We start from the raw sequence: 229,010 nt of genomic DNA on the forward strand, positions 1-229,010 counted from the left end.
TGGGCCAGGAACTGCTGGTGGGCGCCCTGTTGCATATCAGCAACCATGCGATGATGAAGGCCACCCTCTTTTTCTGCGCCGGGCTGCTGCTGCGCCGGGCCGGGGTGCGCCGGGTCAGTGAAATGGCCGGGCTGGCCCGCCGGTTGCCCTGGACCATGGCGGCCTTTACCCTGGCCGCCCTGGGGATGATTGGGGTGCCGCCGCTGGCGGGCTTTATCAGCAAGTGGGTGCTGGGCATGGGCACCCTGGCGACTGGGCAGCCGCTTTACCTGCTGGTCTTCATGGGCGGCTCGCTGCTGGCGGCCGCCTACCTGCTGCCGGTGGTGTATATCGCTTATTTCCGCGAGCCGGTAGAGGAGGAATGGAAAAATAAAGCAATCACCGAACGGGGCGCCGGCTGGATGCTGATCCCCACCCTGCTGGCGGCGGCGGCTACCGTCATATTGGGAGTGGCGGCCACCGCCCCCGGCCTCCCCCTGTCCCTGGCCCGGGTGGCGGTATCTCCTTTCTGGTAGGGATACGACATCAAAGTCGTGTGGCGCCTGGACGGGGGCCTTACGGCCTCCACCCCGTGGCCAAGGTCAAAAACTGTATAATTGAGTGTAATTGGTAATGACGGAAGGAACTGCACATATTTTGCCGGGTTTGCTGGTGGCCGGGCCCTGGCTGGCGGCTTTGCTGGTATGGTTGGGGCGGCGCCGGTGGCCGGGGTGGCGGGATGCCCTGGTGTTGACCGCCACCGGCCTGGTGCTGCTGGGGGTCGGGGGGCTGGTGCCACTAATGGCGGCCGAGGGGCGGCTTTACTGTTCCCTGCCGGTTATGGTTTCCCGTCTGGAACTGACGGTGGATGCCTTTTCCCTGCTGCTGGCCCTGGTCAGTTCCCTGCTTTGGTTCGCTGTTTCCCTTTATTCCCTGGGCTATTTGCGGGATGATCCGGCGGCCGACCGCTACCAGGTCACCAGCCTGGTGCTGCTGGGGAGCATGCTGGGGGTGCTGTTTGCCGGCAACCTGCTGACCCTTTATCTCTTTTTTGAAACCCTGGGGCTGGTGGCCTTTCTGTTCATTGTTCACCAGGGCAGCGGACCGGCGCGGTGGGCCGCCGTCAAGTATCTTTGTTTTACCCTGCTGGGCGGCTTTGTGCTGCTGGGCGGGATTTTTCTGCTCCAGGCCCAGGGCGGCGGCTGGCCGGTGGTGGGGCCGGCGGCCGGGGAGATAACGCCGCCGCTTTACTGGGCGGCGGGTTTGCTGCTCCTGGGCTTTGGGGTCAAGGCCGGCATGGCGCCGGTACATTTCTGGTTGCCCGATGCCCATTCGGCGGCTCCGGCCCCGGCCAGTGCGCTGCTTTCCGGGGTGCTGATCAAGGCCGGGGCCTACGGTATTTTCCGCCTGGTTACCACCTTTGCCGGCGGCGGGGCGGGTGAGCCGTTGGTGGCCATGCCGGGCCTCTACCTGGGCACGGCGGTGCTGGGCCTGGGGCTGCTGACCATGCTGCTGGGGGCCGGGCTGGCCCTGCTGCAGAGCCATGTCAAGCGGCTGTTGGCCTGCTCCAGCATCAGCCAGATGGGGCTGCTGCTCGCCGGTTTCGGCGCCGCCGGGGTGCTGGCCGGCGACGGGGCGGTGGCGGCGGCCGGGGGGCTGCTGCACATCATCAACCACGCCCTGTTCAAGGCGCTGCTCTTCCTCGGGGTGGGGGTGGTGGTCTGGCGCACCGAGGAAGCGGAGTTGAGCCGCCTGGGCGGCCTGGCCCGCCGCATGCCGCTGACCTTCGCCATGACCCTGGTGGCGGCGGCGGGGCTGGCCGGGTTGCCGCCGGGCAACGGCTATGTCAGCAAATCCCTGGTACAGCAGGCGTTAAAACAGCTGCCGTCCCTGCCCGGCCCGCTGAGCGGGGAGTTGGCGGCGGCGGCGGTGGGCCTGGCCTCGATTTTCACCGTGGCCTACAGCGTCAAGCTGCTGTTCGGGGTTTTCCTGGCCCGACCGGGGGTGGCCGGGGGCTTGGGCCGTCGGGAAGAGGGTGGGGCGGTTGTCGGGCCTCAACGGCGGTTTGGGCGGACTGCCCCTTTGGCGGGCGAAAAACTGGAGGCCCCGCCGGCCATGCTGCTGGCCATGGCGGTGCCGACGGCGGGTATTTTAATTTTGGGAATCAGGCCGCACTGGCTGCTGGAGGGCCTCATGGGCCGGGGCCTGATGGAACTGGGGATGGCGCCGGCCGGATTAAGGGCTTTCCTGGATGATTATTTTCTGGGGGCCGCCAGCCTGCAAACGTTGTTGCTGACCCTGCTGGCGGGGCTGCTGCTGTTTGGCCTGGCCCGGTGGCTGCTGCCCGGTCACCGGTCGCCGTCGGCCACCCACGTGACCGCCCCCGGCAGCGGGCTGGGCCGCCGGCTGACGGAACTGCTGCTGCCCGCCGCGACCCCGATCACCGCGCCCGACGCCGATGCTGCTGGAACTTCTTCGGCTTCGCCCAGGCCGGCGGCCGGTGAAACGTTGGGGGCAACGGCTGGGGAAAAGTCTGGAGCACGTGGGTTGGTAGACGAAGCAAGTGCTTGGGGAAGGTCTGGAGAAAAGCTCGCCCCCGGCTGGCAAGGACGGCTTTGGACCCGGCTTGGTGACTGGTGGTGGTGCGACTGGGGAAGATGGGCGGACCGGATGCGTGAACAGCCCTGGCTTGGCCGCCTGGCGGTCCTTGCTGACCCGGCGGTGCAGGTGCTGTTGGTGTTCGATCGATTCTGGCGATGGCTGGGGCCTTTTTTTCGGCCCCATCGCCGCTTCCGGGAGCCATTGGTGCGCATATCGGCATCAACCTGGCCGCAAACCCTGGCCGCCCGGCGGCAACAACTGGAAAGTTGTTTGATCGGGCAACGGCAAATGGTGGCCACCATCACCCGTCTGCCGTCGGAAAAGTTGCCGGCCGGCGACATGCGGCGCCTGATTCAGCGTTACAGCCGCGATCTCAGCATCAACACGGCGGTGATTTTTCTGCTGCTGCTGGCCCTGTTTATCGCCTTCCGGACCTGACCGCCCGTTTCTGCTGCTGCCGGGTTTTGCGGCCCCCACTCCGGTTTGGCCGATGATCTCCGGTTGCCGTTGTCCCGCCCCTTACTTGAACGGATCCCAGCGGGCGGTCAGCTTTTCGTAGCCGGCGGGGAAGTGCTGGCGGAAGAGCTTGTAGTAGTGAAGCTCCTTGGGGGAGTTGAGCTTGATGCCGGTTTCGGTGCGGGGGGTGTCCCTGAAATCGATGTCGCTGACGTACTTGGCGGTGAGTTCGTCCATCAGGTCGTCCACTCCGGTGCCGCCGGCAAAACGCAGCTTGGTGCGGTTGGCGATCTCTTTGGGCAGCATGCCCCGGAAGGCCTCGCGCAGGATCCACTTCTCGATGTCAATCCCCCGCGCCTCGTCGTGATAAAATTTGAGGTCCATGGGGATCTTGCGGCTGAAGGCCACCACTTCCGGGTCCAGGAAGGGGGTGCGGTAGCTGACCGAGTTGGCCAGCCAGGCCCGGTCCAGGCGCCGGAGGGCGGTGTTGTAGGCGATCTGCACCAGTTTGTCGGCCACCTCCTCCCGCTGCTCGGCGGACTCCACCTCTTTGAGTTCGGCAAAATACCCGCCGAACAGTTCGTCGGCTCCTTCGCCCACCAGGATGGCATTGGTAAACACGGTGGTCAGCTTGGAGGTGTAGATGTTGGCGGTGGTGCCGGAAACGCAGTCCTCGTCGAAGCTCTCCAGGTGATAGACGGCCTTGCTCAGGATACTGTCGATATCATGGTCGGTGATCTGGTAGATGTGGTGTTCGAGATCGAGAAATTCAGCCATCAGCTCGGCGAATTTAAGATCCTTGCTGGGATAGCGTTTGATGGTGGTACTGAACAGCTTGATGCCGGGGTCAATCTCCTTGGCGATGGCGGCGATGATGGAGCTGTCCAGGCCGCCGCTGAGCGACACTCCCTGGACGGCGCCGTCGGCCATCATTTTGCGGGTGGCCTTGATCATCAACTCCCGCAGGATCTCCGCCGCCTCGGCAGGGGTGGAGAAATCCGGGGTAGGGAAGGTGTGGGCGGGGAAGGGCTGCAGTCCTTCCTGGGAGGAATAAAAGTGCCCCGGCGGCAGCTCTTCCACTTGGTCGGTCCAGGCCAGCAGGGCCTTGGCTTCGGAGGCGAAATAAAGCCGGTTGCCCCGCGCCCGGTAGATCAGGGGGTGGGAGCCCACGGCGTCGCGGGCCAGGATGGTCTCGCCCCTGTCGACGATGGCGCAGGCAAAGCTGCCGTCGATGGCGGCCAGGCCTTCCCGGCCCTCCCGCAGGTAGACCTCACGGATGAACTCGGCGTTGGTCCTGGCCGGTCCGATGTCCTGGTAAACCTCGCCGTCCAGCAGCACCACCGGTTCTTCCTTGCCGGCCATGGCCGCCGTGCAGCGCGGTGAAATATCCAGTTCGCAGCAGGCCAGGCCGCCGTCATCGATCTGTCTGGTGATGGTCTTGTTCGGCCCGCGATGGGTCAGCTTCCCGATCATCTCCAGCAACTGCTCCTTGCTGACCTTTTCCCCCGTTACTCCTGCAATTCCACTCATCAAACTCCTCCTTTGGCTTGGTCCGGCAACCGCTCGACGGGTTGCTTGCTAACTGTGCTTAACCTGGTTTATTGGAGCAGGATAACATAATCAGCCATAATTGACATCCGCCGACTCTGCGGTTCCGTATTCAGTTTTTTCGCCGATTTGCAACTCAAGTAATTCACTTTCGTAGTCGAAGTTGAAGAAGATGGTCCGGCGGGTCAGGGGGAGGTTGGCGAGTTTTTCTTCTTTGGCCGGTCTTTCGATTATGATTTCATCGTCGGTTCTTTTGAGCCGCAGTTGATCTTCCCAACAGTCAATGGTGAGCAGGCCTCCCTCCTTACATTCTTCCAGTTCAAGCTTGACTATGAGGGGCGGAGTCAATTTCTCCAGCCTGGCGGCAAATTGGCGCTGTTCTTCCTGGCGCTGCTTCTTTTCCGTGAGGAACCGGATCATCGGCAACACATTTTCCACGCCCAGATCATAGAGAGTGGTGGTGATTTTCAGGCGCAGGTCGTGCTCTTCTTCTTCCGAACAGTGCATGTATTCCTGCTCCAACCGGGACATGGCGTCCAAAGAGTGACGAACGATGTGGGTGGCGGGCAGTTGGTGGTCGGCGACTTTTTCTTGGAGGTGGCCCATCAGGATCCGGTTGAACTGTTCATCAAGCTGTTTTATCTGCTGGCGGGTGGCGGCCAGATTGGCCAACAGGGAGCGGCGGTGCTGGAAAAGGTTGCGACCGGAAAATTCACAGCTGTCCGGTCCACAACCGGCTGTACGCAGGGTGTCGTTGCCCAAAAGCAGCCGGTTTTTGCCGGAAAGCAGGATTTTGTGACCGGTGAAGCGGTGACGGACGTGCAGCCGGGCGTTCATCATGATGGCGGTTAAGCGGCCATTGCCGAGGACAATGACCGGGGCATACAAAGAACCTTTCTGGATTGAACGATTGATAATTATGGGGCCGGAGGTCGCCACCATGTACTTGTCGTCGGCCTGATTGACCATTTCCGCCACGATCTCGGCGCCGTAAACCTTGCCCTGGACCATTTCCGCTACTTTAATCAGGCCGGCGGTTTTAGTTTCAAAGGCGCTGGGGATGGTACGAAATTCGGCGATATCCAAATCAAGGGCCTGCTCTCGGTCGCTTTTTCCACGGGCTTTAACATGGCCACCGGCCCGGAAGCCCACTTCGTCTACGCGCAGGTCACGCTCCACAGCGATGTAGCGCAGATTGTCTTCGCCGTCGTAACGGGTTCTTACCATGCCGTTGAGGGCCGAGAAGAGTTTGATTCTGTCGCTGCCGTTTTCGCGTTTTTTTATACCATTGCCTAATTCAATGGCATAGGGGATGGCCGTGCGGGGCTTGATAATGGTGCCGCGAACGTCGATTCCTGGCTCACCGTTAATCCTGCTGTTGTCGATAACGGCCAGCAATTCGCCCTGGGTGGTTTGGGCGAACTCGCCGGTGGTGTAGTGATCTATGTGTTGAGCCTGCCGTCTGGCCCGCCGGGCAGCAGCATAACGTCCTTTTTCGCGTAAAAAACCGGGGCTCCCGTCTTTAGGTGGATGGCCGCTCACTTTAAGACGGCTTCTGGTACGACTCAGATCAAAGGTAGCCATGCGCTTGTGCGGGCCCGGATCATTGGTCACAGCAAAAGAGATTCGGGTATGGGGATCCACTTCCCCGCGCTTGATTTTTTCCAGCAGGGCTTTGATGATTTGCTCCATTTCGTGGAGGATGTTGGCATCGCCGAGGGGGATTTCCTCCAGTCGGCGCAGCCTTAATTTTTGCATTACTTCCCGCAGGGAACGCATCAGCAGGTCACGCAGGAGCAAAGAGCCGCTGGGAGCGGTGCTGATTTTCGTCCGGTGTTTTTGATACAGGTCTGCCGGGGATGGCATATTGACGGTAATCTGGAAGAGGTGGCGGGTGGCCATACATCTTTTCCCTGTTTGAAGGAGTTGCCGTTTTTGGGGAAAGTGGTGGGAAGTGGAAGCTTCCCGGGTCGCGATGCAGGCTGGTGCAATCTTGCGATCCTAAATAAGATGAATCCGCAAAAAGTCCGTCCATGGACTTTTTTCTCCCCGGAAAGCGAAAACGAGGTTTCCGCTTTCCTTACAAATCAATAGTTTACACAGCAAGCTACTGATTTGCGCGCCCATCCATGGGCGCGATGATGACTTCTTGCGAAGTCATCAAATAAAGCTTGTGTCGATGAGGTATACAACGAAGGGAGGAGAGGGTCAAATTTTATTGTTTTTTTTGTGGCGGGCAAGAAGGCTACGCCACCGGTAAGCGCTGGAGGGTATAGTTTAGCGGCAGGTCACATCGCAGTTGGCTGGCAGATATTTTCTTCCTGGTTGGCCACCCGGCCGCATTTTTAGCATAGAAACCGGGGGCTGCCGACCAGCCCCCGGTACTCCTCCGGCGATTTAACCGGCAAACCGTCTTTGACCAGTTTGCACAGACTTTTACCCGCCGGTTTTCTATCTTTCTTTTTGCTGCTGTTGCCCATAACCTTGTCTTTATGCGGTGGTCTCTTCGGAGACGCTGCGTTGTACCTCGGCGCTGATGCCGACCTTGCCGTAATTGCTGGCCCCGCATTCGTTTTTGCCCAGATCCATGATGTCGGCCTCTTCCGGGCTGACCTTCAGCCAACCGCCGTTGACCCGCCGGATATCGGCGTAAACTCCGGGCTGGGGGCGCATGTTCTCCTGGATAAACTCGGCGAATTTCTTTTCGTTGGGCAGCCGAAAGGCGGTGACCTGGCGGCGCAGCTCGCCCAGCCGGCCCCGGATCAGCAGTTCATGGTCGGCTTCATCCCAGGAGGTGTAGTGGCCGGGCAGGACCACGGTTTCATCGGCCAGGTGGCGCAGGCGCAGCATCAGGGTCAGGTAAAGCTCCCGGGCCCAGGCCTCCCATTTGCCGCCCAGGTCCGGACGGCCGGAGGTGTTGATGAAGGCGGTGTCGCCGCTGAGCAGGTATTTGCCGTCCAACAGGTAACAGGTGCTGCCCATGGTGTGGCCGGGGGTGTGCAGGGCCCGCACCTCCAGCCCGTTCGTCGTGAAAGGGAACACCTGGTCGTGACTTACCTCCTGGAAGGGAAAATCGGCCCCGTCGAAATCCAGTTTGTTAACCAGCATAGTGCAGCCGGTTTCCTGGACCAGGGCCGGGCCACCGGAGATATAGTCGGCCTGGCGGTGGGTTTCAAAAGTGCGGGTGATTTTGGCGCCGTGGGAGGCGGCGAGTTCGATGTAGGCCTGAATATTGCGGGCCGGGTCAAAAACCATGGCCTCGCCTCCAGCGATCAGCAGATAGCTGCAGGAAGCCTTACCCGGCCGGTTGTGCTGGTAAAGGAGATAGGGGGATTCCGGCGGGGTAACCAGCCGCGGCGCCAGCAGGTTGCCCCAGCCCACGATGCCCTGCTGCAGGTAACCCACATCGGTAAAACCGTTTTCACAAAGCAGGTCGGCGACATATTTGGCGGAGCCTTCCTTGGCGCAGACGATGCGGATTTTCTCCCCGGCCGGGATTTTTGCCAGGCTGTCCTGGACATCCTCCATGAAATGGAAATAGGGAATATTGATGTAGGGGAAGAAGTTGGGACCTTCCACGCTCCAATTGGCAAAATCCTTTTCGTTACGCACATCAAGCAGGACAATGTCCGGCCCCTGGCAGATCTGTTCGAAAAGTTCCCCGGCGGTGTAGATAAACGGTGCAGCAGTGCCCATGGCGTCCTCCAGATTAAAAAAGTCTTTTTTAGTAAACTCTACTAAGTTAACCTGGCTGCCGTATTTTGACAATAATTATTTCTCAAAATGCCATGGTGCCGGAGAACACCGTTTGGGGCACCGCCGGGGAATGAGCGTTCAACCCAGGTTGGCGTTGACAAAATCCCAGTTGACCAAGTGCTCCAGGAAGGTGGCGATGTAATCAGGGCGGCGATTTTGGTAATCCAGGTAGTAAGCATGCTCCCAGACGTCCATGGTGAGCAGTGGCTTCATCCCCTGGGTCAGCGGGTTTTCGGCGTTGGGGGTTTTGGTCACCTTGAGTTTGCCGTCGGCCAGCACCAGCCAGGCCCAACCGCTGCCGAACTGGGTGGCCCCGGCATTTTTGAATTCTTCGACAAACTTATCGAAACCGCCCAGGTCCTGGCTGATCAGTTCGGCGATTTTGCCGGTGGCCGGGCCGCCACCACCGGGCTTAAGGCATTGCCAGTAAAAGGAGTGGTTCCACACCTGGGCCACATTGTTGAAGATGCCGGCACGGCTGGCATCACCGGCGGTTTGGCCCATGATCTCCTCCATGGTTCGGTCCTTCAGCTCGCTGTCGGCCAGCAGTTTGTTGCCGTTGTCCACGTAAGCGCGGTGGTGCTTACCGTGATGAAATTCCAGGGTGCGGGCACTGAGGTGGGGTTCCAAGGCGTTTAAGGCGTAAGGCAGGTCAGGCAGAAGCAAGCTCATGGTCGTTCCTCCAGGTAAGTGGTTGGCCCAGGCGGTAGCATGGGTGAAAGGTGAGGTTGTTGAGGATGTAAAAAGCATAGCAGGCTGGAAAGGTATGTCAAGCTTGGGCCGGGACATTACTTTTGCTGGCCGGCGCGATGTGATAGAGTGGGGGACGCCGGTCAAAAAAGAAATGCCCCCGAGGCGGGCCGACGGGAATGGCGGGCGGGGTCCACCGGCGGGGGTGGCCAACCTGATGCGGGAGCGAAGCATGAAAATCATCGGCAAGTACTTTCTCCATGGCCTGCTTTTTTTGGTGCCGGTACTGGTAACCCTGTATGTATTGTACCTGGTGTTTACCAGTATTGACGGAATCTTTCCCTTCACCGTGCCGGGGGCCGGCTTTATGCTGACCATCGGCTTGATCCTGGCCGTGGGTTTTGTCACCTCCAACCTGCTGGGGCGGGGGCTGGTACAACTGGTGGATCGGCTGTTTGCCCGTCTGCCGCTGGTGGCCCTGCTCTATACCTCCATAAAGGATTTGGTCAACGCCTTTGTCGGCGACAAGAAAAGCTTCAATCGGCCGGTGGAGGTGTTTCTGGATGCTGATGGTCAAATTCGGGTGCTGGGCTTCATTACCCGTGAGGATTTGGCCGGTTTCGGTCTGGTGGACAGTTGTGCCGTCTATCTGCCGCAGTCCTACAATTTTGCCGGCAACCTGATCATTGTCCCCCGGCAGCGGGTGCGGCCGCTGGCTGCGGACCCGGCTGAAGTAATGAAGCTCATCGTTTCCGGCGGGGTTTCGTCGAAGCCAACTGACATGGGCCGATTTAAGGAGACCGACTGAAAGCTGTCGGCGTCGCAAAAAAATGCGCCACCGACCGGATGCGCTCTGTAGCTGCTTGTTTTCGTGTTACCGACCAACCCGCTTGGCGGGTTTTTGCGAGGTTATCAAAGTTATGCCGGTTTATCAGCTTGATCCCGACCTGGTGCTGTTCCCGCCTCCGCAGCTGGCCCGTTATGACGGCCTGTTGGCGGTGGGGGGTGATCTTTCCCCGCAGCGTTTGCTGCTGGCCTACCGGATGGGGATTTTTCCCTGGTACGCCCCGGATGAGCCCATCCTATGGTGGGCGCCGGACCCCCGCCTGGTGCTGTTCCCCGAGGAGTTTCACTGCAGCCGGCGGCTGGCCAGGATATTGCGCCAGGGACGTTTTACTTTCAGCGTTAACCGGGATTTTGCCGCGGTTATCCGGAATTGCGCCGCAATTCACCGGCCCGGCCAGGAAGGCAGCTGGTTGGGAGAAGAGATGATCGCCGCCTACTCTCGGCTCCATGAACTGGGCTACGCCCATTCGGTGGAGTGCCGGCGGGACGGCGCCTTGGTGGGCGGTATTTACGGCCTGGGCATGGGACGGGTCTTTTTCGGCGAATCGATGTTTTCCCGGGAGCCCAATGCCTCTAAGGCGGCCCTGGCTCACCTGGTTGTGGCCATGCAGGCGTCCGGCGGCAGCATGATCGATTGTCAGGTCAGTAGCGATCATATGCGGCGCCTGGGCGCCCGTCTGCTCCCTGGGCGCGTCTTTTATCAGCGGCTGGCCCTGGATATATCCGATGACGAACTGGTGGCCCCTCGGCAACCTGCCGCTCTTTTACTTTGACAAGCCGATTTTTACTAAGTAAAAGCCTGGCTCGCCAGCATAGTGATGTTGAAGAACCACATCGTTGAACCTTCCCGAAGGAGCGATTACCCCCATGAGCAACTATATCGTCCTGGTTAAACAGGTGCCGGATGTGGCCCGGATCACCGACAATGCCTTTGATCCGGAAACCGGCAACCTGATCCGGTCCCGGCTGGCCAGTGTGATCAACGAACTGGACGCCCAGGCCCTGGCCTTTGCCTGGCGGATGAAGGAGATCTCCGGTGATACTGAAGCCAGGATCATCTGCCTGTCCATGGGGCCGCCCATGGCCGCCGAGGTGTTGCGTTACGGTTTGAGCCGGGGGGCCGATGCCGGGGTGCTGCTCACCGACCGGGCCCTGGGCGGGGCCGATACCCCGGCCACCGCCAACCCCCTGGCGCATGCCATCAAAAAAATCACGGCGGAAATGCTGGCCGGGAATGAGGATTATTTCGTGGTGGCTGGCATGCAGTCGGTGGACGGCGATACCGCCCAGGTCCCGCCCCAGATTGCCGAGGAGCTGGGGATTGGTTGTATTCCCTATGCCACCGAGGTGGAATTTATCGATGGTGGTTTTCGTTTTCATCATATTATCTCCGGCGGCAGCCAGATGGTTACGGCCCGGCGCCGGCCGACGGTGATCACCGTCGCCCAGTACGACTACCACCTCTACGCCTCATTTGCCGCCACCCGACAGGCCGCTCACCGTGAGCTGGTGCAGTGGAACGCCGATGATGTCAAGCCCACCGCCATGGGCGGCAGTGGCTCCAAAACCCGGGTGATCCGGGTTTTCCCGCCGCCCAAAACCGATCGGCTGGGGCGTCAGTTGCACTCGGTGGCGGAACTGGCCGGGGTGCTGCGCGAGGCTTTAAACAAACAGGCGAGCCGGGGCGACGAGGCGCCGGGCGGCGACCCCGACTATCTGCTGCCCGCCCGGCGCTCTTCCTGGTTCGACCGCTCCTTTGAAGGGGCGACCAAGGAGTGTGATGATTTTGCCCACCTGGCGGTGATTCTGGCCGAACAGGGAATTACAGAACCGGAACAGCTCACCGAAGAGGTCAAGGAGCGGGTTTTGGCGGCGAAAAACCTGGAGCTGTCGCCGAAGGTGGCGGCCAAAATGCTTGACGGCCTGCAGCAGCGGGAAACGGCTTACCAGGGAGAGGTCTGGGTGATGGCCGAGCATGAGGACGGAGCGCTTAACGCCGCCACCTTCGAGCTTGTCGGCAAGGCGCGGGAATTGGCGGACTCTTTGGAAGTGCCGGTGGGCGTGGTGCTGGCCGGCCACGGGGTGCGAGATCTGGCGCCGGAGCTGATTGCCGCCGGAGCAGACCAGGTGTATCTGCTGGAGCATCCACTGCTGCAGGAATTTGACCCGTTGAGCTACCGCAAGGCGGTGGCCGAGCTGTTTGCCGTTCATCAACCCCAGATTCTGCTTTACGGCGCCACTCCCCAGGGCCGGGTGCTGGCCCCCATGGTGGCTTATCGGACGGGCTGCGGGCTGACCGCCGACTGCACCGAACTGACCATCCGCGATATTTCTCGCCTGGGTCAACTGGCGGTGATGATGCAGACCCGGCCGGCTTTGGGCGGCAATATCATGGCCACCATCTGCAGCCGCAACTCTCCATGCCAAATGGCCACCGCCCGGCCCGGGGTGATGCAGCGCCGGCCGACCGATCCCGACCGCCGGGGTGAAATCGTGGTCCATCCAGTGGAGTTGAGCGAGGAAGATCTGGGGCTGGAGATTATTGAGCGGGCGGCCGTCGGCGGCCATAAGGTCGATTTTGCCTGTGAGGTCATCGTCGGTGGCGGTAAGGGCCTGGTCAGTCGCGATAATTTTGCCCGCTTGCTGGAGGAGTTGACCACCGTCCTGGCAGCAAAATTTCAGGTTAAGGCCGGCAAAGGGGCTTCCCGGGCGGCGGTGGAGCAGGGCTTTGTCGAGCGGGCCTTCCAGGTGGGGCAGACCGGAACGGCGGTGGGTCCCAAGGTTTACCTGGCAGTGGGGATTTCCGGTGCCATCCAGCACATGATCGGGGTGGCGGCCAGCGGTACCATTATCGCCATCAACGCCGATCCGGCGGCGCCGATTTTCAAACAGTGCGATTACTATCTGGTGGGCCGGGCCGAACAGGTTATTCCGGAATTGATCGATACTTTGAATCAATAGCGGCCCCGCCGGCACGGTTGCACGTATTTGGCCGTTAAAACAGGGTTCCGTGCCTGATGAACGGTTACGGACAACAGGGCTAATTCCAGCTCATTCTAGGTACGCTTATGAACGACAGCCTGCAGGATTACAATCAAGTTGATGTACTGATCGTCGGGGCCGGCCCGGCAGGGCTGGCGGCGGCCATTGCCGCCAAGCACCGACGGCCGGAGCTGACGGTCGTCGTCATCGACAAGGGTGCGGCCCCGGGCAGCCACGCCCTCTCCGGGGCAGTGCTGGAACCAGGCGCCCTGGTCCGGCTGCTGGATCCGGTGCTTCCCGGCTGGCCGGAGAGCGATGAGGCCAAGGGGGTACTACTGGCCCAAGTGGAGGTCGATGATGTCTTGTGGTTGCCCGGTCATCGTCAGGCCTGGTCTTTGCGGCTGCTGCTTAAGGCCGCCCGGTTGCTGGGTCTGGGATATGGCCAGATGCTGCATGCCGGGGATTATATCTGTTCAGTGAGCCGGTTGGCTAGCTGGTTGGGCAAGGTGGCCCGGGAGATGGGGGTTGAGGTGCTGCCCGGTTTTGCCGCCGCCGATCTTTTGTGGGATGAAGCCGCCGGGCGGGCCGCCGGGGTAAGGCTGGTGGACCAGGGGCGCGACCGGGAAGGGCAGCCGCAGCGTAACTTTTTGCCCGGCGAGACCATCCGCGCCGATTTTATCCTGCTGGCGGAAGGCTGCGATGGCCTGCTCAGCGAAAAATTTATTGCCAAAGCCGGGTTGCAGCGGGCCGGAGAGCAGCTTTATTCCCTGGGAGTCAAGGAATTGATCCGGGTCAGCGACCAGCAGTACGCCAAATTCGGCATGCACCGGGTGGTGCATGCCATGGGATTTCCGCTCTGGACCCCGCTGAGCGGCCCCGATGTTTTCGGCGGCGGCATCATGTATCCCATGGGCGATAACCGGATCGCTGTGGGGATTATCGCCGGACTGGATTACCACTACCACGATTTCAATCCCCAGAACGCCCTGGCCCTGTTTAAGGAGCATCATTACGTCAGGCAGTTCATCGAAGGTGGCACCCTGGTGGAGGCTGGAGCCAAGATGATTCCCGAAGGGGGTTGGGATGCCGTGCCCCGCTGCCCGGAGAGTGGCAGCATCGGCAAGGGCAACGTGATTCTGCTCGGTGATGCCGCCGGCCTGGTCAACATGCTTAAGATCAAGGGGCTGCACAACGCCATTGAATCGGGGCTGGCCGCCGCCGCGGCTATGGCGTCGGCCCTCGAAACCCCGGAGCAACTGGCGGCAGCGTATACCGCCGAACTGAGCCGGGCCGGGGTGGAGCGGGAAATGGCCGCGGCCCGCAACTTCCGTCAGTGTATTGCCCGCTTTGGCACCACGGCGGGATTGTTGCTGGCCGCCGGTGGCCGATTGCTGCCCCGGTTCAAAGTCGGGCCCGATTACACCCGGATGACAAACGAGGCTTTTCCCCGGCGGGTGCCGACACCATACGACAAAGACACCTTCACGGCCCTGACCCGGACCGGTCACCGGGAAGAAGAACCCTGCCATCTGCTGATCGGTGATGAAGCTCTCTGCCGTGACCGTTGTCTGGCCAGTTTCGGCGGCCCCTGTGTTACCTTCTGTCCCGCCGGAGTGTATGAAAAAATCGGGGGGCTTCCCCGACCGGCCAACCCTTCCAACTGCCTGCACTGCAAGACTTGCCAGCGGAAGTGCCCCTACGACAACATTCGCTGGATGGTGCCGGAAGGGGGTGAAGGTCCGAATTATTCCACCATGTGAAGCAGCGACTGGTCTGGCTTAGCCAAGTGATTGACGACGGGCATTAAATCGAGGAGCGTAAGTAACACGGGCGGATGGAGATTTTCGAGCAGCTTGATATCTGGCGGCTGCTGGCCGGGTTGGGGATTTTTCTCTTCGGCATGTACATGCTGGAGGAATCAATCCGTCAGTTGGCCGGGCGGGCTTTTAAGTCGCTGATCCGGCGCTATACAGGCACCCGCCTGCGGGGGATTGTGGCCGGGGCGGTTAGCACTTCGATCCTGCAGAGTTCTTCGGCGGTTTCCCTGATGGTGCTGGCCTTCACCGGGGCCGGGCTGATGAGCCTGGTCAATGCCCTGGCGGTAATGATCGGGGCCATGGTGGGCACCACCATGACCACCTGGATCGTGGCGGTCTTTGGCTTTAAAATCAAGATCGAGGCATTCGCTCTGCCGATGATCGCCGCTGGCGGTCTGAGCCTGGTCCTGCTGGCCCGTTCGCCGCGCTACGTCAATCTCTGCAAACTGCTGGTCGCCTTCGGTTTTCTTTTCCACGGCCTGGACTTCATGAAGACCAGCGTCGAGGGCCTGGCCGCTGCCATCGACATCGCCGCTCTGCCGGATCTCGGGTTGTGGGTTTACCTGTTGGCCGGCCTGTTGCTGACGGTGATCATGCAGTCATCGTCGGCCACCAACGCCATCACCCTGACCATGCTGTTCACCGGGGTGGTGTACTTCCCCGCCGCCGGGGCGATGATCATCGGAGCCAACGTGGGAACCACGGTAACCGTGCTGATCGCCTCTGTCGGCGGCATCCCGGTGAAAAAACAGGCGGCTTGCGGCCAGTTGATCTATACCACCACCACCGCCCTGGTGGCCTATACGGTATTGCCCGTTCTGGCCTGGCTGGTGCTGGACCTGCTTCGTTTCGCCGACAATCCGGTGCTGGGCCTGGCCCTCTTTCATACCCTCTATAATATTCTGGGCGTGCTGCTTTTCTATCCTCTGATTCCCCGGGTGACCGATTTTGTACGGCGCTGGATTCCCGAGCCGGAACTGCGGCACCTGACCCGTTATATTACCAAAACCAGTCCCGAGGTGCCCGAGGCGGCCATTGAGGCTTTGCGTAAGGAGACCGTCAACCAGGCCCGCTGCAGTATGGATTTTATCCGCATGATTTACGGCATCGATCCCCAGGGTCGTACCCGGGGGCGCAGCACTTACGACGATCTGGAACGCCTGCACGCCGAAATCTTCACCTTCTACGCCAAAATTCAGGCTCAGCAGATGGAAGAAGAGGAGGCCCGCGGGCTGGAGCCTTACATTCGGGCTTCCCGCAGCATCATGAACGCTGCCAAGAATTTATACGAGCAGAATCAAGATTTGGATGAACTGCGGCGGGAGGATCAGGCTTTCATGCAGGACGCCTGGCGTCTCTTTTTAGTCCGGCTGCAAAATATCGGGGAGCTGGTGGATCGCATCGGCGAAGAACCCGATGTTGATCACGCCGCCCTGCTGCAGCAGAGCTTTACCGCCGTGGAAGAAGCGGACAAGAATTTCATCCGGGCCTGTGCGGCGGAAGTGGCCAACAAGCGGCTGCGTGAGTATGAGGTTACGCGTTTGCTGATGAGCAATCGCCTTTTTACCCAGTCCTGCCGGATGCTGGTGTTAAGCCTGCAGAGTTTGAATTTGGCGGCGGTCGCCCCGCAGGAAAAATCCGCCGGGGAAGCCGCCGCCGAGGAGTGATTGGTTACTGCCAGGAGGGGAAATAAATAGTGAGCGAACTCTTGCCCGGCTTTTCTTTCATTTTAACCTTCAGGTCAACACTGCCGGTCCGCAGTCCCAGAGCCAGGGGCAGTTCGCCGCCCTCCTGGTCGAAATGCAGAATCTGGCGAATGGTGGCGATGATACCGTCCAGAACATCGCCGTTGGGGGCGGGCAGCCTGATTTTCTGCTCACCCTTGAGTTCCACCTCAATTTTGCCTTCCTTTTCCTGTTTGAACTTGAGCTTATCGGCCTTTTCGGTAATGCCGTACATAATGGCCAGGGCCAGGTACTTGACGGCATTTTCCTCCGGATCGCTTTCCGGTCCGGCCGCCATTCTGGCCAGCTCGACGGCATAGCCGGTATCCAGGTAGCAGTCGCACATCTCCTGCAGTTTCAGATGCAGATTGGGGTCTTTGATTTGCATGGCCGCCTCCTTTTCGAGTGTTGCTACAACTGTTCAATATTTTTTTTGAGTTGGCCGATTTGCAGCCCCAGCGACACGCACTGTTTCCCTTCCATGCACTGCTGTGCTTCGGGCTCTTCGAGAAAAGTCTTCAACTCGTGATTATCCCTTTTTAAATCAACCACCCAAGCCTGGTTGTCATTGTCGTAATCGACCTTCACCTCGATGCCGCAGGCGCCAATGTCGGGGAATACTTCCTTGATTTTATTGCACAACTCTTCTTTGGTGGTCATCTTATTTCCTCCTGTTGTTTAACAAATAATTTGTTGGGGGGTCTCTTAACGGTAACTTATAGGTTAATAAGAGTGTAGGGGAAACTGATCCTGGCTGTCAATATAGATAAATCTGGCCGCCGGTTGGAGAGGATGGTGGTTTTCGGGGGGATGATAACGGGCGTAAAATGAGTTTGTTGTCAAGCGCTCTGGGGGTGCTGGGGGGGGAGATCAGTTGAACCACCACGTGGTGGGGTTGGGGGGGGATTCGCGTCGGTCCAGGTATTTCAAGCCCTGGGCGCAGCGGATAATCAGCCAGACCATCCAGAACATCACCAGCAGCCAGCCCACCACCACGGTGGCTAGGATCGAGCCCAGCAGGAGGTAGAGCAGGCCGATCCAGAAAGTGCGAATCTGGAAGCGGTAGTGGCTGGCCAGCCAGGCCGGGGCGTCACTGCGGTTGATATAGGCCATGACCACCCCGATGATCGCCGTCAGGCCGATGAAAATCCCCACCAGGTAGAGAATGTAGATGATCTTGGCGGTGGTGGTGCGGGGCTGTTCGGCGTGGGGGTGTATAATCTCGCTCATGATGTCGATTTTCCTTAACCGACGGCCAACTGCAGGGCCTGCATGTCCTGCATGATGAACTGTTGGGTCAGAACTGCCAGCAGCTTGTAAAACTCGGCGGTGGAGCCCTCGATGATCTTTTCGGTGAAGGGTTCGATCCACAGGGCCGGGTGCTGCCCCAGAAAATCTCTTTGCCGTTCAAGAAATTCCGGACCTTGCGTCTGCAGATAACAGTGGCCGAGAAAAAACATGAACTCCAGCTCGGTAGCGATGAAATCCGGCGGCTGGTTGATGTCCTTGCTGGCCTTGAGTCCCACCGCCTGGTAGTGCTCCAGGGCGTTCATGGTGGTATCGCCCATGATCTTGCGCCCCTCTTCCAGGTAAATCGAACCATAGGGTGCCGCCACCAGGGTGTTGGGGCCGACAAAGAGCCGGGCGTGTTCCACCTGGAGGTCGGTGAGGTCTTGTTGCTGCTCCTTGAATTCGGCCAGCAGATCGGCGGCATATGGGGCCAGTTGGGGATAGGTGGCCTCCAGGGTGGCGGGCAGGTTTTCCAGCAGTTCACCCATTTCTTCCGCCGGGGAATAAAATAGGGCGGCAAGGGTCTGGTAGATATAGGCCCGGCGGGCCTGTTGTTCATCGACGGGTCCGGCTTTGGTGGTGGTTTCCGGGTTGCTCATGGTTGGCGGCTCCCAAATGGCAGTTACTCTTTTTTATCTTCGGGTCAATTTAACGCATTCGGTTGTGTTCTTAAAGTGCTTAAGGGCATGTCCTAAAAAAATACCGGAGTGGCTTCTTATGAAACCACTCCGGTATTGGCTGCCGCGTTGCCGCGGCAGGCTGAGGTTGAAAGGTTAGGAAAGGCTTAATTCTCTCTTAAATAAAACACCTTGAGTTTAGTAGCCATAGTTGCGCAGGTATATCACCTTGGGCTTGGTGCCCTGTTCCGGCATTCTCACCTTGCTGGGGTAGCGGGCGATCAACTCGTGGATCGGATCGACGGGGTCATCAAGATCGCCCAGCAGCCGTGCGCCGGCGGGACAGGCTTCGACACATCTGGGCTGCTGGCCCCGGGCCAGGCGGTGGGAACAGAAAGTACATTTTTCCACCAGGCCTTTTTTTCGGATCCCCAGATAATTTTGATTCAGCGCCGGGTTGTAGGTGGGAATGGGCGGCGCTCCCTCCATTCTGGAAGTCAGTTCCCGGCCCGACGAGGTTCCCCCGGGCACCAGAGCCTGGTCATCCTTAAACATGGCGTGGGGCTCGTAACGGTTGAAGCTGATGGCGTCGTAAGGACAGGCCACCATGCAGGCCCGGCACCCCACGCAGCGTTTGGGGTTATGGAGAGTCAGCCCCGTATCCCGGCGTTTGTGCATGGCCCTGGTGGGACATACCCGTGTGCAGGGGGCATTGTCGCAATGGTTGCACTGGTTAAGCTGCACCTCATAGCTAACATTGGGGAACTTGCCGGTGGTTTTGGTCTCATAATTGAGCCATTTTATGCCCTCGGTTACGTTGTTTTCGATTTTGCAGGCAATCAGGCAGGCGCCGCAGCCCATACATTTTTTCAGATCGTGGGTCATCGCATAGTTAGTCACGGTAAATCACCTCCCCTTATATCATTTCAATTCTAACCCGACAGAACCCGCCGTTGCGGGCGGTGGAGCCGGACAGGTGATCCCAGTCGGCATGCATCAGGGTGTTGTTGTTGCCGCCCCGTGGGGTCTTGAGAAACTCCTTGGCGGCGTGCCGACCCATGGCCCAGTGGCCCTGGCCGAAGTATTTTTGCGCCACTCCCGGCCGGACCCCTTCCCAGACTTTAAGCATACAGGTGATGGGCTGGCCGCTGGCGGAAGTGACCCGCACCTGGGATCCATCCCGCAGGTTCAGCCGCTGGGCGTCCACCGGGTTGATTTTGATGACGTCCTCCTGGTCCAGGTCGCCGGGATCCAGGCCCTTGAATTCATAATACCAAGAGCAGTTCTGTGAACGGCCTTCCCGGTTGAAGCGAGACTTGGCATCAATCAGCATCAGCGGAAATTGGCGGGGATCACCTTCGCGTCGCGGCTGGTCGTAATGGGGGATAAAGGCCTTCTCGCCCCGGGCCGAGTACCTGCAGGCCTCCATGACCCGGTCGACACTGACCCCGTGGCGGTCGGCATGGCCCTGCAGCCCGGCCTTCAGGGTTTCGCTGTAAAATTCGAACTTGCCGGTTTCGCCGCCGAATTTGCCGCCCCAGCGCTGCTTGTAGGGATATTTGATGGAGTTCCAGACCCCCTTCTCGACAAAGTCCTGCCAGCCGTTGAGGGTGTCGCCCTGCTTTTCGCCGGTCGGGTCCCAAATATTTTTGGTATAGGACTTCAGGGCGAAAATCGCGAACTCTTCGCCGCTGGTGGGGGCAGCCCCCGTTTCCGGATCCTTGTAGGTCTTATAGTAATTCAGCAGATTGGGAAAACCCTTGTCCGCCAGTTTTTCGGCGATCATCCAGGTGATCTCGGTTTCGTCGTTTTTAACGTCAAAGATCCGCTCGTGTACCGGCTGCTGAATGGAAATATGGGTGTACATCCTGGTCTTCTGGCTGGTATAAGCCCAGCGTTCCATCATGTGCTGGGCCACCGGCAGCACCAGATCGGAGAAGTGGGACATTTCCCCGTAATGGGTGGTGATATGGGCCGAGAAGGGGATCTTGGCCATGGCCCGGTCCCAGCGATCGGTGCCGGTGCAGGAGAAATTGAGGTTGGCGAAGTAGATCAGCGCCACCTTGATGTCGTAAGGATCTTCGGCCAGTACGGCGTCGGCCACCCGGTTGGTGTTCACCCCGCTGCCGGAGCGGCCCCGGGCCAGGTTGGGCCACTCAAGACGACCGCGCTGGTCGATTTTTTCATGTTTGGTGCCTTCTTTGGCCAGGTCATCCTGGAAATCGGCCATGGAGTTGGGACCGTGTTTGGGGCCGCCGGGGGAGCCGCCGGTATGGCCGCCGAAGCTGTCCGGGGCGCCCACTAGACCGGACAGGGCCTGGATGGCCAGGCTGGCATAAGAACCGTTGGGCCACATGGTGGGGCCGTTCCAGACACAGACCCTCGGCGCGGCTTCCGCCATGTCCCGGGCCACTTTGTAGATCTGTTCACGGGCTACCCCGCAGACCTGCTCGGCCCACTCCGGGGTCCGATCCTTGACCTCCAGGTTCCACCATTTCACCAGCCCGTAGGTTTCCTTTTCCTCAAAGGTGTTTTCATCCACCGGGCGACCGGCCACAAAATGGTTTTCGCCATCGGTGAAGTCCCCGACAAAGGGTTTGTACCACAGCCCTTCGGTGAGGATTACGTGGGCCATGGCCAGGGCCAGGGCGCCGTCTTCACCGGGGATCACCGGCAGCCAGTCGTCGGCCTTGGCGCCGGTGGTGGAGAGCCGGGGGTCGACGCAGGCGATCTTGCCCTTTTCCTGGATGCGTCCCAGGGCGTGAATGCTGAAAGGTACCAGGCGGTTGGAAGAGACCGGGTCGCAACCCCAGGCCAGCAGGTAGCGGGTATTAAGCAGGTCGTAGTCCCGGTAGCCCCAGTTGCGCTCGGTGAAGTAGGCCCCGACCTTTTCCGCCTCGGCACAGATGGAACTGTGGGAGATGTTGTTGGGGGAGCCGATGATTTTGGGAAAATGATCATAAAGCAGGTGGTGCATGTGCGAGTAACGTCCCCGCATTACCCATAACTTGTGAGATTCTTTATTCTGGCGCAACTCGATGAGCTGGTCGGCGATCATGTCCGCCGCCTCGTCCCAGGAGATGGGGACAAAACGGGGATCCTCGTTGCGGCCCTTTCGGGGGTTGGTCCGTTTCATCGGGGTTTTGACCCGGTCGGGATCGTAAACCTGCTGGAGCACCAACTGCCCCCGCGGGCAGAGGTTGCCCACCCCGGTCTTGGCGTTGGGGTTGCCCCGCACCCGGATGCCGCGGCCGTTTAAGACGTAAATCTGGGCCGAGCACCAGGTGGTGCAGCCCTGACAGGAAGTACTGACCCAGCGGCCGCCCTCCTGGGTGTCGTTGGGATAGGTGTCCAGCGCCAGAGCCTTGAGGGTGGGCAGGGAATTGCCGATGGCGGCGGCTCCGGCGGCCAGCGCCGATGCTTTTAGAACGTTTCTGCGTGTCGTCTTAATCATTGTATCTAATACCTCCCTCCAGATTATGCCATCTGACCGGCGAAAAGGATTACATGCCGCAACAGGTAACCGCCCAACAGGCTGCATACCGCCGCTATCACTGTTAACTGCATGGTGCCGCGTCCCTGCATCTCTATCCATGCAATCCGGAAGGGGGCCACCAGACCCAGCAGGACAAAGCCAACCCAGAATGTTACCGCGTAGCCGCCCAGCACCACGTTCCGCATGGCCACTTCACCACCGGGAGCCCAGGCCCAGGCCATGATCATCAGGGCGACCACGATGAGCTTGGTGCCGTTCAGGAAAAAATCGCATTTGGACCAGGTATTAATGGCCTCGTGGGAGTCTTCGGGGGCGGTGTAGCATGCCACCAGGGTAGTAATGGCGATACCGGTAGAAAAACCGGAGACGACGAAAAGTACTGGCAGGATCGAGGTGGCCCAGATCACGTTAACGGCCGCCTGCTGGAGCAGCAGGGCGGTGTAAACCGCCACCATGTTGGCCAGAGCAATCCCGCCCCAGGCCAGAAAATTCTGCAGCCCTTCGGGTTTTTTGTAGGGCTCGTTTTGCCGCGCCCACAGCAGGTAAGCGTAAACGATGCAGACGGGAGTGTAAATGCCCAGCAGAAAGACACCGATGGACATTACGGAAGAGGGATTGGGATAAACCATCAGCTTCCAGAAGGTGTAGGGCATGCCCAGGTCATAAATCAGCAGAATCAGACCCAGGATAATCGGTACAGGTGCGATGTAGGCAGCGATGCGGGCAAAATGGCGGTACTTCTCACCCCCGTAAAGGTCTGAAAACGCCGCCACGGCAAACGCGCCAGCGGATAGTCCACCGAAAAACAGGTAGATGGCGATCCATATCGGCCAAGCAATAAAGTCTTCCACGGTCTTCTCTCCTTTATTGATGTTGTTGATTGTCGTCCCCGGTCTGACGTTTATTAGCCGGATAACGCGAAATGCACGATTGCCTGTTTCTCCATTCACCTCCCTGATGTTTGAAGTTGTTTTTTACGTTGATGGCGGTTTGAGGTAAATATCCAGCCACCACCGAGTTGCCCGTTTGAGATTCCCATGACAGCCATCTTAGAATGGAAAGGCCAAAAAAAAAGCCGGGCTTTACCTGATTTTTGTGTAGGGTTTTGGCTTACTGTAGGTCTTTACCTGACAAAAGGTGAGAAGGTGAGAAGGTGGGAAGGGGAGAAGGGGAGAAGAGACCGCCGTGGCAGGTGTACGCCTGTGGCCGGATTGGTTTGATCAGCTTTTAAGCAGGCCCAGATCCATGATCAGTTTGACCAGTTCGGCTTTGTTGCCCAGCCCCAGTTTGGTCATGGCCCGGCTCCGGTAAGTGGTGACGGTTTTGTCGCTGACAAAGTAGCGCGCGGCAATCTCCCGGCTGGTGTGGCCCTGGGCTACCGCCAGCATCACCTGCTGTTCGCGCTGGCTTAATGAATGCCAGAGTTGGGCACGGTGATCCGGTGTTTCCTGATCTTCCTGGGGGTCTGTCCGGCCGCCGTCGCCGCCGACAAACTCCAGGAGCATGGAGGGGTGTACGTACACCTCGCCGCGCTGGACGGTGCGGATGGCGTACAGCAGGTCGGCATCCAGCCCCTTTTTCAGCACGAACCCCCGGGCGCCGGCGTTCATCGCCAGTTGCAGATAACGCTGGTTTTCATGCATGGTCAGCATGATCACCCGGCTGTCGGGGCTGACCTCCAGCAGTTGTGGCAGCAGATCGATGCCGCTGGTATCGTTTAGAGTGATATCCAGCAGGATAATGTCCGGCTGCAGTTTTTTCGCCAGTTCCAAGGCGCTTGGCGCCCGGTCGGTCTGGCCCACCACCTCCAGGTCAGCCTCGGCGTTGAGCAGCATGCCAAGGCCGGACAGCAGCAAGGGATGATCATCCACCACCAGAATGGTGGTAGGTCGCGGGTCAGTCATTGGTTTGTTCCGTTGGTTGGATTGCGGTTTGACCGGGCATCAGCGGCAGGGCAAAAACCACCATGGTGCCCTGGCCCGGCTCCGAGTCGATGTGCAAGGTGCCGTTCAACAGTTGCGCTCTTTCCATCATGCCGTAGAGCCCCAGACGATCGGTGCTGGTGATGATCTCCGGGTTAAACCCCTGGCCGTCGTCTTCCACCACCCCGCGGATTTGGTTCTGCTGCCGTTCCAGCAGAACCTTGATTTCATTGGCCCGGGCATGGCGGATGGCGTTTAGAACCGCCTCCTGGACAATGCGATAAACACAGGTTTCCGTGGCGCTATCCGGGCGCTGCTGGCCGAACCCGACCATGGTCAGCTGCACCGGCAATTGGTGGCGCCGACGGGTATCGTTGACAAACACCTCCAGAGCCGGGGCCAGTCCCATGTCGTCCAGCACACTGGGGCGCAGGGTGACGGCCAGGTTGTGCAGGGCGCTCATTTCCGTGGTGATCGCCTGTTTCAACGAGACGATACGCCGTTTGATCTCCTCCTCCTTGGCGCTGTTTTCCAGCATTTTCAACTCCACCATGATCGAGGCCAGGGTCTGCCCGGTTTGGTCATGCAACTCGCGGGCGATTCTTTTACGTTCCCCTTCCTGGCCGGCGATGACCTTCTGGAGAAAGTCCCGGCGGATCTTTTCTTTTTCCCGGCGGTTCTCTTCGGCCAGGGCCAGTTGTTTGACCATGTCGTTAAAAGCCCGGGTCAGGGCACCCACCTCATCGCTGGTACTTTTTTCCAGAGTGATGCGGTAGTCGCCTTCGTTGACCGCCCGGGTGGCGGTGAGCAGGCTGTTGATGGGGCGGGTGATCAGCCAGGTAAGGTAAACCGATAGCAGCAGGCCGACTAGCACCACCCACAAAGAGTTCCAGACGAAGTTGTGGAGAAACTGGTTGATCTGCTGGCGGAAGGCGTTTTCCCGTACGCCGACCCGAACCCTGCCTTCATCGCCCTGCATGATGGGCGTCCCGGTTTCCCAGACCATCCCTTCGGTGGTGGGAATCAGGCGCAGGCTCATTTCCGTCGTCGGCTCACTGTGCAGGCGGTAAAACTGCAGCAGCTCCCGGGGGAAACCGCCGCCGAAGGTGTGGGCCACGACTTGCCCGGCCCGGTCGCTGATCACCACGTAGCGTAGGTCGGGCCGGTTGCGGACGGTGTTTTTGAGGTTTTCGGTCAGCCCGTAGAGGTCGTTGATCAACAGGTAATCCGGGGCCTGGTGGGCCAGTTCCATGGCGATGGAATGGCCTTCCTTCTCCAGCAGGTCGTGCATGTTGCGCAGCAGGGTACCGTAAATCAGGTAGAGGCTGGTGACGGCAAAGAGGAAGATGATCCCCAGGACCATGCCCATGATCTTGAGCCGCAGGGGGATTCCCAGCAGCCAGTAGCTTGCCCGGTGCAACATGCGGTGCAGTATTTTGTTTTTTTGGCGGTTGGCCATCTTAGTGATACATCTCCAGATCGCCGGGCACGAAACGTTCCATGCCCAGCCCGGCCAGAATCGCTGCCCCGTCCGGATCGCGGTGCAGGTTGAGAAAGAAATCGCGCAGCAACTTTTTTTGGTCCGGGTCAAAGCCGGGGGGGACCACCACCGGGGGGATTCCGAACTCCCGGGAGATATGGAGGATGCGGAATTTGTCTTTAAGTTCAGGATTGGCCCGCAGGGCGTGGTTGAAGACGATGCGGTCCACCGAGGCGCCGTCCACCACGCCGTCAAGCACGGCGGCAATGGAGCGATCGTGACTGTAGGTGAAAATGAACCGGCCGAAAAAGTCCTCCGCCGACATACCTCTGGCCTGGATCACCGACATGGGATAATCATACCCGGTGTTGGACATGGGATCGGTGAAGGCAAAAACCCTGCCCCGCAGGTCATCCAGCGTTTTGATGCGGGAGTTGGCGGCGGTGATGAACATCCCCTGGTAGGTGACCTTGCCTTCCACCTGGGGCACCACCAGCAGCTCCATGGTGCCTTCTTCCAGGCCGGAGATAAACGGGCCGGTGCAGACAAAGGCCACGTCCACCAGGCCCTGGGCCAGCAGTTCGTTGACCTCCTGGTAGGTGCGCCGCTGCACCAACTGCACCGGCTTGCCCAATTGCTGTTCCATGTAAGCCTGCAGCGGCCGGTAGGAGTAGACCGTGCCCTGGGGGGAGATAATCGCCGCCACCGCCAGCTTCAAGGATTCAAAGGGCTGTTCGGCGGCAGGTTCGGGCAGATTAATAAGGTCATCCAGGTTGATTCTGGCGCTTTCCGTTTGCTGGTCCGGCTGCTCGCGGGCGCAGCCGGTAAAGCCCAGCAGCAGGGACCAGCAGACCAGCACCAGTAGTATTAACCATGGTTTTGCCAGCCGGTCACTGATCATGGTCGTTCTCCGTTAGCGGACGCTGATGGGGTAACGTTTCTGTTGCCACTCGGGAAACCCCGCCCGGTAGGTAAAAACATTTTTGTAGCCGGCCTGTTGCGCCGCACCTGCGGCAGCTGGAGCCAGGCCTCAGTCGTAGCCCCGGCAGTAAAAGACCACCGGAGTTTCCTTGTTTTCCGGCAGGTGCGCGGCGATTTGCTCAAATTGGCTGGAAGGGATGTTGATGGCGCCGCTGATGTGGCCCTGGCGGTATTCCTGGGCGGTTCTGGTGTCCACCACCACGATTTTACGGGGCTGGTCAAGCCGCTGTTTCAACTCTTCGGTGGTCAGGTCGCTGATCCAGGCCCGGGCGCCGGCGGTGGCGGCCAGCAGCAGGCAGCCCAGGCAGATCAGCAGGGTGGTAAAAATTTTACAACGCATTGCTTTCTTGCTCCTCTGTTTTGAATGTGGCTGGCGGTTTGCCGTGCCATGGTTTAAGCTTGCGCCAAGCTCCCTTGGGTGACACGGCGACAGCCGCCAAGATTGGGATAACTGCCAGGATGGCAAAAGGGAGCCGGCAGAATGCTATTCAATCAGGCTGCGCATGTCAATCGGAAAGGGACCGGGGCGGGGGTGTTGGGACCGCCGGAGGAGGGAGCGGATGGGCCTTTGGCGGTGGTGGAAAAAATGGCGGCGAGCCCGATTGTTGCGCCGTCATGTGCTCCCCGATGAAGTGTGGGCCGCCGCCCTTCGGCATCCGCCGGAACTGTTTGCCGGTTTGGCGGCCGAGGAATTTACCCGCCTGCGACAGTGGGTCACCCTTTTTCTGGTGGAAAAACAATTTTACGGGGCGCGTGGCTGGCAACTTACCCCGGCCATGGAAGCCGCCATCGCTGCCCAGGCCTGTATGCCCATTTTGAACCTGGACCTGGACTGCTACGCCGGCTGGCGTTCCATCGTGGTGTATGAGGACACCTTTGTCGCTCCCCGGGAAGAGACCGACGAGGACGGCATCGTCCACAGCGGCAGCGAAATTCTGGCCGGCGAGGCTTGGGCGGCAGGGCCGGTGGTGCTTTCCTGGGCCGATTGCGCCCCCGGCAGCTACCCGCACGGACCGGCGAGTAATGTGGTGATTCACGAATTTGCCCACAAGCTCGATATGCTCAACGGCGCGGCCAACGGCTTGCCGCCGTTGCCCCGGGGGATGAGCCGGGCCGCCTGGGCGGCAGCTTTGGGCGGCGGCTATGAGCAGTTGCGAGCGGCGCTGGGGCACGGGGTAGAGCCGCTGCTGGACGAGTACGCGGCTGAAGACCCGGCCGAGTTTTTCGCCGTGGTCAGCGAATATTTTTTCATGGCTCCACTCCATCTACAACATCACTTGCCGGCGGTTTACGACCAGCTTGCCCTCTATTACCATCAGGATCCGGCGGCTCGTCGGCAAAAAATCTGAAAAAACGAAGTAACTGTCCAGCAGCACCCCCTCTTGCGGCGATCAGGTCGGCTTGAGTACTTGATGTACGCTACGCCGACCTGCTTACCGCAACCTGGGGCACTGCTGAACAGTTACTGGCTAGAATGAGCTGGATAGTTACAAAACGAAAAATCAAAAATCATCGGCGGCCAGGCACAAGTCCAGGTAAATTTCCCCGGCTTTGATTACCTCGCCCAGGGTGGTGTGTTCTTCCGAAGTATGGGCTACCTCCAGGGCGCCGGGACCCAGTATCACCGGCTTGATGCCGGCCTGGTGAAACAGGTTGCCATCGGAGTGGGAGCGGAAGGCATCGCAACGCCAGGGCAGTTGCCGGTGGCGGTAAATTTCCTGCAGTCGCCGGGCCAGAGGATTGTCCAACTCCAGGCTGTAGCCGGGGGCGGCCAGGTTGCAGGTCAATTCCAGGTTCAGGTCGGGAATCAGGGTGTTGGCTTCGTCGGCCCGTTGTCGCAGCACCTGCTCCACTTCCGCCGGATCGGTGTGGGGCGGCAGGTGCAGGTCGATCCAGGTCTCGCAGTGGTCCGGCACCACAAAACCGGCCCGGCTGGAGGTCATCTCCCGGATGGAATAGACGATGGAAGAGCTGCCGCGATCGAAAAGGGGATCGCGCCCCAGGTGCAGCAGCACCCGCAGCATGGACTCCACGGCGTTGTGCCCCAGTTCGGGCAGTGAAGAATGGGTACGCCGGCCCCGGGTGAGCAGATAGGCCTCAAGGTAACCGTAATGGGCAAAGTTGGGGGCCAGGCCGGTGGGCTCGCCGATCACCACCCAGGGCGGTGGCGAGGCCCGGCAGGATTCGATAAAGGCGGCACTGCCTTCCCCGTTTTCTTCCTCGCCCACCACCAGCAGCAATCCCACCGGCGGCCGCCGGGCCGGCGGCAGATCGCGGGCCAGGGTCAGAAAGGCCTCCACCATGGCGGCGCATCCCCCCTTCATATCGGCGCTGCCCAGGCCGTAAATCAGACCGTCTTCCTCCCGGGCTTCGTATTCGTCCAGATCCCGGGCGGCCACGGTGTCCACATGGCCCACCAGATAAAATTCCGGCTCCCGCGGGCCCAGGGGGACCACCAGGTTGTAGCGATCTTCTTCCACCTCCTGGCGCTGTACAGCCAGTCCGGCTCCGCTTAACACTTCTTCCAGGTAAAGCTGGATATCCTCCTCCTTGCCGGAGGGAGAATAGATGTCAATCAGGGTTCGAAGCAGTTCATCCAGGTGCTGGTGGTCCAGGGCCGGCCAGGCCGGTGACGGGTCATGATTTGGCGGCATTTTTCTTCTTCTTTTTTCTTCTCTTTTTGGGGGTGGCGAGGTTCAGGGTCATGTAAACGTGTTGCTGAGGATGGTCAAAACCCAGCTTGCTGAAAAAGTGGATAGCGGCTTCGTTGTCAGCGGAGGTGTCGATGATGATCATCCGCACCCCCTGGGCCTGCATTCGCCGTTTCATTTCCCGGAACAGGCGTTCGCCCACCCGCAGTTTCTGGGCCCGGGGACAGACCCCCAGCCACACCAGATAGCCATATTTCCAGGCCGAATGCTGTTTCTCCACCGTGGTGCCCAGGGCAAAGCCCACGGTCCGGTCGGCGCTTTCCGCCACCAGGCAGAGCTGGGAATCGGTATTGAACATGGAGGTCACTTCGTATTCATCCCAGGTCCGGTAGAGGCTCGGCGAGTATTCGGCGGTGAAAACAGTTTCGCCGATATGAAAAACTTCGGCCAGGTCGTCGATGGTCATTTCCCGGATACACAGGGAGCTTTTGCTGTTGAGTTGGCTGCAGACGGTCATGTTGGTCAAGATTTGCTGTTTTATCAGTGGTGTAGGTAGAAGTGAAGCGGTTGCCGCCGGGGTTGACAGGCCCCAATCTAACACGATGCCGTGCTTGGTGGAAGTTTATAATCAAGCTGTAGAGGCGGCGGCTTTTTTGCGTGGTGCTGCTTGGCCGATTATGCTTGAAATGTTACGGTGCGGGTGAGCATATTAGGCGAGGGGGTCAATGGGATGTCGATTGACGAAGAAAATAAACCGGACCAGAGTGCGGCGACACCCGTAGAGATGTCATCCGGAGAGGCGGTACCGCCGTTTCTGATCCGGGTCCGGGCCGACCGGATGGCGGTGGATCTGGAGGTCCGCGACCCGCTGGTACCGGGGCAGGAACTGCGGCTGGAGCAGATCAAAGAGGAACTGGCGCAGCGGAAGATCGTCTTTGGTTTTGACGACCGGAGCCTGGCCGCCGCTCTGCTGGAGCTGGCCGGTCAGCCCCAGGGAGTGGGAGTGGTCCGGTTGGCCGACGGCCAGGCACCGGTGGATGGCGGTCGCGGCAGCCTTGAGTACCTGGTGGGTTCCGCGGCGGTCGGTGGGGATTCGGCAACTTTCGACCTGGTGCGTCCCGGTCAGGTGCTGGTACGCAGGATCAAGGCGGCGGCCGGGACCCCCGGGCGCGATGTGTTCGGGGAGGAGATTCCGGCCCGGGAGGGCCAGGAACCGTCCCTGGCGTTGGGCGAAAATGTTCGGCTGGCTGGCGACGATGGTCGCCAATACCAGGCCGAGATTTACGGCCGGGCCAAGGTGAACGGAGGCCGGATTGCGGTGGAGCCGCTGGTGGAAGTTTCCGCCGACGGCATGAGCGCCTGGCTGCCGATTTATCCGCGCCTGGCCGACAACGGGGCGCTCGAGTATGAACATCTGGAGCACAGCCTGCAGGCGGCCGGCGTGATCCATGGCATCCGGGAAGAGGCTTTGCGGGGAGCCCTGGAGCAGCAGACCGTGGTGCCTCGGATGCTGGCGGCCCGAGGAGATGAGCCGGTAGATGGCCGGGACGCCAAAGTCCGTTTTGAATTTTATCTCAATGACGACGATCCCCTGCGGGTAGATGCGGCTCGTCGGGACAGGGGCCTGCCGCCGGGGCCGGTGCGCAAAACTTTGCGTCTGAAAGGAGAAATTCTGGCGGTAAAAACGCCGTCGGCGGCAGCGATTCCCGGTCGTAAGGTGACCGGGGAAATGATCGCCGGCCGCGAAGGCCGCGATTTTTTACTGCAGTCGGGAGAAAACGTGGCGGTGGCCGACGATGCCCTGGTGTTTTCGGTGGTCGAAGAGCTGGCGGCCGGTTACCCGGATTACCAGGACGGCGCCATTTCCGTCGGTGATCCCCTGCTGGTAAGCGAAGATGCCATGGCCGCCTACCTGGAGATTCATCCGCCGGACCGGACCGGTCGCGGGCTCAACGGGGAGCTGATCCTGCAACTGATGGCCGCCCATGGGGTCACCCGCGGCCTGCGCAAGCGGCACATTCGCCGGGCGGTGGAGTTTGCCGCCACTCATCGGCGGGTGTTGCCCAAAGTTATGGTGGCTCGGGGCCGGCCACCGGAAGATGGCCGGGATGCGGTTATTGAAATGCTGGTGCAGGCCGGCAAACAACCCGGCCGCCTTGTTGCGCCCACGGAAAACATGGATTTCCGGGAGCGCAACGCCATCAGTTCGGTGCGCCGGGGCGATCTGCTGGCCCGCAGAACGCCGCCGGAGCCCGGGGTGGAAGGTTGGACGGTGCGGGGTGAACCCATTGCGGCCAAACCCGGAGCCGATGTGCAGTTCCAACCCCAGCCCAACGTGGTGATCAGCGAGGATGGCCGGGAACTGCAGGCCGGGCTGGACGGCATGCTCACGGTGCTGGCCCCCAACAAAATCGCGGTATTCGAAGTTTTTGAGGTGCAGGGGGATGTGGACTACCGGGTGGGCAACCTGGATATGGTCGGCGCCTTGCTGATTGGCGGCTGGGTCCGGCCCGGTTTTACGGTCCGGGCCAGTGGCGATATCCGGGTGGGTGGTGGCGTTGAGGATGCCAAGCTGATCGCCGGGGCCAATGTGGAAATCAACGGTGGCATGGTCTCCCGGGGCAAGGGCAAAATCAAGGCCGAACTGGATGTCGTCGCCCGTTTTCTGGAGTGGACCAGGGTGCAGGCCGGTGGTAATATTGTAATCCATGATCAGGTTATGCGCAGTCAGGTCTTTGCCGGTGGTACTCTCACCGTCACCGCTGGCAAGGGTAGAATCCGGGGAGGGGTGTGCTCGGCGATCCAGGGGATCGTGGCCAATGAAATTGGCTCTCCGGCCGGGGTCAGAACGGTGGTGATGGCCGGTGCCAATCCGTCTCTGCGGCGGCGGCTGCTGCGGGTCGATCGGCAGATGGCCGCGTATGCCCGGCAACGGGCCAAGATGGACATGGTGTTGGGGCGCTACTTGAAGCATGGGCGGGGCAGCAGTCTGCCGCCGGAAGTGCAGCGCAAGCTTTCCCTGCTGGCCAAGCAGCGGCGGGCCACCGCGCAGGCGGAAACACAACTGGCTCGCCCCCGAGAGGAGATGGCTCGGGAACTGGCCGCCATTGATTTGCGTAAAATCAAAATTGTCGCCCAAAAAGCAGTTTATGCCGGAACCATGGTGATTATTGGTCGGAGTCGGTATAAAGTGCGGGAAGACCTGCTGCGGCCGGTTACCTTCATGGTGGATCCGGCCGGAGGAGAGATCAAAGAGCCGTAAGCGATCCACGGGGCACCACCGTGACCGCTTACTCCGTGGATCCTATGGTCAGTTGCAGAGAGCCGAATGAGCCGGCGGTCGGCCGGGATTGGGCGGTGTTGAATACCCGTTGCCAAAGAAGATAAAACAGGAGGATGAGGGTGATTGATATCAAAAAGCTGCGGGTTCGGGATTTGATGCAGACCCGGGTGCAGACCATTGAAAGAACCGCCACTCTGGCGGAAGCGGCCCGCTGGATGGCGGATAACAACTGTTCCAGCCCGATTGTGCTGCCGCTGGATGACAGTGATGCCTACGGGATTGTCACTCGCAAGGATATTCTGAACATCATGGTCATGGAGGTACACGACGAATTTGTTTCCCAACTCGGGGATATCATGACCAAGCCGGCGATCACCGTCGGATCGGCCCTGTCGTTGGAAAATTGCCTGTTGCTGATGCGCAGTACCGGCACCCGCCGTCTGCCGGTGGTGGATGGTGACAAACTGGTGGGGATGATCAGCACCACCGATATCTTTAAACGCCTGGTCCGGGAGTTGGGCTAGGTTGGGGCAGGGAGACCGTATGAGCCCGAAACAGCAAGGCCTTGACGATATTTTAGCCAACGAGGTCAAACAGGAAATCGCCGGTCGTTATTTCGGCTTTCGTAAGTTGATTGAAGAAGACACTCTGGATTATACGCAAAAGGTCCGCCGGCATTCGGTGGTCCTGGAAAAACGGATCAGCTTTGATCTGATCCGAATTTATCTGTTGCTGGGCCGGGAAGAGTTTATTCAACGGTTTCTTGATCTCACCGGCTTGCAGGAAAGACTTTTTTTCGACCCCTACCTGCTGGAATCCCCCACCATCCGTGAACGGGTTTTTGAGTGTCAGCGCTTTAAAGGGTGGACCAGAAAGGGGCGGTTTGTCCGTTATTCTCTTACCTGCTACGATAACCTGGCCTTTCACGTCAAGGTGTATCGCCGCAGACTGCAGGAGTTGGCCGACGACCAGCACAACATCAAGGCTACCATCGAGGCCTTTTATGAGCAGAACAATATCAGCGCCATCATGGCCTTTCTGCGTTCTCTGGGGGAGGATCATTCCACCGGGACCATGCAGGGCGAAAAAGAGATCGGTCTGGTCCAGGGGCTGGATGATAAGCTGAAGATCACTCCCCCCGCCCCCCTTGAGCAGATGTTACCCATAATCAACCCTTTGCCCCCATTGAGCGAGGTTAAACGCCCTTTAAAGCGCCTCTTTAATCAAGCTTTTCGTTTGCAAACGCCTGAAATTCTAGAACTTTTCGATTCTTACAGCACCCCTTGTCCGGAGCGGGATTATGTGCTGAAGACTTGAGCGCTGCGGCTTCGACCCCCCTGGAAAACATATGTTTTTCCCTGGGCGGTTGCTTGACCCCGGAGCGTCGGCTTGTTAAGTTGGCGCCAACTGTACCAAGGGTAATGCTAACCCGGTGGCCGTCGAGCAATCTTTGGCCGCCGCCGATTCCAGATGCCAGCCGGCAGCGGTGGCTGTCGGCAATCAGGGAGGTTTTTCATGAAAAAACAAAGTTTAATATTGTCGCTGCTGCTGGCGGGTGGTTTAATGCTGGCCGCCGGGGTAGGGTGTCAGCGGGCCGATGACGATGAATTACCCACGGTCGCCCCTAGTGAACAACCAAGTCCCGGAATTTACTCGGCGCCGGAAGAAGAGGCGCCGCCGGCCAGGGAAAGTGAACCTGCCGCACCTTCCTATGGCGTGCCCTCACCTGAACCTGCGGATTCTGTCCCCGCGGAGCCGGCCGGTGGTTACGGGCTGTAGCGGCGGATGAGGGTTGCGTGGCCGGGGCCGCGCAACCAAAACACCTAATGGAGAGCGCATGACCAGATCGCCTTCTGCTTCTGCCGCGGCGGATTCCCGGGCCCTTCTGCGGGCCATCCCCAAAGTTGACGAAGCGGCAGCCTGGCTGGCAGCGGAGGTGGAAGTCGCTGCGGCGGCTGGAGAGATGCAGCCCGTCGTGCCCTCCCGGCTGCTTAAAAATGTGGTACGTGAACTGCTCGATGATTACCGCCGACGGATCCTGGCCGGGGAGCTGCTTACCCCGGCGGCCCTGACCCGGGATCAACTGCTGCCAAGCTTAAAAAAACGGCTAACCGCCCGGCTGCAGCCCAATTTTCGCCCACTGATCAACGCCACCGGCGTGGTGGTGCATACCAACCTCGGTCGCTCTCTGCTGCCGGAGGAGGCCACCGCCAACCTGATGGCAGTGGCCGCCCGCTACTCCAACCTGGAATATGACCTGCAAACCGGCCGCCGGGGCAGCCGCTACTCCCTGGTGGAGGATCTGCTCACCGAACTGACCGGGGCGGAAGCGGCGCTGGTGGTCAATAACAACGCCGCAGCGGTGCTGCTGGTGTTGCAAACCCTGGCCGCCGGCCGCGAAGTGGTCGTTTCCCGGGGGCAGTTGGTGGAAATCGGTGGCTCTTTCCGGATCCCTGAAGTCATGGCCCGTAGCGGCGCCCGCCTGGTGGAGGTGGGGGCCACCAACCGCACCCACCGGCGCGATTACGAGCAGGCCATCGGTGAGGAAACGGCCCTGCTACTCAAAGTTCACACCAGCAACTACCGGATCAGCGGTTTTACCTCCGAGGTGGCGGCAGAAGAGCTGGTAGAATTGGCCCGTGGCTACCGCTTGCCGGTGATGGAAGACCTGGGCAGCGGTTCCCTGCTGGATTTTTCACGTTATGGCCTGACCAGGGAGCCCACCGTCCAGGAGGTGCTGGCGGCCGGGGTCGATGTGGTCACCTTCAGCGGCGATAAACTGCTGGGCGGTCCCCAGGCCGGACTGATTCTGGGCCGCCGGGAACTCATTGAACAGATCAAGAAAAACCCCCTGAACCGGGCGCTGAGGATCGACAAGTTCACCCTGGCCGCCCTGGAGTCGGTGTTGCGTCTTTATTTTGACGAAGAGCAGGCCTGCCGGCAGATTCCCACCCTGCGGATGCTCACCGCTTCTTATGAAGAGATTCGTCGCCGGGCGCAACGGCTGCGCCGCCGGTTAAAAGACCTGCCTGTCGCTCGCTGCGAACTGGAATTGGTTCGGGTAAACTCCCTGGTCGGCGGCGGTGCTCTGCCGGAAATGCCCCTGCCCAGTTGCGCTCTGGCTTTGAAGCCGCGGCAGATAAGCCTCCATCAACTGGAAAAGGCGCTGCGCGCCGCCCCGGTACCGGTGATCGGCCGCACTGAAGATGATCGGCTGCTGCTCGATCTCCGTACCGTGGCCGATAACGAAGTGGTCGAACTGGCGGCTGTTCTGCAAGAGGTGCTGGTCGCCGGGAGTAACGAACAGGTCGCGTAGCGCCGGGAGGGGTAATAATTCGGTGAGCGGGGGAAGGACCGGTGGCCGGTGCTGCGGCATATTGGCTGGGGTTTTCGTTGCCGTTCACCATGGCCAACAGAGTATCGATTTAACGGGCTGTTCGTTTACAGGTTTTCTGATTTTATGATCATGGGGGAGCATGGGGTTTCCGTTTTATAAACAGCAGGCCGATCATTGGCAGGATCCGGTCACCGGCTTGCCCGGCGCGGTGGCCCTGGCGGCGGAACTGGCTGTCTGGACCGGGCAGGCGACTGCTCAGGAGCCCCGGGGAGAGGGAGATTTTCTGTTGCTGCTGGAGGTGTACCCTCAGGCCCGCAATGCCGCTGGCGGGCTCAAGGCCATCCGCCGGGCCGGGGATTACCTGCAGTCGCTGTTTGCTTCTCCCACCCAGCTTTATTCTCTGGGCCTGGGGGTTTTTGGCCTGCTCTGGCCCGGGGTCGGAGCGGATGACGCCAGGCATATGGCGGATATGCTGTTGCGTCGTTTGCAGCGGGAAGATTTTCCCCGGGCCCAGGCCGGCCTGGTTGCCATCGGGCGCGGGGGTCGGCAGAGCGAGACCGAGGTGCTGGCTGAAGCCTGGCAGGCCCTGGCGGTGGCCCGCCGACGTGGGCCTTTCGGATTGTGCGTGGCCGGCAGTGAGCGCATCTTCCCGCCGCCGACGGCCAGTGACCGGGCCAGATTGAATCGACTATGGCGAGGGCGAGACTGTTTTGCCCTGCTGCTGATCCGCCAGGATCAAGTGGCTTTGAGCAATCATTTCAGTAAACGGGCCCGGGCTGCCCTGGGGCCTGAAACCACCGCCCTGTTTCTCAACCAGCGGGAGGTGCTGGTCTATCTGGATGGGGCCGTTGGGGAAGAGGCGGAGGCCTGGTATCAGGATTTCCGCCGGCGGATGCTTACCACCGGCGGCAGCACCTTCTCCGCTGGGATCGCCCTCTATCCCTGTTTAAATTTTCGCAAATCACAGATTCCGGTTAACGCCCGTAAGGCCCTGCGGCATGCCGAACTGCTGGGGCCCGAGTCGGTGGCGGTGTTTAACGCCGTCAGCCTCAATATCAGTGGGGATGCCTATTATAACGAGGGTGATCTGCGTAAGGCGGTGGGTGAATATCGGCTGGGGCTGACCCTGCAACCGGTCAGTGTCAATTTGCTCAACAGTCTGGGGGTGGCCCTGGTGCAGCTCAAACAGGTGCGGCCGGCGCTGGCCGCATTTGAAAAAGCATTGCAGGTTGAACCGGAGAATTTCATGGCCCTTTGTAACCTGGGTTTTGCCCATCTATCGGCGAGCCGGGATGAAGTGGCGACGGATTTCTTTGAACGGGCCCTGGCCGTTGACGGACGTTCCTTTGATCTGCTGCTGCAGTTGGGCAAACTCTATTGCCGGCAGCGGCAATACCGGGCGGCGGTGGAGCTGTTGAACCGCTGCGTGGATGATCCGCAGATCGAAGAGCGGCGCAACGGTGACCTGGCCGCCGCCCATCGCCTGCTTGGGCGCTCCCTGTTGGCCCTGGAGCAGTATGTACCGGCCATGGCGGCGGTACAGAAGGCGTTGGCCTTCAACCCCCGCGATGCCCAGGCCATGAGCCTGTTGGGTGAGTTGTATCTGCACAATGGTGAAGGAGATGACATCGCCCTCTCCCTCTGCCGCCAGGCGGTGGAACTGGATGCCGGGAGGAGTGAGAGTTGGCGGCGGCTGGGCTGGGTGCAATGGCGTCTGGGCCGCCTGAATGAGGCTGCGGTGGCGCTGGAGCGTGGTTTGCGGTTGCACCGTCGTGACCCTTTGGCGATTTCCTGGCTGGGAGAAGTTATGGTCCAGTTGGGGCAGGTTCGCCGGGCCAGGCAACTGCAGGCCCGGGCCCGTCGGCTGTCCGCCGCCGGCTGAAAGCGGGGTGGGTTCGCCTGTCCGTTCCAACAAATTATCACAGAGAAGAGAGAGAATGATGAAAATTACCAGAGCCGGGGTGGTGGATGAACGTCAGCAGTATTCACTGGATAACTTCAAAGCCGGCGACTCCTGGCGGATGTTCCGGATTTTGGGTGAATTTGTCGATGGCTTCGACACCCTCTCCAGCGTTGGCCGGCCGGCGGTGTCGATTTTCGGCTCGGCCCGGACCCCCATGGAGGATAAATATTTTGAGCTGGCCGACCAGATCGCCTACGAGCTGGCCAAGGCCGGTTATGCCGTGATCACCGGCGGCGGCCATGGGATCATGGGGGCGGCCAACCGCGGGGCGGCCAAGGCCGACGGCATTTCCATCGGGCTCAATATTAATCTGCCTTTCGAACAGGAGCCCAACGGCTTTGCCAACGTGCCGCTGAACTTCAAGTACTTTTTTGTCCGCAAGGTGATGTTTATCAAATATTCCATGGCCTTTATCGGCATGCCCGGCGGGTTCGGCACCCTGGATGAGTTGTTTGAATCGCTGACGCTGATGCAGACCAGACGGATCAAGGCCTTCCCGGTGATCCTGGTGGGCAGCGAATTCTGGGGCGGCCTGGTGGACTGGATCAAGGATCAGATGCTGGCCACCGGTAAGATTGATCCCGATGATATGCTTTACTTTCAGGTGATGGATGATCCCGAGGAGGTGGTAAAATATATCAAACGTACCGTGGTCCTGTGAGTAAGGAGGGGCGCCATGCCGTTGCCAGTCCGGCCTTTGTCGACGAGAGGTCTTGAGCCGCTTACCGGAGCAGGTAGCGCAGGGCCTGCAGCGGCGCCGGCTGGCCGTTGATGGTCAATTCTCCCGCCTGATAGTGCAGTTTGAGGCTGACTTCGTCCCGTTCCGGATCGGCGGCCAGGTAGCCCCGCTGCCGCAGGTCCGCCAGTGGGTCAGACGCTGAGAATTCTTCTTCATCGGCAGCGGTGATGCTTTCATCGGCGCCCAGTTCCGGGCTTTTCCGCCAGTACTGATAGTCTTTTAGCAGTGACGCCAGCAGCGGGGCCGGAGCCGCAGCCTCGACGGCCAGTTGTAATCCGGAAAGCAGCATGATCGGATGAAAGGGACGGGCGTCGTCCCGTTGACGGTAGGTCAGTTGCAGACGGCCTTGAGCGTCTCCGTGGGGGGTGGTAAGTCGTAGTTGGTCGATTTCCAGCTCCGGCGATTTAGCCAGCAGCCTGGCCAGGGTCTCCACCAGGCTTTGGGCCGTGGCTGGTGGAATTTCTCGACCGTTGGGCCCCAACAGCAGCCGCCGCCACCAGGGGGTCAGGTTAAACATTTCGCCGGCGGCTTGCCGGTCAAGATTGCGCCAGTGCAGAGTCATCTGCATGGGGCCATGCTGTTCACCGGTGGTTGCCAGGGCGGTAAACTCCAGCTGCTGTGTTGCCTGCAGCGTAACGCCACCGCGGTCGTCCCGCTGTTGCTGGTAGCTAAAACAGAGTTGGAGACCGTGCATCTCCAAAATATGTTGATCGGTGCCGGCCGTCTCATGCTTGGTCAGGGCCAGTCCTGGGGCGTGCAGCTTTCCTTCCATATCTCCAAGATCCAGTGGAAAAACCAGCCTTCCTTCCAGTTCCCGCCAGGTTAAAGTCATGCCGGCCAGGGCTGGCTCTCGTCGCTGGCCGGCGGCCAGCTGAAACCAGACCTCGGCTTGGCCGCCGAAAGTGATGGCCGTGCGGGCGCACAGCCGTTCTTCCGGCTCGCTTCCGGGTACTAACAGCCGTGATTTAACCACCGCCAGCAAAGGCCGGAGGCTGAAACGGCGTGGCTGGTGCAGGCCGGCTCGAGGCAGGGGGCCGTGCCAGAGCTGATGCACTATTTCCTGCGGAGGCTCTTTCAAGGTCGCACTCCCCGGCGGGCTTGGCGATGGCTCCGGGTGTAGACGGGAAATGGCGCGCGAGGAAAAAAGGCCCCGCTGATAGCTCACCAGCTCGAGATGGATTTGGTGCTGGTCGTTGAGGCGAGCAATACTGCGGGTGAAGTGCTCTTCGGTCTTAAGGCCGATGAAGAAGGTCGCGGCGCCGCCGGCCAGCAGAACAATGCCGGCGGCTGGCGGCAGCCATCGGAGGAGCAGCGATTTGCGATTGCGGTCCGGCATGGATATCCTTTTTCGGGTCGGTAGCGCTCTGGTGAAGGCGGACCAAATCTCAGGTTAATTCACTGACGATCAGGCGGATCCGGGTTTCTTGAGCCTCGATGGAGGCGGTCAGACGGAACTGGGTCAGAGCCCGGCGCAGGTTATGCTCCGGGTCGGCCACCTTGAAATAACAGTTGCCGCTCAGGTAGTCATTGAAAAAACGGATTCCCAACTCGAAGCTGATCAGTCGGACGGCATCGTAAAAATAGGCGAAATCACTGTAGGTCAGCAGGGCTCGCATCTCTTCGAAATAGCCAATCAGCAGGGCCCGGGCCAGATCCAGGTCGAACTCAGCCTCATCGGGGTCGGCGGGGTTTTCACCAGCCCGGTTGCAGCAGGAGCGCAGGCAGTCGCCGACATCGTACTGGGTCAGGCCCGGTTTGACGGTGTCCAGGTCGATGAGAGCCAGGGGAAGGTCGCTGTCGTGGGCGAAAAGAATGTTGCTCAGCTTGGGGTCACCGTGGATAACCCGTTCCGGTAGAACACCACGGGCCCGGGCCTGTTCCAGGACGGCGGCGGTGGTGCGGCGGTGTTGGATGAAATTGTGGCAAAAGGAGAGTTCGGCCTCGGGGCCGGTAACCGTCGAGATGGCGGCAACCTCATCATAGGCGCGTACCACGCATGGTGTGACGTGCAGAGTGGGCAGTGGATCGTAGAGCTGGGAGGGGGCTAAGTCATGGATCAGGGCCTGAAAGCGGCCCAAGGCCACGCCGGCGGCTCTGGCCTGCTCTTCTGCAGTGATCCGGGTAAGCACCCGGCTGTTTTCAATGAAATTAAGGGCTCGCCAGCAGGCGTTGTCCCGGTCGTAATGACAGTCCTCTCCGATTCGGGTGGGCAGCAGCCGGATAATTTGCCGACCGGGATCAAGTTTGGTGGTCCGGGCCTTGTGGCTCAGGTGTTCACTGATCCGGCGTAGATTGTTCATCAGTTTTGCCGGTTCGGGGAAAACCACCGGGTTGAGGCGCTGCAACAGAAAGGCCTCGCCGGCATGGCAGCGGACCAGATAACTGTCGTTGATCAGCCCGCAGCCATGCGGTTGCACACTTATGATATTTTCTGGCACCGTAAAAAAGGCGGCGATACCGACGGCGGTCGGTTCTGATCTGGCAAGTGGTTCGGTGTTCACAATTTTTCCTGCTTAACTGTTTGCTAAGACCTTGTCAAGGTCGAGCATCTTTTGTCGTGGGGTTTTGGCCCCGGGCTGGGGCCTGCCTTTGCCGTTCAAGAAAAAAAACGAGCGGCCGATAAGGCGGGCAACATCGGGGTTCTCCACTTATGGAACCCGACTGCGGCGGCGGCGAACTTTCCCCGGCTACCCGGCCTGATTTTTTACCATCGTTCATCAGCCTGCCAAGCTGCTGGGCGTTGACAATTTTTTCAACCAACGGAGGCGGATGAATGCTGCAGTGGGAAATAGATGGGCGTAAACACTGGCTTTGTCGGGAATGCACCCGGATGAACACCCGCGTTTTTCTATACTCGCGGGCCCGCTTGCTGGCGGTGGTGGCAGAAGATGCCAAGCAGTTGTGTGCCAGTTGCGGTCAGGAGGCTGAGCCGTTGGTGTCGGGGGTTGTGCCGATGCGGAACGTCGCGGCGGCTTTCTTTTTCAGCTGGTCCCGGTGGCTAAAGTTGCCGCACCCCAAAACGGTCTGGTTGCAATGCCGGCGCCTGGCTGGGGCGGTGATGGTACTGTTGCCATCGCGGGTGGTGATCGATGGCCGGCGCCGGGCTTTGCGGCGCGCCAAGTAGGATGGCCTTGTAAAAAAACGTCAAGCGGGTTGGCCGGCTGGTTTCAGCGCGGGGCAAAAGTGACAATCAGGTGGCGGCCTTTATCCCGCCATTGCACGGCATTGGCCAAGGTTCGGATGATAAAAATTCCCCGCCCGTTTTCGGCGGTTTTCAGCTCACCCTTAGTAGGGTCGGGCAGGTTGTGGTAGTCGAATCCCGGACCTTTATCCAGTACCTCGAAAGTAAAATTGTGGTTGAAGTGCCAGCGGAAGACAATGGGCTGATTCTGCTTGCGGCGGTTGCCGTGCTTCCAGGCGTTGATGATGGCCTCGGCCATGGCCATGTGAATGTTGCTCGCCAATGCCCCGAAGCCACGTTGGCCGATGGCTTCCACGATCCTGTTCCAGCAGTTGTCCACCACTGCGTCGATATCCCGGAAGTTGCCGGGGTAAACCGTGGCTTCTCCGGCCATCGTTGCCAGTTCTTCTGGGGAAGTGAATGACGGGTTGCCGTCGTGGTTGCTCATATCACGCAAACTCGCCGCTGTCATGCCTTATCTCTTGTCGGCGCCAGTGGTACGGCCGGTATATTGCATGGCCAGCATGGTGACATCGTCGGGGAAACGGATTTGGTTGGAAAATTGCAGCACCTTTTTCGCCAGGTGATCCATGGCCTCCTCGTCGGCGGGGAAGCCAAGCTGGTTAACCATTGTCAACAGACCTTCGCCGCCCAGCATTTCTTCCCGCTGGTTGATGACTTCAGTAAGCCCGTCGGTATAAAACAGCAGGCCATCGCCGGGATTGAGAGGCAGGAAGGTGACTTCGTAGACGTGATCTTCAACCAGCCCCAGGGGCAGGCTGGAGAGTCTGATCTGCCGGCCGCGGCCCCCACGGTACAGAACGAAAGAGGGACTGCCGGCGGCGCACAAAGCCAACGCTTCGGCTCGCAGATCAATGATGCCGAACAGCCCGGTGGCAAAGGATTCACCGTCGCGCACCAAGGAGCAGAGGCTGCGGTTTAATGAACTGACAAAAGTAGCCGGCCGGTCGATGACTTGGCGGTTGTTTTCCCACAAGGAGTGCAGGTGCATGGCATAGAGCCCGGCCGCCGTGCCATGGCCCATGACGTCGGCGATACAAAAGGCGTAACGGTGTTCGTCGAGCCTTTCCATGGTGTAATAATCACCGCCCAGCATGCCGTGGGGCAGGTATTTGACCGCCACCTGCAACCCCGGGGTGTCTCCTTGCGGGGTTTGCATGGAAAGACTTTGGATCTTGCGGGCCCGCTCCTGGTCGTGCACCTCTGCCGAATAATCCCGAAAAATTTCCACCCCGCCGATCACCTCGCCTCGGCCATCGACAATGGGGGAAACGTTGACCATCACCGGCACCCGACGACCGGATTTGTCCTGGGCAAAAACCAGGGAGGGAGAGGCCGAGGCCTTGCCGGTGCGCATGGCCCTGTGCAGAGGGCAGTACTCTTCGCCGCAGAGCTGGTGGCCGTCTTTGTCCACGTGGCACAGGATATTGTCGTAGCAGCTGCGCCCCAGCACCTCTCCCGCCGCCCAGCCGGTGATCTTTTCCGCCGCCTGGTTCCAGTATACGATCCGCCGCCGGCGGTCGGTGACATAGACTCCGTCACTGATGGCCTGGAGGATCTGGGGCGCGGAGTAGGTCAGCGGCGACGCACCGTCGTTGCTCAGGTACCCCGACCTTTTTCCCTGAGGATGCCCAAGGGGATGCTCAAGGGGATGTTCGTGACCGTTATTGTTGATCATTTTATGCGTCGCCTAACTGCTGTTTTCCTGGTTGCCAACCGGTCGGGCCGGGAGTTTGGTGAATCCGAGGGCCGGCCGGCTGATATGATATCCCTGGCCGTAGTCCACGCCCAAGTCCCGGCAGGCATAGAAGATTTTCTCGTCTTCAATGTACTCGGCCACGGTTTTGATGTCCAGTTCCCGGGCCAGGGTCACGATGCTTTTGGTATAGGCCATATAATCACGATCTTCAAGGATATTGCGGATAAACTCCCCTTCAATTTTGAGAAAATCAATGGGGAAGAGCTTGAGGTACTTGAAAGAAGAGTAGCCCGAGCCGAAATCATCGACGGCGAAGCGGAAACCTTCGGCTTTCATCATGGTCACGAATTTTTTCAGCATGGACACATTGCGGATAGTATCCCGCTCGGTGACTTCAAACACCACCCGTTGCGGGTTGATGTCGAACTTTTGGCACAACTTTTGGATCTTGGGGAAAAATTCCGGAAAAATAAAGGATTTGGGGGTGAGGTTGATGAACAGCCGGCCCTGGTATCCCTGGTTGCCCACTGCGGCAAAGGTTTTTTCCATCAGCAGGTGATCGAGCTTATGCAGCAGCCCGATCCGGTCGGCGGCCTGAATAAAGTCGGAGGCGGCAATCATGCTGCCGTCATCGGCGGGAATCCGCATCAGCACCTCGTGGGCCTCGATTTCGCCGGTGGCCAGATCAAGGATGGGCTGAAAATAAGGAACGACACTTTTCTCTTCCAGAGCCTGGTAAACCCGGAAGTTGATCTTGCTTTCCTCTTTGAAAATTTCGGTGATTTCCGCTTCCTGGGGCTCGGCGATGGCGTTTTTGCCCTCGCCTTTGACCTTGTACATCATGTTGTCGGCTACCAGGAAAAGCTCCTTGGCGTTTTTGCCGTGTTCTGGATACATGGCAATGCCCAGCGAGACGGTGGCCTGTACCCTGATTCCTTCCGGGGTCAGTACGCTCATGCCGGAAACTGCCTTAACAATCCGTTCGGCGACGGTTAAGGTCTGCTCCCGGCTGGTTTCCGGCAGCAGCACGGTAAACTCGTCACCGCCGTAGCGGGCGATAAAATCACCGTCCCTTACTGCCTGGCGCAGGGCTTCCGCCAATTGCTGGAGAAAAAGATCGCCGAAGGCGTGACCGTACTGGTCATTGATGGTCTTGAAGTTGTCGATGTCGATGACCATCAGGGCAAAGGGGTAATCGTGGCGCTGGGCTCGGCCCACTTCGTAACCGAGCAGTTCCCAGAACATCCGCTGATTGTGCAGTTGGGTGATGGGGTCGCGGGTGGCGTAATACTCAAGATCTTTGGTGTATTTATAGATGGCTTTAACCGACCCCACCAGGTTGAGCAAGGTGGCCAGCACGCTGTCCAAAACTATGTGGTAGATGGAATCCATCACCATGTTGGACTGCACTCCGATCCCGACGATGCCACCCACCTTGGGGGCGTCAAGAAAAAGCGATTTGGTACGCAGTTCGATGTCTTTGAGATTCAGGTGTTTGGGCAGGGGGACTGGCGAGCCGCAGTCGTGGTGGACGATCCTCACCGCCGGCGAATCGCTGGGCAGTTGGAATTGGTTGTAAAGCTGCTTCTGGATCAGTTTTTCAAATTCATTGCGAGTTTCATGGGAAGGGGCGGCACGCCAGAAGACATCCAGCTCGTATTCGTTTTCACCTTCCTGGAAGAAGGCCATCAGGGCGTAGGTGTCGAGGATATTGTTGATATCAAGCAGCAGTTCTTTCACAAACAGTTGCCAGTCCTGGACCACGTTGGAGGTGATGATGAACTTGTTTAAAATCTTGATCTCAAATTCCAGAATATCCTTGTCCACCGCCACGTTATGCAGGCGCTCGGCCAGTTCACCCACCGCCTGAAAGGCCTGGTTTAACTCGGAAAAACCCACGCTGTTTCGGCTCAGCCGGGAGATGGCGGGCAGGTCGGTAACGGTTTGAATCTCTTCGGTTTTACGCCGGAAATCTTCCACCGTGGCGCTGACCCGGTTGACCACCAAGGTGGTGATGCCCACCACCAGGGCAATGGCCAGACCGCCGTAAAAGAGAAAGATCCACAGGTAGTCGCTGCGCATCCGGCTGACCATTTCCCGGACGCTCTGCCTTACTTCCACGATGCCCAGCACCGAGCCGATTTCAGCGTTGGGGTGACAGGTAAGACAGTTCTGGTCTTCAACGGCCAAAGCGTAGAGGTGTTTGGTGGAGGTATGATTTTCCAGGGTGAACTGGCGGCCATAACCCGGGGCCAGGGCCTGCTCGGTGGCCCGGAAGGGAAATCTTTGTTCAATTTCGCCGTAGAGTTCGCTGACCAGCGGGCTGCGGTAGACCTTGATCTGGTAGGGGGTGTCGCGATGGGCGGTCTTGATCTCTGCGATTACCGTTTCCAGTTGCTCCCGGCTGATACCGTGGGGCATCAGGCTGCTGATGGTGGTGTAGGTCTGGGCGGCGATGCCTTCGGCGGCGGCTTGGGCCTGCTGGATAAGCAGGCGGTCGTACAGATAAGTGGCGGTTCCCAGCACCACCAGGAAGACCGCCAGGGTCACGCCGATGAAGCGGGAAAAAAGAAAGGCGCGCAGGGAACTGCTGAAGGGTAGCACGATGATTCGTTGCAGAAATTTGTTTTGGGCCAGCATTTTTTCCAGCATTGTACTAAGGACTCCGAAATTCATGCCGTTTTGAATGACCATGGCGGCAGGCACAGAATTGATGTTAATTTTTAGTAAAATTAATTATTGTAAACAGAAGATTACCGGCGCAATGTGGTCTTTGCTCGGCTTTTGGTCAAGTGTTTTTTAAAAAAGAAATGCTGCGTTCCGGGGTGTCTGTGCAGGATGGCGGCCTGCATTAGCTCGGCAAACTTGATTTTGTTTGTTAAGCTGGCCCAGGTGCTGTTGAGGCGAAATTAAAGGTTGATTCTATTCGACTGGGGTTAGGTCGGCAATCGTTAAGAAAAGGCTTGAGGGAGCGTGAGCTGCGAGAATGCATGAAATGTCGCTGGCCTTGAATATCGTCGAGTTGGCCGAAGCGGAGTGCCGGGCCGCCGGCGGAGAGATGATTAGCCGGGTGGAGGTGGAAGTCGGGGCCTTGGCCGGGGTAATGCCCGAGGCGCTGCAGTTCTGTTTTGCCGCCGCCTGCCGCGAAACCATGGCGGAAGGGGCGGAGCTGGAAATCATCACCGTGGCTGGGCGCGGGGAATGCGCCAGCTGTCGGCAGGTCGGGACCATGGCTGAACAGTTTACTCTTTGTTCGGCCTGTGGCGGATTGATGCGCCCTCTGCAGGGGCAGGAACTGCGGCTGGCGGCGATTGTGGTCGATTAGCAACTGTTTGTCGGGCTCCGGGTGATGGTCGGTGAAGATTTAACTGGCTCCAAACGTTGCTTTACTAATGAAGTGCCGGGTGTTCCGGATAAAACGAGGTTGGTGGGTTATGTGTGATGATTGCGGTTGTGGCCCCGGAGCGGAAGGGGTCACCATTACTCGAGCGGGGCAAAAACGGCGGGCCGCAACCATGGACCGGGCCGGGCATGCCCATGATCATGCCGTGGCGGCTGGCGTTGGTCATGAACCAGTACAGGGTCGACGCCTGGAGGTGGCCCGCGAAGTGCTGGCCGGTAATAACGAGCAGGCGGCCCACAACCGGGAGCATTTGCAGGCCCGCCGGGTTGTGGCCCTGAACCTTGTCAGTTCGCCGGGCTCGGGCAAGACCACCATTCTCGAGCAGACCATCCGCCGCCTGGCCGGCGTGCGACCGGTGGCGGTGATCGAAGGCGACCAGCAGACCTTGCTGGATGCCGAGCGGATCGAAAAGACCGGGGTGCCGGTGGTGCAAATCAACACCGGCGCCGGCTGCCATCTCGATGCCGCCATGGTGCACCGGGCGTTGCATGAACTGAAACTTCGGGAAGATTCTCTGCTCTTTATCGAAAATGTCGGCAACCTGGTCTGCCCGGCCATGTTCGACCTCGGCGAGACGGCCAAGGTCGTGATCATAAGTGTCACCGAAGGCGAGGATAAACCCTTGAAATATCCGGCCATGTTTGCCGCTGCCCGCTGGTGCCTGATCAATAAGATTGATCTCCTGCCCCATCTTGATTTTGATCTGGAAAAGTGCCGCGAATATGCCCTCCGGGTCAATCCGGAACTGCAGTTTGTGGCGCTGTCCGCCCGCAGCGGCGAGGGCATGGAAGAATGGCTGGCAGTGCTGGAAGACCTGGCGGCAAAGTGAGCAGGCAACGCTGGTCCCTGGTGGTTGGCGGTCTGGTGCAGGGAGTGGGATTCCGACCATTTGTTTATCGCCTGGCCCAGCAGTATTCCCTGGTCGGCCGGGTGTGCAACAATGCCGCCGGGGTGGAGATCGAGCTGGAAGGGCCAGAAAACCGGTTGGCCGCGTTTCTTCGGGATCTGGAGCGAAAAACGCCGCCAGCGGCCATTATCGAGCGGCTGGAAAGCCGGGAATTGGCCTTGGCCGGCGACGATGAATTTGTTATTGCCGATTCCGCCGCCGGCTCCCCCCCCACGGCCGGAGTGGTGCCCGACCTGGCACTTTGTGCCGATTGTTGGCGGGAACTGGAGGATCCGGCCGATCACCGTTACCTTTATCCCTTTATCAACTGCACCAATTGCGGCCCCCGTTATACCATAATTGAACAAATCCCTTATGACCGGCCCCATACCAGCATGCGGGCCTTTACCATGTGTTCGCGCTGCCAGGCCGAATACGACGATCCGGCCAGCCGCCGCTTCCATGCCCAGCCCAATGCCTGCCCGGTTTGCGGTCCCCGTTTGTCCCTGGTGACGTTAAGCGTAAGTGATCACGAGGCACCGCATCTTGCGGCCCCCCTTGACCGCTTATCCCGTGGCCCCCGTGATCAGTTACCGTTAAGCGACCGTGAACAAAACCAAACGGGAACAGATTCGGGCGGGGCGGAAAATCAAGCTGCCCATATTTTATCGCCGGTTTGGGAAGGCCAGCAGGCCGTGGCCGAGACCCGGCGCCGCCTGCTGGCCGGTGAAATTATTGCGGTCAAGGGTATCGGCGGTTTTCATCTGGCGGTGAATGCCGCCGACCAGGAGGCGCTGTTGCGCCTTCGGCGCCGCAAGGGGCGGCTGGCCAAGCCGCTGGCGGTGATGGTGTGCGATCTGGCAACGGCCCGGCAACTGGTGCATCTGTGTCCGGCTGAGGAGAAATTGCTGCTCTCCCCCGCTCGCCCCATTGTATTGGCGCCCCGCTCCACCACCACCACGCCGCCGGTGGCGGCGGCGGTGGCCCCGGGGCATCACCGTCTGGGTTTGATGCTGGCCTATGCCCCGCTGCATTATTTGCTACTGGGGGATGATTTGCCGGTGCTGGTGATGACCAGCGCCAACCCCGGCGGCGAACCGCTGTGTACCGATAACGACGAGGCCTGCCGCCGCTTGGCGGGCATAGCCGATGCGGTGCTGCTCCATGACCGGGAAATCGTACGCGGCAACGACGATTCGGTGGTGCTGAGCGGGGCTGATGAGCGGGACGGTGCGTTGCCGCCGTTGGTGATCCGCCGGGGCCGGGGCTATGCGCCGGGGTTACTGCCTTTCGCTGAGCAGGGGCCGGCCATTCTGGCCGTCGGGGGCGAACTGAAAAATACCGTCTGCCTGGCCGCCGACGGCCGGGCGGTGGTCAGCCAGCACCTGGGGGACTTGCAGAACCTGGAAAGTTACCGGGTGTTCTGCCAAACCATCGCCGATCTGCGCCGGCTTTTTGCCATTGAGCCGCAAATGGTGGCTCTGGATCTGCATCCCGACTACCTGGCTTCCCGTTGGGCCCGGCAGTGGGCGGCCGAGCGGGGGCTGCCGGTTCTGGCGGTGCAGCACCATCATGCCCATATGGCATCTTGCCTGGCGGAAAATGAACACCATGGCCCGGCTTTGGGCTTGATTTTGGACGGCACCGGTTATGGCCCGGACCACACCATCTGGGGCGGTGAGATCCTGCTGGGCGATCTTGCCGGCTTCAGCCGTTGGGGTCAGCTGGAAACCATGCCCCTGCCCGGCGGTGATCTGGCAATCAGGCAACCCTGGCGTGCCGCCGTGGGGTATCTGTATCAGGCTTTTGGCGGTGAGCCACCGGCTTTGCCCTTCCTGGCCGCCATGGCGGCTGACGGTGTTGACTGGCGGGCGATCTTGCCCATGCTGCGGCAAAATATCAACTCTCCGCGGACCAGTAGTTGCGGTCGCCTCTTTGACGCCGTGGCCGCCATGGCCGGGGGCTGCCGGGAGATCAGCTATGAAGCCCAGGCCGCGGTGGAATTGATGCAGGCTGCCGCCGGTCCGGAGTTGCCTCCCCTGGTAGCAGGGAAGGGGGGGCAAGCTGAAGTAAGCGGCCATGGTTTGCATCCTTTTGCTTATCAATTGCTCCGTGGGGAAGGCCGGCTGATCATCGGTATCAGTCAGTTGATCCGGGAGGTGGCCGCGGCGGTGGCGGCCGGGGCTGGCCGGGCGGAAATAAGTCGCCGTTTTCATGCCACCCTGGTAGATATGTTTACCGCCGCCCTGGTGGCTGCCGCCGAAGAAACCGATATAAAAACGGTGGCCCTTTCCGGGGGGGTGATGCAAAATGAGATTCTGCTGGCCGGGTTAAGGAAAAACCTGGCCGCGGCGGGGCTGACGGTGTTGCTGCCCCGTCGGCTGCCGCCCAATGACGGCGGCCTGGCTTATGGTCAGGCGGTGGCGGCGGCGGCCCAGTGGCAGCAGGTAAACGGCAAATAAAAGTTCAGCAGGGGCGCAGTTTTGATCTTGCCGCCCTGCATGACGGGCAGTTGAACGTGTACCAAGGTAAAAGGGGGTGGCGGCATATGTGTCTGGCGGTACCGGGAAAAGTGGTGGAGATCTTTGAGGAAAACGGCCTGAAGATGGGGCATGTCGACTATGCCGGGGCGATCAGCCGGGCCTGCCTGGAATATGTGCCGGAGATCAAAATCGGGGATTATACCGTGGTCCATGCCGGTTTTGCCCTTTCCATTCTGGATGAAGAGGAGGCGGCCAAGAGTTTTGAGACTTGGCGAGAGCTGCAGGCGGCGGCGGCCCGCGAAGGGGTGGATCTCTTCGGGCGGCCTTTAGGCGATTTTGAAGACCGGGATTGAATGGAGCCGGGCATGCTGAAACACCTGGATGAATACCGCGATCCGGCCCTGGCTCGGCAGCTGCTGGCGGAGATTGCCGCGGTTACCACCCGTCCCTGGGTGATCATGGAGATCTGCGGCGGTCACACCCATGCTATTATCCGCCACGGCCTCGATCTGCTGCTGCCGCCACAGCTTGAACTGGTGCACGGCCCGGGCTGTCCGGTTTGTGTAACCCCGGTGGCCCTGATCGATAAGGCCCTGGCCCTGGCCCGGCGGCCTGAGGTGATTTTTACCAGCTTCGGCGACATGCTGCGGGTGCCTGGCAGCTGTGAGAGTCTGGCCCAGATCCGGGCTCAGGGGGGTGATGTCCGGCCGGTATACTCCCCGTTGGAAGCGGTCAACCTGGCGGCGCGAAACCCGGTGCGGCAGGTGGTTTTTTTCGCTGTCGGTTTTGAAACCACTGCGCCCGGCAACGCCATGGCGGTGCAGCAGGCCGCCCGCCTGGGGCTGGACAACTTCAGCCTGCTGGTCAGTCATGTCCTGGTGCCGCCGGCTGTCGGCGCGCTGCTGGCGTCGCCCGGCAACCGCATCCAGGCCTTTCTGGCCCCGGGTCATGTCTGCACGGTGGAGGGACTGCAGGATTATGAAGCCATGGCCGCCCGGCACCGGGTGCCCATGGTTCCCGCCGGTTTCGAACCGGTGGATATCCTGGCCGCCATTTTGTTGCTGGTGCGCCAACTGGAAGCGGGGCGGGCCCGGGTGGAAAACGAATACCGCCGTTCGGTACGACCCCAGGGAAACCCGGCGGCCCGACAGGCGGTGGCGCAGGTGTTTCAGGTTTGCGATCGTACCTGGCGGGGCCTGGGTGAAATTCCCGCCAGCGGCCTACGGTTGCGGCCGGAATTTGCTGCCTTCGATGCCGAGTGCAAGTTCGCCTTGGGCGAGATCAGGGCCGAGGAATCGCCGCTGTGCATCAGCGGGGCGATCCTGCGGGGAGAACGGAAGCCGCCGGGGTGCCCGGCCTTTGGTAAGGAGTGCACCCCGGCCCATCCCCTTGGGGCCACCATGGTTTCCAGCGAGGGAGCCTGCGCCGCCTATATGCTGGCCAAACGCTGAATGTGCCCGGTCGGGCAAGCGGTTGGCAAGCCGCCGTCGGTAATGTTGCGGCTTTGATTCTGGTAATACTTTGTGGTATTGTTTAACGGGTTGTAATTTCCCGGCATGGTGCCGGCCAGTTGATGGGTGATTGATGTCATTACAGGTGAAACCGGAAAATTTTGGCTGTCCGTTGCCGGCGGCGGATGAGGATACGGTGCAGTTGGCCCATGGCGGCGGCAGCCGGCTGGCCGCCGAGTTGATTGAGCAGACCATGGTGCCGGCCTTTGGCGATCCGGTGCTCTCCCGGTTGGAAGACCAGGCGGTGCTGGAGGCGCAGTTGGACCCCGGTGAACGCCTGGCCTTTACCACCGACTCCTTTGTGGTGGACCCGCTTTTTTTTCCCGGCGGCAGCATCGGTGAGCTGGCGATCAACGGCACCATTAACGACCTGGCCATGGGCGGTGCCCGGCCGCTTTATCTGTCGGTGGCGTTGATCATCGAAGAGGGCTTGCCGCTGGCAACTTTGCACCGGGTGGTCGCGGCCCTGGGGGCGGCTGCCCAAGCCGCCGGAGTGCGGGTGGTTACCGGCGACACCAAGGTGGTGGGGCGGGGGAGCTGTGATAAAATTTTTATCAACACCAGTGGCATCGGGGTGGTGCCGGCCGGTGTTACCCTATCTGCCGCCAACCTGCAGCCCGGGGACAGGATCATCATCTCCGGCACCATGGCCGATCACGGCATGGCCATCATGAGTTGCCGCCAGGGTCTGAGTTTTGCCCAACCATTAACCAGCGATACCGCCGCGTTACATCAGCTTACGGAGGTGATCCTGACCGTCGCCGCTAAGCCTGCCGGCCAGGCGCTGCGGGCCATGCGGGATCCCACCCGGGGTGGGGTGGCGGCGGTGCTGACCGAATTGGCGCGGGCTTCCCGGGTCGGGGTGATGATATCCGAAGAGACCCTGCCGGTGGCCGGGCCGGTAAAAGGGGCCTGCGAGATCCTGGGGATTGATCCGCTCTTTGTGGCCAACGAAGGTAAACTGCTGGCGGTGGTGGCCCCGGAGGCGGCCGAGGAGGTGCTGCGGGCCATGCGAAATCATCCCTTGGGCCGCCAAGCGGCAATCATTGGCGAGGTGACGGCGGCCAACTCCGGTTTGGTGGCGCTGCGCACCGCTTTGGGGCCCGAGCGGGTCATTGATCTGCCCAGCGGTGAACTGTTGCCGAGGATCTGCTGATTCTACCTGTTTCATGGGGTGATCACGACCAATGACTATTAAGACCCGTATAACCCTGATCGGTATCATGGCGGTGGGAGGTCTTGTTTTTTTGCTGTTGGGGATGATGACCACCGAATTTTCCCGTTATCGCCAGCAGCACCTGGTGGTGGAAGAACTGGCCCTTATCAGTGAACTCTCCGCCCTGGTGCATGAGTTGCAGAAGGAACGGGGACTCAGTACCGGCTTTCTGGCTGCCCCGGAAGCCGGTTACCGTGATTCCTTATTGCTCCAGCAGGCCGCAACCGACCGGAAACTGAACGCCCTGCGCCGGGCCGAGGGGGGGCTGGAAGCGCGACTCCAGCAGGAGTTGACCACTTTGCGGCAGCGGATTATGGCCGGTAACGGCGTCTACCCGGAAGACTACCGGCAATATTCCCTCCTGATTCAAAGCCTGCTGGACCAGGTTTGGAGTCAGATCCGTCAGGTGGATTTTGCCGGGCTGAAGGATGATCTTGGGGCCCATAGTCATTTGATGTTTGCCAAAGAATACCTGGGGCGGGTCCGGGCCACCGTCAATCATTGTCTGCGGACGGCGGGCGTAAGCCGGGAGGAAAAGGTGGCGGAGGCGGCGCGGCTGCATGGTCTGTTTGCCGAATATCGGCGTCTTTTCCAGCTTGACGCCGGCGCTGATTGGGCGGAACGACTGGATCAGGTGCTGGGTACCCCGGCGGCCGAGGAGGTCTTCGCGGTCATGCAGGCTACCGCCGCAGGAGAGTTTGCTCCCCTGCAGATCTCCTCCGAGCAGTGGTTTAATCAGGCCACCCGGGTGATCAATGACCTTAAAAAGCTGGAGGATCGTTCACTGGCCCGGCTGGTCAACGAAGGCGAGCAGTTGTTGGACAACCTGCGCCGGCGCCTGCTCTTTTTCACCTTGGGGACTTTGGGCGTCGGCGGCGGTATTCTGCTTTTGGTCCTCTACACCCTGCACGGCATGATCCGCTCCCTCGACCTTCTGTTGGCCGAAATCGGCCAGATTGGCAGCCAGCAAGACTTCGGTCGGCGGCTGCCGGTGCGTGCCCGGGACGAAATGGGGACTATTGCCAGTTCCTTTAACCGATTACTGACCATTGTCGAGCGCCTGTTGCAGGAGAAGGACCACCTGGCCGGGACTGATCAGCTGACCGGCCTGAACAATCGCCGCCGGTTCAAAGAGTTCCTGGACCAGGAACTGACCCGCCACCGCCGTGTTCCCGAGCCTTTATCTTTGATTATTTTCGATATCGACCATTTCAAGCTGGTTAACGATACCCACGGGCATGAGACCGGGGATCTGGTGCTCCGGGAAATGGCGCAGTTGCTGCGGGCCACGATCCGTCGTACCGATACCCCGGCCCGCTGGGGCGGGGAGGAGTTTCTGGTGTTGCTGCCGGCCACCACCGTCGAGGCGGCGGCCGGGCTGGCGGAAAAGCTCCGGCAGGCTATTGCCGGACATGATTTTCCCAATGTTGGCCGGCTTACCGCCAGTTTCGGGGTGGCCGCCCTCCTTGACGGTGAACACGAGGAGAGCGATTTGTTGCGGCGGGTGGATCAGGCCCTCTATCAGGCCAAGCAGCAGGGGCGCAACCGGGCGGTCAGCTGGTCGGGGGCTTAGCCGGCGACCGACCCAGGACCTTGCTGACGACGGCGGCCAGTTCTTCGCGGGTAAAAGGTTTCTGGAGAAAATTGATTTCCTCTCCCTGATCGGGTAGTTCGGCGAATGACTCCACGGGGTGGCCGGACATGAAAAGGAACCGGGTCTGCGGCCGTTTTTGCCGCAATCGGCTGGCCAGTTCCTGGCCGTTCATCCCCGGCATGGCCAGGTCGGTCAGCAACAGGTCAATTTCGCCGGGATGTTCGTCGGCCAGGCGCAGGGCCTCATGCGGGTCGGCGACGGCCAGCACCTGGTAGCCCAGCATGGTCAGCAGATGGTGGCTAAGGTTGAGCAGGGCAACTTCGTCCTCCACCAGCATGATGGTCCTATGACCGGTCGCTTTGAGCAGCTCGGCGGCGGAACCGGTGATAACGGCGTTGTCCGGGGTGGGGCCGCTGAAACGGGGCAGGTGGATGCGGAAAGTACTGCCGTGCCCCGGGCTGCTGAAAACTTCCAGAAACCCCTTGTTCTGCTGAACAATCCCGTAAACCGTGGCCAGCCCCAGGCCGGTGCCTTTGCCCATTTCCTTGGTGGTGTAGAAAGGATCAAAAATGCGGCCCAGGGTTTCGCCATCCATGCCGCAGCCGTTGTCGCGCACCTCCAGGAGGACGTAGCATCCGGGCCGGGCGTCGGGGCAAAAAAGGCAGAACTCTTCGTCAATTTCCACATTCCGGGTGGTAATGGTGATTTCTCCCGGCCCGTCGCCGACGGCGTCGCGGGCATTGACCGCCAGATTGGCCAGGATCTGATCCAGTTGGCCGGGATCCAGGTAGACCGGCCATAGGTCGTCCCCGGGATGCCAGCTCAGGGTGATATGCTCGCCGATCAGCCGGGCCAGCATTTTCAGGGTGCCGTCGATTTCCTCGTTAATGGTCAGCACTTTGGGAATAATGGTCTGCTTGCGGGCAAAGGCCAGCAATTGCCGGACCAGGTCGGCGCTGCGCCGGCCGGCGGCGATTATTTCGCCGATCTCACCCTGCCGGGGATCGTCGGGGGGCAGCCGCAATTGCAGCACCTGGGCATAGCCGATGATCACCGCCAGCATGTTGTTGAAGTCGTGGGCCACGCCGCCGGCCAGCCGCCCCATCGATTCCAGCCGTTGTGATTTTTGCATGGTCTCCCGGATGGCATAGGCTTCGGTCTGGTCGCTGAACACCAGGACCACCCCGGTGATGTTACCCTCTTCATCCCGGATCGGCGCTCCGCTGTCGGCGATGGGCCGTTCGCTGCCGTCACGGGCGACCAGCAGAGTGTGGTTGGCCAGCCCAACCACGGTGCCTTCGCGCAGCACCTTTTGCGCCGGGTTGGCCACGGTGGCTCTGCTTTCCTGGTTGATAATGCAAAAAATCTCCGGCAGTTCCCGCCCCCGGGCCTCGATTTCCGGCCAGCCGGTAAGCTGTTCGGCCACCCGGTTCATGGCCCGCACCCGTCCCCCACGGTCGGTGGTAATGACCGCATCGCCGATGCTGTAGAGGGTGGTGCGAAACTCCTGCATCGCCTCCCGCCGGCTTCTTTCGGTTTGATAGAGCCGGCGAAAAAAATCAGCCTGATGCCGCCGTTGAAGGAAAGCCGTAAAAAGCAGGCCCAGTGCCATGACCAGCCCCAGCAGGGCGGTGCGATAGCGAGCATCGGTGAGGATTTCGGCCTGGGGCATGCTGGTAACCAGCAGCCAGGGGGTATCGGGCACCAACTGCAGGTCGGCCAGCATGGGGGTGCCGTCGCGGTAATGGCCGGCAAATTTACCTTCATGCCGGTAAAATTCGGTCAGCGCCGACGGGGCGACGCCGATGGCGGCAAGGTCGCGCTTCGCCTGTTTTTCCGGGTTGATGGTGCAGTCACACAAGGTGTGCAGTCCTTCGGCATGGGGGTAAATGATAAAGGTGCGGGAGTCGATGCCGGTTTCCGGCCAGTACTGGAGCAGCGGTTCAAAGAAGTCCCGGGCCAGGCTGCGGAGGACAATCAGTACCGGCAGGTGGTCCGGCGCCGCTGCTACCGGGGCCACAACATCAAGATAAATCTCCCGGTCGGTGGCGCGGAAAAAGGGGGAAAGGTTAGCCTCCCCGGCGGCGTGGGTCTCGGCGATGGTCTGTCGAGCGGCCTCAGCCAGGGTCACGTGCTGTCCGGTGGCGGAGAGCATAATTTCACCGTCGGGTCCGACCAGCAGAATGTCGGCATACCCTTGCGCTTTTTGCAGGCGCAAACGGTTTACTACCGCCGAGCGGGCGGCCGCCGGGTCTGCCGGGGCTTGCAGCCAGGCGGCGGCGCTGGCTTCGGCAAACAGGCCCTGGCTCATCCGGGTGACGTCGGAAAGTCGTTCCTGTCGCCACTGCTCAATCTGCCGGGACTTCAGGTTGTTGGTGGCGGCCATGGCCTGGTGGGCGGTGGCCATTTCGGTGGCGGTCTCCTGGCGGTAAAACCAGGCCACAATCAGTACCAGGATGATTAACAGGCCAGCCCAAATGATGGCTTCGCTAATTTTTGGCCGGATTTTTCCGTAGTCCATTACCATTTCATGTCAGGCCGGGTTGTATGTTCACCACCCTCCACACGATCCACCACTCGGTAGCAGGATGATTCAGGTTGTTTGCTAATGGTTTTGTTGGGTTATGGTTGGCAATTGTTGTCAAAAACACTTTATTTGATCGAAACTAAAGGGTTTTATAGCCATAAGCTGGGCGCCATGGTAGCAGTTGGTCAACATTAGTTCAATCATTATCTTGGTCGTCGTCATCCAGGTCACTGAGTGGTGTGATGTTGACCCTGATCGTTTGCGCATCCATGAAACGGTAGGAAACATGGAGCAGATCGCGCCGCAGCAGAGGCGAGGGCTGAAAATAGAGGGGGCGCAATTCGTAGCCTAATACCCCGTCCTGCCGGTCTTTAACGGCGATCAGGCGGGTGCCGTCGAAATGGGGGCTGCAGATGACGAAATCGCGGGCCTGGCTCAAGGCCTCTGGTAGTAGCAGATTTTCGATGAGACGGTACTGGAAGGCGGGTGAGTAGGGCTTGAAAGTGTAGTCTTGGGTGGCCGGCCAGAAAAAAGCGATGGTGTTGGGGTCGTTGGTGTAGTTGCAACCGTGCAGGAGCAGATGGTAGGCGCCTTCCGTCGGGGGATGTTCGACTTTGACGGTGCTCAGCCGGGTGGACGGGGCGCAGGCATGGAGCAGTACGGCGGTCAGGATCAGCGGCAGGAACGAAACACTGAGGCGGTTCATGGGGCTCCTCCGGTTATTGAGGGTGGGTCTTCGCTGAACAGATAGGCCAGTTCTTCCAGGGCCTGCTTGATGGCGTATGGCATGGCTTTGGCATACATGTCCAGCAGAATGATGGCATTGACGGAAGAATCACTTTTAGTGACGCCACGCAGCCGTTTGGCCATGGCGCTGTTGACCTCCTGGATGTTACGGTAGATCTCGTTTAAGCCATCCAGGGCGAAATCAGGTTGCCGTCCTTGCCGGTTGCGGAAATACTGGGTGAGCATATAAGTGGCGGCGGCCCGGTAAATGGTCTCCTCCTCGCTGGCTAGGGGCAGGTGAAATCGGGCCATGGGCTTGAAAAAACGGGTGCGGGGGCAGTCGCTGGCCGCCATCAGCAGGCCCATCAGGGAAGAGACCGCCCGTTGGATTGTGGTTTGCTGGCTGATTTTGCGCTCTTCAGTGATAACTTCCAGGAAAATTTCGTCGTGGGAAAGCAGGTGTTCAAAGTTGCTCACCAGAGGTGCCAGATTAAGAGCGGCTGGGCAGTGCGGGGCTTGCTCCGGGGTCAGGGGGCAGGCGACACACTGGTGTTGTCCCAGCCTGGTCCAGTCCGGTGGCGGATGCGGCTGGTCGCAGAGCAGCCGCATGGTGGGGTCGAAGGCCAGGTCGAAGCTGACCACTTCCGTTTCGCTCAGGCGGAAGCTGTAAGTTATCCGGAAAAGCGGTTCGCTGATCATGGGGCACTATACCGGACAGGTAGTCGATAAGTCCATACCTCTTGGCGTAATTGATCACGGGGCGCTGCAAGAAGCGGTGCCCCGTGATCGTTTATCTCTTGGCCCTTGACATCGGCGGCCCGGTACAACAAGCTGTAAAAAACCACCGGGAGAGAGTCATGAAGATACTGTTGCTGGTTTTTTTTATCCTATGGCTGGCGGGCGCCATTTACGGTCTGACCCGGCGCCCGGCGGCCGGGTTTGCCATTACCGGTCCCTGGCGTCGGGCGGCGGCGCTGGAGTTTTTTTTTGATGTCACCTACGAGCGTGATGGGCATCCGGTCCATGAGCAGCATATTTTGCCGGCCATGCTGGCCGCTGTTGAGCAGGCTGAATACTTTATCATCATCGACCTCTTTCTTTTTAACGATATCGGTGGCGACCAGGTTTTAGGCCCGGAACTCACTTCCCCCGTGGCTCGCCTCACCGAGGCCTTGCTTGTTGCCCGGCGGCGTCGCCCCGAACTGGCGGTGCTTTTTATCTGCGATGAGATCAACACCGGCTACGGATCTTACCCGGAGCCGCATCTGGCGCGGCTAGCCGCCGCCGGCGTGGAGGTGGTGGTGGTGGACCTTGCCCGCCTGCCCGATTCCAACCCGGCTTACTCGGGGCTCTGGCGCCCCCTGTTGCAATGGTTCAAGCCCGGCGGCCGGGGGCGGCTGCCCAATATCTTCGCCGCCGGCGCACCGGGCATGAACCTGGCCTCCTATTTGCGTCTGCTCAACTTTAAGGCCAATCATCGCAAGCTGTTGATCACCGAACAGTTGGCGCTGGTAAGCTCCCGCAACATTCATGATGCCTCGGCCCGGCACAGCAACATCGCCTTTCTGGTCCGGGGGGGGATCATTGCTGATCTGGCCGCCGCTGAAGTGGCCACCGCCCGCTTTTCCGGCCATGATTTTATCCTGCCCCGCGGCACTTTACCGGTCGCTTCACCGTTGGCGCTGGATGACCGGGACGGTGAAGCGGTGGACGACGTTGCGGCCCTGGAGCCGGTGGTGCGGTTGCTCACTGAAAGCGCCATCGGCGAGGCTCTACTGCAGGCGCTTAATGTCACCCGGGCGGGGGACCGGATCTGGGTGGCGCAGTTTTATCTTGCCGACCGGCGGGTCATGGCCGCTCTGGCCGTCGCCGCCCGGCGCGGTGTCGCCGTGCGGTTGCTGCTGGATCCCAGCCGCGACGCTTTTGGCCGTGACAAGCACGGTATTCCCAACCGCAGCTCGGCGGCCTGGCTCAAAGCTCGGGGGGGAGAAAAACTGAGGGTTCGCTGGTACAACACCCGAGGCGAACAGTTTCATGTCAAAATGACCATGATCGAGCGGGCCCCCGCCGACGGGGAGAGGGCCCCGGCCGGCCGGGTCACGATCATTGGCGGCTCCGCCAACCTGACTCGCCGCAACCTGACCGGCTATAACCTGGAGAGCTGCCTGGAAATCAGGGCTGCCGCCACCGCGCCGGTGGCCGTTGCGGTGCACGACTTCTTCCATCGTCTGTGGCATAACCGGGAAGGCTGTTATCTGGTGGATTATGAAAAATACGCTGAACAGCGCCCGTTGAAGGCGGCCTGGGTTGCCTGGCAGGAGTTCAGCGGTATGGGGACCTTCTGATGACTGCCGGCTTGCTGCTGGCCCTGCTTCTGGGCGGCGGCCTGGGGGCAGGGGGGGCCGGCTGGTATTTTCGCCGCCTGCTCCGGCGGGAGCGTCGGGAGAAGCAGCGCCAAATGGAAGCGGCTCTGCGGCGCCAGGTTGATGAAGTGTTCGCGGTTTTTCAGGCCATCGACGGCGGAGTTTATGTGGCGGATATGGATACCCACGAAATTCTAGCTCTCACCGGCCGTGACCGGGGCAGCTTCGACGCCTCGGTGGTGGGCGGGAAATGTTATGAGCAGGCCGGTGCCGGCCGCCCTGGCCCCTGCCTGTTCTGCACCAACCGGATTCTCCTGGACACTGCCGGCCAGCCCGGCCCGCCGGTGATACGCGAGTTTCGCAACCCCTGGAATAACGCCTGGTACCTGGCCATCGGCCGGGCCATTCACTGGTTTGACGGCCGCTTGGTACGGATGGAAATCGCCATCAATATCACCGAACGCAAGCGGGCCGAAGAGGCCCTGCGCCGAAGTGAGCAGAACTTCCGGGAACTGGTGGAAAACTCCCTGGTGGGGATCATGCTGATCCAGGACGGCGAGATAATTTTTCAAAACCCGGAACAGCAGCGCTTGTTGGGGCGACTGCCCCGTTCCTTCAACCTGGAGGAGTTTACGGCGGTTCACCCCGAAGATCGGGGAAAAGTGCGGGAGAGTTACCGTAAGATCAGCGTTGGTCTCGCCCCCCAGGTGGACCTTGATTTTCGGCTTTACACCGGTGGTCGGCTGGATGACACTGCTCTGGTATGGGTCTATTGCCGGGCCCGGCCCATTGATTTTCAGGGCCGCAAGACCGTGCTGATCAGCATGATGGAGATTACCCGCATCAAAGAGCTGGAGCGGTTGCTGCGTCTGCAGGACCGGATGTCTTCCCTGGGCCGGGTGGCCGCCGGCATTGCCCATGAGATTCGCAATCCGCTCTCTGGTATCAATATTTCCCTGGCCACTCTGCGGCAGATCTATGATCAGCCGCAACATCGGGGTAAGGTGGAGGATATTTTCCGCCGTTTGGCCACCGCTTCCGGCAAGATCGAGGCGGTTGTCAAGCGGGTGATGGATTTCTCCAAGCCCGGGCAGCTTCATCCCCGAGCCATGTCACTCAATGAACCGGTTTCCGAGGCGTTGGAACTGGCCGGCGTTTTTTTAAGCAAGCACCGGATCGGCCTGGAGGTGGAACTGGCTCCGTCGTTGCCCCCCTGCAGGCTTGACCCCGGCCAGATCGAGCAGGTGGTGCTCAACCTGCTGACCAACAGTGCCGAGGCCATGGAGAATCTGCCGCGGGAAGCTGTCCGGCGGCTGAAAATCACCACCCGGGTCCTGGCCGACGGGGTGGAACTCCTGGTCGATGACAGCGGCCCGGGGCTTGCCCCGGGGGTGCAAGAGAAGATCATGGATCCTTTTTTCACCACCAAGCCGGAGGGTACCGGGATCGGGCTGAACATCAGCCACCGCATCATTAACGACCATGGCGGTTCCCTGGAGACGTGCGCTGGTAAGCTGGGCGGCGCCTGTTTCCGGATTTATTTGCCCGCCTCCGCGGTTTGAGGGTGAGGGAGCGCTTACAAAAAAAATGACAGAATGGTGGCAAATGTGCGATGATTTGCCAGGAAGAAAGCCTGGCCTGGAACGACGGTGCCGCTCCGGGCGGCGAAGGCCGATGCAGGAGGATAATCGTGATGCTGCTCCAGAACCGAGACGACCTCTTTGCCGTTCTGCGGCAACTCAATCTGCTGCTGGTGGAAGATGACGAGCTGATCCGTGATTCCCTGGAGTTGTTTTTTGCCAATGAAGGCTGCCGCCTGGAGGTGCAGGCCAGCGCCGAAGAGGGCCTGCAACTGGTTCGGGTGCGGGATTTCGACGTGGTGATCACCGATTTTCGTCTGCCAGGCATGAGTGGGCTGGATTTTTTGCGTGTTCTGCAAGATATGCAGCCGGAAGCGCAGAAAATTCTGTTGACCGCCTACATGGACGAAGAGGTGTTGGCCGAGGCTTTTCGTTTGGGGGTGCACGAATTTATCGAAAAACCCATCGCTACGGAAGATATCGAAGAAGCCCTGAGCCGGCTGATTCGGCGTCGGAGGCCGGACAAGCAGCCCCTGCCCGAGGGGGTGTGATTCCTGGGTCGATATGTTATAATGCTCGACGAAATCAGGTTGCCGTCCTGCGGGGCGGCGCCGTGAACCCTAAAAGAAAGGAGAAGCAGTTATGACTCAGGCTAAATCAGGCGACAGCGTCAAGATCCACTATACCGGGAAACTGACCGACGGCACCGTTTTTGATTCCTCCGACGGGCGAGAGCCCCTGGGATTTACCATCGGCAACGGCGAAGTGATCCCCGGCTTTGAAGAGGCGGTTAGCGGCATGGCGGTGGGGGAAAGCAAAAACGTGACCATCCCCATGGACAAGGCTTATGGTCCCCGCATGGATCAGCTGATCATCGACGTGCCCCGCAGCCAGGTACCGCCGGATCTGAACCCGGAGGTGGACCAGAGCCTGCAGATGAGCGGTCCCAATGGCGAGAACGTGGTGGTCAAGGTGGTGGATGTGTCCGAGGAATCCATCAAACTCGACGCCAATCCGCCCTTGGCCGGTGAAGATTTGAACTTTGATATTGAACTGGTGGAAATCGCCTGAGCAAATCGGGTTTAATTTCAGTCGCAAAACAAAAAAAGCCCCTGATTATCCAACCGTTAGATAATCAGGGGCTTTTTTTGTTGTTTGTTAGCTGCCCCGGCTAAGCCGGGGCGTTAAGGAGCTTATGACTTATGCCCAAGCCGCGGGCGCTCCGTCGGCCCTTCTGGCTGCCAGTCCCAATCATCGTCGGGATCGTGGCTCGCAGCGGCGGGGTAGGCGGATGATTGTTGCCGCTTGCGGCCAAATACCATCTTCTCCAGTTCAGTCACCACCTTTTTAAGTTCTTCCGACTGGGCGCTCAACTCTTCCGAAGCGGCGGCGGACTCTTCGGCGGCGGCGGCGATACGCTGGGTGGAGTCGGAACTTTCATGGGTGGCTTCGGTGATCTGCTGCACCCCTTGGGCCTGCTGTTCGGTGGCCTCGGTGATGGCGGAGTTCTTATCGCCAATGGTGGTGGCGGTTTCAACGATATCATCGAAATCATGGTTAATTTCCTTCAGTGAACCGGCACAGGAGGTGATCCGGGCCACGGTGGTGTCCAGCAGTTGCTGTATCTGATTGGCCTCCTGGGCGGTTTTCATGGCCAGGTTCTTCACCTCGTCGGCCACCACCGCAAAACCGGCGCCGGCCTCACCGGCCCGGGCTGCTTCCACCGCCGCGTTCAAGGCCAGCAGGTTGGTCTGGAAGGCGATGGAGTCGATGGTGGCGATGATGGAGCGGATCTGGCCACTGTCCTTTTCGATCTGGGTCATGCTTTGGGTCAGTTCAGCCAGGGCCTTGAGGGATTGGCCGGATTTTTTGATGTTTTCCTTCATCAGTTTTTCCGAACCCTCGGTAAGTTCTACGGTCTGGGCGCTTTGGGCGGCGATTTCCTCCAGGGCGGCGGAGGTTTCTTCCACGGAACTGGCCTGGTTGGAAGCGGTGTCGGACAGTGACTGTCTGCTGGAGGCAATTTCCTCAGCGGCGATGGCAACCTGGCTGGAACTGTTTTCCACCTCCCGGGCCGCTCTTTCCAAAGTGCGGGACAGCCGGATGGTCAGGGGCCAGGTGATCCCCAGGCCCACGGCCAGGCCCAGCATGATCACCAGCCCCATCCGGACCTTGAGTCCCCAGGCGGTGTGCAGCAGCCCTTCGTCGGAAATCAGGTTGGCCGCCACGTGTTCCCTGATCCGGTGCAGAATGCTCTGCACTTCGGCCAGGGCAGCCAGGGTTTCCCGGGTGTAAGTGGTCTGGGCCGCCTGGTAGCCAGCCAGGTTGTCATCCAGCCAAGCCAGAGCTTTGTCGATGGCGGCCAGGGTGGCTTCGCCAGCCGGCAGGGTGATCTCACGGAAGTGTTCGATGGCGTCCTGGCGCCGGTCCTCGGCCAGTAACTCGTTGATCCGGATTACGCTTTCATGCAACTGCTGGTGGGGTTCTTCAATCTCCTGCCAGAAGGCGGCCAACTCCGGGTTTTGCCTCTGCCGCTGCCGGAATTCGTCTGAATACAGCCAGCGGCCCAGGGCGCACTGGCGGGCATCGGTCTGCACCCGGGCGGCGGCAATTTCGGGATCCATCAGGGCGTCTTTAACGGTATGTAGCCATTCCAGGTGGCGGACCTTGATGTTGCGCAGATAGTTGGTCAGGTGGTGGTCCGCCGGGCGGAACTGGGCTTCGATGCGGGCCGCCGACTGGTGAAGACGGAAGTGTGGTTGTTCCAGTTCCCGCAGCATGGGGGCCAGGCTGGGCAGCAGCTCTTCAGCCTCTTGCCGGGCTGAACCATACAGCCAGCGGCCCAAGGCGCACTGGCGGTCGTCGGTTGAAACCTGCAACTGGGTAACCGAATCGTCGGTGAACAGGCTGTTGAGCTGGTTGGCCCACATTAAGTGGTCGACCTCTCGCTGGGCCAGTTCAGCGTCCAGCCGGTTGCTGTCGGCCACTTCGTTGGCGTCCCGGATAATAAAGTTGACCCCGATATAACTGGCCAGTCCGCTGAGCATCAGGATGCCGATCATCAGAATAAAGCCGGCGCTTATCTGCTGTTTGATGGTAAAACGGTCGAGCAGCGAGTCGATTGTTCGGTTCAGGTTTTTGAGCATGACTGTCCTTCCTCCCTCCCGCTCAGCTTTGGCGGGTGATACTGAACAGGGTGTCCATCTTTAGTTCGGAAAACAGTTCGAACAGCGGTCCGGAAAGATTGACTACCCGCAATTTGCCGCCATTGCTGGCCAGGTGTTTGTAAAGCAACAGGATTTTGCCGATTCCCGAACTGCCGATATGTTTGACTCGGCTGCAGTCGATCTCCACTTCCTGAATACTGTCCAGGGGCAGCTGTTTGATCCTCTTTTTCAGTTCTTCCGCCCCCTTCTCGTCAACAACCCCTTCCAGGGAGATGCAAACCTTATTGTCGTTTTGGCTGGCTTCAATCTGCATGGTGATCTTCTCCTCGGGCAACGGATCTGGAATTTTGCCGGCTGGGCCTTTTGGGGGATTGGCTGGATTACGGGACGAGCCGTTATGCTCTATTTTGTTGTGATGTCAAAAAGTTATTCTCTTGTAAAGATTTATCAATGTATAAGAATAATGTTTTTTTGGCAAATAATTTTCTGGATCGTTTTTGTGATGGCAAATTTTTTGTTGGTCCAGTCGAATTTAAGGGATGATTTTGTTGGTTGGATGCTGCATCATGGATGTTGCTGTTAAGTGGTTGCCGCTGCCCGTCCCAGGCGCTGTTTGCTGTTGTGCACATGAGGGCAGAGGTATTGGATGAGCAAGTTTGTTGGGGGCGGACGGAAGAGGTTCTTAATGAAAAATTTACCATGGTTGTTGGCGGTGGTGATTGCTTTGCTGGTGCTGGTTCCTTTGGCGGCGGGGGCCAGCCGCGCCCCGCTTGGGCCGGATGACGGCTTTACGGTGCAGCTCAGCGCCTGGGCGGAGCAAGAAACGGTCAATGACCTGCTGACGGCCGTGCTGGTGGTGGAGCGCAGTGGTCCGGACAGCGCCCGGCTGGCGGTGGCGGTGGCCAACCTCATGCGTCGGGCCTTGGGCGAGGCCGACCGTTACCCTGAGGTCAAGGTGAGTAGCGCCGCCTACGCCACCCAGCCGGTTTACCAGCGTCAGGACGGTAAAAATGAAAGGGTGGGCTGGCGGGTTCGACAGTCGTTGCAGCTTGAGAGCACCGAGGTGGAAAGGGCGGTGGAACTGATCGGGCGGTTGCAGGCCTTTGATTTGCAGCTTACCGGCCTGCACTTTACCGTCTCCGAGCAAAAAAAGGAGCGGCTGCGGGCGGCTCTCACCGAGAGGGCCGTCGACGCTTGGCGTGGCCAAGCCGAAGCGGCGGTAAAGAGGCTCGGAGGTCGGGTTTGGCGGCCCCATGAAGTCCGGATCGATGACGAACGTCACCAGCCGGTGCAGCCCCTGCTGCGAGCCGAAGCCCTGTCGTTGAGCCAGCCCGTGGAACCGGCGGTGGAGGCCGGTACTTCCCGGCTTCGGGTTACGGTCAGCGGCACCGCCTGGGGCCGGTGAAAACTTTTCTTAGGCGGCCTGAAACAGTCATTGGCAAAAAATGTCTAACCTCCAAAAGACATGGGACGCACCGGTTGCCGAGAACCAAAAATGTTATTACAGGATAGCAGGATGAAGCGGCCCTGCCATAAAGTGCTAAGCTCCCAAGCGGATTTTCCTGTTCAGCGTGCCGACGGCGCTGGAATGGCGGACTTTGCTTGCCGATCGCTTGATGATTTTGCATATGCTGAAGGTGCTAAACACCTGCTGACGGTCTTTATCAGCCCGGAATACGCGCAAGAACATTTCGTCCTGCCGCTTTCATTCAGCGGCCAGGAACTCACCGTTGCTGTCATTGATTCCGAGCGCAGGGACGTCGTCCAAAGTCTGAAGAGGACTTATGAGCCCTTTTATATCTCGTGGGTTCTGATTGACGAGGGAAAATTCGCCGAACTTTATAACGATCTTTACCAGCGTCCGATTAAGGGACTGCCAACTACCGGTTTGCGAGCCGACACCATGGCGCCCGCATCACGCGGTCAACATACGACTGGCAGCACGTCCGGCCAGAATCCGGAGCCGTCGGGCCCCCCCCCAAACGTCCACTCTGACGGTTCGGTCGACTTCCTTGACCACAAAGACTTGGTCAATGCCGTTATCTCCTCTGGCATTAAGCACCGGGCCAGCGAGATTCATTTTGAGCAGGAACAGGGTAGGGGAAAGCTGCGTTACCGTATAGACGGTGTACTTCGCGAGCTGGAACCGGGCTGGCTGCAGGAAAAAATCCAGGTCCAGCCGGACGCCTTTGTTTCCTGCCTTAAAGCTTTGGCCAACCTTGATCTATCCAGGCATCATCGGCCCCAAAACCGTGTTTTTCGTTTTGTCTGTTCCGAACCGTCCCTGTCTGGTCAGGACGATCTTCTGTTGCAACTGGCCACCTGCCCCTCCATCAACGGCGAAAATTGCACCATTAGAATTCTTGATGCGTGCCAAGTCCGGCCCGGCCTGGACATGCTCGACCATTCCCCCCGGGTTTTGCAGTCTTTGAAGACTTTTCTGAGCAGTAAGACGGGATTGATCCTGGTTGCCGGCCCTCCCGGCAGCGGCAAGACCACCACCCTCTACGCCGCCCTGGAATTTCTGCGGGCCCCTTCCCGCAAAATAATCACGGCCGAGGATCCGATTGCCGGCCGTTTGCCCGGAGTCATGCAAGTGGCCGTCAACCCGGAAAGAGGGTTGACGGCGGCACGGTTGCTGCGCTCTTTCCTGCCGCTTGCCCCCGATGTCGTAATGCTCGATAAGCTTTGCGATTACGATTCGATTCGTCTGGGGTTTGATGTAGCGCCCAAAGGCCCGCTTTTTTTGAGTTCGATGCCGGCGGCCGACAGTCTGGAGGTCCTGGCTCGCCTTGAGGCCGCCGGTATCAACCGTACCGAGATTGCCGCCGGCCTAAGCTGTGTGCTGGTCCAGCGGCTGGTGCGGCGGATCTGCCCTTCCTGCCGCGGCACCTATATTCCTGAAGCTGAAGAGTGGGGCCGGCTGTTTGCCGATTACCCCTCCCAACTCACTTTTTTTCGGGGAAAAGGTTGCGATGTTTGCGATTTCACCGGTTTTAAAGGCCGTACGATACTTTCCGAACTGCTGGTGCTCGATGTTACTGAAGCAGCCGCCTGGCGAGACGGCGGGGGTGATTTGCCGAACGCGGCGGGCAACGGCAACGGCGGCCTGCATTCCCTGCTCGATGATGGTCTGCTGAAATTGGCTGACACCACTCTGGCGGAAATCCTGCGGGTGGTGTCCGCCGCTGCGGTTGCGCGCTTTCGGCAACAGGCCGGTCTGGTTTCTATGGAGGAACTCAAAAAAGGCCGGAGTTTCCTGCTCTCTGATCCGATCGGTCAACAAGATCGCATCGACCGCATGTATGAATTTTACCGGGAACTGACCTTTGCCATGATGAAGACCAAGGTGGTTGAACGAGAACTTTTTCACCGCTTTATCTCCACCAGTTACGAGGAAATCAAGCGCTCGGCGCAAAACGGGGCGATCACCTTCAATTTTACCGGCGCAGGCGACAGGGTGCAGATTACGGCCATCCCCCGTTACTGATGCTTGATCGCCGCAATGAGGACAAACGTTGTCGGCGTCGCAAAAAGCCGCGCCGCCGACGGGGTGCGCTTTGTAACTGCTTGTTTTCGCGTTACCGACCAGCCCGCTTGGCGGGTTTTTGCGAGGCTATCAACGTTCAGCAGGAGGTTCTTGGGCCTGGTGAACGGTTAACACAAGGAAATTACGGAGCCCCGATGAGCAGAATCATTGCCGTTACCAGTGGCAAAGGAGGAACCGGAAAAACCACCCTGGCGGTCAACCTTGCCGTCCAGTTGGCGGAACTCGGCCATCGTACCTGCATCTTTGATGCCGATCTGGGTACGGCCAATATCAACATTATGCTGGGGATCAACCCGAAAGCCGATATCGGCGATGTCGTTAATGGAAAAATGACCATTCACGATATCATGATTCATGACCCCTCAGGGATCGATATTATTCCTGGCAGCAGCGGTGTCGAAAGCATCGCCAATCTTGGGGCCAAGAGGCTTGATTCTTTGGTTGCGGCCTTTGCCGATGCCGGCAGTTACGATTTTTATCTCTTCGATACCGGGGCCGGGATTTCCCGCCGGGTAATTGCCTTTTGCCTGGCCGCCGCCGAGTTGCTGCTGGTGATCACCGATGAGCCAACTTCTCTGACCGATGCCTATTCCCTGCTCAAGGTGTTAAACCATCATAAATACGAGGGCCGGATCAAGGTGGTGGTAAATCGTTGCGCCGACCTTGAATCCGCGAGGAAGGTTTACCGGAGGTTTCGGGCGGCGGTTGATTTATACCTGGGTGTCGAGCTGGAACCTCTGGGCCTGGTTTTCCAGGATGAAGCCGTTTCCCTCTCCATGCAGCGGCAGAGCCCATTCATTAAGCTGTTTCCCGACTCCAAAGCTGCCGGTTGTGTAAGATCCCTGGCGCAGCGACTGACCGGCGATCGCGCGAAAGAGACAGCACCGGCAGACATAGCTGCTTTCTGGAGCAATTGCGTCTCCTATTTCAACATGCCCCTGGAACTTCCGGGGCAGGACGCAGACCCGGAGGAGGATAACACCAGAACGGCAGACGCTCGCCAGGAGGAGATGCTCCGGGAAGTTAAGCGTTTGGCGGATAACTTTGCCGGCTTGACGGACGAGTTGACCAGCGCCTTAAAGAGCCTAGAAAAGGCCGGAAGAAGAGTAGAAAGCGAAGAAAGTGTACAGCATGAAGATGAGGCAGGTCAGCAGGCAGGGGAACGACCGATTTACTTTCTCGATCTGGAGGCCTTTGTCGCTGAAACCGAAAAAAAATAAGGAGGCCGTGACTTCTTTTGTCAAAAAAAATGGATAGAGAAATGGTGCCCCCGGCAGGAATCGAACCTGCGACTCCAGGATTAGGAATCCTGTGCTCTATCCCCTGAGCTACGGGGGCTTCTTGGTGAATGTCGGCATTGGCGCCGCCCGGAAAAGGGCAGCATCCGGCAAGGTTGCCGCAAGGCGTCCTGTTTAGCACAGGGTGGAAAAAAAGACAACAGGGCAAAAAAGCAGGGTCTCAATTTAGCTCCACCAGCTTAAACGTTTACCAGGCCCGATAAGCTGCCGGCAACAGAAAATAACGGAAAATAATGATGAAACTGGCCAGCGCTGCGCAAATGCGGGAAGGCGATCGCCTTGCCATGGACGTTTTCGGGGTTCCCGGCCTGGTGTTGATGGAAAACGCCGGCCGGGCGGTGGTGGAGGTGGTGGCTCGCCGCTATGGTATTAAGGGTGACGGAGAAATTGCCGTGCTGGCCGGGCCCGGCAACAACGGCGGCGATGCTCTGGTGATTGCCCGTCATCTCCACCAGCGCGGGGCTCGGTCTTGGGTGTTGCTGCTGGTGGAGCCGGAACGGTTAACGGGTGATGCCGCCGCCAATTTCAGTGCCCTGCGGGAGTTGTCCGTGCCCGTGGAGGTAGTGACCGATAGTCAACGACTGCAAGCTTTGCAGGAGCGAGTGCTGGCCTCCCGGCTGGTGGTGGACGGGATTTTCGGTACCGGCCTGAGCCGGGAGTTGAGCGGCCGCTTCCGGGCGGCGGTGGAACTGCTGAATCGTTTCTCCGGTCCCGTGATTGCAGTGGATGCCCCTTCCGGCCTGGACAGCGACCACGGCCGGGTGCTGGGGGCGGCGGTGCGAGCCGATTGTACCGTTACCTTTGCTCTGGCCAAGCCTGGCCTGGTAACCTTTCCCGGCCGGGAGTGGGCTGGCGTGGTGGAGGTGGTGGATATCGGTATCCCGCCGGAAGTTTACCGCCGGCTTGAGCCCTTTCGGGAATTGTTGAGCCCCGCAGAGCTGGCCCCTTTGCTGCCGCGTCGCCAGGCATCGGCCCACAAGGGCAGTTTCGGGCATTTGCTGCTGCTGGCCGGTTCCCGGGGGATGACCGGCGCGGCCCTGCTGGCGGCGCGGGGGGCGCTGCGCAGCGGGGCTGGCCTGGTCAGCGCCTGTGTGCCCGAGAACCTTTTGGTGATTTTTGCCACGGCTCTGCCCGAACTGATGACCATCTCTTTGCCCAACTCGCCCACGGCGGCGGGGGCGGATGATCTGGAGGCGGTACAGGCGGCCTTGACCGGGAAAAGCGCCCTGGTCATGGGGCCGGGACTGGGCACGGCGCCGGCAACCGCCGCCCTGGTCCGGCAGCTTTACCGGACTCCGGCCCAGCCGTCGGTGCCCCAGGTGTTGGATGCCGATGCCCTGAATATCATGGCCGCGGACCCGGAGTTGTTAAGTGCGCCGCCGGGAACTCGGATTTTGACCCCGCATCCGGGAGAAATGGCCAGCCTGCTGGGCGTTACCACCGCCGAGGTGCAGCAGGACCGGTGGCAGGCGGCTGCCGAACTGGCTGGCCGCCACCGGGTCTGGGTGGTGCTCAAAGGGGCAGGTACGGTGATCGCCGGGCCCGAGGGGCAACTGGCGGTTAACTCCACCGGTAATCCCGGCATGGCGGCTGGCGGCATGGGCGATGTCCTGGCCGGGCTGATCGGTAGCCTGCTGGCGCAAGGTTTGCCCCCCTGGCAGGCCGCCTGTCTGGGGGTTTATGTACACGGATTGGCCGGCGATCTGCTGGCCGCCGCCAGCGGCCTGAATTTCGGCTTTACCGCCTCGGAACTGGCGGATAAACTGCCGGCGGCTTTTGGTCGACTGACGAAAACCGGGGAGCGGGAAGGGCTGTGATTTTTATCACGTTTGGCTGATTTTTGCGCGGATATCAATAGATAAGGAGAAATAAACATGCAACTTGCCAAGGATATCATGACCCAAGAGGTGATTACCGTCAGTCCCGATCTGCCGGTGGAAAAACTGGCCGCCCTGTTCTGGGAAAAGAGGATCAGCGGGGCGCCAGTGGTGGATGAACAGGGCAACCTGGTGGGGGTGGTGACCGAAAGTGACCTGATTGACCAGGCCAAAAAACTGCATATACCCACCGCCATCGCCGTGCTGGAGGCGGTGATCTTCCTGGAGCGGAGCCGCAAGGTGGAAGAGGAACTGAACAAAATGGCCGGCGGCAAGGTTAAAGACATCTGCACTCCCAAACCTGCCACCGTCGCCCCCGATACCCCTCTGGATGAAATCGCCACCATCATGGCTGAAAAACATCAGCATACCCTGCCGGTCATTGAGCAAGGCAAGCTGGTGGGGGTGGTGGGCAAGGCCGACATCATCCGGGCCCTGATCAAATAGTCCGTAAGCGATCACGGGGCACCGCCGAAAACGGCGATCGGGCCGGCTCACGTGCTGATGAACACATCGCCGTCCCGCCTGCCGCAACCTGCGGCATCCCATGATCGCTTACTAGCTTGTAACCGTTCGGCAGTTCAGCTCAGGCCGTCAGTCGGACCTGGGTCAGGCCGCGCAGAGAGTTGCCGATAAAGATCGCCTCGGCGGCTTGCAGGTCCGCTGGTCGCAGGGTTTCTTCATGCAGTTTGGGTTGGGGCTGGTCCAGCAGGTGACGGCGCAGCACCCCGTCCAGTAGGCCGGCGCTTACCGGTGGGGTCAGCAGCCGGCTCTGCCGGCGAACGAAGAGGTTGCTCACCGCCCCTTCCGTCAACTCTCCTCGGGTGTTGATAAACAGCACTTCGCGGTGTCCCGCCGCCAGGGCTTTTTCCCGCTCCCGGTCGTAAACTTCCCGCCGGCTGGTTTTGTGATACAGCAGTGGCTGGTCGGGGTCAATGGCAATGGGGGCAATGACCACGGTGGGTAAAGGTTGCTCCACGTCGCGGCTGGTCGGCGCCGTCTTGCCCTGGTCGACGGCCGCTGGCGGCCAGTTGAAACAGGGGTGGCCGGAAAAGGGGGTGTAGCTCAACTCCAGGGTGCCGTCCTTGGCCAGGGTAAGCCGGACCCGTTGGGCGTCCATGGCGGCGGCGGTAAAGGCGGCGTCCCGGGCGGTCAGCAGTCGCCGGATCTCTTCCGGGGCGGCGGCAAAAGCCAGCCGGGTAGCGGAAGCCAACAGCCTTGTTAAGTGCAGCTCCAGCATCCGATAGCCCACGCCCGGCTGCCAGAGTATGGTTTCAATGAGCACAAAAGGCGGGGTCGGTCGGCTCAGGAAATTACCTTTCAGTTTGCACTCCCGCCATTCCTGCTCCGGGTCCGAATCATAGACCACCCCGGAACCGATGCCCATTTCGGCTACGCCCTGTTCAAGAGTAACGGTGCGAATGGGCACATTGAGCACCATCTCCCGCTTCGGGCTGATAAAACCGATGGCGCCGGTGTAAACCCCGCGGGGAGCCTGTTCCAGCTTGTGAATAATCTCCATGGTTCTGAGCTTCGGCGCCCCGGTCACCGAGCCGCAGGGAAACAGGGCCCGAAATATTTCCGTCAGCCCGGTTTCACGGCGCAATTCGCCCCGGATGGTGGAGGTCATCTGGTGCAGGGTTTCGTAGCTCTCCAGGGTGAACAAATCCAGGGTCTCAACGGTGCCGGGAAGACATATTCGTCCCAGGTCGTTGCGCAGGAGATCAACAATCATCACGTTTTCGCTGCGGTTTTTGGGGTCCGCCGGCAGCTCCGCCGCCCGGCGGGCATCATCGGCCGGGGTCAGGCCCCGGCGGCTGGTGCCCTTCATGGGGCGAACGGTGCACCGATTTCCTTCTCGGCGCAAAAAAAGTTCCGGTGACAACGAAAGAATATGGCGACCGTTCAGCTTGAGCAGGGCGGCGTAGGAAACCCGCTGGTTGCGGCGCAGGGCGCAGTAAAGGGCGGCGGCGGAGCCCCGGCAGGGCAGCTGCTGTTTGAGGGTGTAATTTACCTGGTAGGTATCCCCGGCGGCGATATACTCCTTTATTCGTCGGACATTGTGGCGGTATTCCTCGCCGCTTACATTCAGTCGCAGTTTATGGGTTGCCAGGCCGGGATCACTTTGCGAAGGAGGTGAGACTTGGGCGTTATTAGCGGCCGGTGGGTTTTTCTGCAGCGCCGCGGCCGGATTGCGGCCATCTAGCCATTCCCCCTTTTCGTGGTCGTAGGTCATCGGGGCGGCAAAAACCCCCAGTTCCGCCAGCGGGGGATGTGACGACGGCAACAGCCGCCGCAGCTTGGGTTCCAGCAGATAGCTGAACTCGTAGGCAAACCAGCCGGCCAGAAAGTGGCCCTGCTGCAACTCCGCCTCCATGGCAGCCAGAAAATCCGCCGCCGTGGTGCCGGGCTCCAGGGTCAGCCGTTTCAGGGGTCGGATAAAGAGCAGCGAGCGGCGGTTTTCGACGGTCAGCCGGGCCGACTCCAGGAAAACAAAGTTTTCTTCGCCTTCCAGCAAACCCAGCAGGTGATCAAGTTGTCGGTCGGTGAAAGGTCTGCCGGGCCGGCCTTTCGGTGTGTCGTGTTGTTGCATCCTGGCTTTTTACGGGGTTGTGCGCTTCTTGGCAAGTCGTTTGTGGCCGGATTCTGGCCGCCGTCGTTTTTCGCTGCCGGCAGCGGTTGCCTTGCTTATTGATCTTGCGATGGCGGCCGGAATACTTTATAAAACGAGGGTTAACGTTATCATGTATTGTCGCAATTTTGCCGTTTGCGCGAGTCTATACATTTTTCTAGGAGGGAAACATGCTGATTGAAGATTGGATGGCCAAAAATGTTTTGACCGTTGATGAAAATACTTCCCTGATGCGGGCGACCCGGATCATGAAGGAAAACAACATCCGCCGTCTGCCGGTGGTGTCCCATGGCAAGCTGATCGGCATTGTCACCGATCGCGATGTCAAAGACGCTTCGCCATCCAAGACCGCCACCCTGGATATTCATGAACTCTACTACCTGCTTTCCGAGATGAAGGTCAAGGACGTGATGACCGCCTCGCCTCTCACCCTCAAGGGCAAGGACAGCCTGGAACTGGCGGCGGTGATCATGCTGGAAGACAAGATATCCGGCCTGCCGGTCGTGGATGACGCCGGGCGACTCATCGGCCTGCTCAGCGAAACCGATCTGTTGCGGGCCTTTGTGCGCAGCACCGGGATCAAAGACGGTTCCCGCCGTTATGTTTTCGATCTGCCCGACGCGCCTGGTTCCGTTACCAAGGTCATGGATAGCCTGCGCCGTTATGACGCCCGGGTGATCAGTATCCTGACCTCCTTTGAAGACGCCCCGGAAGGCCAGAAGCGGGTGTCAATCCGTATTACCATGGACGATGCGGCCCGGGCCGAAGAGCTGCACCAGGATCTGCTGGCCAGCTTTACGGTGGTTGATTTCGGCATCGACGATATCAAAAACCGGCCCCGCAAACAGCAGGTTTAGCGCAGCTGTAATCGTTCACCAGGGCCAACAGAGTATTGATTTAACGGGCTGTAAACGTTCAGCTCAGCCTTCCGCCGGCATTTCCCGCAGTTTTTTAAGCCGCGGGGTCTCCGCTGCCGGGGTGGGCGAAAGCAGGGCGGGGGGCAGGTTGTCGGTCCGGAAGGCCTCCAGCGTCACGCGGTGCGGCGTTTCCTCTTCGAAATGCCCCACCGCGTTATCGATTGGCACCAGAACGATCCCGGCCGGGCGGGGAAAATCCTTGCCCGCCAACTGCGCTTTGACCCCCTGCATGAAATGCAGCCAGATCGGCGCGGCGGCCCGGGCGCCGGTTTCGTGGCGGCCCAAGGGACGGGCCCGGTCAAACCCCATCCAGACGCCGGTAACCAGTTCCGGGCTGTAGCCGATGAACCAGGCGTCCATGTAACGGTCGGTGGTGCCGGTTTTGCCGGCCACCGGCAGACCGATGGCCGCCACGCTGCGGCCGGTTCCTTCTTTGACCACGCCCTCCAGCAGCCGGGTTACCTGATAGGCGGTACGCTCGTCCAGCGCCCGCCGACCATTCAGGTTGGCCTGTTCAAGAACCCTGCCGTTACTGTCCCGAATACTTTTAATGAACACCGGCTGGTGGTAAACGCCGCCGTTGGCCAACGCCCCGTAGGCCGCCGTCAGTTCCAGGGCTGAAATCTCCGCCGACCCCAGAGCCAGGGAGAGGTTGTTGCTGAGCGGGCTGCTGATTCCCATTTGTCGGGCCTGCTTTACCACCGGCGAGATACCGATTTCCTGCATGATCTTGACCGACAGGATGTTCCGCGAGTAGACCAAGCCATCCCGCAGGGTGGTGGGGCCGTAAAAGCGGTTGCTGAAGTTCTTAGGCTCCCAGAACCGGCCACGGTCGGCACCGGGCAAACGCAGCGGTTCATCGACAATAATGGTGGCCGGGGTCATGCCCTGCTCCAGGGCGGCGGCGTAAATTATCGGCTTGAAAGCGGAACCGGGCTGGCGCCGGGCCTGAGTGGCGCGGTTAAACTGGCTGGCGGCAAAGTCGGTGCCGCCGCTTACTGCCCGGACCAGGCCGCTACCGGTTTCCATGGCGATCAAGGCCGCCTGGGGCCGATCTTTCTGGTCCGTCCGCCGTTGCCGGCGCTCCCAGTTCTCCACTCCCAGGGCGACCCCCACCGCCGCCCGCTGCTGCAGATCCTGGTCCAGTCCGGTGTAAATTCGCAACCCGCCGGTGTAAAGCATTTCCCGCCCGTAAGCTTGCTCTACCTGGTTTCTGACCTGTTGTAAAAAATAGCCGTTTTCTTGTCCAGTTGGCTCGGGGGAGGCCCAAAGCAGAGGGTGCAGGTAGGCTCGTCGGGCGGCGGTGGGAGTGATGTAACCCTCTTCCGCCATTCGGTTTAACACGTAGGCCTGGCGCCGTTTGGCGGCGGTGTAATCCCGGAAAGGAGTATAACGGCTTGGCGCCTGGGGAAGGCCGGCCAGCAGAGCCATTTCCGCCAGTTCGAGTTCTCCGGCGGTTTTGCCGTAATAAGTAAGGGCGGCAGCTTCCACCCCGTAAGCGCCGCTGCCGAGATAAATGTGATTAAGGTAAATGTGCAGGATCTCATCTTTGTTAAGCCGTCGGTCAATGCGGTATGCGAGAATAGCTTCGCGGATCTTGCGGATGTAGGTCTTTTCCCGGCTGAGCAGCAGGGCCCGGGCCACCTGCTGGGTAATGGTGCTGCCCCCCTGGCGGCGTTCTCCGGCCCGTAGATTATGAACCAGCGCCCGCACAATGGACCAGCCATCCACTCCGCTGTGCTCATAAAAACGGGCGTCTTCGGCGGCGATGAAGGCCTGGGGAAGCTGCTCCGGCAGCTTGGCCAGCGGGACGACGATCCGGTTTTCCTCAAAAATCCGGTCCACCACGGTTCCATGGCGGTCGTAGATCAGGCTGGCTTGGGCCGGCTGGTAGCTGTCCAAGGAGCTGATATCGGGTAAATCAAGGGTGATGTAGACAAACAGCACAGTCCCGATCAAACCGGTGAGGCCGCCGGCAATGCCTAGAAAAAAGAGCGAAAGCTGGTTCTGGCTCCAGATGCGTACGCGATTTTTGGGGTTACGCTTGGTTGCCACAGGGTCCGGAATGCCGTTAAGGTGATTTTTGGAAAGCGGCGACGGCCGCTGTTTGCGCCAATGCTCCTAAGTTGCCTATGATAACAAGCAATCCGGTATCTGACAAGCAGCGAGCGTCGGCCTGGCAAGGCTTGGGAAAAATGGTGTTTTAGTGGCGCAACAAAAAAAGCCGCCCTGAGCCAGGGCGGCTTTTTTTGTAATGCGATCGGCAGTAACTAATTCTGATGGCAGCGGGCGCAGTTGTCGCCGGCAAAGGCTTTACCGCCTTCCTGGTGACAGGAGAAGCAGTAGTTACCGGCATTGTGGTCGGCCATGGTGATCTTTACTTCCCGCTTCATCTGAAAAATATCGGTGTGGCAATCGTTGCAGCTCATGCCCGCGTCAGCGTGAATCTGGCCGCTGAAGACGACCTTACCCATGGGGCCACCGTCGAATTCCGCAGTGTTGCCGGGCATGCTGGCAATGGCGGTACCTACGAAGGCCAGGGCGGCCAGGATGGTGATAATGGTTGCTGTCAGTTTCATGTGGTTAATCCTCCTCTCTATTTTTTTGAACCCTAATGCTGCTTTGGCCCGTTGGCGGGCGGACTGTTCCTGTAACGGCCGGCTAAGCAGTCACAAGAGGCTTGTATAAACGAGTGCCGGGGCAGCGTCAATCAGAAAAACACCGCCCCGGCAAGTCGGTTCTACCTCAGGATCTTTTACGCGTAGCTGTGCAGGCCGGAAAGCAGGAAGTTGACGCCATAATAGGTGAACAGGGTGGAGACAAAACCCAGCACCGCCAGCCAGGCGATCTTTTTGCCGCTCCAGCCCCGGGTATAGCGCACATGCAGGGTGGCGGCATAAACAAACCAGGTGATCAGCGACCAGGTCTCCTTGGGGTCCCAACTCCAGTAGGTACCCCAGGCCGAGTTGGCCCAGATGGCGCCGAAGATCAAGCCGCCCACGGTAAACCAGATAAAGCCGAAAAAGATGGTTTTGTAAATCACCTCATCGATGGTCTTCAGTGGCGGCAGGGAGGCAAAAACACCGGTCCCTTCGGGCTGGCCGCTTCTTTCCACATTCCAGGCCTTGGTGAGGTACATCACCGCCATGCCAAAGGCAATGGCAAAGCAGGCGTAACCCACAAAACTGGCAATAACGTGGGCGATCAGCCAGTTACTTTGCAGGGCGGGCATCAGCGGCTTGAGCTGCTGGTCCCACTGCGGCCAGTATTCGGCGAAAGCCTGGGCCAGAAAGGCGAAAGGCATGGCAAAGGCACCCAATGTCTGGTTTTTGTACATGTATTCCAGCACTAGGTAGGTCAGGGCGATACACCAGGCAAAAAAGACCAGGGATTCGTACATGTTGGAGAAAGGCGCGTAGTAGCCAAAATCCAGCTTGTAAGCCTCGTACCAGCGGATGGAAATCCCCATGGTGCTTAGCAGCAGGCCGCCCATGGTCACCAGGGTGGCGGTAAGCCCCAGGGTTTTGTTCTTACTGCCGAAAACCAGGATGGCCACATACAGGAAGGCTGCGGCCATATAGACGAATGTGGTGATGCTGAGCAGTTGCGCGCTTTGCATGGTCCTACCTCATTACTTAATTGATAACCCCAAAAACCGGATACTTTGTCTGGCGAACAACGTGCAGGAGTGCCGCAGGTTCGGGCAAGCGGCCCGGTGCCGCGTACCCTGGGTACGTAAACCGGGCCGATTGTCCAAAGATGCGGTGCTCCTGCCCGTTGTTCTTAGTTAATGACCTGATCCTGGCGCAAACGCTGGGCCAGGGCGGCAAAACGTTGGTCGAAGGTTTCCTTGTTGCGGTTACTGCCGCCGCAGAGCAGCAACTTGGACCCGCCTTTCTCGTCTGGCCTTACGTAGGCCCATACACGACGGTGGGTAACCATGAAACAGGCGTAAAGCCCCAGAATCATCAGCCCGCAGCCGGCGTAGACAATCCAAACGCCGGGGTCGTTGGCCACCTGCAGGCCGGTGGCGTAACGCTGCTGAATGTAAAAGCTGTAGTTGGCCTCCGGCCGTTGCACGGTGACCGTCTGCTTATCACTCATGTTAAAGACCGAAGGTTCGGCTTCCTGGTCGGAAAACCAGATTTCGTACTCATGCACCCGGCCAACACGGTCGCTCATGGTGTTCATCACCCCGAAAGTGAGCCCCTCTTCCCGCCAGTTGATTTGCCGGCCGGGGCGGGCCATGGAGACCCTCTGCTGGCCGGTTTCCTCGTTGCGGACTTCGATCAGATATTCGCTCAAGGGCTGATAGCTGGACTGATAAAAGGTCAGACCCCGGTGTTTAAAGGGATGGTTGACCAGAATTGAGGTCCGGAAGGGTTCGTTAAGCTCAGGATCGCGGATCACCACGTCCGAGCGAAACTCCCGCACCATGCCTATGGGGTAGTATTTAATATCGAAGTTCTCCAGGTGCATTTCGAAACCCAGAGGGATGGGCTCACTGGTTTTCCGGTCGAACACATGGGCCACCGTTTCCCCCTCGGGGAACATGATGCTGGCTTTATAGCCGAAAACCGCCCCCACCAAGGCGCCGATGAAGATGACCAGGATGCCGGTGTGAACCATATAAGCGCCCAGACGCGACCAGGCCCCCTTTTGGGAAAAGAGCATCACCCCGTCTTCCTTGTCCCTCGACTGGGCTTTCCATCCGGCCTGGGCCAGTACGTTACTTACCTTGTCGGCCGCAGCGGCGGGGGAATCAGCCGATACGCTCAACTCCGCTTTCAGCGGCATTTTCTGCAGCCGTTCGGGGGTGGTGTTGAGATTGTCCAGCACCACCATCCGCCAGGCGTTGGGCAGCCGATCGATGCTGCACACAATAATGTTGACGGAAAAGACGATCAGCAGGGTGATGAACCACCAGGAATTGTACATGTTGGTGAAGTCCAGCACCTGGAAGAGCCGGGCCAGTTCCGGGCCGTATTCCTGAACATAGAATTCGTGGTTTTTTCCTTGCTGGATGAGCGTGCCAATGATTGAGGTGACGGCAAGGATGAAAATGACCGTAATGGCCAGCTTGACGGAGGCAAAAAAACGCCACACCTGGTTTTGTTCTTTAGTCATGGGAACCTGTAGGATGCAATTAGAAGTTGTGAAGGGAAGCTAAGCTCCGGTTAGCAATCAAAACGGAGTCTGATGGTTTGGCCGGTCGGAAACCACGGTTGTTAATGGCAGGGTTTTTACAATATTCATCGGCGTTGTGTCAACAGGAAAAGACGATGGTGGTAGTTGCCAACAAAATACTTGTCAAAAAAGGCCGAAGGGGTTATATGTCCGGGTCTTGTTCCTTGCGAGTCCGCCATTACTGATTACCCATAATAAATTGTGGAGTTTAGATATGTCCAAAGTATGTTCCGTTTGCGGCAAGAAACCGGAAGTAGGCAACAACGTCAGCCACGCTCACAACAAGTCCCGTCGTCGCTGGTTGCCCAACCTGCAGAGCGTTCGGGTGGCAGTTCCCGGCGGTAACACCCGCCGCACCCGCGTTTGCACCCGCTGTCTGCGTTCCGGTGCGGTGGCTAAATAAGCCGCGTCAGGCTGGAAAAGTTATTTGCGGTCGGCGTCGGTGATCCCCGCCAGTTGTCGGATATGCTGAAGGATGCGGTTCAAGTGATCGATGCCGTCCACTTCCAGAATCATGTTGAAACGGGCCTGGTCGCTGCTGGTGTTTACCTCCAGGTTGGCGATGTTGGCATCGTCGTTGCTGATGGTGCTGGAAAGAGCGGCCAGCAGCCCCTTGCGGTTTTCGCCCACCGCCTGAATTGAAGCCCGGAAAGGGGTCTTGCCGGCCCCGCTCCAGCGTACCCCGATCCTTCTCTCCGCTTCCCCTCCCAGCAGATTGGCACAGTTGCTTTTGTGCACCGTAATGCCGCGACCGGTGGTGATAAAGCCGATTATCTCGTCGCCAGGCACCGGCCGGCAGCAGTTGGCCAGCTTGGTGGGAATCCCGGTGGCTCCTTCCACGATAACCGCTTCCCCCCCGCCTCTGCTCTTTCGGCTCTGTCGCCGCTGAACCTGTTCCATCAGGGCGCTTTCTGCTTCTTCAGTGTCTTCATCCCGGCGTAGTTCTTCCGGTTGCAGTATGCGAGTAAGGGCGGTCATGCCGATCTTGCCGGAACCCACCTTGCGCAGCAGATCATCCAGGGAATTACATGATAAGCCTTTCAACAGTTCCTGCAAGTGGCCGGTCTTGATCAGCTTTTTTAAGCTGATATCGTGTTTGCGCAACTCCCGCTCGCAGATCTCCCGGCCCTTTTCCAGGTCGTGCTCCCGTTGCTCCTGGTTAAGCCACTGGCGGATGCGGTTGCGGGCCCGGCTGGTTTTGACAATGTGCAGCCAGTTGCGGCTGGGCTTCTGGTGGGGGGAGGTAATGATCTCCACCACGTCGCCGTTTTTCAGTGGCGTGCGCAAAGGGGCGATCTGGCCGTTGATCTTGGCGCCGCTGCAGCGGTTGCCCACCTCGGTGTGCACGCTGTAGGCGAAATCCAGCGGGGTGCTGCCTTTGGGAAGGCCCTTGACCTCGCCGTTGGGGGTAAGCACGTAGATATCATCCTCATACAGCTCGCCCTTCACCGTTTCCAGCAGCTCCTTGGGGTCTTCCAGTTCCTGGAGCATGGCCACCAGTTGCTTGAGCCACTTAAAAAGTTTGACGTCCTGGGGGCTGGCGGCCTGGCCTTCTTTGTAGGCCCAGTGGGCGGCAATGCCCTCGGCGGCGATGCGGTCCATGTCCTCGGTGCGGATCTGGATCTCCATGAAATCGCCGTTGGGACCGATCACCGAGGTGTGTACCGATTGGTAGCCGTTGGCCTTGGGGTGGCTGATGAAATCCTTGAAACGGCCGTCGATGGGTGGCCACAGGGAATGAATGACTCCCAGGGCCTGGTAGCAATCCTTGACGTCGCCGACGATGATCCGGAAGGCCACTTTGTCGTAAACTTTGTCGATGGTGATGTTTTGCACCAGCAGCTTCTTGTGAATGCTGTAGAGGTGCTTTGGGCGACCCAGGATGCGGAAGTTTGTCAGGCCGCTTTCCCTCAGATGGTGGGTCAGCAGCCCCTTAATCCGCTCCACGTAAGCTTCGCGGTCCGGCAGCGAGGTCTGGATCTTGGACATCAGGTACTGATAATCCTCGGGCTGCAGGTGGGCAAAGGCCAGATCCTCCAGCTCCCGCTTGATCCAGTCGATCCCCAGGCGTCCGGCCAACGGCGCGTAGAGATCCATGGTTTCCTGGGCGATCTCCCGGCGATGCTCCTGGTCGCTGATGTTGAGGGTTTGCATGTCGTGCAGGCGGTCGGCCAGGCGGACCAGCAGGACTCGGATGTCGGTGGCCATGGCCAGCAGCATCTTACGGATGTTTTCCGCCTGGTAGGCCAGGCGGTTGTTGAACTGCACGGCGGTGATTCGGGTGGCGCCGGCGACAATGCCGGCCACGTCCTCACCGTACTCCTCCCGCAGTTTAGCCTGACTGACGGGATGTTCCTTCTGCTTCAATATCCCGTGCAACAGCCCGGCGGTGAGGGTGGCGACATCCAGCCGCATGGCGGTGAGGATCTCGGTGACCGCCAGCACGTGCTCCAGGTAAGGCCGGCCGGAATAGCGGTGGCGCGAACTGTTATGCGCCCGTTTAGCCAGGGCGTAGGCCCGGCGCAAGGGGTCCAGATCCTCGTCGGGCATGTAGTTGGCGGCCTGGCGCAGGATATCGTCGATGCCGGCAAGCGGTGGTGATGAGGTCGGCGGCTTGGCTTTAGTCATGGTCGCTGGTTGTGGCTTTGTCGGCTGCTGCCACCATCTCCCGGATCACCGCCTCGGCGGCGGCGGGGGTGGCCTCGCTGGTCTGGCCGTCTGAACGGGTGCGGAGCTCCAGCAGGCCGTCGTTCTTGAAGCGCTTGCCCACCATCAGGCGGATGGGAATGCCGATCAGGTCGGCGTCCTTGAACTTGCTGCCGGGCCGCTCGTCGCGGTCATCCAGCAGCACCTCGATGCCGGCGGCGGTCAGCGCACGGTACAGCCGTTCGGCCTCGGCGGTGATTTCGGCGTCCTTGGGGGTAAGGTTAAGCAGGATCACCTGGAAGGGCGCGATGGGCAGCGGAAAGATCATGCCGTCCCGGTCGTGGCTCTGCTCGATGGCCGCCGCCACCGTGCGGCTGACCCCGATGCCGAAACAGCCCATGACAAAATGCCGGCTCTGCCCCTGGTCGTCCAGGAAGGTGGCGTTCAGGGCCTTGCTGTAGTTTTTTCCCAGCTTGAAGATGTGCCCCACCTCAATACCGCGGGTCAAGGCCAGCTTGCCGCCGCAGCGGGGGCAACGGTCGTCCTCGTTGACCATGCGGATATCGCCGGTATGCTGGGGGGTGAAATCGCGGCCGGAGTTGACGTTGACCAGGTGGCAGTCGGCCTCGTTGGCGCCGGTGACGAAGTTGACCAGGCCGGCCACCGCCTGGTCCATCACCAGGGGGATTTTCAGTCCCACCGGACCCAGGTAGCCCGCCGGCGCGCCGGCCAGTTGTGTCACCTTGCCGTCGTCCGCCAGTTCCACCTCCTGGGCGCCCAGCAGATTCTGCAGCTTCACCGGCTGCACCTCATGGTCGCCGCGCAGCAGGACGGCCACCGGCTGGCCGTCGGCCAGGTAGATCATGGTCTTGACCAGGTTTTCATGGGGAATCTGCAGAAACTCGCAGACCTCGCTGACGGTTTTGCGGCCCGGGGTGGCGATCTTTTCCGCTTCCTTGGGGGCCTCGCTGCGGCTGTCCTTTTCCGCTTGGGCGGTGGCCTTTTCCAGGTTGGCGGCGTAATCGCAGTGCTGGCAGATTACCACCACATCCTCGCCGGTGGCGGCCAGCACCATAAATTCGTGGGAGAAGCTGCCGCCGATGGTGCCGGTGTCGGCCTCCACCGCCCGGAAGGCCAGGCCGCAGCGGGTGAAGATGCGCTGGTAGGCGTCATGCATTTTCTGGTAGGTAACATCGGCTCCGGCCTCGTCCACGTCGAAGCTGTAGCCGTCCTTCATGATAAACTCCCGGCCCCGCATGAGGCCGAAGCGGGGCCGGATCTCATCGCGGAACTTGGTCTGGATCTGGTACAGGTTCACCGGCAACTGGCGGTAGGAGTGGATGTTTTTTCGCACCAGGTCGGTGATTACCTCCTCGTGGGTGGGCCCCAGGCAGCTCTCCCGCTGGTGGCGATCCTTGAAACGCAGCAGCTCCGGGCCGTACTTTTCCCAGCGGCCCGACTCTTCCCATAAATCGGCGGGCTGGACCATGGGCAGCAGCACCTCCTGGGCCCCGGCCCGGTTCATCTCCTCGCGGACAATTTGCTCCACCTTGCGGATGGCGGCCAGCCCCAGGGGCAGGTAGGAGTAAACCCCGGCGGTGAGCTTGCGGATCATCCCGCCCCGCAGCATCAGTTTATGGCTGATAACCTCGGCCTCGGCCGGATCTTCCTTGAGGGTGGGCAGCAGCAGTTGAGAAAAACGCATGTCGGTGATCCTTATTCATAGTTGATGTTCGTAATCGTTCAGCAGTGCCGCAGGTTCGGGCAAGCAGCTGGGCGCCGCGTACCCCGTGTACGTAAGCCCGGCTGATCGCCCGAAGATGCGGTGCTGCTGAACGATTACTGATGTTCCAAGGTCATTTTTTCGATCTCAGCCAGAAAAACCGCCAGCAGTTCCGCTTCCGGCACTTTCTTGAAAATTTTACCCTTTTTGAAGATAATTCCTACCCCGTGGCCGCCGGCCACCCCGATGTCGGCCTCCCGGGCCTCGCCGGGGCCGTTGACCACACAGCCCATGACGGCGATCTTGAGCGGTGTCTTGATCTTCTGAATATAACGCTCAACCTCCTCGGCCAGGCTAAACAGGTTGACCTGGCAGCGGCCGCAGGTGGGGCAGGAGATCAGCTCCGGGCCGCGGAAGCGCAGGTGCAGGCTGCGCAGCAGTTCGTAGGCCACCCGGATTTCCTCCACTGGGTCGCGGGTTAGAGAAATGCGAAAGGTGTCGCCGATCCCTTCGTAAAGCAAGATCCCCAGGGCGACGCTGGACTTGACGGTGCCGGCGATCAGCCCGCCGGCCTCGGTGACCCCCAGGTGCAGGGGGTAGTCGGAGACCGCGCTCAGTTGCCGGTAGGCCTCGACGGTGGTCAGGGCATCGGAGGATTTCAGGGAAATTTTGATTTCCTCAAAACCCAGCTTCTCCAGCTTTGCCACGTTGCGCCGGGCGCTTTCCACCAGGGCGGCGGGGGTGGGGTGGCCGTGGCGGGCCAGGATGTCCTTTTCCAGCGAACCGGCGTTGACCCCCACCCGGATCGCCACCCCATGGGCCTTGGCGGCGTCGGCCACCCGGGCCAGCTTCTCCTCGCCGCCAAGGTTGCCGGGGTTGATGCGAATACCCTGGGCGCCGTGCTCCATGGCGGCAATGGCCAGCCGGTGGTCAAAGTGGATGTCGGCGATCAGGGGGATGGTGATTTGCTCCCGGATCGCCTTGATGGCCGCCGCCGCCTCCAGGTCCAGCACCGCCACCCGGATGATCTCGCAGCCGGCCTCCTCCAGCCGCCCGATCTGGGCCACGGTGGCCGCCACATCCCGGGTATCGGTGTTGGTCATGGACTGCACGGCAATGGGCGCCCCACCGCCGATGGGCACCGGTCCCACTCGGATCTGTCTGGTATTTTTCCTGGCTTGCATAACCACGATATTATACAACCAAACCCGGAAAATGCACCCGTAAAGCCAGCGGCTCCCTCGTTGTGAGAATGCGGCCCTGCAGGAGGCCCGGGACTAGAGCCCCCATTGAACCACTTCCGAGAGGGAAGGGTGGATATGAATGGCGCTTCGTATCGCGTTTACCCCGGCGCCGCTGGCCATGGCAAACTTCTCGACGCCGGCCAGGTTATAGGCCAGGGTCATCGCCGACCTGCATCTTGTTGGGTGAGAGAAAGGCGGCTTCCCCTTTGTAGTAGCCCACCACATCCTGATCTTGCATCGATCTTTCCATGGCGGCGGCCTGTCGGGCCATATATTCGTTGGCGTTGCGGACGATCATATTTCCCCTGGTTGATTTCTTTCAGCTATAGATAAATTAAAGTTAAAAATCAGCCCGTCGCCGACAGATTTCCACATTTTGAACCGTCGTTCGGCATAAAATCAAGTAAAAAACCGTCCGTGCGGAAATACGGCTATTTAACGTGATGGTGGCGGCCGGGTGAAATTATACTTTTGTCTTTAAAGTTTTATGGGTAATAATTATTGTCAGGACCATTGTGGTGGACGCGCTGCTTGACCGGGGGGAGGGGGTGATTGCCCAAGTTTTACGATTGGTGATCGCCTATGAACAGGCAAACTGGCAAACAGCGGAGCAGATCGCCCGGTTGTTGCAGATTGATTTTGCCGCGCTGCCGACGCTTTTTGAGCGCTCATTAGATCTGCTGGAGGCCTTTGATCTTACCCTTTGAAAATGCTCTTTGTGTCCGGTTGCCCATTGCAGAAGGCACGGTTACAGGTTGATCTTTAAAAGAAAACAAAATAGGATGCTCAATCCATATAGTGGCTTATGCTACCATTTTTTTCCAAAACCAAAGAGGTTAAAAAATGTTCAGCCGGAAAATCGAGACCGCACTTAATCAGCAGGTAAATGCCGAACTTTACTCTTCTTACCTTTATCTTTCAATGTCTGCCTATTTCAGCGAAATAAACCTCGCTGGCTGTGCGCACTGGATGCGCCTTCAGGCCCAAGAAGAACTGAGTCATGCGCTCAAAATCTACGACTGCATCAATGAGCGGGGAGGGCGGGCAGAGTTGAGCGGGATTGAGGCGCCGCCGCAAAAATGGGAGTCTCCCACTGCCGTTTTTAAAGAGGTTTTGCTCCATGAACAAAAGGTGACCGGACTGATTAACCAATTGGTCGATTTGGCGATCAGTGAAAAGGATCACGCCACCAATAATTTTCTACAATGGTTCGTGGCCGAGCAGGTGGAGGAGGAGGCCAGCGCCAATGAAGTGTTGCAGAAGATGCAACTGGCGGCCAGGGAAGGCGGTCTGTTCATCCTCGATCAGGAGCTGGCCAAGCGAGTGCTGACCCCGGCGGCGTAGGGTGAAGGTCCGTCGGCCCGGGCTGGTTGTGGGCAATGTTGGTCGGGGTCGTCCGCCAATTGGGCGCCCACCAGGGCGCGAAGGGTTCTGCGGGCCAAAACTGATTTCTCCGTGATCGCTTACATCGTAAAAGCCCCTGCGTCCAGGCGAATCCTGATGCAGGGGCTTTGTCTTTACGGCCTTTCGGTTATGGGTACTGGTAGTACAATCAGGCCAGATCGAAGCGATCCAGGTTCATCACCTTGGTCCAGGTGGCAACGAAGTCGTGCACGAATTTTTCCTTGGCGTCATCCTGGGCGTAAACCTCGGCCAGGGCCCGGAGGCGAGAGTCGGCGCCGAAGATCAGGTCCACCCGGGTACCGGTCCATTTGAGCTCGCCGCTTTGGCGGTCGTGGCCCTCAAAGATTTCCCGGTTTTCCGTGGTGGGCTGCCAGACGGTGCCCATGTCCAGCAGGTTAACGAAGAAATCGTTGGTCAGTGTGCCGGGGCGGTTGGTGAACACGCCGTGCCTGGTATCCCGATAATTGGCGCCCAGTACCCGCAAGCCGCCCACCAGCACCGTCATCTCCGGGGCGCTCAAGGTCAGCAGTTGGGCGCGGTCCACCAGCATTTCTTCAGCCGCGATGGTGTAGGTCTGTTGCTGATAATTGCGGAAACCATCAGCCTCGGGTTCCATGACGGCAAATGATTTCAGGTCGGTCTGTTCTTGTGAAGCGTCAGTGCGGCCCGGAGTGAAGGGCACCTCCACCGCGTGGCCGGCGGCCTTGGCCGCCGCTTCCACCGCCGCGCCGCCAGCCAGGACCATGAGATCGGCCAGGGAGACCTTTTTGCCGTTGGCCTGGGCAGCGTTAAACTCCTGCTGGATGGTTTCCAGGGTAGCCAGCACTTTGGCCAGTTGTTCGGGCTGGTTGACCTCCCAGTCCTTTTGCGGCGCCAGGCGCAGGCGGGCGCCGTTGGCCCCGCCCCGCTTGTCCGAGCCCCGGAAGGTGGCGGCCGAGGCCCAAGCGGTGCTGATCAGTTCGGAACCGCTGAGGCCCGAGGCCAGCACCTTGGCCTTGAGTTGGGCGATATCGTCGGCGTCGATCAAAGGATGATCAACGGCCGGCAGCGGATCCTGCCAGATGAAATCCTCGGCCGGCACTTCCGGTCCCAGGTAGCGGGCCTTGGGGCCCATGTCGCGGTGGGTCAGTTTGAACCAGGCCTTGGCGAAGGAGTCGGCAAATTCCTCCGGATTTTTATGAAAGCGCTCAGAGATGGGCCGATAGATGGGGTCCATCCGCAACGACATGTCCGCCGTGGTCATGATGGTGGCGACTTTTTTAGCGGGATTATGGGCCGCCGGCGCCAGGCTTTTCTCATCGGGGTTGACCGGCGTCCACTGCCAGGCCCCGGCGGGGCTTTTGACCAGATCCCAGTCGTAACCAAACAGCATGTCGAAATAGCCCATGTCCCATTTGGTGGGCTCGGGGGTCCAGGCCCCTTCAATACCGCTGGTGATGGTGTCGTCGCCCTTGCCGCTGCCATAACTGCTGATCCAGCCCAGGCCCTGCTCTTCGAGGGGGGCAGCCTCGGGCTCCGGCCCCACCAGGGCGGCATCGCCGGCCCCGTGGCATTTACCGAAAGTGTGGCCGCCGGCGGTGAGTGCCACTGTCTCCTCGTCGTTCATCCCCATGCGGGCGAAGGTTTCCCGCACGTCGCGGCCGGAAGCAAGCACGGTGGGCTGGCCATTGGGGCCTTCCGGGTTGACGTAGATCAGCCCCATCTGTACCGCGGCCAGGGGGTTTTCCAGTTGGCGATCGCCGCTGTAGCGCTTATCTTCCAGCCATTCGGCCTCCGCCCCCCAGTAAATGTCCTCTTCCGGCTGCCAGATGTCCTCGCGGCCGCCGCCAAAACCCAGGGTCTTGAAGCCCATGGATTCCAGCGCGCAGTTGCCGGCTAAAATCAGCAGGTCGGCCCAGGATATCTTGTTGCCGTATTTTTGCTTGATGGGCCAGAGCAGGCGGCGGGCCTTGTCCAGGTTGGCGTTGTCCGGCCAGCTGTTGATGGGGGCGAAACGCTGGTTGCCGGTGCCACCGCCGCCTCGGCCGTCACCGGTCCGATAAGTACCGGCGCTGTGCCAGGCCATGCGGATAAACAGACCACCATAATGGCCGTAATCGGCCGGCCACCACTCTTGGGAGTCGGTCATCAGGGCGACCAGGTCTTTTTTCAGGGCTTCGTAATCGAGCTTGTTAAATTCCTCGGCGTATTTGAAATCGGGGCCCATGGGGTTGGAGGCTGGGGCGTGCTGGTGAAGGATACCCAGGTTAAGCTGATTGGGCCACCAGTCACGGTTGGTGGCACCACGGGTAACGGTGGCGCTGCCGGTCTTGCCCGTTACCGGGCATTTGGCTTGTTCGCTCATTGCGGTTCTCCTTGTTGAATTCGGGTTAATAATGATCAGGGAGATTTTTTCGTCTACGATCTGTCATGTTGTTTCTGCTTCTTTATACTATTTAGGAAATACTCCGAATAAGCAATAAAAAAAATGACCGGCCGGGTAAATTATTTCTTTTCGGCCTGCTCGTAGCACTGGCGGCAAATGCCGGTGATGACCACGTTTCTGGCCACGCTCTGCCCCCAGCGGTCCACTTCCGGGGGCCGGGGCAGGGTGTCAAACGCGTCCCAAATGAAATCTCTGATTTGGTGGCATTTCATGCAAATAAGATGATGGTGGGGGATCCCGCGATCCGCTTCGTAGCGCACCAGGCCCTCGGTGGTATCGACCCGGTTGATCATTCCGGCCTCTTCCAGAGTAGCCAGAGTCCGGTAGACGGTATCGATGGAAATGGTGGGAATATGCCGGCGCACCCGCTGAAAAATGGTCTCCACCGCAGGGTGGTCCCGGGAGGAGAGCAGCTCGCGATAAATGGTGAGCCGCTGATGGGTCATCTTCAAACCATTTTCCCGGCAGCGTTTTTCAAAATCGGCAAGCCGCCCCTGAATAATGTGCTGATCCGGTTCATGCATGGCAAAACACCTCAGTGTAAGTTTTTCCTGATGCTACCTGGCCTGCCTTCGAGCGTCAATAAACATCACGTTCTTATTTGTTGAGGCAGTAACTATCCAGCTCAACTCAGCAGATAACTATTCAGCCGTGCCCCATATTGCGGTAAGCAGGTCGGCGTAGCGTACATCAGGTACTCAAGCCGACCTGATCGCCGCAAGATGGGGTGCTGCTGGATAGTTACTTGGGGCATTAATTGCGTCCGGCCTGTGCTTCGGGTATAGTGCCGCCGCCTGAGTGAATTTTACCTTGAAATCCCATTGTTTGCCCGGAGTTCTGCCTATGGAATTGTTGCTTACCCTGGTCGGTTTGATCTTGATCGTTGAAGGATTGCCCTATGCGGCATTCCCCGAGTCCATGCAGCGCTGGCTGGCCCAGGTGCAGGAGCTGCCGCCGGCGGTTTTGCGCAACTTCGGTCTGGTGGCCCTGGGGCTGGGCTTTTTTCTTTGCTATCTGGCTCAGCGTACAAATTTTTTCTAGCTTGGGGAACCCGTCTTGGCCGCTTTTTCATTGGATGATTACGACTACCACCTGCCGACGGAGCTGATTGCCCAGCAGCCGGCCCCGCAGCGCGATGCCTCCCGCCTCTTGGTCTGCGACGGCGGGAATGGTTTTGTCTTGGCCGACCGGCGTTTTCCCGATCTGTTCGATTTGCTTTCCCCCGGTGATCTGCTGGTTTTTAACGATACCCGGGTTTTTCCCGCCCGTTTGCTGGGGCACAAGGAAAGCGGCGGCCGAGTGGAGTTGTTGCTGTTGGAGTATCCCGTGTGTCATGGGGTGGGAGGAAAGGAAAGCGAGGCCGTGGCCTGGGGGTTGTTGAAAAGCTCCAAAGGGGCCAGGCCAGGCACCTGGTTGTTGTTTGGCGATGACTGCCGGGTGCTGGTGGAGGAAAAGGGAGAGGGGGGCAAGGTGCGGGTGCGCCTGCAGCTGACCGCTCCTTTGGATGACTGCCTGGCCCGCTACGGCCGCATGCCCCTGCCGCCATACATCAAGCGGGAGGCCGACAGCGAAGAGGATCGTCGACGCTATCAGACGGTCTATGCCCAGGCCCCCGGGGCGGTGGCCGCGCCCACCGCCGGGCTGCACTTCACCGAGGAATTACTGGCAAAAATCAAGGCAAAGGGGGTAGGGCTGGCCCGCATCACTCTGCATGTGGGTTACGGCACCTTTGCCCCGGTGCGCAGCCAGGATATCCGCCGACATGAGATCCATGCCGAGGATTATTTGATCAGTGAGGAAAGCGCCGAATTGATCAATCAGGCCAAGGCCGCCGGCGGCCGGATCTGGGCGGTGGGTACCACCTCGGTGCGGACCCTGGAAGCCGCCGCCGCTGAAGATGGCCGGGTAACCCCGGGCAGCGGCAGTTGCCGTCTTTACATCTACCCGGGCTACTCTTTCAAAGTGGTGGATAACCTGCTCACCAACTTCCACCTGCCCCGCTCATCCCTGCTGTTTTTGGTCAGCGCCCTGGCCGGCCGGGAAAACATTCTCCGGGCCTACCGGCACGCCGTAGCCGCGCGTTACCGTTTCTTCAGCTACGGCGACGCCATGGCCATCATTAAAAAATAGGCCGGGTAACCTCAGCAGCCGCAGGTGGCGCCGCAGGCCGGGGTTGAGGTCGGGGCCTTTGAGGTCGAGGGGGAAGAAGCCGCCGCGCAGTCGCCGGCGGCGGCACAACTTTTACCTTTGCCGTTGCTGTTGGAATAACCGTCGGCGTACCATCCTCCGCCTTTGAGCTGGAAGCTGCTCTGGGAAATGATTTTGCTTAACACTCCGCCGCAGCTTTCGCAGGTGGTCAGTGGGGCATCGCTGATGCTTTGCCTGGTTTCGGTGATTTTTTGACAGGACTGACATTCGTACTCATAGATCGGCATGACAGCAATTCCTCAGCGGTTGCGATTTTTTTGTCTTTGGTGCATCCTGCCGATAAGCTGTGCGGGTGGCTGGCTTATACCGGCCGAGAAGGCCTTGCAATCTGCGGTTATCCGGTTCTCGGACCGGGCACGGGTTGGGCCAGGCCGACAATTTCAGGATGACCACGACAAAAAAATCAGTTAAGTAGTTACATTGGTTGGTTTCGGGAAATACAGGTAAAGCCGAAAATTGTCGGCGTCGTAAAAAGCGGCGCCACCGACTGGGCTCGCTTGGTAACTGACTGTTTTCGCGTTATCGGCCAACCAGTTTGGCGGGTTTTTGCGAGGCCATCAAAGTTGTGCCCCTTCGGCGCTCAACACTCTAATGCCGCCGGGGCAATATGTCAACGTAAGGGCGGTAAATTTGTCGGCGTTGCCGGTGCCGCGCCGCCTAATGGGCACGCACTGCAACTCATTGTTGCGGCGCTGCCGAGCAACACGTTTGGTGAGTTTTTGCGAGGCCATCAAATTTTTGCAGTTGGCGATCGTTGGAACATCGGGAGACAATTAAGTGCAGCAGATAGCGACGGTACAAGCGACCGAAGGCATGGTGCTGGCCAAGGATGTGGAAACCGGGGATAACCGGGTACTCTGTGGTAGGGGTACCACCCTGACGGCGGCCATGATCGATCGTTTCAAGCGGATGGATATCACCCACATCACGGTGGAGGGCCATCCGGTGGTGGTGGAGGGGGCCAGAACCCTCAAGGAAGAAGTGATGGATGTGGAGGAACGGTTTAGCCGGGTGCGGCACATCAAACCGTTGATGTATCTGAAAAAACGGATTCAGGAACGGCTGATAGCGGCGCGGCGACCGGCGGCCCCGCCGGCCGGCCAGGGAGATGGCGCATGAGTCCGGAACAGGATCAAAAAAGGGAGGCGATCCGCAAGGCGCTGCGGGAGGTGAAAAACCTGCCCACCTTACCTGGGATCATCAGCAAACTCACCAAGATGGCCGATGATCCGGACACCACCACCGAGCAGATGGGGCGGACCATCAGCAAGGATCATATTCTGGCGGCCAAACTGCTTAAACTGGTCAACTCGGCCTTTTACGGATTTCCCCAGCGGATCAGTTCGTTAAGCAGCGCCATTGTTTTGCTGGGCTTCAATGTTATCAAGAGTCTGATTATCAGCGCCTCCATCTTTGAGCTGATGGAAGACCAGGACATGGAGTTGTGGGAGCATTCTCTGGGGTGCGCGGTGGTCTGCAGCGTACTGGCTAAGCGGCTGGGGGTCAGTGACCCGGAAGAGGTCAGCACCGCCGGGTTGATCCATGACCTGGGCAAAGTGGCCATCAAAATGGAACTGCCCAAGGAAAGCGAGGAACTCTCCGCTTTGGTGGTCTCCCGCCAGATTAACCGTTTCGAGGCCGAGCGCGAGTTGCTGGGGCTGGATCATGCCGAGGTCGGCGGCTGGCTGGCCAAGACCTGGAATCTGCCGGCCAAGCTGGTGGAGCCCATCAGCTGTCATCATGATCCTGGCCAGGCCAAAGCCGAACCTTTGGCCGCTGCCATTGTCCATTTCTCGGATATTGTTATTCGGGGTATGGGTTACGGGCATGGGCGGGATATATGGGTGCCGACCCTGGATCCCAAGGCCTGGGAGCTGTTGCGCCTCAAGCCGGTGGATATCGACGAGATCCTGGCTGAGGTGGAAGAGAAGTTGTGGGATGTGAAGGGGTTCAGCCTGGATATCAAGGCCGAGGCCCAAAGCATGGCGCAGGGAACCAAAGGATGAGCATGTCGCGTTTGCTGATGGTTGGTTCGCCTGGCTTCCTGGCTCCCCAGGCCCGGACCCTGCTGGAGGCCAAAGGATATCAGCTGAAAGTCTGTGAACGTCTGCAGGATGCGGTGGGGCTGGTGCTGGAAGATCCGCCGGATTTGCTGGTGGTGGAAAAAGGTTTTGCCGGAGATGGTGACCGCCGGTTGATCAAGGCCGTTTCCGGATGTTTGCAGAAGGGTAATATCCCCATCCTGCTGGTCCTGGAACTGGAGGAACTGGAAGCGGAACTGGACTGGGATGTTTACCCGGTGGATGACATCATCACCCTGCCGCTGATACCGTCGTTGATGCTGGCCCGGCTGCAACTGGCCGAGGCTCGGATGCTCAGGGTGTTCGATAACAATCCCTTAAGCCGCCTGCCCGGCAACACCTCTATTTTGCGGGCCATTCGTCGGGTGCTGGCGGAAGGTGGCGATTATGCGGTCTGTTATGTCGATATCGACAATTTTAAGCCCTACAACGACCGGTATGGTTTCTCCCGCGGTGATGAGGTGATCCTGATGGTGGCCCGGATCATTGTCAACGTCATCGAGGAAAAGGCCCGCGAAGGCAGCTTTATCGGCCATGTCGGCGGCGATGATTATGTGTTCATCGTCACAGCGGAAAAGGCCGAGGAGGTTTGTCGGCAGATCATCGATAATTTCAACATGGTCCGCAACCTCTTTCTCAACGCCGAGGACATCGCCGCCGGTGCTTTTATCGGCCGGGATCGCCGGGACCAGGAAACCCGGTTCCCGTTGCTCAGCATTTCCATTGCCGTAGTGACCACCGGAAATGGACGTTATCGCCACTCCGGCGAGGTGGCCGTCGCCGCCTCCCAGTTGAAGCATTACGTAAAACGGTTGGCGGGCAGCAATTACCTGATTGAGCGGCGCGACAGTTGCGTCAGTGGCCAGTAGTTGTCGGCGGTGTGATTATCTTAATGACTGTTGCTGTTCAGTGACCGGGCTCGGTGGCTGTTTACAGGTGTTTTATATGAGTATTGTAAGGTTTGCCCATACCTTGAGTTCTTGTCGAACGATTGCCGGGGTGATGGCGGTGTTCGGCCTGTTGTTTTTTGTGACTTGCCCTTCCGTAAGCCGGGCCGAAATTTTTCCTGTTTACGAGGAAATTAAACCCAAAGTCGCCTTTTGGAAGGACATTTACGGGCGCTATTATTCCACTCAGGGGTTGCTCCACGATCGCTATGATCTCGATTTGGTCTATACCGTATTGGAAGTGGAGAACACCTGGGATAACGCCGCTCGCCGGCGGACTCGCAACAAAATTAACGCCGCCCGGGAAGAATACCGGGGCATTCTGCTCCATCTGGCGGCCGGCCACAAACCACGTAATGCCAGGGAAGAGCGGGTGCTTGATTTGTTCGGCGACCGGGCTACCCCGGAGCGGCTACGTCAGGCGGCCGGGCATATCCGTTTTCAGCGCGGCCTGAAGGATCGTTTTCAGAAGGGAGTGATCCGCTCCGGGGCCTATCTGGAACAGATCAAGGAGATTCTGCGCCAGTACGGGCTGCCGGAAGATCTGGCCTATCTGCCCCACGTCGAATCTTCTTTCAATTACGAAGCTTACAGCCGCCTGGGGGCGGCGGGGATCTGGCAGTTCATGCGGGCCACCGGGCGTCAGTACATGACCATCGACTATGTGCTGGATGAACGCCGAGATCCCATTCGGTCCACCCATGCCGCCGCTCAATTGCTGCAGGAAAATTACCAGCGGCTGGGGAACTGGCCCTTGGCCATCACGGCATATAACCACGGAGCCACCGGCATGATCCGGGCCCGTAGCCGGCACGGTGATTACCCGGCCATCATTCTGCATTATACCGGCAACCGCTTCGGCTTTGCCTCCCGCAACTTCTATTCCGAGTTTCTGGCCGCCCGGGAGGTGGCCAAGAATGCCGAGCGTTACTTCGGTCTTTTGGAACTTGAGCCGGAGCGGCGCAGCCATGAAATTGTGTTAGGCGGTTATGCGTCCCTGGCGGAACTGGCCGTTCATCTGGGGTTGGACTTGACGACCCTGCACCGGTACAACCAGGGGCTGCGGGAACCGGTGCTGCGCGGTGAAAAATATGTACCCAAAGGCTACCATTTGCGGGTGCCGGCGACCCAGTCCACCGTTCGATTGGCCGCAGCCCTGCCGGAGGCCATGCTCCGGGAGCACCAGCGGCGCAGCGCTTTTTACACCGTGCGCCGGGGGGATACCGCCTGGGAGATTGCCCGCCGTCATGGGGTCAGTCTCAGTGCCTTGATGGCCGCCAATCAGCTCAACTCCCGGGCCACCATTTATGCCGGGCAAAATCTGCGTATTCCCGGAGTGGATGAACCGGCGGTGGTGCTGGCTGCCGCTTCCGGCGCCGGAGGCGGCAAGAGGCCGCCGGGTGAAAATGTGACCACTGCGGCGCCGGCCGCTCCTGCGGAACCTGCGGCTCCGTCGGCTTCTGCGGGGGCGGAAACCGTGATGGCGGCAGCCTCGGCCGAGAGTTTGGCCGGGGTGGACTTTATTCTGGCGGAAACCATGGCGGCGCCGGCCGACGAAGATCACCAGCCGGTCGAGATCAGACCGGACCAGGAAGATGTGGCCGGTTTAGGGGTTCTTTTGGCCTCCGCTCGGGAGAACGGCTGGAGCCTGGCCACGGCTGAACTGGCGATTAAGACCAGCCCGGTCGCCGGTGGTGAAAAAGTGGTGGCGGATGCTTCTGCCGACCTGCTGGGCAGCCGACTGGCCCTGTCGCTGTCTGGGGACGGTTCCCGGCTACCGGCCATGACCCTGGCGGTGGCCGGGGCCGGTGAGCCCGATCCCGGGGCGGTCAACCCGGCGGTGGTCTGGGGAAACCTGTCGGTGGAAGAGGTACGGCAAACCACTGATGGCCGCCGGATCGGTTACATTCGGGTGGAGGTGGAAGAGACCCTGGGGCATTACGCCGACTGGCTGGGGATTCCCACCCAGGAGTTACGGCGGCTCAACGGTTTCCCCTTCGGCCGGCCCATTCGGCTTGATCAGCGGTTGATGATTCCGCTGGACCGGGGAGTTGGGCAGGCGGTTTTCGAAGAACATCGTTACGAATACCACAAGAGCCTGGAAGAGGATTTTTATGCCGCGTACCGGGTGGAAGGAGTGGAGCCCTACCTGATCCAGGCCGGCGACAACATCTGGGTGCTGGGTCGCGACGAGTTTGAACTGCCTTTATGGCTGATCCGCAAGTACAACCCCGACCTGGTCCTTGACCGCCTGCGCCCCGGTGATAAGATCCGGATACCGGTGGTGGTGGCGGTCGATAAACGATAGCCGGCAATGGCCGAAGCAATAAATATTTATTTCAGGAGTTGCCTGTGTCTACCGATAGTGAACGGCCCCGGCCGGTACTGCTTGCCGAGTACCGGCCGCCCTTTTTTCTGGTTGATGAGATCAAGCTGCAAGTTGATCTTTATGACGATCATGCCTTGGTGCGTGCATCATTGCGCTTGCGCCGAAATCCGGCGGCGGCGTCCGGTGAGGCCAACCTGGCGCTGGAGGGTGAAGAGTTGGAACTGCTGGAGTTGCGGCTGGACGGCGCCGAGTTGCCGCCAGAGCGGTATCTGGTGCAGGGAGACGGCAATCGTGATTTAACCGGACGCGCTTCCGTTGTCGGGGTAGAAGAGGGTTCCGCCCCAACAGCTGACCCCGGGGCCGCCGCCGGGGGGACAGATGACAACCGGGGACGGTTGCTGATCCTCGCTCCCCCGGAACAGTGCACCCTGGAAACGGTAAGCCGCATCTATCCCGCCGCCAACACCGCCCTGGAGGGCCTGTACCGTTCCGGGCCGATGTTCTGCACCCAATGCGAGCCGGAGGGCTTCCGCCGCATCACCTGGTACCCCGACCGGCCCGATGTCTCGGCCCCCTTCACGGTGACCATCAGCGCCGATAAGCAACAGTGCCCGGTGCTGCTGGCCGGGGGCAACCCCGCCGGCCAAGGTGAATGGCCGAACGGTCGCCACTGGGCCTCCTTCAAAGATCCCTTTCCCAAGCCCTCCTACCTTTTTGCTTTGGTGGCCGGCGATCTGGTGGGTATTCACGACCACTTCACCACCGCCTCGGGCCGGGAGGTGGCCCTGGCCATTTATGTGGAGGCCCACAACCGGGAACAGTGCAAGCATGCCATGGCGGCGCTGCAAAAGGCCATGCGCTGGGACGAGGAGACCTTCGGCCTGGAATATGATCTTGACCACTACCTGATTGTGGCGGTGGACGACTTCACCATGGGGGCCATGGAAAACAAGGGGCTCAACATCTTCAACGCCCGCTATGTCCTGGCCCGGCCGGAAAGCGCCACCGACGACGATTTTGAAAACATCGAGGCGGTGATCGCCCACGAATATTTCCATAACTGGACCGGCAACCGGGTCACCTGCCGGGACTGGTTTCAGTTGAGCCTCAAGGAAGGGCTCACCGTCTTCCGGGACCAGCTCTTCAGCCAGCACCTGCACTCGCCGGGGGTCAAGCGGATCAACGACGTGCGGCTGCTGCGGGAGCATCAGTTCGCCGAAGATGCCGGGCCGCTGGCCCATCCGGTGCGGCCGGAATCGTACCTTGAGATCAACAACTTTTATACCCTCACCGTCTATGAAAAGGGCGCCGAGCTGGTGCGGATGCTCCACACCCTGCTGGGGCCGGAAAAATTCCGGGTCGGTCTGCGCCTTTATCTTACGCGCCACGACGGCGGGGCGGCCACCATCGAGGATTTTTTGGCCGCCATGGCCGAGGCCGGCGGCCGCGACCTGGCCGGTTTTGCCCGCTGGTACGCTCGGGCTGGAACGCCGGTGCTCCAGGTTACCGATGATTACGATCCGGTCGGCGGCCGTTACCGGCTGCGGCTAAGCCAGCAGGCCGGTGCGCCGATCTCCGGCAAAGGCCAGGGTATTGGTTATGGCAACGGGGTGGGGGCCGCAAACCCCGTCGAAGTCGCACTTGGACGGGGGGCGCAAAACCCGGTAGCGACGGGTTCGCCGGCGGCCGGGCGCATGGACGCGCAGGAGGCCGCTGGCGCCTCGGAGGCCGGCAGGATGCCGGCCGAGAATGAGTCGCTACCGGGTTTTGCGCCCCCCACCCCGGTGCCAAAGCCAACATCTTTGGCAGGGGCCTCCGCGCCGGCCGGCCATGACCAATACCGGCCGGCGGCGGCACCGTTGTTGATCCCCGTGGCCTTCGGGCTGCTGGAACCGGCGGGCGGGGAGGTGGCCGCCGGTTTGCTGGAACTGGTCGATCATGAGCGGGAATTCGTCTTCGACGGTCTGGCCGCCCGGCCGGTCCCCTCGTTGCTGCGCGGTTTTTCGGCCCCGGTGCGACTGGCGTATGACTACCGTGAGGAGCAGTTGCGCCTGCTGCTGGCCCATGACTCCGACCCCTTCTGTCGCTGGGAGGCAGGTCAGCGGTTAAGCGGCGGCCTGATCCTGGAGCTGGCCCGTAAGTGGCGGGCCGGGGAAGAGCAGTCGCTGCCGGCGGCCTTTGTCGACACCTACCGGCAACTGTTGGCCCGGCTGCCGGCCCTGGAGGATAAATCCCTGGCCGCCCAACTGCCGGCCCTGCCGGCCGAGGATTACCTGGCCGAGCAGATGGCACAAATCGATGTCGAGGCGCTGCATGCCGCCCGCGAGTTGGTGCGCCGGGAGCTGGCCGTCGCCCTGCGGTCGGAGTGGATGGAGCTTTATCACCATAGCCGGGAGGAGGCCGCAGCCCTTGCGACCGGGGCCAAAGACGGCGGCTCCCTGTACAATCCCCGCCAGGCCGGCTGCCGGCGCCTGCAAAATCTGGCCCTCTCCTTTCTGCTGGCCCTGGATGAAGCCGAAGTGGTCGCCCTGGCCCGGAGCCAGTTCATTCAAGCCGACAACATGACCGACACCCTGGCCGCCATGCGGGGCCTGGTCCATGCCGCGGCCCTGGCGCAAAACCCGATAATTGCCGGCCGGCCGGTGACCGGCGCCGGGCCGGTGGCCCAGGTCGCAGTCTCAGAAACTCGGGCCGTTAATGATCCGGGCAATGATGCTCCCAGCGGCGATGTTACGGGCCGCGATGATTCTGCTTCAGCCACTGCCGCCGCCCGGGAGGTGCTGGCGGAATTTGCCGCCCGCTGGCGGCATGATCACTTGGTGCTGGACAAGTGGTTCAGTGTTCAGGCCACCGCCCCGGCTCCGGTGACCCTGGAGCAGGTGAAGGCGCTAATGGATCATCCGGCCTTTCGCCTGGCCAATCCCAACCGGGTGCGGGCCCTGATCGGGGCCTTTGCCGCCGGCAATGCGCCGGCCTTCCACCGGGCCGACGGCGCCGGGTACCGTTTCCTGACCGAACAGATTCTGGCTCTTGATCCACTCAATCCCCAGGTTGCCGCCCGGCTGGCGGCCCGTTTCAGCCGTTGGCGGCGCTACGACCCGGCCCGCCAGGCACTGATGCGCGCCGAGCTGAGCAAAATAGCCGCCGCCCCCAAGCTCTCCCGCGATGTCTACGAAATGGTCAGCAAGAGCCTGGGCCAACCGGATGCCAGCTGACGGGCAGTTGAACGGTTACGATTTTTCTTGCCGCCGTCGGCATTTTCAGTTAATCAAGAACGTTTTTTGAGCGGTTTGCGAACCTGAGCCGTTTGGCTGAGGGTAACCGTTTGTCAGAGTTGATAACCTGTCTGATTAAACGGGCCGGGACGCCCCGGTTTTCTGAACGTTTACGCAAAATGGCGACCGTTCACCAGGGGCGCTAACCTACTGATTTAACAGGCTGTAAACGTTCAGCCGTGCCCCAGATTCGGGCAAGCAGCCAAGCGCCGCGTACCCCGTGTACGTAAGCTTGGCTGATCGCCCGAAGGTGGGGTGCGGCTGAACGTTTACGCAAAATGGAGAACACAGTTCATGTACACCACTTCCGACCTGCGCAAGGGGCTTAAGATCCAGATCGACGGTGAGCCCTATATCATCACCGATTTTGAATTTTCCAAGCCCGGCAAGGGCCAGGCCCTCTATCGCTGCCGGCTGCGCAACATGATCACCGGCAACGCCTTCGATCGCACCTACCGCTCCAACGACAAGTTCGAGCCCGCCGCCCTGGAAGAGCGGACCATGCAGTTTCTCTACGCCCAGGGCGAGGAGTACAACTTCATGGACAACAAGAGCTTTGAGCAGCTCACCATCCAAAAAGACCTGCTGGGCGATGACGTCAACTTCCTCATCGACAACATGGAGGTCGACGTGCTGCTGTTCAAGGAGCGGGCCATCGGGGTGACCATGCCCAACTTCGTCAACCTGACGGTGACCCGGGCCGACCCCTGGGTCAAGGGGGACACCAGCGGCAGCGATTCTAAGCCGGTGACGGTGGAAACCGGTTACGTGCTGCAGGTACCGCCTTTCGTCAACGAGGGCGAGAAGATCCAGATCGACACCCGCACCGGCCAGTACGTCACCCGGGTCAAGGAATAAAGGGCGAAAGATGCCCGATCTGTGGGGCCGGGCCCGGGTTATCCAGGCGGTGCGCCGCTTCTTTGACCAGCGGGGGTTTCTGGAAGTGGAAACGCCGTTGCGGATTCCGGCCCCGGCCCCGGAACCCCATCTGCTGCCCCAGCCCGCCGGCCGCTGGTTTCTCCAGACCTCGCCGGAACTTTGCATGAAGCGGCTGCTGGCCCGGGGCCATGCCAGGATCTACCAGCTTTGCAAATGCTTCCGCCGGGCCGAGCGCGGCCGGCGCCATGTGCCCGAGTTCACCATGCTGGAGTGGTACCGGGCCGGGGCCGATTACTTGGCCCTGATGGACGACAGTGAGCAGCTCTTGAGCGCGGTGGCCACCGAGCTGGCTTTGGCGGCCGCCGGCGACGACCAGGCCCGGGGTTTGGCCAGCAGGCCGAAGGTCGTTGCTTTGGCCGATGATGCTGCTGGGGGGGCGGGAGTTACCGATTTGCTGGGCGCTACCGAGCCGGCGGGCCGGCCGGCCGTGGCGGTGCCGGTGACCTTGCCGGTGCCGGGTAAGCCCGGTCGCCAAATATCCCTGGCCTTACCTTGGGAGAGGCTTTCCGTGGCCGAGGCCTTTCGCCGTTACACCGACCTGGAAGCCGACGAGGCCGTGCGGCTTGAGTTGTTCGACCAGTTGCTGGTGGAGAAAATCGAGCCGCACCTGGGCTTTACCCGGCCCACTTTCCTTTACGACTACCCGGCGCCGCTGGCCGCCCTGGCCCGGCGCAAGCCCGGGCGGCCGGAGCTGGCCGAGCGGTTCGAGCTTTACGTGGCCGGTTTGGAACTGGCCAACGGCTTTTCCGAATTGATCGACCCGGTGGAACAGCGTCGCCGCTTTCAGGCCGACCGCCGTCAGATCCGGGCCGCCGGCCACAAACCGCCGCCCATGCCCGAGCCCTTCCTGGCGGAGCTTAACGCCATGCCGGAAGCCGCCGGCATCGCCCTGGGCGTTGATCGCCTGGTGATGATTATGCTGGGCCGGGAGCGGATTGATGAGGTACTGGCTTTTACCCCGGAAATACTTTGAGGAGTAAGGTAATGGAAGAGCAGGAACTGCAGCGGCGGCTGGAACTGATTCGGGAATATGAAGCGTGGTTTGCCCATCGACTGGGCACCCGGGTAGTCCATAAACCAAAACTGAATATCTGGCTTTTCCTGGTGCCTTTTTTGTTTATTTATCACTTCAGCGAGTTGAAACGCTACAAGGAGAACCTGCCCGGCTTCAGCCAGGGGTTTATCCGTTCCAAATTGCATGCCCTGGAGTTGGCGGCGGAGGAAATTCGCCAGGGAAGGCGCAAAACCGAAGCCGAGATCGTGCCGCCGGCGGACCCGGAACTGGATAAGCCCGCCATGGCGCAAGTGCGTCGCCAGCAGGAAGATGAACTGCGCCTGTTGCTGGCCCATTACCGGCGCCTGTTGGCCAGCCCGGCGGTGAGTTATGCCGGGATGTTGCAGGAAGTCTATGGAGAGCGGCGCAAGTTTCAGGACTTTGTGGAAGCCCTGCAACAGTTGGAAGCTGACCTGAACCAAACCCTGTTGGCCACCATGTCCGAAGCTGAGGCGGGCGGCGAGGAGGCCAGGGCGGTGGTGGAACGGATGGAAAGAGAGAGTCTGAAGCTGCGGGTGGCCGACATGCAGCAGTTTTTTCCCGCCGCCGATCAGCGCAACTGATTCTCCTTGCCCTTGATCTCCCGGTAAACATCCAAATCGGCGTACCAGATGGCCGACACCTCGATCTGGGTGGCGGCAAAGGCCGCCCGCACGGTCTGCACCGGAGGCAGCCGGTAAAATTCGCCCACCGCCCAGCCCCCCAGCAGCACCAGCAAAACCACCGGCCACAACAGTTTCTTGGGTTTGCGTTTTTCGGTCATGATACCCTCCGCTAAGTTTGTTCTCTTAAGATCATCAACCTGCAGTTGGTCGAGGAGTAACTGAACAGCCGTGCCCCAGGTTGCGGCAAGCGGCCCGGCGCCGCGTACTCAGGTACGCAAGCCGGGCCGATCGCCGCAAAATGGGGTGCTGCTGGACAGTTACTAACGGATGGCCATCAGGTGCTCGGTGACGCCGGGAAAGGCGACTATGAACATCAGCCAGGCCAGGACCAGGGTCAGGACCACGTTGAAGCCCTGGCTGAAGGCGTAGTGGTAAAGGATCTTGCCGCCTTCAAAGTACTTGGCCAGTTCGCGGAAGTTGGTGGCCAGCCCGATGCTGACAAAGGCCATGCAGAACAACCAGCCGCGCAGCGGGTTGGCCCAGCCGCGCAGGGCGCCGTCGCTGATGATTACCTCGCCCACACCGGTGGCCATCAGCTCGTAGATGATGGTGAAGACCACGGAAGCACCGATGAAGCCGATGACGAACTTGGGAAAACGAACCCAGATTTCCTTCATGGCCGCGCCGAAGGTCAACTTCACGTTGCCGGCCCGGGTTTCCACCCGGGTGGCCCAGTAAGCGGCGATGGCGAAGGCGATCACGCCGATCATCACGTTCTGGATCATCTTCAGGGTGGCGGCGGTGTACATGGCCCCCGGCCCTAACAATTCGCCGGCCGCCACCACCGCGCCGGTGGAGTCCACCGTGCCGCCGATCCAGGCGCCGCCCACGATGGGGTTCATCCCCAGGGCCAGCACCAGGGCCGGCATGGCGAACATCATGACGGCGGTAAAGGCGATAGAAAGACCCACCGCGATGGTCAGCTCCTCGTTTTTGGCCTTGCTGGCTGCGGCGGCGGCAATGGCCGCCGACACCCCGCAGACGCTGGCGGCGGCGGCGATGGTGACGTTAAGCGGCTTGGAAGGCAGCTTGATGAACTTGTCGCCCACCCAGTAACCGATGATTAACACGGCGGGGGTCACACCCCAGGCGATGACGATTCCGGGGGCGCCGATCATCAGGATCAGCCCGAAGAGAATACTGCCGCCCAGCAGCACCAGGCCGGTTTTGATGTAATACTCCACCTGCACCGCCGGCTTGGCCCACTTGGGGGTGCCCACGGTGTTGCTGATCAGCAGCCCCAGCAGTACCGCCCAGAGCACATAGCTCAGTCCGTACTGGGTGGAGAAGCTGTGGCCGGCAATGAAATAGGCGACGATGCTGAGCGCGAAGATAAAGGGAAAGCCGATGAAAAAGCCGCCCAGCTTCTGGCCCATGAAGTGCATGCCCACCGAGAAGAGCAGGGCGATGAGCACCATCAGCACGATCATCGAAGGGATCACGTTGTAGGCCTGGATGTTGGCCGCGCTGCGGGCCCGTGACTCGGCGCTGAGGGCTCGGCCCCAGGCCTCAATGGCCTCGTCGGCGACCTGGTTCAAGGCCGGATCGGTAAAATTGGCCGCCTCCGCCGCTGCCTGGGCCGCTTCGGCCCGGTCCCGGGCCTGAACCCGCAGCTGTTGCGCTTCTTCGTAGCGGGGCTGGGCCGCTGCCCGCCGTTCGGCCGCCGCCTCTTTTGTCAGGATAAAGGCCTGGCCCGGCGCGGTGTCCCAGCGTTTGGGCCGCTGCAGCAGGGTGCCCAGCTTCTGCCCCAGGGGGGTTTTTCGGGCCTGCAAGCCGCTTAGTTGACGTTCGGCCTCCATGTACTCAATGGTGGGGAAGGGGGCCCTCTGTTGCTCGGCCGCCATGGTCGCCTGGGTATCGGCGATGATCTGTTTCATGTTGTCCGGTGAGCTGTAAAGAAAGAAACCCAGGCCGGCCAGCAGCAGAAAGGCGCCCAGCCAGTTGGCCCACCAGTCTTCCTTCTTCCAGAGATCTTCCCATTTGCTCTTACCCTTGCTCAGGGCGCCTTCTTCCTCTTTGATGGCATCGCTGATGCCTTTTTTGGCTTCTTCAGACATGGTTTGCCTCCTTGGACTTGGCCGCCGTGTCGGGTGATAAGTCCGGCGGGGAAATGATTGTCCGGGCTTGCGGGCTTAACAGCCCGTTGAAAAATGGGTTGTTAGCGGCCCATGGGTGGGCCGCCGAATTTATTGGCACTGAAAGTGGCAATGAATTCGTGAGGTTGGCCAAAGCCATCTTTGGCCAACCGTTCGTTGAAAAAGCCAGGGATGGCTTTTTCAACGGACTGTCAACGAATGACCATGACGCTGTGGTCGCTTTTGTTCACCACCTTGTCGGTCACGCTGCCCAGCCGCCCGCTGCGTCCGGCACCGTGTTTGCCGGCGGCGCCGATGACGATGAAATCGGCCGGAAGTTCGTCGGCGCATTTGAGGATGTTGTCAACCTCATTGCCCGCCTCGATCCGGATTTCGGCGCTGGCCCCTAAACCGGCAAGTTTTTCGTTGACTTTAGTCCTGATGCCCTGCGCTTCCTTGTAAAGGGTGCCGGTGATTGTGTCGCATTCGTTAATGCCCACGTCCACCAGGCAGAGATCGGGGACCACGATTATCACTTCGATTTTCACTGCTCCTCCCAGTTTTTTGGACAGTTCCACGGTTTGCTCCAAAGCCTTGTAAGCGTGTTCCGAGCCGTCGTGCGGGACTAGAAAATTCATGTTGGATCTCCTTTATTTTGGAGTTGTTGGGCGGCGTGTGTGCCGTTGGCCGGGTGATTGGTCAACCACGTTCAGAGCAACATGCGTGCCAGTTTTTTAAAGGTGCGGTTTGTTTTGTCTAAACCTCGTTGTTACAGTACGTTGGGTGTGTCTGTCGGCCACGCCGGTGGTACCTGAGGGTGGCGACTGGCACCCGATTGGTGCCTCCGGTTGGCAGCAGGTGCTAACTTTGGTTGTCACCGGCGGCGGAGGTTTTTGGTAAAATGCGGCCGGTTGCGTTATAATCATCCCGGTCTATTCAGTATCGGGTGCTGGGCAAGGGTGGCGGCGATGATTCTCAACGGAGAAGAGCGGGATGCCGAACGAAAACCACAACAGAGCTGAACACCGGCCCTTGGAGAGGGCGAGTCTTGGGCAGCGGTTGCATGACGCCTTCGGGATTCAATTCAAGTTCCTGGTTGGTACCGGTTTTATTCTGTTGTTCAACTGTCTGCTCACCGTTTTCATCGTTTACCAGCACGAAAAGGGCCAACTGGAAGAACGGGCCTTTGCGCAGTCGGAACTGGTGATGGCGGCGGTGGAGGCCAGCCGGGCTTATGTGCGCGAGGAGTTGCGGCCGGCCATGTATCGGCAACTGGGTCACGACCATTTTGTGCCCGAAGCCATGAGCACCTCCTATGTGGGCCGAGCAGTGATGGAGCGTTTCTCCCCGGCCATGGCGGAAGAATACCAGTACCGTCGAGTGGCGCTGCAGGCCCGTAATCCATCCTACGAGGCCAACGCGCTGGAACGCCGGATGATTGCTTTCTTTAACGAAAACCCCGGCGAGGCGGAATGGCGGGGCCTGGTGGAAGCAAACGGTAAGAAAAAATTTAAACGCTTCCGGCCGGTGGTTTTCGAAGCCGAATGCCTGCTTTGCCACGGTAACCCCGCCGACGCCCCCCAGGGGCTGGTGGCCACCTATGGCGATGTGTTGGGGTTTCATCGCCAGGTCGGGGAGCTGGCGGGGGCAGTGGTGGTGGGGGTGCCGGTGGCCGGCGCTATGGCCGACGCCCGGGAGAAAGCCATTTCGGTTTTTTTACTGGTCTTTCTCGGCATGGCCCTGGTGTTCATCCTGCTGAGCTTTTTCTTCCACCGCATGGTGGTGACCAACCTTCGCGGGGTACTGAATATTTTTCGGGAACAGGAGGAGAGCGACAGCGAGGTGATCCCGCCTTTATCTGCTCCTGTGCACGAATTCGATCAGCAGTTGGGCAAGGCAAAAGCTGAAGATGGCTATTCCGGCTACACCTTAACCGTTGCCACGGGCCTGGGCAGCAAGGATGAACTGGCGGAGCTGACGGCGGCGGCTTACAGCATGGCCGGGGATCTGCGCCGCACCAGGGAGCAGTTGCGGCAGTACAACCGGGAGTTGGAACGGCGGGTGGCCGAGCGCACCCGGGCCCTGCGGGATTCCGAGGCTCGGCTGCTGCAGCAGGAACTGGAAAAGAAGATCCAGCAGACCGAAAAGATGGTGGCCATGGGCCAGTTGGTGGCGGGCCTGGCCCATGAGATCAACAACCCGCTGGGGATTATTATCTGCTACGTCGATCTGGTTAAGCGTCAGCCCAACCTCAGCCCCCGGGCCCGGCAGGACCTGGCGGTGATCGCTAAGCAGGCCCGCGATTGCAAGAGGATTGTCGGCGATCTGCTGGCTTTTGCCCGTGGTGGTGAAAGCCGCAAGCAACCGGCGGATCTTAACCGGCTCATTGAAGAGGTGGCCAGGATTGTGGCGCCGCAGTTCGGCAAGCAGGGGGTGGCCATCAACCTGGAGTTGGCCGGCGGCCTGCCAGAACTGGAACTGGATGAAAACAAGATCAAGCAGGTTTTTCTCAACCTGCTGCTCAACGCCCGCCAGGCGATGCAGGATGAAGGGGGAGAAATTGAGATCAAGAGCCGGCTGGCTGCCCCCCAGGGTCCGGTGCGGGTGCAGGTATGGGATAACGGCCCGGGGATTGCGGCCGAGGATCTTAACAGAATCTTTGATCCCTTTTTCAGCACCAAGCGCACCGGCGAGGGCACCGGCCTGGGGCTGTCGGTCAGTTACGGGATTATCAAGGAACACGGCGGCGAGCTCCGGGTGGCAAGCCGGGCCGGCGAGTGGGCCTGCTTTACCCTGGAATTGCCGTTGTCAATGGACCAGCCTTTAATCAACGTCCCGCCGCCGACGGCGAAGGAGTGAGCCCTGTATGGCAGCCAGTTTGCTGATTATCGATGATGAAACCGACCTGCTGGAGGCCCTGGCTCGGATTCTGCCCGAGGAACTGGCCGAGGTGGAGGTGGCAACCACCAGTGAAGCCGCCGCCGGGCTGGAACTGATCCGGGAGCAGAGCATCGACGTGCTGCTGCTGGATATCCGGATGCCGGAGGTCAGCGGCCTGGATCTGCTGACCGAGGTGAAAAAGATCGACCCCTGGGTGACGGTGGTGATGATGACCGCTTACGGCGGCATTGAAACGGCGGTGACGGCGGTCAAGCGCGGCGCCTACGATTTCATCACCAAGCCCTTTGAGATTCCAGATCTGGTCAGGGTTTTGCTGCAAGCCCTGGAGCGCAGCCGCCTGATCCGGGAAAACATGAACCTGCGCCAGCAGTTGCCGGAGCAGGCCGGCTTTGCCGGTTTAATCGGCCAGTCCCCGCGGATGCGCAAGCTTTATGAGGGTGTCCAGGCCCTGGCCAATACCGATTACAGTGTGCTGATTAGGGGGGAGTCCGGTACCGGCAAGGAACTGGTGGCCCGGGCCATTCATCAACTGAGCAAGCGTGGCCAGCGTCCCATGGTCACCGTCAACTGCCCGGCGATCCCCGAGCACCTGTTGGAAAGCGAGTTGTTCGGTCACAAGAAAGGGTCCTTTACCGGGGCGGAAAAGGACCATGCCGGCCTGTTTCTGGAGGCCGACGGCTCCACCCTGCTGCTGGATGAAATCGGCGATATTCCGGTGAGCGTGCAGACCAAACTGTTGCGGGCCCTGCAGGAACGGGAGATCCGCCCGGTGGGCGGCGATAAGCCCCGCAAGATCAATGTTCGCATCATCTCCAGCACCAACCAGGATTTGGAAACCAAGATCAAGGAGCACAGCTTCCGGGAAGATCTCTATTATCGCCTCAATGTGGTTACCCTGCACACGCCCTCGCTGGCCGAGATTCCCGAGGATGTGCCGCTGCTGGCCGATTACTGCCTGCGGGCCGTCTGCCGGGAGCTGGAATTACCGCCCAAGGGTTTCAGTGTCGCCGCCCTGCGGGAGATCGCCCGCCGCAAGTGGCCCGGCAATGTCCGGGAGTTACAGAATTTTGTCCGCCGTATGGTGCTGTTTGCCCCGGACCAGGAGATCGGGCTGGCGGAAATCGGCGCCGTGGAGGAACAGACGGCGGGTCCGGCCGCGGCCGGTAACGGTGCCGAGGGTCGGCGGTCGGCCATCGAGCCTTATCTGCAGAGTAAGGATGAACTGGTGGACCGCTTCACCGCCGACTATCTCCAGCAACTGCTGACCATGACCCAGGGTAATGTCACCCAGGCGGCGGGGTTGGCGGTGTTAAGCCGGGTGGCCCTGCAGAAGATCATCAAGCGGCAGGGTCTGAAATCCGAAAATTTCCGGTAAGCGGGCATCAGCACCGCACCTTGCGGCGATAAGCCCGGCTTGCGTCCTGGGGGTAAGCGGCGTCGGTCTGCTTGCCGCAATCTGTGGCACCGCTGCCCGCTTACCTGGCTGGTTGTTTTTGCTCATTTTTTTGCAGGAATTTTTGGATTATTTGTAGATCCTGCCAGGCGGCTTTTTTCATTTCCGGGTTGTGCCGCAGAAAATCCGGGGCCAGGGTGGGCATCAGGGGGATTTGGCGGTATTGGTGGAATCGCCCCCGCAGTTGCAGCAGGTTTTTGTTGGTGTTCAGCAGGGTTTGGGCCGCCAGGGGGCCCAGGGTGCAGATCAGGGTCGGGCGGATGGCCGCAATTTGCTGCTGTAAAACAGGCAGACAGGCGCGGATGGAGGCCGGGTCGGGTTTGGCGGTTTTCGCCGAATACTGCGCGGCCGGCGCTGGAAGGCATTTGACCAGGGTGGTCAGGTAAACCTCTTGTCTTTTGAGCTGGATGGCAGCCAGCATGCGGTCCAGCAGCTCGCCGGCCTCTCCTTGGCAAGGCAGGCCGGCGCTTTCTTCCGCCGGGCCGGGAAAATCAGCCACCAGCAGCAGTTTGGCCGTTGCTGCTCCCTGGCCGAAGATAACTTTTTGGCGCCATTGATGGTGGGGGCACTGTTGGCAATCCTGGAGCCGTTCTGCCAACAGGGCCAGGTTCGGGGGTTCCCGGTCGGTCTCGGGCGTCGTTCGACGTTCGGGCCCGGGGGAGCGGTTGGCGGGGCGGCCCGGGTGTACGGTTTTTTCCCCGGTCGGCCTTTTTTCGGAGGCGCGTGGCCCCGGTTGCTGTTCCGCCGAGGCCTTTACCAGGCGTTGTAGTCCGGCGGCAGCCGGGTAGGACTCGATGCCCAATTCCCGGTGCAAAAGCACCAGGCCGCGCAGTTCGGTCAGAAAGCGGCGCAATTGGCGTGGATCGGCTGGGGGCGAGGGTTTGTCGGGCATGGCTGGGATATCCTGGGAAGCCGGGGGGGCAAACCCGGGGCTGGCTCTTTTGCTCTTCTTCCGTTATGTTGAACTGTTCGTAACTATCCAGCTCATTCTGGCACGTAACTGTTCAATCAAATAACACGACCGGGAAGCGTCGGCAAGTGACATTCCCCCAGGAACTCTTAAGGCACCATCACTGCAGGGAGGCGCAGTCTTATGGAAACCATCAAGGCCATTGAAAGCAGAAGGGCCATCAAGCATTTCGATCCCAATCACCGGATGAGCGAGGCCGAGGAGCACCAGCTGCTTTCCATGGCTTTGCTCTCGCCCACCGCTTTCAATATCCAGAACTGGCGTTTTGTGCTGGTGAAGGACCCCATCCTCCGCCAGTTGATCCGGGCTGAGGCCTGGGACCAGGCCCAGGTGACCGATGCTTCGCTGCTCATTGTGCTGTGTGCCGATCTTAACAGTTGGGAGAATAATCCGGAGCGTTACTGGCACAACGCCCCGCAAGAGGTGCAGGAATATCTGCTGCCGGCCATCGAATTTTATTACCGGGATAAACCCCAGGTCCAGCGGGACGAGGCCATGCGCTCCTGCGGTATTGCCGCCCAGACCCTGATGTTGGCGGCGCAAAGCATGGGCTACGATTCGTGCCCCATGGACGGTTTTGACTACGAGGCGGTGTCCCGCCTGATCAACCTGCCCGAGGATCATGTGGTGGCAATGTTTGTGGCCATCGGCAAAGGGACCAAGCCGGCCTGGCCGCGGGGCGGGCAACTGCCTTTGGAAGAAGTGGTGGTGGTTGATCGTTTTTAGTTCATATTGAGTAAAATACTTGAATTTAACTGCTTAATAAGCTAATCCTGCCTCCATTGAAGTTTAGTCAAGTGGTCAGAGATTAATTGAACGATACTTGTCGCGGAGATTATTATGGGAAAGTCACTGGTTGAAATGGCAGCGGAGCTGGTTCAGGCCCAATGTTCATCAACAAGCATGTCGGCGGAAGAGATGGTGCAGTCTTTACAGTCGACCTACAATGTGCTGCATTCATTGCAGCATGATGAGGCCCGCGGGGCCGCAACTGAGGCTGGTCAGGCGCAGGGGGCTTTCAGCGATAAGCCCGAGAAGTCGATCCAGAAACATAAAATAGTTTGTCTGGAGTGTGGCGAGGAGTTCAAAATGCTCTCTCCCAAGCATCTCTTCTCCCACGGCCTGACCGGCCGTGAATATCGCCAGAAATGGGGCCTGTCCCTGCGTCAGCCCCTGTGCGCCAAAGAGTTGTCCGACCGGCGCAAGAAGTCCGGCAAGGCTCGGGGACTGCCGGAAAATCTGCGCAAAGCCATTGTCGCCCGTAGCGGTAAAGGCGCCAAGAAGGCCCCGACCGGCGCCAAAAAAACCGTGGTCCGCAAGAACAAAGCGTCGGCCGCTAAGTCCTGATGTCCTGATGCAATTCTTAAAGCTTTAACCGGCCCGGCAAATGATAGGTGTTTTTGATTCCGGGGTGGGCGGCATGACGGTGGCCCGAGCCATTGAGCAGGCCCTGCCCGACTACCGCTTGGTCTATTTCGGAGATCTGGCCCGCACGCCCTACGGCTCCAAGAGTGCGGCCACCATTTCCCGTTATTCCTGCCAGAATGTCGATTTCCTGCTCGCCCGTGGAGCCCGGATCATCGTGGTGGCTTGCAACTCGGCCGCCAGTGTGGCTACCGCAACCCTGCGGGCAACCTATGACCTGCCCCTTTTCGAGGTGATCGGCCCGGCGGTGGCCCAGGCCGCCCGCCTCAGCACCCATGGTCGGGTGGGGGTGATCGGCACCCGGGCCACCATCCGCAGCGGGGTTTATGAGCAGCTACTGCAGCAGCAAAACGCCGCTTGCCGGGTTTTCTCCGCCCCCTGTCCGCTGCTGGTCCCTCTGGTGGAAGAGGGCTGGCTCGATAAACGGGAAACCAAGATGATCCTGCGCCGCTATCTGGCGCCTCTGCAGCAGCAGCAGGTGGATACCCTGGTGCTGGGCTGCACTCATTATCCCTTGCTCAAGGAACTGATCCAGCGCCGAATCGGCTCCCGGGTTCGGGTGATCGATTCCTCCAAGGCGCTGGCCGAGGAACTGGCCGCCTTTCTCAAAGCCAACCCAGAGGTAGCCCAAACCCTAAACCGCCGGGACGAGGGAGATAATCTCTATTATGTCTCCGATGTCACCGAGGCGGCCACCCAGACCGCCCGGCGCATCTTCGGCCGTTCCATTGAGTTGCACGCTGCTACCGGTACCGGCGATATTTAAACGTATTACCGGCTTAACCCCATCCCGAGAGAAGGAAAATGTCCTTGTTGCTGCGAAAAAACATGTTTTTTGGCGGCCGGCCCCTGCTGCTGCCCTTACTGTGCTTTTTGTTGCTGTCTTACGGCCAGGCGGCCATGGCGACCGACGTGGAACCGGAGCCGGAAGAACTGGCCGGCCGGTTGCAGGAAATCTATGACCAGGTTGCCGGTTTTAAGGCCGAATTTCGGCAACGGACGGCCATGCCCATGAGCCGTCGGCAGCGGGTGGGGGAAGGGCGAGTGATGTTTCTCAAACCCCATCAGATGCGCTGGGAGTACGAGACGCCGGACCACCAGGTGCTGGTGGGCGACGGTAAGGAGGTCAGGCTGTATCTGGCTCGCAGCAACCAGATGATGATCAGCGAGGTGGATACCTACCTGGACTCCGATGTAACGTACGCCTTTTTCGCCGGTACCGGCGATATCCTGCGTGATTTTGTCGTAACGGCGGTGCCGGAGTGGGAACGGCCCACTCTTCCGGCCGGTTATTACGCCCTGCGTCTGGAGCCTCGCGAACTGCATTCCCAGGTGGAGTATCTCGATCTGCTGGTGGGGGGGGAGCCCTTTTTTATCCGGCGGCTGGACATCGTCGATCACTTTGGCAGTGTCACCACCCTGGAATTCTCCGGGGTTGAACTGGACCCCGACCTGCCCGCCGATTTTTACCGCTTCGAGCCGCCGGCCGACACCGAAATTATGCGCAACTAGAGCAGTTTTCGGCAATTGTTTTTTGGTTTAACTTCTTGATTTACAAAGGTGGCTGTCAATGCGGATTGCCGTTATTTCCGATACCCATGATCACATCGCCCACCTGCGGGCGGCGGTGACTTATTGCAATTCTTACCAGGTGGGTCTGATCATCCATTGCGGGGATTTGATTTCGCCCTTCATGCTCTCCGAGTTGGCCGCCTTTGGTGGGACGGTACATCTGGTCTACGGCAACAACCCCGGGGACCGGCACCTGATCTCCCAGTTCTGCGGCACCAAATTTCCCGGCCTGACTCATCACGGCGAATTCGGCGCGGTGGAAGCGGCGGGGCTCAAGTTTGCCTTTACCCACTACCCCCAGCTGGCCCGGGGCATGGCGGCCCAGGGCAACTTCGATGTGGTCTGCTGTGGCCATAACCATCGTTACCAGGTGGAGCAGATCGGTGAGACCCTGCTGATCAACCCCGGCGAACTGCTGGGCAAGGACGACCAGCCCGGCTTTGCCATCCTCGATGCGGCCAGCCGTCGGGTGGAAAGGGTGGAGATCGGCGATCGTCGCCGGGCCGGGGCGGACAAGTAAGCGCAGCGCCGGCGGTGGCTGGTAATCAGCCCTGCTGGCGGCGTATTTCGCTCAGGATCACCCCGGTGGCCACCGCCACGTTGAGGGACTCCACCCCGGCGGCCATGGGGATGGCGATCTGGTGGTCGCAATGGCGGCTAACCAGGGGGCGGAGGCCTTTTTGTTCGTTGCCCATCACCAGGCAGACCGGACCGCTGAAACTGGTGTGATACAACTGCTGCGGGGCCCGGCCGCCGGCGCCGTAGATCCAGAATCCGTGTTTTTTCAGCTCTGCCAGGGTGTTGGCCAGGTTGGTCACTTGGCAAATGTTGACCAGTGGCAGGGTGCCGGCGGCGGCCTTCATCACCGTGCCGCTCAGCGGGGCGCTGCGGTCCTTGGGGATGATCAGGCCGTCGGCGCCGAAGGCGGCGGCGGTGCGGATGATGGCCCCCAGGTTACGTGGATCCTGGATGGAATCCAGCGCCACCAGCAGGGGGTTGCTTTTGCCCGCCAGCCCGGTGAGCAGGTTTTCCAGGGTTGTGTTGGCGTCGGCTTTAACCTGGGCCACCACCCCCTGGTGACTGATCCCTTCCTGGGCAAAGGCCGGCGGCAACTCTTCATGCACCGCAATGCCGTGGCGCCTGGCCAGTTCGGCCAACTCCCGGCGGCGCTGGTCGTTACGATGCGCGCTGATGAACAGTTGCTCGATGCTTGCCGGACGGTGGGCCAGCAGGGCCCGGACGGCATGGAAACCCCAGGCCGCGTTGGCGGGCAGCGACTCGTGTGGTGCAGGGCGGCGTTCCTGGTCAGCCCTTGGTTTTGCTGGCCTGGCGGCCCTGGCTGACCGGGGATGCTTGCCGGGTAGGGATGGACTGTCGGCCGAGGGTGGCCGGCGTGTTTGATCTGGCGGCCGCTTTTTCATGAGCTGAACGGGGGCAGAGGGTTGCCGTCGGGTCGGCGCCGGCGGCGGCAGCGCTCAGCGGCAATGATGGCCCGCAGCAGCCCTTCGGCCTCGGCCAGAACATCGTTGATCACCAGGTAATCATACCAGTCGGCCTCCTGCATCTCTTGCCTGGCGTTTTCCAGGCGCCGGGCGATTACCTCCGGGGTGTCGGTGCCGCGGCCTCGTAATCGCTCTTCCAAAACCCTGGCCGAGGGCGGGGCGATGAAAAGAAAAACGGCCGGCAAGTCCACTTGCTCTTTAAGTTGCCGGGCGCCTTGGACATCGATGTCCAGCAGGATGTCCTTGCCGTCGGCCAGCCCCTGCTCTATCGCCCCCCGGCTGGTGCCGTAGAAGTTGCCGTGCACTTCGGCCCATTCCAGAAAATCTCCCGTCTCCCGGCGGCGGAGAAACTCCTCCCGGTCGACAAAATGGTAATCTATTCCGTGCTGTTCGCCGGGGCGCGGCGGCCGGGTGGTGTGAGATACGGAAAAGCCGATGCGCGGAGTATCAACCAGGATTCTTTTCAGCAGGGTGGTCTTGCCGGCCCCGGAGGGGGCGGAAACCACCAGCAGGCATCCTTGGCTCATCTGGTTGCGTCCTTAAGCTGTTCTTCCTCGCCCTTGCCCCGTTGCTCCAGCGGGGTGGAAAAGCGCAGGGAGATGGTCTCCGGCTGCACGGCCGAGAGCACCACGTGGTTGCTGTCCAGGATGATGATGGAGCGGGTGCGGCGGCCTTCGGTGACGTCGATCAGCCTTTTCTGTTCCTTGGCCTCTTCCCGCAGTTTTTTCATCGGCGAGGATTTGGTGTTGACCACTGCCAGTATTCGCCCGGCCGGCACGGCATTGCCGAAACCGACATTGATCATGCGCTGATCCATTGTCTGTTTTTTCCTCATCTTGGTTGCGGCCGCTTGCGGCCGAGGGGCCAGGCCCCGGGGTACGGACTGCATGCAATCGGGCTTACTCCAGATTCTGCACCTGTTCCCGCATCTTTTCCACTTCGTTTTTCATCTCCACACTTAACTGGGCCACCCCCGCCTCGCTGATCTTGGAGGCGATGGTGTTGATCTCCCGGAAGAACTCCTGCAGCAGAAAATCCAGCCGCCGGCCGGTGGGCTCATTGGCGGCAAGAAAGGCGGCAAACTGGTTCAGGTGGCTGTCCAGCCGGGCCAGCTCTTCGCTGATGTCGGCCTTGTCGGTAAGCAGGGCGATCTCCTGGGCCAGCCGGATGGGTTCGAGGTCGGTGTCGCCCAGCAGCTTGCTCAGGCGCTGCTGCAGCTTGTCGCTCCGCCGGGCGATCAACGTCGGCAGTTCAACCTGCAGGCGTTCCAGGTGGCGGTGCAGCCCGGCCAGGTACTGGCGCAACTCTTCCCTGGTGGCGGCCCCCTCCTGTTGGCGCATGATCCTGGTGCTCTCCAGGGCGGCCACCAGGGCCTGGCGGATCAAGGGCCAGTCGCCTTCCGGGTCTTGTCTGATTTCGTCGGTGGTAAAAATACCGGGGAGGTCTTTTAACATGTTTAGCGAAGGCCGGTCGGCCAGGCTCAACTCATCCCGCAGCAGGTTTAAACCGCGCAGGTATTCCCGGGCCAGTGGCAGATCCACCGCCAGAGCGGCGTCGCTCGCGCCACCTCTCTGGCTCAGGGTTACCTCCACATGCCCGCGGCTGTATTCCCGGCCCACTTCCCGTTTGGCCGCTTCTTCCAAAGAGGTGTAGGCGCGGGGAAGGCGTACCTTGATATCACAGTAGCGGTGGTTGACCGAACGGATCTCCACCGTCCAGGTGCGTTCGCCGGCGGTGGCCTCGCCACGGCCGAAGGCGGTCATGCTGCGGGGAAAATTCATTAATTTCGATCTCGTTACGGGTTGGTCGAACTTATAAGCTAAACAGGAGTGCAACTATAAACCAAGGTACCGGGCCATGGCAAGATTCTCTTACGTGCAAGCACATCCTAAGTATATGGTCATATCGGCCCAACTGCCTGGAGGGTATATGATCAGCCCCAGGTTTTGAGTTAGATGTTGGTTTTTGTTTGATTTTTAGTGCGTTATGTGAGACCACTTTAGTTGGTGGTCTTTATGACTAAGGTGATCGGTGAATCTAAAAATACCGCCGCGCGGTGGCATCTGTTGACCGGTGCCGTGGTCTTTTGCGCCCTGATGGTGGCCGGTCTGGGCGGGATGACCCTGGTGGGCTGGTTGGCGGAGATTGACGATCTGGCTTCGTTCGGGACCGACAAAATTCCCATGGCCCCCAGCACCGCGCTGTTTTTTCTGTTGTATGGCGTAATGATTTTGCTGCAGGTGTCGCCGCCGGCTGCCGATCGCCGGCGGGTGCTGATGTCGCTGCCGGCGCTGCCGGTCACGGCCGTCGCCGTCGCCTTGCTGATCAGCTCCTCGCTGGATCGCCATTTCACCATCGAGCACTTGGGTCTGGATATTACCGGTACGCTCAACGGGATGCCGTTGGGACACATGTCGCCCCTTACCGCCTTCTCTTTTCTGCTGGCCGGGGCAGCGCTGCTGAGTCTGGTCGTTGGTCGGGCCGGCCGGCGTTTGCTGCCGTTCCTGGTGGCCTTTGCTCTGGCTTCCCTGCTCAGCCTGCTTGGCCTTGCCTTGCTGCTGGCCTACCTGCTTGGTTCCCCGATTTTTTACGGCAGCGGGTTGATCCCACCGGCTTTGCCTACGGCGCTGGCCTTTTTTCTACTGGCTTTTTGTCTACAGGGGCTGGCCTTGCCCGGTTTGTGGCAGTTTGCCCTCTGGTCCCGCTTTCATCCTTCCTATTACGCTTTGCTGCTGATTTTTGTGATCCTGATCGGCGGGATTATGGTGGTGGGCTTCGTCTCTTTTCGTCATGAAGAACAGGAGCACCGCTCGGCCATGTCCCGCCAGCTCACGGCGGTGGCCGATCTCAAAACTGAAATGATTGCTGCCTGGCTTCGGGAACGGGACAGTCATGGCTGGGAGCTGATGTCCAACCAAGGATTTGCCGAGCGGGTCGAACAGTGGCTGCGCCACGATTCCGCCGTCGACCGGCACATTATTATGACCCGTCTGGAAAGCCATTTCGCCAACTATGATTATGACGGGATCGTTCTTTACGATCCCGAGCTGCGTCGGCAGTACGGTCTGGGCGACTGTCAGGAGCTTGATCCGGTGATGGTGGCGACCATTGAGCAGGCGGCGCAAAGCCGACAGGTCGAGCGCAGCGATTTGTACCGCTGTCCCGCCGGGTTTGTGCGCATGCACTGGGTGGTGCCGATCCTGGATCTGGCCGACGGTCGACTTTTGGCTTTTGTGGTGCGCCATGTGCAGGTGCAGAGTTTTTTACAGCCGCTGCTGGCCGGTTGGGCGGGTTCCGGTCGCAGTTCGGAAACGCTGCTGGTGCGCCGTGAGGGAGAAGCGGTAATGTTCTTGGGCGGCCGCTGGCTGGCGGAGGAGCAGTTTCTTGCTCTGCGCCTTGGTCTTGACCGGACGGAGGTGCCGGCGGTGCAGGCGGTACTGGACCATGAAGGTCTGACGGAAGGGCGCGATTACCGTGGGGTGCCGGTTATGGCGGCAGTAAAGCCGGTGCCGGGGTCGTCCTGGTATCTGGTGGCCCGGATTGATCTGGCCGAGGTTTATGGGCCTTTGGGCGGCATTTTATGGGCTATCGTGGTGCTTGTGTTATTCCTGCTGCTTGGGGGCGGCCGGCGGCACTTTCCTGCTCTGGCGCCGCCAGTTGAGCGTCCATGGCTTTGCCCTGCTGGCCCTGGCGGCAGCGCGGGACCAGCAGATTAAAGGTGAATTGGAAGCAAGGGTGGCCCAGCGGACCGCGCAACTGGAAACCCTTAACCGGGAACTGGAATCCTTTTCCTATTCGATCTCTCATGATCTTAAGGCCCCCCTGCGGGGTGTTCAGGGCTACAGCCGGCTGCTGGCAAGGGATTATCGGGATCGGCTGGATGAAGACGGCCGCCTGTTCGTAGCTTATATCGCCAAAGGCGTGGCCGAGATGCAGCAACTGGTCGACGGGCTGCTGGCCTATTCACGGATGGAACGGCGCCAGGAACAGCCGCGGCCGGTCAATCTGGCCGACCTGGTGCGTGATGTGCTGGCCGGATTCGGTGAAGAACTGGCGACCCATGGCGTTGAGTTGGCGGTGGAGGTGCCGGAGGAGTTGATCACGGTAGATCCCGAAGGGCTGTCCATGGTACTGCGCAACCTGGTGGACAATGCCGTCAAGTTCAGTCAAGGCAGCCGGCCGCCGCGCCTCTTCATCGGGGCCGAGATCAGCAGCCAGCGGTTATTGCTGAAGGTGCGGGACAACGGAATCGGTTTCGACATGAAATTTGGTGAGCGGATATTCGAGATATTTTCCCGGTTGGATAACGCCCGGCAAGTGGCCGGCACCGGCGTGGGGCTGGCCATGGTGCGCCGGGCCGTGCAGCGGCTGGGCGGGCGCCTGGAGGTTGCCAGCGCGCCGGGAGATGGCACGGTTTTCGAGTTGGAAATCCCTTTGCCGGCGGTTGACGATAAAAAAACCGGGACGGAACGGGGTGGTAATGAACATTGAGCTGCCGAGGGTTGAGACTTGGCTGTAGGGGTGACGTATGGCTGAAATATCGCAAAGCATCAGGATTCTCTACCTGGAAGACAACCCGGCGGATGCCGATCTGGTGCGGCGCAGTCTGGCCCGCTCTGCTCCTGAACACCGGTTGACGGTGGTCAACAGGGTGGCGGCGGCCCTGGAGTGTCTGCGGCCGGAAGAGCCTTCCTACGATCTGTTGCTGGTTGATTTACGTTTGCCCGACGGCAGCGGCCTGGAGGTGCTGGCCGAGGTCAAGGCCCGCAATCTGCCGGTGGCGGTGGTGCTGCTCACCGGTTCCGGCACCCAGCAGGCCGCCATCGCTGCCCTTAAGGCCGGAGCGGACGATTACCTGGTCAAAGAGGGAGATTATCTGGAAAATCTGCCGGCCATTTTGGCCAACGCCTTGGGCCACTTCCGGCAGCGTGGCCAGGGGGCCCCCCTGCGGGTGCTGTATGGTGCCAATAGTCTGGCCGATCTGGAAGGGGCGCCCGGCAGCACCTGCTGGAGCATGCCCCTTACATTAAGATCGAGGGCGTGGTGGGCGGCAAGGGGGTAGTCGGGTCGCTGCGGGACCGGGAAGGACTCGCCGCCTATGACGTGTTGCTGCTTGATTTTCAGTTGGCGGCTGTCAGTGCGTTGGAGATCGTTAAAAAAATACGCGATACCCCGGAACTGGATTTGCCGGTGGTGCTGGTGGGGGAGCCGGGCAGCGAAGAGGAGGTCGCCGAGGCCATGCGCCTGGGGGTGGCCGATTACCTGATCAAGCAACCCGGTTATCTTTTCGGTCTGCCCGCTACTCTTGGGCAAACGGCGCGCGTGGTCCAGCTGCAGCGGGAAAAGGATGCCCTGCGGGCCAGCGAACAGCGGCTGCGGCTAATGGAAGAGCGGTTCCGGGTTATTTTTGAAGGCGCTAACGATGGCATTCTGCTGGCGGATCCCGAAACCCGGCAATTTGTCCTTGGCAACCCGGCTATCTGTCTGATGCTCGGCTGCCGGCCCGAGGAAATTGTCGAGATGGGGGTGGCCGACATTCATCCGGCCAAGGATTTACCCTGGATCATGGAACGTCTTGAAGGGCATCAGCGGGGAGAAAAGGGCGTATCAAGGGATATCCCCACGCAGCGTTGCGACGGTTCGGTGTTTTATGCCGATGTCAATTCCTCGTCCGTCCACCTTGATGATCGGGTTTACATGATGGGGGTTTTTCGGGATGTCACCGAACGGCGCGTCATCGAAGAAAAGGTTCGCCTGCAGGTGGCGGCCCTGGACGCCAGCCGCGACGGGGTGGTGATCACCGATCTCGAACCGCAGATCATCACCGTCAACCCGGCTTTTACCGCCATTACCGGCTATCGTGAGGATGAGGTGGTGGGCCGGAACCCCCGGATATTGCATTCCGGTCGCCACGACCGGGCCTTTTTTCAGGCCATGTGGGCCAGCATCAAGGAAAACGGCCACTGGCAGGGGGAGGTCTGGAACCGGCGCAAGAACGGTGAGATTTATCCGGAACTGCTGACCATCAGCACCGTCTACGATGCTCGGCAGCGCCCCAGCCATTATGTCGGGGTCAAGACCGACCTGACCAGCCTGCGGCGCAGTGAGGAAAAACTGCAACACCTGGCCCACCATGATCCGCTGACTGGCCTGCCTAACCGGTTGCTGCTGGAGGCCCGGCTGGAACACGGGATGGATCGGGCCCGGCGGGAAAAAGGCAAACTGGCGGTACTGTTGCTTAACCTGGATCGCTTTCGGCTGATCAACGACAGCCATGGTTATGCTGCCGGAGATAAGGTGCTGGTGGAGATTGGCGAACGGTTGCGGACCTGTTTGCGTCTGGAGGATACCATTGCCCGGCTGGCCGGCGACGAGTTTGTGCTGGTGATGGAGCATCTGGAAGAATACCGGGAGGCGGAACTGATGGCCCGCCGCCTGTTCGCGGCCCTGGAGGAAGCCTTCAGTCTGCCGGAAGGCAATGAGGTTTTCCTGCGGCCCAGCCTGGGTATCAGTCTTTATCCCCAGGATGGCGACACGGTGTCGGCGCTGCTGGCCGGGGCCGACCTGGCGGTGCATCAGGCCAAAGAGGCCGGCGGCAACCAGTTCGTCTTTGCCGACAACACCTTAAACGAGCAGGTATGCCGTTCTCTGGAACTGGAAACCGCCATGCGCCGGGCCTTAGAGCATCGAGAGTTCGTTCTTCATTATCAGCCCAAGGTTGATTGCCGCAGCGGCCGGGTGGTGGGCTCCGAGGCCCTGGTCCGCTGGCAGCGTCATGACCGGGGTTTGGTGTCGCCCGGCGAGTTCATCCCGGTAGCGGAACGCAGCGGCTTTATCGTTGAGCTGGGCGCCTGGGTGCTGGACGAGGCCTGCCGACAGTTGTCGCAGTGGCGGGAAGCCGACCTGCGGGCCGGCGATCTGGCGGTTAACGTTTCGGCCCGACAGTTTCAGAGCGGCGACCTGAAAGCCTTGGTGCGAGATGCTCTAGCCCGCCACCGGCTGCCGCCCCACCGGTTAATCCTGGAACTCACCGAAAGTATGCTGATGCTCAACCCCGAGCAGTCCATCTCCCGGATGGCGGAGCTGAAAGAGTTGGGAGTCAAGCTGTCCCTGGATGATTTTGGCACCGGTTATTCCAGTTTTGCCAGCCTCAGCCGTTTTCCCATCGATCAATTGAAAATCGACCGCAGTTTCATCAACGAGATCGTCACCAGCCCCGATGCCGCCACCATTACCGTCTCCATCATCGCCATGGCCCACCGGATGGGGCTTGGGGTGGTGGCGGAAGGGGTGGAGACCGAGGCCCAGTGTGGTTACCTGCGCCAGAACGGCTGCGATGAACTGCAGGGGTTTATCTTCAGTCGCGCCTTGCCGCCGGATGAATATGCCGAACTGGTTACCTTGGGACGCGGACTAGCAGTGCCCGATGAGTCGCCGGATACTCGGACCATTTTGGTCGTCGATGACGACCCCAATATTTTGAAAGCCCTGCAGCGGCTGCTGATGGATGAGAACTACCGGGTGCTGATAGCCGCTGATGCCCCCACCGGTCTGGAGATGCTGGCCATTAATCAGGTCCAGGTCATTATTTCCGATCAGCGGATGCCCGGGATGAGCGGGATTGAATTTTTGCGCCGGGTCAAGGATATTTACCCGGACACGGTACGCATGGTTCTTTCTGGCTATGCCGACCTGGAAACGGTGGTGGAGGCGGTCAACGAGGGGGCGCTGTACAAGTTTCTGGCCAAACCCTGGAAGGATGAATTGTTGCTGCGGCATATCCGGGAAGCATTTTTGTATTATGAAATGCTTATCAAGCCGCGCCGGCAAAAGCGGGAGGAGGGTTAGCCGCATTGCGGGATGAGCGCTGCGGCCCGTTTGGCCAAGGTGCGGAGGATGAGGGATGCTTATGAAAGAAGAAAAAATGCCGACAACAGTGGCGGCGAAACTGGCCCTGTCCCATCGGGAACTGCTGGCTTGCCACTGCAGGGTTTGGCGGGCCAAGCGGGAGTGGGAGTCCATCATGGACTGCCTGGATTACATGGTGCTGCTGGCCGATGAAAATGGCCGGGTAATCCGTTGCAACCAGGCTTTGGCTTGTTTTTTGGGCAAACCATTTGAAGAAATTAACGGGCTGCCCTGGGAGGCGCTGCTGACCGAGCAGGGTCTGGTTAAAGAGGTCGGGGTTGACGGTGTCGCCGAGTACAGTCAAGCTACGACCGACAGGGTATTTTGTGGGCGTTTTTTCCCTTTTGCCGCCGAATATACCGACACCAGGGGAACCGTGGTTATTCTGCAGGATGTCACCGAACAGCAGCGGATTGCCCGGGAGTTGCAGCACAAGAATTATGAACTGGCGGGAGCTTATGAGGAACTTAAAGGTTCCCAGGTCAAGATGCTGCAGCAGGAAAAACTGGCCTCCATCGGCCAGTTGGCGGCCGGGGTGGCTCATGAAATCAACAACCCGGTGGGGTTCGTCACCAGTAATCTGGGCTCCATGGTCAAGTACCTGGAGCGCCTGCGGGAATTCGTCCAAGGGCAGCAACGTCTGCTGCTGGCGGAGGGTGACCCGGCTGAACGGCGTCGGCAGGTTGAGGAACTGCACCGGCGGCTGAAGATCGATTTCGTGCTGGAAGACGCTGCCGATCTTTTGCGGGAGTCTTTGGAAGGGGTGGAGCGGGTCAAGGTGATCGTGCAGAACTTGAAGAAATTTTCCCGGGGGGACCAGGCTCGCAGCGGCAAATTCGATCTTAACCAGTGCCTGGAGGAAACCCTTAACATCATCTGGAACGAGCTGAAATACAAAGCCAAGATTAACAAGGATTACGGTGATCTGCCTTTGACCTGGGGTTACCCGCAGCAGCTCAACCAGGTGTTCATGAACCTGCTGCTCAACGCGGTGCAGGCCCTGGATGGCCCGGGGGAGATCACCCTGCGAACCCGGGCCGAGGGTGATGAAGTGCATATCATCATCAGCGACACCGGCTGTGGGGTGCCACCGGAAAACCTGGACCGGCTTTTTGAGCCTTTTTTCACCACCAAGGAGGTGGGCAAGGGTACTGGTCTGGGGTTGAGTATTGTCTACGATATTGTGGTGAAACAGCACGGCGGTGATATCACCGTCGACAGTGCGCCGGGGCAGGGCACCACTTTTCTGATCCGCCTGCCGGTGCGCCAACAGCAAGTGGAGGCAAAGACAACTTCATGAGCGACCAGAAAGTTGAGCGGCAAGTCGTTTCGTCGGTGGCGACCGGCGGCTGCGTACTTTTTGTCGATGATGAGACGAATATTCTCAAGGCTCTGCGCCGGCTGTTTGATGAGGAAGCCTTTGAGGTGCTCACCGCCTTTTCCGGTGAAGAGGCTTTGGAGATCATTGCCGGGCGGGACGACTGTGCAGTGGTGGTTTCCGATCAGCGGATGCCGGGAATGAGCGGGGTGGAACTGTTGAGCCGGGTACGACAGAAGGCCCCATTGGTGGTCCGAATTCTGCTCACCGGTTATGCCGACATCGAGGCGGCCATGGATTCCATTAACCGGGGAGGGGTTTATCGCTACATCACCAAACCCTGGCAGGATGAGGAACTGCTCCAGACGGTGCGGACCGCCTTTCAGCACCACCAACTGGTCAAGGAAAACCTCCGGCTCAATGAGCTGGTGAAAAAGCAGAACGCCGAACTGCAACGGTGGAATGCCGAACTGGAAAACATGGTGCAGGAGCAAACCGAGGAGTTGCAGCGCAGTTACGATGAATTGAAAGCTTTCAACCGCCGCCTGCGAGCCAATTTTAAAAATGTGATCACCGCCCTGGCCGGGCTGATGGAGTTGCGCAACAAACGGATGCGCAGTCATGCCCAGAACGTGGCGGAGATCGCCGCCCGGGTGGGGCGGGCGTTGAAACTGCCGACGGAAGAGCGGGAAAACCTGGTGGTGGCGGCCCTGCTGCACGATATCGGCAAGCTGGGGATGCCCGATGTGATGCTGCTGGTGGATCCATCCCAGATGGACGAGGCGGAAATGGAAGAATATCATAAGCATCCGGTCCGTGGCCAGGCGGCCCTGGACCGGATCGAAGACCTGCGGGAAGCGGCCCGGATTATCCGTCATCACCACGAGAATTATGACGGACATGGCTTTCCCGACGGGCTCCGGCAGCGGGATATTCCGCAGTCCTCGCGGATTATCGCCCTGATTGATTTTGTCGACCGGGAGATCCGCCGCTATCAGGGGAGCAGTGGGGTGTCGATCACCTTTAAAAAAGTGCGGGAAGCGGCGGGCGTCAGGTTCGACCCCAGGCTGATCGCGCCGGTGGAAAAAGAGGCCCGGGAGTTTTATCGCCACCGCCTGCCCAGGACCGAGCTGGTGGAAATGGAGCTGCAGCCCAAAGACCTGGCCCCCGGCATGACCTTGAGTCGGGATGTCTTCAGCGGCACCGGCATTCTGCTGCTCAGCAAGGGAACGGTGCTCACCGAAGCCAATGTCGAGATCCTGCGCCGCTACGCCCGCCTGGATCCGACCAAGCGTGGGGTTTTCGTTTCCATCAGGGAAGAGGGCGAAGGAGCGGAGGATTAAGCCGCCGCTTGCCATTTACTTTTGAAGCTGTTAGTCTGCCCGGCCTTCCGGCTGCTTGCGGGGAGCAGCTTTGTTGTCAGGGGAATCCCGATTTTACGATTAAATAATACGGTGCCGGTAAACCATGAGCAATCAGCCCGATAACCAGCAATTCCCGGAAGGGATGGAACCCTTGGGGGCAGAAGGTTTTACCTTTGCCTGCAACCCAGAAGTTCCCTGTTTCACCCGTTGCTGTCACCGGCTGGAGTTGCAGCTTTACCCCTATGATATCATCCGCCTGAAAAACCGGCTTAAGATCAGTTCCGAAGAGTTTCTCGAGGGCCACGCCGCCGTGGTCCAGGGCGGCAATCCTTATTTCCCGGCGGTGATGCTGCGAATGCGCCAGGAGGAGGGCTACCCCTGTCCTTTCCTCGATCCCGCCGCCGGCTGTACAGTTTACCGCGATCGTCCCTCGGCCTGCCGTACCTACCCCCTGGAGCGGGCGGTGGATCGCCGCCGGCAAAAAGGTCGCAACCGGGACTTTTACTTCCTGGTGCGCCACGATTATTGCCTGGGGCATGGCCAGGGCCGGCCGTGGCAGGTGAAAGAGTGGCTGGCTGACCAGCAGCTTTTACCGTACAATACCATGGCCGATCGTTGGGCCGAGATGGACACCCTCTTTGCCGCCAACCCCTGGCAGGGAGAAGGGGCGGCCGGTCCCCGCCAGTTACTGGCCTTCATGGTCTGCTACAATATCGATCGTTTCCGTGCTTACGTCCGTGAGCACGATCTATTGCGCCGTCAGCGCCTGGACAAGGCCCGCCGCCGGGCCATTGAAATGGACGACGAGGCGCTGCTCTCCTTTGGCTTCGACTGGCTCAAGCAGTTGCTGAGCAATCATTAAATCTTTTCCCCTCAAAACCGCAAAAAAAAATTCAAGCCCGCCTTTGATTTTCCGATAAAGAGAGTAAGCCTGCGGCTTTTACCCGCCGCACCGGCTGCCAACCAAGTTCGGTTAAGACGGGAGAACTGACATGAGTGTCGGTAGCATTTCCACCCTGGGCGTAGGCTCCGGGCTGGAGTTACAGAGCATCCTCGAGGATCTGCGGGGGATCGATGAAAAACAGCGGGTGGATCCGCTGAAAAAAAACATCGATCGCTACGAGGCCCAACTCGAGGCCTTCACCGTGGTCCAGAACAAGCTGCTGGACATGCGCTCCCATGTTCGTGATCTCGGCCTTGAAACCACCTATCTGACCAGTACGGCCAGTAGCTCCAACGAAAGTGTGGCCACCGCCACCGTGTCCGCCGGGGTGGCCGAGCAGTCCCTTCCCCTGGAGGTGGAGCGACTGGCCAGCCGCAGCACCTGGCTGGCCAATGGGGTGGAGTCCCGGGATACGGTTATTGCTGTTGAAAATACAGACCCGGATGAGCCCAATCTTTTTAACTATAAGGTGGGTGATGGTGAGTGGGTTTCCCTGGAGGTGCCGGCTGGTACCACCTTGGCGGGGTTTGCCCAGTTGATCAACAATGCCTCCGATAATGGCGGGATCACCGCCAGCATCATTGACAGTGGTCATCCCGACAACCCTTACCAACTTATCTTGCGGGCCAATGAAACCGGGAGTAATAATTTTATCCGGATCGACCCCGAAAATGTGCCCAACAACATACCGGGTATGACTCGCCAGGAAGGCGATGACTTTACTTTGCTGAACGCCAGCTTCGTGATGGACGGTATCAGCTACCAGCGCCAGGGCAACACGGTTAACAACGTCATCGACGGTCTGACCTTCGAGTTGCAGCAGACCGGCACCACCACCCTCAGCGTCAGCCAGGATACCAGCAATGTGCGCGAACTGGTGGTTGACCTGGTGGAGGCCTATAACGAGGTGGTCCAGGAGATCGGCGGCAAGAGCCGTTTCGACGAGGAAACCGGCCAGCCCGGCGTGCTGGCCCGGACCACCGTGGCCGGTCTGCGCCACGAGTTGCAGAACCTGATGACCGCCACCTACCAGGGCGACGAGTCCGGGAGCATCCGCAACATGTTCGACCTGGGCCTGGAGTTTCAGCGGGACGGCACCATCGTCCTCAATGAAGCAATGCTGGATGAGGCCCTGGCGGCCAATCCGGAGGCGGTGCGGGACTTCATGCTGGGTGATTTCGAGCGCGAGGCCCCGGGCTTTGCCGACCGGCTCCAGGACCGGTTGGGTTCCATCGCCAGCTACGGCGGGCAGATCAGCACCGAGCGTAACACCGCCGAAGATCGTATTCGCGATCTTGAAACCCGGATCGAATCGGAACTTGAACGGCTGGACCGCCGTTACAGCGTACTGACCCGGCAGTTTGTCCAATTGGACAGTTACATGAACCGGATGACCCAGATGAGCGACTACCTGACTTCGCAGTTTGAAAGTCTGTCGGGCCTGACTCCCGGTCAAAAGAAATAATCAAACTTAACCATTAACCCGGCAACCCCAAGGAGAGTCACCATGTATGCACGCAACAGGGTTCAGGCCTATCGGCAGACTGAAAGTGCCGCCGTTCATCCGGTGAAGCTGATTCACATGATGTATGAACGGGTTTTGACCCACCTGACCTTTGCCGAAGAAGCGGTTGCCGCTAACGATCCCCGCCGACGCGGAGAAAACCTGAGCAAGGCCATCGCCCTGATCAGCGAGCTTAACGCCGCCATCAGCCCCAAGGATGAATCCGAGGCCGCCGCCTTTCTGCGGGGGCTTTACGGGGCCATCATGGTGGAATTGCCCAGGGTGTCGCTGAGTAACGACGTGGAGATTATACACCAGTCGGCCCGTTACATCGGCGAATTGAAAAAGGTATGGGAAGAGACGGCCATGCAGGAAAACGGTTTGCTGGCTGAAAAGGCCGCCATGCAGCCCTCTGCCGAGGCGGCGGCCAAAATAACCCCGGTGTCGGTTTCCATTTAATCCGGAGCGGCATGAGAACGCTGTTTTGGCGGCGTCAAGGAGCAGGCCATGCAAGTGATAACGCGGCAGCCCCATAAAATTTCGGATCTGTGGACGACCTTGGAGCAGTACACGGTTATGCAGGAAGCACACCTGGGTGCCCTGCGCCGGGGAGATCTGCGCCGGGGAGATCTGCGCGAGGTTGCGCGCTGGCAAACGGAAAGGGAGCGAGCTTTTGCTGCCTTGCAGCGGGATTTGGAGAGCCTTGGCAATATGAGCAGCCTGGCCGACCAGGATGTGGTCCGGCATTTGCGGGAACAGATTGGGGCCTTGCTGGCCAGGGAAAACCACTTGCGCAAAGAAGTGCGCGACCACCGGCAAAGGATCAGGGAGCAGTTGGCCACTTTGCGCCGGGGGCGCAAAGTGGTGCCCCGTTTGGGCACCCAGCCGGAGTCCGGCCCGCGGCCGCGGTTTGTCAGCAGTTTGGCTTGAAAAAGATTTTTTTTGAGATGTGAGTGTTTTGTGCTGGTCTGACAGGTAGTTGGGTTAAGATATGTAATAATTTGGGTGTGTTAGTGGTTACGGCCAGGGAGGCCGCCGACCAAGATTTGTTGCTCTTTGTACGGGCGACATGAGGAGGACAGTCATGGATGTTAATCTGCACAACGATGCCAAGAGTTATGTCGTGCCTGCCGCCACGGCGGTGGAGCGGGAAGAAAAAAATCGCCCCCCGGTAACTCCGGTGGCAGACAGCGGTGCCGCGGCCAAGGGTAAGCCTGAAGATCGGCCCCGCTTTGAGCATCCCTCTCGGGAGACCCGGCCGGTCTCCGCCGAAGAGGCCGAAGAACTGGCCAAAGAGATGCAGGCCCGCCTGGATTCCATCGGTAACACCCGGTTGAATTTTTCCCTGCATCGCGACCCGGAAACGGTGGTGGTGCAGGTCACCGACCGCCAAAGCGGTGATGTAATCAAACAGTTTCCCGCCGAAGAAAGCCTGGCCTTGCGCCAGAAGCTTAATGAACTGGTGGGGATGCTGTTCGCCGGCAAGGCCTGATTTTTCCTTAATCCGGTCCTGCCGGTCGCTTGCTTTTATTTCACTGCCGGGCCTGGTGCAAAGCCATTGTCCGGGACAGCGCTGATTTGCGCCTTAAGCCCCCTGTCATTCTTGATTTTTCTCCGCAACAACCGCTTGCCCTTCCCCACACTGCCCTTATTTGAAGGTATAGTTTTTGTCGGCTGTATGTTTATTTGTTTGTGTTTACGTCTTTATATTCGTCTGCTTGGCTCTTTGTCAGCGTCAGTGTTTTTCCCTTGACAAGTTTTCGGTCCTTTCGTATAGGTAAACGCTCACAGGATAAAAAAATGAATTGTCGTTCAATTTTTAGGCGCATCATATTAGCTTCCTAACTCATCCTAAATTCATCATAAAAACAAAAAACAGAAAGGAGATCCGGTTATGTCGAAATTGGTACCCCCCCATGGCGGAAAAGGTCTGGTTTGTTGCAAACTGCATGGCAGCGAACTGATTGCCGAACAGGACAAGGCCAAGGGCCTGAAAAAGGTAGGCATCAGCGCCCGCGCCAAAGGCGACCTGATCATGATGGGCATCGGCGGCTTCAGCCCGTTGAATGGCTTCATGAACAAGGCCGACTGGAAGAGCGTTTGTGAAAAATACACCCTGGCCGACGGCACCTTCTGGCCGGTACCCATCACCCTGGATGTGAGCCAGGCCGACGCCGACTCCATCAAGGAAGGCGAAGAGATCGCCCTGGAGCGCGACGGCGTGATCTATGCCACCATGAAGGTCACCGAAAAGTACGCCATGAACGAGACCGAGAAGAAGTGGGAGTGCGAGAAGGTCTTCAAGGGTCATGGCGAAGAGTCCGCCGACGACAAGTTCTGGAAGATCGCCCTCGAGGATCATCCCGGTGTACAGATGGTTATGAACCAGAAGGAAGTCAACCTGGCCGGCCCGGTCAAGGTTCTTTCCGAAGGCGAGTACCCGGACCAGTACAAGGGTGTTTACCTGACCCCGGCCGAGACCCGCGCCATGTTCGAAGAGCGGGGCTGGAAGGAGGTTGCCGCCCTGCAGCTGCGTAACCCCATGCACCGTTCCCACGAGTTTTTGGCCAAGATCGCCATCGAGGTTTGCGACGGCGTGTTGATCCACTCCCTGATCGGCAACCTCAAGCCCGGCGACATTCCCGCCGAGGTTCGGGTCAAGGCCATCGACTGCCTGGTGGACAAGTACTTCGTGAAAGACAACGTCATTCAGGCCGGTTACCCGCTGGATATGCGTTATGCCGGCCCCCGCGAGGCCCTGCTGCACGCCACTTTCCGTCAGAACTACGGAGTGAGCAAAATGATCATCGGCCGTGACCACGCCGGTGTGGGCGACTTCTACGGCCTGTTCGAGGCCCAGGAAATCTTCGAGGAGATCCCCGGCAACGACGATCCCGGCAAGGCCCTGCTGTGCAAGCCGCTGAAGATCGACTGGACCTTCTACTGCCACAAGTGCGACGGCATGGCTTCCCTGCGGACCTGCCCCCACGGCAAGGAAGACCGGGTTATCCTCTCCGGCACCAAGCTGCGCAAGGCCCTGTCCGAGGGCGCCGAGATCGTCGACCATTTCGGTCGCGACGAGGTTCTGGAGATTCTCAAGGCTTACTATCAGGGTCTCACCGAGAAGGTTGAGGTCAAGATGCAGGGTGCGGCCTCCGGCGACACCATGAAATAATGTAAACGTCCAGCAGCACCGCAGCTTGCGGCGATCGGACCGGCTTGCGTACCTGGGGTACGCGGCTCCGGTCCGCTTGCCGCAAGCTGCGGCACTGTTGAACGTTTACTGCGTTGGGTCGTGTTTTTTGGCGGCCCTTATAAGGGGCGGGGAGAGTGCGTGGCGCTTTCCCCCGCCCCTTTTTTATTGGTGGTTGGGGGTGAAAAATAGCTGAGCGGGGCTGGGGGGAACGTGGTAATTTGCTCTTGGCTCTTGGCTCTTGGCTCTTGGCTCTTGGCTCTTGGCTCTTGGCTCTTGGCTCTTTGCTCTTTGCTCTTGGCTCTTGGCTCTTGGCACTTGGGTTTGCCAACCCTGGTTGCTTTGTTGGTATTGTCTGTCCGGGCTTGCCCCTTTGCTGATGGCGGCGGGCTGTCCGCTCGGCAGGGCCTTGGCTTAACAGTTGTCATAAAGGATTATTTGTATGGAACAACAGGTTGGTAGCGATGAAACTACGGTGGTGCCGGTGGGGTTGGGGGCGCGTTCTTATCAGATCCTGATCCGGGCCGGCCTGTTGGCCGAGGTGGGGCGGGATCTGGCCGGGCTGGGGATTGCCCGGCGATGGGCGGTAGTGGCCGATGATCGGGTGGCCTCGCTCTTTGGCCGGGAATTATTGGACAGCCTGGCGGCGGCGGGAATCAGCGCCGAACTGCTGACCTTTCCCCATGGCGAGGCCAGCAAGCACCTGGCCACGGTGGCCGAGTTGGCCAGCGGCCTGGCGCAGCTGGGGCTTGATCGCGGTGATGGGCTGATCGCCCTGGGTGGCGGGGTTAGCGGCGATATCACCGGTTTTCTGGCCTCCATTTACCTGCGTGGCATTCCCTTTGTCCAGGTCCCCACCACCTTGCTGGCCCAGGTGGACAGCTCGGTGGGGGGCAAGACCGGGGTGGATATCCCCGAGGGCAAAAACCTGGTGGGGACCTTCTACCAGCCTCGTCGGGTTTACATCGATACGGCGGTGCTGGAGCGACTGCCGGAGAGCGAACTGCTCAACGGTCTGGCCGAGGTCATCAAGTACGGCATGATCTACGATGCCGCCTTTCTGCGGCAACTCAAGGCCCAGCGGCCGGCCATCATGGCCCTGGAGCGGCCGGTGCTGGCCGGGATGATCGCCCGTTGCTGCACCATCAAGGCCGAAGTAGTGGCCGCCGACGAGCGGGAGGCCGATCTGCGGCGCATCCTCAACTTCGGTCATACCCTGGGCCATGCGGTGGAGGCCGCCTCCGGCTTCACCCTGGCCCACGGCATGGCGGTGGCCATCGGCATGGCGGCGGTGGGGGAGATCGCCGCCAGCAAAGGGCTCTGGCGCCGCGAGGAGGCCGATGAACTGCGGCAGCTGCTCACGGAGTACGGCTTGCCGGTGCAGGTGCCGCCGGAGCTGGACCGCCAACAAATTAAAAAATACCTCAAGACCGACAAAAAGACCGTTGCCGGCCGCCCCTTCTTCGTCCTGCCCACCGCCCCGGGTCGGGTGATCATCACCGACGAGGTAAGCGAGGCCCAGATCGACCAGGCCCTGGCTGCCTGAGATAGCAGTTCCATGGGTTAACAGCATCGGGTAAAGGCGCAGCATCCCGCAGGTTGTTGCGGCAAGTGGTAACACCACGGGGGTAAAGGCGCAGCAGCACCGAAGGTTGCGGCGATCGGCCCGGCGCCGCGTACATCAGTACGCAAGCCGGGCCGATCGCCGCAAGATGCGGTGCTGCTGTGCCTTTACCCGAGCCAGGGAACTCCGAGGCGGCGTATCAGGTTGAAGCCGCCGCTCAGCACCAGGTTGTTGTTCAGTCCCACGCTGTCTAAAAAGATCTGGATTTCCGAGGAGCGGGTGCCGGCATCGCAGATGATGATCATCATCTTGTCGGTGGGCAGTTCCTGGTAGCGATCCCGCACCTCGATGTACGGAATGCTCAACCATTGGTCGGTGCCGAATTTATCCACCAGCACCGAGGCCTCGTTGGGATGGCGGATGTCCAGGGCCACCCAGTCCGGCCGGCTGGCAAAGTCTTCCATCCAGGCGAGATAGTCGGCGTTGTCCACGCAGCGCAGGCGGCCCGCCGCCAGGTTGTCGGCCACGTTGGCGGTGGCGTTCAAGGCGTCCAGGGCGGTGGCAAAGGGTGGAGCGTAGGCCATTTCCACCTGGCTGACATCATCGATGGTGGCCCCCTGTTGCAGCAGGGCCGCCGCCGCATCGATGCGGGCCAGTACCGCGTCGCCCATGGGGCCGAAACCCTGCACCCCCAGCAGGCGACGGTCGCGGCGATCAAATACCATCCTTAAAGGAATCACCGCCTGGGTGGGGAAAAAGTGGGCTCGATCGGACTGGGCGGTGGTCACCGCCGCGGCGTCAAAACCTTCGGCCCGGGCGGTTTCCAGGGTCAGTCCGGTGGCGCCGAGGCAGCGCTCGAAAGCCTTGAGGATGAAGCTGCCCACCCAGCCCTGGTAGCGGGTGGGAATGCCGGCCAGGTTGTCGGCCACAATCCGGCCTTCCTTGTTGGCCAGCGAGCCCATGGGGGCGATACCGGATTTGCCGGTGAGTCGGTTTTTTACCGCAATGCAGTCGCCGGCGGCGTAAATATCCGGGTCCGAAGTCTGCAGGTGTTCGTTGACCACGATATTGCCCTGGGGGTCCACCAGCAGCCCGGCTTCCTGGGCCAGTTCGCTGCGAGCCCGCACTCCCACCGCCATTACCACCAGATCCGCCTCCAGGGTCCGTTGCGGGGTTACCACCCTTTGCGCCCGCCCGGCTTCGCCTTCGATGGCGGTGGCCCCTTCGCCGGTGAAAACATCCACCCCCTTGTCCTTTAAATGCTGCTCCAGCATACCGGCAAACTCCCAGTCCACCAGGCGGGGCAGCAGTTGGGGCATGAACTCCAGTATGCTCGCCTTCAGCCCCCACAGGTCGACAAAGGCCTCGGCCATTTCAATGCCGATGGCGCCGCCACCGATCACCACCGCCTTGTCGACCTGGCCTTTGGCGATCAGCTCCTTGATGGTAATGGCCTGGTGCAGATCACTGATGGTGAAAACCCGCTCCAGGTCGGCACCGGGAATGGGCAGCACGTTGGGGCGGCTGCCGGTGGCCAGCACCAGTTGGTCGTAGGGAATTTCCTCCCGACTACCGTCACCAAGTTTTTCCACCAGTACCTTTTTACCCTGGCGATTGACACTCAGGGCCCGGGTTCGGGTGCTTACCGTTACCCCCTTGGCCTTGGCAAAAAAAGGCTCATCCCGGGTCAGGTGAAAGGAGGTGTTGCGCAACTCCTTTTCATCGGAAACGTCACCGGAAACATAGTAGGGGATGCCGCAGCCGCCATAGGAGATCAGGCTGTCCTGGTCGATGATGCGGACCTCGGCGTCGGGGAGCAGCCGCTTAAGGCGGCAGGCGGTTTTGGGGCCGGCGGCTACCCCGCCGATAATCACGATTTTTCTGCTCATGGTGGCTCCTTCAAAAGTGGATATAAAATTAGTGAAATGGTTGGTGAAATAATAAAGAGCATATCCTGGAGAGAATGGTCTGTCAAAGCCAGATAAAAAGGGCGTCCACCGTAGCTTATTTTTTATTGACAAAGCCGGGTCGGCTGGATATTGTCCCAGGAATCTGAATATCCATTCAGGTTTCGGCTCGTTTTGCCAACCTCCGCGGCTTTAATCTGTTCAGCAGTTTGTTTGAACCGGATTTTCTACGCCGCTTTTCCGCACTCTAATTAAGGTGGTGGCGGGGGAGGTTAAGGGAATTTCGTTTAATACATTCAACCTAAGGAGGAGTAGACATGCCGAAGCACGAAACGCCATTAATGGACGAACTTGAGAAGGGTCCATGGCCAAGCTTTGTCAGCGACCTGAAGCGCCAGGCCGAGAAAAATCCCCAGTGCTGGGATATTGTCGGCCAGATGGAGTTGTCCTTTAAAGATCGTATGACCCACTGGAAACACGGCGGTATTGTCGGCGTATTCGGCTACGGCGGTGGTATCGTCGGCCGTTATTCCGATGTTCCCCAGCAGTTTCCCGGGGTGGCCCACTTCCACACCGTTCGTCTTAATCAGCCTTCCAGTAAGTTCTATCGCACCGATATCCTGCGCAAGCTTTGCGATCTTTGGGAGAGACGCGGCTCGGGCATGACCAACTTCCACGGTTCCACCGGTGACCTGATACTGCTGGGCACCCGCACCGAAGAGCTGGAGCCCCTGTTCTACGAACTCACCCACGACCTGGAATGGGACCTCGGCGGTTCCGGCTCCAACCTTCGGACCCCGGCCTGTTGCATCGGCAAGGCCCGTTGTGAGTGGTCCTGTTACGACACCCAGGCCACCTGCTACGGCATGACCATGAAGTACCAGGACGAGATCCATCGCCCCGCCTTCCCTTACAAGTTCAAGTTTAAGTTTTCCGGCTGTGCCAACGATTGCGTGGCCGCCATCGCCCGTTCCGACCTGTCCGCAATCGGTACCTGGCGCGACAACATCCGGATCAACCAGGATGAAGTGAAGAAATACATCACCGGCGATAACGTAGCCAACGGCGGCGGGATTCCCGGCAAGGGTGAGAAGTTCGATATTCAGAAAGAGGTTATCGACCTCTGCCCCACCGGCTGCATGTGGATGGAGGGCGACACCCTCAAGATCGACGACGCCGAGTGCACCCGCTGCATGCACTGCCTCAACGTCATGCCCAAGGCCCTGCGCCCGGGTGTTGATCAGGGCGCGTCCATCATGATGGGCGCCAAGGCCCCGATCCTCGACGGCGCTCAGCTGGGCACCCTGATCGTGCCCTTCATCAAGATGGACCCGGACAACGAGTTCGAGGAACTGGTCGACGTTATTGAAAAGTGCTGGGACTACTGGATGGAGCACGGCAAGAACCGTGAGCGTCTGGGTGAGACCATCCAACGTGTAGGTCTGCCCACCTTCTTGCGGGTAATGGAGCTGGAGCCCATTCCTCAGCATGTTAAGGAGCCCCGTTCCAACCCCTACGTTTTCTGGCGCGAAGAAGAGGTTGAAGGCGGCTGGCAGCGTGACGTTAAAGAGTTCCGTGCAAAACACGCGCAATGATCCCGCTCCGGTGCAGGCCGGAACTGCTTTGCTCGTGAATTAATCTTACAAACTTTAAGGAGGTTTAGATATGGGTTACGATCCGCAAAATCCGATGAAAGACAGAATCACTGATATTGGTCCCCCACACTACGAAAAAATGTTCCCCCAGGTCATCAAGGACAACTACGGCAAGTGGCTGTACCATGAGATCGTCAAGCCCGGCGTGCTCAAGCACGTGAGCGAGACCGGCGCCGAATGTTACACCGTGCGGGTGGGCAGCGCCCGCCTGCTGTCGCTGGAGTTCATCCGCGAGGTTTGCGACGTCGCCGACAAGCACTGCGACGGCGTTGTTCGCTGGACCACCCGGAACAACATCGAGTTCATGGTTGACGCCGAGAGCAAGGTTCAGCCCCTGCTGGACGACCTGGCCGGCCGTGGCAACAAGTTCCCGGTGGGCGGCACCGGCGCCTGTGTCTCCAACGTGGTGCACACCCAGGGCTGGCTCCACTGCCACACCCCGGCTACCGACGCCTCCGGCGTGGTAAAGGCGGTGATGGACGAGCTGTTCGATCATTTCACCAACATGGACCTGCCGGCCAAGTGCAAGGTTGCTCTGGCCTGCTGCCTGAACATGTGCGGCGCCGTACACTGTTCCGACATCGCCATCCTGGGTGTGCATCGCAAACCGCCGATGGTCGACCATGACGCCATCACCGGTCTGTGCGAGCTTCCGCTGGCCGTCGCTTCTTGCCCCCTTGGTGCGATCAAACCGGCCACCGTCAAGGACTCCAGTGGCAAGGAGATCAAGTCGGTCAAGGTTAATGCCGACCGCTGCATGTTCTGCGGTAACTGCTATACCATGTGTCCCGCCATGCCGCTGGCCGATCCGGAAGGTTCCGGGATCGCCATTCTGGTGGGTGGTAAGGTGTCCAACACCCGTTCCGGCCCCACCTTCTCCAAGCTGGTTATTCCGTTCCTGCCCAACACTCCGCCGCGCTGGCCGGAGACCGTTGCCGCCGTCAAGAACATTCTTGAGACCTGGGCCGCCAACGCTCGCAAGTACGAGCGGGTTGGCGAGTGGGCCGAGCGGATTGGCTGGGAGAAGTTCTTTGAGATTACCGAGATTCCTTTCACCGATAAGTCCATCGATGATTATCGGCTGGCTTACGACACCTGGCGGACCACTACCCAGTTCAAGTTCACCAGCCACATTAAATAATTCCGGGACCCAAGGAGAACGGACATGGCAATGAGTATCGAAGAACTCAAAGAGAAAATCATGGAAAAAGCCTTGAAGGGTCCCAAGACACAGTTGTACGTCAAGGACTTTTATGCCTGTGACCCCGAGGCCAAGCCGCGGGCGGTCAAGAACGCCGCCAACGACCTGGTCAAAGAAGGCAAGATGGTCTTCTGGTCTTCCGGCAGCACCACCATGTACGCTGCTAAAGAGCGCGCACAGAAAGAACAGGAATAGCATTGCCGGTGCGCTTCGGCGCCCCCCGGTTCTGATCCTGAGTAATCAGCCGGGTCAGCTCTTGTGAGCTGGCCCGGTTTTGTGTTTTATGCCGTGGAGATAAAATTTGAGTAATAAAGTAGCCCAAGAAACAGCCAGTCGCCGAACCTTCGGCATCATCAGTCACCCCGACGCCGGTAAAACCACCCTGACGGAAAAGCTTTTGCTCTTTGGCGGGGCTATCCAGTTGGCCGGCTCGGTCAAGGCCCGCAAGGCCTCTACCCACGCCCTCAGTGACTGGATGAGTATTGAGCAGGAGCGCGGTATATCCGTGACCTCATCGGTGATGCAGTTTTTCTACCGTGATTATACTGTTAATTTGCTTGATACCCCGGGGCATCAGGATTTTTCCGAGGATACCTATCGGGTACTGACGGCGGTGGACAGCGCGCTGATGGTCATCGACCATGCCAAAGGGGTCGAGCCCCAGACCGAAAAGCTGATGGAAGTCTGCCGGATGCGCAACACCCCGGTGGTCACTTTTATCAATAAGCTGGACCGGGAAGGCATGGATCCTCTGGATATCCTGGCCCAGATTGAAGACAAGCTGCAGATCGAATGTGTGCCGCTATCCTGGCCGGTGGGTATGGGCAAGCAATTCAAGGGCGTATACGATATATACCGCGGCCAGTTGCACCTTTTTACCCCCGGCCGGGACTCCCAGGCCGACGCCGACGGGGTGATGATCAAGGATGTCAATGATCCCCGCCTGGATGAGCTGCTGGGCGGTTCGGCGGCGGATAAGCTGCGCGAGGATCTGGAGCTGCTGGCCGGTGCCGCCAACCCCTATGATCATCAGGAGTTCCTCAAGGCCAGCCAGACGCCGGTTTTTTTCGGTAGCGCCATCAACAACTTTGGGGTCAAGGAACTGCTGGATGCCTTTGTCGAACTGGCCCCGGCTCCCGGTTGTCGGTCGGCCGAACCTCGGCCCGTTTGCCCCGATGAGGAAAGCTTTGCCGGTTTTACCTTTAAGGTGCAGGCTAACATGAACCCCGCTCATCGTGACCGCATCGCTTTTTTTCGGATCTGTTCCGGCAAATTTCAGCGTGGCATGAAGGTCAGGCATCAGCGTCTGGGTAAGGAAGTGATGTTGAATAACGCCACCATTTTCATGGCCCAGGACCGGGCCAATGTCGAGGAGGCGTATCCGGGCGATATCATCGGCATCCATAACCATGGTACCATCAAAATCGGTGATACCTTTACCACCGCCAAGGACGAACTGCGTTTTACCGGCATTCCCAATTTCGCTCCGGAGCATTTCCGCCGGGTGCTGCTGAAAAATCCTCTCAAAGCCAAGCAGTTGTCCAAAGGTCTGCTGCAGTTGGCGGAAGAGGGGGCGGTACAGGTTTTTCGCCCATTGCAGGGCGGCGATTTTATCCTCGGCGCGGTGGGGGTGCTGCAGTTTGAAGTCACGGTGGCCAGGTTGAAGGCCGAATACGGGGTGGAGGCGGACTACGAGCCGGTGGCTTATGGCGCCGCCCGTTGGGTCAGTGCCGATGACCGCAAGACCCTGGAAGAGTTCAGGGCCAAAAACTGGAACAATATGGCCCTGGATGCCGAAGAACACCTTACCTTTCTAAGTGAAAGCCCCTGGATGCTCTCCCGGACCATGGAGATGTTTCCCCGGGTAACCTTCCATAAAACTCGGGAGCATTCCTGAGCTTAAACGGCGCCCCGTATCCGCCTGCTACTGCGCGGCTGTCGGCCGGTATCCCAGCCGCAGGTTGACGGCGGTGACGCAGGTTTGCTCGTCCACTGCCGGGGGAGCTAGAAGGGGAGCTTCACGAATCAGGCGCGCTTGGCCGTCTTCTTCCAAAGCCGCCTGCAGGCGCTGATGCACCGTATCCCGGCGCTGGACGGCTAGCTCACGCAATTCATCACGACCGACGGTGATGCTGCCGGGGCGCAGATCACGGAACTCAGTCAGCGGTGAGGAGAGGTGAGGATCGTCTCCCGGCTCTTCACCGGTGAGCTGTCTGGTCAGGGCCGCCACCGCTTGCCGCCGCTGCTGCCTTACGGCCTGCTCCCGCTTTTCCTGTAAGGCCTGTCGATCACAGGTGAAATCACTGATGCCCTGCAGGTGCAAGGCGAGCAGGGGACGACGGTTTAATGCGGCGGCCATTTGGTCAAGCTGGCGGCCACCTTCCCGGTTCAGGCTGCTGCTGCCGGCGGTAAAGGTGATTTGCCTGGTGAACGCCAGGTCCGGTAATTCCCGGGCCAGCAGAGCGAACGGTTCATCGGCGGCCGCCGCCTGCCACTGGTTTAATTTGGCGGTCAGTTGATGCAGGTAGCCGTTGTCCGGTTCCGCCGGGTTGAGGCTAACAGCCAGCTCAAGAGGCAGTTGCTGTTGCCGGTTGGTCAGCAGAGCCTGCAGCAGGGGCAGGGTATGATCATCATCGGTGGCGGGTGCCAGTTCCAGGGCACTGATTATCAACTGCTGGTTGATGATGATGGTGCCGTTATGAGTAACGAAACGGTTGCTGCCGTTAAGCAACCCTCCTTGGATGGTGCCGGCCAGCCGAGGTTCAAGATATGCCGCCAGAGAACTGAGCGGCAGATCGTGCAGGGTCAGTTCGGCCCGGCCCGAGTCACCGCCAGTGGCCGGCAGCATTCCTTGCAGGGTCAGCTCGCTAGCCGCCGGCCCGTGGGCAGCGAGGGTAAAAGCTAAACCGCCGCCCCGGTTTAGCTCCAGCTTGCCGCTAAAGTCGCTCAATTCCAGGTTGAAAAGCGGTGTCTGGTGTCGATCGCTGAACTCCAGGCGACTGTTGTGAAAGGTCAACACTCGGGGAAACCAGCGGGAGCCGGCAAAAGCCATGGGGGCGGCAAAGTTGACAAGCTGCTCTTCATCCCGCACCAGGTGGACATAGCCTTGCTGGACGGTCATGGCGGCCCAGGGGCGGCCCCGGCGGAGCAGTAAGGTTAGGCTGCCATCAAGGGTGAGGGTGCGGAAAGAGAGCAGCGGATCCACCCGGTCGAAGGGGTCAGCTTTGCGGGGGCCGACGATGCCGTTATGCAATACCAGGCGCCCGGCCAGCGGCCGCCACTCCCCACGGGCAATGGTTACCGGTCGATCCAGCTTTTTTTCCAGATAATGGGAGAACAGTTTGGGAGCCACCAGAGGAAAGACCACCAGCGCCGCCGCCAGGTAAAGAAAAGCCATAATGGCGCCCAGTAGCCCCGGCCAGAACAGATAGTTGGTAAAACGATGACGTTGGCGGCGGGATGATGCTCGTCGCCACCCCGGCGTTATTTTTTCTGGCCAGACGGGTTGCGGCTTCTGCCACGACGGTGAAGAGTCGGGTACGGTGGTTTCGTTGGCGGGGGGAGGCGGTTCGGCCAGATATGCTTCCCCGGCGATGGGAATCTCGCCGACGGGGTCGTTAATGGGATCTTCTTTTTTGCCGTGCATTTAGCTGGCCATGTTAAGTGACTGCCGTCTTGGCGGTAGGATAAGCGCGTATCGGCTGCGGCAAAGGCTAAACGGCAGGCCTTGAAGGTGGCGGCGGCCCGGGTGACGTGCTATAATCAGCCGCGCGGCGTCGGCGATGCCGACAACTGTCAGTTGATGATGATACACGCTATATTAACCATCTCTCTTTGTGGTGGCAACCGTGAAACCAATTGTGGCGGTGTTTGTTTTTTTTCGCGGCCTGACGGCCCTGATATTAATCCCCCTGCTTACCGGGATGGTCAGCATTGCGGCCTTGGTGCTGGTGATTTCTCGCGGCGCCCGGGAGGCTGAGTTACAGTTCCTCCCCCGCTGGTTGGGGCGGGTCATCTGCCGGGCCAGCGGGGTGGAGGTCGAGGTGGCGGGGCTTGAGCGTTTGGATGCCGGCCGCACCTACATCTTTGCCGCCAATCATCAGAGTCAGTTTGATATTTTTGTCCTCCAGGGCTATCTGGCCTTTGACTTTCGCTGGCTGGCCAAAAAGGAGCTGTTCCAGATTCCGCTGTTCGGCTGGGCCATGCGCCGGGCCGGATACATTGCGGTGGATCGCAGTAATGGGCGGCGGGCCATGGTCAGCCTGAACGAAGCGGCCAATGAGATTGCCGCCGGCACCTCGGTGGTTATTTTTCCGGAAGGCACCCGCAGCGCCGACGGCCGTATGCAGGCGTTTAAAGCCGGGGGCATGGTGCTGGCCATCAAGTCGCAGGTCGAGATCGTGCCCATGGCCATCATCGGCACCCACGAAATTCTGGCCAAAGGCCGGTTGCTGCCTAAGCCTGGGCGGGTGATGATCCGCCTGGGGGAACCGATCAGAGCGGCTGATTACACCATGAAACAGAAAAATGAGCTGGCGGAGTTGCTGGAAAATCGCGTTCGCGGACTTATGTCGGCGATGTGAAAGTCAACTCGCCGCGTTGGGAGTCCAGCTGTATTTCCGCTCCCAGGGGGAGGGTCAGGTTGCGTCGGCCGTGGCCGGCCGGGAAGTTGCCCCACAGCGGGGTCTGTTGCGGGGCGGTAAGCTCCAGCAGGAGTTGCCAGATGTCTTCGGGCGGGCCGCAGTCCTGGAATTCTCCCAGGATGATGGCGGCCACTCCCTGCAGGCGGCCGGCCAGGGCCAGTTGGGTGAGCAGGCGGTCGATGCGGTAGGGGGCTTCCCCCACATCTTCCAGCAGCAGCACAGCGCCGCGCAACTCCGGCTCCCAGGGAGTGGCCAGCAGGTGGTTGAGGCAGGCCAGGTTGCCGCCCAGCAGAGGGCCGCAGGCCTGGCCGGGGCGGATGACCTCCAGTCCTTTTGGGCGGATGGGGTGGCTGAAGTCGCCGCCGATGATCTGCAAAAAATGGCGCACCGAATCCCGGTCGCTCTGGGCCAGGGTGCTGAGCATGGGGCCGTGCAGGGGGCAGGTACCGGTTTTTTGCAGCATGGCCAACTGCAGTACGGTGAGGTCGGAAAAGCCGATGAGCACCTTGCGCCGGCCGGCCAGTAGTTCCCAATCCAGCAGCGGCAGCAGCCGCAGGCAGCCGTAGCCTCCCCGCAGGGCCAGCAGGGCTTTGACCTCGGGGTCTTGCCATAGCTCGTGCAGCTCCTGCACCCGTTGCTGGTCATCGCCGGCCAGGTATCCCTGGCGGCGATCCAAAAGATCGCGTCGGCAGCGGATGGTGAAACCGGCTTCTCGCAGCAGGCGCAGGCCGGCTTCGACGGCGTTGCGGTCCTGCACCGGCCCGGCCGGGGCGAAAATGCCGATGGTGTCACCCTGGCGCAGAGGCGGCGGCAGGCGGCAGGCGGCGCCGGATGCCGCCGCTTTGGCGGCTCCTTTGTGTTCAGCGGTTTCGCTCATAAATCAACCGCAATCCCTCAAGGGTTAACAGGGGTACGACTTCCTCAATGCTCTCGGTGTGGGGGGCAATCAGTTCCGCCATGCCGCCGGTGGCGATGACCAGGGGGTTGGCCGGGGTCATTTGCGCCCGAATCCGCCGGACCAGGCCGTCGATCATGCCGGCGTAGCCGAACAGTACCCCGGAGCGGATGGCCTCCACCGTGCTGTTGCCGATGGCCGCCGCCGGGGCGACGGAAATGTCGACCCGGGGCAACTTGGCGGTGCGCCGGCCCATGGCTTCCAGGGCAATGGCCACCCCCGGGGTGATGGTGCCGCCCAGGTAGGCACCGTCGGCGGAGACACAGTCCAGGGTGATGGCGGTGCCGAAGTCGATGATGATCAGTGCCCCTTGGTGCTGCTGGTAGGCGGCGGCGGCGTTGACCAGCCGGTCGGCGCCCACTTCGGCGGGGTTGGGCAGGGCCACCCGGATCAGGCAGTCCAGTTCGTTGCTGACCACCAGTGGCGCCACCGGCAGATCCTGGCCCAAAAAACGCTGGGCAAAGCGGTTCCAGGTTGAGGTTACCGGTGGCACCACGCTGGCGATCACCATGTCACTGATATGCCCGAAGGTGATTTTTTCCATGGTGAACAGGGTGTGCAGCCGGGCCGCCAGTTCATCCACGGTGACCGCCTGGCTGGTACCCAGGCGCCACTGACAGCGCAGCCGGGGGCCGTCAAAAAGCCCGATAACCGTGTGTGAGTTGCCCACGTCGATGGCCAGGAGCATGGTGTTTCCTTTTGGCGGGGGAGATGGTTGCACTTTCTTCCGCCCACCGGTTAGATTAGCAGGTTGGCGCGGCCGGGATTTTTACCTGCCCACCAGCAATGGCACCTTGTTGAACCGGGTGCCGCGGCACTTTACCAGAAAGATGAACGATTTGTCCAGCGGCGGCAGCGAGGGCCGGAACAGAAAAAACATGGGTGGCCGGATAATTCAACCCGGCCCGTAACCGACTGCCAGGCCCAATAATCTGCTGTTTTAACGGGCCGTAGGCCGCTGTCTTGGCTTTTTTTCGCATCGATAATTAAAAGTTGTAAAAACCCTTAGGAGATGAAAAATGGAATTTATGGAAGTAGTTACCACCGTGGCCACCAAGGAAGATGCCGAGCGGATCGCCCGTACCCTGCTGGAAGAGCACCTGGCCGCCTGTGTCCAGATCGTCGGTCCCATCACCAGCATGTACCGCTGGCAAGGTGAAATCGAGCGTGCCGACGAGTATCAGTGCCAAATCAAGTGCCGTGCCGACCAGTTCCATCGCGTTGAAGCAAGTATTGCTGAAATTCACCCCTACGAAGTGCCGGAGGTGGTGGCCCATCCCCTGCCGGCTTGCAGCAGTGGTTATGAAAAATGGCTGCGAGAAGAGTTGGGAGAATAACGGCCGTGGCCGAACAGGAAGCAAAACAACCTCGCCGCCGGCGCCGAAAAAATACCTTTGTCTGCCACTGCTGTCGCCGGACCTTGCCTTATTGCCTTAACTGTCCCTGCGGTTTTGAGATCTGCGAGGCCTGTTTTAAGGATAACCTGTGGGGGCTGAGTAATGGTCCCACCTGGATCTGTCCCGATTGTGGCCGGGTCCGGATGACCATGTAGGCGGGGCGTGATGCTGACAAGTGAGCTGTTCGCCGGTCTGGTGGTTCCCCTGGCGCGGATTTTTTTCTTTATCTCCCTGGGGCTGATCCTGGCCAGCCTGATCGAGGAACTGGGCTGGAGCCGGATGATGTCCCGCCTGGCCTTGCCGTTTGTCCGTTTTGGCCGCTTTTCGGAGACCTCCGGGGCCAGTTTCGCCCTGGCCTTTATCTCCGGGGTATCGGCCAACACCACCCTGGCCGAAGCCTACCGCGACGGTAAAATCGGGCGCCGGGAGGTGCTGCTGGCCAACCTGCTCAACAGTCTGCCCCGGTTTTTTCTGCACCTGCCCACGGTTTTTTTTCTGATGGCGCCTTTTATCAAGGGAGCGGCCCTGTTGTACGTGGGGTTAACCTTTTGTGCCGCTCTGCTGCGCACGATGCTGATTGCCGGGGCCGGGCGGTTACTGCTGCCGGTGGCGGCGGCCAAGCCGGTCGCTCCGTCCTCCGGCGGTCGACCCTCGCTGCGGGAGGCCCTGCTCAAGGCCTGGAAGCGGTTGCGCCGCCGGTTGCTGCGCATCATGCTGATCACCGCCCCGATTTACGCCCTCTTTTTTCTGGCCAATCGCCTGGGCTACTTTGCCCTGTTCAGCGCCTGGGTGGAGGAGAATATCAGTCTGCTGGCTTTTTTGCCGCCGGAGGGGATCGGGGTTATCGTGCTGGTGGCGGCCACCGAACTGACTGCCGGCCTGGCGGCGGCTGGAGCTCTGCTGGATGGGCATACCATGGCCAACCGTGAGGTGGTTCTGGCCCTGCTCACCGGCACCGTGCTGGCCGCGCCCATTCAGGCTCTGCGTCACCAACTGCCTTATTACGCCGGGATTTTTCCGCCCCGGCTGGCCGCGGAACTGATTGTGGTGAGCCAGCTTTTCCGAGCCGGAAGCGTGATTCTGGTGGGAGCGCTGTATTTCTTTTTCAGCGCCTGATTTTGGCTGCAAACGGTAAAGGGGCAACGTTAAATTCGCATAGAGCCGGGACGGGGGCTGCAAAATCCGGTGCCAGGCCCAAAGACTTTGACGGTTTCCTGGCTCCTGGCGGCTGTTCTTGTCAAAACCGGCGACAGCAGGTAGACTGAGCCGGTATTATGGATGAACCGAATCCCCCATAACCGAATAGTTGCCGGGAGGAAGATGATGAAGACATGTGCGTTGCAGGACTTTATGGAAGAGCTGCGGCCTTGGCTGGATCAGGATCATATTCACCGGGCCGAGCTTGATGAGCAAGGTCGTTTCACCCTTTATTTCAATGACGGGATGAAAAACGTCTATACCATCAATGATTGCAACCGGGCCCAACTTGCCGAAGTGGTGCAGAGTCTGCGGCAGAAGGGGGTTGAGGTCAATGAGGGTTGATATATTTGCTGCACCCGCCAAACATGTCGGTTGGTAATGCGAAAACAAAAAACAAATAGTAACAAATCGCGCCCCGTCGGCGCCGCCGCTTGTTACGGCACCGGCAAAGTTGAATCGGGGATAAGCGACCAAAAGCGAGGAATCATGAGCGAACGAATTATTGATGTACTGATCATCGGCAGCGGCCCCGCTGGTTTGCAGGCGGCGGTGCACGCTGTGCGCAAGAAAGCCGAAGTGGTGGTGCTGGGCAAGGTGGAGCGCAGCAGCATTTACGGGGCCCATGTGGAAAATTACCTCTGCGTGCCCGGTGTTACCGAAGGCCGTGAGCTGATGGCCACGGCCCTGGAGCAGGTGCGGAAATTCGGTGCGGAAGTAATCACCGAGGATGTGCTGAATATCGAGCAGGAAGATACGCTGTACAAGGTTAAAATCGAAAGCGGTCGCCAGCTTGTCTCCCGGACCCTGATCTTTGCCACCGGCAACGCCCGTAAAAAACTCAAGGTTAAAGGAGAAAAGGAGTTGAGCGGCAAGGGGGTCAGCTACTGCGTGGACTGCGACGCCAACTTCTACCGCAACGCCAAGGTGGCGGTGGTGGGCAACGAATCGGCGGCGGTGGACGGGGCCATCACCTTGACCCGCTATGCCTCCGAGGTTCACCTGGTGGCCCGCCAGCTGGAGGCCTCGCCGGAATTGCGGGAGGAATTGGCCCAAAGTACGGTTACACTGCACGAAGGCCAGTGGGTCAAGGAGATTCAGGGCGACAATGCGGTGACCGGGGTGCTGCTGGAAAATGATGAAACCCTGACGGTGGAGGGACTGTTCATCGAACTTGGCGCCAAGGGGGCCATGGATCTGGCCGCCACCATGGGCGTGGCCATGGACCCGGAAACCTTTTCCTTTATCGCCACCAATAAGCAGCAGGAAACCAACATGGCCGGCATTTATGCCGCCGGCGATATTGCCGGCCCTCCCTGGCAGATGGCTAAAGCGGTGGGCGAGGGCTGCGTGGCCGGCTGGGAGGCGGCCAATTTCGCGGCCAAGCAGAAACGCGCCGACACCGCTTAAACCGGGGCCACATTCGGTGTCCGCGTCAACCATGGACCAACCGCCCGGGGAACAATTGTCGACGGCCGCCGATGTCGCCTTCATGCGCCAGGCGTTAAGTGCCGCCCGGGCGGCGGCGGAGCGTGGCGAGGTGCCGGTGGGGTCGTTGCTGGTTGACCGGCAGGGGGAACTCCTGGCCATCGATGGCAACCGGACCATTGGCGATCATGACCCCAGCGCCCATGCCGAAATTGTGGTGCTGCGCCAGGCGGCCGCCCGGCTTGGCAATCATCGTCTCACCGGCACCACCCTTTACGTGACCCTGGAGCCATGCCTGATGTGTGTCGGCGCCATGATTCAGGCCCGCATCGCCCGCCTGGTTTTCGGCGCCCTGGACCCCAAGGCCGGGGCGGTGGTTTCGCTGTATCAGTTGGCCGCCGATCCCCGGCTCAATCACCGACTCCAGGTTACCTCGGGAGTATTGGCCGCGGAAGGCGGCGGGCTGCTTCGTGATTTTTTTCGGTCCCGTCGTACTTGAGTTGCCGCCCCGGTTAACCGACAATAACTCGATAAAGCAAATCAAACCTTGTTGTCTTAACCGGCGTGCGGTAAATTGCCCGCTTTGCCGGAGGGCCCGCATCGGCTGCCACCAGGTTGCGCACGGGTCCCAAAAGCAGAACAGCAGGAGAGGTGCCGGAGTGGTCGAACGGGACGGACTCGAAATCCGTTGACCACGCAAGTGGTCCGTGGGTTCGAATCCCACCCTCTCCGCCAGTAAATCCGAAAGCCCGTCCGGTCGCAGACCGGGCGGGCTTTTTGCGCTTTTTGATGAGAGTTTCGTAACTATCCAGCTCATTCTGGCACGTAACTGTTCAGCAGTGCCCCAGGTTGCGGTAAGCAGGTCGGCGTAGCGATCAGGTGCTCAAGCCGACTTGATCGCCGCAAGATGGGGTGCTGCTGGACAGTTACAGAGTTTCAGGCGTTAGACGAAATCCGCCTCAACGGTGCGTCGCAGATAACCGGGCAGCAGGTGGTAGGCTTCCAGAGGGGAAATGGGCGGCCGCCGCCGGTCTACTTTGATGACCGACTCTTCGTCCGCGATCTTCTCCTGGTCCGGAACGATCACCTCGGCCTGACAGGAGAGAGTGGCGCCCCATGGGTCGGTGACCGGCAGCAGGATGGGGCCGTTGCTGTCCAGCACGTAGGCCAACTGGCCGTTGGTCAGGGTTACCACGCTGCCGGCGGGATAAATCCCCACCGATTTGACGAATGCGTGCAGAACATACTGCAGCAGGGGATTTCGGCCGGCGTAATGATGAAAGATGTCGGTCACCACTCCCACCGGGTTCATGGCCTCCTTGTAACAGCGCTTGGAGGTCATGGCGTCGTAAATATCCGCCAGTTTACAGACCTTGACGTAGGTTGGCACCTGGCGATAGTCATGGTCGGGGTAACAGTCGTTTTCATTACGATACAGAGAAGCGTGGTGGTAGCGGCAGACATTGATGATATGGGGGTCGGTGATTTTGTTTTTATCCAGAATCAGCGACACCTTGTCGGTGACGTGTGACTTTACCTCGGCAAATTCGGACGGGGTCAGCTTGCCGGTTTTGTTGAGTATTCGTGGCGATACCATCACCTTGCCCAAATCGTGCATGAAATAGCCGATGGCGATATTGCGCAATTCCGAGTTGGTAAAGTAAACGAAAGACTTCTCGTCATCGGGCCTGACCAGGGGAATCTCGCCGGCATGCAGATTCAGAAAGGTGTTGATGGCGGTGCCGAAAGTATCGTTGAAACGCTGCATGACCACCGTGCCGATGGTGCAGACGTTGATGGAGTGGTTGTAAAGGTAGTCGTCGTAGGAAAAAATTTCGCGGGCCAGGTAGGCAAAGGTGTTGTCGTTGGTGCTGACAAAATCCACCAGGTCGTTGACCGTGGCGGCAACGGGTTCCGGGTCGAACTCGCCGCCGCTGGCTCGAATGGTTTCCAGCACCTCTTTGATGCAACTCTTGGCTTTTTCGTACTTGCGGGCGGCTTCCCGCTTCATGCTCATGATCTGGTCGATCCGCCGATCAACTTCCGAAGTGGCTGTCGACCGTCTCGGTTCCCCGGCGCCCTTTTCGGCGGTCACCGACGGCAGGGAGATCTTGCGCCCATTGCGGTCCCAAAGCCCGCCGGTCTGTTGTTCGGCCACCGGCACCATCAGGGCCCCCAGCTTTCGGGCCTTGATCAGAATCTGCGGGTCGTCCACCAGCACACTTTTTTCCAGCAGCAGCACCCCGTGCCGGTTGAACACGTCCACCCCGGTACGCACCTTGCCGCCACTGCGTACCAGTTCGATCAGGCGATCGATGGGCAGTTGCGGAGAATCGACGTTAAAAGAGACCGGCTGCAGTTCGGGGTTCATTAAACCCTCCTGGGCGGGCGTTGTGGAAATCATCATCACACCTTATAGCTTGGCGCCGGGAGCAGCCTACGTAACCAGCCTGCTGGGAATCTGTTTATAATGATACTCCGGTTGCCAATTAAACAGCAAGATTTTTTGTCGCTTTGATCAAGGCTTGGAAGAGGCGCTGCTGGACGTTTTTCTGGGGAAGATATTCCGGGTGCCACTGTACGCCGATGCACCAGCGGTCGGTGGCCTCGATGGCCTGAATGACCTTGTTGCTCTCCCGGCCGGCCACCCGCAACTGGTGGCCCAAAGTGGCAACCGCCTGGTTGTGCAGGGCGTTGACCTGCACCGTGGTGGCGGCAAAAATTTGCGCCAGTTGTGAATCTTCTCGCAAATGGACCTTTTTTACCGGCAGCAGGCTCCGTACTTTCGGGGTTTCGGTGTGGAAACCGCTGAGGTCACGGCTCAGGGTGCCGCCCCGCACCACGTTGAGCAGTTGCATGCCGCGGCAGATGCCCAGTATCGGCTTGTTTTCCGTCAGAGCCCGGCTGATCAGGGTTTTTTCCAGTAAGTCGCGATCATTGTCCAGGGTGCCGCCGTGGGATTGAAACATCAGCCGTAAAATCCACAGCAGGGGGTAGAAAAAGTAGCCGATCAGGCGTTGACGGAAGCGTTTTTCCACTGCTTTGATTTCTTGGGGTTCGGGCCCTTCTTCGCTGCGGTCATAGAGTTCCGGGTCCACATCGGCACCGCCGCCGACGATCAGAGCGTCGAAAGGCCGCCCGCTGTGCGGTTTGCCGGGGCGTACCCGGAAGGGGCGGCCGCCGGCCCGGCGCACCGCCCAGGCGGTGAAAAACCAGGCCGGCCAGCCACCGCGATCCGGCCCGGTAACGGCCACCGTGGGGCGAGGGCGGGGGCGGGGCGAGGTCCTGGTCGTTGACGGTTCAGAACCAGCCACTGATCCGTTCCGCCCACTCGTCGGTGAACTGCCCCAGGGCCTGGGCCGGGCGTTGCAGGTATTCGGTGGCGGCGTCTTGCAACTGTTGCGGGTTGGCTGCCAGGTATTCCACCTCGGCCCAGCCGTTGAAGGGTTGGGCCAGGCTCCAGGCGGGGTCGTCGATCTCGCAGTTGGGCAGCCGGTAATGCAGTGCCGGTCGGGGTTTGATCAGCTCATGCTCCACCGGTGCCGCCCAGACCCGTTCGCGGTCGATTTCGGCAAACAGCGGCAGCATATCCAGGGGCCGGTTGCGGGTGGGGTTGTATTCCAGGTAATCGTCGATCAATTGCGCCATGGCCGGCTGGTAAGCCGGCTGCAGGATTCGGCGGATGTAGCTGCCGGGGAATGGTCTGATATAGGGAGAAAGCTGGCGGGCTAAATCGATGTTGCCGGCCTTGACCAGGGCCTCATTCAGCAGGACAAAGGCTTTCAGAATGGCGGTAAGCCATTCCGCCGTCAGGCTGTGGACTTCGATGTTGATCTGCAACCCGAAGGCATACAGCAGGGAAGATTGGGTCCCCCGGGCGCCCTGTTGCTGCAGGGCGGCCCGTACCCGGTCCAGGCGGGGCAGGGCGCTCAGGGGCAGGGGCGGAGCGACGATCTCGTGGGGCACCAGGATGCCGGCGGCCTCGGCCAGCCAGCGCTCCAAAGTTTCGCGGTCCTCGTCGTCCAGCTCAATGCCTAAAGTGCGCAGGTGTTCCCGGTAGCGGCGGTCCTGCAGGACCCGGGCGTCCAACTCGATGACGAAATCATCGAATTCCGGCACGCAAACCCGGCTGAGAAAGGGGTTTAAATATTCTACCCGGCCGCCGAACTCGGCATGCACCGCGTGGGCCATGGTGGCCAGGTCCACCCCGGCCATCTCGATTTCAATGCCCACCTGCCGGGGCCGGCCGCCGGGGCCGGTGGTCCAGGGCAGGGGGCGGAAGGTGGTGGGCATAGAGTTTTCCATGGAGTTTGTTGCAGCCTGCGGGACTCCACCGCTGACGGGGCGGGGTCTGGTGAATGGTGGCAGGGCAGTATACCGGTTTGCGGTTTAGTCTTGAGGGCTTCCCTGGTCCCGGAAACCTTCCCGGATTACCTGGAACTTGCCGCTGGCCTCGTCAAGCTGGTAGATGTTGAAGTTGGTGCGCATATCCAGCCCCGGGTAATGGACGGCGAAGTTTAGCGAGGCCGAACCCTCCGGGCCGCTGACAATGCGGTGAAAGACGTAGCGGGGCCAGACCAGCATGGCCGGAGCTGGGTAGATTTCGCTGCCGTCGCCCGCCAGTATTTTGTCCGTGGTGACGGTGAAAGTCAGGCGACCATGATCGGGGTGGTAAATATCCACCTCCCGCCGGCCAAAGAGCACAATCAAATTGTCATCCTGGTGCGGGTGCATGTACCACGGCCGCGCCACCTCGCCCACCGGCCCCGGTGAGACGGCGCTGGCCTGGTGCAGCACCCGGTCCATGGCATCGATCCGGGGCAGCACCGCCATGGGCACGTTGTCGAACAAAACTCCGGGAGTGCGCCGCAGGGGCTTGAGGGGGATAATCCGGTAAAAACCCGGCACTTCCTGAAAAATCAAATCGTCGCTCATCATAAACACCCCTTAGGATCAAAGCAGCTTTCAGTCAACGTTGAAACAACAGGGTACTAAACAAGCCACTACATGACAAGCAGTGTGAGCAGGAACGGTTGAAGTCGTTGGATCTGGCACCGGGGTGGGGGCCGTGAAACCCGGTAGCGGCTCATTCTCGGCCGGCATCCTGCCGGCCTCCGAGGTGCCGGCGGCCTCCTGCACGTCCATGTGCCCGACCGCCGGCAAACCCGCCGCTACCGGGCTTCACGTCCCCCGTCCGCGTGCACGACGGCTTTCTCCCCCTGCCGGAGGCGTGAAAACGCAGGTCAGTGCCGCAGGTTGCGGCAAGCGGCCCGGCGCCGCGTACATCAGGTACGCAAGCTGGGACGATCGCCGCAAGATGCGGTACTGACGTGCGTTTTCACCCGCATTCAGAGTAGCCGCAGGCGTGACACACGCAGCAGCCGCCCTCATGTTCGATCACCCCGCCGCATTCCGGGCAGGCGCCGAACAGGTGGTTGACCTCGTCTAAAGACTGGTCCCGGTGGCCGTTGGTCTTTTCCAGGTGCTGGCGGATGGCCTGGGCGATGGCGTCGGCGCAGGAAGTAACCTTGTTTTCGCCAAATCCCGCCGGTTTGTGGCAACTGATACCGATCAGCTGCTTGATTATCGGCTCCGGCGGCATGCCGCTGCGCCAGGCCAAAGAGACTAGGCGGCCGATGGCCTCGCACTGGCTGGCGGCACAGCCCCCGGCCTTGCCCACGGTGTTGAACAGCTCGAAAAGATGCTTGTCTTCGTCCTGGTTGATGGTGACATACATGGGGCCGCAGCCGGTGCTCATCTGATAGGTGCAGCCGGTGAGCATGGCCGGCCGATCCCGTTTGAAGGGTTTTTGTGGCAAGGCGGGCACGGCGGCGGCCGCCTTCTTGTCGGTCTTGCCGATGTTGAGTACCTGATTTTCCCGGCAGCCATCACGGTAGATGGTCATCCCTTTGCAGCCTAGCTCATAAGCCAGCAGGTAGGCCTGGCGCACCTCCTCCTCGTTGGCCTGGTGGGGGAAGTTGATGGTCTTGCTCACCGCGTTGTTGGTATGGCGTTGGAAGGAGGCCTGGATGGCGATGTGGTTCTCCGGGGTGATGTCGTGGGCGGTTTCAAATACCCGCCGGTACTTGGCGGGAACTTCCTCCAGCCCGGCCAGGGTGCCGTTGTGGGCGATTTGCTTGACAAGTTCGTGGGAATAAAACCCCTCCTCTTTGGCGATCTTTTCAAAGCGGGGGTTGACCTCGAATAACTCGTCGTTATCCATCACCCGCCGTAAGAAGGCCACAGCAAACAACGGTTCCACGCCGCTGGAACAGCCGGCCAGGATGCTGATGGTGCCGGTGGGGGCGATGGTGGTGCGGGTGGCGTTGCGCACCGGAGTCTTGGGGTCCTGGCGGCCGTAGATGCTGTCCGGGAAGTTGGGAAAGGCGCCGCGGCTCTTGCCCAGCTTGATGCTGGCCTTCAGCGCCCTTTCGTCGATGAACCGCATCACCGCCTCGGCCAGTTCCACCGCCTCCTGGGAGGAGTAGGGGGTTTCCAGTTGTACCAGCAGATCGGCAAAACCCATCACCCCCAGGCCGATTTTGCGGTTTTGCTTGGTGACTTTTTCGATTTCCGGCAGCGGGTATTTGTTGATGTCCACCACGTTGTCCAGAAAGTGTACCGCAGTGTCCACGCAGTAACCCAAATGCTCGTAGTCCACCTGGCTGTCCTTGACCATGTTAGCCAGGTTGATGGAACCCAGGTTACAGGACTCGTAAGGCAGCAGCGGCTGCTCGCCGCAGGGATTGGTGGACTCGATCTCGCCGGCGGCGGGGGTGGGGTTTTCAGCGTTGATGCGGTCGATGAACACCACTCCCGGTTCGCCGGAGAGCCAGGCCTGCTTAACGATCTGGCGGAAGAGCTTGGGGGCGTTCTGGTAGCGGACGATCTCGCCGTTTCTGGGGTTGATCAGGGCATAATCGCCGTTTTCGGCCAGGGCCCGCATGAACTCGTCGGTGATGGCCACCGACAGGTTGAAGTTGTGCAGCACGTCCAGGTCCGATTTGACCTTGATGAAATCCATGATATCAGGATGATCTACCCGCATGATGGCCATGTTGGCCCCCCGCCGGGTGCCGCCCTGCTTGATGGTCTCGGTGGCGCAGTCGAAAACCGACATGAAGGACAAGGGGCCGCTGGAAATCCCCTTGGTGGAGTGGACCACGTCGTTTTTGGGCCGGATGCGGGAGAAGGAAAAGCCGGTGCCGCCGCCGCTCTGGTGGATTAAGGCGGTCTGCTTGACCGCCTCGAAGATGCTGGGCATGGAATCTTCCACCGGCAGCACGAAACAGGCCGATAACTGGCCCAGTTTGCGGCCGGCGTTCATCAGAGTCGGCGAGTTGGGCATGAAGTCCAGCTCCGCCATCAGGCGGTAGAATTTCAGGGCCAACTCTTTGGTGTCGGCCCCGGGATCATAGATCTGATCGGCATCGGCGATGGTTTCGGCCACCCGCCACAGCATCCGCTGGGGAGATTCCAGCACCTTGCCATGCTCATCCTTTCTCAGGTAACGGCGTTTGAGTACCGTCATGGCATTGGCGGAGAATTTCGGCTTGATGAGACTGGCCGGCATCCTGGTGGTCTTGGCAGCGGCTTTTTGGAGCATGGGCGGTTCTCCTGACGGTCTGGTTGCGTAATATCAAGGTTTTGGTATACTGGTCGGATTCGACCACAAAATATGGGGTGGCAAGCGCTAGGGAAGCACAAGATATGGCAAATGTAAAGAGTAAAAAAGTGGGGCAAAAGGTTTTAATTGCCGCTGTTTTGTTACTCCTGACAGCCTCGTTATTTTTGATGGCCGGCGTACAGAGTGGCGGCTTTTTTCGGGTGGATTTGCCGGCCTCTTCCCCTTTGCACCTGGAAGCGGAATATCCGGTTTTTGTATACGGCACCCTGCGCAGTTCCCTGGTGCGGCATTTGGTTTTCGGCGGCGGTGGCGATCCGCGACCGGCGGTGTTGCCTGGCTTTCGTCGTCAGGGCCTGGCCCTGTTGGACGACGAGAGCGCCGAGGTGCCGGGGCTGTTACTGCAGATTAGCGCCGCTGAATTGGCTGCCATGGATCGTTATGAAAGGCTGGGGGTGCGTTACCAGCGGCTGCCGGTCACCCTGGCCGACGGCACCGAGGCCTGGGTTTATCGCCGCCTGTAATGGCTCCGGGGCGGTTTTTCGTCATCGTTGATCTCGGGAAGTAACAGAATAACCTTGTCATAGCGGGTGATTTTTGCTATTGCCTACCGGGTGCGTCGGCAGTCGGTAGGCATCAACCGCCGTTAAAATATTTGGAAGTAAACTCTCTTTGTAATTCTGTTTTCTTAAGGAAATGAAACCGATGGGCAACCAAACCGTTGATCAGGTGGCACGCCTTTTTTGTCAGGCCACGAAAAAAACCCTGGACAAAAGCACCGGCAAAAACCTGAAATTTGCCAGTACCCTGCAGGATATCCCCAAGGTCAGCCTCAAGCCCGCCGTCGGCTGTTTTGTGCAGTTCAACGGCGACTACAACGGCCTGGTGATTATGAACTTTACCGCCGGTGCGGCCATGGAGCTTTATCGCAGTTACATGCTTACCATGGGCATGCCGGAGAGCGAACTGGTCAGTGATTACACCTCGGCGGAGGTGGTGGACACCATCGGCGAGATGACCAATCAGATTATGGGGCGGGCGTTGCGCATGGTGGAAAGCAACTACGAGCTTTCCTCCAGTATGGGCCAGCCCAAGGCCATCGCCTTAACCAGCGCCATCACCCTGACCCCGGATGCGGAATACCAGGTCAACCGCCGGATTTCCTTCAGCCTGGAAACTTATCGTTTCTATATGGAACTCTCCCTGGAACGCACCGAATTTATCCCCATTAAATAATTTTGATAAACCACCCAAAAACCGCCATCTGTCAAAAGCTTGCCCCCGCGCGGCCGGTTGCAGTTGTCGGCCGCGGTTAACAGGTAGCAGCGTATTTTCAAGGAAACGGAAGCCATGAGCACCTCGTGCCAGTCTAAAAATTGTAACACCCAGCAGCAGAGCGCCTGCCAGTCCAAGGCGGCGGTGGGCGCCCGGCAGAATCTGGATATCGACCAGGCCTTGGGCAAAATCAAACACAAGATCCTGGTGATGAGCGGCAAGGGCGGGGTCGGTAAATCCACCGTGGCGGTCAACCTGGCGGTGGGCCTGGCCCGCTCCGGCTTCAAGGTCGGCCTGATGGACGTCGACCTGCACGGCCCCGATGTCTGCCGTATGCTGGATTTGCAGGAACCCTTTGCCGGCACCCTGGAAGACGGCAAGATGCCCCCCTGGCGCACCTCCGACAATCTGCTGGTGATGTCCATGGAGAACATGCTGGAAGACCGCGACGACCCCATCATCTGGCGCGGCCCCCTCAAAAACCAGGCCATCCGCCGCTTCATCGCCGACGTGGCCTGGGGCGAGCTGGATTACCTGGTGATCGACGCCCCGCCGGGCACCGGCGACGAACCCATGACCGTGGCCCAGATGATCAAGGACGCCCGGGCCCTGGTGGTCACCACCCCCCAGCGGGTGGCCCTGGCCGATGTCCGCAAATCCTTGAACTTCTGCAAACACCTCAAGCTTGATGTGCTGGGGCTGGTGGAAAACATGAGCGGCTACGTCTGCCCCCACTGCGGCCAGACCGCCGAACTGTTCAAGACCGGCGGCGGCGAAGAGCTGGCCAAATCCCGCGGCCTGCCCTTTATGGGCCGCATCCCCCTGGACCCCCGGGTGATGGCGGCCGGTGACGACGGCACCCCCTTCGTCGCCCTGGCGGTGGAAAGCCCGGCCATCACCGCCTTAAACGAGATGGTAGCAGCAGTGGCCAAGGCCCTGCCGGTGAGCAAAGCGGCCGTCGCCCCGCCACCCCTGGCCATGGCAACCCCGGCCGCCACCACCACTTGCGGCTGCCAGGGGGCATGCGACCCCAACCGCTGTGACTGTTAAGGTAAGGAGGTCCCATTTATGAAAGTTACCCAATTAACCGTCGGCAGCATGGGCGTCTGCTGCTATATCCTGGCCTGCGAAGAGACCAGCCAGGCCCTGGCCATCGACCCCGGCGGCGACGAACAGCTCATCCTGGACCACTGCCGCCAAAACAACCTGCAGCTTAAAATGCTGGTCTGTACCCACGGCCACCCCGACCACGTGGCGGCCAACGCCGTCCTGAAAGAGGCCACCGGGGCGGAAATCGTCATGCACCAGGAAGATGCCGCCTTTTTCGGCCAGCCGGAGGTCGAACAGTACTTTTCCATGCTGGGGCTGCCCCCCTCGCCACCCCCCGACCGGCTGGTCAAGGACGGCGATACCATCGAACTGGGCAGCATCAAACTGGTGGTCATCCACACCCCCGGCCACACCCCCGGCGGCATCTGCCTCTACTCGGCCCCGCACCTGTTCAGCGGTGACACCCTCTTTGTCGGCGCGGTGGGCCGTACCGACTTTCCCGGCGGCGATACCGCCACCCTGATCGACTCCATCCGCCAACGCCTGCTGGTGCTGCCCCCGGACACCGTGGTCTGGCCCGGCCACGGCTACGGCGGCTCAAAGTCCACCATCGCCGCCGAGGCGGCGGAAAACCCCTTTCTGCAGGAAAAATGGTATTGAGCCCGGCAACCAAATGCCGCCACGGGGTGCCAGTCCATGCGTGAAATAGTCCTCGGTACCGCCGGTCATGTCGACCACGGCAAGACCAGCCTGGTCAAGGCCATGACCGGCACCGACACCGATCGCCTGAAAGAGGAGAAGGCCCGGGGGATCACCATCGAACTGGGCTTTGCCTTTCTCGACCTGCCCTGCGGCCATCGTTTGGGCATTGTCGATGTGCCGGGCCATGAGCGTTTCGTCCGCAACATGGTGGCCGGGGCCGCCGGCATCGACCTGGTGGCCCTGGTGGTGGCCGCCGACGAGGGCATCATGCCCCAGACCCGGGAGCATTTTGAAATCTGCCGCCTGCTGGGGGTGGAGCGCGGCCTGATCGTCATCACCAAAAAAGACATGGTGGAGGAAGAGTGGTTGGAGCTGGTCCAGGACGAGGTGCGGGAATTCGTCCAGGGCAGTTTCCTGGCCGAAGCCCCCATGCTCACCGTCTCCTCCATCACCGGCGACGGCATTGCCGCCGTGAAGGAAACCCTGGATCAACTGGTGGCCGCCTCCGATTTCAGCGATGCCCACGGACCCTTCCGCCTGCCGGTGGACCGCGTCTTTACCATGAAGGGCTTCGGGGCGGTGGTCACCGGCACCTCCCAGGCCGGCCGCATTGCCTTGGGCGACGACGTGCTCTTTTACCCCCGCCGGGTGGCCGGCAAGATTCGCGGCATCCAGGTGCACGGCCAGGAGCAGAACGAGGTGGAGGCCGGCTATCGCACCGCCATCAACGTCCAGGGGATCGATAAGGAAGAGATCCGGCGCGGCGACGTGCTGGCCACTCCCGGCTGCCTGGAACCGGCCTTTGTTTTCGACGCCGAGTTTCTCTATCTTTCCAGCAACGAAAAAAATCTCAAGCACCGCCGTCGGGTGCGGGTGCATTTGGGCACCGCCGAGGTCATGGGCCGGATTTCATTGCTGGAGGACGAGGAACTGGCGCCGGGGGGCGAGGCGGCGGTGCAGTTGCTGCTGGAGGAACCGGTCAGCGTCTGGCCCGGCGACCATTACGTGGTGCGCGGCTATTCCCCGGTCTACACCATCGGCGGCGGGGTAATCCGCAACTGCGCGGCGGCCAAACGACGCCGCTTCAAGGAGGCCAACCGGGAGATATTTGAGCTGTACCGCGCCGGCAGCCAGGAAGAGCTGGCCCTTTTTCACCTGCGGGAAAGCGGCCCCACCGGCCTGACCCTGCAGGAGTTGTCGGTACGGCTGGGGGTGTTCGGCAAGAAGACCCAGAAGCTGCTGGAGAAAAACATCTCGGCGCGGAAAATCATCATCATCGAGCCGGACAAGCAGCGGATGGTGGCCGGTGACACCCTGGCCGCCCTGGGCGCCAAGGCGGAAAAGTTGCTGGCCGACTTCCATCGCGAAAACCCGCTGAAAAGCGGCCTATCGAGCGAAGAGCTGCGCCGCCGCTTGGCCCGCGATCTCTCCCCCCGGCTGTTCCAGATTTTGCTTACCGAAATGCTGAAACAACAGCAGGTGGCGCAGGAGGAATCGCTGATCCGCCTGGCCTCCCACCAGGTCTCTTTAGCCGGCGATGCCGAAACCCTGCGCCGGGAGCTGGGCCAATTTTACCGCCAGGCGGGGCTCAATGCCCCCACCGTCAAGGAGGCCCTGGAGGCCCACAACAAGTACCCCGCCAGCCTGGTCAAGGAACTGCTGGCGGTGATGGTCCGGGAAGGGGAGCTGATCAAGGTCAGCGAAGACCTCTACTACGAAGCCCGGGCCCTGGAGCAGCTCAAGGAAAAACTGCTCGCCTTCCTCAAAACGGAGGGCGAAATCGACGCCCCCCGCTTCAAAAACCTCACCGGCCTGACCCGCAAGTTCTCCATCCCCCTGCTGGAATACTTCGACCGCACCAAGGTCACCCTGCGCATCGGCGACACCCGCAAACTGCGTTGAGGTAAGCGGTCACGGGGCAAAGCAACCTGCGGGCCCCGTGTGACCGCTTACCCTTATTGTCAACCCGGTAGCCCCAAGCCCTGGCGCTTGCGGACAATCCGTGCCTCCAGGAGGTCGGCGGCCTTGCGCGGATCCGGTTCCACCACGAAGGTGGCGCCCACCAGGGCCTCCAGGCCGTTTAGGGCCAGGTCGGTCACCGTTTGCGAACCCAGGATGTTGGGCGGCAGCCCCAGGTGGGTGTAAATGCCGCTGGCCACGGCGTACATGCCGATGGCGGCGGCCTTTTCCGAATACCACTCCGGCGAGGAGGCGGCCACCGGCAAATCGGAAATATCCACCCCCAGGGCATCGGCGATCAAAGCGCAGAGGTGGATGATGCGCGAGTTGTCCACGCAACTGCCGAAATGGACCACCGGGGGAATCCCCAGGGCGCCGCAGATCTCCTTTAACCCCGGCCCGGCTTGGTCGATGGCCTCCGGCAGCAGCAGCCCCGCCTTGCCGGCGGCGGTGGTCACGCAGCCGGTTACCAGCACCAGGATGTCCCGCTCGATCAGGGCTTTGGCCAGGCCGACGTTGCCCGAGTCCTGCTGGAACTTGGGGTTGTTGCAGCCGACAATCCCCACCACCCCGCGAATCTTGCCGGCCTTGATGGCCTCCAGCAGCGGGGTCAGGCTGCCGCCCAGGGCGCTGAGCACCGCCTCGTTGCTGAAACCGGTCATGATCTCCACCGGCTCGCCGGGGATCTCCACCCGTTGGGGGTCGCGCCTGCCAAAACCGTCGATGGCCAACTGCACGATCTCCTTGGCCTGCTTAAGGGCGGTGGCCGGCTTGATGTCGAAATGCACCGCCCCGGTGAAGCGGGCCTTGTTGGCGGTGGTGATAAACTTGGTATGATAACAGCCGGCGGCCTGCAGCAGGCTGGGCATGATGCACTGGTAATCCACCACCACCGCCTCCACCGCGCCGGTGACCACGGCCAGCTCGGTCATCAGGTGGTTGCCGGCCATGGGAATACCCTGGCGGGCCAGGATCTCGTTGCCGGTGCAGCACAGGCCGGCGACGTTGATCCCGTCGGCCCCGGCCTTTTGCGCCAGGGCCAGCATCCCCGGGTCGTTGGCGGCGGCCACGATCATCTCGCTGACCACCGGGTTGTGGCCATGCACCAGGATGTTGACCTGTTCCTTTTTGATCACCCCCAGGTTGACGGTGGACTTCTTGGGGCTGGGGGTGCCGAAGATCACGTCGGAAAGTTCGGTGCCGATCATCGAGCCGGCCCAGCCGTCGGCCAGGGCGGTACGGGCGGCATGGACCAGGGTGCTGGCGGCGTCGTTGTCGCAGCCCATGTGGGTGCGGTGCATCATCTCGGCGATCTCCCGGTCCACTCCCCGGGGGGTCATGCCCAAAGAGCGCCAGATGGCCCGGCGCTTCTCCGGCACCCGGCTTAAGAAGGCCACTTCCTTTTTGCGGCTGCCGAAATCGGCATAGAGGATGTCCATCACCGCCCGGGCCACGGCCAGCAGCTCACCGCCTGCGGCATCGGCCACCCCCAGTTCGTCGGCGATGCGGCGCAGCTTGGCCTCGTCTTTGATTTGATAGTCCTTGGTTTCCCCCTCGACGATGGCCTCCAGCACCTCGATCAGGTCCCGACCATGATCGGAATGACCGGCGGAGCCGCCGGCGATAAAACGGCCGAAGTTGCGGGCCACCACCACATCGGCATCGGCGCCGCAAACCCCGCGGGGCATCTTGGCGGTGATCCGGCAGGGGCCCATCACGCAGTTGCGGCAACTGGTGCCCAGTTCACAGAACTTGCAGTGGGGGGTCTGCTGTTCCAGTCGGTCCCAGGCGGTTTCCACCCCGTCCCGCTCGGCCTTGCGCAGCATGGCCCGGGCATCTTCCCACAGTGATTTTTCCTCGATGGATTTCTTCTTCTCCGCCATCTTTCGACCTCCCGGATAAGTTGATGATCACAATTCCGCCGACCGGCCACAAAAAGCCGGCAACTGCCACAGCGGCGACCAAATCACGTTAGCAAAGCGGCCCCGGGGCGTCAAGCGAGGGTATTGGCCACTTTTGCGTTGCAGCCACCAGATAAGTTGGGTAGCGTCAATTAACAGTGACTTACGGAAAAAGAGTGCTTGCAAAAATTACGGAAAGGTTAGGAGGCAACCCATAAACTTCCCATTTGACAACAGCTACGCTCGACTGCCCGAGGAGTTCTTCAGCCCGGCCAAACCCGCCGGGGTTGCGGCGCCACGGTTGTTGCTGTTCAACGAGGCCTTGGCCGACCAGCTTGGCATTGAGCGCGACGGGGCAACGGACGATGAGTTGGCGCAGGTTTTCAGCGGGCAGCGCCTGGTGGAGGGCTCCCAGCCCCTGGCCCAGGCTTATGCCGGCCATCAGTTTGGCCAGTTTGTGCCGCAATTGGGCGATGGCCGGGCCATTCTGCTGGGCGAGGTGGTCAACCGGCAAGGGCGGCGCTTCGATCTCCAATTAAAAGGTGCCGGCCGCACCCTGTTTTCCCGAGGCGGTGACGGCCTGGCCCCCATTGGCCCGGTGCTGCGCGAATTTCTGGTCAGTGAAGCCATGTATGCCCTGGGGGTGCCGACGACCCGGGCCCTGGCGGCGGTGGCCACCGGGGCGACCGTCGAGCGTGAACGGCCGTTGCCGGGGGCCATCCTGACCCGGGTGGCGGCCAGCCACTTGCGCATCGGTACCGTCCAGTTATTCGCCGCCCGGGGCAATCGCCAGGCCCTGAACACCCTGGTGGAATACACCCTGCAGCGGCATTATCCCGATCACCCCATCGACCCGACTCCGGCCATGACATTACTGCAGGCCGTCTGCGAACAACAGGCCAGGCTGGTGGCCCGGTGGATGGCGCTAGGCTTTATTCACGGGGTGATGAACACCGACAACATGACCCTCAGCGGCGAGACCATCGACTACGGCCCCTGCGCCTTTATGGACCAGTACGACCCCCAAACCCGCTTCAGCTCCATTGATCACGGCGGGCGCTACGCCTACGGCAACCAGCCGATCATCGCCCAATGGAACCTGGCCCGCCTGGCCGAAGCCTTGTTACCGACGGAAACCAAGCCCAATGCCAGCCTGGAGCAGGCCAAGGCGATCATCGAACAATTCATGCCGCGCTACGAACAACTTTGGCTGGAGGCCTTCAACGCCAAGCTGGGGTTGGCCGAAGTCATCGAGGGAGATCGGCAGCGCCTTGAGCACTTACACACCCTGATGCAGGCCGGTACTGCGGACTTCACCCAAACCTTCAGAGGCCTGGCCCGCTGGCTGCAAACCGAAGAACTCGCGGCCCTGCCCGCAGGCCTCCAGCAACAGCCTGAACTACCTGCCTGGTTGGCAGATTGGCAGCAACGTTTAACCCGGCAAGGCCGCACCAGCACAGCAGTGGCCCAGGCGATGAACAGGGTCAACCCTTACGTGATCCCGAGAAACCACAAGGTGGAGGCCGTCTTGACTGCGGCTGAACAGGGCAACCTGACCCCCTTTAAGCAAATGTTGGCAGCGGTGCGCCGACCTTACGAGGAAGGGCCGGAACAGGCGGAATTCAGCACCCCGGCCCCACTGACAGAGCGGGTTTATCAGACCTTCTGTGGTACCTGACATCACGGCAGCGGCACTTTTTGGCTTGCAGCCAGCAAACAAGCTGGGTAGCTTCAGCGAAAAGGTACGCAACCAAACCCAAATGCCAACCTTGGGGAGAAGGCATGGCCCTTGATCATCGGGGGGATGGCGGCTCCGATCAGTTCCGGCAACTCCAGCGACAGCTGATTGTGCAGTTGGCCGTCGCGGTGCACGTAGCGAATGTATTCCTGCAACTCGGGGGAAATGGCGACTGGTTGAGGCCACCAGCCGCCAGCCCGCCGGTTGTTCCCCGATCACCGCTATTGTCCCAGATGGACGCCACCGATCAGTCCCAGGATTCCCAGGACAATCAGATAAACGGCGATGATATAGTTAAGCAGCCGAGGAAAAATCAGGATAAGTACCCCGGAGATCAACGAGATCAAGGGGGCAAGGCTAAAGGTAATATTCATTGCAGGCTCCTGTTTGAGTTTTGCGCAATCCCCGCCGGGATAACCTGTTCATGGTAGTGGAATGCCATGCCGGCCGTCAAAGTAATATTACTGGCCTTTCCTTTGGCTGGTATTTATGATTCTGTTATCACAACAGCAACAGAGACTGACCTTCGGAGCACATAGTCTGAAACAATGATGCGGATTCGCAAAAGGAGTTCGTTGCCCATGCCCAAGGCTATCCGCATATTCTTGATTATCCTGGCCGGGCTGTTCCTGGCGGGATCTCTGCTTGTTGTACTTGCCTGGCTGGTTATTGATGCTGATGACTTCAAGGATCAGCTGGAGCAAACCGCCTCCCGGGCTCTGGGGATGAAAGCCGAGGTCCAGGGCCCGTCCCGGGTTCTGCTGTGGCCTGTACCCGGACTGCGGTTTGAGGATTTCAGCATCAGCAAAGGCGATTCAGAGTGGCTTAAAGTCTCGGCCTTGGAAGTCCGGGTCCGGATAATGCCCCTGGTCCGCGGCCGGCTGGAATTGGCCTCTCTTGGTCTGGTGGAACCGAATCTTCGTCTGGAGCGGCTTGAAGAAGAAAGATTCAACTTTATTCCCGACCATGAGCCTGAAAAATCAGGACAGGCACAACCTTTGACCATCCAAAACTTTAAGGTTTCAGATCTCAACCTCTCCTTCACCGACCAGGTAGCCGACCAGCGGATAACCGCTGAAAATTGTGACTGGATCGGACACGACCTGAAATTGAATCCATCTCAGGCCGATGGACCTCAATTGAATCTGCCGGACTTCAACAGCAATCTGACCTGCAGCCAAATCACCTTGTCGAACCTGGTCGCACTCGGAGTAAAGGCCACAATATCTGCTCAAAGCCAGCAAATCATGATCAGCCAAGTGACCGGAGAGTTGCTCGGAGGGGAGTTTACAGGCTGGCTGAAAAGCGATTTTGCCGGACCCCGACCCCATCATTCCCTTGAACTTGAACTGGCCGATTTTCAGATCGAACAGTTCATTAAAACCTTCCGGGAGGAAAAAGGGGCTGAAGGTAGAGCCACATTTATCACCCAGCTGAATTCCTCCGGTCAATCATTCCCTGAAATCGTGGCCGGCCTCAATGGCCAGGCAGAGCTTAACGGCACCGATATTATTCTGTACGGACTCAATATTGACCAACAGCTGACCAACTATGAATCCACTCAGCAGTTCAAGCTGGTGGATGTGGCTGCCTTTTTCGTGGCCGGTCCGCTCGGCGTCGGCATTACCAGGGGCTACGGCTTTGCCAGTCTTTTCGCTCATACCGGTGAGCAGACCCATATCCGGGAATTGGTTTCAAAATGGGACTTTGCAGATGGGGTGGCCAAGGCCCAAGATGTGGCCTTTGCAACCGCCCAAAACCGCATCGCCCTAAATGGTGGTCTTGATTATGCGAACTCACGGTTCCAGGACCTGAACGTGGCGGTGGTTGACGTTGATGGTTGTGCGGTGGTTGAACAAGCTATTCATGGCGACTTTCAGAACCCCAAGGTGGACACCCCCAACTTCCTGGTAGCCCTGACAGGACCGTTTGTGGACATCATAGAACGGGGGGTAGGGCTGTTCACAGATAAAGAATGTGATCCGTTTTATACCGGTTCAGTTTTTCCTGCGGCGATAGAGCCAGTCGTACAGGCCGGTGAGTGACAGCAGCAGCAGGCCGATGCCGCCAATGGGGACGATCAGCATGTAGCCAATCCCCAGCCACTTTTCGAAGATGCGGCCGTTGTGCAATTCAAAAAGCCAGTGCCATAGCGACATCGGGGTGTGGCGGCCGACTTCCGCCGGCATCCGGGGTGGCTGGCGATAATCGCGGGGGTCGGTGGGCATCATGCCGTCGTGGTAATCCACCCGGAAGCGGGGCCACTGGCCGGTTCCGGCCTGGGGCGGGATTTTTTCCATTACCACGCCGCTGAGCAGGTCGTTGCTCATGTATGGGTTGCCCCCCTGCAGGCCGGGCCGGGGCAGCCGCTGGGTTTGGCCGCTGGCCTCTTCCCAGAGATACATGCCCATGAAGGAGCCCACCAGGATCAACCCCGGCTCCACTTCTTCCAAAACCGTTACCCCCATGCCGTGGATCGGCACCGGCACTCGCCGGGGCGCGAAAGGCCGGCTGAAATCGGCCGGGCCCTGGAAAAAACCGCCCTGGGTGGCCAGCAGCAACTGATCGCTGGCGCTCAGGTACAGGGCCTTCTGGATGTTGCCGCCAAAGTCGTCGCTGCGGGGGGATAGGGTCAGCAGGGGGTGGTCCTGGTTCAACGAATAAGGGGCCAGGGCGATGAGCAGCGGCGGCCGCAACAGGGCTCCGCTGACTCCCAGAATCACCAGGAAAATCATGGCATAGACGCCAACCTTTAAGTGCCAGGGCCAGCAGAAGGTGAAAAAACGACCCGGCCGGCGCCGCCATCTTTTCAGCCAGCGGTTGCGCCAGGGCACATACCATATCACCAGGGCGCTGAGGCCGAGAAAGAGCAGGGCCAGGGCCACCAGGTCCAGCGGCCATTTGCCCGCCGGGCCGATGATCTCACCGTTGTGCATATCGTGCAAAATCCTGAACCAGGGCACCCGCCGCGGCTGGTCGGCCGGGGCTGCCGTCAGGTCGGCGGATTCGAAGGTGTAGGTGGTACTTGCTTCGGCTTGGGCTGCTCCGGCGTGGGTTGCTTCAGGCCGGATGTCGTGGGCGGGCAGCGGGCTGCGATAGGCGCCCCGGCGGGTAAAGGCCACCACGTCCCGGCCGGTGGCGATGACATCCACCACCGCCTCGCCCCGAGCCCCCGGCAACTCCACCAATCGCCATGGTTGTCGCGGTGGCTGGTGGTAAAGGCCGGAGCGGGTGGCGGCCAGCAATTCCACCATCGGCGGTATCGTCGGGTTGTCTTCAGGCTTGGCGGTGGTATCTTCGGCGTCGTGGTTAAGCGGCCGGGCCAGCAGCCCCAGGGTGTCGCGCCGGTATGGGGGCGCCGGGAAACCCTGCTCCAGCATGGTAAAACTGCGGCCGCCGTCGGGGCTGTACGCCACGCCGGGCTTGCCGGCCAGGAACCACTCTTTCCCGATAATGGTGCCGGTGCGCAGGTACATGCGGTTCCAGTTGTGGGGCTGGTAGTTGTCCGGGGTGATGGCCCAGGGTACGGACAATGAGCTGATCGGACCGGGGTTGTTCAGCAGCAGGCCGCTTAAGCCCATGGCCAGCAGGTAAAGCACCAGCAGGAGGCCTAAATATTTGTGCAGGGCTTTGGAACCACGGAAAATAACGCGAAAAATAAAAGACAATTTACTCTCCCCTCGGAAAAATAGAAAAACAGGTGGATTGACGATGGCCGGTGATCGGGATTCCTTACCCCAGTATGAACCTCTGTCAATGACCTTGTTCCGGCTCGGCGGCAGTTTAACTATTTTTTAACCCTTGCGTTGTTACGGTATTTCCCACTTGCGGCTTGCTCGACTCTCCACTAAACTCCAAAAATTTCATGCCCCACCCCGCCAAAAGTAGTCCATGGACGGACTTTTGGCGGATTCATCAGTTATTGTAACCAAACCGTTTTCCGAGGAAGAAGATATCGCCACCATCAGCGGCAATACCGCCGGCCTGAAGCCGGTGCAGTTAAAGATGCTGGAACGCCTGGGACGGCGCCGGCTGGACCCCGACCATATCCTGACCCCGGAGCTGGCCCGCGCCTTGAGTGAGCTGTCCCGGGAGACCGGTCGGCAACTGGGGTTGATCATCGACCGCTCCGGGCAGGTGGAAATACTGCTGGTGGGGGATCATCGTTCCATCATGATTCCGGCCCTGCCCCAGAACCGGGCCACCGGCGCCCGGCTGCGGGGCCTGCGCTGCCTGCACACCCACCTGGGCGGCGAAAAGCTCACCCAGGACGACTTCATGGACCTGCTCTTTCTGCGGCTGGACCTGATGAGCGTGCTGGAGGTCGATGCCGAGGGGCGGCCGGGCAAGCTGCACAGCGCCCATCTCAACCCCGGGGCCATGGCCGATCAGGAACCCGGTGCTGTCGGGGGGGCGGTTGTGGCTGATGCCGGTGCCGGCGGCCTTGATTCCGGGGTTGCGGGTTCCGCCGCCGGTACTCACGCGAAGGCGACGGTGCCGACGGCGGCCAACCCCTGGCTGGTGCTGCCGCCCCGGCAGGTTTCCCGGCAGCCGGATCAACTGCGGGAGCTGATCGCCTCCCTGGAGGCGGAGTTCAGCCGCCGCCGCCCGGTGCGCGAGGTGGACCGGGGGCGGGATCGGGCCATCCTGGTCAGCGTCAGCAGCGAACCCAAGTCCCGGGCCGCCGAGTCCATGGCCGAACTGAAAGAGCTGGCAAGCTCGGCCGGGGTGGTGGTGCTCGACGAGGTGATCCAGCGGCGGGACAAGATCAACCCCCGCCTGATCCTGGGCCGGGGCAAGCTGGGGGAGATCATGCTGCTGGCCCTGCAGACCGGCGCCAACCTGCTGATCTTCGACCAGGAGCTCAATCCCTCCCAGGTGCGTTCCATCACCGACCACAGCGAGTTGCGGGTGATTGACCGCACCCAGCTTATTCTGGATATCTTCGCCCGCCGGGCCCTGAGCCGGGAAGGGCGTTTGCAGATCGAAATGGCCCAGCTCAAGTACCTGCTGCCCCGGCTGGGCGCCCGTGATGACGCCCTGTCGCGGCTCACCGGCGGCATCGGCGGCCGGGGGCCGGGCGAGACCCGGCTGGAGATCGACCGCCGCCGCACCCGCGACCGGCTCACCAAGCTGGCCGCCAAGCTCAAGGCGGTGAGCCGGGAGCGCTATCAGCGCCGGGAGCGGCGGCGCAAAAAAGAGATTCCAGTGCTCTCTTTGGTGGGCTACACCAACGCCGGCAAGTCCACCCTGCTCAACGCCCTGACCGGCAGCGACATCCTGGCTGAAGACCAGCTTTTCGCCACCCTGGACCCCACCAGCCGCCGCCTGCGTTTCCCGGAGGAGATGGAGGTGATTATCACCGACACGGTGGGTTTTATCCGCCACCTGCCGGAAGAGTTGCTGCAGGCCTTCAAGGCCACCCTGGAGGAGCTGGGTGAGGCCGATGTGCTGATCCACGTGGTGGACATCAGCAACCCCCGTTTTGCCGACCATATCAAGGTGGTGGAGGAGCTGTTGCGGGAACTGGAGTTGGATCGGTTGCCCCGCCTCACCGTCTTCAACAAGGTGGATTTGCTGACCGACCCCTCCTGGGTGACCGAAGAGGCAGCCCGTTACGACGCGGTTGTGGTCAGCGCCCTGGACCGGGCCACTCTGCCGCCGCTGCTGGAAAAGGCGCGCCAGGCGGTGCTGAAAACCTGGTCGTAACGGTTCAGCCGTGCCGCAATCAGCGGTGCTGATGAACCGTTACGGATTAATATTTATAGTTGTCGGCGTCGCAAAAAGCCGCGCCGCCGACTGGGCACGCTTCGTAACTCCTTGTTTTCGTGTTATCGACCAACACGTTTTGGCGGTTTTTTGAGAGTTTCTCATAGTTGGAGGCATATTTTAAGTGCGTATTTTGTCGGGCCTTCTTTTGGTGCTGGCCGTTTTGTTTTGGTTGCCGACGCCGTCGACTGCCGATGAAGGGCGGATCGGTGAGGTGGTGGTTACCAACTCCAGCCGGGAGGTGCTGCTCTATTTCCAGCTCCGGGATTTTCTGACCCAGGAAATGGAAGAAGGGGTTCGCAGCGGTCTGCCCCTGACCATGACCTTCCTGGTTGAACTGCACCGGCAGCGCTGGGGCTGGCCAGACCGCAAACTGGCGGAACTGGAATTTACCCATGTGTTAAGCTATGACAGCCTCAAGGATGAATATCGGGTGGTCCGGGAAGAGGAGAGCGGCCGGGTGAAAACCACCGGTTCACTGGCCGAGGCCCGGCGGGTGCTGGGACGGGTCAGCGGGCTGACGGTGCTGCCGCTGGCCGAGCTTGAAACCGGCCAGACCTATACCCTGCGAGTAAAAGCCCGGCTGGCGGAAAAGAGCCGACCGCCGCTGTTAAGCCGCCTGCTGCCTTTTCGGCGCCTGTGGAGCTTTGAAACCGATTGGCACAGTGTAGAATTCTATTACTGAGATGACCGAGATTAACTACGAAGATATCCGCGAGGAGATTGTAGCCCAGGACCGTAAGCGCCGACGCCGGCGCCGCCGCTGGATTGTGCTGGCCCTGCTGGCCTTTTTCGGCCTGCTGACCTACTTTGAAACCCGGATCTTCGAATTCGGGGAGTTGGACCTGCCGGTCAGCGGCAATCTGTTGGTCTTTATCATGATCAACATCAATATCCTGCTGCTGGTGGCGGTGGTCTTTCTCGTGCTGCGCAGCCTGGTGGAACTTATTTTCGAACGCCGCCGCCGGGTGCTGGGTACCCGGTTACGCACCAAGATGGTTATCTCATTTGTTTCCCTCACCCTGATTCCCGCCGGCTTGCTGTTCTTTGTCGCCCTGCAGTTTATCTCCACCAGCATCGATTACTGGTTCAATATCAACGTGGAGCACTCACTGGAGGAATCCCTGGATCTGGCTCGGGATGTTTATCGGGATACCCGCACCGAAACGATACGGGAAGGGGAGGCAATTGCGGCACAGCTTCATTCCCGGCGCTATCCCTTCGGGCCGGATCGCATGGCTGAACAGTTTTTGCGCGATATCCTCAACAGCCACGGCTTGAGCGGCATTGAAATTATCGATGCCGAGCGCCGCACCCTGGCCGCCGCCTACCTGCCGGAATTGGCGACGGTCGGTCTGCCGGAGGTGCCCTCTGATCTGCTGCGCCAGGCCATGGCCGGCGAGAGCGGCTTGTCGGCGATTCAGGAGATCGGTGGCGGGGAGCTGGTCCGCAGCCTGACCCCCTTTGCCTGGCCCGGCCGGCAAGAGGAGCAGGCGGTCCTGGTGCTGTCCCGCCTGATTCCGGCGGAACGCCTGGAGCGGATGACCGCCATCTCTTCGGGCCTGGAAAGTTACCGGCAATTGATGCTTTTCCAGACTCCCATCAAGACCAGCCTGCTGGTAACCTTGCTCATCGTAACCCTGCTCATTGTCTTTTGCGCCATCTGGTTCGGTTTTTATGTGGCCTCCGGGCTCACCGGGCCGATCCGCAAGCTGGCCGAGGCCACCCGGCGGGTGGCCGACGGGGACCTGGAATTCGAGCTGGAAAAAACCTCCGGCGATGAAATGGGCACCCTGGTGGATTCCTTTAATCGGATGACCCGGGACCTGCTCACCAGCCGCCGCCAGATCGAACAGAACGCCCAGGAGTTGGACCGGCGCCGCCGCTACACCGAAACCATTCTCCAGAACGTGGCCGCCGGGGTCATTTCCCTGGACGATTCCGGCCGGGTGATTACCATCAACCGCTTCGCCGAAGAGCTGCTCAAGGTACGGCAGAAGGAGATCGTCGGTCGCCATTACCGGGCCATTCTGCACCGGCAACACCTCAAGGTGCTGGAGGGTTTTCTGCAGGAGCTGGCCCGTTCCGGCAAAAACTCCATCCAGCGGCCTCTGCGCCTGACTGTGGGGGAGGAGATTTTGTCGCTGCGCATCAACTTTACCCGCCTCTACGACGAAGAGGGGCGTCCTTTAGGGGTGGTGCTGGTGTTCGACAACCTGAGCGAACTGGAGAAGGCCCAGCGGATGGCGGCCTGGCGGGAGGTGGCCCGCAGCATCGCCCACGAGGTGAAAAACCCGCTCACCCCCATTCAGCTCTCCGCCCAGCGGTTGCGCAAAAAGTACCTGGAACGGCTGGCCGGTGATAATGAGGTTTTTGATCTGTGTACCCGCACCATCATCAGCCAGGTGGAGGAACTGCAGCGGCTGGTCAGTGAATTTTCCAACTTTGCCCGGATGCCGGCCATTGAGAAAAGCCCCAACGATCTGGTGGCCATGGTGGACGAAGTGCTGGTGCTTTATCGCGAGGGGCACAAAGAGATCAGCTTCAGCCGGGAAGGGGAGGAAGCGCTGCCGCTGCTGTTCGACCCCAAGCAAATTAAGCGGGTGCTGATCAACCTGCTGGACAACGCGGTGGCGGAAGTGCCGGCGGGTGAAGGCGAGATCAAGGTGGTACTGGCACGGGACGGGGAACGCGGGGTGGCGGTGTTGGAGGTTCAGGACAATGGGTCGGGGGTGAAGGATGAAGACAAGCTGCGCCTTTTTGAACCCTATTTTTCCACCAAAAAGGCCGGCACCGGCCTGGGGCTGGCCATTGCCAGCACCGTGGTCAGCGACCATGGCGGCGCCATCCGAGTGCGGGACAACCAGCCCCACGGGGCCTGCTTTGTGGTAGAACTGCCCTTGAGCGAGGATGCGGAACCGGAAAATGTGTAAAAAACCTTTTATTTTTGAGCGAGGTCCCATATATTCATTGCTAGATTGGATGTTCCAGCTATAAAGTTTGCTTCGATGCCCGACAGGTCTTGATTTCAAAGCAGTCCAGTCCCCAGACGTCCGGCCGGTGGCGACAATTTTTTATTTTTAGGAAAATTGGGAAGATGACTTTGGATCAGTTGTGTGCCATGGAAATTTGTGTGGTGGACGAAGACCCGATCAGGGCCGAAAGGCTGAGCTCTCTGCTGCGCGATAAGGGTGGCTTCCGGTCCGTCAGCTGGGTTGATTCCCAGGAGTCATTGAAACAGCGTCTTACTCCCGCCAGTCCGTTTGACCCCCCCACGCCCTTGCAGTTGGCCCTGTTAAGCGACTCCTTTGCCATGGGCGATGTGCTGTCGGTTTGCCGGATGCTGGATGAGAAAGGTACCACTTCGGTGCTGATGGCGGATGAAGGTGAAACTTGGCGCGGCGTTGAGGCCAGTCGGGTTTTTGATGCCGGGGCAGTGGATATATTGTTTCGGCCCTGGTCCGATTCCGAAGTGGTGCCGAGGATTTCCCTGGCACTGCGCGTACATCAGGAGAGGATGACCCGTCGTCAACGGGAAGTTCGCCTGGAAGAAGAACTGGCGGAACGCCGGGTGATGGAGGCGCGGCTGAAATACCGGGTGGGGCATGATGAACTTACCGGGTTGGCCAATCGTGGTCGTCTTGAAGGGGTGCTGGAACTGGCCCTGATCAAGGCACAGAATTTTAACCGACCCGGCGCTCTGCTTTACCTTGATATCGACCAATTCAAGTTGGTTAACGATACCGAAGGGCATGAGTCTGGTGACAAGCTGCTCAGCGGGGTGGCCGGGATTTTGCGGCGCCGAGTGCAGCCACGCCATCTGGCCGTTCGCATCGGCAGCGACGAATTTGCCGTGCTGCTGGAGAACACCTCGTCCACGGTTGCCCTGCAGTTGGCTGAAGACCTGAGGGAGGCGTTGCACGATTATCGTTTCGAGGGTCGTCTGGGTTGCTACAACCTGGGGGCGAGTATCGGGGTGGCGCTGCTGTTGCCGAGCGAGAAACTGGAAGCCGGTGAGCTGCTATCGCGGGCCGATCAGGCCTGCCACGTGGCCAAGAAGCGAGGCCGCAACCGGGTTCACTGTTATGATGCGGCGGATCCGGAAGTGGTGGGGCTGAAGCGTGACGCGACCTGGGTTCCAATGCTGAGGGAAGCCTTGCGCAATGGCAGTTTTACCCTGGAGTTCCAACCCATCGTGCGGGCCCGGGACGGCGCCTGCAGCCATTATGAAGCCTTGATCCGGCTGGTGGAGAACGGTGAGATGCATGCCCCGGGGGAATTTATTCCCTCGGCGGAACGGATGGGGCTGATCCACCAGGTCGATCTCTGGGTGGTGGAGGCGGCGGTTGACCGGCTGGCGACCATACACCAGGTTGATGACCAGGAGCCGATCTGCATGAGCATCAATCTCTCGGCCTATGCTTTTCGTAACCCTGTCCTGATGCCTTTGCTGGAGCGAAAGCTGGAAATGACCGGGATCTCACCGCGGCGTTTGATGTTTGAAATTACCGAAACGGCGGCGGTAACTCAGTTGGAACAGACCCGGGAACTGGTGGAGCGCATGCGCACCCTTGGCTGCCGTTTTGCGCTTGATGATTTTGGATCAGGTTTTGCCACTTTTAACTACCTGAAGCATTTTCCGGTGGATGTGCTTAAGATTGACGGTACCTTCGTGGTTAATATGCTTAAAAACCCAACCGATGAGTTACTGGTACGGTCCATGGTGAATGTGGCCCACAGCCTGGATAAGAAAGTGATCGCCGAGTTCGTTGAGGATGAAGCGACGGCTGTGCGTCTGCGGGAGATAGGTGTTGATTATCTCCAGGGTTTTTACCTGGGTCGGCCGCAGTCGCAGATAAAGCCGATGCATTCTCCGGCATTCTCCGGCGTGGCCGCTGCCGCTGCCGGGACAGGAAGTTGAGGTTTTCATGTCCTACTTACATGCTTCTGACAGCTCTTTCAATTTTGCCCCTCCGCCGCTTTCGCCGCGGGATTTGGTGCGTGGAGAAATAACGCTGTCCTCTTTGCCCGCTTTGTACCATGAGCTGAACCGGGTGCTTGAAACTCCCGGCAACGACGCTCAGGATGCCGCGCAGGTAATCGAGCGGGACCCGGCCCTTGCCGCCCGTTTGCTGGCTCTGACAAACAGCGCCTATTTCGGGCTGGTCCGCCGGGTGGATACCGTTGCCCATGCCATTACCCTGATAGGGCTGCAGGAGCTTCGCACCTTGGTTTTGACCATGGTGGTGGTTGAAAAATTTAAAGGGTTGCCTAACGATTTGGAGGACATGACCAGCTTCTGGCGCCAAAGCATGGTCTGTGCCCTGGTCGCGCGTGGGCTTTCGTTAAAAGCCGGTCGGGCATCAACAGCTGGACGGCTGTTCAGTGCCGGTCTGTTGCACCGGGTTGGAGACCTGTTGATTTTTCGCCGTTTACCGGAGTTGGCTCATCAGGCTTTTTTGCGTCGTCGCGATAATGGCTTCCCTCTCTGGGAGGCCGAGCAGCAGTTGCTGGGGCTTGATTATGGCGTGGTAGGTGCGGCGCTGGCCGAATTTTGGCGTTTTCCGCCGGAACTGGTCGAGTTGCTTGCTTTTCAGCAGCAGCCGGCAAAGGCCAAGATTTGTCAGCGGCATTGCGCCTTGCTTTGTCTGGCGGTCAATGCTGCCCATGGCAGGGATGTGCCGCTGGGGGACGCCAGTTGGAGATTGGCCGAGGTCAGCCCGCAAGTCTTGGCCGGAGTCCGGGTCGAGTCGGATCGGCAGGTGGCGGAGGTTGCCAGAGTATACGGCATCTCTTGTTAATCCTCTCATCGTTTGCTTTACTGTCCTTTTTCCTTCTGTTCTGCCTGTCATCATCCGCGGTGTTTTCGTAAAGTGACCAACTCAAAGAGCAGGGCCGACTCCGGCATGGCCAAGTGGCCAGGATTCTGTTGTCGTCGCGCCTGTTTTGGTAACCGTGGCCGTTCGGGCGGCTTGACAGATTATGGCTGGTGGCAGTAGAGGGTAAAGGATGAAAACAGAACCGCAGCGTCGCATATTGGTGGTTGATGATGAGGCAGGGATTCGTGAGGCCCTGGCCGGGATCCTGGCCGACGAGGGATTTGTCTCGTTAACGGCCGAAAATGGCGAAAAAGGTTTGGCGGTGCTGGAAATTGAACCAGTGGATCTGGTGCTGCTGGATATCTGGATGCCGGGGGTTGACGGCATGGAGATCCTGGCCCGACTGAGGGACTGGTATCCCCGACTGCCGGTGATCATGATTTCGGGGCACGGCACCATCGAAACCGCTGTACAGGCAACCCGCATGGGGGCCTATGACTTCATCGAAAAACCACTCTCCTATGACAAGGTGATTCTGGCCATCAACAACGCCCTGCGTCTTTCCCGGCTGGAAGACGAAAACTTTATTTTCCGGCAGCAGATTAAGCAGCATGTGCTTACCGGCGAATCGGAGCCTATCCGGCAACTTCGACGACATATCGAGCGGGTGGCGCCCACCGATGCCTGGGTGCTGATCCGTGGTGAGCATGGTACCGGCAAAGAGTTGGTGGCCCAGACCATTCACCGGCTTTCGCCGGCGGCCAGCCAGCCCATGGTGGAACTCAACTGCGCGGCGATTCCCGAAGAGCTGATCGAATCGGAACTGTTCGGGCATGAAAAAGGTTCCTTCACCGGCGCCGCCACCGCCAAACGGGGCAAATTCGATCTGGCCGACGGCGGCCTGCTTTTCCTGGATGAAATCGGCGATATGAGCCTGAACACTCAGGCTAAGATCCTGCGGATTCTGCAGGAGCAGAAATTTGAGCGGGTGGGGGGAGCGAAAACCATTGAGGTCGACGTCAGGGTGCTGGCGGCCACCAACAAAAATCTGGAAGAGGAGATCGAGAAGGGTAATTTCCGGGCCGATCTTTTTTATCGCCTGAATGTGGTGCCGATCTTTGTGCCGCCGCTGCGGCAGCGGCGTGAAGATATCGGGTTGCTGGTGGCCGACTTTACGGCGGAATTCAAGCACAAAGGCCTGGGTGGCAAGGAGTTCACGCCCGAAGCAGTGGCGGTGATGCGTGAGTACGGCTGGCCGGGCAATGTGCGGGAGTTGCGCAATTTCGTGGAGCGGACCCTGATCATGAGCCCCGAGGATATAATCAAAGCCGGCATGGTGCGCCAGTTGCTGGGCTTGTCCGAATCGGTGGATGGGGCGGCGGCGGAGGCGGGAGTGCCGACCGATCTGGCGGCCTTTCTAAAGTTCAATTACAAAGACGCCAAACGCTCTTTTGAACGGGAATATTTAAGGATGTGCCTGGCTGCCAACAATGGTAATATCTCCCAGACTGCGGAACAGATTGGTCTGGAGCGCAGTCATTTGCATAAGAAAGTTAAGATGTTGGAGCTTGAACCGGAATAAGGATTGTTTTGTTATGAGTGACGCCGAAGACGCCAACTTTCCCAGCCAGAAAGAACTGGAACGGGAGATCAGTGAATATCTGAGCAACAAGTATGGGAGAAAAGTACGTATCGTCTCCGCCGGCCAATTTCCCATGGCTGGCCATGATGAGTCGGGGCACAGCGAGGAAGTGGAAAACCCGGCGCCGAATTTTAATTTCGATCTGGCGCCGGAAGAGTTGATTGCTCATCTGGACCAGTATGTGGTGGGCCAGGATGAGGCCAAGGCGATTTTAGCCACCAAGATCTGCACCCACTTCAATCGTATCAGTCGCAGCCTGGCCCGGCCCGGCGGTGAGGCCGGCGGCGGCCGCAACGTGGGGCGGATCAAGAACAACGTGCTGCTCATCGGCCCCACGGGAGTGGGCAAAACCTACCTGATCAAACTGATTGCCCAGTATATCGGGGTGCCGTTTGTTAAAGGGGATGCCACCAAGTTCAGTGAAACCGGTTATGTGGGCGGTGATGTCGATGATCTGATCCGCGATTTGGTGCGCGGGGCGGACGACGATCTGGAGCGGGCCCGTTTCGGGATTGTCTATCTCGACGAGGTGGACAAGATTGCCGGCGGTGGGGATCGCCGGGGGCTTGATGTTTCCCGCAGCGGAGTGCAGCGGGCTCTGCTCAAGCCCATGGAAGAAACCGAGGTGGAGATGAAGGTGCCCCACGATCCCATCGCCATGATGGAAGCGGTGGAACATTACCGGCTCACCGGCAAGCGCCGGCGCCAGAGCATCAACACCCGTCATATTCTCTTTATCATGAGCGGCGCCTTCTCGGGCCTGGATGAAATCATCGGTCGGCGTCTTAAAAAGCGGTCCATCGGCTTTGAAAACATCGTCGCTGCCGCCGCCCCGGCCCAGGCCGGAACCTTTATGGACCGGGCCCGTGCCGAAGACCTGGTGGAGTACGGTTTTGAAAGTGAATTCATCGGTCGGCTGCCGGTGCTGGCGGTACTTGGTGAGTTGAGCGAGGATGATCTGTACGAGATTCTAAGCAATCCCAACAGCGCCGTGGTGGTGGGCAAGAAGCAGGATTTCCGGGCCTACGGCATTGAGTTGCGTTTCGAAGATGCCGCCCTGCGCCGGCTGGCTGCCATGGCGGTCAAAGAGAGCACTGGGGCCCGGGCCCTGGTCAGCGTCATGGAACGGGTGTTGCTGCATTTTGAAAAGAAGCTGCCCTCCACCGATATCCGGCACCTGGTGGTCACCCCGGAACTGGTGGCTGATCCCGCCGGCGTGCTGGCCAAACTGCTCAAGGACAGCCGGGTGCGTAAGCGTCACAGTAAAAAATGTGATGAACTGGCGGCCCTGGAACTGGAGCGGCTGATGGCCTTTATTCGTGACCGACTGGGGGATTACCTGGAAAGCCACGATGTGCTGCCCACCCCGGAGCGGCTGCGGATGATGGCCATGGAAGTGGAAGAGGAAGACTTGGAGCCCGGCGAGGTCTGTGAGCGTTTTATCGACCTGGTGGGGATGGTCAATGAGCGGGCCCGGCAGGTTTCCCAGGATTGCGGTCTGGTACTGAGTTTCAGTGAAGAGGCGGTGGATCGCCTGCTGGCCCGCATGCCGCGCAGCGAAGAGACGGTGGGCGAGGCCTGCGACCATGTACTGCAGGCCATGGAATACGGCCTGCGGCTGCTCAGCCAGCGGCACCGCGCCCCGGAACTGGTGATCCCCGCCACCGGGATCGACGCCCCGGACAGCTTTATCAACCAGGTGATAAACAAAACCTTTAAATTGGATTAGCCGGTCAGGTACCACCTAAGGACAAGGTTTTTGTCAATTTATCAACAATGTGAGGAGCAGGACTGATGATTCATCCCGACTATCGCCCCCGGCGCCTGCGGCGCAACGAAAATCTGCGCTCCCTGGTGCGGGAAACCGTGTTGACCCCGGCTCAGTTGATCTATCCCCTCTTTGTCATGCCCGGCAAGAACAAGCGCGAGGAGATTTCCTCCATGCCCGGGGTTTTCCGGCTGTCGGTGGATCAGTTGGCCAAGGAGGCCAAGGATTGCCGCAAGCTGGGGGTCAACCATGTCATTCTCTTCGGGCTGCCGGAGGAAAAAGACCGGGTGGGCTCCGGGGCCCATGCCGCCGACGGCATCATCCAGCGGGCCATCAAGGAGCTTAAGAACAAGGCGCCGGAGCTTACCGTCTCCACCGACGTCTGCCTCTGTGAATACACCAGCCACGGCCACTGCGGCATTATCCACGGGGGTATGGTGGATAACGACGCCACCCTGGAGGTGCTGGCCCGCACCGCCCTGTCCCACGCCAAGGCCGGGGCGGATATCGTCGCCCCGTCGGACATGATGGACGGCCGGGTGGGTGAGATCCGGGCGGCCCTGGATGAAAACAACTTCGACCAGGTGGCCATCATGTCTTACGCCGTCAAGTACGCCTCGGCCTTCTACGGTCCTTTCCGGGATGCCGCCGACTGCGCTCCCCAGGAGGGTGACCGTCGAGGCTACCAGATGGACCCCGCCAATGCCAGGGAGGCGCTGCGGGAGGCTACCCTGGACGTGGAAGAGGGCGCCGATATCCTGATGGTCAAGCCGGCCATGGCCTATCTCGATATCATCCGGATGCTGCGCGACGAGTTCGACCATCCCATCGCCGCCTACCAGGTCAGCGGCGAATACGCCATGCTCAAGGCCGCCGCCATGAACGGCTGGCTGGACGAAGAACGGGTAATGGCGGAAAGCCTGCTGTCCATCCGCCGGGCCGGAGCCGACGTGATTCTGACCTATTTCGCCAAGGACATGGCCCGTTTGCTGCAGTGAAAAATGGACCCCAATTTTCCCCGCCGGACCTTTGCCGGAGAGCCCATGTTGCCGGAGGAGGGATGAGCACGAACAGGTTGAGGCGGTAGCCCGGCGAGCTGCCGGTTACAGCAAGTAGTCGGGGCGCACGTTGCCCAGGGCGGCGAAGATGTTGGCGGTGATCCGGGGATCGTCGGCGGTCAGTTGCTGGACCATGGTGCGAACCGTGTGGCGCTTGCTGAGGTCGGTCAGCGGGCAGGGGTTGGGTACCGCCTCGACGGCGAACAGTTCCCCCAGGTGGCGGATCATCTCCTTGCTCAGCAGGGCCAGGGGGCGGATCAGGTGCAGCCGGCCGGAGAAAAGCCGCTGTTTTGGTACCATGGTGCTGATATTGCCGCCATAAAGCAGGTTGAGGAAGAAGGTTTCAACGATGTCTTCCTGGTGATGCCCCAGGGCCAGCTTGTTGCAGTTGTGTTCCTGGGCCAGGGCAAAGAGGCGATTGCGGCGCCGTGAGGAACAGTGGTAACAGCCGTTTTTGCCATCTTCGGCTGCCAAGGCCTCCGGACCGTAGGTGGTTTCTTCAATCAGATAGGGCAGGCCCAGCTTGGCCAGTTGCACCTTGACCGCTTCACCGGTGCCGGTCAGCGGTGTTGCCGGGACCGCCCCGGCGGCTGTTGCCGCTTTTGTTCCCGGGGCGGCGAGGTTGGTGCTCTTGGTGCTCTTGGTGCTCGTTGCTCCTTCGTGGTCGCCGCTCAGGCCGGGCAATTGGCGGGGGAAGTAGCCGGCAAAGCCCATGTCCAGGTGTACCGGGTACACTTCGTAGTTGATGGGGGCCTTGCGCCGCCAGATATCCAGCAGGCGGCAGAGCACCAGGCTGTCGATGCCGCCGGAAACGGCGATCATCACCCGATCGCCGTCGGCCAGCATCTCGTAACGGTGCATGGCCTTGCCCACCAGGCGGTTGATGTCCGCCGGCAAGCGTGGTGGTGCCGGGGCGTTGCCTTTGCCGGGGGGAGGCTCGGGCGGGGGCGTGGGTTTGGTGACAGGGGCGTTCATGGGCAGGGTCGTTTACCGTTTATAAAAGTCCTTTGGAAGACAGGGGGCCGCTGAGCCGGGGGTCGAGCCGGGTCGCCTGGCTCAAGGCCCGGCCCAGGGCCTTGAAGATCGCCTCGATAATATGGTGCGTGTTGTCGCCGTGGGCCAGTTCCACGTGCAGGGTAAGGCCGCCGTGCAGGCTGAAGGCCCGGAGGAATTCCTTGGCCAGCGGGGTATCGAAGCTGCCCACTTTCGGGTCCGGCACTTCCACTCCGTAGTGCAGATAGGGCCGGTTGGAGCAGTCCAGGGTTACCCGGGCCAGGGTCTCGTCCATGGGCACCGCCGCCGTTCCGTAACGGGCAATGCCTTCTTTGTCGCCCAGGGCCTGCTGCAGGGCCTGGCCCAGGGCGATGCCCAAATCCTCGACCGTGTGGTGATCGTCCACCTGGGTGTCGCCGCTGGCGGCAATCTCCAGGTCGAAAAAACCATGGACCGCCAGCAGGGTCAGCATGTGGTCCATGAAGCCGACCCCGGTGCTGATGCTGGTTTGCCCTCGGCCGTCCAGAACCAGGGTCAGGTTGATGTCGGTCTCTCCGGTGCGGCGCTGGATGGTGCCTCGGCGTGCATTTTCGCTCATTATGGTGGTTCCTTTTGTGCATGATTATGGTGTGGCTTGAATACTGATAAGCTTGCAAAAGCCCGCCAAACGTGTTGGTCGGTAACGCGAAAACAAGCGGTTACAAAGCGTGCCCAGGTGGTGGCGCGGCCTTATGCGAGCCGACAATATTTGCTCAATCTACCAGCAACTTGGGCGGTAAGGCAAGAGTTAGTGTTTTTTGTTGACAAGCCGCCGGGTCGCTGTTATAAACCCCCTTTTGAACACGGCGCCCGCGGCGCCTGCTGAGCGGGAATAACTCAGTGGTAGAGTGCAACCTTGCCAAGGTTGAAGTCGCGAGTTCGAATCTCGTTTCCCGCTCCATTGTGCGACCAGCAAAGGTTCGAAAAGGTTTCGGGCCTTTTTCTCTTTTGGTCGGCGGTTCTTTTTTGGCGGATCCGCCGGTCCTGGAATTTTGTCAGTTTTACAAGGGAATTAAACATGAAAACCCATCTGGCTCCGGTCAAAGATATCGACCGCAAATGGTACGTGGTGGACGCCGAGGATCTGATCCTGGGACGTATGGCCTCGGAGATTGCCACCCGCCTGCGCGGCAAGCACAAGCCGATCTACTCCACCTTTATGGATACCGGCGATTTTGTTGTGGTGCTCAATGCCGACAAGGTTAAGCTTACTGGCAATAAGTGGTCCGGCAAGGTATACTACCGGCATACCGGTTATATTGGCGGCATCAAGGCGGAAACCGCCGAAAAGCTGCGGGACCGTAAGCCTGAAGAGCTGGTGTACCGGGCGGTGAAAGGGATGCTGCCGAAGAATCCTCTGGGGCGTAAACAGCTTAAGAAGCTGAAGGTTTATGCCGGTAGCGAGCATCCGCACCAGGCCCAGCAGCCGGAACCCCTGAAATTTTAATTCAGATCAGACGAGAGTTTGGAGAAATCAATGGCAGATAACGGTATTTACGCCACCGGCAAACGCAAGACCGCCGTGGCTCGAGTTTGGTTGAAGCCGGGCAGCGGCAAGGTCATGGTCAACAAGCAGGCGCTGGAAGAATATTTCGATGGTGGACCCTTTTCCCGGGCAGTGGTTGAAAAACCCCTGGTGCTGACCGAGACCAAGGCCAAGTTCGATGTGATGGCCACCCTTAAGGGCGGCGGCAAGAACGCTCAGGCCGAAGCTCTGCGCCACGGAATTTCCCGGGCCCTGACCGAAGCCGACCCCGAGTTGCGGACGGCCCTCAAGCGGGCCGGGCTGTTGACCAGGGATCCCCGGTGCAAGGAGCGGAAAAAGTACGGCCAACGCGGTGCGCGGGCCAGCTTTCAGTTCTCCAAGCGTTAACCGGAGAGCAGCGCCTTTTGGGGCGACTGCATATCGATTGCCTATGCGAAACTATCAGGGAAGGCGCTCATATGAGCCCCTTCCCTTTTTTTATGTGCAACGGCCGGCGCCGGGGTTGGTGGCGCCTTGTCGGAGCGGGGAGAAAAGTAAATGATAAAGGTGGGAATTGTCGGGGCTTCCGGTTATACCGGGGCCGAATTGGTGCGTCTGCTGGTTAATCACCCCGGGGTGGAGTTGACCCTGGCCACTTCTCGGCAATATGCCGGAAAACCTCTGGCGGCGGTGTTTCCCCACCTGACCGGCCGCACTGATCTGGTATGTGAAGATCCCACCGGCCTTCAGGCCGCCGGCCGGGCCGAGGTGTTTTTTACCGCCGTGCCGCATCAGACCGCCATGGCAGTGGTACCTGAGTTGCTGGCCACCGGCGCCAAGGTGGTCGACCTGTCGGCGGATTTTCGCTTGCACGACCAGCGAACCTACGAGCAGTGGTACCAGACCCATTCGGCCCCGGAACTGTTGGCCGAGGCGGTTTACGGCCTGCCGGAGATTCACCGGGCGGCGATTGCCCGCTCCCGGTTGGTGGCCAACCCGGGCTGCTATCCCACCAGTGTGCTGCTGGCCTTGGCCCCCTTGCTAAAGGCCGGCTGCCTGGAGCCGGAGAGTATGATCATCGACGCCAAAAGCGGCACCTCGGGTGCCGGCCGGGCGGTGCAGACCGGTACCCTCTACTGCGAGGTGACCGACGGCTTCAAGGCCTACAAAGTAACGGAACATCGTCACACGCCGGAAATTGAGCAGGAACTGGGGCGGCTTTGCGGGCGAGAGCTGACCGTCAGTTTCACCCCTCACCTGGTGCCCATGTCCCGAGGGATGTTGAGCACCATTTATGCCGGCTTGGCCGGTGAGCATGAGCAGGTCGAACTGGAAGAGATTATGCGGGACTACTACCGCGACGAGCCTTTTGTCCGGGTGTTGCCCGCCGGGCAGTTGCCCGCCACCCAGTATGTGCGGGGCAGCAATTACTGCGACCTGGCCCTGCGGGTGGACCGGCGCAATGGCCGGGTAATTGTGCTTTCGGCCATCGACAATCTGGTAAAGGGAGCCGCCGGCCAGGCGGTGCAGAACATGAACCTGCTCTGCGGCTTGCCTGAAGAACAGGGGCTGGGCATCGTCCCGCTGTTTCCCTGATTGTTAATATACGGGCAAGGGATGGTCACCTTGATGGTTAACAGATGGGCAATATCCGGCTGACCATAGCCTATGACGGCAGCGCTTATGCCGGCTGGCAACGTCAGCCCAACCGGCCCACCGTTCAGGCCCTTATCGAAGATGCGCTGACGCAGCGCCTGTTGGGGGAGCCGGTGGTTCTGCACGGCGCTGGGCGCACCGATGCCGGGGTTCATGCCGAAGGGATGGTGGCCAGCTTTGTCAGTCCGCGTGAGTTGCCCCTGGAAGCCTACCGGCGCGGGTTGAACAGCATGTTGCCGCCGGATATTCGCATCCTGGCGGCGGACAAGGTGGCCCATGATTTTCACGCCCGTTTCAGCGCCAAAGGCAAGGTTTATTGTTACCGCTTTTCCACCGCCGCCATCATGTCGCCCTGCCGGCGCTTATATAGGGCGCATCTGCCGGGGCCCTTTGATGCTGACCTGGTGCGGGAGGTGATACCGCAACTGCTGGGGGAGCACGATTTTTCCGCCTTCGAGGCCGCCGGTTCGCGGGATCGTAGTCGGGAAGGCGGTCGGGGCGGCGTGCGAAGCCTGGAGATGTTGCGTTTAGAGCAGGAAGACCGGTGGGGTCGGGAGTTTTTTTTCGAGCTGGCCGGGGACGGCTTTTTGCGCCATATGGTGCGCAACATCGTTGGCACCCTGGTGGCCCTCGGCCGGGGCCGACGGCGTATTGCCGCGCCCGCCGCCCTGCTGGCTGGCGGCGATCGCTCCCAAGCCGGTCCCACCGCGCCAGCCTGCGGCCTGACGCTGGTGCGGGTGCTTTATTGATGCTTTTCCGTCCAACCAAAAGGCTTGGTTAACGGCTTGGGCGGCCTACTTGCGGTATTATCAAAAAATAACGGAGGTTGTGAACGTGGATGTTCCCATCATCGAACTGGCGGCTCGGGTAAAAGAGATCAAGGCCTCACCCACCCTGGCGGTGGATGCCAAAGCCAAGGCATTGAAGGCCGAAGGGGCCGATGTGTTGAACTTCAGCGTGGGCGAGCCGGATTTCGACACCCCGCCGCATGTCTGCGAGGCCGGCAAGGCCGCCATCGATGAAGGTTTTACCCGCTATACCCCGGTGCCCGGGATTTTGCCCCTGCGGGAGGCGGTCTGTCACCGCCTGGCCACCGATCATGGCTGGAGCTACCAGCCGGATCAGATCCAGGTAAGTTGCGGCGGCAAGCACGGGCTCTACAACATGGCCCAGGCCCTGTTCGGTCCCGGTGACGAGGTGCTGGTGCCGGCGCCCTACTGGGTCAGTTATCCGCCGATTATTCAACTGGCTGGGGCCACCCCGGTTATCGTGCCCCTGGATGAGGGCAGCGATTTCGACCTGGACCCGGCGGTGCTGCAGCGGTACGCCAGCCCCCGTACCCGGGGAATTATTCTGAACAGTCCGTCCAACCCCACCGGTTCAGTGCTCTCCGCCGGGGCCCTGGAGGCCGTCGGTAAAATGGCCCTGGAGCGGGGCTGGGTGGTGGTCAGTGATGATATCTACGATACCATTGTCTACGGCGACGACCAACTGCCCCATATCCTGGAGGTTGATCCCCGCCTCAGTGAGCAGACCCTGATTTTAAACGGCGTCTCCAAATCCTTTGCCATGACCGGCTGGCGGATCGGTTATACCGCCGGTCCCAAGCATATCATCGCGGCGATGAACAAGATTCAGAGCCAATCCACCTCCAACCCCTCGTCAGTGGCCCAGAGAGCCGCCCTGGCCGCCCTGACCGGCCCCCAGGACTTTCCCCGGCAGATGCGGGACGCCTTTGTTCCCCGGCTCAATTTCATCATGGAAGCCCTGACCGCCATTAACGGGGTCAGTTGCGTGCGGCCCCGGGGTTCTTTTTATGTCTTTCCCAACTTGTCGGCCTATTTCGGGCGCAAAACCAAAGATGGTCGGCTGATCGGCGATTCGGTGGCCCTGGCCGACTATCTGCTGGAAGAGGCGTTGTTGGCAACGGTGCCGGGGGCGGCTTTCGGGGCCGACCAGTTTATTCGCTTTTCCTTTGCCACTTCAATGGAGACACTGGAAGAGGGGATGAAGCGCTTGGCGGACGCCCTGGCAGGGTTGCAATAGCAGCCCTGCCACAGGGGACGGGGGATGTTTGCAAAGGGATGTTAAAAGCCGGGAGAACCGGCTTGGCTGCCAGGACTGGGCTCGCTCAGAGCCCAGGTCCAGCCGTCCAGGGGACGCTCCTTGGATAGGGCCTTGCGGCCGTTCTTGGTGTAGCAGACGTAAACCCAATCCGAACCGTTGGTAAACACCCTGATCAGACCCAGGGTGGGGTGTTCGTACCATCCTTCCTGAAACGTCCCTTCCATCGCTTCCCTCTTTCTTGCTGTTCCCGGCTGTCCCGCCCGCAAAGCGGTGCCGGTTTTTTTTAGCCCGTTTATCTATTGTTCGATTGTAACTTGGCGGGTGCTGCTACTGGTTGCCGGTGGTGCTCTGGCATTCCCGGCATTTTTCGGGAGCCTCGCCGGTCTGGCAGTAACGCTTGAAATTTGTGATCCAGTCTTCACCGCCCTGCGGGCACCCATCAATGTAGTTCATCAGCAGGCTGAGCCGCTCAATGATCGGCCGCGGGGCGGTGTGTTCAATCTGGCAGGCGCCCTCTTCGGCCAGTTCTTCTTCCACCGCTAGCACCCGCAGGAAAAAATCCTTCAGTGCCTGGTGGCGCCGGATTACATCCCGGGCCACTTTGGTTCCCGCTGGGGTCAGGGTGATGACCTCGTATGGGGCGTAGTTGATCAACCCTTTCTGGGACAGCGACCGGAAGGCCTCGGTTACCGAAGAGCGGCTGACTTTGAGTCGGGCGGCGATTTCCTTGGCCCTGGCCACCTGCTTTTCTTCCACGATGTGGTGAATGGTTTCCAGATAGTCTTCCAGGCTGGCGCTGAGTCGTTTTCCACTCTTAGGCATGCGGTTGATTCCTTAATTAAAAATTTTCGGTTAAGCCAAATTAATTCAGGAACCAACTTATTGTCAAGCTTTTCAAGCCTGGCGCCGGCAAACCGTCATTATTATTGGTTTTTGCATCGGGCTTAGCCCCCCCGTCCAAGCGCGACTTTGACGGGGGCCGAACTTTACCAGATTTCTCGCAGGCCCTGCTGCTTGCGGGCCAGGTCCACCAGTCGTTCCAGTTCTACCTGCCAGGACGCGTGGACCCGGGCGGCCGATGGTGCGATCAGCTCCGGCAGGCCGTAAACCAGCCGGTCGGAAGCCCCGGAGGCCTCGATCACCGCCTCGATGGAACGGGCCCCGAACTTATACTCGGCCAGCAGTAACCGCAGCAGCAGCCCCGAGGTTTTGCGGGCCGCCTTCTTCCAGTGGGTATCCATCTGGTGGGCGATAATAAAGGCCCGCTTGATTAAAATACGCCGCAGTTTGGCCAGTTCCTGGGGGCCGGCCTGGTTGCAGAGCAGATCCCGGGGGATTTGGATGTCGTCGATGTCCAGTACTACCCGCAAACGGCTGAGAAAATCGGGAATTTTCAGGGTGCGCACCAGTTGTTGGGTGGCCGGCTCGGTGTCTTCCAGCAGGGCCGCCATCCCTTCGTAACTGGCCTTGACCCCGCCGGCAAAGACGAAGATCGAGCGGCCGATGTTGTAGGGAACCCCGTGTACGTAGGTGATCCCGTCCTGCATGGAGGGCAGGAAGTAGCGCAGGTAACCGAACTCATGTTGATCGTAGCGGCAGTCAAACTCGTCCCAGAAGACGATGGGCACCTTGCCCTTGGCCACCGAGGCCCGGATGGCGTCGATGGCGCTGTTGATCTCCTCGGGGCCGTCGAACTGGGTGAGGTTGAACTCGAAAAAATCAAAGGGGCTGATGTCGAACCGCCGCCCGATGACCTTGGCCACCTCTTTAACGGCAAATGACTTACCCGAGCCCGGCGGTCCGAAAACCCCCACACACAGTGGCCGCTGCACCTGCTCCCGGGAAACGTAGGAATCCATCACGTTCTGCAGGGTCACCACCGGCTCGATTTCCGCCGCGTCGGTGGTGCGTAGGTTACCCACGCTGAACATCCGCAGCTCGGCAAAGCCGTTTTTCCAGCTCACCTCGTTTTTCAGATAGTGCAGCACTTCGGCGATTACCCCGATGCAGTCGTTGGCCATGCTGCCCATCTGTTCCTTGACATAGGAGCTGACCGGCCAGGGGAAAAAATCCCGCACCGCTTCTTTTTTGGCTTCGTGCCACTGTTGCCCGGAAACCACGTCCAGTTCCTGCTCAAATTCCGGCGTCAGTGGCGCCAGGTCGATGAAACAGGGGTCGTTTTTGTTTTCGATGAAGGAGCAGGCGGTGCCGTTGGGATAGGTGGAAGAAAAATCTAGCTCTGGAAAGCGCAGACCGCCGTCGAAGGCGTAACCGCTCTGGTGCAGCAGTTGCCAGTTGTTGAGCAACCGGGTGGAGTAGTCAAAAAAGGCGTTGCGGCAGAAATAGGGGCCGCCGGCCTGCAGCCAGTCACTGGCCAGCAGGCTGGTGGCTAACGTGTCGTAACAGGGGGCGGAGCCTTTGTGCCGCGGCGAGCTTTTCTCCGGCAGGCAGCCGCTGCGATGGCGGAAATGGCCCCCATCCGGACCCAGGTACATGATGCCGTGGGGGAACATTTCCACGATGATGTGGCACATGAAGCGGCCGTTTTTCCACAGTCCCACCTCGGAGGTCTTAAGCGCCCGCAGGGTCATGGCCACGATGGTTTCCCAGATCACCGAGCTGTCCATCTCCATGCGGGTGGTTTCCAGGTCGGAAAGCCGGCAGAACAGGCAGAATTTGTCGCCGAACTGCCGAGCCCAGCTTTGCCAGTGGGCCACTCCGATGCCCATGGCGATAACCCAGGCTCCGGGGTTGAGTTCCTTGAACTCGTCGCTGGCCGCCGGTGGTCGGCCGCTGTCGTCAATGATCATGATTCCCTGGTTGCCGACCATTTGCTCCCGGTTGCCGGGAGTGATCTCCAGATTGCGGGTGCTGGCCCGGCGTCCTTCCGGGGGTAAAAATTGCTGGAACATGAACCAGCCGTCGGCGGGGTCGGTTTCCCGGTCGGCTCGGCGATTGCGGAAAATCTGAAAGATTTCCTTGGGTTCGCCGTAGGTATGGGTGTCGATGCGGGGATTAAGCCCGGCGCGGCCCAGGTAGGTGGTCAGCCAGGTGCCGGTCTGTTCCAGGCGACCTTCCTCGATGCTGACCTCGCCGGCCAGCAGCTCGATCTGGTCACCGGGATTGTAGCCATAGGCCGGCAGGCTGCCCTCCCGCAGCAGGCTGACTTCCTTGACCGGCAGGTTGGTAATCCGCACCTTGGATCCCAGCAGCAGCAGCTTGTGGTCGGGTATTGGTGGCTGTTTTTTGTTCGTGTCCGTTGGCGCCATGGTTTCACCTCTTCTTTTGCCCTTTGTAATGAAAAACCCAAAAGGCTATTTTCTCAAATCTTTTTTGTTAAACGCTGGAAAATAACGTTTTTTTATTATCAGCCGGCAATACCGGGGAACAGGTAAAGCAGCAGGTGGATGCAGCCCAGGGCGTAAAGGCCGGCCAACAGGTCGTCCATGACAATGCCCAGGCCGCCGTGGCAGCGCTGGTCGATTAAACGGATGGGGAAGGGCTTGAGGATGTCGAAAAAACGGAAAAACACAAAGGCCAGCAGCCAGGCCAGGGGGGTGGCCGGCACGGCGATGAGGGCGATCAGCATGCCGGCCACCTCGTCAATCACCACCATGCCTGGGTCGGGGCGGTCGATAATCTTCTCCGCCATGCCGGAGATGAGTACCGCCAGCCCGATAATCGCCGCCAGGCTTAAGGCGTAAAGTTCCAGCGGCAGGTCCATGATGGCCCAATGGACGGGAAAGGCCGCCAGGGTGCCCCAGGTGCCGGGGGCCTTGGGCAGTCGGCCCAGGCCAAAGCCGGTGGCCAGTAGCATGATCAGCTTATCCATCATAATCCTCTTGGGCAGAATCCTCCCGGGCAGAACCCTTGCGAATAGAATCCTCCCGGGGTTGGCACTGCTCCGGCGGCATGGCCGCTACCAGGGTATGGATTTGCAGCAGTGGCACCTGGTACTGCAAGGCCGCCTGCCGGCAGGACTCGTATTCGGGGTATATCACTACCCCCCGGGGGGTGGTGACTTTTTTGACGGCAATTTCCCCCCAGGGGGTGGTAACCGTACCCATTTCCCGGGGCAGGGTCAGGCGCTGTTCCCAGCGGAAACGAAGGCCGATGGCGGTGGTTTCGCTGAGCAGGCATTCTTTCAGCTGCCGGGCTTGGGCCGGGTCGGCCAGCACCCGCAGCAGATAACCGGGGCGGCCTTTTTTCATCAACAACGGGGTCAGGGAGACGTCCAGGGAGCCCAAGGTTAGCAGCCGTTCACAAAGATGGGGAAAACTCTCCGCCGACCAGTCGTCGAGCTGGGTTTCGATTACTTCGATGCTCTGGGCCTCCGCTGGTTGCTCCGCCGTGCCGACCAGCAGCCGCAACAGGTTGGGTTTACCGTCGGGGCGCTGCTTGCTGCCGGCGCCATAGCCAAGGTGGCGAATGGTCATGGGCGGCGGCGGCCCGCATGCCGTGGCCAGGGCCTTGACCAGGGCCGCCCCGGTGGGGGTCACCAGCTCCATCTCCAGATCCAGACCGTAAGTTGGCAGATCCCGCAGCAGTTCCATGGTGGCGGGGGCCGGCAGAGGCAGGGGACCGTGGCTGGTGTGCACCCAGCCCCGGGTAAGGGGCAGCGGGGAACAGAGCAGGCGGTCGATCTTGAAATAGGCCAGGCCAATGGCCGCCCCGACGATATCAACCAGGGAGTCCACCGCGCCGACCTCGTGGAAATGCACCTCTTCCACGGCAACGCCATGCACCCGGGCCTCGGCTTCGGCCAGGTGCTGAAAGATCGGGATGGCCTTTTCTTTGACCTCCTGGTCCAGTTCCGCCGCCGTGAGCAGCTCCCGGATCTCCCGCCAGGTGCGCGGAGGCTGTTGGCCGGTCAACTTGACCTGGAAGTTTAAAGCGCTGATGCCGCCCTGGCTGGTCCGCTGCCCTTCCAGTTCGTAACCTTTAAGAGGCAGCCCGGCCAGTTGCCGGCGAAGATGCTCCAACGGCAACCCGGCATCCAGCAGGGCGGCCAGCAGCATATCCCCGGCCAGGCCGGAAAAGCAATCCAGATATGCGATGTTGCCCGTCATGTGCCGAAACGTTGGCCGGACTTTAAGGGGTGGCCGCGGTGAAAGTCGCTTATCTTCAGCCGCTTGCCACCTTCTCGCTGGATTTCCTCCACCAGCAGGCAACCCTTGCCGGTGGCGATCCCCAGCCGGTCATATTCCGGCTGCAGCATGGTGATGGTGCCAGGTTCCGCCCCGGCGGGTTCGGTGGCCGTGGTCGGCAGGAAAAGCCGGATGCCCTGGCCTTCCAGGGTGGTCCGGGCCAGCGGCCAGGGGTCCAGGCCGCGAATCAGGCAGGAGATTTGGTTGGCCGACAGGCTCCAGTCGATATTACTCATGGTCTTGCACAGCGGCGGGGCCGTGGTGGCCAGGCGATCATCCTGTTTAACGGGTGGCAGTTGTCCGGCCTGGAGCAGCTCCAACGCCTCCACCAGGGCTCGGCCGCCCACCTGCGACATTTTGGCCGCCAGGCTGCCGCTGGTGTCATCCGGGGCGATGGCCAGACGGCGCTGCAGAAGAATGTCGCCGGTATCCATGCCCTCGTCCATCTGCATGATGGTTACCCCGGTTTCACTCTCGCCGTTTAAGATCGCCCACTGGATGGGGGCCGCCCCGCGGTAGGCCGGCAACAGGGAGCCGTGGATATTGATGGTGCCCAGCGGCGGCAGGTTTAACAGCGGGCCGGGCAGGATCCGGCCGTAGGCGGCCACAACCAGTAGGTCCGGCTGGTAACTCTTTATTTCCTCAAGGAATTCTTTGGTTTTTATGTTGCTGGGCTGCAGCACCGGGATCCCCCTGCCGACGGCCAGTTCCTTGCTCGGCGGCGGGCTGAGTTTTTTACCCCGACCCTTGGGGCGGTCGGGCTGACAGACCACCGCCACCACCTCTTCGCCATGGTCCAGCAGGGCCTGCAGGGGGGCGACGGCAAACTCCGGGGTGCCCATGTAGATGATGCGGTAAGGCCGGCTCCGGCTCATGATTCTTCCGCCTGGATAATTTTTTTCAGTTTTTTGCGGTATAAGGAGCGTTTAAGGGGGCTGATGCGGTCGATAAAGAGGGTGCCGTCGAGATGGTCCAGTTCATGCTGGATCACCCGGGCAAAAAAATCCTCGGCGGCAAAATCAAGCGGTTGGCCGTCCAGATCCTGGGCCTTGACCCGGACCCTGGCAAAACGTTTGACGTTGGTGGCGTATTCAAGGACGCTGAGACAGCCTTCCTCGTCAACCTGTTGCCCTTCGGCCTCGACAATCTCGGGGTTGATCAGCACCAGCGAGGGCGCCAGCGTTTCCTCGGAGGCAGCCGAAGCACCGGCGTCGCTCTGCTCCTCGGCCAAAGCAGCTCGCTGTTCATCGGACAGGGTTACCCGGCCGGCGATCACCACCACCCGCAGGGGCACCCCGATTTGCGGTGCCGCCAGTCCCACGCCCGGCGCCGCATGCATGGTTTCGATCATGTCGGCGGCCAGTTGGCGCAGTTCATCGTTGAATTCGGTCACCGGCCGGGCCTTGCTCTTCAGCGAAGCCACCGGAAATGTGACAATGGGTTGGATAGCCATGGGGTTCTATAGCATATTTTCGGGATCAACGTCCAGACTCAATTTGACCGTGGAAGAGCCGGCCAGGCGGGTATATTCGCCCAGCAGCGCCTGGCAGAGCCGGTGCAGGGGGGCCACCCCCTGGCCTTTGAGCAGCAGCTGCCAGCGGAAGCGGTCTTTGAGGCGGGACAGCGGCGCCGGAGCCGGCCCCAGCACCCGGGTGGCGGGATCGGCGGCCTGCCGGGCGAACTCCCCCAGTTTCTGGGCCAGTTCTTGTACCTTCTCTTCCTTTTCGCCGTCGAAACGGAGGTTGATCAGCCGCCCCCAGGGGGGAAAGCCCAAGCGCCGACGCAGGGCGATCTCCTGCTCAAAAAGTCCCTGGTAATCGTGGGCCTGGGCCAGGGCGATGCTGTAGTGCTCACTCTGCAGGGTCTGGACCAGCACCCGGCCCGGTTGCTCCCCCCGGCCGGCCCGGCCGGTGACCTGGGTGAGCAGTTGAAAGGTGCGCTCCGCCGCCTTGTAGTCGGGAATTCCCAGCCCGGCGTCGGCCCAGACGATGCCCACCAGGGTGACTTGGGGGAAATGGTGCCCCTTGGTGATCATCTGGGTGCCGATGAGGATATCCACCTCCTGGTCCCGCACCGCCTTGAGCACCTTGAAAAATTCCTTGCGGTCACGGCTGGTGTCCTGGTCCAGGCGGGCCAGGCGGGCGGCGGGGAAGTGGCGGCGCAGTTCTTCCTCCAGGCGTTCGGTGCCAAAACCTGCCGGTACCAGGGTGCCGGAGCGGCAATGGGGACACAGGCTGGCCCGGGGCTGGCGGTAGCCGCAGTGGTGGCAGAGCAAGGCATCGGCCTTTTTGTGGTAGGTCAGGCTGACCTGGCAGTGGCGGCACTGCACCGGCCGGCCGCAATCCTTGCAGAGCACCAGGTTGGCAAAGCCCCGGCGGTTGAGGAAGACCAGCGACTGGTGGCCGGCAACCAGATTCTCCTTCAGCGCCCGCACCAGTTGGGGGGAAAAGAGCGGCGGCAGGCCGGAGACGGTTTTGACCTCTTTGAGATCGACGATCTCCACCGTCGGCAGCGGCCGGTCCTCCACCCGGCGGGTCATCTCCAGCAGTTCAAATTTACCCTGTCGAGCGGCGTGGTAGCTGCTCACCGCCGGAGTGGCCGAACCCAGGATGACCGTTGCCTGCTGCTGCAGGCCGCGCAACAGGGCCAGGTCGCGGGCGTTGTAGCGCAGGCCTTCCTCCTGCTTGTAGGCCGGGTCGTGCTCTTCATCGACGATGATCAGGCCGGGGGCGGGCAGGGGGGCGAAGATGGCCGAACGGGCGCCGATGGCGATTTTGGCCTCGCCGCCCAGCAGCAGGCTCCACTGGTCGAAGCGCTGGCCGCCGGACAGCCCGCTGTGCAGCAGGGCCACGGCGTTGCCGAAGCGGGAGCAGAAATGGCCCTCCAGTTGGGTGGCCAGGGCGATTTCCGGCACCAGTACCAGTACCTGGCGGCCCTGCGCCAGGGTGGCCTCGGCGGCCCGCAGGTAGATTTCGGTCTTGCCGCTGCCGGTAATGCCGTGCAGCAGAAAGGGGGCGTACTCCCGGCGGTCGATGGCCGGCGTCAGCCGAGCCATAACGGTACTCTGTTCGGCGGTGAGCTGTTCGGGCCGGGGAAAAAAGGGTGGTGCATCCCCGAAGGGATCGCGGTACAGGCGCTGTTCAAAGGTGCTGATCAGGTTGCGGGTCAGCAGCTCCTTCAAGGCTCGGCCGGCGCCGGGGTAACGCTTGAGCAGCTCCCGCCGGGGGACGCCGCTGGGGGTGTTGTGGCCATTGGAGGCGCTGGGGTCGCCGGGGTCGCCGGGGACAGCGGGCTCGCCGGAGGCACCCGGGCCGCCGGAATTGCCACCGGCCAGTTCCCGGAGCAGCTCCAGGGTTTTTTGTTCCGAGGGTTTGAGCGGGACGGATTGCTGATTTTGCGGGATAATGATGGTTTCTGTTTTGGCCCGTACACTTTCCCGGCGCAGCCGGTTGTCGATCTCGATCAGACCCTCTTCCTGCCAGCGTTTGAGTTCCGGTGGCCGTCGGCGGATCACCGTGGCACTTTTGGCGGCGCTCAACTCGCCCCTGGTCAGCAGTTCGGGCAGCCAGTCGGGGGGCGGAGAGGGGGCGCGGCGCTTGCTTCCGGGAGATTGGGCAAGAGAGGGCAGTTCTTCGGCGCCCCGGTCGGTGAGCTTGATGATCCGGGTGCTTCGGCGGCTGAGACCGGCGGGCAGGGCGTGCTGGATCACTTCCCCGATGGGATGGTGGTAGTAGTCGGCGATCCAGCGGAAAAAAGGCACCATGGCGGCGGGGAACAGCGGTTCGTCGTCCAGCACCGCCAGGGCGGCTCGCAGGGCGTTGAAGGCCGGCGGTTCGGTGTGGCAGGCCAGCAGGTAACCGGTAACCTGCCTCCGTCCCAGCGGGACCAGCAGGCGATGGCCGGGGGCCAGGCGCTTTACTCCCGGCGGTGGGGCGTAACTGAGGGGCTGATGAATGGGGGCCGCCACCGCCACTTCAAAATATAGGGGAGTATCGTCGCTCATGAAAGGTGATGCTTAAAGGGAGGTGCAGATCTCCTTGAGGTGTTTGCGGAACCCTGGTCCCAGGGATGGGTGGCAGCGGGCAAAGGCGACGATGGCCTTCAGGTAGCCCAGCTTGTCGCCGGCATCGTAGCGGGTGCCTTCAAACTCGTAGGCGTACAGGGGGCGCTTGTTGGCCAGGGCCATCAGGGCGTCGGTGAGCTGGATCTCACCGCCGTGGCCGGGGGTGGTTTGTTGCAGCAGGGAAAAAATGTCCGGCTGCAGCAGATAGCGGCCGATGATGGCCAGGTCCGAGTCGGTGGTGCCGGGGGGCGGTTTTTCCACCATCCGCCGCACCCGGTGCACCCGCTCCTGTACCGGTTCGCCTTCAACAATACCGTACTGGCCGGTCTCCTCCGGGGACACCTTCTGGATGGCGACGATGGACTCCTGCACCTCCTCGTAGAGGTTGAGCATCTGCCTGCAGCAGGGCAGGTTCTCGGAGAGCACCAGGTCGTCTCCCAGCAGCACCAGGAAGGGCTCGTCACCCACCACGTTGCGGGCGCTCCAGATGGCATGCCCCAGCCCCAGGGGCTTTTTCTGGCGCACGGCGATGATGTCGATGAGGTTGGAGATATGGCGCACCTCTTCGTACAGTTCGGGCTTGTTTTTCTCCCGCAGCAGGGTGTCCAGCTCGAAGTTGTAGTCGAAGTGGTTTTCGATGGCCGACTTGCCCTCGCTGGTGACAAAGATAATCACCTCGATGCCGGAGTTGACCACCTCTTCCACGATGTACTGGATGGTGGGTCGGTCGACGATGGTCAGCATCTCCTTGGGGATGGCCTTGCTGGCCGGCAGAAAACGGGTACCCAGGCCGGCGACGGGAATTACGGCTTTGCGAACTTTCATTTTGATTCTCCTGGTTGACAACAAGGTTTGCCTGGCATCGGCGAAACATTAACTATAATATGTTGCACATTGTCCATCTTAGCAACCGTTTTGAAGCGCCCACGGTGGACGGCAGATTAACTTGAACGGCTTGAAAAGCATGCACCCGTTGGAGAAAAAAGTCAAAAAAAGTATTGTCGACCATGGCCTGTTGGTGGCTGGTGATTTGGTGGTGGCGGGGACCTCCGGCGGGCCGGATTCCATGGCCCTGCTTCATGCCCTCAAGGCTTTGGGGGCAACCATGAACTTCGGCCTGCTGGCGGTCTATGTCGATCATGGCCTGCGGCCGGCAGAAAGCCGGGGGGAAGAGCAACTGGTGGCGGCGGCGGCGGCCGAACTGAATATTCCCTGGCGCAGCGGCCGGGTGGCGGTGGCCGATCATGCCCGGCAGCATGGCCTTTCCTTGGAACATGCGGCCCGGGAGTTGCGTTATCGTTTTTTCGCGCAAGTGGCGGAAGAAACCGGGGCGGCCCGGATCGCCGTGGCTCATACCGCCGATGACCAGGCGGAAGAGCTGCTGCTGCGCCTGCTGCGCGGCACCACTCGGGGCGGTTTGAGCGGCATGGCGCCGCTGGCCCGCGAGTGCATTATCCGACCGTTGCTGGCGGTGAGCAAGGCCGAGGTGCTGGACTATCTTGCTCAGCGTGGCCTGGCCTTTGCCGAGGACAGCTCCAACCACGACCGGCGCTTTGTTCGCAACCGGGTGCGGCTGGATCTGGTGCCCTGGCTGGAGCAGCGGTTTAACCCCCGGTTGCGGGAAACTCTCTGTCATACCGCCACCGTGTTGCAGGACGAGGAGGAACTGCTGGCCGTCATGGCCGACCAGGCCTACCGGCAAGCCGTGACCGCTGGACAGGCGCTGGTTGCCAGACAAAATGCGGCCGCAGGTCAGGCGATGGCGGCGTCGACCACGGAGCAGTCTGTGTTTGGCGACCCATTGTGTCAAGTTAAAGCCGGGTTAGGCAGCGACGGGCTGGGCAAGGCCGGGACGAGCCAAGCCGCACCGGCGACCCTGGCTCTCTCCCTGGCAGTGTTTGCCGCCCAACCCCGGGCCCTGCAGCGCCGCCTGCTGGAAAAGTCCCTGCTGGTCATGGGCCTTAAACCCGCCGGTCGCCAGATTGAGCAACTGCTGCACGGCGCCGGCCGGGGTGGCCAAGGGGTGATCGGCCACCTGGCCGCCGGCATCACGGTTTACAAAAAGGCCAAGATTCTGGCTTTTTGCCGCGAGATACCGGGTCAGCGCCGTCGCCCCCCGCCCAGCGCCCCAAAACCTTAATAGCCTAAAAAATCTTTACGCCCAGCCCGATCCGTGGTAATGAAGCGTGCAACCCGTCACGGCGGGGTAACACCATAAGTGGGCGGGTAGCTCAGCTGGATAGAGCGTTAGCCTCCGGAGCTAAAGGTCGTGGGTTCGAATCCCGCTCCGCTCACCACGAAAATTGAAGGGAAATCGGATTGTTTAATCTGGTTTCCCTTTTTTTGTTTTTTGGGCTGAATTTAGGTACTGTGGTTATGGCCTTTGGGGATAAAAAGACGGATCGCTAACAGCAGTGAGGTTTGGGGATGACGGAGCAGTTTGAAATAGGGGTGGCAGCGGCTGATGTGCGGCCGCGGCGGACCAAGATTGTTTGCACCATCGGGCCGGTTACCGCCTCCTTTGAGGCTATCTGCCGGCTGGCGGTGCAGGGGATGAATGTGGCCCGGCTCAACATGTCCCACGGCAGCCGGGAGTGGCATCGGGGGGTGATTAGCAACATCAAGCGCTACAACAAAAAACATGCCGGCTCCCTGGCGGTGCTGCTGGATACTCGGGGGGCGGAGATTCGCAGCGGTGATCTCAAGCAGGATATTGTACTGCGGGTGGGCGATGGGCTGACCCTGACCACCCGGCGCCAGGCCGAACTGGAGCCCGGCTGCGTGGAGGTCAGCCACGACGGTTTCGTGGCCGAGGTGACGCCGGGGGATATCATCCTGGTGGACGGCGGCATGCTGCGGCTCAAGGTATTGGAGGTGGGGCGCACCGATGTCCGTTGCGAATCCCTGGACGAGGGGGTGCTGGGCTCCCGCCGTCACCTCAATATCCGGGGTAAAAGTGCCGACTTGCCGGCCATCACCGAGCAGGACTGGGCCGATATCGAGTTCGGCATGGCGCAGCGGGTGGACTTCATCGCCCTTTCCTTTGTCCGTACCGCCGAGCCCATCCAGGTGGTGCAGCAGCACCTGGCGGCCAGGGGCGTGACCATGGAGGTAATGGCCAAGATCGAAAGCGCGGCCTCCATCTCCCAGCTTGATGCCATCATCGCCGCCGCCGACGGGGTGATGGTGGCCCGTGGTGATCTGGGGGCCGAGTTGCCCTATGAAGAAGTGCCGCTGCTGCAGGATGAAATCGTCGCCAAGTGCCGACGGGCCGGCAAGCCGGTGGTGGTGGCCACCCACATGCTGGAGTCGATGATCGTCAACCCCACCCCCACCCGGGCCGAGGTCACCGACATCACCCATGCCGTACAGCAGGGGACCGATGCCATCATGCTCTCCGGGGAAACCGCCACCGGCCGTTACCCCTACAAGGCCCTGGAGGTCATGGATGCGGTGGCCCGGCGCATCGAAAGACACCAAGAGCAGCAGGGACGCCAGGCCGGTTTTGGTTGCGCCTGTCAGTTGGGGCTTCAAGGCGGCGGCAGTGACCGCCTCCGCTCCAAGATGGAGATTTCCCGCAGTGCGGCGATTTTGGGCAACAACCTGGGGGCCGCCGGCACTCTGGTCATCACCCGCCGGGGGCTGATGGCCGCCCTGCTTTCCAACTGCCGGCCCGCCGCCCCCATCCTGGCCTTTACCAACACCACCCATGTGCGCCGCCGGCTGGGGATTTACTGGGGGGTGCAGGCCTTTGTGGTCAAGCTTTCCAGCGACCCGGAGGTTTCCATCCAGCGGGCGGTGGAGCAACTGCAACGCAAGGGGATCATCCGCCGGGGGCAAAGGATCATCGTGCTCTCCGATATTCTGGCCGGCGGCCTTTTCGTGGAAACGGTGCAGGTGCGGGTTATTTAGCTACTGAGTTTTTTCGCAATTTTAGCCACGTGTTCCCCCTGGAAGCGGGCGCCGGCCAGTTCGTTGGCGCTGGGCTGGCGGCTGCCGTCGGCCCCGGCGATGGTGGAGGCCCCGTAAGGAGAGCAGCCGGAGATTTCGGTGGCCTCCATCTGGCCGCTAAAGCTGTAGGGCAGCCCCACGATCACCATGCCGTGGTGCAGCAGGGTGGTGTGGAAGCTGAGAATGGTGGATTCCTGGCCGCCGTGCTGGGTGTTGGAACTGGTGAACACACTGCCGGCCTTGCCCACCAGGCTGCCCTGGGCCCAGAGTTGGCCGGTGGCGTCGAGAAACTGCCGCATCTGGCCGCACATGTTGCCAAAACGGGTGGGGGTGCCGAAAATAATGGCATCGGCCTCGGCCAACTCTTCCGGGCTGCAGACGGGGATGCTTTCCTGTTGTTGTTGCGCCTCCGTCGCCCCCATTTTAGCCAGCACCTCGGCGGGCAGGGTTTCCGGTACCCGGCGCAGGATCACTTCCGCCCCCTCCACCTGGCCGGCTCCCTCGGCCACGGCTTGGGCCAACTGCTGGATGTGGCCGTACATCGAGTAGTAGACGATCAGTACTTTCATTTTGGATCCTCCTTGTGGCTTTCAGTTGATGCTGTAAGCACCTTTTCCAGTTCCTTAAGCATGTAAGGCTTGCTGATAACGCCGTTAAAACCATATTTTTCCGGGTCGGCCATGATCGGGTCGTTGGCGTAGCCGCTGGAGACGACCACCCGGGCTCCGGGATCCAGCCGGCGGAGCTCCTGCACTGCCTCCTTGCCGCCCATACCGCCGGGGATGGTCAGGTCCATGATCACCAGATCAAAGGGGTTTCCCTCTTCCCGGGCTTTGTGGTAGGCGGCGACGGCCGCCTCCCCGTCCGCCGCTTCCTGCACCTGGCAGCCCAGCTGCTGCAGAATCTTTGCCGCCACCTGCCGTACCATCTCTTCGTCATCCATCAGCAACACCTGCAGCGGAGAGGTCCGGAGAGGCGGGGGATGATCATCGACGGCGGGCAGGGAACCGGGGTCGGTGGCCGCCGGCAGCAGGATGGTGAAGGTGGCGCCTCGGCCCGGAGTCGAATCCACGGTAATTCTACCATAATGCTTCTCAATAATGGAATGGCAGACCGCCAGCCCCAGGCCGGAGCCTTTTTCCTTGGTGGTGAAGTAGGGGTCGAATATTTTCGCCTGGTTCTCCATGTTGATGCCGCCGCCGCTGTCGCTGATGCTGATTTCCACATAACCGTCGGCGGGCAGGTTTTCCATCGGGCCCCGGTTGCGGCAGCTCACGGTGATGGTGCCGCTGCCGTTGATGGCCTCCCGGGCGTTGATGATGATGTTCTGGATCACCTGGCTGATCTGGCCGCTGTCCACCTTGACCAGTTTTAAATCTTGGGGAATTTCATAGGTGCAGCTCACCTCGCTGCCCCGCAGGACAAAATCGGCGGAGTCGCGGATGATGTCGGCAATGGAGGCGGTCTGGCGGATGGGGGCGCCGCCCCGGGCAAAGGTCAGCAACTGCTGGGTCAATCCCCGGGCCCGTTGCGAGGCTTTTTTACCCTCCTCGATCAGGCTGCTGGCCTGGTGTTCCGGCCCCAGCAGGTAGCGGGCCAGCTCCAGGTTGCCCAGGATGGCGGTGAGAATATTGTTGAAATCGTGGGCAATGCCGGCGGCCAGCACCCCCAGGGATTCCAGTTTTTTGGCCTTGAGCAGTTCGGCTTCGGTGCGTAAAGCCTCGCTGACATCGCGGAAGACCAGCACCACCCCGATGATCTCACTGTTGAAGTCGCGGATGGGGGAGCCGCTGTCGGCGATATGGTACCGGCTGCCGTGGCGCGAGATCAGCACGGTGTGGTTTTCAAGCTCCACGTTGAGGCCGGTCTGCAGCACTTTCTCCACCGGGTTGGGGCACGGCTCACCGGTGCGGTCGTTGATGATCCGGAACACCTCCGGCAGCGACCGGCCCCGGGCCTCGTCCTGGGACCAGCCGGTGAGCCGCTCGGCCACCAGATTTAACAACACCACCCGGCCGTCGGTGTCGGTGGTGATCACCCCGTCGCCGATGCTGCGCAGAGTCACCGCCAGGCGTTCCTTTTCCGCCGCCAGCTCAGCCTCCCGCCGGCTGATGATTGCGACCTGCTCAGCGGCCTCCCTGGCTCGCCGCTGCAGAGTAGCGACCATGCTGACCAGGCTGTCGCGCAGGGTGGCAAGTTCCAGGATAAAACCGGAGCGAGGCGGCTGGGACTGGTCATCGTCAAAACCTTGGCTGGCATAGTGGTTGAGTTGAATGATGGGCCTGATCAGGTAACGCTGCAGGCCGTAAACGAACAGCGCCGCCACCAGCAGCACCATCGCCAGCACCGTTAAATTGATCTGCAGAAACATATGTTTGGGGGCAAAAAGCTCGTCGTGACTGATGGTCAGACCGACATAGCTTTCCCATGGCTGGTAATACTCAAAGGCCGCCAGTTGCCGACCGACGGCGTTGTCGTAGGTGATAATATGCTGGCCGGGCGATGTGGTGTTAAGGGTGGTCAGAAAATCGTGGAAATGGGGGTCGTTGTCCGCCGCAAATTCCTTAGCCAGCAAAATTTCGCCGCTCCGGTTCACCACAAAAACCGAACCGCTGTCCCGGTAGCGATAAGCTTTAAATTCGTTCAGGGCCAGATTCTTGATCTCCCGCTGGTGCACCAGGCTGTCTTCCAGGCCAATGCGGTACAGGGTTTCATAGCGGCGGTCCACCGGCTCCAGCAGGGCCAGCAGCTTGCTGTGCAGCAGCTCACCGCCCATTTCATGGATGTTGCGGTCCATCAGGCGGGTGCCGGCCAGCAGCAGGGGCAGGGAAATGGTGATGATCAGCAGCAGCATGGCGCCCAGAAAAAAGGTGCGGATGGAGCCGGTGGTGGTCGGCGGCGGCGAATTGGCCGTCATTATCTTACCACCATGTCCACCGCCTCAAGAGCGGCAAAGGGAATATTAATACCCAGTTTCCCGGCATTACGAAAATCGATAAAGGCCATCTGGCGGGCCGGCCGGGGGATTACCTCGGTGATGGCGCTGCGGCCGTCAAACAGGTCGGCGCTGATTTCCGCCGCCTGGCGGCCGGTATAGCTGAAGGGATTAAAAAGCCCGGCCAAGGTGTTATCGACGGCGGTGAAGTCGGCGATATCCTCGATTTCGATGTCCGGAGTGAAGGCGGTGATCACCGGCAATTCACTGCCGGCCAGGGTACGGCGATGGGGCAGGTAGCCAACAATGCCGCCGTAGGCGCCGATATTGCCCTGTCTCAGGGCGGTAAGCACCGGTTCAAGGCCCTGGGCCAGATCCAGGTAGTGGAGATTGATACCGTAACGGGACGGTGTCGGAAGTTGGCGGTAGGCCCGGTAAAAAGATACATCTGCCGGGATGCGGGAGTCGTAAATAAAGGCGTAGTCGGTAAGCTGCGGCATCAAAAGGCGGGCCAGGCGGAGAATTTTCTCCGGCGGGTACATCAGATACATCCCGGAAAGATTGGTGTTGGGCGGCTCCTGCAAGGAGGGCAGCGTTCGGCGGGCGACGCTGTCCAGCACCGGCACGAAGAGCTGGGGGGTGTCGGTATGCTGCAGAATTTCCCGGGCCACCATGGAGATCCAGCCACTGGTGATGAACAGGTCGGCCTGCTCAAGATGGCGCTCTACGGCGGCGATGACTTCCGGTATTGATTCCTGGTCGGTGGTGGTGGTTAAAACATCGATATAGGTCAGCTCCCGCCCGGCCCGGTAGCCCAGTTTGGCCATGGTATCCTGATAGGCTTCCACCACGGGGGTAAAGTGATTGGGCTCGATGGGGTAGCGGATGAACACCACCGTTTTGGGCTCGGCCATGGCCGACACGGGCAGGGCACCAAGCATCCCCGTCAAAACAAGGCTCAACAGCAGCAGCCGGAGCAGCGTCCGGGCCGGGTAGACGGTTCTTGTGCTGTGCTCCTTCGCTCCAGGCATTTGCTCTCCCGGTGGTTGAGTTATTGGTCGTCTGCCAAGGCGAAGCCTCTCGGTTGGTCCGGTTCGCTCAGCCGCGTCTGCCACTGAGTGTACCTGAAGGCGGGGTGGCTGTGAAGAGCAAAAAAAAACGCCCTGGCAAGCAACTGGCTAACCGGGGCGTTTTAAGCAAAGTGAAACAAAAAGGTTACTTATGACACCTGGCGCAGGCGGTGGCGGCAAAGGCTGCCTGGCCGTTGTGGCAGGAGCCGCAGAACTGGCCCTGGTACATCTGGTTCATGTTCATGGGTGTGGCGTGGGCCTCCATGGTCCAGGGTTCGTTATGGCAGGTGTCGCAGTTGAAGGCCATGCCGTGGAAGCTGTGGTTGAAGTCCACCGGGGCAAAGCCTTCCATGGTGTAAGTAATGGGCTCCTGGGGCATGGGGGCCTGGCCGTGGCAGGAGTTGCAGTCGTAAGAGGCCATCCGGCCGTTGTGGCAGGAGTAGCAGTAATTGCTGCTGGTGTGATCGTCAAAGCTGATTTCGCTGACCCCGACCTTCATGGGGAAGAGGTCGGTATGGCACTGGTCGCAACTGAACATGGCGCCGTGGGTGTCATGCCGGAAGCTAACGGCGCTGTCGCCTTCACCCATGACGATCTCCGACATGGAGATTTCCCCGGCCTGTTCGCGGTGGCACTCGCTGCAACGGTTCAGGTCCACCGCCGCCCGGTACTCCCCGCCGTGTACCATTCGATGATGACAGTCCATACAGGTCAGGCCGGCGTTGATGTGCCGTTGGTGGTTGGGGTCGATGTCGCTTTTCAGCTCGTCGGTGAAGATATCGCGCATGCCGCGCTCCTGCCGGAATTCCGGATTCTCCACCGTGTCCAGCAGCCGGAACTTATGCCCGATGGACATCAGGCGTTCGGAGCGGATTTTCTGATTGACGCTGTCGGTATGGCAGAACAGACAGGTGGTGGAAGGCACCAGGTTGGCGGCATACTGGGGATCGTCGATGGCCTTGTTGAGAATTTCAAGCTTGTATTCTTCGGAGTGAAAGATCTCCACGTAGGTGTCGTACAGGCCGCCTATCTTGGCCTTCTTGTAGCCGAAGATGCCCGGTTCGCCATGGCAGTCCAGACATTTGACGCCGGCTTCGGCGTGGATGTTCTGGCGCCAGGTGTGGACCTCGCTCAGGGCGCCGGTGCCGGTGCCGGGATGGCACATCTCGCAGAATCCGGGCTCACTGGTCATGTGCATGGCCTGCAGGTTGACGTAGCTGAAAACGGCGATAAAGGCGATTAAAATGACAATGCTGGTTTTGGGACGTTCATTGACAAATTCTTTGACTTTACGAAATAGTTTTTTCATCGTCGTTTCCCGGAATTATGGCAATTTAATGGTGCTGGGGTGACACCACGTGGGTGCCTGACCACTCTCTCAAACTGCCTCGTTTACCAAATCCCGGGAACAAAGTCAAGCTGGCGGTGCCCGGTGGTCGCTTACAAAAAAACCACGGAACCGGGTCGCCGAGAGGAGGAAGCGACCCGGCCCGTGGCCGGGGTAAAGCTAACTAACTGGTGCTGTCGTTTACCGCTTACTTGACGGTGAAAGTACCGTCCGCGGCGTACGCAATCCCCTGGTTCAGGTACTGGACCCCGTGGGGGTTGCTGTAAAGTTCGGGTTCATCGAGCATGATGTCGCTGACCATGAAGAAAACCCCGCCGGAACGGGCGCCGGTGGCGCAGATGATGATCACCCGGCGATCAGTGGGCAGTTTGGCCATCGCCCCTTCGAGATCCGCATAAAAATCCCCGTCGGGAATGTTGATGGCGCCGGGAATACTGCCCTCGGCAAATTCCCGCTCACTGCGCACGTCAACCAGGGCCACGTCGTCGGCCTTGACCGCCGCCATGAAATCTTCCGGGGTAATGGTTTCCGGCAGGGCGTCGGGATCCACCTCGGCCATTTCCACTCCGGCGGCCTCGTAACCCCACAGCGGCAGATCGGCCTTCTTCCAGGCCGGCACCCCGGCGGAGTAAACAAAGACCTTGGTGTAGCCAAGCTCCAGGGCGGCCTTGGCCGAGTTATGGCTCAGGTCGCAGTGGTGACCGCCGCAGTAGAAGATCAGCGGCAGGTCCTTGTCCGCCGGCAGCAGGCCTTTCTTCTGTTCAAAGAGCACCCAGGGGATCGAGACTGAGCCCGGGATGTGCTCACCCTGATGCACCCGGGGGGGCCGGGAGTCGATCAGGACAAAGTTTTCCCGATCGCTGGCCTCCACCAGCCGCTGGACATGGGGGGTGTCGGTGATGCGATAGTTGCCGGCTTTAGTCCAGAAGGGTTCGCCTTCGTAGTATGCACGGATATCGGTGAAACCATGTTCTTGGGCGACGACCGCCGCCTCTGCGGTGAAGGGTCAGGTGGGCCCTCCGCAGTAAAAGATCAGGGTCCGATCTTTGGGGAGCTTGGGGATATCCTGGGCAAAACGCGGGGTGGGGATGTTGATGGAGCCGGGAATGGTGCCTTCATTGAAACGTACGGGCGGCCTGGTGTCGATGAGCAGAAAGCTGGTGTTTTTTTTCAGCGTTTCTTCAATCAGCGGCGCATCGCCGTACTCCTTGGCAAACAGGTCCATCAACTGTTGCGTGGTGATCCGCAGTTTGGGATCCTGCTCCACCGCCTTGGTGTGGCCGGCCGCCGAGGGGGCGACCGCCTGGCCCGAGGTGGCGGCGCAGCCCGCTGCAAAGAGCAGGAGCAGAACCGCCAGGGCGCTGGTTAAAAAACGTGGCTTCATGGTAGGCCTCCTTGTGCGTTGTGTGTTTAAGGGCCGGCGCGACCCTTTCGCGCCGGCCGTGGTCAACGGCTTTATTTGGTTGTTACTGTCCGGCAGTACCCCCGAAAGCGGCGATCAGGTCGGCTTGAGTACCTGATGTACGCTACGCCGACTTGGCTTACCGCAACCTGGGGCACGGCTGTTCAGTTACCTGCCGGAATGAGCTGGATAGTTATATTTGGTCAATGGTTGTCTGCGTCCAGGTTGAAAAAACGGCCGGCCAGGATATAAAGCAGCAAACACAGGCCCATCCCACCCAGCACAATGGCGATCTCGGTCAGCGAGGGGGTGTAGCTGAGCAGTCCGCTGGCACCCACCGCGTCAACATCGGAGCGCAGGGGAACTAGCTGGCCGGTGACCACCAGGTTGTAGCGCATGAAGAAGATCCCGATCATGCTGCTCAGGGCGGCCCAGGTGGCGACCTTGAGGTTGCGCCCCCCGGTGGCCAATAGCAGGATGAAAGGCAGCAGCATCCCCAACAGAATCTCAAACCCCCAGAAGCTCCAGGAAAGTGGGCCGCTGAGCAGGATCATCATCGCCTCGTATTTTCCCGGGGCGCCGCCATAAACCGAGGTCAGTACCTTCCAGGCCTCGAAGAAGAGCAGGATTCCCAGCAGCATGGCGAAAAGGCGGCTGATGGAAACCAGGGTCTCGCTGATCCGGACCGGCATCTCCTCCCGGGCGTAACGCACGGCGTAAAGCAGCAGGATGATGGCGCAACCGGTAACGGCGGCGGAAAGAATGAAATAAATCGGCAGAAAGGGACCATGCCACCAGGGACGGGCGTCAAGATAACCGAAAACCGCGCCTAAGTTGGAATGGGCCGCCACCCCGGCGATGAAGCCCGCCAGGCCCAGGTAACCGGCCCATTTGTGGTTGACCTTGATCATAAAACGGAACTCCAGCAGGATAAAAACCAGGTAGAGCCCGTAAAGGGTGCCCATCCACCAGATGGCGGCGGCCAGGTTGGGGGTCAGGATGTTGTAGATCAGCATCCGGAAGGGATAGCCGATTTCAGCGGCGATCACCGCGAAACCGGAAAGCAGGGTGATGATGGCCATGGCAATGGCCCGTTTGCCGATCACCTCGAACTGCTTGATGCCGAAAACATGCCCCAGTGACGAAACCAGGCAGAGCCCGGTGCTGGAGACCACGAAGAAGATGTAGGTGGAAATCAGGATTCCCCAGGGCACCTGCCGGTAAATGTTGTAGGCGTCATGGCCCTGGATCAGGTAATTGGCCAGCCCGACCAGCCCGATCAGGCACAGAACCCCGGTGGTCAGCAGCCAGGCCAGGTCGCCGCGGGAATTTATCAATTTGCCGTTAATGGTAAGAGTGTTCATGCCGACCCCCTGTTATGAAAGATAGAAAAGACTGGGTTTGGTGCCCTTCTCCGGCTTGAGCACGTAGTAATGGTGCCGGGCCAGCAACCGGGAAACTTCGCTGTCGGGGTCGTTGAGATCCCCGAACACCCGGACCTTGGTGGGGCAGGTATCAACACAGGCCGGCAGCTTGCCTTGGGCAATCCGGTGGGCGCAAAAGGTACACTTGTCGATCACCTTGGTCTGGGGCGACTTGAAACGGGCATCGTAAGGGCAGGCCAGGATACAGGTGGCGCAGACGATACAGCGCTTGTAGTCGATGGCCACCAATCCCTCCGGTGTCTGGTAGGAGGCGCTGGTGGGGCAGACCTTGACACAGGGCGGATTATCGCAGTGTTGGCACTGGCTCGGTTCAAAGCGTTGCTTGAGGTGGGGAAAGGTGCCTTCCACGCCCTTGGAGGTGATCCAGTTGCGATAAACCTGCCGGTCGGTGCCGGCGTCAATCTTGTTTTCCCGCTTGCAGGCAACGTCGCAGGCCTTGCAGTCGATGCACTTGTCGGGGTCTACCACCATGACCCACCGTTTTTTTCTCTCTTGCGACATGGTTTAGACCCTCCTGATTTCGACAATGGTTTCATGCATCAGGGCATTGCCGGAGATCGGCTCGAAGTGGGATTCCAGGATGGCGGCCTGGGAGGCTCCCCGTTGATAAACCAGGGGCTTGCCCGGCGAAATGCCGCCGTAACCCGGGGCGTAGTAAACGCAGTCGGGACGAATCCCTTCGGTGACCTTGGCCTTGACGGTGACCTGGCCGCCGCTGCGGTTTTGCATCCGTACCGTATCACCGTCCTTGATCCCCAGCCGGCGGGCCGGTTCGGGGTTGAGCCAGACCGCGTTTTCCGGCAGATGCCAGTTGAGCTCGGGAAAAGCGGCGGTCATGGAGTTGGTGTGGATGGCATGGCGACCAACCAGGAAGCGGAAACGGTCATCGCCCGGCTCTTCGGGCCGGCGGAACACCGGTAGCGGGTCGAGCCCCCGGCCGGCAAAATCTTCGCTGTAAAGCTCGACCTTGCCGGTGGCGGTGTTGAATCTTCTTCCGTCTTGCCGGTAGGCCCCGAATTCCACCTTGGGGATGGCGAAAAAGGCTTTTTTTCGCAGTTGTTCCCAGGCGCCGGGGTGATCGGCGAGCGCGTCGCGGGCATGATCTTCCGGAGTTCCTTCGAAATATTCGTTCAGCGGAAAGCCGTCCTCGTCTTCAAAATAGGCCCCCAGTTCGGTGACGATCTCAAAGCAGGGCTTGGTGTCGTAAAGGCGGTCGATGAGGGGTTGGCGAAAGACCACCGTGGGTTCGATGCCGCCCATGCCGTAGGCGTTGGGGGGATCGAAGCGCTCCAGGTAGTTGCTCTCCGGCAACACCACGTCGGCATGCCAGGCGGTTTCGCTCATGACGGTGTCGATGCAGACGATGATATCCAGCTGGTCGAACAGCTCCAGGCTTTTGTCGCGGTTCGGCACCGATTCCAGCACGTTCTGCTTGTAGATGAACAGGCCGCGAATGCGGTAGGGGTCGGCCTTGAGGGCGCGATCCCGCCAGGCTACCCAGGAGCCGTCCCGGGGGTTGAGAAAAATAACGTCATCGCTTTCCAGCCGGGGTCGGGACTGGCTGTACCAGGCCGGTTCATAAAAATAAGAACGCATGGGGACGTTGGTTGCCGGCAGCAGTCCGCCGGGGCGGTCAAAGGCCCCGATCAGGGCGTTGACGATGGCAATCGCCCGGCGGGTCTGTACCTCTTCCCCCTGCCAGGAGGAGCGTCGGCCGGGGTAGAACACCGAATGGGGGGTGGTGGCCAGCTCCCGGGCGATCTGCCTGATATCGACGGCGGCAATCCCGGTTTCACCTGCAGCCCACTCAGGGCTGTATTGCTTGACGTGTTCGGTAAGTTCCGCCAAGCCGGTGCAGAAATTATCCACAAAGTCGCGGTCGTAGAGATTTTCGGCGATTATCACGTGGGCCAGGGCCAGGGCGAAGGCCATATCGGTGCCCGGTTTGATGGGCAGCCACTGGTCGGCCTTGGCGGCGGTTTTGGTAAAGCGCGGGTCGAGATAGATCAGTTTGTAGCTGCCCTTGGGGCGGCTGAAGATGTCCATGGTGTCCGGGGTGAAGATGGCCTCGGCGCGGTTGGCGCCTGCCATGATCACGTAACGGGCGTTTTTCAGGTCGGTTACCGGATAAGTGCCGAATACCGATTGAAAGCCGCGAATTACCGAGCTTAAGCAAAGAGTTGGATGGCGCAGGGAGTTGGGGGAGCCAAAAACTTCGCGGAACTGATTCCAATAATGCTCCTGAAAAGTGCCCTCCGAGGAGGCAAAGCCGATGCAGGAGCGATGGCCGTCTTCTTCTTCCACCACCTGATTGGTTTTGTCGGCGATATATTTATAAGCCTCTTCCCAGGTGGCCTTGCGCCATTTACCCTCACCCCGCTTACCGGTGCGGATCATGGGGTACTTGACCCGGTCGGGGTCGTACGGGGTCCAGGCGCCGGCGTTGCCCCGGGCGCACATCATGCCCCGGGACTTGGGGAAATCAGGTTCCGGCTCCAGGCGTTGAATCACTCCGTTGACCACCTGGCCGCGAAAGACGCACTTGCTGGTGCAGATGGCGCAACTGGAGTTGACGTAGCGCACTTCCCCGGCTCCGCTTTTAGCCTCGGCCTTGCGGACAAAGCGTAGCCCCGCCGACCCTGTTCCAAGGGCACCGAGACCGGCCACCGAACCGGCCAGGAATTTTCTTCTCGAGACTTTCATGGTGCTCCATCTCTCCTTTACTTATGTTGTTTTGGTCTTGCCCGGTTGGTCAGTTGTCCAGCCGGCTGTTGCCGCCGTGGCTTAAACCCGCCAGGATTTCCTTGAGTTCAGCTGCGGCGGCGGCGTAGAAACCCACCTCGTCGTGTTCTTCCAGGGCGGCGGCGAAGCGTTCCGGCCATTCCTGGTAATACCTTTCCAGTAGCGAATTAATGTCCAACCCCGGTGACTCCTTGGCCTCGGCCAAAAGCAGGGCCAGCGTTTCCAGCATGGCGGGAATATGGTCGGGCGGATGGCCGGAGCTGATAACAATACCGCGTTCAAGACAGATACCGCTGAAATCGATCATGAACTGTCGTCGGTCATGCTGATCCAGGTAATGGCCGGCGTAAGGCGGGGCTTTAGTGCCGCCGCGGTCGTTGATAAACAGCCGCACATGGGTGTTTTCCAGCTGATCAAGTTGTAAGTTCAATTGCTGCGCCAAGGCGGCGGATGGGTAGTCGAAGCAGCCGGCGAGGTTGAGCAGTTGCCGGGGGGCGGGCGTGGTGTGCGAAGTTGCTTCCATGTTTTTTCTCCACATTTGAAGCATGGCTGGGTGAAAAAGCCGATGGCCGTCGAATTTATGCTTCGACGGCCATCATCAGATCAACCACAGGATTCCGGTTTCTGGTTCATGGGGTCATCGGAATCACTGGCATGCTCATGGAGAAAGAGGAAAATGTGCTTCGCTACTCTGGCGTTAATACCGCTGCCGCCACAGGGCAGCTTGTCCTTGGCGGTGGTGAACATTTCCCGCCACTCTTCCCGGGTATGGGCGCCGGGCACCGGAATTTCTTCATCGCAGGTGCGGGCTTGCCCGGTGAACCAGGCCCATTGGCCGCGCTCCTTGTTGGCATTTTCAAAGCCGTCAAGGTCCCAGGCCAGGGCCAGGCCGGGCAGGGTGGCGAGAACAAAGGCGGTGATCAGGGCGAGTGAGAGTAAGCGTTTCATGTCGGTCTCCTTTTGTGAAAGATTGTTCTTTTTGGTTTAGGAGGAGGAGCGCCACCTCCTGTTGCCTTACGTTTACGTCGCAGATTTAAAAATATATTGCAACTTAATGACTACAGCCCCCTGAAAAGAGAACATTCTTTCTTGTTGGACGGCTAAAAAAAACATCTCGCCGATGTTCACTGTTTACATACTGGTTTGCCTGGCCAAGTTTCATTTTGTTAATACTTATGCTACCTGGTGCCAAGATAGAAAAACCATCTAACAAAGTCAATAGAAAAACTGTTCTTTTTGTTTTTATTTACTGTGGTGGTTGACTTTAAAAAGACACATTGTGTCAATGCTTTATCGTTCGAAAAGCTAGCGTGTTGGGCTCTTAACTGTGCTACATTGCGAAGAGAAATGAGGGCAATCAAGTTGTGCTTGGGTGGCCATTAAAATAGTATGGCGCACCATCGCCTGACAGTAAACTGCGGTCGTTTTGTGGGGTAACTATGATAAACAGCGAAGTACCACGTGATTACACGTGTCAGGGGCTGCTGGAAGGAATTGGGAGATGGCAGATCGTGGTACCGGAGTAAACCGAAAAACAAAAAAGGTGGTTGGCGGCTAAGCCTTAATGGCCGCCCAGGCGTTGGCCATCAGTTGTTCGGTATGGGCGGTGAGCGGATCGTGCAGCACGCATTGAATGCGGAGCTGGGCCGGGCGAAGGATAGCGCCGGTGAAGGAAACGGCGGTGAGAAAGACATCACCGGGTTTGACCTCTCCCGTTTCCATGCCTTCAGCGATGATCCGGCGGATGACCTGAAAAGGCTCGGTGAAGCATACCGGGGCGGCATCTTCCATGAATTCAGCGTGCTTCATGAACAGCAGGTATTCCATCATCGGCGGGTCTTTTTCGGTGAGCTCGTAAATTACCTCGGCAAAGGCCCGCAGTTTGGCCTGGGTGGTTTCCCGTCCGTGCAGGCGCTGGAGGAACATCTCGTTGAAATCGCCCAGGGTTTTTTTGTGCAGCACCTTGGCCAGGTTTTCCTTGCTGCCGAACAGGTTGTAAATGGCGCCGGTACTGACCCCCGAGCTGTGGACAATGTCCGGAATCGATACCCGGTAGTAACCCTTTTCCACAAAGAGCTTGCGGGCGCTGTCAAAGATTCGGCGGGCCTTGTCTTCGGGATCGATGGTGCGTTTTCTTTTTTCGGAAGTCATTTGCGCGCCGGAACCTTTTAAAGTTTGCATGTTGCTCGGTGAATTCATAGTTTACGGGAATTTTAATAAGGAGTTGCTGTTGTTGTGCCGCGGTAGCCATTGTCCGTGGCAAACAGGGTGGCTGACCTCCCCGGGGTCGCCGTAGCCGGAGGGCATATATAGGCAATTTGTACGATTTTTGCAAAGCAAATTAGACCCTATGAACCCGGATGGCAAGTGGTTTTATGTGGTTCGGCTCAAATGGCGTTTGTTCCCCGTGGTTAAGGGGAACAAGCCAAAAACAGTACCACAGATTAAAAAAAAACTTGCTTCGGTCGAAAAATCTCTTCATCATGCCTTTTATGTGGATTTGCGTGATCTTGAGTTTACGGATTGCGGATAGGGTGGCGTGAGGGCGCCGGAAATTCAGTGGCAAGGAGTGAAGGGTTATGTCGGAACGAATCAGTGGCCGGGTAAAATGGTTTAACGCTCCCAAAGGATTTGGTTTTATCGAACGGGACAATGAATCGGATGTGTTTGTGCACTACCGGGGAATCCGGGGGGAGGGGTATCGATCGTTACAGGATGGGCAGAGTGTCAGCTTTGCGGTGGTGGAGACCCCCAAAGGGTTGCAGGCTGAAGATGTGGATGTGATTGACTGAGGATCTCCGTCCAATTCAGTCAGTAAAAAAAAAGCCCGGGAAAATCCCGGGCTTTTTTGTGGGCAACCGTGGCGCTTAATAAACCGGCGATTACATCCTGATCTTGGCGTTGGTCTTTTCAGGGTGTTTTTCCAGGTGTTTGAAGCGGTTCTGCGCCGTCTGGGCCAGGCGGCCGACGACGTGGGGTAAATCCGAGTTATCCCATATTTCCATAAAGTCCGTTCTGCTTTTCAGGTGTTCCGCCACGGTGAAGGCGGGTGCTCTGTTTAGTGCTTCGGGATTGAGTTTGATATCTTCATATTCGGTTTTCAGCTTGTCGCCGAAAATTCTGATCAGCAGTTGCCCGGTGGTCTGGGCGAAGACCTTCTTCACGTCTTCGGTGGATTCCGCCTTGCTGATTTTGTTGCGAAAGTCCGGCAGAAGTTCGTTTTCGTCCTTGCTGAAAGAAAGTTGGATGGTCATACGCCTCATTCCTCCTCGATTTCGCTGGGTTCTATATCGAGATCATCTTCGTCGTCAAAGGTGCCGTAACCCCCGGTCCACTGCTCCGGCGGATCAATGGGGTCAGCCCCCAGGTCCTCCCAGGTTTCCAGTTCAAGTTCTTCAAGCCGGTCGTCGTCGTACTGGATCTCCACCATGCCCTCCTCTTCATCCACCGTCACCACGGTAAAAATTTCGCCGGAGGGAAGTTCGTACCAGTTTCCTTCAATGGGCTCATCGGCGTCGGAAGACATGTGCTCATCCTTTCAGGTTAGGGTTTACAATTAAAGGTTGTTGTTATGAAAAAAGAGAAAATTGGCATGGTCGTCGGGGCGGGCAAGCGGTAGGCAGTGCCGCAGGTTGCGGCAAGCGGACCGGCGCCGCGTACATCAGGTACGCAAGCCGGGCCGATCGCCGCAAAGGTGCGGTGCTGCAGGCCGTTTGCCTAGCGTGGTTTGACGGTCATTACCGGGCAATGCGCCTGCTTCAGCACCCGCTCCGCCACGCTGCCGAAGAGAAACTTGGGCAGCCCCTTGAAACCCTGGGTGGCGATAATGATCAGGTCGCAATTGTTCTCCTCAGCATGGCGGATAATTTCCGCCGCCGCATCGTTGCCGGTGATCACCTTGGCCTGATGCGGCACCCCGGCGGGCATGTTTTCTTCGAGAAAGCTTTCCATTTTCTTCTCAGCATGGGCGTATAGATCCTTGCCCATGGAATCCAGTGGGATATGCGGCACGGCAAAACCCATGTAGGGGGCCAGAGATTCCACCACGTGTACAACTTCCAGTTCGGCCCCCAGCTCCTGGGCGACCTTGCCGGCCTTCTTGATCAACATGATGGAGTTGCCGGAAAAGTCCAAAGGGACCAGGATTTTTTTGATCTCCGGTTCAGGGTTTCCCATGTTTTACCTCCTGCGTCAGGGTTTGAATGGTAGGGTCTGTGTAATCAGCATACAACGAAAGAGTCGGGGAAAAAAAGCAGATATTTAACCGGGCGGCAAATTTGTCGGCACTGCTGACCGGGCATGCCCGGTAGCCGGATGTTTTGGTCTTGCCGGCCAACACGTTTGGCAGTTTTGTGCGGATTTGTCAAATTTGCTACCGCTTCTTGCGGACTGCCGGCCAAAAGGTGTTGGCCGTTTTTTACAACTCGAGGACGAACTCCTGGGTCTCATAGCTGGGCGGGTCATCCTGGGTTTGGTCCTCTTCTTCGACGGTCAGCGGCCGCAGCACCCGCACATTGACGGTTTGGCCGGCCTGCTGGTAGAGCATGGCAATGCGTAAATCATTGGCGCCGGTTATTTCCCACTCGTTCAAAGCGATAATCAGGTCGCCTTCCTGGATGCCAGCGCCCCTGGCCTTGCCATGGGGGCTGAGACCGGCGACCAGGGCGCCGGCGGTCTCTTCATGGTCCCGGATCCGAACCCCCAGCAGGGGCTGGTCGGGGAGGCTTTGCGGCTGGGTAAAAAAGAAATAATCGGCCGCCGCAGACGGGGCGGGCTGTTCCCGCACCGGCAGGATCACTTTCTGCGTTACCGGCAGACGGCGCGCCAGGCGTGGTGGGATGGCGTTAATCTTGTCACTGTGCCCCTGGCCCACCACCGCCAGCAGCCGGTGTTCGGGGTTGTTTTGTAAAAACTCGGCCATCCGGGCGGCCATCTGTTCATCCCAGAGACTTTGCGCCTGCAGGAAACCGCTGAAGCGCTCCAGGTCCTCTTCCGAGTCATTGTCGTGCATGGCAAAGGCCGAACCGATTCGCTGCCTGAACCCGGGCAGGGCCAGGTCTCGGTCGGCCGGCACCAGGGCCAGCTCTTCGCCGCTCAAAGCGGCGACGCCGCCCTCACTGAAAACCTTGCTGGTAATGCCGCGCTCCAGGTTTAAAGCGACGATGGGCAAGGCATGGGCTCGGGCAAAGTCGATAATCTCCCGGTACAGGCGGTAGTCGAAGCTCCAGTGGGTGAAATAATCGGACTGCCGCAGGAACTCAGGTTCGTCGATGTCGCCGGCGACGTAAGCATCGATAACCGGTTGCACCGAGGTCGGAAACATCTCCATGGCCACCGCTACTTTGGGGTTTTGCTGGTACATGGCCCGCAATACCCTTAATTGGAGCAGGTGATCTTCGTAACGGTTGTGTACTTCGCCGACGTATATCACCCGGGTGTCGGCCAGTTCGGTCATGATATCGTGGAAGCCGCGGCGAGCCGGGGCGGCAATACCGTCCGGCGGCTGATCCAGCGGCACCAGCAGGCCTCGTTGGGCTGGGGGAGTTATTTCCTGCCGCCGCGTGCCGTTATCGATCTGCAGTCGGCTGAACAGGCCCGGGGAGTCGAGGGCCGCAAGCAGAGCCTGCAGGGCGGCCGTCGCCGGTTCGGTGTTCAGGTTGAGCAGGATGGCTGGATGGTCGGGGTTTATGGGGTTTTCTCGGGCCGTCAAATCGATGCGATGATCGGGGCCGGAGTAGGGCGGAGTGGCAAAAAATCCCTGGGCGGGGCTTTCCTGATCGGAATTAACAAACATCAGCGAAGCCGCCGCCATGTCCGTGGCTTCGATCTGGGACAGCGGCAGGGGTTCGATGCCAAGCCGGGTCAGCTCTTCCAGCAGGGGCTCCCAGGCCGCCGGCACCTCTTCGGGGATCACCGCCAGGCGCCGTTGGGCGGCCATAAAACCGGCCCAGGTGGGTGGGGTTTCGGCCGGGTCCAGTTGCCGGGGTAGTTCCTGGTAGGGGTCCAGACGAATTTCCGTGGGGCGGTCGGTAAGCTCCAGAGTAAAGGTGGTTTCAGCCTGGCGGCTGGACAGAGTGGTGGAGAAAACCTGGCGCGGGGTGCTGATCAGCAGGGGGATGGCCAGCGGCAGCGGGGTTTCCTGCTGCTGCCGCAAAGTAAGGCTTAACTCGACCCGCCCATTTTTTTCCTGCAGCCGGGCATCTTCCACGACCAGCCGGGCCAGGTCGTGTTGCTCGCTGAATTGTCGCTGCAGAAGCTCCTGCCACCGCGACTGGTCGGCTTCGGCGGCGGTGACGATAACCGACCAGGTCATCAGAAAGACAAGCAGCAGGGGAAAAACCACCAGCCAACGGGATATACAATACTCGTCATGATTGTAGCCAGTCAGCCAGGGCTTGGCGGGCGATTTGGGCACGGGTTTCACCTCGCAGTTTTTTGGGAATTTTTTTGCCGGGCAGGGGCGGGAAAAGCCCGAAGTTGATATTGCTGGGCTGAAACACCTCGGCCTCGGTGGTGGTAAGATGCCGGATCATGGACCCCATGGCGGTGGCCGGCGGCGGCACGGAGATCGGCCGGCCTTGCAGCAGGGCGGCGGCGTTAATCCCAGCCAGCAGCCCGCCGGCGGCCGATTCCACATATCCTTCCACCCCGCTTATCTGTCCGGCCAGCAGGATGTCGGCCCGGACCTTGAGCTGCAGGCTGGCCTGCAAAACTTTCGGGGCGCAGACGAAGGTGTTGCGGTGAATGCTGCCCAGCCGGGCAAAGCGGACCTGCTCCAGGCCGGGGATCAGCCTGAAAACTTCCTTTTGTGCCGCATGGGTCAGCTTGGTCTGAAAGCCCACCAGATTGTAAAGGATGCCTTCCTGGTTTTCCTTGCGCAACTGCACCACCGCGTATGCTTCGCGGCCCGTGCGGGGGTCGATGAGGCCCACCGGTTTCATGGGGCCGAACCGGGGGGTGTCTTCACCGCGGGCGGCCATGATCTCGATGGGTAGACAACCTTCAAAATACCTTGGTTCCTCAAAATCGTGCAGCGGCACCTGGGTGGCGCTGGTCAGGGCCTGGATGAAGCGCTGGTACTGCTCCCGGTTCATGGGGCAGTTAAGGTAGTCTCCTGGTCCTTCCTCGTAGCGGGAGGCGGAGAAAACAATTTCATGGTTGAGGGAGTCAGCGTAGACGATGGGGGCGATGGCGTCGTAAAAGGCCAGATGCTCGCTGCCGATCAGTTGCGCCAGGGAGGAGGAGAGTTGGGCTCCGGCCAGGGGGCCGGCGGCAATGATGATCGGCGCCTCACCCGGGGGCGGAATTTCCGTGACCTCACGGCGAACGATGTTGATCAGCGGTTCCTGTTCCAGGGCCTGCGTGACGTGCCGGGCAAACAGCGCCCGGTCCACCGCCAGGGCCCGCCCGGCCGGTACCCGGGTGGCGTCGGCCGCCGCCATGATCAGCGAGTCCAGCCGGCGCATCTCTTCCTTGAGCAGCCCCACGGCATTGTGCGGATCCTCGGCCCGTAAGGAGTTGCTGCAGACCAGCTCGCCCAGGTCCGGTGTGTGGTGGGCCGGGCTGTAGCCGGTGGGCTTCATCTCGTAAAGCTCAATGTTACAGCCCCGGCGAGCGGCCTGCCAGGCGGCTTCCGCCCCGGCCAGGCCGCCGCCGATGATGGTTATTGGGCTACTCACATTCCCAGTTCGGATTTGATGGCGTTGACCACCGCATCACTGGAGGTGCCGGTGATGGTCTGAAGCTGACCTTCCTTTTCATAAAATCCGACCAGCGGTGCGGTTTTATCGTTGTAGGTCTCCAGGCGGTGGGTGATGGCCTCCACTGTTTCATCATCGCGCTGCACGATGGGGCTGCCGCATTTGTCGCAGACGCCTTCCTTTTTGGGGGGCATGCTTTTGACATTGTAGATGGCCTGGCAGTCGGAATTGGTGCAGGTGCGGCGGGTGGTCAGCCGGTCCAGCAGCACTTCCCGGGGCACGTCGATGTTGACCACCATGTCCAGCTTGATGTTGAGTTTGTTGAGCAGTTCCTTGAGGGCTTCGGCCTGGGGAATGGTGCGGGGGAATCCGTCCAGCAGAAAGCCGTTGGCGCAGTCCGGCTGCTGCAGCCGCTTCTCCATGATGCCCATGATCAGTGAATCCGGCACCAGGTCGCCCCGGTTCATGAACTCTTCCGCCTGGCGACCCAGGTCGCTGCCGGCCTGAACTTCGCCCCGGAGAATATCGCCGGTGGAAATCTGGACCGAACCGTCGACGGCGGTGAGCATCTTGGCCACCGTGCCTTTGCCGGCGCCGGGCGCGCCCAATAGAATAAGTTTCATAGATAACCTCCTGTTGTGGTATTAGATAATAAGCGAGCGGAAAAACCATCTCTTATACACCATTTCCGTTTTATCATCAGTAAAAAAAGCTGGTGGCGGCAAGTCTTGACAGCCGCCTGATCGGTATTATTTTCTCAGGCATGAAAGCCGGAGTTCCGGGCTGATAGTCAGGCAACAAACAACAATGTATGAATGTATGGAGGTGGCTTATGGCTATGAGGCGCTTTTATGATCAACCGGTTTTTCGCAACCCCTGGGCTGATTTTGAGAAAATGCGCCGGGAGTTCGATACTCTCTTCCGTAATTTGGGTAGTGAGGTGGAGCGCGGCGGCGGCACGGTGTTTCCCGCCCTCAACGTTTCCGAGGATGAGCATAATATTTACGTGCGGGCGGAAGTGCCCGGGGTGGCCGCCGCCGATCTGGAGGTGGCGGTGGAAGGCGACACCCTGACCATCAAGGGCGAACGCCGGAGATTTGAGGTTGGGGAAGCGGGGAAAGTGGCCTGCCACCGGCGGGAAATCGATTCGGGCCGTTTTAGCCGGGCTTTGAGTCTGCCCACCCGGGTCGATACCGAGCAGGTTACGGCGACGGGGAAAAATGGCATTCTGCTGATTACCCTGCCCAAGGCAGAAGAGGTAAAGCCGAGGCGGATTGCGATCAAGGCCGAATGAGCTCTGATAAAACGCTGTTTGCAGCAAAATCGCACGTTTTTCAAGTTTTTGATAATGGAGGTGCGTTATGAGCGACAAGGAAATGCAGGTTCAGCGCAAGCAGGAATTGCAGCAGGCCGGTGAACCCACCAAACCCGAGCGCTATTTTGTTCCGGCCGTTGATATTTACGAGTCGGAGGCGGCGGTGCATTTGCGGGCGGAAATGCCCGGGGTGGACAAAGACGGCGTGGAGATCAATCTGGAAAACGACAACCTGACCATTCGCGGGGCGAAAGCGACCAACGGCGGCGAGGGCGAGCGGGTGCTGCTGCAGGAATTTGAAACCGGTCATTATCTGCGGCGTTTTACCATTGCCGAGACCATTGACCAGGAGAGGATCGAGGCCACCATGGCCGACGGGCTGCTCAATCTCACCCTGCCCAAAGTGGAGCCGGCACAGCCGCGCAAAATCGAAGTCAAATGCGCCTCGTAGATGGCCGGTAGCACCGCAGATTGCGGCGAGCGACCAGGCTTGAGTACGGGAGTACGCGGCGCCGGGTCGCTCGCCGCACTCTCGGCCATTTACGACGGGGTGGACCGATATACCGCAAAAAAACATGCCGTGCTCAGTCAACTGAGCACGGCATGTTTTTTTGCCCTTACGGGCGTTGGGAAGGAGAGAGGGTAAAAGTACCAAACCTTATTATGAAGGAGGAGGATAAGGTTTCAGCCTTTGTATAGTAAGACAGGGCGGTGGTGAAAAGGTTCCCAAAAAAACTCCGGGCCGGCGATCTTTTGCGATCACCGGCCCGGAGGCTGTGCCCTTACGGGCTGTTGGAAGGAGAGAGGGTAAAGCACAAAACCTTAGAAGGAGGAGGAAAGGTAATTGGCTCTGGTTAGTAAGACAGCCGCTGGTGGGAAAGGTTCCAGTGGAGAATGATTTTTTGATGACTTCGCAAGAAGTCATCAACGCGCCCATGGATGGGCGCGCAAGTCAATAGCTTGCTTGGTAAGCTATTGATTTGTAAGGAAAGCGGAAACCGCGTTTTCGCTTTCCGAGGAGCAAAAAGTCCATGGACGGACTTTTTGCGACTTCATCATTTTTTAGGTTACTCAAAAAACAGTCAAGACCACCAGGTTGAGCAGGCCGATGAGAAAGCCGATTAATGCCCCGAAAAAATTAATGTATTTGAATTGGTCTTGCATGATGGAGAGCAGCAGTCCTTCCAGTTGCAGCAGATCCAGGCGGTCGATTTTACGGGTGATGATCTCCCGGATGTTGAGGGCGTCAATCAGCGGCGGTACTTCGCGTTCCAGCAGGTTGTTGACCTGGCTCAGCAGGTAGTCGTCGATACCGGCCCGCACTTCGCGGGGCAGCAGATCCGCCGGTCGGCCCAGGGGTTGGGCCAGCAGCCGGGTTTCGGTCAACTCGATGAGCATCCGGTTCAGCATTCTCCTGGTGCGCTGTGAACGCAGCAGGCGCAACAACTCCTGCTGGCTGAACCGTTGTCCCCGCTCGGCGGCGTTCTCTCCCCAGAAATTTTGCAGCAGGGTGGCCAGTGGCTGTTCCCGGTGGGCGTTGAAGGCTTCCTGGAGGATGTTTCCCAAGGCGGTGGCGGTTTCCGGGCGGGCCAGGAGCCGGCCGATGGTCCCGGCCAGTTCCCGGCGGGCCTGGTCCAGTTGGGCCGGCGGTACTTCGGCCAGGAAATCGGCCAGTGGCCGGTGGCAGAATTTTTCGGCTTCCTGGCGCAGGGTGGCAGCCAAGTTGCGCCGGGCATCTTCGTCCAGCAGCCATTGGCCGGTGGTTTCACCGCTGCTGCCGAGCCAGGAACGGATCCGGCCGGAGACGGTTTCGGGGGTGATCAGGTTGCCCAGCACCGCCCCCATGGGCCCCAGGGAACGGCTGAAGCGGTGCAGGGCTTCCCCCAGGCCGGCGGCGATTTTTTCCTGGTTTTCCGGTTTGTCCAGCAGTTCGGCCAAGTGTGCCAGCAGGTGGGGGGTCTGCTGCTCCAGTTGGTCAAGCAGGGTGTCCAGGAAAGGGGCGGGCAGCAACTCGGCCGGAGTCCGGCCTTCGGCCAGCAACTGGTCCAGCTGGCGGTCGAGGTAAGCGGCCACGCTTTGCTGGAAAGCCGGGGCGGCCATGGCCCGGCGGCATTGTTCGCTTAGCGTGTCGATCAACTCCTGTCGCTGGGCCTCGGGCAGGATCCGCTCCAGGGGCCGTTGCATGATTTCATTAAAATGTTCTGCGGTCGCTTCGGTCAGGGTGGCGGCAAATTCCGGACTCTGCAGGTGCTGGTGAAGTTGCTTTAAAAAACGCCAGCGCACCACCTTGATCCCCACCCGGAAATAGGAGCGGAAGGCGTCGGGGACCAGGCTTTCAAGCGGCCCGAACCGGTTTTGCATGACGGCGTCGGTCTGGGCCTGGATCAGCAGGCGCAGGTTGTGCTGAAATTCGGTTTCCCCCAAGGCCCGGTGAATGTCCCGGGGCGTCAGCAGGTGTTCGCCCACCATTTTGCCGATGTTGCGGGCCAGGCGATGGCGGGCGGCGGGGATCACCCCCGGGGTCAGGGGCAGGCGCCACCCGGCCAGGAGCCAGGGGCGCAGGGGGCGGAAAAGCATGCGGATGGCGATGTGGTTGGTCAGATAACCGATCAGGGCGCCGACCAGGGGCAGGCTCAGATAGGCAATGGTGCTCATGGGCGGCGGCTGTTTAAGACGCTGTCCACCGCCAGGGCCTGCTCCATGGTGGGGTGGAGAAAATCCTCGCCCAAGGCGGCCCGGTTTTCTTCAATCAGCCGGCACAGTTCGGGAATGTTTTCCGCTTCGGCCAGGTCAAGCACCCGCACCAGATTGGCGGCAAAATCCCGCACAACCCGCCGGCCCTCTCCCGGACAGGCGAGAATTTCGGCATAGGTGCGCGGGTTCTGGTAATGGATCCGGGCCATGGCCAGCATGGAGTAGGCCGAAGTCAGGGTGGCGTGGCGCTCGATCTCGTCCAGTGGCAGATCATGCTGACGCAGGGTCAGGGCCAGGGCCATGGCGGTGGCGCTGGGCAGCTTCTGGCTGACCCCCATTAACAGGTTATGGCGGGGGGCGGTATCCTGGGAGATCACCGCCCCGTGCTTGTAGAGAAAGGCCTCGAACTCCCGGCACAGTAGACCGCTGCGGGGGGTGCGCACCAGGGAGACGTTCTTGTCCTTCATGCTGGCGGCCTTGGGGCCCCACAGGTTGTGCACCAGCATAACTTCGACCTCCGGGCCGGTGGACTCCAGGGCAGTGGCCAGGCTCACTTCCGCCTCGCCGGCCAGCAGAATCAGGGCCTGATTTTTTTGCAGCAGGGGGCCGTACTGGCGGATAGCGGCCGCCGTGGCGCTGATAGGAACACAGATCGCCACCAGGTCCACCAGGGGAATCATCTCCTCGGGGCGCAGTTCGCTGCTGCGACCAGACAGCATCACTTCATACCCCTCGCCGGTCAGGCGGCGGGCAAACCACTGGCTCATCTCGCCGCTGCCGATAAAGCCGCACCTTTTAATGATCTTAGTGCGGATATCCACCCGGGGAAAGGTGCCCAGGATCCGGATGCTGCCGGGTTCCTGAATCACCTCCTCTTCGACGTGCCGAAGGGCCTCTCGGATTTCAGGGGTTTGGGCATGTCCTTCCATTTCAATGAAGAAACTGAGTTTGCGGCTTTGGGGGTCGATTTCGGAGTCCATGTCCAGCAGGTTGATTCCCCGTCGGGCAAATTCGCCCAGCATGGCGTAAAGCAGGCCCACCCGGTCTTTAAGGGGACGGGTGATGACGGCGGTGGCGTCGTAGCCGCTGGCTGGCGGCAGATGGTCGCCCAGGACGGCAAACCTGGTCAGGTTGTGGGGGCTGATCTCCCGCTCCCGCAACATTAGACCGTAGTGATGGATGGCCTCTTCGGCTTCGATGAGGCCGAAGTCGGTGCGGCCGGCGCCTTGCAGGCCGTTGATGGTCCGGTCCAGGTCGTGGGTCGCCAGCAGATCGGCGGCGGGATAGCGGGCGGCCAGGTATTCCTCGCACTGGCGCAAAAAGTGCGGCCGGCCTACCACGGTGATGATGGGGTCGTCGTTGGCCGGTGAGCCCAAGGACAGGTGGACGGGGATTGTCACGTTGTCCTGCCAGTGGACGCGCTGGCTGTGGCCGAGCAGGCGGAAAAAATCCCGGTTGCGGCCTTCTCTGGTGTTGTGGGCCGGCAGCAGGGCGCAGGTCGCCTGGCCGTCGGTCAGGGCGGCGAGAACATCGGCGTAATTGGGCAGCAGCAGCAGTTGGGCGGTGGGGTCGTACTGCCGGGCGGCCTGCCAGGCATGGGAGCCTGCCGGGCCGATAGTGGCGATGGTGGCCATCGGTTTTCCTGTGTTTGGTGGTTTTTGGGTAGGTGTTTGGGCGGCCGCTCAGGGTCGCCGAGCTGGAAACAACAACTCTGTCCTTTTAGTGTGTTAAGTAAAAGGGGTCAACCGTTTTTGGGTCAGCGTCGCGCTAAAGACAAAGAACGCGCGTTCCATAGTGTTGTAGATTGGTGTTTTTTTTGCCTTACATGTCAAAATATGCTTGCATTGCGTGCAGGAAACGGTCACTATGCTACCGAGTGTGACAAAATGTCGCATCTGGAATTGGCGTTGGAGCCGGTGTGATTCGCCGGCGGCTGGTTGCTCGGCGTCCTCGAAGGGCGAAAAAGTGATCGGCAAAATTAAAGCACCAGAGAGGAGAATAGGTTATGAAAAAGAAGGTAATGGTTACGGCGGTGGCATTAACGATGTTGGTCGGAGGTTATCTGTCGTTCACCACCGTGGATGAACAAGCCGATAAAGCAGTGGCCGGGGCCAAGACCTACGAGGCTACCTTTTATGTGGCCGGTATGGGCGGGCATTTTGCCAAAGCGGATGCAACCATCGATCCCAACAACACCGAACAGCCCATTATTCTTAAGGGTATGCCCGGCATGGTTAACATCGGCCGGCCCAACACCCATCCTACCCATGACGCCCGCATCGATGCCAATGACCGCAACATTATGTTCTGGTCCACCTACCGGCCCGATGCCGATGGCAACCTTCATGTCGGCAAAACCGATCTTTCCACCGGCCGGGTGCTGATTGACAAGGCTCTGCCGCCGGACGAACGGGCCACCTGGACCGGCGCCAACTACTGCGGTTCCGGCCAGTCCAATGATTACTTCATGCCCGTATATATGGGCAACGAGGGTTACATCGATGTTTTCAGCAAGGATGATCTGAGCCACAAGCACCGGGTGTTCTTTGATGACCTTGGTTACGGCTCCGGCGAGTACACCTTCGCCCACGGCACCAACTCGCCGGACATGAAACACTTCCTGCTCAGCCTCAATCTGACCCCGGACGGGCATACCCAGTTCACCGGCAACACCCAGTTGATCCTGCTGGACATGAAGGCCCTGGAACAGGGTAAGGTGAAGAAAGTAGCCGAGGCCAAGATCACCGGTAAGCCCCGGGATGCCTCCGGCGGTACCATCACCTTCCGCCAGTACTACACCGAAGACGGCAAGCAGATCTTCCAGTCCGGCGGCGATCGCGGTTACATCATCGACGCCAAGACCCTGGAAGTGAAGCAGGTGGCTGCTCCGCTGCCCGGCGAGGCCCACGATTTCATGCCTACTCCCGATGGCAAGTACGGGGTTTTCGCCCTTCGTAACAAGGTCTTCTCGGCTGCCGATGAGGGTGACGTTACCGACGGCTCCCTGGCCCTTTACGACGTCAAGGCCCGCAAGATGGTGGGTGAGGTGACCTCGGTCTGCTTGACCTGCCACAATGCCATGGGAATGACGGGTAGCGCCATCCTCTGTGGCCTGGATGCCAACTACAAATAACACCGCAATTTTTGAAATGGCCGGATAACGCTGGGTAAGATTTGCGCCGGCGGTTTTAAAAAAGTAAGCAGTTTAGGGTGTGAAAAACAGAGAGCATTGGGGTATGTTGCCGCTGGCAACAGGCTCCGGTGCTCTCTGCCGTTTTTAAGGCCAAAGCGATGGCCGATTTTGTTTTACTCCTGCTTTTTTTTAAATTTTTAATTGGCGGCAACATGCAACTCAGTTTTGTTACCCTGGCCTTAAAAAATCTGCGGCGCAAGGCATTCCGCACGGCGGTGCTGGTGTTTGCCATCGGCCTCTTCGTGGCCCTGCTGGTGTTTGCCGTTTCTTTCACCATCAGCATCACCTCCACCATTGATCGGGTTTCCCAGCGTTTGGGGGCCGATATCATCGCGGTGCCCATCGGGGCCCGAACCGAGGCCCAGGAGTATTTGCTGGAATCCCGCAATACCTCGTTTTACATGCCAGCCAGCCTCCTCGATGAGGTCAAGGCCATCGAAGGGGTTAAGGCGATCACCCACCAGACCTATGTTTCCTCCATTGACGGGCTTTGTTGCGACGTCATTCCCACCATGCTGGTGGCTTTTGACCCCGATACCGACTTTATTCTCAAACCCTGGCTCAACGAGGCCATCGGGCGGTACCGGCGCCGGCGAGGCCATCGCCGGCGCCGGTACCGCCGAAAACCTGGGTTTGGGACTGGTGGTGGTGGAAGCCACATTGTTCAACACTCCCTTCAGCATTGTCGGCGATTTGGAGGCCACCGGCACCGGCCTGGACAACGCCCTGTTCATGACCCAGGAGAGCTTCCAGCAGATCATCGACAGCGGCCTGTCGACGGTGCGGGATGATGATATTTCCGTGATCTTCATCCAGTTGGAGGACGGTCTTGACCCGGATTACATGGGGCGGGTGATCGAGGGGCAGATTTACAACGTCGATGTGGTAACCCGCAGCAGCATGGGAGTGCGCTGGCTGACCACCCTGGCGGATATCAACAAAATCTTTCTGGTTACCGTTTCTCTCTCGTTGCTGCTGACCGTTTTCCTGGTGTGGTCAATTTTTTCCGCCATCGCCAACGAGCGGATCCGGGAAATCGGGATTATGCGAGCCATCGGCGCCCGCCAGTCCCACGTGGTGCTGCTCTTTTTCCTCGAGGTTAACCTGCTGGGTTTTGTGGGCAGTCTGCTGGGAGTAGCCGGCGGCACCTGGCTGTCGGCGCACCTGGCGGCCAATTTTGATTTGCTGAGCAGTATCTCGGCCGGGCTGGAAATCTGGCAGCAGCTGCTGATCGGGATGTTGGGGATGCTGGTGGGTGCCGGAGTCTGCCTGGCCGGGGCCATGTTACCGGTCAACCGGATCAAAAAAGTGGAGCCTTTGCTTGCCATTAAAGACGCCTGAATGTCAGAGTTATCGGTTCCGGTTGGTTGCATCCGTGGGCTGTCGGACCGGGTAAAAGATTTCGTAAGCGATTCACCAGGGGTACCAACCTGCTGGTTTAACGGGCCGTAACCGTTACATGATTTCAAAATAAGAGGCATGGTGTGGCGCAGCTAGAGTTGAACGATGTCAGCAAGATTTACCGGGTGGGTGACAGTGAACTCACCGCCATGAATCGGGTTTCCCTGCAGATTGAAGAGGGCGATTTTATTTCCATTGTGGGGCACTCCGGCTCGGGCAAGACCACCCTGGTTTCGGTGATCGGTGGCATTCTGCGGCCCACCTCGGGACGGGTGCTGTTTGAGCAGGATGATATTTGCGCCATGGATGATGTCCAACTGTCCGGCTACCGTAACCGTAAAATCGGCTTTATGTTCCAGTTCGCCAGCCTGCTGCCCATGCTCACCGCCCGGGAAAACGTGATGCTGGCGGCCCTGTTCGGCCGGGAACGTTCAGCGGAAGAGCGGCAGCGGGCCGATCATCTGCTGGAGCTGGTGGGCATTGGTGAGCGGGCGGGGGCTTACCCCGGTGAGCTTTCGGGCGGGCAGCAGCGGCGGGTGGCCATTGCCCGGGCCCTGATGAACAATCCCCGGATGCTCCTGGCCGATGAGCCCACCGGCGATCTCGACGAGGAAACCGAAGCGGAAATTATGAGCTTGCTGGGTAAGATCAACCGGGAACAGCAGGTGACCATGCTCCTCATTACCCACAACGGGGCGCTGGCCCGGACCGCCGACCGGATGTTGCGGATGCGCCAGGGCAGCCTGATCTCTGTCACTTGACTTGAATTTATTTGGCGGGAGTGAAAAATTGCCTGACCTCCTGCCGACCCCGTAAGGGGACCGACAGGAGGCTTGGGTCGACGAGGGGGGGCCGACCCAAACGGCAAACCGCAAAATGGAGGTAGGAGTGCAAGTTATGAATTGCAACTATTACCAATGAAAGAATCGTGCCGCCCCTGCCTGGTCAGGGGCGTTTTTGTTTTATCTCTTTGTTAATGCTTGCTAATATTTTTTTTTATTGCTGTGGGTAGAAGTGGTAAGTGTTGGTGATGTGATTAAGTTAACTTGCTGGCAGGACGTTTGTTGTGAGCCTATCTTGCTGAAAGGGCAGAAAAAACACGGTAATCAGTTTTGCTTGACGATCAACGGATGTTTATTGCTTGCCGTACCCAGTGATCGCTTGCGGAAAGACTATCCGTTGTCGGCGGCAGTGGCGGGGAAAATGGCGCGGGCGGTGGTGCCCTGGCCGGGCAGGGAGGTGAAATGCAGGCGGCCACCATGTTCTTCCATGATCCCGGCTGAGACCGAGAGCCCCAGGCCGGTGCCGCCGCAGTCGCGCTTAGTGGTGAAGAATGGATCCTGGATTTTTTCAAGATCCCGAGCCGGGATTCCGCCGCCCTGGTCGATTACTTTTAAAATAACCTGGTTATGGTTAGTGTCGTGCGCGGTGCGTACCGTTATGCCGTTTTCCGGTGAATCCAGGGCCTGGCAGGCGTTCTGAAGCAGATTGATGACCACCTGCTCGACCCGCTGAAAGTTTCCCTTGATGGGCGGCAGGTCGCATGCCAGGTCAATCTGCAGGTTATGCGTGGCTTTTTTCAAGGGGGAGGCCAGCAGGGCGAGGGCGGCCCGGACCACCTGATTGAGGTCGAAAACCTGGCCCATTTCGGCGGCACTTTGCCGCGCGTAGTCATTGAGGTTGCGGACGATGCGAGTGATGCGGTCGGAACCATCGATGATGCCGGTGAGCAGTTCGGGGACATACTCCCGCAGTTCGCTGAATGGCAAGCCGGCCACCGTAAAATCGCCGTGGTTGGCCAACTGCCGATCCAGGATGGCGCTGGTGTCCGTCCATATCCTTTGCAGCAGCGGCGTGTTGATGGTGATGAAGTTGTTGGGGTTGTTGATTTCGTGGGCGACCCCGGCCACCAGAATGCCCAGGGAGGCCAGCTTGTCGGCTTCGATTAACTGGCGTCGGCGCTGTTCAGCCTCCATCTCTGCCCGTTGCCGGGCTCTGATATCCGCCTGCAGTTGTCGATTGGTGGCGGCCAGTTCCGCCGTTCTTGCTTCCACCAACTGTTCGAGATGCCGACGGTGATTGTCCAACTCCCGGTTGGAGCGGGCCAGTTCTTCCTGTTTTTCCCGCAGCAGTCGCCGCAGCCGGCAGTGTTCCATGCCCTTTTCCAGGGCGACCTCAATTTCCTGGGGGGAAAAGGGTTTCTGCAGGTAGTTGACGGCGCCCTGTTTCATGGCCGCTACCGCCGTTTTGATCTCGTGCTGGCCGGAAATGACGATCACTTCCAGCTCGGGTTGGCGGCGCCGGGCTTCGGCCATAAAGGTAAGGCCGTCCATTTCCGGCATCAGAATATCGGTCAGCAGCAGATCAAAACGCTTGTTGGCCATGATTTCCAGGGCCGCGGGGCCGCCGGGGGCGGTGCTGACCTGATAGCCCAGTTTTTCCGCCTGCAGGGTAATAAGCTGGAGTACCAGTGGCTCATCGTCCACCGCCAGAATGCGGCCCCGTTTTTGGTTGGGCGGGGTTCGCCGGAATGATGCCGGCGGTACTTGCGATTCGGACCGGCTGGTCATGGCTGGCTGATTATTGCCGCTTGAGACGCTGGTTCAAGGCCTGGGGGGTGATTCCCAGCAGGCTAGCGGCGACCCGTTGGTTGTTGCCGGAACGGCGCAGGGCTTCCTGAACCAGGGTCATGGCAGCCACCTTCAGGGTGGGCAGGCGGTCCAGCTTCTGGGCCCATTCGGTGTCGTAGGTGGGCACCGATGGCCGCGGTTGATCCGGTGAACCCAGTTTCCCCTGCACCGCCTTGATAAAGGTTTCCGTGCGCAGCAGCCGGGCCCGGTGGCCACTCATGGCATCAAAGACCATGGCTCTTAGTTCTCTGATATTGCCCGGAAAATAATAATTTTTCAGCAGCGGGATGATTTCCTGGTGGTAGACTGGTTTTTTCTTACGAAATTCCTTGGCCGCCTCGCCGAGGAAGTGGTCCAGCAGCAGCGGGATATCCTCGGTACGTTCGCGCAGGGGCGGAAGGTGGACGTGATGGGTGCGCAGGCGGTAATAGAGATCGTGGCGCAGGGCGCCCGCCGCC

Annotated in this window: 196 protein-coding genes, 5 tRNA genes and 1 pseudogene (2 of these 202 cut by a window edge); 109 read left to right on the forward strand and 93 right to left on the reverse strand. The window is 60.0% G+C overall.

Going from position 1 to position 229,010, the window contains the following annotated elements; genetic code table 11:
* Together P0N66_RS05580 and P0N66_RS05585 are read left to right on the forward strand one after the other, a co-directional pair.
* On the forward strand, positions 1-515 hold the end of the coding sequence (locus tag P0N66_RS05580) for a complex I subunit 5 family protein (RefSeq protein WP_275803106.1). Its footprint begins 913 nt before the window's first position; the window shows 515 of its 1,428 coding nt (coding positions 914-1,428); its start codon lies beyond the left edge, outside the window; it ends in the stop codon at positions 513-515.
* Between the two features lie 97 nt (positions 516-612).
* Positions 613-3,018: a complex I subunit 5 family protein gene (locus P0N66_RS05585; protein ID WP_275803108.1), complete on the forward strand. Its 2,406-nt coding sequence runs from the start codon at positions 613-615 to the stop codon at positions 3,016-3,018.
* An 81-nt stretch (positions 3,019-3,099) separates the two neighbouring features.
* Here P0N66_RS05585 and P0N66_RS05590 read toward each other — a convergent pair whose 3' ends face one another.
* From P0N66_RS05590 to P0N66_RS05605, 4 genes are all read right to left on the reverse strand, one after another.
* Complete coding sequence (locus tag P0N66_RS05590) at positions 3,100-4,566, reverse strand: asparagine synthase-related protein (protein WP_275803110.1); 1,467 nt, start codon at positions 4,564-4,566, stop codon at positions 3,100-3,102.
* Between the two features lie 90 nt (positions 4,567-4,656).
* Positions 4,657-6,486, reverse strand: coding sequence for a flagellar assembly protein A (locus P0N66_RS05595; RefSeq protein ID WP_275803112.1), 1,830 nt, complete (start codon positions 6,484-6,486; stop codon positions 4,657-4,659).
* Between the two features lie 588 nt (positions 6,487-7,074).
* The gene (locus P0N66_RS05600; protein ID WP_275803114.1) at positions 7,075-8,280 is read right to left on the reverse strand and encodes an MBL fold metallo-hydrolase; all 1,206 of its coding nucleotides are present in this window, start codon (positions 8,278-8,280) and stop codon (positions 7,075-7,077) included.
* Positions 8,281-8,418: 138 nt separating this feature from the next.
* Positions 8,419-9,012 (reverse strand): superoxide dismutase, encoded by a 594-nt coding sequence (locus tag P0N66_RS05605; protein ID WP_275803116.1) that lies wholly within the window; start codon positions 9,010-9,012, stop codon positions 8,419-8,421.
* Positions 9,013-9,247: 235 nt separating this feature from the next.
* Here P0N66_RS05605 and P0N66_RS05610 point away from each other — a divergent pair, with 235 nt between their 5' ends.
* The 5 genes from P0N66_RS05610 (at position 9,248) to P0N66_RS05630 (ending at position 16,342) form a co-directional block, all read left to right on the forward strand.
* Positions 9,248-9,838: a DUF502 domain-containing protein gene (locus tag P0N66_RS05610; RefSeq protein WP_275803118.1), complete on the forward strand. Its 591-nt coding sequence runs from the start codon at positions 9,248-9,250 to the stop codon at positions 9,836-9,838.
* Positions 9,839-9,950: 112 nt separating this feature from the next.
* A complete protein-coding gene (gene aat / locus P0N66_RS05615; RefSeq protein WP_275803120.1) occupies positions 9,951-10,649 on the forward strand; it encodes a leucyl/phenylalanyl-tRNA--protein transferase in 699 nt (232 codons plus the stop codon).
* A gap of 94 nt (positions 10,650-10,743) precedes the next feature.
* Positions 10,744-12,837 carry an FAD-binding protein gene (locus P0N66_RS05620; protein ID WP_275803123.1) on the forward strand — a complete coding sequence of 698 codons (2,094 nt, stop codon included), beginning with the start codon at positions 10,744-10,746 and terminating at the stop codon, positions 12,835-12,837.
* A 107-nt stretch (positions 12,838-12,944) separates the two neighbouring features.
* Complete coding sequence (locus tag P0N66_RS05625; protein WP_275803125.1) at positions 12,945-14,618, forward strand: electron transfer flavoprotein-ubiquinone oxidoreductase; 1,674 nt, start codon at positions 12,945-12,947, stop codon at positions 14,616-14,618.
* 74 nt (positions 14,619-14,692) lie between these two features.
* Positions 14,693-16,342: a Na/Pi cotransporter family protein gene (locus tag P0N66_RS05630; RefSeq protein ID WP_275803127.1), complete on the forward strand. Its 1,650-nt coding sequence runs from the start codon at positions 14,693-14,695 to the stop codon at positions 16,340-16,342.
* A 4-nt stretch (positions 16,343-16,346) separates the two neighbouring features.
* On the opposite strand, the gene P0N66_RS05635 is transcribed toward P0N66_RS05630, so the two are convergent.
* The 11 genes from P0N66_RS05635 to P0N66_RS05685 all read right to left on the reverse strand — a co-directional run bounded on the left by P0N66_RS05635 (position 16,347) and on the right by P0N66_RS05685 (position 26,525).
* Positions 16,347-16,787 carry a hypothetical protein gene (locus tag P0N66_RS05635; protein ID WP_275803130.1) on the reverse strand — a complete coding sequence of 147 codons (441 nt, stop codon included), beginning with the start codon at positions 16,785-16,787 and terminating at the stop codon, positions 16,347-16,349.
* Between the two features lie 23 nt (positions 16,788-16,810).
* On the reverse strand, positions 16,811-17,059 hold the full coding sequence (locus P0N66_RS05640; RefSeq protein ID WP_275803132.1) for a hypothetical protein: 249 nt from the start codon (positions 17,057-17,059) through the stop codon (positions 16,811-16,813).
* Between the two features lie 210 nt (positions 17,060-17,269).
* Entirely contained in the window at positions 17,270-17,629 is a 360-nt protein-coding gene (locus tag P0N66_RS05645; RefSeq protein WP_275803134.1) for a DUF4870 family protein, read from the reverse strand.
* Positions 17,630-17,643: 14 nt separating this feature from the next.
* The gene (locus tag P0N66_RS05650) at positions 17,644-18,288 is read right to left on the reverse strand and encodes a TorD/DmsD family molecular chaperone (RefSeq protein WP_275803135.1); all 645 of its coding nucleotides are present in this window, start codon (positions 18,286-18,288) and stop codon (positions 17,644-17,646) included.
* 216 nt (positions 18,289-18,504) lie between these two features.
* Positions 18,505-19,206 (reverse strand): 4Fe-4S dicluster domain-containing protein, encoded by a 702-nt coding sequence (locus P0N66_RS05655; RefSeq protein ID WP_275803137.1) that lies wholly within the window; start codon positions 19,204-19,206, stop codon positions 18,505-18,507.
* Between the two features lie 16 nt (positions 19,207-19,222).
* Entirely contained in the window at positions 19,223-21,760 is a 2,538-nt protein-coding gene (locus P0N66_RS05660) for a molybdopterin-dependent oxidoreductase (RefSeq protein ID WP_275803139.1), read from the reverse strand.
* A 23-nt stretch (positions 21,761-21,783) separates the two neighbouring features.
* Positions 21,784-22,653, reverse strand: coding sequence for an NrfD/PsrC family molybdoenzyme membrane anchor subunit (gene nrfD / locus P0N66_RS05665; protein ID WP_275803141.1), 870 nt, complete (start codon positions 22,651-22,653; stop codon positions 21,784-21,786).
* Positions 22,654-23,022: 369 nt separating this feature from the next.
* A complete protein-coding gene (locus P0N66_RS05670) occupies positions 23,023-23,706 on the reverse strand; it encodes a response regulator (RefSeq protein WP_275803143.1) in 684 nt (227 codons plus the stop codon).
* A complete protein-coding gene (locus P0N66_RS05675) occupies positions 23,699-25,183 on the reverse strand; it encodes an ATP-binding protein (protein ID WP_275803145.1) in 1,485 nt (494 codons plus the stop codon). Before P0N66_RS05675 ends, P0N66_RS05670 begins: the two co-directional genes overlap by 8 nt.
* A 1-nt stretch (position 25,184) precedes the next feature.
* Positions 25,185-26,105 carry a substrate-binding domain-containing protein gene (locus P0N66_RS05680; protein ID WP_275803147.1) on the reverse strand — a complete coding sequence of 307 codons (921 nt, stop codon included), beginning with the start codon at positions 26,103-26,105 and terminating at the stop codon, positions 25,185-25,187.
* Positions 26,106-26,117: 12 nt separating this feature from the next.
* Complete coding sequence (locus P0N66_RS05685; RefSeq protein ID WP_431190014.1) at positions 26,118-26,525, reverse strand: rhodanese-like domain-containing protein; 408 nt, start codon at positions 26,523-26,525, stop codon at positions 26,118-26,120.
* A gap of 220 nt (positions 26,526-26,745) precedes the next feature.
* Here P0N66_RS05685 and P0N66_RS05690 point away from each other — a divergent pair, with 220 nt between their 5' ends.
* Complete coding sequence (locus tag P0N66_RS05690; RefSeq protein ID WP_275803151.1) at positions 26,746-27,534, forward strand: M90 family metallopeptidase; 789 nt, start codon at positions 26,746-26,748, stop codon at positions 27,532-27,534.
* Between the two features lie 153 nt (positions 27,535-27,687).
* Here P0N66_RS05690 and P0N66_RS05695 read toward each other — a convergent pair whose 3' ends face one another.
* Both P0N66_RS05695 and P0N66_RS05700 read right to left on the reverse strand, forming a co-directional pair.
* Complete coding sequence (locus tag P0N66_RS05695) at positions 27,688-28,839, reverse strand: M20 family metallopeptidase (protein WP_275803153.1); 1,152 nt, start codon at positions 28,837-28,839, stop codon at positions 27,688-27,690.
* Entirely contained in the window at positions 28,823-29,353 is a 531-nt protein-coding gene (locus P0N66_RS05700; RefSeq protein ID WP_275803155.1) for a GNAT family N-acetyltransferase, read from the reverse strand. The genes P0N66_RS05695 and P0N66_RS05700 overlap by 17 nt, the downstream gene beginning before the upstream one ends.
* A 213-nt stretch (positions 29,354-29,566) precedes the next feature.
* Here P0N66_RS05700 and P0N66_RS05705 point away from each other — a divergent pair, with 213 nt between their 5' ends.
* The 7 genes from P0N66_RS05705 to P0N66_RS05735 all read left to right on the forward strand — a co-directional run bounded on the left by P0N66_RS05705 (position 29,567) and on the right by P0N66_RS05735 (position 38,080).
* Complete coding sequence (locus P0N66_RS05705) at positions 29,567-32,098, forward strand: flagellar assembly protein A (protein WP_275803158.1); 2,532 nt, start codon at positions 29,567-29,569, stop codon at positions 32,096-32,098.
* Positions 32,099-32,238: 140 nt separating this feature from the next.
* On the forward strand, positions 32,239-32,643 hold the full coding sequence (locus tag P0N66_RS05710; protein WP_275803160.1) for a CBS domain-containing protein: 405 nt from the start codon (positions 32,239-32,241) through the stop codon (positions 32,641-32,643).
* A 19-nt stretch (positions 32,644-32,662) separates the two neighbouring features.
* Positions 32,663-33,436 (forward strand): hypothetical protein, encoded by a 774-nt coding sequence (locus P0N66_RS05715; protein ID WP_275803162.1) that lies wholly within the window; start codon positions 32,663-32,665, stop codon positions 33,434-33,436.
* A gap of 198 nt (positions 33,437-33,634) precedes the next feature.
* Complete coding sequence (locus P0N66_RS05720) at positions 33,635-33,898, forward strand: hypothetical protein (protein ID WP_275803164.1); 264 nt, start codon at positions 33,635-33,637, stop codon at positions 33,896-33,898.
* Positions 33,899-33,956: 58 nt separating this feature from the next.
* Positions 33,957-35,435, forward strand: a complete 1,479-nt coding sequence (gene selA, locus P0N66_RS05725; protein ID WP_275803166.1) for an L-seryl-tRNA(Sec) selenium transferase — start codon at positions 33,957-33,959, stop codon at positions 35,433-35,435.
* Between the two features lie 160 nt (positions 35,436-35,595).
* A complete protein-coding gene (locus tag P0N66_RS05730) occupies positions 35,596-37,338 on the forward strand; it encodes a tetratricopeptide repeat-containing diguanylate cyclase (protein WP_275803168.1) in 1,743 nt (580 codons plus the stop codon).
* Between the two features lie 55 nt (positions 37,339-37,393).
* Complete coding sequence (locus P0N66_RS05735; protein ID WP_275803171.1) at positions 37,394-38,080, forward strand: LOG family protein; 687 nt, start codon at positions 37,394-37,396, stop codon at positions 38,078-38,080.
* A gap of 61 nt (positions 38,081-38,141) precedes the next feature.
* Here P0N66_RS05735 and P0N66_RS05740 read toward each other — a convergent pair whose 3' ends face one another.
* Both P0N66_RS05740 and P0N66_RS05745 read right to left on the reverse strand, forming a co-directional pair.
* A complete protein-coding gene (locus P0N66_RS05740; RefSeq protein ID WP_275803173.1) occupies positions 38,142-39,494 on the reverse strand; it encodes a DUF945 family protein in 1,353 nt (450 codons plus the stop codon).
* Between the two features lie 49 nt (positions 39,495-39,543).
* A complete protein-coding gene (locus P0N66_RS05745) occupies positions 39,544-40,659 on the reverse strand; it encodes a phosphotransferase enzyme family protein (protein ID WP_275803175.1) in 1,116 nt (371 codons plus the stop codon).
* 272 nt (positions 40,660-40,931) lie between these two features.
* On the opposite strand from P0N66_RS05745, the gene P0N66_RS05750 reads away from it, so the two are divergent.
* On the forward strand, positions 40,932-41,282 hold the full coding sequence (locus tag P0N66_RS05750; protein ID WP_275803177.1) for a hypothetical protein: 351 nt from the start codon (positions 40,932-40,934) through the stop codon (positions 41,280-41,282).
* 43 nt (positions 41,283-41,325) lie between these two features.
* On the opposite strand, the gene P0N66_RS05755 is transcribed toward P0N66_RS05750, so the two are convergent.
* Genes P0N66_RS05755 through P0N66_RS05765 form a run of 3 tightly spaced genes read right to left on the reverse strand, consistent with a single transcriptional unit; the run spans position 41,326 to position 45,711 of the window.
* A complete protein-coding gene (locus P0N66_RS05755) occupies positions 41,326-41,811 on the reverse strand; it encodes an ATP-binding protein (RefSeq protein WP_275803207.1) in 486 nt (161 codons plus the stop codon).
* 3 nt (positions 41,812-41,814) lie between these two features.
* Positions 41,815-43,038 carry a SpoIIE family protein phosphatase gene (locus tag P0N66_RS05760; RefSeq protein ID WP_275803209.1) on the reverse strand — a complete coding sequence of 408 codons (1,224 nt, stop codon included), beginning with the start codon at positions 43,036-43,038 and terminating at the stop codon, positions 41,815-41,817.
* Between the two features lie 12 nt (positions 43,039-43,050).
* Positions 43,051-45,711 (reverse strand): putative bifunctional diguanylate cyclase/phosphodiesterase, encoded by a 2,661-nt coding sequence (locus tag P0N66_RS05765; protein WP_275803211.1) that lies wholly within the window; start codon positions 45,709-45,711, stop codon positions 43,051-43,053.
* 334 nt (positions 45,712-46,045) lie between these two features.
* Here P0N66_RS05765 and P0N66_RS05770 point away from each other — a divergent pair, with 334 nt between their 5' ends.
* The 7 genes from P0N66_RS05770 (at position 46,046) to P0N66_RS05800 (ending at position 54,131) form a co-directional block, all read left to right on the forward strand.
* On the forward strand, positions 46,046-46,384 hold the full coding sequence (locus tag P0N66_RS05770; RefSeq protein WP_275803213.1) for a hydrogenase maturation nickel metallochaperone HypA/HybF: 339 nt from the start codon (positions 46,046-46,048) through the stop codon (positions 46,382-46,384).
* A gap of 109 nt (positions 46,385-46,493) precedes the next feature.
* A complete protein-coding gene (hypB, locus tag P0N66_RS05775; RefSeq protein ID WP_275803215.1) occupies positions 46,494-47,291 on the forward strand; it encodes a hydrogenase nickel incorporation protein HypB in 798 nt (265 codons plus the stop codon).
* Positions 47,255-49,810, forward strand: coding sequence for a carbamoyltransferase HypF (gene hypF, locus P0N66_RS05780; RefSeq protein WP_431190015.1), 2,556 nt, complete (start codon positions 47,255-47,257; stop codon positions 49,808-49,810). Before hypB ends, hypF begins: the two co-directional genes overlap by 37 nt.
* A gap of 86 nt (positions 49,811-49,896) precedes the next feature.
* Complete coding sequence (locus P0N66_RS05785) at positions 49,897-50,184, forward strand: HypC/HybG/HupF family hydrogenase formation chaperone (RefSeq protein ID WP_275803219.1); 288 nt, start codon at positions 49,897-49,899, stop codon at positions 50,182-50,184.
* Between the two features lie 15 nt (positions 50,185-50,199).
* Positions 50,200-51,282, forward strand: coding sequence for a hydrogenase formation protein HypD (hypD, locus tag P0N66_RS05790; RefSeq protein WP_431190018.1), 1,083 nt, complete (start codon positions 50,200-50,202; stop codon positions 51,280-51,282).
* Between the two features lie 133 nt (positions 51,283-51,415).
* Positions 51,416-52,498: a hydrogenase expression/formation protein HypE gene (hypE, locus tag P0N66_RS05795; RefSeq protein WP_275803222.1), complete on the forward strand. Its 1,083-nt coding sequence runs from the start codon at positions 51,416-51,418 to the stop codon at positions 52,496-52,498.
* A 31-nt stretch (positions 52,499-52,529) separates the two neighbouring features.
* Positions 52,530-54,131 carry a GGDEF domain-containing protein gene (locus tag P0N66_RS05800; protein ID WP_275803224.1) on the forward strand — a complete coding sequence of 534 codons (1,602 nt, stop codon included), beginning with the start codon at positions 52,530-52,532 and terminating at the stop codon, positions 54,129-54,131.
* Here the strand turns inward: P0N66_RS05800 and P0N66_RS05805 are convergent.
* The 3 genes from P0N66_RS05805 to P0N66_RS05815 form a co-directional block, all read right to left on the reverse strand.
* Positions 54,112-56,673, reverse strand: a complete 2,562-nt coding sequence (locus P0N66_RS05805) for a hybrid sensor histidine kinase/response regulator (RefSeq protein WP_275803226.1) — start codon at positions 56,671-56,673, stop codon at positions 54,112-54,114. The genes P0N66_RS05800 and P0N66_RS05805 overlap by 20 nt on opposite strands.
* 202 nt (positions 56,674-56,875) lie before the next feature.
* A complete protein-coding gene (locus P0N66_RS05810; RefSeq protein ID WP_275803229.1) occupies positions 56,876-57,385 on the reverse strand; it encodes a hypothetical protein in 510 nt (169 codons plus the stop codon).
* Entirely contained in the window at positions 57,382-58,104 is a 723-nt protein-coding gene (locus tag P0N66_RS05815; protein ID WP_275803231.1) for a DUF6901 family protein, read from the reverse strand. Before P0N66_RS05815 ends, P0N66_RS05810 begins: the two co-directional genes overlap by 4 nt.
* Before the next feature lie 158 nt (positions 58,105-58,262).
* Here P0N66_RS05815 and P0N66_RS05820 point away from each other — a divergent pair, with 158 nt between their 5' ends.
* From P0N66_RS05820 to P0N66_RS05835, 4 genes are all read left to right on the forward strand, one after another.
* Positions 58,263-59,750, forward strand: coding sequence for a phospholipase D-like domain-containing protein (locus tag P0N66_RS05820; protein ID WP_275803233.1), 1,488 nt, complete (start codon positions 58,263-58,265; stop codon positions 59,748-59,750).
* Complete coding sequence (locus P0N66_RS05825; RefSeq protein ID WP_275803235.1) at positions 59,750-61,330, forward strand: two-component system sensor histidine kinase NtrB; 1,581 nt, start codon at positions 59,750-59,752, stop codon at positions 61,328-61,330. The genes P0N66_RS05820 and P0N66_RS05825 overlap by 1 nt, the downstream gene beginning before the upstream one ends.
* A gap of 50 nt (positions 61,331-61,380) precedes the next feature.
* A complete protein-coding gene (locus tag P0N66_RS05830) occupies positions 61,381-61,899 on the forward strand; it encodes a response regulator (RefSeq protein ID WP_275803237.1) in 519 nt (172 codons plus the stop codon).
* 91 nt (positions 61,900-61,990) lie between these two features.
* Positions 61,991-62,419 carry an FKBP-type peptidyl-prolyl cis-trans isomerase gene (locus P0N66_RS05835; RefSeq protein ID WP_275803239.1) on the forward strand — a complete coding sequence of 143 codons (429 nt, stop codon included), beginning with the start codon at positions 61,991-61,993 and terminating at the stop codon, positions 62,417-62,419.
* A gap of 122 nt (positions 62,420-62,541) precedes the next feature.
* On the opposite strand, the gene P0N66_RS05840 is transcribed toward P0N66_RS05835, so the two are convergent.
* Both P0N66_RS05840 and P0N66_RS05845 read right to left on the reverse strand, forming a co-directional pair.
* Entirely contained in the window at positions 62,542-64,494 is a 1,953-nt protein-coding gene (locus P0N66_RS05840) for a methyl-accepting chemotaxis protein (protein WP_275803242.1), read from the reverse strand.
* A gap of 22 nt (positions 64,495-64,516) precedes the next feature.
* On the reverse strand, positions 64,517-64,828 hold the full coding sequence (locus P0N66_RS05845; RefSeq protein WP_275803244.1) for an STAS domain-containing protein: 312 nt from the start codon (positions 64,826-64,828) through the stop codon (positions 64,517-64,519).
* A gap of 372 nt (positions 64,829-65,200) precedes the next feature.
* Here P0N66_RS05845 and P0N66_RS05850 point away from each other — a divergent pair, with 372 nt between their 5' ends.
* The 4 genes and pseudogenes from P0N66_RS05850 to P0N66_RS05860 all read left to right on the forward strand — a co-directional run bounded on the left by P0N66_RS05850 (position 65,201) and on the right by P0N66_RS05860 (position 69,285).
* Positions 65,201-65,920: an SIMPL domain-containing protein gene (locus tag P0N66_RS05850; RefSeq protein WP_275803246.1), complete on the forward strand. Its 720-nt coding sequence runs from the start codon at positions 65,201-65,203 to the stop codon at positions 65,918-65,920.
* A 183-nt stretch (positions 65,921-66,103) separates the two neighbouring features.
* A pseudogene (locus P0N66_RS12905) lies at positions 66,104-66,364 on the forward strand (GspE/PulE/PilB domain-containing protein); the annotation flags it as partial.
* 177 nt (positions 66,365-66,541) lie between these two features.
* Positions 66,542-68,005: a GspE/PulE family protein gene (locus P0N66_RS05855; protein ID WP_275803248.1), complete on the forward strand. Its 1,464-nt coding sequence runs from the start codon at positions 66,542-66,544 to the stop codon at positions 68,003-68,005.
* A 194-nt stretch (positions 68,006-68,199) separates the two neighbouring features.
* A complete protein-coding gene (locus P0N66_RS05860; RefSeq protein WP_275803251.1) occupies positions 68,200-69,285 on the forward strand; it encodes a MinD/ParA family protein in 1,086 nt (361 codons plus the stop codon).
* A 42-nt stretch (positions 69,286-69,327) separates the two neighbouring features.
* Here P0N66_RS05860 and P0N66_RS05865 read toward each other — a convergent pair.
* Positions 69,328-69,403 (reverse strand) — tRNA-Arg (locus P0N66_RS05865).
* 193 nt (positions 69,404-69,596) lie between these two features.
* Here P0N66_RS05865 and P0N66_RS05870 point away from each other — a divergent pair.
* Together P0N66_RS05870 and P0N66_RS05875 are read left to right on the forward strand one after the other, a co-directional pair.
* Positions 69,597-71,180 carry an NAD(P)H-hydrate dehydratase gene (locus tag P0N66_RS05870; protein ID WP_275803253.1) on the forward strand — a complete coding sequence of 528 codons (1,584 nt, stop codon included), beginning with the start codon at positions 69,597-69,599 and terminating at the stop codon, positions 71,178-71,180.
* Positions 71,181-71,237: 57 nt separating this feature from the next.
* Positions 71,238-71,687 carry a CBS domain-containing protein gene (locus tag P0N66_RS05875; protein WP_275803255.1) on the forward strand — a complete coding sequence of 150 codons (450 nt, stop codon included), beginning with the start codon at positions 71,238-71,240 and terminating at the stop codon, positions 71,685-71,687.
* A gap of 139 nt (positions 71,688-71,826) precedes the next feature.
* Here P0N66_RS05875 and pabB read toward each other — a convergent pair whose 3' ends face one another.
* A complete protein-coding gene (gene pabB / locus P0N66_RS05880; protein ID WP_275803257.1) occupies positions 71,827-73,833 on the reverse strand; it encodes an aminodeoxychorismate synthase component I in 2,007 nt (668 codons plus the stop codon).
* Positions 73,834-74,042: 209 nt separating this feature from the next.
* Between pabB and P0N66_RS05885 the strand changes: the two genes are divergently transcribed.
* On the forward strand, positions 74,043-74,729 hold the full coding sequence (locus P0N66_RS05885) for a CBS and ACT domain-containing protein (protein ID WP_275803259.1): 687 nt from the start codon (positions 74,043-74,045) through the stop codon (positions 74,727-74,729).
* Between the two features lie 63 nt (positions 74,730-74,792).
* On the opposite strand, the gene P0N66_RS05890 is transcribed toward P0N66_RS05885, so the two are convergent.
* The 4 genes from P0N66_RS05890 to resB form a co-directional block, all read right to left on the reverse strand.
* Entirely contained in the window at positions 74,793-76,844 is a 2,052-nt protein-coding gene (locus tag P0N66_RS05890; protein WP_275803261.1) for a penicillin-binding protein 1A, read from the reverse strand.
* Positions 76,845-77,059: 215 nt separating this feature from the next.
* Positions 77,060-77,368 (reverse strand): c(7)-type cytochrome triheme domain-containing protein, encoded by a 309-nt coding sequence (locus P0N66_RS05895; protein WP_275803263.1) that lies wholly within the window; start codon positions 77,366-77,368, stop codon positions 77,060-77,062.
* 176 nt (positions 77,369-77,544) lie between these two features.
* Positions 77,545-78,408, reverse strand: a complete 864-nt coding sequence (gene ccsB, locus P0N66_RS05900) for a c-type cytochrome biogenesis protein CcsB (RefSeq protein ID WP_275803265.1) — start codon at positions 78,406-78,408, stop codon at positions 77,545-77,547.
* 164 nt (positions 78,409-78,572) lie between these two features.
* Positions 78,573-79,916: a cytochrome c biogenesis protein ResB gene (gene resB, locus P0N66_RS05905; RefSeq protein ID WP_275803267.1), complete on the reverse strand. Its 1,344-nt coding sequence runs from the start codon at positions 79,914-79,916 to the stop codon at positions 78,573-78,575.
* Between the two features lie 274 nt (positions 79,917-80,190).
* On the opposite strand from resB, the gene rpmB reads away from it, so the two are divergent.
* Entirely contained in the window at positions 80,191-80,379 is a 189-nt protein-coding gene (gene rpmB, locus P0N66_RS05910; protein ID WP_275803269.1) for a 50S ribosomal protein L28, read from the forward strand.
* Between the two features lie 20 nt (positions 80,380-80,399).
* Here the strand turns inward: rpmB and P0N66_RS05915 are convergent, their stop codons facing one another.
* The 4 genes from P0N66_RS05915 to P0N66_RS05930 all read right to left on the reverse strand — a co-directional run bounded on the left by P0N66_RS05915 (position 80,400) and on the right by P0N66_RS05930 (position 85,887).
* A complete protein-coding gene (locus P0N66_RS05915; protein ID WP_275803271.1) occupies positions 80,400-82,604 on the reverse strand; it encodes a RelA/SpoT family protein in 2,205 nt (734 codons plus the stop codon).
* Positions 82,597-84,327: a proline--tRNA ligase gene (locus P0N66_RS05920; RefSeq protein ID WP_275803273.1), complete on the reverse strand. Its 1,731-nt coding sequence runs from the start codon at positions 84,325-84,327 to the stop codon at positions 82,597-82,599. Before P0N66_RS05920 ends, P0N66_RS05915 begins: the two co-directional genes overlap by 8 nt.
* Positions 84,328-84,461: 134 nt before the next feature.
* Positions 84,462-85,529 carry a flavodoxin-dependent (E)-4-hydroxy-3-methylbut-2-enyl-diphosphate synthase gene (gene ispG / locus P0N66_RS05925; RefSeq protein ID WP_275803619.1) on the reverse strand — a complete coding sequence of 356 codons (1,068 nt, stop codon included), beginning with the start codon at positions 85,527-85,529 and terminating at the stop codon, positions 84,462-84,464.
* 205 nt (positions 85,530-85,734) lie between these two features.
* Positions 85,735-85,887, reverse strand: coding sequence for a hypothetical protein (locus P0N66_RS05930; protein ID WP_275803275.1), 153 nt, complete (start codon positions 85,885-85,887; stop codon positions 85,735-85,737).
* A 220-nt stretch (positions 85,888-86,107) separates the two neighbouring features.
* On the opposite strand from P0N66_RS05930, the gene P0N66_RS05935 reads away from it, so the two are divergent.
* Together P0N66_RS05935 and P0N66_RS05940 are read left to right on the forward strand one after the other, a co-directional pair.
* Entirely contained in the window at positions 86,108-86,296 is a 189-nt protein-coding gene (locus P0N66_RS05935; protein ID WP_275803277.1) for a hypothetical protein, read from the forward strand.
* Between the two features lie 136 nt (positions 86,297-86,432).
* Positions 86,433-86,933, forward strand: a complete 501-nt coding sequence (locus P0N66_RS05940) for a ferritin (protein ID WP_275803280.1) — start codon at positions 86,433-86,435, stop codon at positions 86,931-86,933.
* 208 nt (positions 86,934-87,141) lie between these two features.
* On the opposite strand, the gene katG is transcribed toward P0N66_RS05940, so the two are convergent.
* Positions 87,142-89,337 carry a catalase/peroxidase HPI gene (katG, locus tag P0N66_RS05945; RefSeq protein ID WP_275803282.1) on the reverse strand — a complete coding sequence of 732 codons (2,196 nt, stop codon included), beginning with the start codon at positions 89,335-89,337 and terminating at the stop codon, positions 87,142-87,144.
* A 140-nt stretch (positions 89,338-89,477) separates the two neighbouring features.
* On the reverse strand, positions 89,478-89,942 hold the full coding sequence (locus P0N66_RS05950; RefSeq protein ID WP_275803284.1) for a Fur family transcriptional regulator: 465 nt from the start codon (positions 89,940-89,942) through the stop codon (positions 89,478-89,480).
* 319 nt (positions 89,943-90,261) lie between these two features.
* Here P0N66_RS05950 and P0N66_RS05955 point away from each other — a divergent pair, with 319 nt between their 5' ends.
* Entirely contained in the window at positions 90,262-90,459 is a 198-nt protein-coding gene (locus P0N66_RS05955; RefSeq protein WP_275803286.1) for a DUF2065 domain-containing protein, read from the forward strand.
* Between the two features lie 15 nt (positions 90,460-90,474).
* The gene (gene queA, locus P0N66_RS05960) at positions 90,475-91,548 is read left to right on the forward strand and encodes a tRNA preQ1(34) S-adenosylmethionine ribosyltransferase-isomerase QueA (protein WP_275803288.1); all 1,074 of its coding nucleotides are present in this window, start codon (positions 90,475-90,477) and stop codon (positions 91,546-91,548) included.
* An 11-nt stretch (positions 91,549-91,559) separates the two neighbouring features.
* Here the strand turns inward: queA and P0N66_RS05965 are convergent, their stop codons facing one another.
* Positions 91,560-91,853: an FmdB family zinc ribbon protein gene (locus tag P0N66_RS05965; RefSeq protein ID WP_275803290.1), complete on the reverse strand. Its 294-nt coding sequence runs from the start codon at positions 91,851-91,853 to the stop codon at positions 91,560-91,562.
* Positions 91,854-92,403: 550 nt separating this feature from the next.
* On the opposite strand from P0N66_RS05965, the gene P0N66_RS05970 reads away from it, so the two are divergent.
* From P0N66_RS05970 to P0N66_RS06005, 8 genes are all read left to right on the forward strand, one after another.
* Positions 92,404-92,745 (forward strand): hypothetical protein, encoded by a 342-nt coding sequence (locus P0N66_RS05970; RefSeq protein WP_275803292.1) that lies wholly within the window; start codon positions 92,404-92,406, stop codon positions 92,743-92,745.
* The gene (locus tag P0N66_RS05975; protein ID WP_275803295.1) at positions 92,742-93,632 is read left to right on the forward strand and encodes an HDOD domain-containing protein; all 891 of its coding nucleotides are present in this window, start codon (positions 92,742-92,744) and stop codon (positions 93,630-93,632) included. The genes P0N66_RS05970 and P0N66_RS05975 overlap by 4 nt, the downstream gene beginning before the upstream one ends.
* Entirely contained in the window at positions 93,629-94,576 is a 948-nt protein-coding gene (locus P0N66_RS05980; protein WP_275803297.1) for a GGDEF domain-containing protein, read from the forward strand. Before P0N66_RS05975 ends, P0N66_RS05980 begins: the two co-directional genes overlap by 4 nt.
* Positions 94,577-94,652: 76 nt before the next feature.
* Positions 94,653-96,962, forward strand: coding sequence for a lytic transglycosylase domain-containing protein (locus tag P0N66_RS05985; RefSeq protein ID WP_275803300.1), 2,310 nt, complete (start codon positions 94,653-94,655; stop codon positions 96,960-96,962).
* A 44-nt stretch (positions 96,963-97,006) separates the two neighbouring features.
* On the forward strand, positions 97,007-100,198 hold the full coding sequence (locus tag P0N66_RS05990; RefSeq protein ID WP_275803302.1) for a M1 family metallopeptidase: 3,192 nt from the start codon (positions 97,007-97,009) through the stop codon (positions 100,196-100,198).
* Between the two features lie 354 nt (positions 100,199-100,552).
* Positions 100,553-101,116, forward strand: coding sequence for an elongation factor P (gene efp / locus P0N66_RS05995; RefSeq protein ID WP_275803304.1), 564 nt, complete (start codon positions 100,553-100,555; stop codon positions 101,114-101,116).
* Positions 101,117-101,126: 10 nt separating this feature from the next.
* The gene (epmA, locus tag P0N66_RS06000) at positions 101,127-102,170 is read left to right on the forward strand and encodes an EF-P lysine aminoacylase EpmA (protein ID WP_275803306.1); all 1,044 of its coding nucleotides are present in this window, start codon (positions 101,127-101,129) and stop codon (positions 102,168-102,170) included.
* Between the two features lie 11 nt (positions 102,171-102,181).
* Positions 102,182-102,814: an NF038143 family protein gene (locus tag P0N66_RS06005; protein ID WP_275803308.1), complete on the forward strand. Its 633-nt coding sequence runs from the start codon at positions 102,182-102,184 to the stop codon at positions 102,812-102,814.
* Here P0N66_RS06005 and P0N66_RS06010 read toward each other — a convergent pair.
* The 3 genes from P0N66_RS06010 to P0N66_RS06020 all read right to left on the reverse strand — a co-directional run bounded on the left by P0N66_RS06010 (position 102,802) and on the right by P0N66_RS06020 (position 105,629).
* Complete coding sequence (locus P0N66_RS06010) at positions 102,802-103,014, reverse strand: hypothetical protein (RefSeq protein WP_275803310.1); 213 nt, start codon at positions 103,012-103,014, stop codon at positions 102,802-102,804. The genes P0N66_RS06005 and P0N66_RS06010 overlap by 13 nt on opposite strands.
* Positions 103,015-103,176: 162 nt before the next feature.
* Complete coding sequence (locus P0N66_RS06015) at positions 103,177-104,973, reverse strand: YeiH family protein (protein ID WP_275803312.1); 1,797 nt, start codon at positions 104,971-104,973, stop codon at positions 103,177-103,179.
* Positions 104,974-105,203: 230 nt separating this feature from the next.
* The gene (locus P0N66_RS06020; RefSeq protein ID WP_275803314.1) at positions 105,204-105,629 is read right to left on the reverse strand and encodes a universal stress protein; all 426 of its coding nucleotides are present in this window, start codon (positions 105,627-105,629) and stop codon (positions 105,204-105,206) included.
* A gap of 355 nt (positions 105,630-105,984) precedes the next feature.
* Between P0N66_RS06020 and P0N66_RS06025 the strand changes: the two genes are divergently transcribed.
* The gene (locus P0N66_RS06025) at positions 105,985-107,850 is read left to right on the forward strand and encodes a c-type heme family protein (protein WP_275803316.1); all 1,866 of its coding nucleotides are present in this window, start codon (positions 105,985-105,987) and stop codon (positions 107,848-107,850) included.
* A 7-nt stretch (positions 107,851-107,857) separates the two neighbouring features.
* Complete coding sequence (locus tag P0N66_RS06030; RefSeq protein ID WP_275803319.1) at positions 107,858-109,267, forward strand: sigma-54-dependent transcriptional regulator; 1,410 nt, start codon at positions 107,858-107,860, stop codon at positions 109,265-109,267.
* Between the two features lie 100 nt (positions 109,268-109,367).
* Here P0N66_RS06030 and P0N66_RS06035 read toward each other — a convergent pair whose 3' ends face one another.
* Positions 109,368-110,237 (reverse strand): uracil-DNA glycosylase, encoded by an 870-nt coding sequence (locus P0N66_RS06035; RefSeq protein WP_275803321.1) that lies wholly within the window; start codon positions 110,235-110,237, stop codon positions 109,368-109,370.
* 201 nt (positions 110,238-110,438) lie between these two features.
* Here P0N66_RS06035 and P0N66_RS06040 point away from each other — a divergent pair, with 201 nt between their 5' ends.
* The 5 genes from P0N66_RS06040 (at position 110,439) to P0N66_RS06060 (ending at position 113,832) form a co-directional block, all read left to right on the forward strand.
* Complete coding sequence (locus P0N66_RS06040) at positions 110,439-111,041, forward strand: nitroreductase family protein (RefSeq protein WP_275803323.1); 603 nt, start codon at positions 110,439-110,441, stop codon at positions 111,039-111,041.
* Positions 111,042-111,155: 114 nt separating this feature from the next.
* Positions 111,156-111,662 (forward strand): Ros/MucR family transcriptional regulator, encoded by a 507-nt coding sequence (locus P0N66_RS06045; RefSeq protein ID WP_275803325.1) that lies wholly within the window; start codon positions 111,156-111,158, stop codon positions 111,660-111,662.
* A 40-nt stretch (positions 111,663-111,702) separates the two neighbouring features.
* Complete coding sequence (gene murI, locus P0N66_RS06050; protein ID WP_275803327.1) at positions 111,703-112,506, forward strand: glutamate racemase; 804 nt, start codon at positions 111,703-111,705, stop codon at positions 112,504-112,506.
* Between the two features lie 44 nt (positions 112,507-112,550).
* Entirely contained in the window at positions 112,551-113,252 is a 702-nt protein-coding gene (gene lolA, locus P0N66_RS06055) for an outer membrane lipoprotein periplasmic chaperone LolA (protein WP_275803329.1), read from the forward strand.
* Positions 113,253-113,310: 58 nt separating this feature from the next.
* Complete coding sequence (locus P0N66_RS06060) at positions 113,311-113,832, forward strand: metallophosphoesterase (protein ID WP_275803331.1); 522 nt, start codon at positions 113,311-113,313, stop codon at positions 113,830-113,832.
* 25 nt (positions 113,833-113,857) lie between these two features.
* On the opposite strand, the gene rlmB is transcribed toward P0N66_RS06060, so the two are convergent.
* The 4 genes from rlmB to P0N66_RS06080 all read right to left on the reverse strand — a co-directional run bounded on the left by rlmB (position 113,858) and on the right by P0N66_RS06080 (position 116,595).
* On the reverse strand, positions 113,858-114,733 hold the full coding sequence (rlmB, locus tag P0N66_RS06065; protein WP_275803333.1) for a 23S rRNA (guanosine(2251)-2'-O)-methyltransferase RlmB: 876 nt from the start codon (positions 114,731-114,733) through the stop codon (positions 113,858-113,860).
* Positions 114,730-115,341 (reverse strand): guanylate kinase, encoded by a 612-nt coding sequence (gene gmk, locus P0N66_RS06070; RefSeq protein WP_275803335.1) that lies wholly within the window; start codon positions 115,339-115,341, stop codon positions 114,730-114,732. Before gmk ends, rlmB begins: the two co-directional genes overlap by 4 nt.
* Positions 115,338-115,631, reverse strand: coding sequence for a DUF370 domain-containing protein (locus P0N66_RS06075; RefSeq protein WP_275803337.1), 294 nt, complete (start codon positions 115,629-115,631; stop codon positions 115,338-115,340). The genes gmk and P0N66_RS06075 overlap by 4 nt, the downstream gene beginning before the upstream one ends.
* Positions 115,632-115,713: 82 nt before the next feature.
* On the reverse strand, positions 115,714-116,595 hold the full coding sequence (locus P0N66_RS06080; protein ID WP_275803339.1) for a YicC/YloC family endoribonuclease: 882 nt from the start codon (positions 116,593-116,595) through the stop codon (positions 115,714-115,716).
* A 234-nt stretch (positions 116,596-116,829) separates the two neighbouring features.
* Here P0N66_RS06080 and P0N66_RS06085 point away from each other — a divergent pair, with 234 nt between their 5' ends.
* The 13 genes from P0N66_RS06085 to aroB all read left to right on the forward strand — a co-directional run bounded on the left by P0N66_RS06085 (position 116,830) and on the right by aroB (position 132,590).
* Positions 116,830-118,530, forward strand: coding sequence for a cache domain-containing protein (locus tag P0N66_RS06085; protein ID WP_275803341.1), 1,701 nt, complete (start codon positions 116,830-116,832; stop codon positions 118,528-118,530).
* Complete coding sequence (locus P0N66_RS06090; RefSeq protein WP_275803343.1) at positions 118,472-119,305, forward strand: sensor histidine kinase; 834 nt, start codon at positions 118,472-118,474, stop codon at positions 119,303-119,305. The genes P0N66_RS06085 and P0N66_RS06090 overlap by 59 nt, the downstream gene beginning before the upstream one ends.
* A 37-nt stretch (positions 119,306-119,342) precedes the next feature.
* Entirely contained in the window at positions 119,343-119,876 is a 534-nt protein-coding gene (locus P0N66_RS06095) for a response regulator (protein WP_275803346.1), read from the forward strand.
* Positions 119,855-122,662 carry an EAL domain-containing protein gene (locus tag P0N66_RS06100; RefSeq protein WP_275803348.1) on the forward strand — a complete coding sequence of 936 codons (2,808 nt, stop codon included), beginning with the start codon at positions 119,855-119,857 and terminating at the stop codon, positions 122,660-122,662. Before P0N66_RS06095 ends, P0N66_RS06100 begins: the two co-directional genes overlap by 22 nt.
* A 61-nt stretch (positions 122,663-122,723) precedes the next feature.
* Complete coding sequence (locus P0N66_RS06105) at positions 122,724-124,022, forward strand: ATP-binding protein (RefSeq protein ID WP_275803350.1); 1,299 nt, start codon at positions 122,724-122,726, stop codon at positions 124,020-124,022.
* A complete protein-coding gene (gene nosR, locus P0N66_RS06110) occupies positions 124,019-125,383 on the forward strand; it encodes a response regulator c-di-GMP phosphodiesterase, NosR family (RefSeq protein WP_275803352.1) in 1,365 nt (454 codons plus the stop codon). The genes P0N66_RS06105 and nosR overlap by 4 nt, the downstream gene beginning before the upstream one ends.
* Positions 125,384-125,507: 124 nt before the next feature.
* On the forward strand, positions 125,508-126,266 hold the full coding sequence (locus tag P0N66_RS06115) for a YkgJ family cysteine cluster protein (RefSeq protein ID WP_275803354.1): 759 nt from the start codon (positions 125,508-125,510) through the stop codon (positions 126,264-126,266).
* 130 nt (positions 126,267-126,396) lie between these two features.
* Positions 126,397-127,812, forward strand: coding sequence for a flagellar filament capping protein FliD (gene fliD, locus P0N66_RS06120; protein WP_275803356.1), 1,416 nt, complete (start codon positions 126,397-126,399; stop codon positions 127,810-127,812).
* Between the two features lie 42 nt (positions 127,813-127,854).
* Positions 127,855-128,310: a flagellar export chaperone FliS gene (gene fliS / locus P0N66_RS06125; protein WP_275803358.1), complete on the forward strand. Its 456-nt coding sequence runs from the start codon at positions 127,855-127,857 to the stop codon at positions 128,308-128,310.
* A gap of 48 nt (positions 128,311-128,358) precedes the next feature.
* Positions 128,359-128,781: a hypothetical protein gene (locus P0N66_RS06130; RefSeq protein WP_275803360.1), complete on the forward strand. Its 423-nt coding sequence runs from the start codon at positions 128,359-128,361 to the stop codon at positions 128,779-128,781.
* A 154-nt stretch (positions 128,782-128,935) separates the two neighbouring features.
* Complete coding sequence (locus P0N66_RS06135; RefSeq protein ID WP_275803362.1) at positions 128,936-129,343, forward strand: flagellar protein FlaG; 408 nt, start codon at positions 128,936-128,938, stop codon at positions 129,341-129,343.
* 402 nt (positions 129,344-129,745) lie between these two features.
* Positions 129,746-131,026, forward strand: coding sequence for a sulfate adenylyltransferase (gene sat / locus P0N66_RS06140; protein ID WP_275803364.1), 1,281 nt, complete (start codon positions 129,746-129,748; stop codon positions 131,024-131,026).
* A 460-nt stretch (positions 131,027-131,486) separates the two neighbouring features.
* On the forward strand, positions 131,487-132,590 hold the full coding sequence (aroB, locus tag P0N66_RS06145) for a 3-dehydroquinate synthase (protein ID WP_275803366.1): 1,104 nt from the start codon (positions 131,487-131,489) through the stop codon (positions 132,588-132,590).
* A 185-nt stretch (positions 132,591-132,775) separates the two neighbouring features.
* On the opposite strand, the gene P0N66_RS06150 is transcribed toward aroB, so the two are convergent.
* Positions 132,776-134,497: an FAD-dependent oxidoreductase gene (locus P0N66_RS06150; RefSeq protein WP_275803368.1), complete on the reverse strand. Its 1,722-nt coding sequence runs from the start codon at positions 134,495-134,497 to the stop codon at positions 132,776-132,778.
* A 335-nt stretch (positions 134,498-134,832) separates the two neighbouring features.
* Here P0N66_RS06150 and dsrA point away from each other — a divergent pair, with 335 nt between their 5' ends.
* The 4 genes from dsrA to P0N66_RS06170 all read left to right on the forward strand — a co-directional run bounded on the left by dsrA (position 134,833) and on the right by P0N66_RS06170 (position 139,268).
* Positions 134,833-136,110 carry a dissimilatory-type sulfite reductase subunit alpha gene (gene dsrA / locus P0N66_RS06155; protein WP_275803371.1) on the forward strand — a complete coding sequence of 426 codons (1,278 nt, stop codon included), beginning with the start codon at positions 134,833-134,835 and terminating at the stop codon, positions 136,108-136,110.
* A 70-nt stretch (positions 136,111-136,180) separates the two neighbouring features.
* A complete protein-coding gene (gene dsrB, locus P0N66_RS06160; protein WP_431190016.1) occupies positions 136,181-137,311 on the forward strand; it encodes a dissimilatory-type sulfite reductase subunit beta in 1,131 nt (376 codons plus the stop codon).
* A gap of 24 nt (positions 137,312-137,335) precedes the next feature.
* On the forward strand, positions 137,336-137,566 hold the full coding sequence (locus P0N66_RS06165) for a dissimilatory sulfite reductase D family protein (protein WP_275803375.1): 231 nt from the start codon (positions 137,336-137,338) through the stop codon (positions 137,564-137,566).
* 106 nt (positions 137,567-137,672) lie between these two features.
* Positions 137,673-139,268 (forward strand): peptide chain release factor 3, encoded by a 1,596-nt coding sequence (locus P0N66_RS06170; protein ID WP_275803377.1) that lies wholly within the window; start codon positions 137,673-137,675, stop codon positions 139,266-139,268.
* Between the two features lie 27 nt (positions 139,269-139,295).
* On the opposite strand, the gene P0N66_RS06175 is transcribed toward P0N66_RS06170, so the two are convergent.
* Complete coding sequence (locus P0N66_RS06175; RefSeq protein ID WP_275803379.1) at positions 139,296-141,017, reverse strand: DUF748 domain-containing protein; 1,722 nt, start codon at positions 141,015-141,017, stop codon at positions 139,296-139,298.
* Positions 141,018-141,219: 202 nt separating this feature from the next.
* Between P0N66_RS06175 and P0N66_RS06180 the strand changes: the two genes are divergently transcribed.
* Positions 141,220-141,954 carry a lysophospholipid acyltransferase family protein gene (locus tag P0N66_RS06180; RefSeq protein ID WP_275803381.1) on the forward strand — a complete coding sequence of 245 codons (735 nt, stop codon included), beginning with the start codon at positions 141,220-141,222 and terminating at the stop codon, positions 141,952-141,954.
* Here the strand turns inward: P0N66_RS06180 and P0N66_RS06185 are convergent.
* On the reverse strand, positions 141,938-142,891 hold the full coding sequence (locus P0N66_RS06185; RefSeq protein WP_275803383.1) for a S66 peptidase family protein: 954 nt from the start codon (positions 142,889-142,891) through the stop codon (positions 141,938-141,940). The two genes, P0N66_RS06180 and P0N66_RS06185, sit on opposite strands and share 17 nt — an antisense overlap.
* Positions 142,875-143,657 carry a type III pantothenate kinase gene (locus tag P0N66_RS06190; protein ID WP_275803385.1) on the reverse strand — a complete coding sequence of 261 codons (783 nt, stop codon included), beginning with the start codon at positions 143,655-143,657 and terminating at the stop codon, positions 142,875-142,877. Before P0N66_RS06190 ends, P0N66_RS06185 begins: the two co-directional genes overlap by 17 nt.
* Before the next feature lie 331 nt (positions 143,658-143,988).
* Here P0N66_RS06190 and cutA point away from each other — a divergent pair, with 331 nt between their 5' ends.
* From cutA to P0N66_RS06220, 6 genes are all read left to right on the forward strand, one after another.
* Positions 143,989-144,306 (forward strand): divalent-cation tolerance protein CutA, encoded by a 318-nt coding sequence (gene cutA / locus P0N66_RS06195; protein WP_275803387.1) that lies wholly within the window; start codon positions 143,989-143,991, stop codon positions 144,304-144,306.
* A gap of 225 nt (positions 144,307-144,531) precedes the next feature.
* On the forward strand, positions 144,532-145,482 hold the full coding sequence (locus P0N66_RS06200; protein WP_275803389.1) for a hypothetical protein: 951 nt from the start codon (positions 144,532-144,534) through the stop codon (positions 145,480-145,482).
* Between the two features lie 204 nt (positions 145,483-145,686).
* Positions 145,687-145,908, forward strand: a complete 222-nt coding sequence (locus P0N66_RS06205) for a hypothetical protein (RefSeq protein WP_275803391.1) — start codon at positions 145,687-145,689, stop codon at positions 145,906-145,908.
* Between the two features lie 144 nt (positions 145,909-146,052).
* Positions 146,053-146,973, forward strand: a complete 921-nt coding sequence (locus P0N66_RS06210) for an NAD(P)/FAD-dependent oxidoreductase (RefSeq protein ID WP_275803393.1) — start codon at positions 146,053-146,055, stop codon at positions 146,971-146,973.
* A gap of 31 nt (positions 146,974-147,004) precedes the next feature.
* Positions 147,005-147,490 carry a tRNA adenosine(34) deaminase TadA gene (gene tadA / locus P0N66_RS06215; protein WP_275803395.1) on the forward strand — a complete coding sequence of 162 codons (486 nt, stop codon included), beginning with the start codon at positions 147,005-147,007 and terminating at the stop codon, positions 147,488-147,490.
* Between the two features lie 146 nt (positions 147,491-147,636).
* Positions 147,637-147,726: transfer RNA gene (locus P0N66_RS06220), tRNA-Ser, on the forward strand.
* Here the strand turns inward: P0N66_RS06220 and P0N66_RS06225 are convergent.
* From P0N66_RS06225 to P0N66_RS06250, 6 genes are all read right to left on the reverse strand, one after another.
* A tRNA-Arg gene (locus P0N66_RS06225) sits at positions 147,652-147,747 on the reverse strand. The genes P0N66_RS06220 and P0N66_RS06225 overlap by 75 nt on opposite strands.
* 187 nt (positions 147,748-147,934) lie before the next feature.
* A complete protein-coding gene (locus P0N66_RS06230; protein WP_275803397.1) occupies positions 147,935-149,362 on the reverse strand; it encodes an HD-GYP domain-containing protein in 1,428 nt (475 codons plus the stop codon).
* A gap of 118 nt (positions 149,363-149,480) precedes the next feature.
* The gene (locus P0N66_RS06235; protein WP_275803400.1) at positions 149,481-150,305 is read right to left on the reverse strand and encodes a gamma-glutamyl-gamma-aminobutyrate hydrolase family protein; all 825 of its coding nucleotides are present in this window, start codon (positions 150,303-150,305) and stop codon (positions 149,481-149,483) included.
* Positions 150,292-151,284 (reverse strand): amidoligase family protein, encoded by a 993-nt coding sequence (locus P0N66_RS06240; RefSeq protein ID WP_431190019.1) that lies wholly within the window; start codon positions 151,282-151,284, stop codon positions 150,292-150,294. The genes P0N66_RS06235 and P0N66_RS06240 overlap by 14 nt, the downstream gene beginning before the upstream one ends.
* A gap of 96 nt (positions 151,285-151,380) precedes the next feature.
* Complete coding sequence (locus P0N66_RS06245; RefSeq protein WP_275803405.1) at positions 151,381-151,929, reverse strand: hypothetical protein; 549 nt, start codon at positions 151,927-151,929, stop codon at positions 151,381-151,383.
* Between the two features lie 400 nt (positions 151,930-152,329).
* Entirely contained in the window at positions 152,330-154,597 is a 2,268-nt protein-coding gene (locus P0N66_RS06250) for a vitamin B12-dependent ribonucleotide reductase (protein ID WP_275803407.1), read from the reverse strand.
* Between the two features lie 188 nt (positions 154,598-154,785).
* Between P0N66_RS06250 and P0N66_RS06255 the strand changes: the two genes are divergently transcribed.
* The 5 genes from P0N66_RS06255 to selB all read left to right on the forward strand — a co-directional run bounded on the left by P0N66_RS06255 (position 154,786) and on the right by selB (position 159,544).
* A complete protein-coding gene (locus P0N66_RS06255) occupies positions 154,786-155,139 on the forward strand; it encodes a gamma-glutamylcyclotransferase family protein (RefSeq protein WP_275803410.1) in 354 nt (117 codons plus the stop codon).
* Positions 155,140-155,320: 181 nt separating this feature from the next.
* Positions 155,321-155,851 (forward strand): DUF3334 family protein, encoded by a 531-nt coding sequence (locus tag P0N66_RS06260; protein WP_275803412.1) that lies wholly within the window; start codon positions 155,321-155,323, stop codon positions 155,849-155,851.
* A 114-nt stretch (positions 155,852-155,965) separates the two neighbouring features.
* Positions 155,966-156,940, forward strand: a complete 975-nt coding sequence (locus tag P0N66_RS06265; protein ID WP_275803414.1) for an Mrp/NBP35 family ATP-binding protein — start codon at positions 155,966-155,968, stop codon at positions 156,938-156,940.
* Positions 156,941-156,958: 18 nt separating this feature from the next.
* Positions 156,959-157,600 (forward strand): MBL fold metallo-hydrolase, encoded by a 642-nt coding sequence (locus P0N66_RS06270; protein WP_275803416.1) that lies wholly within the window; start codon positions 156,959-156,961, stop codon positions 157,598-157,600.
* Positions 157,601-157,636: 36 nt separating this feature from the next.
* The gene (selB, locus tag P0N66_RS06275) at positions 157,637-159,544 is read left to right on the forward strand and encodes a selenocysteine-specific translation elongation factor (RefSeq protein WP_275803418.1); all 1,908 of its coding nucleotides are present in this window, start codon (positions 157,637-157,639) and stop codon (positions 159,542-159,544) included.
* A 59-nt stretch (positions 159,545-159,603) separates the two neighbouring features.
* Here selB and cooS read toward each other — a convergent pair whose 3' ends face one another.
* Positions 159,604-161,484 (reverse strand): anaerobic carbon-monoxide dehydrogenase catalytic subunit, encoded by a 1,881-nt coding sequence (cooS, locus tag P0N66_RS06280; protein ID WP_275803420.1) that lies wholly within the window; start codon positions 161,482-161,484, stop codon positions 159,604-159,606.
* A 232-nt stretch (positions 161,485-161,716) separates the two neighbouring features.
* On the opposite strand from cooS, the gene P0N66_RS06285 reads away from it, so the two are divergent.
* Complete coding sequence (locus P0N66_RS06285) at positions 161,717-163,180, forward strand: protein adenylyltransferase SelO (protein ID WP_431190020.1); 1,464 nt, start codon at positions 161,717-161,719, stop codon at positions 163,178-163,180.
* Positions 163,181-163,461: 281 nt separating this feature from the next.
* Here the strand turns inward: P0N66_RS06285 and P0N66_RS06290 are convergent, their stop codons facing one another.
* Positions 163,462-163,614 carry a DUF3096 domain-containing protein gene (locus tag P0N66_RS06290; RefSeq protein ID WP_275803425.1) on the reverse strand — a complete coding sequence of 51 codons (153 nt, stop codon included), beginning with the start codon at positions 163,612-163,614 and terminating at the stop codon, positions 163,462-163,464.
* Between the two features lie 207 nt (positions 163,615-163,821).
* On the opposite strand from P0N66_RS06290, the gene P0N66_RS06295 reads away from it, so the two are divergent.
* Entirely contained in the window at positions 163,822-165,285 is a 1,464-nt protein-coding gene (locus P0N66_RS06295; RefSeq protein ID WP_275803427.1) for an AsmA family protein, read from the forward strand.
* Here the strand turns inward: P0N66_RS06295 and P0N66_RS06300 are convergent.
* Positions 165,238-166,908: a PepSY-associated TM helix domain-containing protein gene (locus P0N66_RS06300; protein WP_275803430.1), complete on the reverse strand. Its 1,671-nt coding sequence runs from the start codon at positions 166,906-166,908 to the stop codon at positions 165,238-165,240. The genes P0N66_RS06295 and P0N66_RS06300 overlap by 48 nt on opposite strands.
* Before the next feature lie 235 nt (positions 166,909-167,143).
* Here P0N66_RS06300 and hflX point away from each other — a divergent pair, with 235 nt between their 5' ends.
* The 8 genes from hflX to hemB all read left to right on the forward strand — a co-directional run bounded on the left by hflX (position 167,144) and on the right by hemB (position 179,236).
* Positions 167,144-168,949 carry a GTPase HflX gene (gene hflX / locus P0N66_RS06305; protein WP_275803432.1) on the forward strand — a complete coding sequence of 602 codons (1,806 nt, stop codon included), beginning with the start codon at positions 167,144-167,146 and terminating at the stop codon, positions 168,947-168,949.
* 184 nt (positions 168,950-169,133) lie between these two features.
* Positions 169,134-169,694, forward strand: a complete 561-nt coding sequence (locus P0N66_RS06310; protein WP_275803434.1) for a DUF4390 domain-containing protein — start codon at positions 169,134-169,136, stop codon at positions 169,692-169,694.
* Between the two features lies 1 nt (position 169,695).
* Positions 169,696-171,942, forward strand: coding sequence for a sensor histidine kinase (locus P0N66_RS06315; protein ID WP_275803436.1), 2,247 nt, complete (start codon positions 169,696-169,698; stop codon positions 171,940-171,942).
* Positions 171,943-172,106: 164 nt separating this feature from the next.
* Positions 172,107-173,930 carry an EAL domain-containing protein gene (locus P0N66_RS06320; RefSeq protein WP_275803438.1) on the forward strand — a complete coding sequence of 608 codons (1,824 nt, stop codon included), beginning with the start codon at positions 172,107-172,109 and terminating at the stop codon, positions 173,928-173,930.
* 7 nt (positions 173,931-173,937) lie between these two features.
* Positions 173,938-174,810: an HDOD domain-containing protein gene (locus P0N66_RS06325; protein ID WP_275803440.1), complete on the forward strand. Its 873-nt coding sequence runs from the start codon at positions 173,938-173,940 to the stop codon at positions 174,808-174,810.
* A gap of 208 nt (positions 174,811-175,018) precedes the next feature.
* Complete coding sequence (locus P0N66_RS06330; protein ID WP_275803442.1) at positions 175,019-176,410, forward strand: sigma-54-dependent transcriptional regulator; 1,392 nt, start codon at positions 175,019-175,021, stop codon at positions 176,408-176,410.
* Positions 176,411-176,423: 13 nt separating this feature from the next.
* The gene (locus P0N66_RS06335; protein WP_275803445.1) at positions 176,424-178,199 is read left to right on the forward strand and encodes an AAA family ATPase; all 1,776 of its coding nucleotides are present in this window, start codon (positions 176,424-176,426) and stop codon (positions 178,197-178,199) included.
* 65 nt (positions 178,200-178,264) lie between these two features.
* Positions 178,265-179,236, forward strand: coding sequence for a porphobilinogen synthase (hemB, locus tag P0N66_RS06340; RefSeq protein WP_275803447.1), 972 nt, complete (start codon positions 178,265-178,267; stop codon positions 179,234-179,236).
* A 105-nt stretch (positions 179,237-179,341) separates the two neighbouring features.
* Here hemB and P0N66_RS06345 read toward each other — a convergent pair whose 3' ends face one another.
* Together P0N66_RS06345 and hisB are read right to left on the reverse strand one after the other, a co-directional pair.
* Complete coding sequence (locus tag P0N66_RS06345; protein WP_275803449.1) at positions 179,342-180,271, reverse strand: PP-loop family protein; 930 nt, start codon at positions 180,269-180,271, stop codon at positions 179,342-179,344.
* A gap of 19 nt (positions 180,272-180,290) precedes the next feature.
* Positions 180,291-180,887 carry an imidazoleglycerol-phosphate dehydratase HisB gene (hisB, locus tag P0N66_RS06350; protein ID WP_275803451.1) on the reverse strand — a complete coding sequence of 199 codons (597 nt, stop codon included), beginning with the start codon at positions 180,885-180,887 and terminating at the stop codon, positions 180,291-180,293.
* Positions 180,888-181,154: 267 nt separating this feature from the next.
* Here hisB and P0N66_RS06355 point away from each other — a divergent pair.
* The 6 genes from P0N66_RS06355 (at position 181,155) to P0N66_RS06380 (ending at position 185,495) form a co-directional block, all read left to right on the forward strand.
* Positions 181,155-181,229 (forward strand) — tRNA-Gly (locus tag P0N66_RS06355).
* A gap of 117 nt (positions 181,230-181,346) precedes the next feature.
* Positions 181,347-181,775, forward strand: a complete 429-nt coding sequence (gene rplM / locus P0N66_RS06360; protein ID WP_275803453.1) for a 50S ribosomal protein L13 — start codon at positions 181,347-181,349, stop codon at positions 181,773-181,775.
* Positions 181,776-181,805: 30 nt separating this feature from the next.
* A complete protein-coding gene (gene rpsI, locus P0N66_RS06365) occupies positions 181,806-182,201 on the forward strand; it encodes a 30S ribosomal protein S9 (RefSeq protein ID WP_275803455.1) in 396 nt (131 codons plus the stop codon).
* Positions 182,202-182,351: 150 nt separating this feature from the next.
* The gene (gene argC, locus P0N66_RS06370; protein ID WP_275803457.1) at positions 182,352-183,389 is read left to right on the forward strand and encodes an N-acetyl-gamma-glutamyl-phosphate reductase; all 1,038 of its coding nucleotides are present in this window, start codon (positions 182,352-182,354) and stop codon (positions 183,387-183,389) included.
* A 44-nt stretch (positions 183,390-183,433) separates the two neighbouring features.
* Complete coding sequence (gene truA / locus P0N66_RS06375) at positions 183,434-184,198, forward strand: tRNA pseudouridine(38-40) synthase TruA (RefSeq protein ID WP_275803459.1); 765 nt, start codon at positions 183,434-183,436, stop codon at positions 184,196-184,198.
* Positions 184,199-184,283: 85 nt separating this feature from the next.
* On the forward strand, positions 184,284-185,495 hold the full coding sequence (locus tag P0N66_RS06380; RefSeq protein ID WP_431190022.1) for a pyridoxal phosphate-dependent aminotransferase: 1,212 nt from the start codon (positions 184,284-184,286) through the stop codon (positions 185,493-185,495).
* Positions 185,496-185,536: 41 nt separating this feature from the next.
* Here P0N66_RS06380 and P0N66_RS06385 read toward each other — a convergent pair whose 3' ends face one another.
* From P0N66_RS06385 to galU, 9 genes are all read right to left on the reverse strand, one after another.
* Positions 185,537-185,740: a hypothetical protein gene (locus P0N66_RS06385; RefSeq protein ID WP_275803463.1), complete on the reverse strand. Its 204-nt coding sequence runs from the start codon at positions 185,738-185,740 to the stop codon at positions 185,537-185,539.
* 103 nt (positions 185,741-185,843) lie between these two features.
* The gene (locus P0N66_RS06390) at positions 185,844-186,338 is read right to left on the reverse strand and encodes a metal-dependent transcriptional regulator (protein WP_275803465.1); all 495 of its coding nucleotides are present in this window, start codon (positions 186,336-186,338) and stop codon (positions 185,844-185,846) included.
* Between the two features lie 164 nt (positions 186,339-186,502).
* A complete protein-coding gene (locus P0N66_RS06395) occupies positions 186,503-188,785 on the reverse strand; it encodes an AAA family ATPase (RefSeq protein WP_275803467.1) in 2,283 nt (760 codons plus the stop codon).
* Between the two features lie 98 nt (positions 188,786-188,883).
* On the reverse strand, positions 188,884-189,351 hold the full coding sequence (locus tag P0N66_RS06400; RefSeq protein ID WP_275803470.1) for a phosphatidylglycerophosphatase A family protein: 468 nt from the start codon (positions 189,349-189,351) through the stop codon (positions 188,884-188,886).
* Entirely contained in the window at positions 189,341-190,585 is a 1,245-nt protein-coding gene (gene larC, locus P0N66_RS06405) for a nickel pincer cofactor biosynthesis protein LarC (protein WP_275803472.1), read from the reverse strand. The genes P0N66_RS06400 and larC overlap by 11 nt, the downstream gene beginning before the upstream one ends.
* Positions 190,582-191,538 (reverse strand): methionyl-tRNA formyltransferase, encoded by a 957-nt coding sequence (fmt, locus tag P0N66_RS06410; protein WP_275803474.1) that lies wholly within the window; start codon positions 191,536-191,538, stop codon positions 190,582-190,584. The genes larC and fmt overlap by 4 nt, the downstream gene beginning before the upstream one ends.
* Positions 191,535-192,116: a peptide deformylase gene (gene def, locus P0N66_RS06415; protein WP_275803476.1), complete on the reverse strand. Its 582-nt coding sequence runs from the start codon at positions 192,114-192,116 to the stop codon at positions 191,535-191,537. Before def ends, fmt begins: the two co-directional genes overlap by 4 nt.
* Positions 192,117-192,122: 6 nt before the next feature.
* Positions 192,123-194,666: a replication restart helicase PriA gene (priA, locus tag P0N66_RS06420; RefSeq protein WP_275803478.1), complete on the reverse strand. Its 2,544-nt coding sequence runs from the start codon at positions 194,664-194,666 to the stop codon at positions 192,123-192,125.
* Between the two features lie 12 nt (positions 194,667-194,678).
* Entirely contained in the window at positions 194,679-195,551 is an 873-nt protein-coding gene (gene galU, locus P0N66_RS06425) for a UTP--glucose-1-phosphate uridylyltransferase GalU (protein ID WP_275803480.1), read from the reverse strand.
* A 121-nt stretch (positions 195,552-195,672) separates the two neighbouring features.
* Between galU and tilS the strand changes: the two genes are divergently transcribed.
* The 3 genes from tilS to pyk all read left to right on the forward strand — a co-directional run bounded on the left by tilS (position 195,673) and on the right by pyk (position 198,638).
* A complete protein-coding gene (tilS, locus tag P0N66_RS06430; protein WP_275803482.1) occupies positions 195,673-196,866 on the forward strand; it encodes a tRNA lysidine(34) synthetase TilS in 1,194 nt (397 codons plus the stop codon).
* A gap of 80 nt (positions 196,867-196,946) precedes the next feature.
* Positions 196,947-197,023: transfer RNA gene (locus P0N66_RS06435), tRNA-Arg, on the forward strand.
* Positions 197,024-197,153: 130 nt separating this feature from the next.
* Positions 197,154-198,638: a pyruvate kinase gene (gene pyk, locus P0N66_RS06440; protein WP_275803484.1), complete on the forward strand. Its 1,485-nt coding sequence runs from the start codon at positions 197,154-197,156 to the stop codon at positions 198,636-198,638.
* Here the strand turns inward: pyk and wrbA are convergent.
* The 11 genes from wrbA to P0N66_RS06495 form a co-directional block, all read right to left on the reverse strand.
* On the reverse strand, positions 198,635-199,246 hold the full coding sequence (wrbA, locus tag P0N66_RS06445; RefSeq protein ID WP_275803486.1) for an NAD(P)H:quinone oxidoreductase: 612 nt from the start codon (positions 199,244-199,246) through the stop codon (positions 198,635-198,637). The two genes, pyk and wrbA, sit on opposite strands and share 4 nt — an antisense overlap.
* Positions 199,243-201,594 carry an ATP-binding protein gene (locus P0N66_RS06450; protein WP_275803488.1) on the reverse strand — a complete coding sequence of 784 codons (2,352 nt, stop codon included), beginning with the start codon at positions 201,592-201,594 and terminating at the stop codon, positions 199,243-199,245. The genes wrbA and P0N66_RS06450 overlap by 4 nt, the downstream gene beginning before the upstream one ends.
* Positions 201,594-202,643: an ABC transporter substrate-binding protein gene (locus tag P0N66_RS06455; RefSeq protein ID WP_275803490.1), complete on the reverse strand. Its 1,050-nt coding sequence runs from the start codon at positions 202,641-202,643 to the stop codon at positions 201,594-201,596. Before P0N66_RS06455 ends, P0N66_RS06450 begins: the two co-directional genes overlap by 1 nt.
* A gap of 184 nt (positions 202,644-202,827) precedes the next feature.
* A complete protein-coding gene (locus P0N66_RS06460) occupies positions 202,828-203,991 on the reverse strand; it encodes a c(7)-type cytochrome triheme domain-containing protein (RefSeq protein ID WP_275803492.1) in 1,164 nt (387 codons plus the stop codon).
* Positions 203,992-204,217: 226 nt separating this feature from the next.
* Positions 204,218-205,414 carry a rhodanese-like domain-containing protein gene (locus P0N66_RS06465; protein WP_275803494.1) on the reverse strand — a complete coding sequence of 399 codons (1,197 nt, stop codon included), beginning with the start codon at positions 205,412-205,414 and terminating at the stop codon, positions 204,218-204,220.
* Between the two features lie 221 nt (positions 205,415-205,635).
* On the reverse strand, positions 205,636-206,796 hold the full coding sequence (nrfD, locus tag P0N66_RS06470) for an NrfD/PsrC family molybdoenzyme membrane anchor subunit (protein WP_275803496.1): 1,161 nt from the start codon (positions 206,794-206,796) through the stop codon (positions 205,636-205,638).
* Positions 206,797-206,808: 12 nt separating this feature from the next.
* A complete protein-coding gene (locus P0N66_RS06475; protein ID WP_275803498.1) occupies positions 206,809-207,378 on the reverse strand; it encodes a 4Fe-4S dicluster domain-containing protein in 570 nt (189 codons plus the stop codon).
* A 3-nt stretch (positions 207,379-207,381) separates the two neighbouring features.
* A complete protein-coding gene (locus tag P0N66_RS06480) occupies positions 207,382-209,580 on the reverse strand; it encodes a molybdopterin-containing oxidoreductase family protein (protein ID WP_275803500.1) in 2,199 nt (732 codons plus the stop codon).
* A 49-nt stretch (positions 209,581-209,629) separates the two neighbouring features.
* Positions 209,630-210,142 (reverse strand): molecular chaperone TorD family protein, encoded by a 513-nt coding sequence (locus P0N66_RS06485; protein WP_275803502.1) that lies wholly within the window; start codon positions 210,140-210,142, stop codon positions 209,630-209,632.
* Positions 210,143-210,222: 80 nt separating this feature from the next.
* Positions 210,223-210,567, reverse strand: coding sequence for a hypothetical protein (locus P0N66_RS06490; protein WP_275803504.1), 345 nt, complete (start codon positions 210,565-210,567; stop codon positions 210,223-210,225).
* Positions 210,568-211,173: 606 nt separating this feature from the next.
* Positions 211,174-211,770, reverse strand: coding sequence for a TetR/AcrR family transcriptional regulator (locus tag P0N66_RS06495; protein ID WP_275803506.1), 597 nt, complete (start codon positions 211,768-211,770; stop codon positions 211,174-211,176).
* Between the two features lie 428 nt (positions 211,771-212,198).
* Here P0N66_RS06495 and P0N66_RS06500 point away from each other — a divergent pair, with 428 nt between their 5' ends.
* Positions 212,199-212,411, forward strand: a complete 213-nt coding sequence (locus P0N66_RS06500; RefSeq protein ID WP_275803508.1) for a cold-shock protein — start codon at positions 212,199-212,201, stop codon at positions 212,409-212,411.
* A 90-nt stretch (positions 212,412-212,501) separates the two neighbouring features.
* Here the strand turns inward: P0N66_RS06500 and P0N66_RS06505 are convergent, their stop codons facing one another.
* From P0N66_RS06505 to P0N66_RS06530, 6 genes are all read right to left on the reverse strand, one after another.
* Complete coding sequence (locus P0N66_RS06505) at positions 212,502-212,873, reverse strand: hypothetical protein (protein WP_275803510.1); 372 nt, start codon at positions 212,871-212,873, stop codon at positions 212,502-212,504.
* A 5-nt stretch (positions 212,874-212,878) separates the two neighbouring features.
* On the reverse strand, positions 212,879-213,145 hold the full coding sequence (locus P0N66_RS06510; protein ID WP_275803512.1) for a DUF6763 family protein: 267 nt from the start codon (positions 213,143-213,145) through the stop codon (positions 212,879-212,881).
* Positions 213,146-213,336: 191 nt separating this feature from the next.
* The gene (locus tag P0N66_RS06515; RefSeq protein WP_275803514.1) at positions 213,337-213,795 is read right to left on the reverse strand and encodes a universal stress protein; all 459 of its coding nucleotides are present in this window, start codon (positions 213,793-213,795) and stop codon (positions 213,337-213,339) included.
* A gap of 241 nt (positions 213,796-214,036) precedes the next feature.
* The gene (locus P0N66_RS06520) at positions 214,037-216,034 is read right to left on the reverse strand and encodes a ChaN family lipoprotein (RefSeq protein ID WP_275803516.1); all 1,998 of its coding nucleotides are present in this window, start codon (positions 216,032-216,034) and stop codon (positions 214,037-214,039) included.
* On the reverse strand, positions 215,988-217,298 hold the full coding sequence (trmFO, locus tag P0N66_RS06525) for a methylenetetrahydrofolate--tRNA-(uracil(54)-C(5))-methyltransferase (FADH(2)-oxidizing) TrmFO (protein WP_275803518.1): 1,311 nt from the start codon (positions 217,296-217,298) through the stop codon (positions 215,988-215,990). The genes P0N66_RS06520 and trmFO overlap by 47 nt, the downstream gene beginning before the upstream one ends.
* Entirely contained in the window at positions 217,295-217,942 is a 648-nt protein-coding gene (locus tag P0N66_RS06530; protein WP_275803520.1) for an adenylate kinase, read from the reverse strand. Before P0N66_RS06530 ends, trmFO begins: the two co-directional genes overlap by 4 nt.
* A gap of 209 nt (positions 217,943-218,151) precedes the next feature.
* On the opposite strand from P0N66_RS06530, the gene P0N66_RS06535 reads away from it, so the two are divergent.
* Both P0N66_RS06535 and P0N66_RS06540 read left to right on the forward strand, forming a co-directional pair.
* The gene (locus P0N66_RS06535; protein WP_275803522.1) at positions 218,152-218,613 is read left to right on the forward strand and encodes an Hsp20/alpha crystallin family protein; all 462 of its coding nucleotides are present in this window, start codon (positions 218,152-218,154) and stop codon (positions 218,611-218,613) included.
* Between the two features lie 67 nt (positions 218,614-218,680).
* Positions 218,681-219,085 carry an Hsp20/alpha crystallin family protein gene (locus P0N66_RS06540; protein ID WP_275803524.1) on the forward strand — a complete coding sequence of 135 codons (405 nt, stop codon included), beginning with the start codon at positions 218,681-218,683 and terminating at the stop codon, positions 219,083-219,085.
* Between the two features lie 620 nt (positions 219,086-219,705).
* On the opposite strand, the gene P0N66_RS06545 is transcribed toward P0N66_RS06540, so the two are convergent.
* On the reverse strand, positions 219,706-221,289 hold the full coding sequence (locus P0N66_RS06545; RefSeq protein ID WP_275803527.1) for a DUF445 family protein: 1,584 nt from the start codon (positions 221,287-221,289) through the stop codon (positions 219,706-219,708).
* Entirely contained in the window at positions 221,286-222,962 is a 1,677-nt protein-coding gene (locus tag P0N66_RS06550; RefSeq protein ID WP_275803529.1) for a prephenate dehydratase domain-containing protein, read from the reverse strand. The genes P0N66_RS06545 and P0N66_RS06550 overlap by 4 nt, the downstream gene beginning before the upstream one ends.
* Positions 222,963-223,333: 371 nt before the next feature.
* Between P0N66_RS06550 and P0N66_RS06555 the strand changes: the two genes are divergently transcribed.
* The 4 genes from P0N66_RS06555 (at position 223,334) to P0N66_RS06570 (ending at position 226,683) form a co-directional block, all read left to right on the forward strand.
* Positions 223,334-224,461, forward strand: coding sequence for a hypothetical protein (locus P0N66_RS06555; RefSeq protein ID WP_275803531.1), 1,128 nt, complete (start codon positions 223,334-223,336; stop codon positions 224,459-224,461).
* A gap of 212 nt (positions 224,462-224,673) precedes the next feature.
* Complete coding sequence (locus P0N66_RS06560; RefSeq protein WP_275803533.1) at positions 224,674-225,312, forward strand: ABC transporter permease; 639 nt, start codon at positions 224,674-224,676, stop codon at positions 225,310-225,312.
* A 109-nt stretch (positions 225,313-225,421) separates the two neighbouring features.
* Entirely contained in the window at positions 225,422-225,862 is a 441-nt protein-coding gene (locus P0N66_RS06565) for an ABC transporter permease (protein ID WP_338140544.1), read from the forward strand.
* A 143-nt stretch (positions 225,863-226,005) separates the two neighbouring features.
* Positions 226,006-226,683 (forward strand): ABC transporter ATP-binding protein, encoded by a 678-nt coding sequence (locus P0N66_RS06570; protein ID WP_275803535.1) that lies wholly within the window; start codon positions 226,006-226,008, stop codon positions 226,681-226,683.
* Positions 226,684-227,094: 411 nt separating this feature from the next.
* Here the strand turns inward: P0N66_RS06570 and P0N66_RS06575 are convergent, their stop codons facing one another.
* Both P0N66_RS06575 and P0N66_RS06580 read right to left on the reverse strand, forming a co-directional pair.
* Complete coding sequence (locus P0N66_RS06575) at positions 227,095-228,492, reverse strand: hybrid sensor histidine kinase/response regulator (RefSeq protein WP_275803537.1); 1,398 nt, start codon at positions 228,490-228,492, stop codon at positions 227,095-227,097.
* Positions 228,493-228,502: 10 nt separating this feature from the next.
* Positions 228,503-229,010: the 3' portion of a sigma-54-dependent transcriptional regulator gene (locus P0N66_RS06580; RefSeq protein WP_275803539.1), read on the reverse strand. 905 nt of this gene lie beyond the right edge of the window; 508 of the gene's 1,413 nt are visible here — the last part of the coding sequence; its start codon lies beyond the right edge, outside the window; its stop codon occupies positions 228,503-228,505.

Source organism: Desulfurivibrio dismutans (assembly GCF_029210385.1).
Lineage (GTDB): Bacteria > Desulfobacterota > Desulfobulbia > Desulfobulbales > Desulfurivibrionaceae > Desulfurivibrio > Desulfurivibrio dismutans.

Excerpts from the sequence above, each read along its gene's own strand:
- P0N66_RS06080 (WP_275803339.1), bottom strand. The coding sequence starts at position 116,595 with ATGAATTTTCCCCGCAGCATGACCGCCTTCGGCCGTGGCGAGGCCACC.
- aat (WP_275803120.1), top strand. The coding sequence starts at position 9,951 with ATGCCGGTTTATCAGCTTGATCCCGACCTGGTGCTGTTCCCGCCTCCG.
- P0N66_RS05765 (WP_275803211.1), bottom strand. The coding sequence starts at position 45,711 with ATGCTGGAAAAAATGCTGGCCCAAAACAAATTTCTGCAACGAATCATC.
- P0N66_RS05730 (WP_275803168.1), top strand. The coding sequence starts at position 35,596 with ATGGGGTTTCCGTTTTATAAACAGCAGGCCGATCATTGGCAGGATCCG.
- P0N66_RS06265 (WP_275803414.1), top strand. The coding sequence starts at position 155,966 with ATGAGCACCTCGTGCCAGTCTAAAAATTGTAACACCCAGCAGCAGAGC.
- P0N66_RS06290 (WP_275803425.1), bottom strand. The coding sequence starts at position 163,614 with ATGAATATTACCTTTAGCCTTGCCCCCTTGATCTCGTTGATCTCCGGG.
- hypE (WP_275803222.1), top strand. The coding sequence starts at position 51,416 with ATGTCATTACAGGTGAAACCGGAAAATTTTGGCTGTCCGTTGCCGGCG.
- P0N66_RS06255 (WP_275803410.1), top strand. The coding sequence starts at position 154,786 with ATGGCCGGCGTACAGAGTGGCGGCTTTTTTCGGGTGGATTTGCCGGCC.
- tadA (WP_275803395.1), top strand. The coding sequence starts at position 147,005 with ATGGACCAACCGCCCGGGGAACAATTGTCGACGGCCGCCGATGTCGCC.
- hemB (WP_275803447.1), top strand. The coding sequence starts at position 178,265 with ATGATTCATCCCGACTATCGCCCCCGGCGCCTGCGGCGCAACGAAAAT.
- P0N66_RS05950 (WP_275803284.1), bottom strand. The coding sequence starts at position 89,942 with ATGCATGAACCGGATCAGCACATTATTCAGGGGCGGCTTGCCGATTTT.
- nosR (WP_275803352.1), top strand. The coding sequence starts at position 124,019 with ATGAGCGACCAGAAAGTTGAGCGGCAAGTCGTTTCGTCGGTGGCGACC.
- P0N66_RS06030 (WP_275803319.1), top strand. The coding sequence starts at position 107,858 with ATGGCAGCCAGTTTGCTGATTATCGATGATGAAACCGACCTGCTGGAG.
- rpmB (WP_275803269.1), top strand. The coding sequence starts at position 80,191 with ATGTCCAAAGTATGTTCCGTTTGCGGCAAGAAACCGGAAGTAGGCAAC.
- P0N66_RS05785 (WP_275803219.1), top strand. The coding sequence starts at position 49,897 with ATGTGTCTGGCGGTACCGGGAAAAGTGGTGGAGATCTTTGAGGAAAAC.
- P0N66_RS05885 (WP_275803259.1), top strand. The coding sequence starts at position 74,043 with ATGCTGATTGAAGATTGGATGGCCAAAAATGTTTTGACCGTTGATGAA.
- rlmB (WP_275803333.1), bottom strand. The coding sequence starts at position 114,733 with ATGAAAAAGCGGCCGCCAGATCAAACACGCCGGCCACCCTCGGCCGAC.
- P0N66_RS06040 (WP_275803323.1), top strand. The coding sequence starts at position 110,439 with ATGGAAACCATCAAGGCCATTGAAAGCAGAAGGGCCATCAAGCATTTC.
- P0N66_RS06165 (WP_275803375.1), top strand. The coding sequence starts at position 137,336 with ATGGCAATGAGTATCGAAGAACTCAAAGAGAAAATCATGGAAAAAGCC.
- P0N66_RS06135 (WP_275803362.1), top strand. The coding sequence starts at position 128,936 with ATGGATGTTAATCTGCACAACGATGCCAAGAGTTATGTCGTGCCTGCC.
- P0N66_RS05955 (WP_275803286.1), top strand. The coding sequence starts at position 90,262 with ATGGAATTGTTGCTTACCCTGGTCGGTTTGATCTTGATCGTTGAAGGA.
- P0N66_RS06270 (WP_275803416.1), top strand. The coding sequence starts at position 156,959 with ATGAAAGTTACCCAATTAACCGTCGGCAGCATGGGCGTCTGCTGCTAT.
- cooS (WP_275803420.1), bottom strand. The coding sequence starts at position 161,484 with ATGGCGGAGAAGAAGAAATCCATCGAGGAAAAATCACTGTGGGAAGAT.
- P0N66_RS06515 (WP_275803514.1), bottom strand. The coding sequence starts at position 213,795 with ATGGGAAACCCTGAACCGGAGATCAAAAAAATCCTGGTCCCTTTGGAC.
- P0N66_RS05645 (WP_275803134.1), bottom strand. The coding sequence starts at position 17,629 with ATGAGCGAGATTATACACCCCCACGCCGAACAGCCCCGCACCACCACC.
- P0N66_RS05930 (WP_275803275.1), bottom strand. The coding sequence starts at position 85,887 with ATGATCGTCCGCAACGCCAACGAATATATGGCCCGACAGGCCGCCGCC.
- P0N66_RS06210 (WP_275803393.1), top strand. The coding sequence starts at position 146,053 with ATGAGCGAACGAATTATTGATGTACTGATCATCGGCAGCGGCCCCGCT.
- P0N66_RS06185 (WP_275803383.1), bottom strand. The coding sequence starts at position 142,891 with ATGAGCGAAACCGCTGAACACAAAGGAGCCGCCAAAGCGGCGGCATCC.
- P0N66_RS06075 (WP_275803337.1), bottom strand. The coding sequence starts at position 115,631 with ATGGATCAGCGCATGATCAATGTCGGTTTCGGCAATGCCGTGCCGGCC.
- P0N66_RS05630 (WP_275803127.1), top strand. The coding sequence starts at position 14,693 with ATGGAGATTTTCGAGCAGCTTGATATCTGGCGGCTGCTGGCCGGGTTG.
- P0N66_RS06510 (WP_275803512.1), bottom strand. The coding sequence starts at position 213,145 with ATGTCTTCCGACGCCGATGAGCCCATTGAAGGAAACTGGTACGAACTT.
- P0N66_RS06190 (WP_275803385.1), bottom strand. The coding sequence starts at position 143,657 with ATGCTCCTGGCCATCGACGTGGGCAACTCACACACGGTTATCGGGCTT.
- P0N66_RS05845 (WP_275803244.1), bottom strand. The coding sequence starts at position 64,828 with ATGCAGATTGAAGCCAGCCAAAACGACAATAAGGTTTGCATCTCCCTG.
- P0N66_RS06045 (WP_275803325.1), top strand. The coding sequence starts at position 111,156 with ATGGGAAAGTCACTGGTTGAAATGGCAGCGGAGCTGGTTCAGGCCCAA.
- P0N66_RS05750 (WP_275803177.1), top strand. The coding sequence starts at position 40,932 with ATGCTGCAGTGGGAAATAGATGGGCGTAAACACTGGCTTTGTCGGGAA.
- P0N66_RS06555 (WP_275803531.1), top strand. The coding sequence starts at position 223,334 with ATGAAAAAGAAGGTAATGGTTACGGCGGTGGCATTAACGATGTTGGTC.
- P0N66_RS06395 (WP_275803467.1), bottom strand. The coding sequence starts at position 188,785 with ATGGCGCCAACGGACACGAACAAAAAACAGCCACCAATACCCGACCAC.
- P0N66_RS05620 (WP_275803123.1), top strand. The coding sequence starts at position 10,744 with ATGAGCAACTATATCGTCCTGGTTAAACAGGTGCCGGATGTGGCCCGG.
- fliS (WP_275803358.1), top strand. The coding sequence starts at position 127,855 with ATGTATGCACGCAACAGGGTTCAGGCCTATCGGCAGACTGAAAGTGCC.
- P0N66_RS05670 (WP_275803143.1), bottom strand. The coding sequence starts at position 23,706 with ATGACTGACCCGCGACCTACCACCATTCTGGTGGTGGATGATCATCCC.
- P0N66_RS06240 (WP_431190019.1), bottom strand. The coding sequence starts at position 151,284 with ATGCCCACCACCTTCCGCCCCCTGCCCTGGACCACCGGCCCCGGCGGC.
- P0N66_RS06495 (WP_275803506.1), bottom strand. The coding sequence starts at position 211,770 with ATGACTTCCGAAAAAAGAAAACGCACCATCGATCCCGAAGACAAGGCC.
- P0N66_RS06385 (WP_275803463.1), bottom strand. The coding sequence starts at position 185,740 with ATGGAAGGGACGTTTCAGGAAGGATGGTACGAACACCCCACCCTGGGT.
- P0N66_RS06035 (WP_275803321.1), bottom strand. The coding sequence starts at position 110,237 with ATGCCCGACAAACCCTCGCCCCCAGCCGATCCACGCCAATTGCGCCGC.
- P0N66_RS06475 (WP_275803498.1), bottom strand. The coding sequence starts at position 207,378 with ATGTCGCAAGAGAGAAAAAAACGGTGGGTCATGGTGGTAGACCCCGAC.
- P0N66_RS05985 (WP_275803300.1), top strand. The coding sequence starts at position 94,653 with ATGAGTATTGTAAGGTTTGCCCATACCTTGAGTTCTTGTCGAACGATT.
- galU (WP_275803480.1), bottom strand. The coding sequence starts at position 195,551 with ATGAAAGTTCGCAAAGCCGTAATTCCCGTCGCCGGCCTGGGTACCCGT.
- ccsB (WP_275803265.1), bottom strand. The coding sequence starts at position 78,408 with ATGCAAAGCGCGCAACTGCTCAGCATCACCACATTCGTCTATATGGCC.
- P0N66_RS05735 (WP_275803171.1), top strand. The coding sequence starts at position 37,394 with ATGATGAAAATTACCAGAGCCGGGGTGGTGGATGAACGTCAGCAGTAT.
- P0N66_RS06295 (WP_275803427.1), top strand. The coding sequence starts at position 163,822 with ATGCCCAAGGCTATCCGCATATTCTTGATTATCCTGGCCGGGCTGTTC.
- P0N66_RS06245 (WP_275803405.1), bottom strand. The coding sequence starts at position 151,929 with ATGATGAGCGACGATTTGATTTTTCAGGAAGTGCCGGGTTTTTACCGG.
- hypB (WP_275803215.1), top strand. The coding sequence starts at position 46,494 with ATGTGTGATGATTGCGGTTGTGGCCCCGGAGCGGAAGGGGTCACCATT.
- P0N66_RS05965 (WP_275803290.1), bottom strand. The coding sequence starts at position 91,853 with ATGCCGATCTATGAGTACGAATGTCAGTCCTGTCAAAAAATCACCGAA.
- P0N66_RS05720 (WP_275803164.1), top strand. The coding sequence starts at position 33,635 with ATGAAAAAACAAAGTTTAATATTGTCGCTGCTGCTGGCGGGTGGTTTA.
- P0N66_RS06330 (WP_275803442.1), top strand. The coding sequence starts at position 175,019 with ATGAAAACAGAACCGCAGCGTCGCATATTGGTGGTTGATGATGAGGCA.
- P0N66_RS06450 (WP_275803488.1), bottom strand. The coding sequence starts at position 201,594 with ATGACGGCCAATTCGCCGCCGCCGACCACCACCGGCTCCATCCGCACC.
- argC (WP_275803457.1), top strand. The coding sequence starts at position 182,352 with ATGATAAAGGTGGGAATTGTCGGGGCTTCCGGTTATACCGGGGCCGAA.
- P0N66_RS05585 (WP_275803108.1), top strand. The coding sequence starts at position 613 with ATGACGGAAGGAACTGCACATATTTTGCCGGGTTTGCTGGTGGCCGGG.
- aroB (WP_275803366.1), top strand. The coding sequence starts at position 131,487 with ATGGAACAACAGGTTGGTAGCGATGAAACTACGGTGGTGCCGGTGGGG.
- P0N66_RS05680 (WP_275803147.1), bottom strand. The coding sequence starts at position 26,105 with ATGATCAGTGACCGGCTGGCAAAACCATGGTTAATACTACTGGTGCTG.
- P0N66_RS05895 (WP_275803263.1), bottom strand. The coding sequence starts at position 77,368 with ATGAAACTGACAGCAACCATTATCACCATCCTGGCCGCCCTGGCCTTC.
- P0N66_RS05980 (WP_275803297.1), top strand. The coding sequence starts at position 93,629 with ATGAGCATGTCGCGTTTGCTGATGGTTGGTTCGCCTGGCTTCCTGGCT.
- P0N66_RS06560 (WP_275803533.1), top strand. The coding sequence starts at position 224,674 with ATGCAACTCAGTTTTGTTACCCTGGCCTTAAAAAATCTGCGGCGCAAG.
- P0N66_RS05870 (WP_275803253.1), top strand. The coding sequence starts at position 69,597 with ATGATGAAACTGGCCAGCGCTGCGCAAATGCGGGAAGGCGATCGCCTT.
- P0N66_RS06345 (WP_275803449.1), bottom strand. The coding sequence starts at position 180,271 with ATGAACGCCCCTGTCACCAAACCCACGCCCCCGCCCGAGCCTCCCCCC.
- P0N66_RS05610 (WP_275803118.1), top strand. The coding sequence starts at position 9,248 with ATGCGGGAGCGAAGCATGAAAATCATCGGCAAGTACTTTCTCCATGGC.
- P0N66_RS06535 (WP_275803522.1), top strand. The coding sequence starts at position 218,152 with ATGGCTATGAGGCGCTTTTATGATCAACCGGTTTTTCGCAACCCCTGG.
- P0N66_RS05825 (WP_275803235.1), top strand. The coding sequence starts at position 59,750 with ATGACTGCCGGCTTGCTGCTGGCCCTGCTTCTGGGCGGCGGCCTGGGG.
- P0N66_RS06550 (WP_275803529.1), bottom strand. The coding sequence starts at position 222,962 with ATGGCCACCATCGCCACTATCGGCCCGGCAGGCTCCCATGCCTGGCAG.
- P0N66_RS05715 (WP_275803162.1), top strand. The coding sequence starts at position 32,663 with ATGAGCCCGAAACAGCAAGGCCTTGACGATATTTTAGCCAACGAGGTC.
- rplM (WP_275803453.1), top strand. The coding sequence starts at position 181,347 with ATGAAAACCCATCTGGCTCCGGTCAAAGATATCGACCGCAAATGGTAC.
- P0N66_RS05860 (WP_275803251.1), top strand. The coding sequence starts at position 68,200 with ATGAGCAGAATCATTGCCGTTACCAGTGGCAAAGGAGGAACCGGAAAA.
- fmt (WP_275803474.1), bottom strand. The coding sequence starts at position 191,538 with ATGAGCCGGAGCCGGCCTTACCGCATCATCTACATGGGCACCCCGGAG.
- P0N66_RS06150 (WP_275803368.1), bottom strand. The coding sequence starts at position 134,497 with ATGAGCAGAAAAATCGTGATTATCGGCGGGGTAGCCGCCGGCCCCAAA.
- P0N66_RS06005 (WP_275803308.1), top strand. The coding sequence starts at position 102,182 with ATGGAAGAGCAGGAACTGCAGCGGCGGCTGGAACTGATTCGGGAATAT.
- P0N66_RS06200 (WP_275803389.1), top strand. The coding sequence starts at position 144,532 with ATGCTGACAAGTGAGCTGTTCGCCGGTCTGGTGGTTCCCCTGGCGCGG.
- P0N66_RS05875 (WP_275803255.1), top strand. The coding sequence starts at position 71,238 with ATGCAACTTGCCAAGGATATCATGACCCAAGAGGTGATTACCGTCAGT.
- P0N66_RS06400 (WP_275803470.1), bottom strand. The coding sequence starts at position 189,351 with ATGATGGATAAGCTGATCATGCTACTGGCCACCGGCTTTGGCCTGGGC.
- murI (WP_275803327.1), top strand. The coding sequence starts at position 111,703 with ATGATAGGTGTTTTTGATTCCGGGGTGGGCGGCATGACGGTGGCCCGA.
- P0N66_RS05700 (WP_275803155.1), bottom strand. The coding sequence starts at position 29,353 with ATGACCGTCTGCAGCCAACTCAACAGCAAAAGCTCCCTGTGTATCCGG.
- P0N66_RS05635 (WP_275803130.1), bottom strand. The coding sequence starts at position 16,787 with ATGCAAATCAAAGACCCCAATCTGCATCTGAAACTGCAGGAGATGTGC.
- P0N66_RS06095 (WP_275803346.1), top strand. The coding sequence starts at position 119,343 with ATGGCTGAAATATCGCAAAGCATCAGGATTCTCTACCTGGAAGACAAC.
- P0N66_RS05755 (WP_275803207.1), bottom strand. The coding sequence starts at position 41,811 with ATGACAGCGGCGAGTTTGCGTGATATGAGCAACCACGACGGCAACCCG.
- P0N66_RS06230 (WP_275803397.1), bottom strand. The coding sequence starts at position 149,362 with ATGAACCCCGAACTGCAGCCGGTCTCTTTTAACGTCGATTCTCCGCAA.
- P0N66_RS06060 (WP_275803331.1), top strand. The coding sequence starts at position 113,311 with ATGCGGATTGCCGTTATTTCCGATACCCATGATCACATCGCCCACCTG.
- dsrA (WP_275803371.1), top strand. The coding sequence starts at position 134,833 with ATGCCGAAGCACGAAACGCCATTAATGGACGAACTTGAGAAGGGTCCA.
- hisB (WP_275803451.1), bottom strand. The coding sequence starts at position 180,887 with ATGAGCGAAAATGCACGCCGAGGCACCATCCAGCGCCGCACCGGAGAG.
- P0N66_RS05975 (WP_275803295.1), top strand. The coding sequence starts at position 92,742 with ATGAGTCCGGAACAGGATCAAAAAAGGGAGGCGATCCGCAAGGCGCTG.
- P0N66_RS05770 (WP_275803213.1), top strand. The coding sequence starts at position 46,046 with ATGCATGAAATGTCGCTGGCCTTGAATATCGTCGAGTTGGCCGAAGCG.
- priA (WP_275803478.1), bottom strand. The coding sequence starts at position 194,666 with ATGAGCGACGATACTCCCCTATATTTTGAAGTGGCGGTGGCGGCCCCC.
- P0N66_RS05815 (WP_275803231.1), bottom strand. The coding sequence starts at position 58,104 with ATGATCAGCGAACCGCTTTTCCGGATAACTTACAGCTTCCGCCTGAGC.
- P0N66_RS06485 (WP_275803502.1), bottom strand. The coding sequence starts at position 210,142 with ATGGAAGCAACTTCGCACACCACGCCCGCCCCCCGGCAACTGCTCAAC.
- sat (WP_275803364.1), top strand. The coding sequence starts at position 129,746 with ATGTCGAAATTGGTACCCCCCCATGGCGGAAAAGGTCTGGTTTGTTGC.
- P0N66_RS05695 (WP_275803153.1), bottom strand. The coding sequence starts at position 28,839 with ATGCCGCCAAATCATGACCCGTCACCGGCCTGGCCGGCCCTGGACCAC.
- P0N66_RS05675 (WP_275803145.1), bottom strand. The coding sequence starts at position 25,183 with ATGGCCAACCGCCAAAAAAACAAAATACTGCACCGCATGTTGCACCGG.
- P0N66_RS05760 (WP_275803209.1), bottom strand. The coding sequence starts at position 43,038 with ATGATCAACAATAACGGTCACGAACATCCCCTTGAGCATCCCCTTGGG.
- P0N66_RS05625 (WP_275803125.1), top strand. The coding sequence starts at position 12,945 with ATGAACGACAGCCTGCAGGATTACAATCAAGTTGATGTACTGATCGTC.
- pyk (WP_275803484.1), top strand. The coding sequence starts at position 197,154 with ATGACGGAGCAGTTTGAAATAGGGGTGGCAGCGGCTGATGTGCGGCCG.
- P0N66_RS05600 (WP_275803114.1), bottom strand. The coding sequence starts at position 8,280 with ATGGGCACTGCTGCACCGTTTATCTACACCGCCGGGGAACTTTTCGAA.
- wrbA (WP_275803486.1), bottom strand. The coding sequence starts at position 199,246 with ATGAAAGTACTGATCGTCTACTACTCGATGTACGGCCACATCCAGCAG.
- selA (WP_275803166.1), top strand. The coding sequence starts at position 33,957 with ATGACCAGATCGCCTTCTGCTTCTGCCGCGGCGGATTCCCGGGCCCTT.
- P0N66_RS06105 (WP_275803350.1), top strand. The coding sequence starts at position 122,724 with ATGAAAGAAGAAAAAATGCCGACAACAGTGGCGGCGAAACTGGCCCTG.
- ispG (WP_275803619.1), bottom strand. The coding sequence starts at position 85,529 with ATGCAAGCCAGGAAAAATACCAGACAGATCCGAGTGGGACCGGTGCCC.
- P0N66_RS06480 (WP_275803500.1), bottom strand. The coding sequence starts at position 209,580 with ATGAAAGTCTCGAGAAGAAAATTCCTGGCCGGTTCGGTGGCCGGTCTC.
- P0N66_RS05840 (WP_275803242.1), bottom strand. The coding sequence starts at position 64,494 with ATGCTCAAAAACCTGAACCGAACAATCGACTCGCTGCTCGACCGTTTT.
- dsrB (WP_431190016.1), top strand. The coding sequence starts at position 136,181 with ATGGGTTACGATCCGCAAAATCCGATGAAAGACAGAATCACTGATATT.
- P0N66_RS05800 (WP_275803224.1), top strand. The coding sequence starts at position 52,530 with ATGACTATTAAGACCCGTATAACCCTGATCGGTATCATGGCGGTGGGA.
- P0N66_RS06260 (WP_275803412.1), top strand. The coding sequence starts at position 155,321 with ATGGGCAACCAAACCGTTGATCAGGTGGCACGCCTTTTTTGTCAGGCC.
- P0N66_RS05690 (WP_275803151.1), top strand. The coding sequence starts at position 26,746 with ATGGGCCTTTGGCGGTGGTGGAAAAAATGGCGGCGAGCCCGATTGTTG.
- truA (WP_275803459.1), top strand. The coding sequence starts at position 183,434 with ATGGGCAATATCCGGCTGACCATAGCCTATGACGGCAGCGCTTATGCC.
- P0N66_RS06250 (WP_275803407.1), bottom strand. The coding sequence starts at position 154,597 with ATGCTCCAAAAAGCCGCTGCCAAGACCACCAGGATGCCGGCCAGTCTC.
- P0N66_RS06390 (WP_275803465.1), bottom strand. The coding sequence starts at position 186,338 with ATGCCTAAGAGTGGAAAACGACTCAGCGCCAGCCTGGAAGACTATCTG.
- P0N66_RS05605 (WP_275803116.1), bottom strand. The coding sequence starts at position 9,012 with ATGAGCTTGCTTCTGCCTGACCTGCCTTACGCCTTAAACGCCTTGGAA.
- hypF (WP_431190015.1), top strand. The coding sequence starts at position 47,255 with ATGGCTGGCAGTGCTGGAAGACCTGGCGGCAAAGTGAGCAGGCAACGC.
- P0N66_RS05920 (WP_275803273.1), bottom strand. The coding sequence starts at position 84,327 with ATGCGTTTTTCTCAACTGCTGCTGCCCACCCTCAAGGAAGATCCGGCC.
- P0N66_RS06015 (WP_275803312.1), bottom strand. The coding sequence starts at position 104,973 with ATGTCTGAAGAAGCCAAAAAAGGCATCAGCGATGCCATCAAAGAGGAA.
- P0N66_RS05705 (WP_275803158.1), top strand. The coding sequence starts at position 29,567 with ATGTCGATTGACGAAGAAAATAAACCGGACCAGAGTGCGGCGACACCC.
- P0N66_RS06085 (WP_275803341.1), top strand. The coding sequence starts at position 116,830 with ATGACTAAGGTGATCGGTGAATCTAAAAATACCGCCGCGCGGTGGCAT.
- P0N66_RS06010 (WP_275803310.1), bottom strand. The coding sequence starts at position 103,014 with ATGACCGAAAAACGCAAACCCAAGAAACTGTTGTGGCCGGTGGTTTTG.
- P0N66_RS06490 (WP_275803504.1), bottom strand. The coding sequence starts at position 210,567 with ATGAAACGCTTACTCTCACTCGCCCTGATCACCGCCTTTGTTCTCGCC.
- P0N66_RS06575 (WP_275803537.1), bottom strand. The coding sequence starts at position 228,492 with ATGACCAGCCGGTCCGAATCGCAAGTACCGCCGGCATCATTCCGGCGA.
- P0N66_RS05595 (WP_275803112.1), bottom strand. The coding sequence starts at position 6,486 with ATGGCCACCCGCCACCTCTTCCAGATTACCGTCAATATGCCATCCCCG.
- cutA (WP_275803387.1), top strand. The coding sequence starts at position 143,989 with ATGGAATTTATGGAAGTAGTTACCACCGTGGCCACCAAGGAAGATGCC.
- P0N66_RS06175 (WP_275803379.1), bottom strand. The coding sequence starts at position 141,017 with ATGCACGGCAAAAAAGAAGATCCCATTAACGACCCCGTCGGCGAGATT.
- P0N66_RS06025 (WP_275803316.1), top strand. The coding sequence starts at position 105,985 with ATGCCGAACGAAAACCACAACAGAGCTGAACACCGGCCCTTGGAGAGG.
- P0N66_RS06455 (WP_275803490.1), bottom strand. The coding sequence starts at position 202,643 with ATGCCTGGAGCGAAGGAGCACAGCACAAGAACCGTCTACCCGGCCCGG.
- P0N66_RS06320 (WP_275803438.1), top strand. The coding sequence starts at position 172,107 with ATGACTTTGGATCAGTTGTGTGCCATGGAAATTTGTGTGGTGGACGAA.
- P0N66_RS05850 (WP_275803246.1), top strand. The coding sequence starts at position 65,201 with ATGAAAAATTTACCATGGTTGTTGGCGGTGGTGATTGCTTTGCTGGTG.
- P0N66_RS05830 (WP_275803237.1), top strand. The coding sequence starts at position 61,381 with ATGATTTGCCAGGAAGAAAGCCTGGCCTGGAACGACGGTGCCGCTCCG.
- P0N66_RS06325 (WP_275803440.1), top strand. The coding sequence starts at position 173,938 with ATGTCCTACTTACATGCTTCTGACAGCTCTTTCAATTTTGCCCCTCCG.
- P0N66_RS06540 (WP_275803524.1), top strand. The coding sequence starts at position 218,681 with ATGAGCGACAAGGAAATGCAGGTTCAGCGCAAGCAGGAATTGCAGCAG.
- P0N66_RS06505 (WP_275803510.1), bottom strand. The coding sequence starts at position 212,873 with ATGACCATCCAACTTTCTTTCAGCAAGGACGAAAACGAACTTCTGCCG.
- P0N66_RS05915 (WP_275803271.1), bottom strand. The coding sequence starts at position 82,604 with ATGACTAAAGCCAAGCCGCCGACCTCATCACCACCGCTTGCCGGCATC.
- nrfD (WP_275803496.1), bottom strand. The coding sequence starts at position 206,796 with ATGAACACTCTTACCATTAACGGCAAATTGATAAATTCCCGCGGCGAC.
- P0N66_RS06315 (WP_275803436.1), top strand. The coding sequence starts at position 169,696 with ATGACCGAGATTAACTACGAAGATATCCGCGAGGAGATTGTAGCCCAG.
- fliD (WP_275803356.1), top strand. The coding sequence starts at position 126,397 with ATGAGTGTCGGTAGCATTTCCACCCTGGGCGTAGGCTCCGGGCTGGAG.
- katG (WP_275803282.1), bottom strand. The coding sequence starts at position 89,337 with ATGAGCGAACAAGCCAAATGCCCGGTAACGGGCAAGACCGGCAGCGCC.
- P0N66_RS06460 (WP_275803492.1), bottom strand. The coding sequence starts at position 203,991 with ATGAAAAAACTATTTCGTAAAGTCAAAGAATTTGTCAATGAACGTCCC.
- P0N66_RS05590 (WP_275803110.1), bottom strand. The coding sequence starts at position 4,566 with ATGAGTGGAATTGCAGGAGTAACGGGGGAAAAGGTCAGCAAGGAGCAG.
- P0N66_RS05660 (WP_275803139.1), bottom strand. The coding sequence starts at position 21,760 with ATGATTAAGACGACACGCAGAAACGTTCTAAAAGCATCGGCGCTGGCC.
- P0N66_RS05810 (WP_275803229.1), bottom strand. The coding sequence starts at position 57,385 with ATGAACCGCCTCAGTGTTTCGTTCCTGCCGCTGATCCTGACCGCCGTA.
- efp (WP_275803304.1), top strand. The coding sequence starts at position 100,553 with ATGTACACCACTTCCGACCTGCGCAAGGGGCTTAAGATCCAGATCGAC.
- pabB (WP_275803257.1), bottom strand. The coding sequence starts at position 73,833 with ATGCAACAACACGACACACCGAAAGGCCGGCCCGGCAGACCTTTCACC.
- def (WP_275803476.1), bottom strand. The coding sequence starts at position 192,116 with ATGGCTATCCAACCCATTGTCACATTTCCGGTGGCTTCGCTGAAGAGC.
- P0N66_RS05805 (WP_275803226.1), bottom strand. The coding sequence starts at position 56,673 with ATGGACTACGGAAAAATCCGGCCAAAAATTAGCGAAGCCATCATTTGG.
- P0N66_RS05835 (WP_275803239.1), top strand. The coding sequence starts at position 61,991 with ATGACTCAGGCTAAATCAGGCGACAGCGTCAAGATCCACTATACCGGG.
- resB (WP_275803267.1), bottom strand. The coding sequence starts at position 79,916 with ATGACTAAAGAACAAAACCAGGTGTGGCGTTTTTTTGCCTCCGTCAAG.
- P0N66_RS05640 (WP_275803132.1), bottom strand. The coding sequence starts at position 17,059 with ATGACCACCAAAGAAGAGTTGTGCAATAAAATCAAGGAAGTATTCCCC.
- epmA (WP_275803306.1), top strand. The coding sequence starts at position 101,127 with ATGCCCGATCTGTGGGGCCGGGCCCGGGTTATCCAGGCGGTGCGCCGC.
- P0N66_RS05740 (WP_275803173.1), bottom strand. The coding sequence starts at position 39,494 with ATGCCGGACCGCAATCGCAAATCGCTGCTCCTCCGATGGCTGCCGCCA.
- P0N66_RS05940 (WP_275803280.1), top strand. The coding sequence starts at position 86,433 with ATGTTCAGCCGGAAAATCGAGACCGCACTTAATCAGCAGGTAAATGCC.
- P0N66_RS06545 (WP_275803527.1), bottom strand. The coding sequence starts at position 221,289 with ATGAGCACCATTGCCTATCTGAGCCTGCCCCTGGTCGGCGCCCTGATC.
- P0N66_RS05650 (WP_275803135.1), bottom strand. The coding sequence starts at position 18,288 with ATGAGCAACCCGGAAACCACCACCAAAGCCGGACCCGTCGATGAACAA.
- P0N66_RS06565 (WP_338140544.1), top strand. The coding sequence starts at position 225,422 with ATGGGAGTGCGCTGGCTGACCACCCTGGCGGATATCAACAAAATCTTT.
- larC (WP_275803472.1), bottom strand. The coding sequence starts at position 190,585 with ATGACGGGCAACATCGCATATCTGGATTGCTTTTCCGGCCTGGCCGGG.
- P0N66_RS05820 (WP_275803233.1), top strand. The coding sequence starts at position 58,263 with ATGAAGATACTGTTGCTGGTTTTTTTTATCCTATGGCTGGCGGGCGCC.
- P0N66_RS06500 (WP_275803508.1), top strand. The coding sequence starts at position 212,199 with ATGTCGGAACGAATCAGTGGCCGGGTAAAATGGTTTAACGCTCCCAAA.
- selB (WP_275803418.1), top strand. The coding sequence starts at position 157,637 with ATGCGTGAAATAGTCCTCGGTACCGCCGGTCATGTCGACCACGGCAAG.
- P0N66_RS06115 (WP_275803354.1), top strand. The coding sequence starts at position 125,508 with ATGAGCAATCAGCCCGATAACCAGCAATTCCCGGAAGGGATGGAACCC.
- P0N66_RS06205 (WP_275803391.1), top strand. The coding sequence starts at position 145,687 with ATGATGAAGACATGTGCGTTGCAGGACTTTATGGAAGAGCTGCGGCCT.
- P0N66_RS06130 (WP_275803360.1), top strand. The coding sequence starts at position 128,359 with ATGCAAGTGATAACGCGGCAGCCCCATAAAATTTCGGATCTGTGGACG.
- rpsI (WP_275803455.1), top strand. The coding sequence starts at position 181,806 with ATGGCAGATAACGGTATTTACGCCACCGGCAAACGCAAGACCGCCGTG.
- gmk (WP_275803335.1), bottom strand. The coding sequence starts at position 115,341 with ATGAGCCAAGGATGCCTGCTGGTGGTTTCCGCCCCCTCCGGGGCCGGC.
- P0N66_RS06530 (WP_275803520.1), bottom strand. The coding sequence starts at position 217,942 with ATGAAACTTATTCTATTGGGCGCGCCCGGCGCCGGCAAAGGCACGGTG.
- P0N66_RS06020 (WP_275803314.1), bottom strand. The coding sequence starts at position 105,629 with ATGAATTTTCTAGTCCCGCACGACGGCTCGGAACACGCTTACAAGGCT.
- P0N66_RS06335 (WP_275803445.1), top strand. The coding sequence starts at position 176,424 with ATGAGTGACGCCGAAGACGCCAACTTTCCCAGCCAGAAAGAACTGGAA.